This window comes from Paraburkholderia xenovorans (assembly GCF_046030735.1).
GTDB classification, from domain to species: domain Bacteria; phylum Pseudomonadota; class Gammaproteobacteria; order Burkholderiales; family Burkholderiaceae; genus Paraburkholderia; species Paraburkholderia xenovorans_A.
Map to the genome: position 1 here is coordinate 1 of NZ_JAQQBV010000011.1, position 210,044 is coordinate 210,044.

A 210,044-nucleotide genomic window follows, 5' to 3' on the forward strand; every position below is an offset into this window, starting at 1 on the left:
GCCGCCGCAAAGAAAGATAAGCAAAGAAAGCGGCTCACACCGCCAGTGCTAGAAGTTACCCGGAGCACGTCACTGCCAGTGGCCCCGGAGCATCCGGCGTGTCGCACATTCGGCGTGAGTGACAAGGCGCTCATCAGTTCCGGCGGCGCTGCGCGCGCCGGAGCGGTACTTCACCAAACCACTTTCTTTGCCGCGCGTTAGCGCGGGCCATCGCTTCGCTCGGCGCGATGCCCCATGCAAACCTTCGGTTTGCGCGGACCGGTCCGGCGAGCACGCAGTGCGAGACGGGATGTGACATGGCCTTGTCACTCACGCGGAATGCGCGACACGCCGGATGCTCCGGGGCCACCGTGGGTGGCCTGCCGCTGATAACGCATAGCATTGGCGGTGTGAGCGGCTTTCTTTGCTTATCTTTCTTTGCCGCGGCAAAGAAAGTAAGTGCCGCCCCGCACAGGGGCAACCCAGGCAAACCAAAAAGAAATGAAAAAAACCACAAACCGCCGTAGGCAAAACCAAAAAACTACCCCTCAACTGCATACCGCCGACAATGCTCCAGATACCCCGCCGAATGGCTACAAACCAACTGCACGATACTAGTCCACAACCACCCAGGCGCATCGAGCGTCTTCGACCGATTCTTCCTTAATTCAGCCAGCCACGCCTTGCGCTCCCCGGCATCCATCTGCCGCGCATGCGCCTTCCCCACGACAAGAGCCAGAAACCGCGCCGCCCGCATCGCTTCATCCCGCGTGAACTGCTCGATCGTCAGCTTCATGTCCTGCGGCAGCAACTCCCGTATCACCACCGCGCGATCCGCTAACCGCGCCGAGCGCATCCGCTCCCCCAGCAACGGCGACAAATGCCGCGCGCCCTCCACCACCCGCTCCGCGTTATCCCGCGGCATCCGCACACCGGCATAACGCGGCGCCGCAGCCTGCGCAGCTTCCTTGATGTCGATCAGGCACAGATCGTCGCCCTCGACCGCCGCACCGTCGATATCCAGCAGCACCGCATAACGCAACCGCCCCAGCGAACTGCAACCCTTCACCCAATACGCGGCATCGAGCACCTCCACGTCCGCTTCGTCGCCGCCTCGCCATACCGTCGCAAGCCGCGCCAGCGAACTCTTCTCGAACAGGCTCTCGATCTCGCGCCGCTCGCTCTTCGCAAGTGGCCAGAAACGCGGACCCAGCGGAATCGACGGCTCCAGATCCTCAATGCGCTCCTCCGCCAGATGCCGCCACGAACGACGCACCGCCTCCTTCATCACCACCCGCACCGCTTCTGGTTTCTCCGCGTGAATGTCTGCGTCGCCGGCAGCTTCGTCGAAGGCACGTTCGTAACCGTCCGCCAGCGCTTCCATCATCCGCACCGTCGTCACGCCCGGCAAATCGGACCCGCGCGCCGCCGTCGCCAGCGACAAACCCAGCCGGATCAGATCGTGCGCAGGGTTGCCGATCACCGTCTGATCGAGATCGCGGATCTGGATTTCCACGCGCCCCTGTGCGTCCGCCACCGGCCCGAGATTGCCGGTGTGGCAATCGCCGCAGATCCAGATCGCCGGTCCCTCGGGCAACGCGTGGCCCTCCATCCCGTCGAGCCATTCGTAGAACTTGCTGGTGTTGCCGCGAACGTAGGCATGCGCGGAACGCGCCATCCGCGCATTGCGGCGCGAGATCAACAGCGCCTGGCGCGTATCCGGTTTCGGCAGCTTTTGTGTGAGGTTTTTCTTCGTCATCGTCGTGGTCCGCGTTGATTGATGTTCGAATCCGGCATGGCATCTAACCATCACCTCGCGCCCCCTCGGCGCAGGCGAACACGTATCGACAGCAGGAATTGCGCCCGCATTCGTGCACCGCAGAAAGACATTCGGTTTCGCAGCGAAAATGCGCGTGAAAACATAAAGAAGACTTCGCAACTAAAACGCAACGCATCCCATCACGATCGGTAACGCCTGCGTCATTTCCCCGCCACTCCTTTCAGCAACCTGCATCACGCAGGTAAAACTTGCGAGCAGGCACTCGCGCGCATCGGCCAAAAGCCTTTTGCGTGCGGCCTGCGCGTCGCCGGACACGGGTTGTGACCTACAATTGACTCTGCTGCCGGCAAGCTTCGAGCCGGCTCGCGGAACACGCTAGAAGTCTCATCCCGCCTCCTGCTGATCATCCTGGCTCGCCACGCGCGCCGGCAGAGTGGGGACACACTCATCGACGTGATCTCTGTGGAGCGCAGTAATGCCATTCCCGGCACAAGACCATGGCTGTTCCGGCTGGAACGCAGAGATGGCGCAGCGCATCGGCGAATTCGACTGGAGCGCGACCGAACTCGGCCCGATCGAACACTGGCCGCGCAGCCTGATCTCGACCGTCCAGTTGATGCTCGCGTCGCCCGTGCCGCTCGTGCTGCTCTGGGGCAAGCCGGGCTACATGATCTACAACGACGCCTACGCGGTCTTCGCGGGCGGCCGGCATCCGTATCTGCTCGGCCGTCCGGTCGAAGGCGGCTGGCCGGAAGTCGCCGATTTCAATCGCCACGTGATGACGACCTGTCTCGCCGGCGGCACGCTCTCGTATCGCGATAAGGAACTGGTGCTGCTGCGCGACGGCCAACCCGAAGACGTGTGGATGGACCTCTCCTACAGCCCGGTCGCGGACGACAGCGGCGCGCCTGCGGGAGTCCTTTCGATCGTCGTCGAAACGACCGGGCGGGTGCTCACCGATCGCTGGCGGCAACGCGCCGAAGCCGAACTGCACGAGACCAACGAACGACTGCAACTCGCGCTGAACACAGGCGCGGTACTCGGCACGTGGGTGCTCGACGTGCGCACCGGCACCGTGACCGGCGACGAACGTTTCGCGCGCACTTTCTCGTTTCCGCTCGAAGAAGCCGCCAAAGGCGTCGGGCGCAAGTCGGCCACGCAAGTCATTCATCCGGACGACCAGGCATTCAACGACCGTCTGACCGCCGAAGCAATCCGCACGGGCGAACGGTTTCGCGCCGAGTACCGGATTCGACGCCCCGACGGCGAGTATCTGTGGGTGCAGGCGAACGGCCAATGCGAGTTTAACGAGCAGGGCGAACCGACACGTTTTCCCGGCGTGCTGATCGACATTCACGAACGCAAGATCGCAGAACAGTCGCTGCGTCAGTTGACTGAAACGCTCGAGCAACGGGTCGCCGACTCGATCGCCGCACGCGCGCTCGCCGAAGAGCAATTGCGCCAGGCGCAGAAAATGGAGGCGATCGGCAGTCTCACGGGCGGCGTCGCGCATGATTTCAACAACGTGCTGCAAGTGATCAACGGCAACCTGCAAATGCTGGTCGCCGACGCCAACGGCCATCCCGCTACGCTGCGGCGTCTGTCCGCAGCAACCGAAGCGGTCAAGCGCGGCGCGAAACTCGCGGCGCATCTGCTCGCGTTCGCGCGGCGCCAGCCGCTCTCGCCCACCGTGCTGAATCCGCGGCGTCTGCTCGCCGGCATGGGTGAAATGCTGCATCGCGCGCTCGGCGAAACCGTCAAGGTCGAAACGGTATTGAGCGACGATCTCTGGCATGTGCAGGTCGATCGCAATCAACTGGAAAACGCGCTGCTCAATCTTGCGATCAATGCGCGCGACGCGATGCAAAGCGACGGCACGCTCACGGTCCGCGCGGCGAACCGGCTGCTGGATGCCGGGTTTTGCCGCGGCATACCGGAGCTTTCTCCCGGCGAATACGTGGTGTTTTCGGTGACGGATACGGGCACCGGCATGTCGCCCGAAATCCTGCAACGCGCGTTCGAACCGTTCTTCACGACCAAGCCCGACGGTCATGGCACGGGCCTCGGCCTAAGCATGGTGTTCGGCTTCGTCAGGCAAAGCGGCGGCCACACGTTGATCGAAAGCGACGTGGGACGCGGCACCACGGTCTCGCTGTTTTTCCCGCGCTGCCGCGAGCCGGAAACCGTGGAAACAGCCGACGAAACCGCGGCGCCGGTTGGCGGCGGCGGTGAAACGATTCTGATCGTCGAGGACGACGCCGACGTGCGCCTGACCGCCGTCGAAATGCTCGCGCAACTCGGCTATAAGGTGCTGACCGCGTCGAGTGGCGACGCGGCGCTCGATTTCATCGACAGCGACGTGCCGATCGATCTGCTCTTTACCGACGTGGTCATGCCCGGTCAGGTGAAAAGCGTCGAACTGGCGCAGCGTGCCGCCGCGCGATCGCCGGCGACTCCGACGCTCTTCACGTCCGGCTATACGCGCGACGAAATCTTTCATCACGGCAAGCTCGACGCCGGCGTTACGCTGCTGTCGAAACCGTATCGGCGCGACGACCTCGCGCGCAAGGTGCGCAGCGCGATTGAGGCGGGCGCGGCGCGCCGTTCGCAGCAGGTTTCCCAACAGCACTCCGGGCAGGCATCGGCGACACTACCCGGCACACCCGGCCGCGTGCTGCTGGTCGAGGACGACACGGACTCGCGCGAGGCGTTCAGCGACCTGCTCGCGGCACTGGGCCTCGACTGTACCGCCGTCGCGAGCGCCGAAGACGCGCTGCCGCTGGTGTCCACGCAACGCTACGACATCCTGTTCACGGATCTCACGCTGCCCGGCATGTCGGGCGCCGAACTGGCGCGCGCGGCGCTGCGCCAGCAGCCGGATATCCGCGTGTTGCTGGTATCGGGCTATGGCGAGAGCGCGCAGATCGGCGCCGCGATCCCCGGCGCGCGTATGCTCGGCAAGCCGCTCGACATCGCGCAATTGCGGCGCGAACTCGGGCAGTGGATCGATCACGCCGAAGCGGCGTCGTAGGCCGCTTGCCACGCAAACCGCGATCTTGCGGCCCGATCCGCAATCCGGCGCGGTACGCGATCTCGTGGCGACCCTCATGCAATTCAACGACGTCAACCGGCACATCGGCGAGATGACGAGCGGCCTTTCCACCCGTTACGATTTCGGCTGCGCGCACGACGACGTCGGACGACTGATCGGCGACAGGCCGATCAGCCACGGCGATACGGACGTGTCGCTTTACGATCTCATGCAGGACGGCATGGGCGTTCTGCTCGACGCTTCAAGCGGGGGCAGCGCTTCGACGCTCGTTGCAGCCAACGCGCCGAAGAAGATACGTTGCGTCGCCGTCGACAGCGGACCTTCGATGCTGATCCGTCCCGACGCCTGCGTGGCCTGGGCCGGTGAAGAGAACGACATCGACGGTCTGGCGGATGCGCTGCGCCGCTGGTTCGTCCCGACGTAATCGCAGCGAAGCAGGCGCCCGGCTTTTCGTGCGTGCTGGCCGACTGCGCACGGTCTTTCACGCGATTGTCGAGTGCGGCGGCGGCCGAACGGCGTAGCATCATGTTGCGGCTCCAGCGAGCCGGGTATGATGCCCGTCACACACCCCGTTCGCGGCCGATTCACCGTTGCGCCGTGCTCCTTTCAGTCACGAGAACCATCATGCCTGCCCAACACGATGAAGTCCCTGCCGCGAGCGCCACGCCGGGCAAGGCAAAACGCAAGACGATGCCGGTTACCGCGCGCAATCTGCTGATGGTCGCCGTCGGTTTCATCGTCTTCGCCATCGTTGCGGTAGTCGTGCTGTACCAACCGATCGTCTACGGCGACCCGATTGCCAATTTCGGCATCATCCTGATGCTGACCGTGCCGGTGATCGCGGGCGTCGCGTTTCGCGTCGGCCTCGACGCATGGCTGGACAAAAGCTGAGCCGCACGTTTTGCTGACATTGCCGCGTCGATCAGGTCGCGCGCGGCACGACGCGCCACCCACACTCCACCCGGCGAATCGCCGCCTTACGACACGACGGACTGACTCGCCTGGAATGCCTGGCGAATTCCCGTTGTTGCAACGTGTCCGTACCAAACTTCCCTCGGCGGCAAACCGATTCGCGCCCCGGCCAGGCCGCCGTTACGTATGAATACATCGAGACCGTGACGCGGAGAACATCGTCGCGCCTTGCTCGCCGTTAAATCGGAAGAAAGGCCCGCGTTTCAAGCTCGCCACCCCCGATTCGCCAGACCGATGCGGAACGGACCTTGCTGTGATCCGTTGCAGTATCGGCACGCGTCTATTTGTCAGACACGCGGGACCGATGACAGAAAATCTCTGCAATCAGAACCTGCGAAGGGAGCCAAGAAATGACCCAGAAAACCGGCGCTCGGACCTGGAGAAAATACATCCAATGAGCCATCAGGATATCGACAAGGAAATTGCCCATCTCGAACGGGTATTCGGACAGATTTCCGCCAACGACCGCATTCCACTGTCGTATTGGCGCAATCGCCTCAAGATGCTGCCCAGAGCGTCCTTGATGCCGACGCAACGCGCGCGTCTGGAAAGGCTCGCCGCGGCGTTGCATTCGATGGAACAAGCGGCGCAAAAACTCGCTGTCGAGCCCTGAGCGCGAACCAGCGGTTCGTGCGCAAACCGGCTTTCTCAGCCGATCATGATTCGCGCGCCGAGCGCCAGCACGAGCGCCGGCAGCATCACCACCACACCCACCTTCAGAAACTTCATGAAGCTCACGTCTTCGCCTTCGCGGCGAATTGCGTTGAGCCACAGAATCGTGGCGAGCGAGCCGGTGATCGACAGATTCGGCCCGAGGTCGACACCGATCAGCAGCGCGTCGATCACGCGTTCGGGGCTGTGCGCCTGCATCACCGTGGAGCTCGCGATCAAACCGGCCGGCAAGTTGTTCATCAGATTGCTGGCAAGCGCGATGACCGCGCCGGACGAAGCCGCCGCCGCGACTTCGCTGTGTTGCGTTGCGCGTTGCACGAGCGCGGTCAGCGCCGCGATGACCCCGGTGTGATCGAGCATCTCCACGAGCACGAACAGCGCGGCCACGAGCGGCAGCACGCTCCATGAAATTTCGCGGATCATCGGTAGCGGCGACTTGCGCTCCTGGATCAGCACGACGAGCGCCGTCAGCGCGCCGAGTATCGCGGTGGGCAAGCCGAGCTGGATATCGAACGCGGACACCGTCAGCAGTACGATCGCCGTGACCGCGATCCCCGCGAGCGCGACCCGTCCGCTCGACGACAACGGCAGCGGCTCGAGATCCGTCTCACAGGTGCCAGCGAGGGCTTCACGTTGGGTCCAGCGCAACAGCACGTAGGTCGCCACGATCGACAACAGCGAAGGCAGCGTGAAGCGCATCAGCCACGCGCCGAGCGCGGGCGTGTGGTTGCCGTACAGCACCAGATTGGCCGGATTCGAGATCGGCAGCACGAAGCTGGCCGCATTCGCGATGAACGCGCAGACGAACAGCAAAGGCAACGGGTCGGTCCTGGCTTTTTTGGCCGCTGCAAAAACCGCCGGCGTCAGGACGACCGCAGCGGCGTCGTTGGAAAGAAATGCCGTGATGACCACGCCGACCAGGTAGACGAGCAGAAACAGTTTGCGCGGCGAACCCTTCGCGTGATTGACCGCGAACACGGCAACCCAATCGAAGAGTCCTTCACGGCGACCGACTTCGGAGAGCAGCATCATGCCGAATAGAAACAGGTAGACGTCGGTGCCCTTGCCTACCGCCTGCATCGCCAGATCGACCGGCAACAGGCCGAGCGAGACCAGCAGCAGCGCGCCGGCAACGGCCCAGATGGCTTCGGGCCATTTGAACGGTCGCGTGATGACGCCCGCCGTGGCGACGGCGGCGATACCCCAGGAGAGAAAGACGGAATTCACGGAGTTCTATTTTGGAGTTTTGAATGTCGATTGCGGCCGGCTGGAATAAATCGCCGGTTTGGGTGACAGGATAACCTGTGGCGACAGGGTCGCCGACGTGTCCTTGGTGCAAGTCGTGTGCCTGCACTCAACCGCCTGCGATTAGCGACACCGCTACAACAATCTGTTCCCTCCCCCCTAACTAGTCAGTTTTCATTGGCGTACCTACTATCCGCATCTAAGATCAGCGTTCCCCACTATCTGGCACAGCATGAATACAGTCACGCACCAACCGGTCGCCACCGACCGCTACAGCACACCCGCGATCGCGCTGCACTGGCTGATCGCCGCGCTGATCATCTGCGGGTTTTACATCGGCTGGATCATGACGGACATCCCCGGCTTCACGCCCACCAAGCTGAGGTACTTTTCCTGGCACAAATGGATCGGCGTCACCGTGTTCGCGCTCGCCGTGATTCGCGTACTGTGGCGCACCACCCACCGCGCACCGCCGCTCGATAGCGCGACGCCGTTGTGGCAGAAGGCTGCGGCCCACCTCGTGCACGGCCTGCTGTATTTACTGATGCTCGCCATTCCGCTGTCGGGTTACTTCTATAGCTCCGCTTCGGGCATTCAGGTGGTGTACCTCGGCATCGTGCCGCTGCCGACCTTCATCGGCCCGGATCAGGCGCTCAAGGCCACGCTGCGCACGGTCCACGTGCTGCTCAACTACACGCTGCTCGCGCTCGTCGTCATGCATGTGGCGGCGGCGCTGAAACATCAATTCGTCGACCGCGACGGATTGCTCGCCCGGATGATTCCATTTCTCAAGTAATGAAGTAATGGCGATTGGCCACGCTCTGTTGGCAATCTAATTCCCAACGGCGTGCAATCAGTGCCCGCCGGTTCGATAGGATGCGTACCACCATGAAAAACACTCTTTACCATTCGCTACTCGCCGGCGCCGCCGCCCTCTCCCTGTTCGGCGCGAGCGTCGCGCATGCCGATGTCGACACGAGCAAAAGCAGCGTGATCGCCACGACGAAACAGATGAACGTGCCCGTCGACGGCAAGTTCAAGAAGTTTTCCGCCCAACTGAATTTCGATCCGGCCAAGCCGACCGCAGGCAGCGCCAACGTGTCGATCGACACCGGCAGCTACGACCTCGGTGCCGACGACTACAACAAGCAGGCCCAAGGCAAGGAATGGTTCGACAGCGCGACCTTCCCGGCCGCCACCTTTGTGTCGAGCGCGATCGCGCCGGCCGGCGGCAACCAGTACAAGATCACCGGCAAGCTCACCATCAAGGGCAAATCGCAAACGGTCGTGGTGCCGGTCACCATCGCCAGCCAGGGCGCGACCCAGACCTTCGACGGCTCACTGCCGATCAAGCGCTCGCAGTTCGACGTCGGCACGGGTGAATGGAAAGACACGTCGGTGGTCGCCGACGAAGTCGTCATCAAGTTTCACATCGTCGCCTCGAAGAAATAAAGCGAAATATCAAAACGCAGTATTCCTTTTCTGACATCTGGAGAATCAATTGAAAAAGCAACTTCTGCTCGCCGCCGGCGCACTCGCCGCCGCCATGTCGTTCAACGCCATGGCAGCCGACACGTATCAGCTCGACCCGACCCACACGTCGCCGAGCTTCGAGACCGACCACTTCGGCGGCCTGTCGATCTGGCGCGGCAAGTTCAAGAAGAGCAGCGGCACGGTGACGCTGGACCGCGCGGCGAAGACCGGCACGGTCGACGTGACGATCGACCTGAGCTCGGTGGACATCGGCAACGACAAGCTCGACGCTGAACTGGTGGGCGACAAGTTCTTCGACACCGCGAAGTATCCGACCGCGACCTACAAGGGCACGCAAATCCGTTTCAACGGCGACACGCCGGTGGAAGTGATCGGCACGCTGACGCTGCACGGCGTGACCAAGCCGGTCAACCTGAAGCTCGAATCGTTCAAGTGCGTAATGCACCCGATGCTCAAGCGCGAAGTGTGCGGCACGGAAGCAACCGCCACCTTCAATCGTGACGACTTCGGCGTCGATTACGGCAAGGCGTACGGCTTCAAGATGCTGACCACGCTGCACATCCAGGCCGAAGGCATCAAGCAGTAAGCGGTAACAGCACCAGGCGGTCAACACAGGCAAGCCGCCACGGGCTTGCCTGATAAAACCGCCGGCGGAGCAAGGTAAGATTACGGTTTGGGCATCGGCATCATGACCGGCTGCCCATGCCGTCACCTGTTCTCCGCCCGCCATGAGTTCTGCAAGCCGTCACATCGCGCATCTGGACATGGACGCGTTCTACGCGTCCGTCGAACTGTTGCGCTATCCGGATCTGCGCGGCAAGGCAGTGGTGATCGGCGGCGGGCGCAATGCCGCGCCGCAGATCCTCGCGGACGGCACGCGCCAATACGCCCGCCTGCGCGATTACGCGGGCCGCGGCGTCGTCACCACGTCCACGTACGAGGCCCGCGCGCTCGGCGTGTTCTCCGCGATGGGCATGATGAAAGCGGCCGCACTCGCGCCCGAAGCGATCCTGTTGCCCACCGATTTCGAATCCTATCGCCACTACTCGCGCCTGTTCAAAGCCGAGGTCGCGAAGTTCACCGACCGGATCGAAGACCGCGGCATCGACGAAATCTATCTCGATCTGACGCACGTGCCGGGCGATCCGCGCGAAACCGCGGCACGCATCAAGCAGGCCGTCAACGACGCAACCGGCCTCACCTGCTCGATCTGCGTTGCGCCGAACAAACTGCTCGCGAAGATCGGCTCCGAACTCGACAAACCCAACGGCCTCACGATCCTCACGCCGGCCGATATCCCGCTGCGCGTCTGGCCGCTGCCGGTGCGCAAGGTCAACGGCATCGGCCCGAAGGCGGCGGACAAACTGACCGCGCTCGGACTCGCGACCGTCGGCGATCTGGCGGCGGCCGACGCCGGGCTTCTGCAGGATCATTTCGGGCGCAGCTACTCGGCGTGGCTGATGGAAGTCGCGCAAGGCTACGACGAGCGGCCGGTCGTGGTCGAATCGGAACCCAAGTCGATGAGCCGCGAAACGACCTTCGAGCGCGATCTGCATCCGCGTAACGACCGGCCGGCGCTGTCCAGCTCGTTTACCGCGTTGTGCGTGCGAGTCGCCGAAGATCTGGTGCGCAAAGGCTATGTGGGCCGCACGGTCGGCATCAAACTGCGCTACGACGATTTTCGCACCGTCACACGCGACCTGACGCTCGACGAACCGACGGCCGACGCCGTCGAGATCCGGCGCGCGGCCACCGAGTGTCTGAAGCGGGTGGAATTGAAGCGCAAGCTGCGGCTGCTCGGCGTACGCGTGAGCGCATTGACGCCGGCCAACGCGCAGCCGGTCACGCGCCGCTTGCCGGTTCAGGCCGACTTGCCTTTTGCCAGCGAGGAATAGCCTGCAGTTTGCACGGGCGCGGCCACGCTCGGGCGCGCGTCCGGCAGTGTGCTATCGGCGCGCGTGACCGCAATCGAAAACGCAAACGTGTTGATGCCGTTCGCGCTTTCCACCGACACGGTGCCGCGATGCATCTCCGCGATCGCCTTCACGATCGCGAGCCCGAGCCCGTGGTTTTCGCGGCTGTTCGTGCGCGAGACTTCGGCGCGATAGAAGCGGTCGAACAGATGTTCGAGCACGGCCGGCTCGATCGGCTCGCCCGGATTGGCGACCGCCACACGCACCTGATCGGCTTCGCGCGTAATGATCACGCTGATCGCGGCGCCCGGCGCGCAATGCTGGATCGCGTTCATCAGCAGGTTCGTGCACGCGCGGCCGAACAGCGAGCGGTTCACGCGCGCCATTTCGTCGCCGTGCAGGCGTGCGCTCACCCGCGCATCTTCGAGCGGAATCTCGAGAAACTCCAGCGTATGCGCGACTTCCGCGGCCAGCGACACTTCCACCAGCCCAGTCGCGCGTTCGCCCTGATCGGCACGCGCGAGGAACAGCATGTCGTTGATGATCGTGCGCATGCGCTCGAACTCTTCCAGATTCGACTGCAACGTATGGCGCAAATCCTCGACCGAGCGGTTACGCGTGAGCGCGACTTCGGTCTGGCCGATCAGGATCGTCACCGGCGTGCGCAATTCATGCGCGACGTCCGCGTTAAACGACTCCAGACGGCCGTACGCGCCGTCCAGCCGTTCGAGCGCGCCGTTGAACGAATTGGCCAGATCGTTCAGTTCGTGCGGCAACGCGGCGGTGTTCAGGCGCTGCGAGCGGTTGTTCGGACTGACTTCGGAGGCGTCGCGCGTGAGCCGCGCCAACGGCGCGAGGCCGATGCGCGCGACCGAATAACTGAGCAGCAGCACCGCCAGCGTGCCGAGCGTCGTCAGCGCGGCGAGTGCCGAACCGAACACGCGCATCGTGCGGACGTTCGGCATATAGCTCGATGCGACCTGCAATTGAATGGGCGGACGCGCGCCGTATGCGGGCATCGTCACCGTGGCGGTGAGCATGTCCTGGCCGCCGCCGGCCGGCGAAACGCGCGTGTAACCGCCGCGCCAACTCTTCACCACGGTCCCTTCGACCGGCGTGCCGTAATGAAAATACGGATCGACGCTCGACACCGAATACACGGTGCTGCCGTCACGCGGCGTCATGTCGGTGAGCTTTTCACGGGCCATGCGCCACTTTTCCGGCGTGAGCGCGTGATAGACGATGATGTGCGCGATCTGCACACGATCTTCGAGCGACTCGCGCAGATGGTGTTCGAGCTGCGTGCGCAACACCAGAAACAGCCCGGTGCCGACCAGCGTGAACACGAACAGCGCCACGACGGCGAACATCAACGCAAGGCGGCGGGCGATCGAGCGGCTCATGATGGCTCGGCCTCCTCACGCACTTCGAGCACGTAGCCCATCCCGCGCACGGTGTGCAGCAGCTTCGATGAAAACGGGCCGTCGAGCTTCGCGCGCAAGCGCTTGATCGCGGTCTCGACCACGTTCGTGTGGCTGTCGAAATTGACGTCCCACACGAGTTCGGTAATCGCCGTTTTCGACAGGATGTCGCCCTGGCGGCGCGCCAGCACGCTCAGCAACTGGAATTCTTTCGCGGTCAGATCGAGCCGCGTGCCGTCGCGAGTCGCACGCCGGCCGATCAGATCGACGAACAGATCGCCGACCGAAATCAGCGTGGACTCCTGCGAGCGCGTGCGGCGCGCAAGCGCATGCAGACGTTCGACGAGTTCGAGAAAGGAAAACGGTTTGGTGAGGTAGTCGTCGGCGCCTTCGCGCAGACCGCGCACGCGGTCGTTCACGTGATCGCGCGCGGTGAGCATGATGACCGGCGTGGATTTGCGCATGCGCAGCGCCTTGAGCACGCTGAAACCGTCGCGTTTGGGCAGCATCACGTCGAGCACGATCACGTCGTAATCGAATTCGGTGGCCAGATGCGTGCCTTCCTCGCCATCGAGCGCGACGTCGACCACCCAGCCCTGCTCGGTCAAACCGGAGCGCAGGTAGTCCACCACCTTGTGCTCGTCTTCAACGATCAGCAATTTCATGCGCGTCCCCTTGAGCCTGCATTATACGAAACGCCTCGTTTTGTGCTTTCCTGTGCGGCCATGCGATTGTCGTGTGGCAGCGCGCGCGTCATTTCGCGGGCGCCATCGCCTCCTGTTCTTCATGCGGGTCCGGATTCGCAGCTTGCGTGGTTGCCGTAGCATTCGTGGCCTTCGCGCCACCTCGCGCGGCGACAGGCACGTCCTTGCCGGCATCCGTGCCCGCCTCCCAGCCGCCGCCGAGCGCCTTCACGAGCGCAACCGATAGCGTCAGTTGCTGGCCGTGAATCTGCACGTCCTGACGTTCGCTGGTCAGCAGCGACTGCTGCGCGGTGATCACATCCAGATACGCGACGAGGCCGCCCGAATAGCGGTCGTTGGCGAGCGACAGCAGATGCTGCGCATCGGTCACCGCCTCGTGCGACTGCTTCGCCGCGCCGTCGAGCACCGACAGCCCGGTGATGCCGTCCTGCACCTGCTGGAATGCGCTCAGCACGGTTTGCCGGTAGTTCGCCTCGGTCGCCTTATAGCCTTCGCTCGCGTACTTCACGTTGGCCGCACGCCGGCCGCCGTCGAACAGCACCTGACCGACCGCCGCGCCGAGCGTCCACATCAGCGTCGGCGCGCTCAGCAAGCTGGCGAACTGCGTGCTCTCCCAGCCGATCCCCGGCGTGAGCGTCAGGCTCGGGAAAAACGCCGCCTTGGCGACGCCGATCTGCGCGTTCGCCGCGGCCATCGCGCGTTCCGCCGATGCGATATCCGGACGCCGCTGCAATACGTCGCTCGGCAGGCCGAGCGGAATCGCCGGCGGTTGCGCGTCCACCACTTTCGGCGCGATCGCGAATTGCGGCGCGGGCACGCCGACCAGCGCGGCGATCGCATGTTCGAATTGCGCGCGCTGATTCAGCAGCAGTTGCGCCTGCACGCGGGTCGAATCGAGCAGCGACTTCTGCTGCAATACGTCGAGCCCGGACACCGAGCCGAGATCGTGTTCGGACGTGACGTAATCGAGCGCCTTCTGTTGCAGCTTCACCGACTGATTCAGCACGTCGATTTCGGCGTCGAGCTCGCGCAACGAGAAATAGTCGCTGGCGAGATCGGTGGTGAGGACGAGCCGCGCGTTGGCGAGATCGTCCGCCGATTGCTGCGCGGACGCGACCGCGCCCTCGACCTCGCGCCGTATCCGGCCGAATAGATCGGTGTCGTAGTTGATCGTCGGGCCGAGCTGCAGATTGTTCTGCACCGTCGACGTAGTCGGCGTGTTGTAGTTCGTGACCGGCCGATCCTTCGAGATCCGGAAGCGCGAACCGGATGCGGCAAGATCGACTTCGGGAATCTGCTGCGCACGGGTATTCGCGAGCGTCGCCTTCGCCTGTTCGTAATGAGCGCTCGCGGCGGCCAGCGTCTGGTTCTGCGCGAGCGCCTGGGTCTCCAGCGTGGCGAGCGTCGAGTCGCCGAACGCGCTCCACCAGTCCGGCGCCAACGGCGCATGCGACGGCGCGGCGACCCGCCAGTACGAATCCGTTTGCCAGTCCGGCGGCACGGCCGCTTCCGGCCGCTGGTAATTCGGCCCGACCGTGCATGCGCCCAGCCACGCGACGCCCGCCAGCGCCGCCACCGCCCGGCATGTAGCGGCGTGCTTCACGACGCCCCCTTGCCGTTTTTCTGCGGCTGCGTGATCTGCACGTGATCGCCGTCCGCGATCGAGTCGCTCGGGTTGATGATGATCTTGTCGCTCGCCTCGATCCCGCTTTCGATTTCGAGCGACTGCCCGAGATCCTGCGCGATCACGATCTTGCGCAACTGCACGTCGCCCTTCGCATCGACCACCGCGAGCCGCGGACCTTCGGCGCGGAACAGCAGCGCATTGCCGGGCACCATCAATTGCGCATGAGCGACCGCGGGCACGGCGACCTGCACGTACGCGCCGGGGCGCAGCTTGCTGTCCGGATTGGGCAGCGTCACTTCGATCTGCAGCGAACGGGTCGGCACGTCGATCGCGCCGGAAATGTGCGTGATCGTGCCGTGGAATGGCTGCCCCGGCAACTCCGCCTGCGTCACCACCACTTGCTGGCCGATCGACACGTTCTGCGCATACGCCTGCGGCAATTGCACATAAACGCGCAGCGGGTCCGACTGCGCGAGAGCAAACAGCGCGCGGCTCGTGCCGCTGCCCGCGTCGATCAGATCGCCGACATCCACATTGCGCTGCGTGATCACGCCGGCGAACGGCGCGACGATGCGCTTGAACGATTCGAGCTGCCGCAGACGCTGCACGTTCGCATCGGCGGCAGCGAGGTTCGCGACGCCCTGCGTGTAGGTGCTTTGCCGTTCGTCGAGTTCCTGTTGCGAGACCGCATCGCGTTGACGCAACTGCTGCCAGCGATCCAGCGAGCTCTTCGCGAGCGCGAGGCTCGAACTGGTTTGCTGACGTTGCGCGAGCGCCTGCGCAAGTTCCTGATCGACTTCCGGCGTGTCCAGCTCGGCGAGCAATTGCCCCTGCTTCACGCGCGCACCGATATCGACGTACCAGTGCAGCAGATAGCCGGTGGAGCGCGCGTAGATCGGCGATTCGACGTTGCCGCGCAAGGTGCCCGGCAACAGCGTGTTGCCGCCGCCTTCGGTTTGCGTCGGGTTCACCACGTTCACGTACTGCGTGGCGTTCTGCTTGGTAGTCTCGGCGACCGAGCGGCTTTGCACGACATCTGCGATCACTGTGCGCAGCGCGCCCAGTGCGAGCAGAGCCAGCACGATCCAGATCGCGATCTTCGCGCGCTTCCATTCGCGGTTGCGTGGCGGCAGCGCGTGTCCGCCTTCGGTTTCGCGCGCAGGAATCGCTAGCGATGCATGAGTTTTTTCGGTCATCTCAGTCAGCCATCTCAGTCGGCCGGGTTGCCCCGGACGTGTCACTTAATTGGGTCGCTGCCGTCATTCAATTTATGCGGGCTTGCCGGCCGGCTCGGGGCCGCTTGGGCCGTGATTGCTGCCATCGCCAGGCGAGCCGCCACCATCGTTGCCACCGCTTTCGCCACTATCGTGATCCTTGTCATGATGTCGCGCGAGGCGGCTATGAATCCCCGCGAATACGATCGGCACGAAGAACAGCGTGGACACGGTCGCGAACAGCAATCCGCCGATCACCGCGCGCCCGAGCGGCGCATTCTGCTCGGCGCCTTCGCCGAGACCGAGCGCCATCGGAATCATCCCGATGATCATCGCGAACGCGGTCATCAGCACCGGCCGGATCCGGCTCGCGCCGGCTTCGAGCGCGGCGGTCAGCGGCGGCGCACCGGCGGAGAGCCGCTGGCGCGCAAACGACACCATCAGAATACTGTTGGCCGTGGCCACGCCCATCGTCATGATCGCGCCCGTCAGAGCCGGCACGCTCAGATGCGTGCCGGTCAGGAACAGCATCCACACGATGCCGGCCAGCGCCGCGGGCAATGCGCTGACGATGATCAGCGGATCGATCCACGACTGGAAATTCACCACGATCAGCAGATACACCAGCACGATCGCCATCGCCACACCGAGCCCGAGACCGAAGAACGAACTGCGCATGGTCTGCACCTGGCCGCGCACCGTGATCTGGCTGCCGCGCGGCAGCGAAGCGCGCACGTTGTCGACCAGTTTGTCCACCTGGTTCGCGACGCCGCCCAGATCACGCTTCTCGACACTCACATACAGATCGATCACCGGCCGGATGTTGTAGTGCGTGACTTCGGCGAACTGATTCTGCGGCGATACGCGCACCAGGTTGCCGAGCAGTTGCGTCGGTCCATTGACGGTGGCCGAGACCGGCGTGCGCAACAATTCGTCAACCGAAGAAATCTGATACTGCGGCGTTTGCACCGCGACGTTGTACTCGACGCCGTTCTTGTTGTTGAACCAGAAGCCGGGCGCGGTCTGCGAGCTGCCCGACAAGGAAATGAGCACGTTCTGCGCCACGTTGCTGGCGCTCAGATTCAGTTGCTGCAAACGCGTGCGATCCATCTGAAGATTGATCGCCGGCTCATCGAGTTTCTGCTGGATGTGCGTATCGACCGTGCCCGGAATCATCCGCACCTGCTTCATCAGCTTGCGCGCTACGTCGAAATTGCCTTGCTGGTCGGCACCGGAAATCTGCACGTCGACCGCCGCGGGCAGACCGAAGTTGAGAATCTGCGTGACGATATCGGCCGGCTGAAAGAAAAACTCGACGCCCGGAAAGCGCTGCGGCAGGATCGCGCGCAAACGGTCCATGTAAAGCTGGCTCGGCTTGTGATCTTCTTTCAACGCGACCTGAATCTCGCCGTCGAGCGTGCCGATCGTGCCCGCGTTGCTGTACGACAGATTGATACCGCTATACGGCAAGCCGAGGTTGTCGAGAATCGTGCCCAGTTCGTCGGCGGGCACGACTTCGCGAATCACCTTTTCGACTTCGTCGGCGAGACGCGCGGTTTCCTCGATACGCGTGCCGGTCGGCGCACGCATATGCAAGCGGATGTCGCCCGCGTCGACGCTCGGGAAAAAGTCTTCGCCCAGCACGAAAGCGAGGCCCATCGACACGATGCAGAAGCCGAGGAACAGGCTGCCGAACATCCCGCGACGCACCAGCAGGCTGCTCAGAATCATGATGTACGCGCCGCGCATGCGCTCGAAACCGCTGTCGAAACGCAGATAGAGGCGTCTGAACAGATTCGGTTTGGCGTTCGCCTTGGGCTTGTGCGCATGCCCCATCAGCAGCATCGCGAGCGTCGGCACGAGCGTGCGCGACAGCACGTACGACGCGAGCATCGCGAACACCACCGCTTCCGCGAGCGGCACGAACAGATAGCGCGCAACCCCCGTCAGGAAGAACATCGGCACGAACACGATACAGATGCAGAGTGTCGACACGAGCGCGGGTACCGCGATTTCGCCCGCCCCGTCGAGAATCGCGTCGTGCAGATTCGTGCCTAAATGTAGATGCCGTTCGATATTCTCGATCGTCACCGTCGCATCGTCGACCAGAATCCCGACCGCGAGCGCAAGCCCGCCGAGCGTCATGATGTTGATGGTCTGCCCGAGCGCATGCAGCGCGATCAGCGAAGACAGAATCGACAGCGGAATCGAGATCGCAATGATGCAGGTGCTGCGCCAGTTGCCGAGGAACAGCAGAATCATCGCGGCGGTCAGCGCCGCGGCGACCAGCGCCTCGCGCACCACGCCCTGCACCGCCGCCTTCACGAACACGGACTGATCGAACAGCGCAGTGATGTTCAGATCGGGCGGCAGCGCCGCACGCGCGCCCGGCAACAGGCCTTGCAACGTATTGACGATCGACAACGTCGACGCGCTGCCGTTTTTCAGCACCGACATCAGCACGCCGCGGTGTCCGTCCTGACGCACGATATTCGTCTGCGGAGAAAAGCCGTCGCGTACGTGGGCCACTTCACGCAGATACGTGGTCGCGCCGTTGAGCGTGCGCACCGGAATATCGTTGAGCCCGTCCACCGTGGCAGGCGAGCCGTTCATGTTGATCGTGTATTCCTTCGGCCCGATCTTGGCCGTGCCGGTCGGCAGAATCAGGTTTTGCGCATTGAACGCGTTGACCACGTCCGACGGCGTCAGGCCTTTGGCGAGCAACGCGCGCGTGTCGAGGTCGACCGAGATCAGCCGCGACTTGCCGCCGTAGGGATACGGCACGGCGGCGCCCGGAATCGTCACCAGCTGCGGCCGCAGGAAGTTCAGCGCGGTGTCGTTCAGCGCCTGCTCGGACAGCTTCGGACTCGACAGCCCCAGCTGGATCACCGGAATGCTCGAGGCCGAATAGCTGATCACGAGCGGCGGCGTGGCGCCCGGCGGCATCTGCTTGAGTTGCGCCTGTTCGACGGCCACCGTCTGCGCGATCGCGGTCTGGATGTTCGCGTTCGGTTGCAGGAACACCTTCAGAATCGTGATACCCGCCAGCGACTGCGACTCGATGTGCTCGATGTCGTTGACCGTCGTGGTCAAACTGCGTTCGTTGACCGACGTGATACGGTTGGCCATGTCTTCGGCAGACAGGCCCGTATACGTCCAGATGATACTGACCACCGGAATGTTGATTTCCGGCAGCACGTCGACCGGCGTGGTCAACAGCACAAATGGCGTTGCCAGCAAGATCAGAATCGCCATCACGATGAACGTGTATGGCCGCTTCAACGCTACGTTGACGATCCACATGAAACGCGCCCGAAAGAATGCAGGTAAAGGATGGGTGAATCGGTGAACTGGTGCCTATGCTAGATCGATAGCACCAACACCTGCATGGCGCAAGAATGGCGAAATTGTCAGGAAGGCTAATGTAAGAATGAAACGCTTGAGGCGCTGCGCGGCTGAGCAAGCCGCGGACCTGAAAAACAGGTGTCTGGCGGAGGCTGATTGAAGACTTCGAAGTAATTCTAATAAGAATATGAGGCGCCGGATTCCTGGCGCCTCACGGTCAGTTCATCACTTCTTCTTTACTTGGTCCTTACTTGGCGAACAGCGACGCCATGTTCGCGAACGCCTTGAATTCCAGCGCGTTACCCGACGGGTCGAGAAAGAACATCGTCGCCTGTTCGCCCACTTCGCCCTTGAAGCGCACGTGCGGCTCGATGATGAAATCGATGCCCGCGTTTTTCAGCTTGTCCGCTGCGGCCTGCCATTGCTCCATCGGCAGCACCGCGCCGAAGTGGCGCACCGGCACCGCATCGCCGTCGACCTTGCTGGTTTGCCGATGCCCCGCTTCCTCAGGCGCGAGATGCGCGACGATCTGATGGCCGTAAAAATTGAAGTCGACCCATTCCGGCGAACTGCGTCCTTCTGGACAGCCCAGTAACTCGCCGTAAAACTCGCGCGCGGCGGCAAGGCTATGGACAGGGAACGCCAGATGGAACGGCGGCACAACGGTTTCGGCAGCGCTCATGGTCGGAGAACTCGCTAAAAGGGGAAATTATCGAGGGATGCGAAAGCACCCTCATGCATAGGCTCACGCTCGAGGCCAATTTTAACCATGACTAAAAATGGTGAAAAACGATATATTTTTGATCTCACCAACACCAGAATCGATCAATCGACCATGCTCGGCGAACTCAGAACCTTCATTGCCGTCAGCCAGTACGGAACGTTTTCCGCCGCGGGCGCGCGCATCGGGTTGACCCAATCGGCCGTCAGCGCGCAGATGCAACGGCTCGAAGAGGAGCTCGGCTTCCCTCTGTTCGACCGCACCGGCCGCTCCGCCACGCTCAACGACGCGGGCCGCGAAACGCTCGCGCTGGCCGAAGAAATGATGACGCTCTACGCGCGGCTTTCGGAGCGCGGCGCGGGCGCGGCCGAAAGCGGGATGCTGCGGGTCGGCGCGATTGCGTCCGCCCAGGTGTCGTTTCTCGCGGACGCGCTGGCGCGCTTTCGCGGCGACCGTCCGGGCTGGCGAATTCGCGTCGTGCCGGGTGTGTCGCTGGGTTTGCTCGGTCAGGTGGATGCGGGCGAGCTGGACCTTGCCGTCATCATCAAGCCGCCGTTTGCGCTGCCGTCCGAACTCGAGTGGCGCACGCTCGTCATCGAGCCGTTCGTGCTGCTCGTGCCCAAGGTGCTGGCACGCGGCGGCCGCTCATGGCGCGAGTTGCTGAAGAGCGAGCCGTTCATCCGCTACGATCGCGCGTCGTTCGGCGGACGGCTCGTCGACCGCTTCTTGCGGCGCGCCCGGTTGAATGTGCAGGACGTGATCGAGCTCGACGAGTTGCAGGCCATCGCGCAACTGGTCGCGCGCGGGGTCGGCGTCGCGTTGATTCCGAACACCGCGGGGCTCGGCAAATGGCCGGCCAATGTCATCGCCCTCGAACTCGGCGATGCGACGTTTCATCGCGAGATCGGCCTCGTGCAGCGACCGCGGCACAGCCGTCAGGCGCTCGCGGAGGCGCTCGCGGACTGCATCGGCGAGGCCGCGCAAGCCTGATGCACGGTGTGTGCAAGCGAATTGTGCCGCTGCGCCGGCAAGCAACTGTATCTGTGAAGTTCACCCGCTCGCGCGCAGAATCGTTGCTCGCGCATTGATGCGCGCTTCTTCATTCTTCATTCGTGTTCGTACCCGACAGCGTCGCGTACCCGCCCAGCCTTCGAAGGTTATCTGCCATGATCGCCAGCCCCTTGCTTACCGCCGATGTCCTGATCGCCTACAGCGCCTACTTTGTCGGCTCGGCAAGCCCCGGGCCCAGCAATCTCGCGATCATGTCGCTCGCGATGAGCGCCGGCAGAAAATCCGCGCTGACTTTCGCGCTCGGCGTGGTGTCGGGCTCGTTCTTCTGGGCGTTGCTGGCTTCGCTGGGTTTGTCCGCGGTGCTGGCCACCTACTCGGAATGCCTGGTGGCGATCAAGATCGCCGGCGGACTCTATCTGTTGTGGCTCGGTTTCAAATCCGCGCGCTCCGCATTCGGCGCGGATAAACCGCTTGCGCAGAACGGCGGCCAACGCGAACCGCTCGGGCGTTTGTACGTGCGCGGGCTGCTGCTGCATCTCACCAACCCGAAGGCGATTCTGGTGTGGCTGTCGATCGTTTCGTTGTCCATGTCGCCCGCCGGCGGCGCGTCGCACATGACGCAGGTGGTGCTCGGCTGCATGGGCATCGGCGTCTGCGTGTTCACCAGCTATGCGGTGCTGTTCTCGACCGGCTCCGCGCGCCGCATTTATCTCGCGATCCGGCGCTGGCTGGACGGTTCGCTCGCGATCATGTTCGGCATCGCGGGGATCAAACTGCTGACGTCGAAAACCTGAACGCGCGTCGGCAGCCACCCCGCTCTGCGATACTGTCGTCCTGACAACCCGAGCGGACCGGCAAACAATGACTCGCGGCAGCAACCCGAATCCGGCAGCACAGCTCTCGCTACTGCAAAAACGTCTCTATCTGACGGGCGCGTTCTTCGCGCTCGCCGGACTGATCGCGGCCGGCGTCATCTATGCAATGGCGCCGGCGCCTGACGCCGCCGTGTCCCAGTACAGCATCGTCGACCCGCGCTATCAGATCGAATTGCAGCAGATCGGCGGCAACGCGGCGGTGCTGATCGCGCAGTTTCATCAATGGTTCGACAGCCTCTGGCACGGCACGAAGCTCGCGTGGACGGTGGCCGTGCTCGGCATCGCGCTGGCGGGTGTGTGCTTTTTCGTCGGCCATTTCTTCGCGTGGTCCGACGACGAATCGCAAAACTGAAGCGCACGCTCCATGTACGGTTGAACGTGCGGTGAAGCGAGTGGCCTACGGCATGCCCTTCACATGCTTGTCCGGCTGCTCCACACCGGCCGAGCGCAGCGCTTCATGCAAGGTATTGAAAATGCAACTTGCGCCGACGATCGGCGTAATGCCGTGCCGGTCCATGTCCGAACGCAGATAGCGGTTCACGCGCGCGAAAATCACCCCGATGCCGCTGCTCTTCAGGTTCTCGCACAACTCGCCCACCGAGCGCGCCGCCGAATAGTCGAGATCGGTGATCGCGCTCGCGTCGATCACGAACCAGCGCACTGCGTTCGGCGCATGGGCAATCAGTCGACGCGTATCGTCGACGAAAAAGTGGTCGTTCGCGTAGAACAGATCCGCGCCGAAGCGGTAGACGATCAAACCCGGCGAGGTCTGAATGCCGGGCACGGCCGGTACCGGCACCCAGATGCCGTCCTCGCCGGGCGCGAGGAGCATCGTGTGCGGACGATAACTGTGGCGCACGTGCCGCAGCAGCGACAAGGCTACCGCCACCAGAATGCCGTGCTCGACGCCGATCAGCACAACCGCCGCCGCGGTGAAAACCGCCAGCGCGAATTCACCCGGACTTTCGCGGCGAATCGCGAACAGCGTCTTCAGATTGATCAGGCCGATGGCAATCGTGAACACGATGCCGGCGAGAATACAGTGCGGCAGGTATTGCAGAAAGCGGCTGAAGAACAGCAGCACGACCACGACAACCAGCGCGAAGACGATCTGGGCGAGTTGACTGCGCGCGCCGGCGAGATCGGCCATCGCGGTTTGCGTCGGGCTGCCGTTCACGACGAACGCGCCCGAAAACGCCGCAGCCGCATTGGCGGCGGCGATACCGAGCAGGTCGGCATTGGTATCGACGGCTTCGTGATGGCGCTCGGCGAACACGCGGCTCGCCGCGGCGCTTTGCGCGACGATCATCACGAAACACGAGGCCGCGACCGGCAGCAAGTCGAGCAGTTGCGGCCAGCTCACCGAAGGCATCGCGAGCGGCGGCAAGCCGCCTGCAACCGGCCCGAGCACCGCGATGCCGTGCGCCGCGAAATCGTAATAGTCGCTCGCGGCGATACCGGCCACCACCGCGATCAACGGCACCGGCACGCGCGGCAGAAAACGTTTGAACGTCAGAATCGCAACGACGACCAGCAGCGAAATGGCAAGCGTGGGCGGATCGATATGCGCCCACTCGCGGATCAGAAGCAGGATCTGATCGGTGCTGCGCGCCGCGTGGCCGGGCACGCCGGTCATATCGCCGAGCATCGCGATGCCCACTTGCACGCCGACACCGGCGAGAAACCCGACCAGTACCGTGCGCGACAGGAAGTCGGCGAGAAAGCCGAGTTTGAAAATCCGCGCGATCAGCAGCAACCCGGCGGTGAGCAGCGCGACCATCGCCGCGAGCGACGCATATTCGATGCTCGAAGCCGGCGCCATCGTCGACAGGCGGCTTGCGAAAATCGTTGCGGTGGCGGAATCGGCGGCGACCACCAGATGACGCGACGCGCCGAAGAAGGCAAACGCAATCAGCGGCAGGAACACCGTGTAGAGACCGGTCACGGCGGGCATCCCGGCGATGCGCGCATAGCCGAGCACCTGCGGAATATCCATCGATGCCAACTGCGCGCCGGCCAGCGCATCGCGCGCGGCCGTGGCGCGGCTCAAAGGAAGAATGCCTTTCAGCAGGCTTAAGCCACTTAAACGGGTGGTGATGTTTGCCAGAAAATCTCGCATGCGCGATGCCGCCTCGAACTTGGGTTATCGCGCATCGTGCCGTGAATCGGCACGCAAAGGCAAGGTCTACCGGAAGCGCTCACGCCGGAAACATTCGGGCAAGCGCGGCCGAATCAATTGGCGGCAGAATTTAACGCCTGAACTGGCCGGTCCGCGGATCGACGTGCCGCGCAAAACTGAACAGCGCGGCGATACAGATCGGACAGGCAATCATGAAGATAGTCAACATCTCGCACCCCGAGCGGTAACAACTTGTTACGCAGAGTTTAAGTGAATAGATATCGAATTGAAGAAGGTAAAACGCAAAACACTATTGCGGCGGAACGGGCAGACGGCGGCCTTCGCGAGCATTGTGGGGACGCGTGCTGATGGAGCGCCGCGAAGCGGCCGCGGCCGATCGCGAAGATCGTCCGATGCGTAATGTGCAGGAAGTCGATTTTCTGCTGGGCGTTCACGATCAGACACGCGTGGGCGCGCTGCGCTTCCAGAACGCCGGCGGCATCTTCCTGGATAACAGCGCCGACGCCGCACCGCCGGTCACGGACCTCGGCACGCTGGCCTACGTCAGCTCGCGCATCGAAGAAGCCGGTGTCGAAAAGTTGCCGGAGTACGACACATGGCTCGCAATGCTGATCGCACCCGGCGCATCGCTAGGCGGCGCACGCCCCAAAGCCAACTTCACGAGTCTCGGCAACGAACTCTGGATCGCCAAGTTTCCCGCCAAAGACGGCCGCTATGACATCGGCGCATGGGAATACCTCACACACCGTCTCGCGAAACAGGCGGGAATCGGCGTGCCGCAATCCGAGCTGATGGAGGTCGGCACGCGCTATCGCACGTTCTGTGTGGAGCGGTTCGATCGACATGGAGGCAGCAGGCGAATGTACGCGTCGGCAATGACACTGCTCGAACGCCAGGACGGCGAGGCCGATGCGAGCTACCTGGATATCGCCGAGCATCTCGCGAACCACGGTGCCCAAAGCCATATCGACAAAGACCTCGCCCAGCTCTTCAGAAGAGTCGTATTCAACGTGCTGGTCGGCAACCGGGACGACCACCTGCGCAATCACGGCTTCATTCGCGAGCCGTCGGGCTGGCGGCTCTCCCCCGCTTTCGACATGAACCCGAATCCCGGCAAACGGGAACACGCGTTGACGCTGGACGGCGTGAGCGCATTGCCCGACCTCGATACCGTCATCGACACTGCGGAGTTCTATCGAATCGACGCCACACAGGCGCGCGCAATCGTGGCTGAAGTCAGGGACGCGGTCAGCTCGTGGCGTAAAGAAGCGGCAAACCTGGATCTGTCGCGGCCCGAAATTCAGCGGATGGAGGGTGTTTTTCAGGTCTGATGCAAAACGCGCGCGCGGGCAGCTTACTCCGCACCCCGTATAATTCCGCATGACCCGAATCCCGCACCCCATTCAGCACACATTCTCCCAACAAGCGCCCGCTCACAGCCGCGGCGCTCGCCTGCATCGCACGGCGGTCGCATGAAGACGCCCAAACGCCTGCTGCCGCTGGTCGAAGAAGGCCTGATCGACGAAGTCATCTCGCAGTTGATGAGCGGCAAGGAAGCCACCGTCTACGTGGTACGCAGCGGCGATTCGACGCGCTGCGCGAAAGTCTACAAAGATGCCAAACAGCGCAGTTTCCGCCAGGCCGCGTCCTATCGCGAAGGCCGCAAGGTCAAGAACAGCCGCCAGCAACGCGCGATGGAAAAAGGCAGCCGCTACGGCCGCGAAGTGCAGGAGCAGGCGTGGCAGAACGCAGAAGTCGACGCGCTGTTCCAGCTCGCAAACGCGGGCGTGCGCGTGCCGCAACCGTTCATCTGCACCGACGGCGTGCTGCTGATGGAACTGGTGACCGACGCCGAAGGCAACGTCGCGCCGCGTCTGAACGACGTAGACATGAGCGAAGCGCGCGCGCTCGAACTGCACGCGCAACTGCTCAACGAAGTCGTGCGGATGTTGTGCGCCGGCATGATTCACGGCGACCTGTCCGAATACAACATTCTGCTCGCCGCCGACGGCCCGGTGATCATCGATCTGCCGCAAGCCGTGGACGCGGCCGGCAATCTCGAAGCGCCCGCGATGCTGGAGCGCGACGTGAACAATCTGGCGGCCTACTTCGGCCGCTTCGCGCCGGCTTTGCTCGACGCGAGCTACGGCAAGGAAATCTGGGCGTTGTACGAAGCGGGCGCATTGCACGTCGACGCAAAACTGACCGGCCGCGTCGAACTGGACACCACGCCGATCGATCTCGAAGCCGTGCTGCAGGAACTCGAAGACACGCGCCTCGACGAAGAAGCGCGGCTGCGTCACGAAGCGTCGTTACGCAGCGAGTCCTGACTTGGCACGAAGCGCCAAACGTCAGGAAGCGCCGGCGCGCGCCCGTTTCCTGGCGGTAGCGGTAGCGGTAGCAGTAGCCGTGGCGGTAGCCGCCGGCGTCCCCGCAACCGGCCCCACCGACTCGCGCATCGTCACCGTCACGGGAAACTCGCGGAAAATTTCCCACGAGGTCCGATAGCACTGATTGACCAGCCAGCGCACCGCATTGCGCGTGAGTTCCTCAGTCGGAATATGCACCGACGTGAGCCCCGGCGCGGCATAGGCGGCCGAGTAATCGTCGTCGTAACCGATTACCGAGACCTCGTCCGGCACCGCGATGCCCGCCCGATGAAAGCGCGCGAGCACGCTCACCGCCATCGTGTCGTTCGCGCAGAACACGCCCGTAAAGCGCCGCTTCGTATTCAGCAACGTGTCCGCGGCCGCGTAGCCGCCTTCCGGCGAGAAGTCCGATTCGATCAGCGTGACGTCGTCGCGTGCAATGCCCGCGCGCGCGAGTTCCGCAAAAAAACCTTCGAGACGAATCTGATTGTCCGATGCGGTGAACGGCCCGGAAATCACCGCGAGCTCGCGATGCCCGTGTTCGAGCAGCGTGCGCGCCGCCAGTTCGCCGCCGCGCCGGTGATCGGCGCAGAACGACGCCTCCGGCAACTGGTCGAACGCGCGATTCAGGAACACCATCCGCGGATGCATGTTGTGCAGCATGATCAGATCGTCGTCGTGCAGATCGTGGCTGATCACTACCATGCCGTCGCAATCGCGACCGATCAGAAACCGCACCGCCTCGATCGCCTGCTCGCGTGGCGACGCTTCTCCGCAGCCGGTGGCGACCACCACGTGGCGGTCCACCGCGCGTAGTTCGGTGTCGGTCTGTTTGAGTATCGTGCCGTAGTACGAGCCGAAGAAAGTCGGCACGAAGATGCCGACCATGCCGAGCGATTGCGTGGCCATCGCGCGGCCGATCGACGACGGACGAAAGTTCAGCGCCTCGATCGCGGCCTTCACGCGCGCGGCGGCGTCGGCGGAAATCGGCCCTTTCCCGGAAATGGCGCGCGATGCGGTCGACAGGCCGACACCGGCCAGCGCCGCGACATCCTTCAGTGTTGCCACGCGGTTCTCCGTCAAGCGATGTGAATTCAACGACGCCGCGAGCCGCGGCTACAAACGCGCGCCGCTCGCTTCGTCGAACAGCGATATATGCGCGCCGTCGAACGAAAAACCCGCTGCATCCCCTGCCGCCACCGGCGCCTTGGTCTGATCGATCGACGCGATCTGTTCGCCATGATAGTCGAGCCAGACCACACGATGGTTGCCCATCGGCTCGACCAGCGCAACCTTCGCGCTTTCTCCGACGCGTTCTCCGATCCTCTCGCCCATCTGCACGTGCACGTCTTCGGCCCGCACGCCGAGCACGCATGGCAACTGCTGCGCCGGCGTGCTTTTGAATGCGTAACCCGACACGTCGAACCGCGCGTTCGCCGTACAAAAGTATAGCGAGCCGTCGTGTGTTTGCAGCGTGCCCTTGAGCAGATTCATCGCCGGCGAGCCGAGAAAAGTGGCGACGAACAGATTGTTCGGCCGCGCGTAGACCTCGGCCGGCGTGCCGAATTGCTGGATCACGCCGCCGCGCATCACCGCCATGCGGGTGGCGAGCGTCATCGCCTCGACCTGGTCGTGGGTCACGTAGATCATCGTCGCGCCGAGGCGCTGGTGCAGTTGCTTCAGTTCGCGACGCAGTTCGGTACGCAGCTTCGCGTCGAGATTCGACAGCGGTTCGTCGAACAGGAACACGTCGGCCTCGCGCACGATCGCGCGGCCGATCGCCACGCGCTGCCGCTGACCGCCCGAAAGCTGCGCCGGCTTGCGCTTGAGCAAGGGCCCGAGTTGCAGCATCTCGGACGCGCGCGCCACGCGCCGCTCGATTTCCGCCTTCGGCGTGCCGTTGATCCGCAGCGCGAACGACAGATTGCGCTCAACGCTCATGGTCGGATACAACGCGTACGACTGGAACACCAGCGCGATGCGGCGATCCTTCGGGTCGGCCCACGTCATGTCTTCACCGGCAATCTCGATCGTGCCGTCGGTCACGTCGATCAGACCCGCGATGCTGTGCAGCAACGTCGACTTGCCGCAACCCGAAGGGCCGAGCAGCACGACGAATTCGCCGGCCCGCACGTCGAGATCGAGATGTTCGATCACCGTGTTCGAGCCGAGCTGGATTGTCAGGTCGCGCACCGACACGTTGGCCGGCTGCGTCAGGTCGGTCACGGCTGCGCGCTGCGATGCTTCGGCGAGATCCGCCACGTTAGCGAGGTTTGTCATGCCTATCCCTTGACGGCGCCGGACGCGATGCCGCGCACGAACCAGCGGCCCGAAATGAAGTAGATCGCGAGCGGCACCAGCGAAGTCAGAATGGTCGCGGCCATATTGACGTTGTAGAGCCGCTCGCCGGTCGTCGTATTGATGATGTTGTTCAGTTGCACGGTCATCGGCAGATTCTTCGTGCCGGCGAACACGAGGCCGAGAATGAAGTCGTTCCAGATGCCCGTGACCTGCATGATGACCGCCACCACGATGATCGGCGTGGACATCGGCAGCATCAGTTGCACGAAGATGCGCCAGAAGCCGCCGCCGTCGATGCGCGCCGCCTTGAAGAGCTCCTGCGGAATCGACGCGTAGTAGTTGCGAAACAGCAGCGTCATCACCGGCATGCCGAAGATCGTATGGATCACGACGATGCCCGGCAACGAGCTGAACAGATGCACGCTCGCGAGCACCCGCACCAGCGGATAAACCATCACCTGCACAGGGATGAACGCGCCCATCAGCAGCACGCCGAACAGCACGCCCGCGCCGCGCGGCCGCCAGAACGACAACGCATAACCATTCACTGCGCCGATCAGGATCGACAGCACGGTACTCGGCACGACGATGCGCACCGAGTTCCAGAAGCCGACCTGAATCCCGTTGCAATCGAGCCCCGTACATGCGGATTGCCAGGCCGCGCGCCACGCGTCGAGCGTGAAATGCGCGGGCAACGCGAGCAGATTGCCGAGCCGGATTTCGCTCATCGGCTTAACCGACGTGACCAGCATCACATACAACGGCAGCAGGAAAAACAGCGCCGCGGTCAGCAGGAACGCGTAGACGCCGATGCGCGCCGGGGCGAACGCGCGGCGCCCGCGTTGCGCGCGGCCCGGCATGCCGCTCTTCAGCGGAGAACTGAGCGTGTTCATCAAACGTCCTTGCGCAACGCGGCGCGACTACGGGCATAGAAGAACGGCGCGAGAATCGCGAGCACCGTCGCGAGCAGCACGATCGAGGCCGCCGAAGCGAGGCCGATATTCGCGCGGCCGAACAGATAGTCCATGATGAATTTCGCCGGCACTTCGCTCGCGGTGCCAGGGCCGCCCTGCGTCATCGCGACCACCGCGTCGTAGAGTTTCACGACCATCACGAACAGCAAAACGAACGCAGTGGACATCGACGGCCCGAGCATCGGCACGACAATGCTCGCGTAGACACGCCAGCGCGGAATGCCGTCGATGCGCGCGGCTTTCCACAACTCGTCGTCGATGCCGCGCAGGCCCGCGAGCAGCAGCGCCATCACGAGACCCGATGCCTGCCACACGGTCGCGATCACGATCGTATAGATCACCCAGTCCTGATCGACGATCCAGTCGAAGCGCGCATGCACGAAGCCGAGCTTGTGCAACACCGCCTGTGCGCCGAGTTGGGGATTCAGTATCCACTGCCACACGAGCCCCGTGGCTACGAACGACATCGCGTACGGATAGAGAAAAATCGTGCGCAACGCGCCTTCGCCGACCACGCGCTGATCGATGAAAATCGCCAGCAGCAAACCGATCACCATGCACGCGACGATGAAGCACGCGCCGTAAATCACGATGTTCTGCAGCGACAACAACCAGCGATCGTTATTGAAGAGCCGCACATACTGCGAGATGCCCGCGAAATCGCCGGATGGAAAAGTACGCGAATTGCTGAGCGACACGCGCGCGGTCCAGACCATCGTGCCGAGATACGCGAACACGACGGTCAGCACCATCGGCAGCAACGCCAGCCACGCCGCGACCGGCAAACGCTTCTTCAGCGGCTTTTTCAGCGGCGCGGCGCGGGTGGTTTGCAGCTTGAGCGCGTGCATTGCGGCGCCTAGCTCTTCAACGCGCTGGCGAACGCTTTCTGCGCGTCGTCGACCGACTGGTTCTTGTTCCAGAAGTTCGTGATCACGTCGATCAGCGCGCCCTGCGTATCAGGCGAGAGCAGCATTTCCGGATTCGGCAACTGCCGCGACTTGTCTTTCATGATCGCAATGCCCTCCTTCGCGCAGATGTCCAGACTGCTGGCGTCCACATCGGGACGAATCGGAATCGAGCCTTTTTTCGCACTGAACGCGACCTGTGCGGCCGGCGAGGTCATCACCGTGGCGAGCAGATTTTGTGCTTTTATCGTAGTCGCATTGTCGGTCTTCGGAAAGACGAACACGTCGCCCGCGACCAGATACGGCGAATGCGGACCGAAACCGGGGAAGCAGCCGAAGTCTTTACCCGCAGTCTGTCTGGCCGCCGAGAACTCGCCCTTCGCCCAGTCGCCCATGATCTGCACGCCGGCCTTGCCGGAGATCACCAGCGCGGTCGCGTCGTTCCAGTTGCGGCCCGGCGAACCCGGATCGACGAAATCGTGCAGACGCTTGAACGATGTCAGCACCTTCTTGAACGCATCCGACTTCACCGCGTTCACATCGTGATCGCGATACACCTTCAGGTAGAGATCGGGACCGCCGACGTCGGCGAACACCGCGTCGAACGTGATCTTTTCCTGCCACGGCTGGCCGCCGAGCGCGAGTGGGATCACGCCTGCCGCCTTCAGCTTGACGAGATCGGCGATGAATTCGTCGTAGCTCTTCGGCTCACCGGCAATGCCGGCTTTCTGGAACGCCGGCTTCGAGTAGAAGAACCAGGCCGGCATATGAATATCCACCGGCGCGGCGTAGTAGTGTCCCTTCACCTTGATGCTATCGACGATCGACTGCGGAAACACGCCGCTCCAGTTCTCTTTCGCGGCGACGTCGTCGACATTGTTGAGCAGGCCCTGATCGATCAGGTCGTGGAATTGCTTGGACGTGTTGAACTGCGCGGCCGTGGGTGGATCGCCGCCGACGATCCGGTTGATCGCGGTGGCGCGCGCCTGATCGGCGCCGGCCACTGCATTGTCGATCCATTGTCCGCCGGCCTTGTTATACGCATCGGCAAACTGGCGGATCGCGGCCGATTCGCCGCCCGAGGTCCACCAGTGAATCACGTTGGCCTTCAGCGGGTCCGCCTGTGCGGCGGTGCCATACAAAGCCAGTGCTGCCACCACACTCGCTACGATTTTTTTTCTGCTGTTCATGCCGTCTCCATGCAAGATATTGCGGTCAGACATACAAACCAGCTACCGTACCGCGCTTTCAGCTTTTTTCCTTTCGCTCCTTCAGGAATTTCGACACCAGCTCCGCGCTGCGTTTAATCGTGCGTTTCTGCGTGCCGTAATCGACGTGCACGATACCGAAGCGCCGCTCGTAACCGAACGCCCACTCGAAGTTATCCATCAGCGACCAGAGGAAATAGCCGCGAATATCGACACCCGCCTTGATCGCCTGATCGACCGCGGCGAGATGGCGCTTGAGGAACGAGATACGCTGCGTATCGTCGACGCCGCCGTCCACCACCTTGTCGTCCGAGGCCATGCCGTTTTCGGTGATGTAGATCGGCGGCAGATTCCGGTACGTGCCTTTAAACCCGACCAGCAGATCGCGCAGGCCGTCGGGATGAACCTCCCAACCCATCTGCGTGCGCTCCACGCCTTCGAGCGGCACTTCCCGGAAACCGTGCGCACCGTCGCTTTCGACATTGGTGCGGAAGTAATAATTGATGCCGAGGAAATCGATCGGCGCGGCAATCGTCTGCAAATCGCCGTCGAGCACGAGCGGTTCGGTGCCCGGCCACAAATCGAACAGCTCGTTCGGATAGGCGCCCTTCAGCAACGGATCGAGAATCCAGGCGTTGTGCTGCACTTCGAACAGATGCGCGGCGCGCTGGTCGGCGGCGCTATCGCTATTCGGCGTGCCGCGGCCGATATTCGCGACGATGCCCTTCTGCGAAGCGGGATCGTTCGCGCGCAACACCGGAATCGCGAGACCGTGCGCGAGCAGCAGGTGATGCATCGCCTGCGTCGCGAAGCGTCCGTTCGCGAGACCCGGCGCATGATGGCCGTTGCCGTAGCCGAGATACGCGGAACACCACGGCTCGTTCAACGTGGCCCATGCGTCGACGCTGCCGGTCAATTCGCGGCTGACCAGATCCGCGTAATCGGCGAAACGATAGGCGGTATCGCGATTCAGCCAGCCGCCGCGATCTTCCAGATGCTGCGGCAAATCCCAGTGATACAGCGTGACGTAGGTCTGAATGCCCATTTCTTTCAAACGCCCGAGCAGGCGTTTGTAGAAGTCGAGGCCTTTGCGATTGGGCTGGCCCGCCGCGTCCATCACACGCGGCCACGCAATCGACAGCCGGTAGGCTTCGAGGCCGAGCCCCGCCAGCAAGTCGACGTCCGCTTCCCAGCGGTGATAGTGATCGCAGGCCACCGTGCCGGTGTCGCCGGCGAGCACCTTGCCGGGCGTTGCCGAGAACGTGTCCCAGATCGACGGCAGGCGGCCGTCTTCATCGACTGCGCCTTCGATCTGATACGACGCCGTTGCGGCGCCGAGCAGGAAGTTCTTGCGCCAGAGCGACGAATCAGAGGAAGGGGTGAAAGGATCGACGTGGGGGGCGTCGGCGGAATGGGAGGGTGTAGCTACAGCGGATGCGTCGTTTGCCACGGGTTTCTCCTGTCGACAAGAGTTAGCGCTTTAGCGCTTACTCTTGTCCCATGCAAGTTATTGCGGTCGACAAGAGTTAGCGCTTTAGCGCTTACTCTTGTCCCATGCAAGTTATTGCGGTCGACAAGAGTTGGCGCTTTAGCGCCGACCCTTGTTCCATGCACATTAGTTGCGGCGCTAAGTTCGTTGAACCGGATACCGAAAGCGCGTGGTGGAAGCGCTTCCACAAGACCAGCGAACAATAGCAGCGGCCCATTCGCCGCAGCAATCAGGGTTTGTCTGGAGCGTGGTTGGCACGCGCTGTGACGCCATGCGATATGCATGACACAGCGCATGAAACGCCGTGCTGCACGCCAAAGCGCAGGGTTATTTTTTGGCCTGCAAACCAAACGCACCGCGATCATACGCATCGCAATACGTTTTCCAGTCGGCCACGACCCGCGCTTCCGACTGCACGGCCAGATCGATCAACGGCAGTTGCCAGTCGCGCCGCTGACCGAACGCGATCAACTCATCCGCAATCGACGATTTCTGCCGCCCACCACTACGCAAATGCGCCCAGGCACTCAATTGCGCCATGCTGTTGACCACTTCCTCGAGACGCGGCAATTTGCCGTCCCAGTCGGCCAACGCGACGCGGTCTTCGGACGGTTGCAGACTGCGCAGCACATAGGAGCGCTGATTGAAATCGACCGCACGCAAAAACGCCTGCGAGACAGCCTGATTGCGACGTTGAATCTCGACCACGCGCTGCGCTTCGGTGTGCCATTTCGGCTGCGACGTCTTCACATGCGGCACAACCGAAGAAGGCAGCGCCTCTTTCAGATCGATCAGAAAATTGCCGTCCGGCGAGCCCTTCCCTTCGACGAGGATCACATAGCGGTCCACGCCCAGGCTGCCGGTGCCCGCAATGCGTCGCGCGACGTCGAGCACGCGGTAAAAACCCGGGTCCGTTTCGCTTGCGGCAATCGTCTGCATGAACGACGTGACCGCCGCACGCGCTTCGTCGCTGACCGGCAGTGCTTTCTTGCCATCCACTTTCAGCACGCGCGTCTTGCCCTTGAGCGTCGTGCGCCGGTCCAGATGCGCGGCGCGCGAGCGGCTCGTCAGCGCGTCGAACAGTTCGCGCACCATGCCGACCGACGTCTCCGGTTCGATCCAGCGCGCCTTGCCGAACGTCAGCGCCGCGCCGTAGGCCTCGACCGCCGTCTGGCAAAGCGCCAGCGCCTGCGCGCGGCTCAGCTTGAGATCGGCCGCGCCCACCATCACGCTCGTCAGCAGGCGCACCAGCTCGTAAAGGTTAGGCGCGAGACAAGCTTCGTCGAAGTCGTTGTTGTCGAAATAGACCAGACGATTGTCGGCCTTGTAGCTGCCGAAATTTTCCAGATGCATGTCACCGCAGATCCATACCGGCGGCGCGTCGTCGAGCACCTTGCTGCGCGGCAAACCCGCATAAAACAGATGACACGTGCCGCGCAGAAACACGAACGGCGAACTGCGCATCAGCTTGTACTTCATCGCTAGACGTTCGGGGTCGCGACCCGCGTTGAAACTGGCGATGGTCTGCGCGATATCGGACATGCATGACCTCTTCGAAATGGACTTCAGGATGACATTCGATCCGCTCAGGATCCCGTCATCAGATAGTAACGCCCGTCGGCGCTCACGTTGCTGCCGAAGCCGCATTCGGTGGGCGAGCCACGCGTGAGCACGTCGAGCGTTTCCGGTGCGGCAAGCCTGAATTCGATCAGGCATTTGTCGTCGCGTTTGTCGTAAGGCGCGAGGCGGGTGATCTTCGCGGTCGCGTCGAGCGGCGCCTCGCCGCTGCCGGTGACCGGCACGCGCGCGATGCCGTCGTAGAAACGCACGTAAGCCAGCAGGTTGCCCGTGTTCGCGCCCAACTGGCCGCCGGGATCGACGCTCGGATACAGGAAATCGCCGTCGAGCCGGTACACGCCGCGCCGCCCTTTTACCGGCTTGAGCGACACGGTGTTCCACGAGCCGAAGAACATGTAGCGGCCGAACCGTGCGCCTTTATCCGGCAAGCCGGCGACCACATTCTTGCCCGCGATCGCTTCGAGACGTTCGCGCGCAGCGGTCACCGCGCGGCCGAGCAATGCGTCGTTGGGGAAACGCTGACCCTGGTCGATCGCGGTTCGATAGTAGGCACGCGCATCGGGCAGCGCGCCCAGCTTCAGTTGCACGTCGCCCTGATGCACCAGCGCCATCGTCACGCGAGCTCGCGCGGAACGGGTTGCCTTCGGCGAGTTCTCTTCCGCGGCCTGCATCGCGGTGGCGTCGGCGAGCGCGGCTTCCATCGCGACCAGCGTTTGCGCGTCCTTGATGCGCCCGGTTTCGAGCGCCGCGACGCCCAACGCCGCGCACGACGCGTTGGTCCGGCACGGCGCGTCGCGGTTTGCGAGCAGGTTACGGCGATAGAGTTCGGCGCGAGAGTCGGCGGGTTTGGCTTCGGCAGCAGTTGCCGCCCCGGACGTGGCGGCAAGCACGGCAAGCGTACACACAGCAGCGGCGGCGACGGTTCTCAGGTTCATAGGCAAGAGAAAACGGTAGCTGTAGTTCGCGCTTCGACATCACGTTTCCCGATCGTGTTTCAAAGCACGCGCTTCGCGTCGTTGGGCCGCCTGATCGCCGGACCGCTGACTCGCCGCTCATTCGGCGTGGATCGGCACGGACGCTGGCTGTGATGCTGACAGAAAATTGGCGATTAGGCGAACCCATGCGGGCCGCATCAAGCTGCATCAAGCTGTGTCCTGAGCGCCGAACTTCTTGCGATACGCGGCCGGGCTCGTCAATGCAATGCGCCGGAAGTGCCGTCGCAACGATTCTTCCGAACCGAAGCCGGCCAGTTCCGCGATGCGCGCCATCGGCAACGGCGCGGGCGCCTCGAGCAGGTCGCGTACCATCGCCACGCGCTCGCGTATCAGCCACTCATAGGGCGCCATGCCGGTCGCGTCGTGAAACTGCCGTTGCAGCGTGCGCGGACTCATCGCCGCCTGCGCGGCGAGCGAGCGCAACGTATGCGGCAACGCCGGGTGGCTGCGCACCCAGTCCATCAGCTTCGCGAGACGGCCGTCTTCGTGCTACGGCATCGGCCGCGGCACGAACTGCGCCTGGCCGCCCTCGCGATGCGGCGGCACGACGAGCCGCTGCGCGACCCGGTTCGCCACCGCGCTGCCATGATCGCGTCGCACCAGATGCAGCAGCATGTCGAGCCCCGCCGCCGATCCCGCCGACGTGATGATCGATCCTTCGTCGACATACAACGCATCCGCTTGCACGCGCAAGCTCGGGTAGCGCTGCTGCAATTTCTCCGCATAGCGCCAATGGGTGGTGACGGACTTGCCGTCGAGCACGCCTGCCGCGGCCAGCACGAACACGCCGGAGCAGATCGAACAGAGGCGCGCGCCGCGCTTGTGCGCCGCGCGAATCTTTTTCAGCAGCGGCTCGGGCGGCACTTCGTCCGCGTCGCGCCAACCGGGAACGACGATCGTGTCCGCGCGATCGAGCAGCTTGAGCGTATAGGGCGCGGCAACCGTAATGCCGCCCGCCGCACGGATCGGCCCCGCTTCGCTCGCGCAGACGGCGAAGCGATACCAGTCCACGCCGAGTTCCGGCCGTTCGAGCGCGAACAGTTCGGTTACGCAGCCGAATTCGAAAGTGCAAAGCCGGTCGTAGACCAGCGCGACGACAAGATGAGGGTTCATGGCGCGATGTTACCGGATGTCGACGATTGCGCCAGTTAACCAGCGGTCGGTGGACAGCGGCTGAATCGGTCGTAAAAGGTAGAAACGGCCAGGCCAGAAACAGGCGCCGTGGCAGCCGTCGCGCCCCCCATGTAACCATGAGCCACTGTCGTGCGCCATACCGGTACCATGTCAGATTGCTCGGGACCTCAATAGGAACGAGGCGCTGCGTGTCACGAGAGGCACGAGAGACGCCGGATCAACGCGTTGGAAAATTCGGCCGTTGACGCGCGTCCGCCGATGTCGGCCGTGCGCACGTTATCGTCGATAAGAGTGCGACGAATGCCTTCGACGAGGCGGTTGGCCAGGTCGGTCCGGCCCACGTGTTCAAGCATCAGACCGGCCGCCAGCAACTGCGAAACCGGATTCGCAATGCCCCTGCCTGCAATGTCGGGCGCCGAGCCATGGACAGCCTCGAAGAGCGCGGCCTCCTTGCCGATGTTCGATCCCGGCGCCAGCCCCAGGCCGCCCACCAGACCCGCAAGCTGGTCCGAGAGAATGTCGCCGAACAGATTAGTACAGAGCAGCATGTCGAATTGCCATGGATTGAGCACGAGTTGCATCGCGCATGCATCGACGATGCGATCGTCGAGCGCGACGCGACCTTCGTATTCCTTCGCCACTTCGCGCGCGGCCTGAAGAAATATCCCCGTCAGCGCCTTGAGAATATTTGCCTTGTGGACCACGGTGATTTTCTTGCGGCCATGCGTGACTGCGTATTCGAACGCGAATCGCGCAATGCGCAGACAGCCTTCGCGCGTATTCACGCCTTGCGACACGGCGACGGCGTGCGGGTCGTCGCCGACGCGGATGTAGTGCTCATGTGCGACGTAGAAGCCCTCGACGTTCTCGCGCACAAGGACGATGTCGATGTTCTCGTAACGCCCGGGGATGAGGGTTTTGGCGGGACGGACATTGGCGAACATGTCGAAGGCTTCGCGCAGCCGGACGTTGACGGAACGAAAGCCGCCCGCGCTCGGTGTGGTCAACGGCCCCTTCAGGCCGAGCCGGGTTCTCCTCAGGCTATCGAGGGTTGCTTGCGGCAGCGGGTCTCCCGTGGCGTCCAGCGCCGCGACACCCGCCTGTTGAACGTCCCATTGGAACGGGGAGCCGAGCGCTTCGAGGGCGTCGACGGTTACCTGCGTGATTTCCGGGCCGATTCCGTCGCCCGGAATGAGCGTCGCGGGAATGCGCCCGTTTGAACGAGTCGTCATTTCAAATTCCTGAAGTAGTCAATCGATGCTGCTGGTCAATGTCTGTGCTGGTCAATGTCTGTTCATGCCTCGCCGACTTTCGCGCGGACGCGCATGTCGCTGTCGAGGAATGTCGCTGCCAGTTCGAAGGATTTCTGATCGATGACCAGTGGTTTGGCCGATGCGCCAGTGAAGACAAGCTCCCCGCGTTTCAGCGTCAGGTTGCGCTCACGGGCATGTTCGACAAGATATTGCAGCGAAAGCCATGGGTCGGTGGCAGCGTCGCCCTGCAATCCACGCGCGCGCTCCACCCCATCGACGTGCACCGCAACGGTGGACGCGACCTTCTCCACTTCATCGAGCGCTATCCGCGGACCGACCACGCACGCCTCGAAGCCCACGTTGTCGGCGGCAAAGCCAGGCTGTCCGACCGACCGCCGGTCGACGTAGCGCGAGAGCACGAATTCGAAGCCCACGTGCGCAGCCTCGACAAACGTTCTGAGCGGCATGTCGCTGTCTGACCAAACATCGCAGCCAAGAACAAAAACGATCTCAAACTCGGCAGTAACCGGGCCCGCGTCGGACAGCACGACTTCGTCGCGATGCAGGTAGCACCTGGACGAAAGGAGCCGGCCGACCAAGGGGCGACTGGCGCCGGCTGCCTGCATCGCGGCGGGACTTCCGACGCCAAGCTTCCAGCCGCAGACGGCATCTCCTGTAGCGTCGATGAACCGGTCCTGAACGAGATACCCCTGTTCCAGGCTGCTGGGCGCGACCGCTAGAGGCAACGCGTCGATCTGTCGACGCGCGTTCCATGTCTCTGTGAGCAACGCCGCTGCCGGATGCGGATCGAATGGGGCCGTCATTGCAGTTGCGCGCCGGCCGTCTCGCCGACCGCCGCCTTCGACCGAAACGAAACGTTGTTCAACTCCTCGTAGACCTTCACCATCGCGCCCTTGTCGAGCTTGCCGAGCCCCTTCAGCAAAGCGGTCTGATAGGTGGCTGTTGCGGCGGCAAGCACGGGCATCGGGATGCACTGCCGGCCACTCACTTCAGCCGCGCTGACCAGATCCTTGTACGCGTGTTGCATCGGGTAGCCCGAGGAGAAATTCCCGCCGAGGATGCGCGGGATGAAAAACTCCGACGCGTAGCTGCGCCCCGTACCTGAGTTGATCACGCTTCCAATCCTGTCGGGGTCCAGGCCCAGCTTTACGGCCATGGGAAGCACCTCCGCCAGTGCAGCGGCATTGATATCAAACAGAAGCTGGTTGATCAGCTTGGTGAGCTGGCCCGCGCCGATTTCACCCATATAAAGGATGTGGTTCGCCATCGTCGCCAGGTAGGGCTCGACCTTTTCGAAGATCGCATATGCGCCACCGCACATCGCGGTCAGGGTTGCGTCGATCGCACGGGCCTCCATGCCCGAAACCGGCGCGTCGATGAAGTAAACGCCCTTCTCAGCGAGCGCGGCTGCGATTTCGACGGTGGCCGAATAGTCGATGGTGCTCGTGTCGACAACGATCTTTCCCGCACTCAGGTGCCTCGCGATACCGTCGTCGCCGAGCAGCACTGCCCGCACTACGTCCGCATTGGGCAGCGAAAGGAAAACGATGTCCGCGTTGGCGGTGTCGGCCACGCGTGTCGTGGTGCGTGCGCCTTGCCGCTCGAATTCCGGATAGCTCGACGTGTCGGCAGCCGAAACTAGCAGATCAGGGGCACGCTTGAGCATGTTCAAAGCCATAGGCTTTCCCATCTGCCCGAGACCAATAAAGGCAATATTCATGGTTCCGATGGTCATAGGTTTCGCCGAACCCGCTGGAGAAGATCTGTTTCGAAATACGGGCACGTGAAGCGAAGTTTATTGACATGAGCGTCACAACGGAAATACCGTTCGTGTATCCCCAGCATCGTTTTCAAATATGGACATCCGCGTACTTCGCTACTGCGAGACCATCGCCCGTCTCGGCAACATCACCCGCGCGGCAACTGAACTTCACATTGCGCAGCCCGCGTTGAGTGTCGCCGTGAAAAAGCTCGAGGAAGAGGTGGGCGTCACGCTCTTCACCCGTGGACGCAATCGCCCCGTGACCCTGACACCGGAGGGTGAATTGTTGATGCGCCGTGCGAAGCGCATCTTTCAGGAACTGGATTCAGCACGACAGGAAATCGCAGACAGTCAGGCGTTGCGCACCGGTGAAGTCCGGGTGGGTATGCCGCCGATGTACGGACTGCAGTATTTCCCGCCCCTCATGCGTGCGTTTCATGCCCAATACCCCGGCATCCGTGTTGTCGCCATGCAGGGGAGCGCTGGCGAGGTCCGCTCGATGTTGGAAAACGGCGAAATCGATCTTGCTATCCTGGAGGGACGGCGCGTCGAAAAAGATTGGGCCCATGTTGAGCTCGGCAACGAAGAAGTCGTGCTGTGTCTTGGCCGTCATCATCCGCTTGCGGCGAAATTGTCCGTCGACGATAGCGATCTGGGTGACATTCCGATGATCTTGCTAGACGAGACTTTCCTGCAAAGAAATGTAATTGATAAACGCTGTCAGCAGGCCGGCGTCAGCTACCGGGTCGTGATGCAAAGCAACTATGTTCCGTTAGTCATTCAGGCTGCGCTGGACGGTATCGGTGCTGCGACGCTATTGCGATCGATGATTGGCGAGCAGAGCGGCCTCGCCGCGCTTTCTTTCAGTCCACCTGAGCAATTTCACTTCGACCTTTGCTGGCTTGGCGAGCAATACCTGTCTCGCGCCGCCCAGGCATTGGTGGATCTTGCCGAGCGAAGGCAAAACTCGCAGGGCGCGGCTTGATAGCATCGGGAAATCGATGGATGCCGACCACCTTTCCCGTCACCGGAGCGCCCTGCGATTTCGCCCCGCTTCAATCGCGTGCTGGCGAATCGCGACGAGACAACGCGTCATCGGCGCTAGCCAGACTGAAACCCTCGTCAAGCCAGCCTGTGACACCGCCGATCATCACCTTGACAGGGCGGCCTAGCTGGGCAAGCCTGATCGCGGCGCGCGTTGCTCCGTTGCAGTGAGGGCCCGCGCAGTAAGTAACGAAGAGCGTATCGAGCGGATAGGCGGCGAGTTTGGACGCCACGATCTTGCCGTGCACAAGATTCACCGCGCCCGGTACATGCCCACGCGAGAAATGCGCGGGACTGCGCACGTCGAGCAGCACGAAATCGACCGAACTCGGGTCGTCGCTCGCGAATGCCGCGTGAACGTCGGCGCAATCGGTTTCGAACGTCAACGACGCGCTGAAATGAGCGAGCGCCGCAGCGCTGTCGGCGGAAGGTACGGATGACACAGCAGACATATAAGGCTCCTTGTACGTGGATCGTTGCAAGGCATTGTCCCGTTCTCACGCACCGTCAGCCAGTGGCGCAATTGACAGATTCCGGTAACATCACGCCACCACGCAGAACCCCCCCAAAAACCCCAAAAAGCACCCTGTTCGCGCCTTCGACGTCACGCTATTCAAGCCACCTCAGGCGATATCTTCGCAGCGGCAATCCGCGGCACGCTCGTCGATTCACGCACCACCAGTTGCGTATCGAGCCGCGCCGACATGACCCGCCGCCCCGCGGTCAGCGCACCGATCAGCGAGCGCGCCGCATGACGTCCCATCTCCGCGGCCGGGACCGCGATCGTCGTCAATGCGGGAGAAAAAATGGTCGTGTAATCGTCGTCGTCAAAACCGACCACGGAGATATCCTCCGGCACGCGCAGGCCGAGACGCCGGCATTCCGCAATGGCGCTCAGCGCGAACACGTCCGCGTTGCACACCACAGCGGTCACATCGGGGAATTCGTAGTAGATCTGCCGCATCGCATCGGCGCCCTGCATCATCGCCGCGCCGTAGCTCTTTTCGATAATGTGGATGCCATCGTTCAAACCATACGCCCGCATGGTGTCCTCGAAGCCGCGCATGCGGGCCTGCTGACGGTCGTTGCCTTGCAGCGGACCGGCAACCATCGCCATATTCCTGTGACCGAGCCGGATCAGAAATTCCACGGCCTGCTTCGTCGCCGCGTAATTGTCGAAGCCGATGGACGGCACGATCGGATCTTCGTTATACGAATACGTGGTCACACAGGGAATCTGCGTTTCTTCCAGGTAGCTTCTGAGTCGCGGATCTTCGATCTTGCCGACCAGCAAGAGCGCCTCGGCGCCGCGCTCGACGATTTTCTTGACCGCATCGAGCATGTTCCGGTTGTCGAACCCGTTCGTCACCACGAACACGCTATACCCCGCGGCCGTGAGTTGCTCCTCGAACGCATGCGTCATGCGCGCAAACATCGAGTAATCGAGCGACGGAATCACTGCGCCGATGATGAACGACTTCTGCAGGCGCAGTGCCTTGGCCGCCGGATTCGGGCTGTAGCCCAGTTGCATCGCCGCGTTGAATACCTTTTCCCGGGCCTCCGCGCCGACGCGATCGGGAATGTTGAACGCACGGGAGACGGTTGCGACCGAGACGCCCGCAGCCTTCGCAACGTCGAATACGTTCGCTTTTGCTTTCTGACTTTTCATGGCTCAGCAAGATGGGAACGGCGGACAGGGTCCGCTATTCCTGTTTTGACGCACCAAGTGTATCACCGCGAGCCCGGTTGGAAAACGATTACACGCATGCCCACCGTACCGCCGCGGGGTAATCGACTCGTGAATCATGTCGAAGCGCCGCTGTTCTGCTATCGGGCGGTATAGCCGCCATCCACCGTGAACATCGCGCCCGTGGCGAACGACGACTCGTCTGATGCGAGGAACAGCGCCATCGTCGCAATCTCATGCGGCTGTCCCATCCGGTTGACCGGCGCACGCGCCTTCAGTCCGCTGACGAAGCCGTCCGGATCGGGCACGGTGCGCAACATCTCTTCGTAATAGCTCGACCAGATCACGCCGGGCGCGATGCTGTTGATGCGGATGTTCTGCTCCGCGTGATCCAGCGCCATCGAACGCGTCAATGCAGCCACGCCCCCCTTCGCCGCGACGTACGCCGCGCGGTCCGGAATGCCGCACACGGCAGCCGTGGACGAAATATTGACGATGGCCCCTTTGCCACGCCGCGCAATCTCGGGAATTGCATACTTCGAACAGAGAAAAACGCTTTTCAGGTTGACCTCCATGATGCGGTCCCAGTCGTCTTCCTCCGTGTTCACGACGGTCCCGCGAATCCCCAGCCCCGCGTTGTTGACCAGGATATCGAGACCGCCGAACGCACTGATCGTCGCGCCCACCGCGTCGCGAATCTGCTGCGACACAATCACGTCGACGCCCACCGCGAGCGCGCGCTCGCCCAATGCGGCAGCCACGCGCCGCGCCTGGTCGAGATTGCGGTCCGCTAGCACGACCTGCGCGCCTTCTTTCACAAAAAGTTCGGCGGTTGCTGCGCCAATGCCTGAAGCCGCGCCCGTCACCAGGGCTACTTTTCCTTCGAGTCGCATATCGTTTCTCATCGCTGGATTAAATGTTCAAGACGGCGGAAAACCGCTTCTTCGATGCTCATTGCAGCGAGCCACGAGGTGCGCGGGTTGTCCGGTAAAGGATTGTTTTCGAGGCGGATGAACAGATGCCCAAAGGCACCCTGGGCCTCGACTTCATGAATGTTCCTGTCGATGCCGGGATCGGCCGTCAGGACGACCGTCGTGTCGTCGAAGCCGAGGCCGGCGAGCGCGACCGCAGCCGTGACATTGGCGTTCTTCGGGTAAAGTCGCGCCGATTCGCCGGCGCTGCCCTCGAAAATGACGGTCGGCCGATCGATCGCCCGCAGATCGAATTGCGACTCGGCAGGCGATCCGAGCCACGCGTGCGGCGGCTTTCTGCCGGTGTAGCGCACGAAATCGAGGCCACCCGTGCGCGCCGCATGCAATGCGTCGATACCGCCGATTGCGCCGGATACCAGCGTGACCCGCGCGCCGCGGACCTTCGCCGCGGCAGCGATCTCCTCGCGCAACGACGAGGAAGCGAGCGCGCCCACCGACACGACGATTGCGTCGACCCCACGCTCGAGCAGCGGCACCACCGCTTCGTGCACGGCGGCATGACCGGCGCACTCCACTGCCAGAGTCGGCCGCCACGCCACGAGCGCGTCGACATCATGAAAGACCTCGACGCCGTAAGTCTGCTTCAGCAGATCGGACTCGCCGGCGGCGTCCGGCACGAGGCAGCACCAGTCGAAGTTCGCGGTGCCCAGTGTCTGCAACGCGGTGGCGACGCGCTTTCCCATCGCCCCCATACCGACGATCACAATACGTTCGCGAACCTCTGCGGACTCAACAGGCACGGCGGCTAACTCGCGGACCGTCATGCCGGCCTCCGGTTCAGAAAAGCCGCCACGTGGTCCGCAAACACATCCGGATAAACCTGCGGGAAAAAATGCCCCCCCACTGCGCCGACGAGCATCGCATTGCGGATGCGGCGCGCGAGATCTTCGGAATGGTGAAACGGGACGATGAAATCGTCTCGCGCGCCGACGATCAGTGCCTCGATATCGAGTCCGGCCAACTCCTCTGAGCGCTCATAACCAAGCAGCATTTCGATCCGGCGCAACACCGTCTGCACATCGAACTCGTCCTCGCCATCGAATCGCAGGCGGTCCGCCGCGAGATGCTGCTCGTACCAGCGGGCGTCGTAACCGAAGAGCCGCGCGAACGCCGAATGAGCGCGTGTGCCGAGCTTGTCGAGCATCAGGTGACGCAGGTCGAACAGATCCCTGAAGCGGCGATCCGGCTTCGCCCACCCGCCGCTGAGTACGATCTTCGCGCAACGCGAGCGATGGTCGATTGCGAGCGTTTGCGCGACGAGGCTGCCTGTCGAGTGGCCGATCATATGAGCCACACGCACGTCCTCCACGTCGAGCACCTCGAGCGCCGCCTGCGCAATCCGTGCAATGCGCTGATCCGCGGCCTTCGTACTGCCGCCGACACCGGGATGATCGAACGCGATCACCCTGAAGCGGTCTGCGAGAAGTTCCGCCACAGGCCGCCAGAACGATGCGTGTCCACCGAGGCCTGCAATGCACACAATCGCATCGCCGCTCCCGAGCGCCTCGTAATAGACACCTGAGCTTGTATGCCTGCCCATCGCTCAGCTCCCATCCCGTGGCGTGGAAAAGACCGTGCGAGCTTCGATTTCCGCGACGTTCTCCGGTCGCGCAAACGGTTCGGGAGCCGCTTCGCCCGGCTTGCGTCGACGGCCGATTTGCTGGAAGAAAGTCTCGAGACCCGACGGCAGGAAGAACCAGGCCCAGTGCAGATCGACATCGCCGTCGTTGATGAAGGTGTGGGTACGCAGCTTGCCGAGAAACAGCGTCATGCCCGGCTCGAGCCGGTACTCGGCGCCATCCAGAACGGCCTTGCCGTGACCCGCGATGAAATGCAGCACTTCCTCATTGTCGGTATGCGAATGCAGCCTGACGACGCCGCCGGGCGGCACCGTCTGGGTTCCCACCGAGAACGGCCGATCCATCGGAACGAGATGCGGCGCCACATGAACAGACGCATAGCCATTGGCTGGCTGCGGCTGCCAGTAACTCTCTTCGTCGCGTGGATGCACGAGCAGAAACTTGCCGCCCTCGCCTGCCGCGCGTTGCGCCGGCTGCATCAATCCACCTGTTTCATCACCATTGCTGCTCATGCTCACGCTCCGTACGGAATGACATGTGACCTATAAACACGAAATCGATTACCACTCAATGAATCGCACTATGTCGCTCTATTCGCTTGAGTTACCTTGTATTTTGGTAATCGATTTCACCTTGCGGCTGAGTGTGCGCCTTACGACTCCACGCCGGCCTACTCTCTCCAGATGTCGTTTAACCGATAGCCGGTGGGGAACGGGTCGGACCGATCGAGGACGTACTGATGAAACCCGGTGATCCACGCACTCCCCGTGATCGCGGGACGAATGCCAGGTCGGCCGCCCACCGTCAGCGTCTCGACAATCTCACCGGTGAACTCCGTGCCGATAATCGACCGGTTCAAGAACTTCTCGCCCGGCTCGATCAGACCGCGTGCGTGCAGCACGGCAAGCCGTGCACTGGTGCCGGTGCCGCAAGGCGAGCGATCCAGCCTGCCCGGCGACACGATCACACCGTTTTTCGACGCCAGTCCCGCCGGGGTACGTTCGAGCGGCCCCGCAAACAGCGTCTGATTGATCGTGTGAATCTCCGGCATTTCCGGATGGACTGCCGGAATCTGTTCGGCTGCGGCGGCCTTGATCGCTTCACCGATTTTCACCATGTCTGCCGCTTCGGACGGCTCAACTGAAAATCCCACGGAAGCCGCATCGACCAGTACATAGATCATGCCGCCGTACGCAACGTCCACGGTCAACGTTCCGAGGCCGGGCACTTCGACGGGAAGATCCAGGCCGAACACGAAACACGGCACATTGGCGAACCGGACATTCAGGCACTTGCCGTCGCGACACGCTGCCTGCACCTCCACGAGGCCGCCCGGCGCCTCGAGAACCAGACGCGTATAAGGTTCCTGCATCGGCAACATGCCGGTTTCGAGCAACGCCGTCACGGTGCAGATCGTGTTGCTGCCGGACATCGGCACGTAGTATTCCGACTCCATGATGACGAAGCCCGCGTCCGCCCGGGGATCGCAGGGCGGCAACACCAGATTGATACATTGCGTGACGCTGCCGCGCGGCTCCTGCAACAGGAACTTGCGCAGATCGTCTGCCTCGCGCTCGAGATATTGCATCTTCTCGAACATCGTTCTGCCTGGCACGTCGAGCACGCCGCCGGTAATCACATCGTTGCGTTCGCCGGCTGTGTGAACCCCGACAACCGTAATCATTCGCTTCATTTCCATGGCCTGAGTTCCTGCCTGAGTTGCTGCCTGAGTTACTGCCTGGTCCTTGATCGGAAGCGGCGTCGCCGCCCCTGTCCATGTCCCTACGCGGCTAGAAGCGCTTCAGCACTTTTCGCTCGATCCTGCCGACGCAGCGCGTCAGCGGAAACGCGACGACGAAGTAGATGAGCGCCGTTGTCGTGAGAACTTCAACCGGACGCGCGCTCGTATTGGCAATGTTCTGGCCGACGAACATCAGGTCCGCCATGCCGAGCGCGGACACCAGCGCACTCTCCTTGAACAGGCTGACGATGTTCGACAGCAGCGGCGGCATCGCACGCACGAAGGTCAGCGGCAAGATGACATGGACGATGCGCGTCATCCGGCCAAGACCGAGCGCCACGCACGCGTCGAGCTCTTCCTTGCGGATCAGCGCGAGGGAGCCGCGGAACGTTTCGCACGTAATCGCGCCCATGTACAAGGACAGCGCCGTCAGCGATGCGACGACGATGCCGACGTCGACGTGAAGCAGAAGCGGCAGGCAAAAGAAAAACCAGAACAGTTGCACGAGCAACGGTGTGCCGCGGAACAGCTCCACATAGCCAGCCGCCAATGCGCGCACGGGCGCGCTGCCGTAAGTGCGCAACAGGCTCGCAATAAACCCGAGCACGATGCCCGCAAGCGACGCGCCGACGGTCAGCTTCAACGTGAGCGCGAGCCCAGCAAGCAGAGGGTCGATGTATCCCAGAAGAAACAGAAAATTGAATTTCATACCGTCACACCGAATAGCGCAGCGCACGCCGGCGTTCGACGCCCCGAAGAATCTGGGCAACGGCCACCGACACGGCCAGGTACAGCAACCCTACTGTCGTAAAGACCTCGAGCGGCCGGTAGGTGTCGGACGCCAGTTCCTTGCCGCGATACATCAGTTCCTGAATTGCCACGACGGAAAGCAGCGAGGTCTGCTGCAATGCTGAAATACCGTTCGTCACGAGTACCGGATAGGCGCTTCGGAACGCATGCGGAAGGACGATGTAGATGGCGCGCTGAAACGGCGACAGGCCGAGCGCGATACCCGCATCATGTTGTTCCCGCGGCACCGACTGAATGCCGGCACGGTAGGCTTCTGCGTTGAAGGCCGTGAGATTGAGCGAGATGACGAGAATGCCCATCGTCACCGGTGTCAGAAATACGTTGAAGATGATCGGCACGCAGTAAAAGAACCACACCACCTGGACCAGCGCGGGCGTGCAACGAAAAAATTCGACGAATGCCGAAACCAGCATACGGATCAGCCGCGAGCGGGCCTGCGACAGCAGGCCAACCCCGAACCCCGCAACCACGCCGATTGCGTTCGCACACAGCGCGATCAGGAAAGTGATCGCGAGACCCTGACGCAGTGCGTCGAGCCCCGACGAGATCGACGAAAAATCGAAGGAGTAAGTCACGCTGGCACTCCTAGTCAATGTGCAGGACGTTGTTCAGAAATTCCCGGGTCCGCTCATGCTGCGGGTTCCTGAACAACTGTTCGGGCGTACCGGACTCGACGACGACGCCGTCCGCACAGAAGAGAATCCGTGAAGCGACTTTCTTCGCGAACCACATGTCGTGCGTGACCATGATCATCGGCATCGCGTTTGCGGCCAGTTCCTGAATCACCAGTTCGACTTCCGCGACCAGCTCCGGATCGAGTGCCGACGTGACTTCGTCGAACAGCATGAGCTTCGGGTCGAGCATCAACGCGCGCGCGATCGCCACGCGCTGCTTCTGGCCGCCCGAGAGCTGGGCCGGATAGGCACGTGCCTTCGCAGCGAGACCGAGCCGCTCCAGAAGGTGAAGCGCACGCTGTTCAGCCGAGTTGCGCGGCTCCCCTTGCGTCTTGCACGGGGCCAACGTGAGATTGCGCAGCACATCCAGATGCGGGAAAAGCGTGTAGTGCTGAAAGACCATGCCGATCCGCTTGCGGATCGCCAGATCCATGCGGGTTTGCCGGGATTTGGGATCGAACGACAGATAGCGCTGACCGTCGAATTCGACGCTGCCGCCGTCGATCGTCTCAAGGCCCATCAGCACGCGCAGCAACGTGCTTTTGCCGCCGCCGCTCGGGCCGATTACGACGAGCCGGTCGTCGGGTTGCATGTCGAAATCCAGCCCTTTCAGCACCTGTAGCGTGGGACTGTATTGTTTGCACAGCCCCCGCATCCGGACCAGCGGTTGCACGCCGCTGTACGCAGGTGCATCTGCCGGGTTCAAGCCGTCGCGCGACGGTGCTGCATCCCTCTCGTCCATGGTTTGCCGGCCCACCTTCATCACTTGTTCCATTTGCTTTCCTCGCAACGGCTGCGCGCGTCGTCAGCTTATTGCTTGACCGACTGCGCAGCCTGCTTGACCGCGGCGTCCACGCTTGTCTTGACGAAACCCGTCCTGGTCTGCTGCTCGATAAACTGGTTGAGCAGAGTCAGGTCGGCAGCAGTGAAACTTTTGTTCAGACCAAACGCGACGTCCTGCAGATTGAACGAAGGGGTCGCGCGGAAAATCTCGGCCCAGTCGGGATGCGCCGCCTGGAAGATCAGATTCGCATCGGATTGATCGGCCAGCAGATCGGCGCGATGGGAAATCACCGCAAGACGCGTGCTGTCGGCATCCGGCAGACGAAGGATTTGCGCCTGTTTGATGGCCGGCGTGATGGCCTTGTCGTCGGTGGTTCCCTGCACTACCGCGATCACGATGCCCGGCTTGTCGATGTCGGCCACCGATTTGATCGGCGTCGGCAACTTCGAATCGGTGCGGCTGTACACGAAGTCCGTATCGTTGCGAACCACCGCGGTCGAGAAGTTGATCACCTGCTCCCGAACCGGCGTACGGTTGATGGCCATCGCCAGGTCCCACTTGTTCGTTTGCAGCCCCGCGACCATGTTGTCCCACGTCGTATCGACGAAGCGGACCTTCACCTTCAGTACGCTCTCGCCAAACTTGCGGCACAAATCGCTAAAGGCGCCGGAGTAATCGCCGGTTTTCGGATCGCGCACGACGAACGGCGGCGCCAGCGCCGCGCCGCAGCGGAGTTCGCCGGCTTTGCGGATCGACGCGAACGTGGTTTCTTCCGCACTGGCGGGCGCCATCGCGCTGCCGATTCCACTTGCGATACACACGCTCAACACAATCGACTTCAGGGTCGAGCGCAGCGTTTTCCGATCGAAAATCGATTGCGCCTCAGCAGGATGCAGGGTCTTCATGATAGTCGTAGGTTCCAAAGAATGAACACAGGGGCACGGGTTCGAAGGCGCTGTATCCGGAACGCGCCGCGCCCTCCCGGCGCGACGCTCCCAACGTTTTCAGCCTATTCGTCTGACGTGGTAATCGATTACACAAAATACTGAAAAACACACGATGATCTGCGTGCTCCGCGCTGTTGATCTAGCGCTTGCTGTTCTCGGCGCATCCGGAGTGCGTAAAAGCATGCTAGGTGAAAAAAAAATGTGTGTAAAGGATTACACGCATCCGGAAATACGAGCATTCGTCGGCGGTATCGCGAACCGGCTGGACGCCGACCTTCGAACGCACGCAAACCCGCCGTGGCCGGCGCCCGTGCCGCGCCTTGCATCCCAACTACTGTCATATTGAAAATCAATTAAACAAACGCCGGCAACGGTCGATAACAAGTTAAGCCGCTTCCCTCCTGCGGTTGGACTTTTCATGCAGAGCTCATACAACTATTTGCTGGTCACGATTTCGTTTGTCGTTGCGACACTCGCCTCTTACACCGCGCTCGACCTGACCGGCCGCATCTTCATGCTGGCTTCGGCGCGGCTGCGCCACGCGTGGCGTCTGGGGGGCGCCGCGGCGCTCGGCGTCGGCATCTGGTCGATGCACTTCATCGCGATGCTGGCCTTCTCACTGCCGATTCCGCTCGGCTACGACTTCGCGACGACCGCCTATTCGCTCGGCCTCGCGATCGGCGCGTCGTATCTGGCGCTGTTCATGACCACGCAAACGCGCCTGACGGCCGCGCGGCTCGGCGCGGGCGGCGTGCTGATGGGCGGCGCGATCGCCGGCATGCATTACAGCGGGATGGCCGCGATGCGCATGGAGCCGGGCATCGACTATCAGCCTGCGTGGCTCACGCTGTCGATCGTGATCGCGATCGTCGCGTCGACCGCCGCGCTGTGGCTCGCACGCGTGCTCAGCGACGACGACGAACGCCACGTGCTGAAGAAGCGCTTCGGCGCGGCGCTGATCATGGCCGTCGCGATCAGCGGCATGCATTACTGCGGAATGGCCGCGGCCGGCTTTGCGCCCGGCGCGATATGCGGCGCGGCCAAGGGCATCAACGCCGCGTGGCTCGCCACCTCGGTGATCCTGTTCACGTTCGCGATTCTGATCGTCACGCTGATGCTGTCGCGCTTCGATGCACGCACAACCTTTCTGGCCGGTGCGGTGTCACGTCTGAACGGACAGGTTTTGCGTCTCGCCACGCTCGATACGCTGACCGGCCTGCCCAATCGCAGCACGCTGACCGAGCGCATCGAGCGCGCGATCGGCAGCGCGCGGCGCCAACGCACGCTGTCCGCGATCCTGTTCATGGATCTCGACGGCTTCAAGACCATCAACGATTCGCTCGGCCACTCGGTCGGCGATGAAGTGCTCAGCGCGTTCGCGCAGCGCCTCTTGCAGTGCGTGCGCGCGAGCGACACCGTCGCGCGGCTGGGCGGCGACGAATTCGTGGTGCTCGCCGAGAACCTGCCGTCGCGCGAGGCGGCCGGCATGCTGGCCGAGAGCGTGCTGGAACGGATGCGCCAGGGCATGTGGACCGATTCGCAGCCGTTGCAAGTGATGCCGAGCATCGGCATCGCGCTGTTTCCGCACGACGGCGACACCGTCGAGACGCTGCTCAAGCACGCGGACGCCGCGATGTACGAAGCCAAACGCGCGGGCCGCGGCACCTATCGCTTCTTCGAGCGCAGCATGAACGAAGCCGCGACGCGCACGCTGCGGATTCAGAGCGCACTGCACGATGCGCTCGCCGCCGGCCATTTCTCGCTGCACTTCCAGCCGAAGTTTCACGGCAACGGCGACTCGCTGGCCGGCGCCGAAGCGCTGATCCGCCTGCACCATCCGGAACTCGGCGCGCTCGCGCCGCTCGAGTTCATTCCGATCGCCGAGCGTTCCGGGCAGATCGTGCAGATCGGCAACTGGGTGCTGCGCGAGACTTGCCGGCAGATTCGCCGCTGGATCGCCGAAGGATTGCCCGCGATGAAAGTCGCGATCAACCTGTCGCCGCGCCAACTGGCACAGCCCAATCTCGTCGCGACGATGCTGGCGATCGTGGAGGACGAGGGCGTGAGCTGCGAGCAGATCATGTTCGAGATCACCGAAACGGTGGCGATGCAGGACGCGCCGCGCACCATCGAAATGATCCGCGAGTTTCAGGCGAGCGGCTTCGAAATCGCGATCGACGATTTCGGCACCGGCTATTCCAGCCTCGCGTATTTGCAGCGTTTTCGGGTCAAGCAACTGAAGATCGACCGCTTCTTCACGAACGGTCTCGACGAACACGGCACGGAGGGCAGCGCGATCGTGTCGGCTATCATCGCGCTGGCGCATTCGCTGGAAATGGACGTAGTGGCCGAAGGCGTCGAAACCGAATCGCAGCTCGACATGCTCAAATCGATGATGTGCGACGAGATGCAAGGCTTTCTGCTAGGCAAACCGCTCAGCGCAGACGACTTCGGCGAGCTGCTGCGCGGAAGAATGGTCGCCGCCTGAGCATCCGGATCCGTTTGATAGGCGTGTTCGGATTCACGCACAGTGGTCGATTCGCACCGGAGTTCCTCGCCGGACTTCGCTTAAAGAACAAGCAGCACAGGTTGGTCAGGTGTCGGAGATTTCATGAAAATGGATGTAGCGACGTTCACGTCGATGTGTTTGGTCACGTTCCTGTGCGGTGCCCTTCTTACGACAGCGCTCTCGCGCATGTTCACGCAGGTCGCGGCGTTCCGTTACTGGACGGTGTCGTTCTTTCTGCTCTGCGCGGCGGCGGCCTGCTTCGCTTTGCACATGACCTGGAACACCGACCTGTTGCTGATCGCCACCGCCACGCTGGCGCTGCAAAGCCGCATCCTGATCTGGTCGGGCACGCGCGAACTGTTCGGCGCCAAAGCGCCGTGGCGTACCGGGCTCGCGGTCACCGCGCTGTTCGGCGTGTTGTACGGCAGCGCGCTGCTGCTCAAGATGCCGCTCGTGTTGCGGGCGTCGCTGCTGGCGCTGTTTTTTCTGCCGTGCCGCGCGGCGACGCTGTATGAGGTATTCCGCCGGCGTCGTCCGCGCGTCGGGCCGGCACAGCTGATGGTCGCGGTGGGCAGCGCCATCGCGAGTCTGAACGGGATCGTGCCGCTCACGCTGGTGCTGCTCGATCGCGGCAACCTGTCGCTGCTGCTCGGCAATCCGCAGCATACGTCGGCGCTGTATGCAGTCGTGTTCGCCGGCGACCTGCTGCTCGCCAGCGGGCTGATCGTACTGGCTTTCCAGTTGCTGATCACCGAGCGCGACATGCTCGCGACGCTCGATCGCGGCGCGCTGGAACGCCTCGCCGAATCGCGTGAACTGCGCGCGCAACGCGAACTGCTGTCCGCCCCGGGCGCGCCGTTCGGTCAGGACCAACGCACTTCTCATCGATCGCTGTCCGGCATGATCTGATGACGGCGGCGCGCAGGCGGGGACAGCGCAGCGGGGAACCGCACGGCAGCATCCGCTCGACCGGACGATGCCGAGTTGGCCGCCTGCGCGCCATCCCTCCTTCCCTCCCTTCAGATCGACGCCGACGCGAGGCCCCGCTCGTCATAGCGCTCGCCCTCTGCCCACACGTCGAGCCGCTTGACCAGCTCGGCGCCGGCACGCGTCATCGGCATGCGCAGTTCGTCGCGAATCGCGCCTTGCAAGGCCAGCAACGCCTTCACGGGCGCCGGATTCGGCTCGGCGAACAGCGCGTCGATCAGCGGCGCGAGGCGATGAAAAAGACGCCGGCCTTCGTCGAGCCGCCCCGCCGCGAGCGCGCGATACAGCGCGACGAAATGCTCCGTGCGCACGTGAGCCGAAGCCGCGATCGCGCCGCTGCCGCCCATGCACAAGGTGTTGAACATGTCGATGTCGTTACCGGCGAGCACCTGCAAACGGCCGTCGCGGATCAATGCGAGCGTAGTGTCGAGCGAACCGGCGCAATCCTTTACCGCCTGAATCCGCGGATGCGCGGCGAGCGTCAGCAGCGTGTCGAGCTCGAGCCGCACGCCGGTTCGTGAAGGAATGTCGTACAGCACGACGGGCTTCTCGCTGGCATCGGCCAGCGTGGTGAAATGACCGACGATCCCCGCTTGCGACGGCCGCACGTAATACGGCGCGGCCATCAGCAAGCCGGCGATCGGCAAGCGGTTCAGTTCCAGCACGCGCTCGCGCATGCTCGCGGTGTGATTGCCGGACACGCCGACCAGCACCGGGAGTGCAGCACGTGTTGCGGGGGTGCCTGCGCGCGCTGCCGCGTCACTCAGGCGCGCCGCGCCGTCGCCTGGTTGCGCCGCCGCATCGAGAATGGTGGCGAGCACGGCGTCTCGCTCGGCACCCTCGAGCGCGGAGGGCTCGCCCGTGGTGCCGAGCGCGACCAGCCCGGCCACGCCGGCGTCGGCATAACGGCGCACCAGCGCGCGCAACGCGTCGTGATCGACCTCGCCATCGGCGAACGGTGTGATCAGCGGAATCCAGATACCTGAAAAAATAGACATGTCTTTACCTCGAACGCGACCGTATCGATTCCGTCGAGCGGTGCGGGGAGGAAAGACAGTGAATGCCGAAGGCGGGCGTTGACCGGCTGTTCCGTCGCACATCTGACGGAACAGCGTGCTCCGGTCAGATGAGCGGCTGTTTTTTGGCTTTGGCGAAAACACTGGGACGGCTCGCGCGCGTCGGCACGGCTCGCGCGAGAGCGAGGCGTGCGATGGTCGACGGACGGAGTCGGAGCGTTTGGCCGGAATGCATGAAGCGCAGTGTAACCGCCTGCGGCGTCTGGCGGCAAAACCTCGGGCAAAAACCATCGCAAAATTGCTTGACTTCTGCGACGGGGAAACTAATATACGCACCGCGTACATAATCCGTGCCGATCCACGCCCAATCCACTCCCGACAGGTGCCCGCATGAGCGTCCCGCAACAAGCCTTCCTACGCGATGCGATGCGTCGCATGAACATGACCCGCGACACGTTCGCGAGCCGGATCGGCGTCTCACGCCGGGCACTGGACACGTGGCTGTTGCCGGACGATTCGCAGGAATCGCGGGCGATGCCCGAGATCGTCGAGCGCTTCGTGTCGGAAATCGTCGTGCATGGCGAGCCGGGCGAAAACTATACGCAAAGCGTAGACTCGCAGTCGCTAGCGAGCCAGATGCTGTTCGAGGGCAAGCCGCAGTTGCTGTCGGTCGATCAGTTCTCGCGCGACTCGGTCGAGGCGCTGTTTCGCGTCGCCGACATCATGCAGCCGATCGCGCGGCGCCGGAAAATCTCCCGCGTGCTGGAAGGCGCGGTGCTCGGCAATCTGTTCTTCGAGGCCAGCACGCGCACCCGTGTGAGCTTCGGTGCGGCGTTCTGCCGGCTCGGCGGGTCGGTATGCGACACCACGGGTTTCACGTTTTCGTCGATGGCGAAGGGCGAGTCGATCTACGACACCAGCCGCGTGATGAGCGGCTACGTGGATGCGCTGGTGATCCGCCATCCGGAGCAAGGCTCGGTGGCCGAATTCGCGCGCGCGACCAATGTGCCGGTGATCAACGGCGGCGACGGGCCGGGCGAGCATCCGAGCCAGGCGCTGCTCGATCTGTACACGATCCAGCGCGAGTTCTCGCGGCTCGGCAAGATCGTCGACGGCGCGCACATCGCGCTGGTCGGCGACCTGAAATACGGCCGCACGGTGCATTCGCTGGTCAAACTGCTGGCGCTGTATCGCGGCATCAAGTTCACGCTGATCTCGCCGCCGATGCTCGAAATGCCGAGCTACATCATCGAGCAGATTTCGCGTAACGATCATGTGATCGTGCAGACGCACGATTTGCCCGCGGGCTTGCGCGGCGCCGACGTGGTGTACGCAACCCGCATCCAGAAAGAGCGCTTCACCGACGAATCGTTCGAAGGCTATACGCCGGACTTCCAGATCAATCAGGCGTTGATGGACAGCGTGTGCGGCGCCGACACGCTGATCATGCACCCGCTGCCACGCGACAGCCGGCCCGGTGCGAACGACCTGAGCGTGGACCTGAATCACGACTCGCGGCTCGCGATTTTCCGTCAGACCGACAACGGCATTCCGGTGCGGATGGCTATTTTCGCGGTGCTGCTCGGCGTGGAGAAACTGGTCCAGCATTCGATGCGCGACGCAGCATGGCGCCCGCCCGCGTATCTCGGCCCGGACGACGCGGTGTTTCACGGGATCGATTGATTCATCCGCTCTGCCAACCGGATCGGGGCCCAGCGGCTATCAGCCGATGGCGGCCCGCTTCCTGAAAATGTCGATCAGCGCGAGCACTTTCGCCGGCGGATAGCGGGTCGGCGGAAACACCGCGTGAATGCCCGCGGGCACCGTGGTCCATTCGGGCAACACACGCACCAGGCGGCCGGCCTTCACGTCGGCCGCAATCGAGAAGTCCGTCAGCAGGCCGAAGCCCCCGCCTGACAGCGTGGCGGCGCGCGCGGCGTCGGCCGTATTGATCGTCAGGGCGCTCGCGCAGCGCACACTCTTCTTCGCGCCGCTGCCGCGCTGCAATTCGAGCGTCAGCGGATGCGGCAACACCGACATGGCGATGTACGGCCATTTTGCCAACGCCGCCGGTGAGCGAGGCGTTCCCCACTTTTCGACGAACTCCGGGCTCGCCACGACCCATTTGACGAAGCCCCCGACCCTCACCGCCCGGTAATTCGAATCGGCGAGCCGGCCGAGGCGAATCGCGACATCGATGCCTTCCGCGATCAGATCCACATAACTGTCGTTGCAGATCAGTTCGACATCGAGCTCCGGATAAGCACGCCGCAGATCGACGAGCGCCGGCGCGACCGCGAGGCTGCCGTAGTCGTTGGGCGCGCTGACACGCAACGTGCCGCGCACCGGCGCGCTGGCGCCCGATACCGCCGACAAGGCCGCTTCCGTGGCCTGCAGTATCTGGCAGCTTGCGTCATAAAACGTGCGACCGCTTTCCGTGACCTTGAGCTGTCGCGTGGTTCGCACCAGCAGGCTCGCGCCGACCTCGCGTTCGAGCCGCTGGATATGCGCACTGACCATCGCCTTGGCGAGACCCAGTCGCGCCGCCGCCGCGGTCAGCGAGCCCGCTTCCACCACCGCCACGAAAACCGCCAGCCGGTTCAGATTGACATCCCGGACGTCCGCCATCGCTGATTGTCCACTTTCGATTGACTATGTTTCGAAGCTTAGCAGTCTTCTCGCAACAGACGACGGCCGCTACGCTACGTGCATTGCCGTTCGAAACCGCCGCCTTTTTCCGAGGACTCACGTCATGCCCGCCGCCCGACCCGCCCAGCCAATTCGCCTTCACACCACGCTGCTTTCCGGACACGGGCATCGCGTGAAGCTGTTTCTGACGTTGCTCGACCTGCCGTTCGAGGTGATCGAACTGAACATGGCCGCCGGCGACAACCGTCGCCCGGACTATCTCCGGTTGAATCCGTTCGGTCAGGTGCCGACGATCGAAGACGGCGACACCGTGCTATTCGATTCGAACGCGATTCTCGTTTATCTCGCGAAGCGCTACGGCGATCCGTCGTGGCTGCCTGAAGACGAGATCGGCGCTGCAACGGTCCAGCGCTGGCTCTCGCTCGCAGCGGGACCGATCGCGTATGGGCCGTGCTCCGCGCGGCTCGTGACGGTGTTCAGCGCGCCGCTGCACCTCGAAACGGCGCAGAAGATCGCAATCAGGCTGTTCGACGTGATGGACCGCGAACTGGCGAACAAATCGTTCGCCGCCGGCGAGCACGCGACGATCGCCGACATCGCGGCACACACGTACATCGCGCATGCACCGGAAGGCGGGGTGTCGCTCGATCCGTATCCGAACATTCGTGCGTGGCTGCGTCGCGTCGAAGCATTGCCGCGTTTCATCGCGATGCCGTCGACCCGGGCAGGCCTGCTCGCCGAGTAAGGACACGCACGGCCCCCTAGTCCGCGCGCTCGCCATGATCGGAGGTTGCCATGTCTGAAGCCTTTGCCGTCACACCCATCGATCAGGCCACCGACGCCGCCCCCTTTCACCGCGCCGAACTCGCTGTACAACAGCGCGCCGGCGTGACGGAGGAAGCGGACAAAGCCGGCCGGCGCGGTATCCGGCGGTATATGCCGGAGCAGCATCGTCAGTTCTTTGCCGAGCAGCCCTTCATGGTGTTCGGCGGAGTCGATGCAAACGGGCAACCGTGGGCCACCTTGCGGGTCGGCAGGCCGGGTTTCGTGTCGTCGCCGGATGCGCACACGCTGCGGATCGAAGGCGGCGCATTGGCCGGCGATCCGCTCGCAGGAAGCTGGCACGAAGGCGCGTTGATCGGCGGTCTTGGACTGCAACCGCACACGCGCCGCCGCAACCGGATCAACGGCGTGGTGTCGTCGGTCGATGGCAACACGATCTCGCTCGACGTGTTGCAGAGCTTCGGCAATTGCGCGAAGTACATTCAAGGCCGCACGCCTGAGTTCGTCACGAGCGGTTCCGCCGGCAGCCAGCTCGCGGTGATCTACGCCACTGAACTGGACGAAGCGGATCGCGCGCTCCTTTCACGGGCTGACACGTTCTTCATTGCCAGCGCCAACCTGGCAAGCGATGCGGGCCTCGCGCGCGGCGCGGACGTTTCGCATCGCGGCGGGATGCCCGGCTTCGTTCGCGTCGACGATGCGAACACGCTGACCACGCCCGATTTCAGCGGCAATCGTTTCTTCAACACGCTCGGCAATCTGGCGCACGATCCGCGCGCCGGTCTGCTGTTCGTCGACTTCGAGACGGGCGATCTGCTGTACGTCGCAGCAACGGCCGAGATCATCTGGGACGGTCCCGAACTGGCCGGGTTCCCGCTCGCCGAACGGCTGGTGCGGTTTCGCATTGTCGAAGTACGCCGCAGTCGCGCGATACTGCCGTTTCGCTGGTCGGCTGTCGATTACGCGCCGCAATTCACTGCACTGAAACCGCTGAAGGAACACACGGCGTCGCCGTGGAAGCGGCTGCGGGTGGCGGCCGTCCACGATGAGACACCGTCGATACGCTCGTTTCATTTCGAGTCGGTCGACGGCTCGCCTTTGCCTGCGTTCGAGCCAGGCCAATTCCTGCCGATCCGTGTCCCCGTTGCAGGCGCGGACACACCGCTCGTGCGAACCTACACGCTGTCCGACACGAGCAACACGCGGCAGTACCGCATCAGCGTCAAGCGCCAGGGCGTCGCGTCGAACTGGCTGCACGATCATCTTGCCGTCAGCATGAGCATCGAGACGATGACGCCACGCGGCGCGTTTATCTACGACCGCGCAAGTCCCCGTGCTTCGGTGTTCATCTCGGCGGGCATCGGCATCACGCCGATGTTGACGATGCTGCATCACGCAATCGATGCACGCACCGCGCACTCGCCGACGAAACCATTGCACTTCTTTCACGGGGCCCGCAACGAAAGCGAGCGGCCATTCAGCGCGCACCTGAAAGAACTCGCGGGGCGTCATCGCGATGTGTCGATCCATCTGTTCGATAGTGAGCGCAGCGAGGCATGGGACGCGGCGGCAGTACCGGCTACGTGGCCCGGACGGATCAACGTCGCGGGACTCAAAGGCCTGCTCCCGTTCGACGATTACGATTTCTATCTCTGCGGTCCGGAAGCGTTCATGCGCGACCTGTACAAAGGTTTGCGCGCGTTGAACGTCGCTGACGATCGCATCCGCTTCGAGGCATTCGGTCCGGCGAGCATCCAACGCACGCCTGCCGCGATGCCCAACGTCGCACTGAAGGAACCTGACGATGCCTCGGGAAAAACCACGACGCCTGTGACCGGCGGCGTGGCCGTAACCTTCGCACGTTCGCAACGCACCGTGCAGTGGCTGCCGAAGGACGGCACGCTGCTGGACTTCGCCGAGGCCTGCGGTATCGACGCGCCGTCGAGTTGCCGTTCGGGGATGTGCGGAACCTGTTCGACGCGTGTATCGAGCGGCACGATTGCTTACGATGGCCCCGTCGAAGCCGACATCCAACCGGGACATGCATTGATCTGCGTGGGCCGGCCCCTCGTCGACGAAGCCGGGTCGCCGTCCGGTTTGACACTCGATCTTTGAGCGCCAGCTCAATAGTCGTTACCGGCCTTTATCGCTATTACCGTCATCGCCGGATCGCGGTACGCCGGCACGACTCGTCATCCCGCACAAAACTGTCTTTCTGATTGCACCCAGAAAGAAGCCGCCTCCCCGTATTTACTTTCGCAACCGTTGAGCGCAACGTCCATAGTCGGCGCGCGTCGCAGCGAATGGTTGCGCGCGCCACGATTCGCCGCGCCTCACGGCGACTCGTCCTTGCTTGACTCAGCGGTCAACCCGCAGCCAGCTTCCAAAGTGATCGCCGTCGTAACGGCACCGAAATTGCTGATAAAGATTCGATAAAGATTCATTAGACCGCAGCACTTCGCATGTCCCACATCGAAGCGCCGCACGTAGCCAGCCTGCATTGACCTTTCAATGGAGCCAGCAAAACGTCATGTCCTCGAACAACGATCGTCAGAATCCGGAGTCGGGCGAGCCGCCCGTCGCCACGCCGCACCCATCCTCGCGCCGCCGTTTTCTGCAGTCGGCGGCAGCAGTGGCCACCGTCGGCGCCGCGCCGCATCTGCGGGCGCAGACGCAGACACAAACGCAAACACCCACCGCGCCGCCCGCCGAAGTTCATGCGCCCGTGCCGCCGCGGCCGGTCACGCTGACCGTCAATGGCCGCGCTTATACGTTGCAACTCGAGCCGCGCGTGACCTTGCTCGACGCGTTGCGCGAATACGCCGGTTTGATGGGCACCAAGAAAGGCTGCGACCGGGGCCAGTGCGGCGCGTGCACGGTGCTGGTCGAAGGCCGCCGGATCAACTCATGCCTGACGCTCGCGGTGATGCACGACGGCGAGAACATCACGACAGTCGAAGGCCTTGCCGTGAACGGCGCGCTCAGTCCGATCCAGCGCGCGTTCATCGAACATGACGCATTCCAGTGCGGCTACTGTACGCCCGGGCAGTTGTGCTCCGCGACTGCCCTGCTGAACGAGTTTCGCAACGGCACCGCAAGTACCGTCACCGCCGATGTCCGCCACCGCCCCCCGCAGCTTTCCGACGATGAAATCCGCGAACGCATGAGCGGCAACCTCTGCCGCTGCGGCGCGTACGCGAATATCGTCGCGGCGGTGCGTGCGGTGCATGACGGCGGCCAGCGTAGCAGCGGCAACACGAGCGTCGGCAGCGACGCGGCCGCTGCCGCTGTCGTTGTCGCTGTCGTTGTCGATAACCCGCGCAACGCGTAAAGAAAGGAGCGACCTCATGGATGCGATCTCCTACGAACGCGCGAACGACATCGCCGGCGCCGTGCGCGCGGCGCAGCAACCGGGTGCGGTATTCATCGGCGGCGGCACCAACCTGCTCGACCTGATGAAAGGCGGCGTGGCGCGACCGCTGCGTCTCATCGACATCACCCATATCGGCGGACTCGATACCGTCACCACGCTGCCCGACGGCGGCATCCGCGTCGGTGCGCTGGTGCGCAACAGCGACGCGGCCAACCATGCATTGGTGCGCGAACAATATCCGTTGCTGTCACAAGCGTTGCTGGCCGGCGCGTCGTCGCAATTGCGCAATATGGCGACCGTCGGCGGCAATCTGCTGCAACGTACCCGCTGCGGTTACTTCTACGACACCGCGTTTGCGCAGTGCAATAAACGCGCGCCAGGCAGCGGCTGCGCCGCGCTCGGCGGCCTCAATCGCACGCATGCGATTCTCGGCGCGAGTCCGCAGTGCATCGCGGTGAATCCGTCGGATATGAGTGTGGCGCTGGCCGCGCTCGACGCCGTGGTGCGCGTGAACGGGCCGGCCGGCGAGCGCACTATCGCGTTCGCGGATTTCCATCGGCTGCCCGGCGATCGGCCCGACGTCGATACCACGTTGCAGGCGGGCGAACTGATCACCGCGGTCGATCTGCCGCCGCCGCTCTTCAGCGCCAACTCGCACTATCTGAAAGTGCGTGACCGCGCCAGTTACGCATTCGCGCTGGTCTCGGTCGGCGCCGCTTTGCAGATGGACGGCGAGCGCGTGACGACCGCGCGCATCGCGCTAGGCGGCGTCGCGCACAGGCCGTGGCGCGCACAGGCCGTGGCGCGCGAGCGCGGCCGAGCAGATGCTCAACGGTCAGCCGCTCACGCAGGCCACGCTCGCTCAAGCCGCAGCGGCCGCGTTACGCGAGGCACGGCCGCAACGCGACAATCGCTTCAAGGTGCAGCTCGCGCAACGCGCGATCGTGCGTGCAGTGAACCAGGCCGCGGGCCGTGCCGGAGGTGTCGCATGAATCTGATCGGTCAACCGCTCGACCGCACCGACGGTCTGCTGAAAGTCACCGGCGAAGCCCGCTACGCGGCCGAATTTCCCGAAGCGCGGCTCGCGCATGCGGTGCTCGTCACGAGTACGATTGCGCGCGGCACGATTGCGTCGATCGATGCGAGCCGCTCGCAGGCTGTGCCCGGCGTGCTGCTGGTCATGACGTATCAGAACGCGCCGCGTTTGCCGAACGGCGGCAAGCCCGCGCTCGCGCCGCCGGCCGGCCGCCGGCTGTCGCTGTTGCAGGACAACCAGATTCACTACAACAACGAGCCGGTCGCGGTGGTGGTCGCCGATACGCTCGAACATGCGACCGATGCCGCGCGTCAGTTGCGTATCGCCTATCAAAGCGCGCCGGCCACGCTCGATTTCACTCAGGCCAAACCCGGCGGCCATGCGCCGGACAAACCGCAAGGCCGGCAGACCGACACGCAGCGCGGCGATTTCGACGACGGGATGCGCAGCGGCGCGGTACACATCGACGCCACCTACACGACGCCCATCGAACATCACAACCCGATGGAGCCGCACGCGACGATGGCGCGCTGGGACGGCCCGCAGCTCACGCTGTACGACTCGACGCAAGGCGTCAGCAGTGCCGCGCAGGCGGTCGCCAGAACGCTCGGCATTTCACCGGCCGACGTGCGCGTGATCTCGCCGTTCGTCGGCGGCGGGTTTGGCTGCAAGGGCTCGTCGTGGTCGCATGTGTCGTTGTGCGCGATGGCCGCGAAGCAGGCCGGACGACCCGTGCGCCTCGCGCTGGAACGGCCGCAGATGTTCGGCCCGGTCGGCGCGCGTCCGCATACGGAGCAACACTTCATGCTGGCCGCGCGGCACGACGGCACGCTGACCGCAATGCGCCACGACAGCATCTCGCATACGTCGACGATCGAAGACTGGACCGAGACCTGTTGCATGGTCACGCGCATGTCGTACGCGGTGCCCAATCAGGTGACCACGCACCGGATCGTGCCGATGAATCTCGGCACGCCGACCTTCATGCGCGCGCCGGGCGAAACCACCGGCTCGTTCGCGCTCGAATCGGCGATGGACGAACTGGCGGTCGCGCTGCACATGGACCCGCTCGCGCTGCGTCTGAAGAATTACGCCGATGCCGATCCGCAGGAGAACAAACCGTGGTCGGGTAAATCGCTGCGCGAGTGCTATCAGATCGGTGCGCAGAAATTCGGCTGGTCGCGGCGCAACGCGACGCCGCGCTCGATGCGTTCGGGCAATACGTTGATCGGCATGGGCATGGCGACCGCCACCTATCCGGCCAATCGCAGCGAAGCGGCGGCGATCGCGCGGATTTTGCCGGACGGCACCGCGATGGTCGCGTCGGGCACTCAGGACATCGGCACCGGCACCTATACGGTGATGACCCAGGTCGCCGCCGACGCACTCGGTTTCGCGCCGGAAAACATCCACTTCGCGCTCGGCGATTCGTCGCTGCCGCGCGCGCCGGTGTCGGGCGGTTCGCAATCGGCGGCGAGCGTGTCGCCGGCGGTGCGCGATGCGGCGAATCAGGTTCGCAGCCAGTTGATCGCGCTCGCGCTCGCCGACCAGGCGTCGCCCGTGTACGGGATCGCACTCGACGACATCACCGTCGACAACGGCTGGGTCACGAGCCGCTCGCAGCCGTCGAAGCGCGATCCCGCCGCGGCGATCATCGCGCGCTCCGGCGGCAAGCCGATCGAAGCGACGTCGACGGTCAAACCCGGCGACGAGAAACAGAAGTACTCGTTTCACTCGTTCGGCGCGGTGTTCGTCGAAGTTCACGTGGACACCGATCTCGGCACGATTCGCGTGCCGCGCGTGGTGGCCGTGTACGACGTGGGACGCGTGCTGAACAGCAAGACCGCGTTGAGCCAGATGATGGGCGGCCTCGTATGGGGCGTGGGCGCGGCGTTGCTGGAGGAGAGCACGCTCGATACGCGTTACGGGCGCTTCACCAATGCGAATCTCGCCGAATATCACGTGCCCGTGAATGCCGACATCGGCGCGCTCGACATCACGTTTCTCGACCGGCCCGACCCGTATATCAATTCGCTCGGTGTGCGCGGAATCGGCGAAATCGGCATTACCGGCGTGTCGGCGGCGATCGCGAACGCGGTGTATCACGCGACCGGCGTGCGCGTGCGCGATCTGCCGGTGACGCTCGATAAGGTGATGCAGGTATGACGGAGGCGGGGCTGTGGGGCTTATAGGAGATGTCGGACTTGGGCATGCAGGTGCATTCCTGCTTGCCTGAGGCTGGGTTGCATCGCACAATCGGTTTCACTCTTATCTCCGGTGTCCCCCATGGCCTACGCTTCGCTCGCCACCGGCGTGCTGCTCGCCGCCGGCCTCGGGTCGCGCTTCGATCCCGACGGCCTGCACAACAAGCTGCTGGCGCGCATGCCCGACGGCACGCCGGTCGCTCATGAGGCGGCGCATCGGCTGCTGCGGATCGTCACGCGGGTGCTGGCCGTGGTCAGGCCCGGTTCGGACGCGCTCGCGCGACTGCTCAACGACGCCGGTTGCGACGTCGTGTTCACCGCCGACGCCGAGCGCGGAATGGGCGCAAGCCTCGCCGCCGGCATCGAGGCGAGCGACGATGCCGAAGGCTGGATCGTCGCGCTCGCCGACATGCCACGCATCGATATCGCGTCGATCGAAGCGGTCGCGCGTGCGCTCGACGGCGGCGCTTCGCTGGTCGCGCCGTTTTATCGGGGGCAGCGCGGCCATCCGGTCGGGTTCGGCATCGCGCACCGTGACGCGTTGCTCACACTCGACGGCGACGCGGGTGCACGTTCGCTGCTGATGTCGCAGAACGTGACACGGCTGGATGTCGACGATCCGGGGATTCTGCGCGATGTGGATACGCCGGATGATTTGCTGAAGATTTAGCCTGGTTTTTTGAGGTTGATGGCGCTATCGCCGCGCCGGAAACGACGCGCTTGATCCGCTTGATTCTTCGACATGTTTTGACGGATACTGTATATCCATACAGTATTTGTCCGCAGGGATGTCCGCCTTGGGCCACACGTCCGCGGCGCGTCAGCATGCAACAGATTCCGATCGAACCGTCCTTCCCCGCCTGGCGGCGCGCTGCGCGAACGCTGCTGTGGCAGCGTATCGAGCCGTCGCGGATCGCGTGGATCGAGACCGAAGGCGCAGCCGCTCAACCCGGCGACGGCTCCGCCCCACCCGCCGCGATTCCCCGCGAACTCCTGTGGCGCCTGAAAACGGCTGCCTGTTGCCGCGCGCCGGATCGCTGGGCATTGCTCTATCGCGTCTTATGGCGCTGGACGCATGGCGAACGCCACGTCGTCGATCTGCACGATCCCGACGGCGCGCTGCTCGATCAGCGCATCCAGACGGTCGAACGCGAAACCGACGCACTTGTGAAGCTCACGCTATTCAGGCGCCGCGATCCGTCGATGGGGGCGCCGGAGTTCGTCGGCTGGTATGAGCCGCAGCACGACCTGCTGGAGCGCGCCGCCGCCCGCTTCGTCGAACGCGTGGGCGATTCCCGCATGGGCGATTCCACATGGATGCTCGCAACGCCGCAGGGCGCGGCATTCTGGAACGGCATGCTGCTGCGCATCGGCCGGCCGGCGTCGGAGGAACTCACTCACGCGTCGCACGCATTGCCGGCCAGCGCGATGACCGGCGAGGCCATCACCAGCGAGCCTGCCGAAGCGCTCTGGCTGGCGTACTACGCAAATGCTTTCAATAGGGAGCCCGCGCCGGTGCCGGTGCGCTACTGGCGCATGCCGCCCGCGGGGCCGCCATTGCCCGCGCCGCTCGCGCGCGAGCGCAGCCGTCGCGGCGCGCAGAGTGGAGTCGTCACGATCCCGGTCGCACCGCCGGTCGAATATTCAGCGATGACCCCGCCGTTGCGCGAGCCCACGGGTGGGCTCGCCACCTGCCGGCGCTGCGCGTTGTGGCGCAATGCGAAGCAGGCGGTCGCGGGCATCGGGCCACCGCAAGCCGCGATCATGGTGGTCGGCGAACAGCCTGGCGAGCATGACAACCAGCATGGCACGCCCTTCACCGGACCGGCGGGTCAACTGCTCGACGAGGTGCTCGCGCGCGCCGGGCTGGAGCGCGAGGCGCTCTATCTCACCTATGCCGTCAAGCATTACAAGTGGGAAACGATCGGCCATCAGCGTGTCCACCGGACACCGGTGCGGCGCGAAGTCGAGGCTTGCGGATACTGGCTGGAACAGGAGCTGGCGCAGGTGGCGCCGCGGGTGGTCGTCACGCTCGGCGCGACCGCGCTGAAAGCGCTGACCGGCGCACACGTCAATCTGTCCGAATATCTCGGGCAAACCATCGCTCACGGCGGCCGTCTGATCGTGCCGAGCTGGCATCCGGCGTATGCGCTCAGAACCGCCGATGCACGGCTGCGCGACGACATCGTGGCGACGATCGTCGCGGCGTTCAGGCAGGCGGTGCGGTTGATGTCGGCATCCGCGGCGGCATCGGCGGCGTCAGCGGATTCATGAGCGCGTGCCTGGACGGCTCAATTGCTTTCGCGCAGCTAAGCGATGCCGAGCCCCACCGTCCAGCAGCCTCAACGCCATGGCGAAGGTGTGCCGATTCGGGAGCGGTTGAACCCGCATTAGTGAGCCTTTGCGGGAGGTCCGCGGTCAATGATCCCGTCAGGCACGCCGTTTGCGCCCTGCACACCCGCAGCGCAAATCGCGCCGATTCCGCCTAAGCTGAGGTGACGCCACCACTCGTGCACCGGACGCCGCCCGCGCGCCTCGACAACCACACCGACCCATGAGCGAAACCAGCCCTCGTCTTTTCATCGTCTCGCCCCATTTCGACGACGCTGTCTTCAGTTGCGGCGCGTTGCTCGCCGCGCATCCCGATGCGGCGGTCTGCACCGTGTTCGCCGCGCCGCCCGAGCAGACGATGCATACCGAGTGGGATCAGAAAGCCGGCTTCGACGACGCGCACCAGGCCATCCACGCACGCACGCTCGAAGACAACCGCGCGCTCGACGTGCTCGACGCGATCCCGCTGCGCATGCCGTTTCGCGACGGGCAGTACTTCGATTCGCCGTCGATCAGCAAGCTGGCCGCGGCGCTCGAAGAAACGATTTACCGGACCACCGCGAACACGCTGCTGATGCCGCTCGGGCTGCACCACGACGATCACGTAAGGGTGTTCGAAGCCTGCTGCGAAATCCTGCCGCGGCTTTCGCATCTGGAGTGGTTCGGCTACGAGGAAGCGATTCACCGGCGCACGCCGGGCGTCGTGCAGGCGCGGCTCGCCGACCTCGCGCAACGCGGCATCGTCGCGACGCCGGCACATCCGAGCGCGCACAACACGATCGACGTCCAGCGTCAGGTGCTGCTCAAACGCGAAGCGGTGAACGAGTACGAGAGCCAGTTGCGTGCTTTTGGCGCAGGGAATTACGACGACATCTTCGCCACCGAGCGTTACTGGCAGCTCAGCGTGGGACGTCGCGGGAGGAAGTAACAGCAGAAGTCGCCGCGCGTTGACCGCGCGTTGACGGACCGATCAGCAACGCGCGACGCGCTTTTCTTCAGACACACAACACGACGAGGTGACGCAATGAGCTACGACATGCATACCAGCCCGATTCCCGACCCGAACGCCGATCCGAACCGCGACCCGGAAGCCGACCCGCTGGTGCCGCCCTCGCCGGGCCATCACACCGAGGAGCCGCAGCGCCCCGATGGACCGCCGGACAAAGATCCGGTGTGAAAGCGGACAGTTCGGCAAGCGGGCCCGCAACCGTGAATCGGGCCGCCGCTCCATCTGCCCGCTATGCGCCGGTCAGCGCATCAATTCGCTGAAGCCTTGCAGCAAGCGGTCGATGTCGGCGGCGTGGATATTGCCCATCGTCGAGATGCGGAACAGTTCTGCCGACAAGCCGCCCTGTCCGGCATAGATGACAAAACCGCGCGCCTTCAGCGCATCGTGCAATTGCGGATACGACACGCCGTGCGGCAGACGATACGCGCGCAACACCACCGACGATTGCTCCGCCGGCAACACGCTGCCGATCCCGCGTTCCGCGAGACCCGCGCGCGCCTGCTCGGCGAGTGCCGCATAACGCGCGTGACGCGCTTGCCAGCCGCCTTCGTCGGCGATTTCGCGCAACGCTTCGACCAGCGCGTAATACGCATGCACCGACGGCGTGAACGGCGTATTGCGCTGATCCTGCAAACGCGCGAGACGGCCGAGGTCCAGGTAGTACGTGCGGCTCGCCGCCTGCACGAGCGCGGCGCGCCGCACCAGCACGAACGCTGCGCCCGGCACGCCATGCAGACATTTGTTCGCGGTCGCGGCGACGGCGTCGAGACTCGTGTCGGCGAAATCGATCGCTTCCGCGCCGAAGCTGCTCACGCCGTCCACCAGCAAGCGCAAACCACGCTCGCGGCACAGCGCGCCGAGCGTCTGCAGATCGTTGAGACGGCCCGTCGTGGTCTCGTGATGAATCACGGCGACGTGCGTGAAGGCCTTGTCCGCGTCGAGCCGTTCGGCGAGCTTCGCGAGATCCGGCGCCTGCATCCAGTCGTGTTTCAGCGACTCGTGCGCGATCCCGTACTGCGTGGCAATCTGCGAAATCCGCTCGCCGTACACGCCGTTTTCGATCACCAGCAACTTGCCGTTCTGCGGCACCAACGCCGCGATCATGCTTTCGACCGCCGCCGTGCCGGAGCCGGTCATCAGCACCGCTTGCCACTCGCCGGCGTCGAGGCCGTACAGATCGACCAGACGCGTGCGCGCTTCTTCCTGCAAATCGAAAAACTCGCTTTCGCGATGGCACAGATCCGTTTGCAACAGGCTGTGGCGGACGCGCTCGGTGAGCGTCACCGGGCCGGGGTTGAGCAGCAGCATGAGCGCTCCTTCAAGCGGCGCCGATGTGGCGCATCAAACGCGTCTTCACATCGGGCGGGGTAATGGTGGGACGCGGCAAGCCGTCCGGCGTGCCACGGCGGATCGTCAGACGCGCGAAACGCGGACCGTCCTGCGCGGACGCGGACGTCGATGCCGGCGCCGCGTCGAACAGCGCGTCGATCACGTTCAGGTCGTCGCTCTCTACCGCCGATGCGTAACCGCACGCGGCCGCGACACCCGCAAACGACACCTGCGACGACACCGTCGCCTGACCGCCTGTGGAATCGTGTGCGCCGTTGTCGAGCAGCACATGCGTGAGATTCGACCGACCGTACGCGCCGAGCGTCGCGAATGCGCCCATGCGCATCAGCGCGGCGCCGTCGCCGTCGAGCGCGACGACGTGCAGGTCCGGACGCGCCAACGCGAGACCGAGCGCGAACGGCGTCACGCAACCCATCGAGCCGACCATGTACAACTGGTTCGGACGGTCGTCGATCGCGTACAGCTCGCGGCCGCAGAAACCGGTCGACGCGAGCACCACCGTCGATTCGAGCGGCGTGTGCGCGATCACTTTTTGCAGCGCGTCGTGACGCGACGGCAGTTCGCCCGGCGCCACGTTGTTGAATTGCACGCGAGGCGCGTTCGGCACGCGGCGCGCGCCGTTGTCGGCTGCTTTCAGTTCGTACGGCGCGACGCTGCCCTTTTGCATCACGAGCGCATACGGGCGGCCGGTTTCATCCATGTGGGCGATCGCACGATCCAGCGCCGGGCCGATCGCGTCGGCTTCGGTCGGGAACGTTTCCCACGGAATGTCCATCGTGTCGAGCATCGCGGGCGTCACCGGACCCATCAGCGCGTGCTGCGGTTCGTCGGCGACGCCGGGTTGGCCGCGCCACGTGACGATCAGCAATTGCGGCAGACGGAAGGTCCATGTGAGCGACGTCAACGGGCTCACTGCGTTGCCGAGGCCGGAGTTCTGCATCATCGCGATGCCGCGGCGGCCGTTTTGCGCGCCGAGCGTGACGCCCGCGATCAACGCGACCGCGTCGCCTTCATTGGCCGCCGACACATAGTGCAGCGACTCGTCCTGCAACACGTAGTTGATGAACGGCGTCAGATATGAACACGGTACCCCTGCATACCAGTCGAAGCCGCGCTCGCGCGCCGCCTCGACAAACTGTGCTGCCTCGATCATCAAACGGCTCCGTTCGCTGCGCCCGTGGACGTGCCGACCGCTGCCGCGAACGGCGCCTGGCCGTGCGCGAAGTCGCCCGCGCGACGGAAGTCTTCGAGGTCGTTCACACCGCGCCAGTGGCCGTGTACGTATTGCACTTCGATCGCTTCACCGGCTTCGATCAGCGCGTTCAGCAGCGCCGGCATGTCGAGCGAATCGAAATCCGGACGCGCCTGCAGCTTGCCGAGCACCGCTTGCAGACGCTCGCGACCCGCTTCGCGCACGTTCAGCAGACCGACCCAGCGACCGTGCGGCGTTTGCGAAGCGATGGCGGACGTGGCGTCCTGCCCGCTCGACACATGACGCAACGTGACCTTGTTGCCGAACAGACCGCGGTCGTCGGCGGCCGAGCACCACGCAAAGTCGCGCACGCTGGCATTTTCCGCGTCGGTCAGCGACGAATCGACGACCACGCTGAACGCCGCTTCGCTCTCGACCAGGTCGCGCAGGATGTAGCTGCGGAACAGCAGATCGCCGTACGACACGACGGTGTCGCCCGCGACCTTATCGATTGCGCAGGCGAGCGAAGCGAGTTCGCCGGTTTGCGCGTGACGTTCGTTGACGACGAGCTTGATACCCGCGGTATCGATGGCATCCGCGCGATAACCGCCGACCACCGTGATGTCGTTGACGCCCTGCTTCTTGAACGCGTCGACGAGCCAGCGCAACAGCGGCTTGCCCGCGATCGGCAGCATGACTTTCGGACGGTCTTCCGTGACGGCTTCCAGACCCGCGCCGCGGCTCGCCGCGAGCACGACAGCCGCGCTTGCCGAGCGGCCGCTCGTCAGATAGCGGTCTTCGGCTTCCGAGTATTCGTCGGCGTCTTGCAGACGGAAAATTTCGTTGACCGCTGCGATGCTGTCTTCGACGTTCACGAGCGTTTCGCTCGAGTGAATTTCCTTCGCGACCGCCTGCATGGCCGACGTGGCTGCACGGATCAGATGGTTCGCCCAGATCACCGTGCTGATGCCGGCTTCGCGGAACACTTCAGTGGGCGTGCTGTAGTACTTGGTCGGCACGATGACGAGCGGGCCGCGGCCTGCCCATTCGCGGGCGAACTCGAGGATTTCGTCCGGGCGCGAGAGCTTCGAATGGATCAGGATCGCGTCCGCGCCGGCTTGCCGATAGGCTTCCGCGCGACGCAGTGCTTCGTCCATCCCCCAACCGGCGATCAGCGCTTCGACGCGCGCGACGATCGAGAAATTTTCATCGGACTGCGAGTCTTTACCGGCCTTGATCTTGCCGCAGAATTCGTCGATATCGGCGAGCGGTTGCGCTTCGCCGTTGATGAAGCTGTTTGTTTTGGGGAATTGCTTGTCTTCGATACAGACGCCGGCGATGCCGCGTTGTTCGAGCTTGCGCACGAGGCGGCGCACGTTGTTGAAGTTGCCGTAGCCGGTGTCGCCGTCGAGCAGGATCGGCAGATCGCTGGCGTCGGCCATGAATTCGAGGTTATCGACAACCTGGGTCCAGCTCGCTTCGTTGTTGTCGCGCACGCCGAATTGCGCGGAGATCGCGAGACCCGAACCCCAGATTGCCTTGAAGCCGGCTTCGCGGACGATGCGCGCGGACAGGCCGTTATGCGCCTCCATCATGAATTCGAGCTCGTTGCTGACGAGCATCTGGCGCAGGCGCGCGCTACGGGAGGCGGAAACGAATGCGGGTTCGCGGGCGTTCATGGTTTTGTTTGACTCCTGGTAATCCTGGCGACGGGCTGTTGATGCATTCTTTTTGCCCGGCTGACGGCTTGGAAAATGGCGACTATAGCCGAATTTATTTTTATTTGTCGTTTTGATGACTGAGGGTTTTTTGCTGCGTTTTGGTTATGTGCTGTTGCGTGGAAAAATGTGCTTTTTTTGTGTGGGGGATGCGATTGATTGGTTTGGGGTTTTTTGGCGTTTTGTGGGGGATTTTGGGGATGGGAGTGGTGGGTGGGGTTTGCGGTATGGGTTTTATGGGGCTTTTGGGTGCTGGCTCCTTACTACCAATTTGACCTCTCTCCGTCCTCATCGCAGATAGATATTTCCGTCTGCTGACGAATCCAACCAAATAGAAAAAACAAACCTTCGTATGCACTATCGATGCCGCTGTTCCGCCGTCCGGAATCGTGGCGCCGGATCTATAGAGTTCAGAGAAAATACTTTTTAGTTTTTTGCTTTCAATCGAATCGATAATTTTCTGCAGTTTCGCAACAGAAATTGAATACCCTTATTTTCGAGAAGACTTGAGCGTTTCGACCGAAGCGCAGCTTAATCCCAGCGTATCAACCCATTAAATCGGATTGGGCGCATATTGATATTTATTTAATTATGATTTTAAAACTCATCAAGAAATCCTTTTCCAGTCGGATATTTATCAAAAAAAACAATATCCGTTTTATTCTTAATTTCAAGTCCAAAAATTTTCACACCAGCTTCTTTCAACCTTAACCCATAGCCATATATTTCACTCTCCATGTCATCCAATAGTGAAAGCGCCATTCCATCAACCAATGCAACGTATTCATCAACAAGCGCCGCAAGCTCATCAGTAAATACATAGTCAACTATTTTCCCTCTAAAATAATGTGCAACTTTGGCATCAGGACTGTAATCTATTACCGCATATATCTCCCCGTCCTTTCCTATAATGCAATCAATCATCCCTATCCTCCACAGCTCTTGAACACATTAGATAGCTTGCCTTTGTTGGCATTAAATCTTTCAACACCACCGGGGTGTACCAAGCGGGTGTGGTTTGCACCTATTCTGCCCTTGGTAGGATTGTGAATAACATCGAAACCAGCGCCCCTCAAATCCTCCGAAGCGTCGTGACCTCTCGATGTTGCCGCAGCGACCTATCCAGCAGCACTCGACCGCTACACCTGCTTTGACCAAGCAGATTGCCAACTGCAATCGTAGCTGTAGCAAGTATGGCTGGACGAACGGAAGGGGCCGCATGAGCGCCCCTTCGTCTGTCCGGTTATGACCCAAGCTTCATTTTCATTGCGGTCCTGATTTCTTCGTCCATATGCAAATACTCATCCGGAGATTCCATCAAATCCACGCCGTGAAGATACATCACGCCCGACCATATACGTTCCTTATCAGAAGGAGGCAAATAGATTAGATTCTGTGCCTCTTCTTGCTGCATAACCGAATAAGCCCACCTATCGCCCTCTTCGCGCGACATTCGGCCAGCCAGTATTTCTTCGAACACGTGACGAACGGATTGGACATCGATTTCCATTTACCATTTCCCTGTGTACTGGCCGTTGCTGTCAAACTTGTAGTGCGTTTTGACTCCGTTACTCAATTCCGGCCTTAGCGGTTCGGGCCCACCGCGATCAGCTGGTCGCTGATGGGAATGATGCGATAGCGGCGCGTCACTGTCGTGCTGCTACGCGATACTCCCGACGCGCCATCTATTGCACGGTTTATGTAACCGCAGCAGCCCTTCATGCCCTGGAAACATATCGACCTGCGGCTCGGCGTGTCAACGTCTCGGTTGATTACATTCGGCAAAGCCTCACGCTCACCCTCGAATACGATGCTGCCGCCAAAGCGCGCGAACGCGTACAACGGACCATTGAACTCAAGGCCAAGAGTGACCAGTTGGGCAACGCATGGCTCGTGCAGGCAGTTGAACGCAGGCAACGCAAAAACAGTTCACGAAAAGAATCGATTGGCTGACGACATCATTATCGCCGAGTAGACGAATAAAGCGCCACTGACGCGACCCTCGTTTGGCATTCAAATGAGCTAAGCGCGTCCGTTTAAAAGCAATATAATCGAAGGCAACTGATTTTTATAACTACACTTCAAATTAACAAACTCCACGGAAACCGTCAATGTCTTCGCGACATCATCAGGCAAAGAGGAAAATCCAAAAACTTCCAAAAGCAAACATTCAGAATCGGAAATATTAAAACCCGTCACCCCACTTTCCGGATATCGAAGACCAAATAGACAATCAATCAGCGCATCCGCATTATTTCCAAAATACTTTGTAAATTTAAATAAATCCGCCATTCGCTCATAAAAATCCGAGATGCTCCTAACTCCCGACAGATCAGCTGTCACCTTGACCAGTTTCATTCCCCCCCCAAGATCGATCTCGATGAACAAATCGTAGTGATCGTGAGTGTAATATGCCTTCCCTGTCTTGGCATCATACACAATCCGTCTAGCACCATTACCGCCGACACCGGGAGTTTTCACCGTCCATTCCGTATATGGCCCACTGCCCTTCAAACCACAGTTCGCCCTCGCGCGGTCAGATCTACATCAATGCCTTTATATCTCTACTTCCTGTAACGAATATGAATCTGGAGTCGATCGTAAAAATCCTCTCCACGCCCACAACGCGTTGCAGAGACCACCAACCTCAATTTCCTCACAATAATCCTCATCAATTAACGAATAGATAACAGCTTTACCACCTTCTACCTTTACGCCCCAAGCCTCCCTGTCCCAACTCAACAAACCTGAACCTCCATTGACAACCAAATTTAATCTACTTATACCTTCATCAATCCAAGGAATTGTTTGAAGATAATTCCGCCCACCATCATCCATTAGAAGGCAAGACAGCGCACTGACGCCGTCATTATTAGTCAAATCCGATTCACAGAATGGCGTCAAACCGTTCGGCGAATTTATCCAAGAAAAAAATAATTTCATTTACCCCTTCAGTCCTAATATATTGGATACACCGTTATTCTGGGTATCAGCCATCCTCTGACCGCTACACCGCTAGGCGTTATACCATTCCACCTATTCCCTGTGACTGTTCGGTTTTCGTAGGCTGCGTCAACTTCAACCTTAATCCGATCAGTTGACCACGAATCAGGAAACATCGTTGAGACACCGCCGTTGTTGGTCTTTGGCAGGAACCTTCCAGGATTAGCTGAGTCAGCCACTTCGATTCGAGCTTCATAAACACCCTGCGCGTTCGGACGAGATCTGCTTCCAGGAATGACACGAACATCACCGGTAGCAGTCGAATGCCCTCCAACCACATTTCCATTTGGTTTCACTTCCGCACTGAAAATATGTCCATTGAAATCGATAGGTACTGCTACATTGCGGACATCCGTTGATGCCTGAAGATTCAGATATTCATCTGACGTACAGTTTGCCAACCCCTCCGGATCCCACCATTGCATCGGATCATGCACATACGCATGCGTCCTCAACCCACCCGCCAACCCAATCGGATCCCCACTCAAATACTGCCCCGTCTGCGGATCATAGTACCGCTGACAGTTATAGTGCAGCCCGCTTTCCTCATCGGCCCACTGCCCTGCAAACCGCAGTTCACACTCCAGCGTCTCGTCACCCGCCGTCAGGCACGTCGCAAGATACGGGTCATGCACCACGTGCCGCAGCATCTCCCGCATTCGCACGCTCGTGGTATCGCGTGCGGTCTCACCCCACAGCGAACTCCGTGCCCGCCATACCGCACGGCCCTCGCTGTTGTACATCGTATGCGGCGCGCCGTTCGGATCGCACGCAAGCGGGTACCACTCGCTCTCAGGCAGCGACGGTTCCCGTTCATAGCACAGCCGTTCCTGCGCCAGCACCGCATGACTACCCGGACCATAGTGCCAGCGCCGGATCTCGTTGCGCGCCCGCGTATCGCCCACCTCGCGCTCATACGAGCACCACTCCTCGACCAGCCGACTCCCCTGCCACAGGTAATCGATCCGACGCGGACGATGACGGCACGCCCCTTCACACTGCTTGCTGATGCGCCGGCCAAACGCGTCATAACGATAACGCCACCGCTCACCTTCAGGCGTAAGCACTTCGCGTAGCCGGTCGAACTCATCCCACGCAAAACGCCATAGCCGCGCCCGGAAACCGTTGCGTTGCACACAGCGCACGATCATGCGTCCGCGCCCGTCATACTGATAGCGGTTCGGACCGACCGCGATCAGCTGGTCGCGATGGAAATGATGCGATAGCGCGGCGTCACTGTCGTGCTGCTACGCGATACTCCCGACGCGCCATCTATTGCACGGGGTTTATGTAACCGCAGTAGCCCTTCATGCCTTGGGAACATATCGACCTGTGGCTCACGACGGCAGGATTCTTCAAAGCCGGCCAGCGCGTCTATGTCTCGGTTGACTACATCCGGCAAAGCCTCACGGTGACCCCCGAATACGATGAGGCCGCCAAGGCGCGCGAGCACGCGAAACGGACCATCGAACTCAAGGCCCAGAGTGACCAGCTGGGCAGCGCATGGCGCACACAGAAAGCCCAGCGAGCACAACGCAGAAACCGCTCCGCCCCGCTCACCTCGAGTTGCTGATCCAGCAGCAACCAATAACGAAGGGCTACGCAAGTGGCCCTTCGAGATGCCATTCGGGACTTACGGGCTCCAGGTGTACCGTCTATTTATAAGAATCCGGAATATTCTGAAACTGACGATCCCAGTCCCAATCTGCTGGCTTTTCTTTATTTTCAAACCACTTCTTACCATTCAAAATCCATTGATTACGTTTCCTTCTCGCACTTGCCGGCGTGCAGTCTTCGTAGCCAAATTCAGTGCCGCAACACGGACATATTTCCCATGTCGGCGTACTCCCATCCTCACCCCAAGGAGGCGAGGACAATCCATAACCACACACTCGACAATAGCAATCACTGTGCATTGTAGTAATCCAAATTACTCGGGAAGCCATGCTGCGCGGGATCGGGCCTGAACATCGTCTTTGGCGTGCCATTTGACGTCGTGACCGCAAATGTGTTGCTTCCCGGATCATAAAAAACAACCTCTCCGTTTGGTCTTATTTTCGTGAGCGTTCCTGATGGTGGTCCGCTAACAAAACTCTTCGTTCCTTCAACATATTGTTTGGCATTTTGAAATTCCGGAAACTCCGCTCCGTGTTTTTTCCAATGCCCATAAGCATTTTCCGCTGACGACTTCGACGATGTCGAAGTCCAGCAACTCAGCCCCCACGGATCAATCCACCCAAGCGGATTCGGCGCATACCGATAGACATTAAGCCCCCCTTCCAACCCAATCGGATCCCCACTCAAATACTGCCCCGTCTGCGGATCATAGTACCGCTGACAGTTATAGTGCAGCCCGCTTTCCTCATCGGCCCACTGCCCTGCAAACCGCAGTTCACACTCCAGCGTCTCGTCACCCGCCGTCAGGCACGTCGCAAGATACGGGTCATGCACCACGTGCCGCAGCATCTCCCGCATTCGCACGCTCGTGGTATCGCGTGCGGTCTCACCCCACAGCGAACTCCGTGCCCGCCATACCGCACGGCCCTCGCTGTTGTACATCGTATGCGGCGCGCCGTTCGGATCGCACGCAAGCGGGTACCACTCGCTCTCAGGCAGCGACGGTTCCCGTTCATAGCACAGCCGTTCCTGCGCCAGCACCGCATGACTACCCGGACCATAGTGCCAGCGCCGGATCTCGTTGCGCGCCCGCGTATCGCCCACCTCGCGCTCATACGAGCACCACTCCTCGACCAGCCGACTCCCCTGCCACAGGTAATCGATCCGACGCGGACGATGACGGCACGCCCCTTCACACTGCTTGCTGATGCGCCGGCCAAACGCGTCATAACGATAACGCCACCGCTCACCTTCAGGCGTAAGCACTTCGCGTAGCCGGTCGAACTCATCCCACGCAAAACGCCATAGCCGCGCCCGGAAACCGTTGCGTTGCACACAGCGCACGATCATGCGTCCGCGCCCGTCATACTGATAGCGGTTCGGACCGACCGCGATCAGCTGGTCGCGATGGAAATGATGCGATAGCGCGGCGTCACTGTCGTGCTGCTACGCGATACTCCCGACGCGCCATCTATTGCACGGGGTTTATGTAACCGCAGTAGCCCTTCATGCCTTGGGAACATATCGACCTGTGGCTCACGACGGCAGGATTCTTCAAAGCCGGCCAGCGCGTCTATGTCTCGGTTGACTACATCCGGCAAAGCCTCACGGTGACCCCCGAATACGATGAGGCCGCCAAGGCGCGCGAGCACGCGAAACGGACCATCGAACTCAAGGCCCAGAGTGACCAGCTGGGCAGCGCATGGCGCACACAGAAAGCCCAGCGAGCACAACGCAGAAACCGCTCCGCCCCGCTCACCTCGAGTTGCTGATCCAGCAGCAACCAATAACGAAGGGCTACGCAAGTGGCCCTTCGAGATGCCATTCGGGACTTACGGGCTCCAGGTGTACCGTCTATTTATAAGAATCCGGAATATTCTGAAACTGACGATCCCAGTCCCAATCTGCTGGCTTTTCTTTATTTTCAAACCACTTCTTACCATTCAAAATCCATTGATTACGTTTCCTTCTCGCACTTGCCGGCGTGCAGTCTTCGTAGCCAAATTCAGTGCCGCAACACGGACATATTTCCCATGTCGGCGTACTCCCATCCTCACCCCAAGGAGGCGAGGACAATCCATAACCACACACTCGACAATAGCAATCACTGTGCATTGTAGTAATCCAAATTACTCGGGAAGCCATGCTGCGCGGGATCGGGCCTGAACATCGTCTTTGGCGTGCCATTTGACGTCGTGACCGCAAATGTGTTGCTTCCCGGATCATAAAAAACAACCTCTCCGTTTGGTCTTATTTTCGTGAGCGTTCCTGATGGTGGTCCGCTAACAAAACTCTTCGTTCCTTCAACATATTGTTTGGCATTTTGAAATTCCGGAAACTCCGCTCCGTGTTTTTTCCAATGCCCATAAGCATTTTCCGCTGACGACTTCGACGATGTCGAAGTCCAGCAACTCAGCCCCCACGGATCAATCCACCCAAGCGGATTCGGCGCATACCGATAGACATTAAGCCCCCCTTCCAACCCAATCGGATCCCCACTCAAATACTGCCCCGTCTGCGGATCATAGTACCGCTGACAGTTATAGTGCAGCCCGCTTTCCTCATCGGCCCACTGCCCTGCAAACCGCAGTTCACACTCCAGCGTCTCGTCACCCGCCGTCAGGCACGCCGCAAGATACGGGTCATGCACCACATGCCGCAACATCTCCCGCATTCGCACGCTCGTGGTATCGCGTGCGGTCTCACCCCACAGCGAACTCCGTGCCCGCCATACCGCGCGGCCCTCGCTGTTGTACATCGTATGCGGCGCGCCGTTCGGATCGCACGCAAGCGGGTACCACTCGCTCTCAGGCAGCGACGGTTCCCGCTCATAGCACAGCCGTTCCTGCGCCAGCACCGCATGACTACCCGGACGATAGTGCCAGCGCCGGATCTCGTTGTGCGCCCGCGTATCGCCCGCCTCGCGCTCATACGAGCACCATTCCTCGACCAGCCGGCTACCCTGCCACAGGTAATCGATCCGACGCGGACGATGACGGCACACCCCTTCACACTGCTTGCTGATGCGCCGGCCAAACGCGTCATAACGATAACGCCACCGCTCACCTTCAGGCGTAAGCACCTCGCGTAACCGGTCGAACTCATCCCACGCAAAACGCCATAGTCGAGCCCGGAAACCGTTGCGTTGCACACAGCGCACGATCATCCGTCCGCGCCCGTCATACTGATAGCGGTTCGGACCGACCGCGATCAGCTGGTCGCGATGGAAATGATGCGATAGCGGCGCGTCACTGTCGTGCTGCTGTCCCGCAATGTGGCCAAGACTGTCGTATTCATAGCGCTCGGTCCGGCCAGGTATCCGTCCTCCATCACGTCCCACGTGATGCTGTACCTCGACAATCTGACCACGAGAGTCATAGCGCCATTCACTGGCCGACTGCGGCACGCCCGATCGCATCTCCCGAAAACCGACACATTGCCCCGCCGCATCCCATCCGTACTGCCGCGACACCTGCTGTCCCACGGATTCCGGCAACTCGCCCTGCATCCATGGCTGCGCACAGATCGTCTGCGACTCCAAACGACGCATCGGATCGTAGCCCTGATGCTGCACAAAGCCGTCCGGCCGCAACATCGCCAACTCAGGCTGCCGTGCCACACGTTCGGCATCCGGCCGGTAACGCCGCGAAGTCTCCTGACCACCCAGGCCATAAGCAAAATCGAACCGATGGCCATTGCTTTCCAGCGTCTCCAATTGCCCAGCCGCATCGTACTGCCACCGGCTTTGACCACTCTGCGTCTCCATCGATACGGGCCGGCCGACCGCGTCATATCCATACCGCAAGCGCCGACCGTGCTGACTTTCGCTCACCAGCCGATGCGCGTCGTCGTACTCCAGTTGCACATCATTGTCCGGCTGCCACTGGTCGCCGGCGTCCTTCTCCCAAACCCGTGCCCCGATCAGCCGTCCAGGCCCATCCCACACGAACGTGTGACGCTGCCGCTCGCCGGTAATCGACACCGGTTGGTCGAACTCATCGTAGTCGTAGCGTAGCGTCGCGCCATCGGGCTGGTGTTTCGTCACCACCTGACCCAGCGCGTTGCGCTCGTAGCGGGTGCATCGTCCGCTCCAGTCGGTTTGCGCGATCAGTTGACCCGCGGCGTCGCGCTCCAATGCCCAATGCTGACCGGCGGCGTTGGTGATGCCAGTCAAACGCGCGGCGCCGTCGTGGTGGTAGCGGGTCACCGCGCGGGCCGCGTCCGTTACGCTTGCCAGCAGGTCGAACGCTCCCCACGCGTAGTGCGTGCTATGACCGAGCGGATCGATTACTTCGGATACCCTACCTTCTCGATCGTAATGCCGTTGGTTCACACTGCCGTCGGCGTACTCGACATGGCTGAGCGCCTCGCAAGGGTTGTCCGGACCCGACGCGTAGGTGTAGCGAGTGCTATGGCCCGCTGTATCGGTATGACTAATCAAACGGCCGAAGCGATCATGACTAAAATGCGTCTTTCGTCCCAGTGGATCGGCCCATACCGTCGGGCAACCGGATGCGTCATATTCCCAACGCTGGACGCTCCCGTCCATGCCGATGCGATGTGTCGCATGACCCTCCGCGCTATAGCGCCAGCGAGTCTCCCCGGCTGGCGTCCGGAACGCGACCACATTGCCTTCGGCGTTGTAGTGCCACCGCAACGTGCCATTGCTATCCTGCTGCTCCAGTAGCTGACCGGCGTCGCTCCACCGGTAGCGACATTTCCGACCGTGCCAGTCGGCGAACTGCAGCAGCCGGCCTCGGGCGTCGTGATCGTAGCGGCTGGTTCGTCCACGCGGATCGACGCGACTGCTGACCCAGCCATACTGGTCATAGGCCACCTGCGTGATGCGCCCCAACGGATCGCGCGAGCGGATCAGACGGTCTTCCGCGTCGAACCAGCGTTCATGCCGGTGCCCAAGCGCATCGATATAGGTCGCGCGCCGCTCGTTATCGTGGTATTCGAAACGGTCGTCGTACAGCGCGGTATTGGTACGCGTCGCAATCACCCGGCCTCGCTCGTCGTACTCGAGCTCGACCGACGTCGATCCGCTGTCGCGCCAATGATTCAGCCAGCCGTCGTTCGTGTAACCGAAGTGGAACTCGCCGTGGAAGCGGCTATGTAAGTCGATCAATCGAGGATGCCGACGATCGAAACGATAGCTGACAAGTGGGTCCTTGCCACCCGCGTGCTCCGACACGCTTTGCAGCAGACCGTTCGCATCGCAATTCACCCACACGGTAAAGCCGGCGCTATGTTTTACCTGGCACAGACGGCCGAGCGCGTTGTAGACGAAGTCGATCGCGTTACCGTTGCGGTCTTCGATGCGGCTCAGGCGCGCGGTGTCGGCTTGCGCACCCGCCGGCTCGAAAATCAGAGACTGTTGACTCCGTTCATCGAAAATCACCGCTCGCCGACGATTCCCCCGTAGCACGTAGTGAGGCGCCCACAAATTGAACGCATGGAACTGTTCATGCGGGATCGGATAAACTAGTTGCTGACCGTCGGCATCAAAAAAAGTCACCGTCGGCGGGCCTTTGCCATCGCCGGGTTGCCGGTACGCCAGACGCTGCGACCAGTTGCAGATCCAGCGATCACCCAATAGGCCGTCCACCAGTTGTCGCCCGGCATAGACGCGGCTCAACGTCAGCGGCAATACATGCGGCCAGGTGAAGTCGGTTCGGTAGTCTGCATAATCGCCGGTCGCCATGTCGACCGGTTCGCCCAACAACTCTCGCAACTTGCCATCGAGCAGTCCGCCTTCCTTCGTGGCGGAGCGCATCATGACGACATCGACTGTCGTCATGAACAGTTGCTCGAGAACGGAAACGTTGGCGTCGATCTTGCCGTAAGTGCCCGTGGTCAGATCGGCGCTGATAGTCGCGCAACCCTCCTGAATGACGGCCGAGCACGTGATCTTGTGACCGATGCGAGCAAGCGGCAAGCCGTTGACCGAAATCGTGTTGCTCCCTTGCGCGATCTGCGGCGCCGGCATGCCTGGGTCCTTGCTGCATATCACGGGATCGGTGACCCGTGCTACTGGCTTGCCTTCGAAAGAGACGTTGTGCGAGCCGTCCGCAATCTGCCCCGTTACCGTTCCCGTGTTGCCGACACCGGTAGCGACGGCTGCCCCCACGAATCCGCCAATTGCGCCTGCCACGAAGCCAACGACGGCGGGACCGGCTGCGGCAAGGACCGCTGCCGCAGCGCCTCCGGTTGCCACGATCGCGGCAATCGCGATACCGACAAGCAGAGCCGCCGCAAGCCCCGCTAATGCACCGGCGAACGCATTCTCATGAACGATTTTGTGACCGACACGCGCCGGGGCCTTGCCGGGTTTGGCGACGGTCGGCAGCCCCATTTTGTTGAGCACCTGAGTGACAGGCCGATCTGCTCCGACTGCGTTGGCAAGTGCCGCACCCAGCATCGCGCCGCCGAGCGGCGCAATGACACGCCCCGCAAAACACGCGAGCGTGCCTTCCGACCATGCTGCCGTTCCAGCCGCTGCGACCTGCGCGGCATTGATCGCGGTGCCCGCTTCGGAAATGTTGTTGACGGTTTCCGCGTTGCTGTCTCGCGCGGCCAATGCAGCCAGCTTCTGCTGCGGCCCCGTCGTCGCACTACCTTGCCCACCACCCATAGCGTCAAGCCCGCCGGTGAAAAATTTTTGAAAATGGAGTTGACGCAGGCGACGTACTACGCCGGAGTGTTTTCTCTACGATGAAATCTGAAGCCGCTCAGCGCCGCGACAATGTCCCGACGAACCTGCGGTGGCAACTGGCCTGGACTCGTGTAGGTCAAAGTGAGAACGGTGGGCGCATCGAGAATGATCAACGCGAGGTGGTGGACCGGCAGACCGTCCCGCCTCCACGTAAACGCCAGGCTATGGCCCGGACGTTCGTCGACGCGACACGGCGCGTCGTACTGCATTTGCAGATCGGTCAATTCGCGCCTGAACCTCGACTTCTGTACGTCGACGTAATCCGCGAATTCGCTGCCGTAGGGCAAATCGTCCCGCGTCAGGACCAGATTCGAGCCCGTTACTTCGGGAATAGCCGGCAGCAGTGCGTGAACAGTACGGTCATGCCAGTTTCCTGGCAGATCCAGGTAACCTTCGTTCATCAGATAACGCATGTGTTTTCTTCTACTCGACGAAATTGGAATGCACGCGCGCCTTGGGTTTCGCTCAAACGCGCGCGCATGTCTGAGCACTTCGATTCCCTCACCCCTGACCCGGATTGATGTTCACGTGGGTGGGGCCGGAGATCACGATATTGCCGTCCGCTTTCATGTGAATCGTGCTGCTGCCGACTTCGAAAATGATCTCCGTCGTCGCCTTGAGGCGAATTCTTCCCTGCTGGGATTCAAGCTGAATATCGCCGATGCTGCCCGCGCCGCCCTTTGACGGCCCGGTGGTAGTCAGCGTGGTGTCGCCGCCGATTGTCTGTTTTTGCATTCCGCCGATCGTCACGGTCTCGTTCTGTCCAATCCGTTTAGTGCGATCGTTACCTACGTTGTGGGCCTCATCATGTTTGACGGTGCTGTTCATGTCTTTCTCGGCCTGCAACATGAACTCTTCGGCGCCCTGTTTATCGTCGAATCGAATCCCGCTGTAATTCGCTTTGCCGCCCTTCATCGAACGACTGATGATTCCGCTTTGTGTCGCATTGCCAGGCAGATCCCAAGGCGGCATCGAATACGCATTAAAAACGCGCCCCGTCACAAGCGGCCGGTCTGGATCGCCATTCACGAAATCGACGATCACTTCCTGCCCCACGCGCGGGATGTTCACGCCGCCGAAGCTGCTGCCCGCCCATGGATACGACACGCGCACCCAGCACGACGAGTTCTGATCCGTCACGCCCGACCGGTCCCAATGGAAGCTCAGCTTCACGCGGCCATACTGGTCGGTCCATATTTCCTGCCCGGGCGGCCCCGTCACGATCGCCGTCTGCGGCCCGCTTGTGCGCGGCTTCGGATATCGCGCGCGCGATGGACGAAACACCGTTGTTGCCGGTTGCACCACGAACGCGCTATGGATCGAGTACTTGCCGGAGCCGTTCGCGTCACCGATCTCCGTCGCCGAGAACGACGCGCTCATCACCAGATACTCCTGGTTCGCCGCCTGATACGGATAGCCATTGAGCTGAAAGGTCGTGCCGCACACCACGTCGCGCAGATTGCCGCTACCCGACGCACGCTCGCCATGCGCACGCACTTCTTCCATACGCAACCGGGCGAATTGTTCGCCATGCCGCGGGTCGGTGTAATCGCCCGGCCATTCATAGCGCTCGAAATCGTTGTGTGCTGTCTCCTGCGGCAGTTCGCTCTGCGCGACCAGACGTGAACGAGGTTTCTTGAAGTCGTAGTCGCCCGTCGTCCAGCGACCCGCCTGGAGCGCGCCGCCGGTATCGAACGCGTGGATATGTTCCTGATCGATCTTGTGGCCCGGCGGGTAGTACCACAAGGTCTGGTAAGCGACGCTCTCGACGGGCTTGTGTGCGCCAAGTTGATCCACCAGCACCATCCGGTGGAACGTATCCGAGTGTTCAAAGAACCAGTAGATGCCGTATTCGGCCATCAATCGCTGAATAAAGTAGAAGTCCGTTTCGCCATACTGGACCTGATAGTCCAGCACCGGATAAGAGCTGCTCAGACGCAAATCGTACGAGTACATGTATTGACCCAATACGCTCTCGATGATCTCCACGACTGTCTTACGCTGGAATATCCGGAAATCCGACCTCTGATCGGCCAGCCAGATCCACGGCTTGAGCACCAGTTGATAATGACTCTGCCGGTCCGACTGATTGACGTAGCGGGCCTCCGTCACCACGCCGCTGATCTCGCGCGTGCCCGCTCCGATGTTGGCCGTACCCGCGCCCCCTTCGATGCCTGCCACAAACGTCCCCATCCCTTCCAACTGGATCGTGACGGTCAACTCCTTGCCGACCATCGATTTCAGATCGAGATTGGCCGCATCCGCCGCGGGACTATCGCGCGGTGTGCGGCACGCCAACGTGTAGGTGTAGATTTCCGACAGGGTTTCCTCGCCTGATATACCGGTCAATTCGAGAGATGGTTCGCCAATCGACGACACCGGCAGTGCCGGGCCGCTCATCGTTATGGTGCGATTTTTTACAAACGTCAGCATGACTAAACTAACTCCGTAATTTCTGAACTGATATCTCAGGGATCTTCAACGAGAATTTCCCGGTGCGAGTGGCGATCGGGATAGCGACTCGCAGATTGCGTGTTTCGTCGTGATAGCTCCAGCTAACCGCAACGAAAAGACTTCACCTTTCCCGTGATTCGCGCAGTTGCCTCCGTGACGCAGACCGTTTGCGCCGCTTGACGCTCCGAACCATTTCCCCAGTCGCGTTGCGCTCCTATCTGGCAAGCACGATCACGCTGCGTTATCCATTTTGAAACCCGCTTTTCCAGACGAGCCTTGCACGAAAACGAGTCCGTCTTACTCGATATCGCACGCTGCAAATCCTGCTCGGCGACAAGCCGATCGCGCCACGCGCAGAAGTTCATACTGGTTTGACTGGCGTCGCAATTCGCGAGTAGCGCGGCCACCTCGCTGGCGTTCAATCCGCTGCGGCTGACTATTTCGTCAACTACATTTGTGGTCGCCGCATGAAGCGATGCGCAAACAAATCCGGCGAGGAGGAAAGCCATTGATCTCATCGCCTGCTCAACTCCGGCTGGAAAGGCGCCGCTTCTTCGCGGCGCCGGTTGACGAGACCCGCCGAACGAACCGGATGCAGGCGCCGTCCCTGCGCGTCTCGCGGATAGACGTTTACATTACGGGTCATATGGACGACAACCTGCGCATCTTGCCCGGCGTTGGCAGCAGCAAGGACTGGATACGCACCGGTTGGCCCAGCGTTGAACGTGTAGCTCACAAGCGCATCGAATTGTTCCTGCGTCAGTTCGCGCGCGCTCACCTGGCGGCGAACGGCGGCTTCGGCGCTGCGCGCGCTCACGGCGAGTTGCGCATTGACGTCTGCGGCGTTGACGGGGCGGCGCATTTCCTCGTCCCCACATGGGCCGCTATGTACGAGCGCGCCCACGCCGAACGTGCAGTTGTTCCCCACGTCGTTGTAGTAGTGAAGTACTGTTCCTTCGCGAACTCTCAATGCACTCAGACCCGCCGCGCTCATGTGTTTCGTTTCATTGGCCATTTCAGATTGCTCCCCGCTTCGCCGTTGCACAACGGCGAAGCGCCGTCAAATCGAACGCTCTGAACGTCACCCTCTCGCAGTGCGATTCGATGCCAGTGCTCGTGTGTCGATTGTCCGATCGTGAGGTTCATTGCCCAATCGCTTGACGATTTGCACACCGTGACTACTCCTCGCTATCCCATTGCTGTAACAACTCCGCGGGAATGGCTCTCAGTACATCCACATAACCCTTGCCAACAAACCGTTCCGCACGCTTCAGCAATATCGGAATCGGACTGCTCGGCTCATGCTGCTCGAACCAGTGACGCGCATCCCGGATGCGCTCCAGTGCGCGCTCCCGCCCCACCGATATCGCGCTTGTGCACCGACATGCTGGCCCGGCACCGATGGACTGCGTCTGCGTCGCCATGCCGTTAAGTTCCGCTTTCGCAGCTTCCTTCGCCGCTGCCGGCGCAACCAGGTCGACGGACAACGGTTCATCAACTGCGGGGTCAACCGGCGTTGCAATGTCGCGCGGTCCATCGCCTGCGATGCGTTGCAACAGGCGAGTCAACGCGGAAAAATCCGGTTGATAAACACCGAGATGTTCGTCGCACCAGGCTTCGATTGAACGCAGACTCGCAAGCGCACTGGAGAAGCCACCCAGCATGTCCGGCTGCTGGATTCGCAGATCTTCGAGTTGCCTCGTGACCGACTCGGGCGCGAGCGCATCGTTTGCGCGCGGCTGCGCAAATGCACGCTCGACATCGCGCACCTGAAGGCGCGCAACTGTCGAACGCGTCAGTGCGATCTCACGCACGTCAGACAGAAGTCCATCCGAGTCGGTTAGCGCCTGCAACGCGTTCATGCGGATTTCGAACGCCGCGTCCCGATCGTCATCGACGCCCGGCTGCGGATGGATCGTCGCGGGAAATGCGGCGAGCCACGCGGCCAGCAATCCCAGCCCTTCCGCCAGTCCGATGGACGCAGCAAGTCTTGCGCGACAACGCGTGAACAGCACGGCGACGCGCATGTCCTTGCTGCGCATCATCAAGCGCCGGCAATCGCGGTCTATCTCGCTCCAGTTCACCGGATCCGGTCTACCCACGAAGTCACCATACTGCGCATCCAGCTTCGCGATGGTCTGCGCGGACAGCACGACGAATTCCGGGTCGTATTCGAGATCGCTCCCGCATGGGGACGCCGCGTCGATCGGCGACATCCAGTCGTGATGCGCCGGCCCCGCTGCGTTGACTACCGACGCCTTCGCTGTTGCGTGTCTTTTGCTGCTACTCATTCTGCTCCTGCGCTCGCGGTGTGTTTGAACCCTTGCCGGTTGCGCCGACGCATCGCTTCATGAAGCTGCCGGCATAGCGTTCAGGCTCGAAGCGCATGCCGGCGATGGGCTCACCAGAAGGCGAGCGGCCAAGCCACCCCGACCAGCCCAGTTGTTGCGGGCCGCCCATCACCGCGGGCGGTGCGCTTTGCGCGCGAATGCGCAACTCCAGTTCCCATTCGAATTCGCGACCGATGAAACTGCGCACCCAATCGACCAGCCGAGGCAGATCGTCGCCGCGAGGCGTGAAGCGCAGGTATTGGTCGATATCGACCGGGCCGATGACGATCCGCAAACGATGCTGCCGATCCGGCACCTGCTCGCCGAGCATCGTGCCGTTGCCCATCGTCGCCGCGGCGCCAGGTTTGCCGATATAGCTGCGATCTTCCGGCGTGACGTCGATCCAGTGAAACACGAATTCCTCGATCGCCACCGGCACGCCGAAATAGCGCTCAAGCGTCATACGCAAGCCATCGGGGTCACGCGCTTCACGCACCAGGTTGGCTGACGCGGCCAACTGTGCATGAGCGGGTAATGCACGCTGTGCAATCTCGCGCGTGTCCTGCCCGTTCAGGCTCGCGATATAAAAGGAAAAGCGTTCGCTATCAGAACCGGCCCGGTCGAGCCCAACGGTTGCTTGCGCGCCGGCCCACGCGCGATACAACAGCGTCAGATAGCGATGGTGAAAGATGTCAAGGAAATGGATCAGCGTGGAATCGTGCCGGCTCTCTTCACGCTCCCGTGCGATTTCCGTCATGTGGATCGGCAACGGTCCGTTCGGCCCAAGCATGCCAAGCGCAAACAGACGGATATGCAGATGTCCGTCCAGTTCGCCTACGCTCGCGACCTCACGCGGCGCAAATGCGAGGCTCGGTTTCTGACTCAACCGAAAAGGCTCGGCACGCGGACGCCGTGCGGTTCCAATCGCGTCGATACGCGTGTCGGCGCCGATGCGGCGCATCAGAGGGAAGAATCCATAAAGCCACGGCTGCGCCTGCAGTCGCTCGACTGTATCCGCCGATAACGCCGCATCTCGCAGCATCGATTTGAATGGTGCTCGCTCCATCAGGCCACTCCGCGGGTACCCATGCGCACCGGCCAGCGCATCACGCGGCCACGCTGCATCGAATGAAGTTCGGTTTGCGTGAACGAGTTGATGGACACATGGCGCGCGAGGTAGTGCTCGAGAATCAGCCCGAACAGGTACGGACTCACTCCCGAAAAGCCGGTCTCATCGACCGTCAACTGACACTCGATGCCACGACCGAACACCAGCGGTCCGCCACCGGGAAGTTTCCTCGCGACCGGTCGGGTCTTCACGCCGACAAGGCTTTCCACGTGACGCTGAAGTCCCGTGTCGTCGCTGGTGAGGAACAGGCGCAACATGTCGCGCACGCCCTGGCCGCCGGGACGGTGATCCATATCTTCAAGCGGCAGATAATTGAAATTCAATTGCCGGATCAGCCGCCAGGCCGTTTCGCGCTCAGCGAAAGGCGCGCGGGGCGTGCTCGGCGCGCGGATCAGGCCGACGCTCACCACGGGCACCGAGTCGCTGGCGCTCAGATCGCTCACGCCGTCGCGCGGCAACAGATTCGGCAAATCGCGATTGGTCAGCCATGCATCGACCGACAGGTAGCGCATGCCTTCGTGATACGGTGCCTCATGCTGGTCGACCAGCGACACGAACACTTCTGTCCCGATGTACGGCGTGCGCGTGCCATAGCGCCGCGCCGAATCCGACGGCAACCGGCGTTCGCGGCGAAGCGAGAAATAACGCCCGTGATTGCTTTCATCATTGTTCAGCGTTTGATATAGCGGCCGGAACTCGAGCTTCGTCGATTGCGTGCCGACTTGACCCGCCAGCGAATCGACCGCATAAACCTCGTAATCGAGCGGCGCAAGGCGCCTCGGAACCAGATGGAATTCCGTACTGGCATGATTCAACTCAATACGCTCTACCTTGCGCGGAAACAGATTGATCACGGGCGTGCAGAACAGTGCGAACCGCGACGCGTCGACAAGTGCCATCAGTTGGTCTGGTGAGCGATCGAGCAGCACGACGATTTCGGCTTCGCGGCCTTTTGCCTTACTCAACCCTTCGCGCAACCCCGTCAGCGTAAAAAAGTAAAAGCGGCTGGGACACGCGAAGTATTCGTGCAGGAGGTTGTGACCGTGGAACTTCGACCAGATGAGCGGCAGCAATCCCTGCTCCGTGTCGAGCCCCTCATGGACGACCGCGCGTTGAGTCACGGCACAAAACGGGCGATCCGTATCGCCGAAGCCGCCGGGCTCGCCGGTAATCGACGCCACGCCCGCCGCGTGAAGCAATTCGAACAGATGAGAAGCGACCTGCTCGTCGCCGGCTAGGTAGACCGGCAGTCGGTCCAGTCCACGTAGTTCCGCGATGTTCGCCTCACCCGTTGTGCGCAAACGCAATCGCAATGCGCCGCGTACCTGCGTTTGAGGCGGTACGTAGCGATCGAGCATCGGAATATCGGGCGGAATACCCGTTAGTTGTGCGTGAGCGATCTCCAGCGGATACAGTGCGACGTCCTGGCCACTACGGAACTCGCAGGCCGTGTTTTCCCCAGACGGTATCCGGCTTTTCAGCGCGGTGCCGCGCGGGACCCGGAAGCCCTCGATGAGATTGCCTTCGCTCGGGCTCGGAAAAAAGCGCGCAACCGCCATCGAAGGCGTCGGCGCCACGTAATTCGGATAGATCACCTCGAGCAGGCGCCCCGTGAAACGAGGGAACTCCGCGTCGAGCTTGAGTTGCATGCGTGCGGCCATGAAGCTGAACGACTCGATCAACCGTTCGACATAAGGATCGGTCATCTCGCCGGCTTGCATGCCGAGCCGCCGCGCGATCTTTGGATGCATCTGCGCGAACTCGCCTGCCAGTTCACGCAAGTACATGAGCTCCTGATTGTAGTAATCGAGCAGTCGCGGGTCCATACACCTTCCTGTGGTCAACGAGTGCTCGCGTGCAGGCGGCTCGTTTCGAGATCGAGCGAGCTTTGCACCATGAACTCGAGCGGATACGGATCCATACGGATCATTCCCCGGATCTCGAACGCGAGATGGTTGTAGCAAGCCTCGCTGTCGATCGCCGTGAGCGGCACGATCTGCACCGACTCCGGAATCAGACGCGGCTCGAAGTCGCCGATTGCGCGCCGGACAACCGTTTCGATGTCCGCCCATTTGCGCGACGCCACGAATGCGCCGGCGAGCGGCGGCACGCCGAAATTGACCGTCGACGCCGCTGCATACGGATAACGGCTGCGATCGATCAGATTTTCGATGCTTGTTGCGTTGAGCAAAAACGCGAGGTCTCGCAGGATGATGTCGCGCATCTGCGAACGCGTGACCGCGTACTCATTGGACGCCTCCGTCCGCCGCTGCGGGGCGTTGTCGCGCAGCCGGTCGAGCAACGTGGGCAGCAAGTGCGGCTCCGTTCGGCGCGGAGCGCTTGCGGTTCGGTTCAGTTCGTGATGTTTCCGGTTCATCGCTTCGCTCCCGTTGACGCATTCCGATACCTGCTGTTGCTGCCAGCCATGGCTGGTCCAAACGCTCGGTTGACCATGTCCGCGCCGGCTGCTCCGATCTGCTTTACGGTCGAGAGATAGCTTCGCCCGTTCGCGCAAGCGGTCTGTTTCGACTGGTTGGTCATTCGTTCAATTCGAGCAGAATGTGATGGGAGTGACTGTCTAGCGCGCCTAAAGGGCTATCGATCGCGAGCGTGTGATGATCCCGGCGCGCGACGAATGGGGGCACCGCCCCCCTATGCCGGCCAGCCGACACACGATAAGCAGGTGGAGCAAACAGCTTGAGAATTTCCGGCGCGGCATCGTGCTCGACCAGATCTGCCGCTCTTTCCTGGCGCAGTGGCCCAAATGCTTCCTCCAGCAACTCGATATCGGAAAGCAGAGCGTGGATCGATGCCGAGCCATCGCTACCACTGCGGTGCCCGGCAGATTCGCAACTGCCGGTTTCACGCGCCACTCTCGATGGAGAACCGACCCATTCGGCCTCTGGCAGGAAATGGGGCGATTCAAGCGCCTGGTAATACTGATCACTCAGCGCGGCAAGAAGGTCGTCGTGCTCGATACGCGCGGATGCATCGGCCTCTTTGTCGACCGACGCGCAATGCGCCGCCTTCACGGAGGAATCCAACAGCTCGAAGATGGCATTGCATGCGTGAAATTTCATAGCCTGGCGTCATGCCGGTTTGCACCGATATCGCGTCCGTTATGCGGAGGAACAGGATTAACGCACAAACCAACAATTAATGTCCATCCTGAAATTAGCATCGAAGTACAGAAATTTGAGTGTTTATTCGAGATGAAATTAAAAATCTGTAAAATCCGACAGACTTAATCAACTCACACGTAGGAATAACTCTACAAGGACAGATATTTTTCGCACGAATCCCAGGAAAACGCCGACAGAGATCCGCATCTCTAAAAAACACAAATTATCGTTTACATTCAATTATTTAATAAACTTTTTTATAAATCAAAAACAAAATTCCTCATTCAAATTTTGCCATTTATCAACAAAACCAAAAAAAACCATCAAAAATAAAAATCGCCCCACCCGCATTGACTAGTTCAAATCTCATCTCCGATAATCCACCCAACACCATCAAACGACGAACGCATCCATAAGGGGAGCAACACATAATGGAAATGCGAGGTCCACAGGTACAAAGCCATTTCTGATGCGTTTTCGCGATAAATCGTCGCAACTCCGATCAGTCATCCTAATAAACTCACGCGATCAATCCATGACGATTTCCCGCCACGCGTTGTTCGGCAAGCTCGGAACCACGCTTTTTCGTAGCATCGAATCCGCCACTGCGTTCTGCAAGCTGCGCGGCAATCCGTACGTGGAACTCGCCCATTGGCTTCACCAACTGCTGCAGTTGCCCGACAGCGACCTGCATCGCATCGCCCGGCATACGGGCATCGAACGGGCAACGCTAGACCGCGATCTCGCGCGAGCGCTTGCCGCACTGCCGTCCGGCGCCAGTTCGATCAGCGACTTCTCGCATCACATTGAACTCGCCATCGAGCGTGCATGGGTCCTTGCCACGCTCGAGTTCGGCGACCGGCACATACGCGGCGCATGGATCGTTGCAGCGCTCGTCGGCACACCAGAGCTGCGGCGCGTGCTGCTTTCGGCCTCCCCGGCATTCGCACGGATTCCGGTCGATACACCGCGCGACCAGTTGATCGCATGGATCGAGGGCTCACCGGAATCTGCCGACGCACCATACGACAACACGGACTTCTTATCCTCGGTGCCAGGAGAAGCGTCACAGGCATTGCCCGCGAGTTCGAGAGGATCGCCGATCGACCAGTACTGCACCGACCTGAGCGCGCAAGCCCGCGCCGGCGAAATCGACGTCGTGACAGGACGCGAGCAGGAAATCCGCACGATCATCGATATCCTGCTGCGCCGCCGTCAAAACAATCCGCTGCTCACGGGCGAGGCAGGAGTCGGTAAAACGGCTGTCGTTGAAGGGCTCGCGCTCGCCATTGCACACGGCAACGTGCCGCCGGCGCTGGCGGACGTACGGCTCATGACACTCGATGTCGGCGCGCTGCTGGCCGGCGCGAGCATGAAGGGGGAATTCGAGTCGCGGCTAAAAAGTGTGCTCGAGGCAGTGGTGAAGTCCACCGCACCCATCGTCCTGTTCGTCGACGAAATCCACACGCTTGTCGGCGCCGGCGGCCAGGCCGGCACCGGCGACGCCGCCAACCTTCTGAAGCCCGCTCTCGCACGGGGCGCGATCCGCATGATTGGCGCAACAACATGGTCGGAATACAAGCGACACATCGAGAAAGACCCGGCCCTCACGCGACGCTTCCAACTATTGCAGATCGCCGAGCCGCAGGAAGCCGCGGCCATCGACATGGTGCGGGGACTCGCCAACGCGTTTGCGAAACACCACGGCGTGCTCGTGCGCGACGAGGCGATCCGCGCTGCCGTTACGTTGTCCCATCGTTACATTCCTTCCCGGCAATTGCCTGACAAGGCGATCAGTCTGCTCGACACCGCGTGCGCACGTGTGGCGCTCTCGCAGCACGCGCCGCCGCGCGAACTTCAGGCTGTGGTTCAACGGCTTCGGGCAGCGTGCGTCGAGCGCGACCTGCTCGAACAGGAAGCACGTATCGGGCTCACTGCGGAAAACGTGCTGAATGCAGCGCATGCGCGAATCAACGCGCTGTCGGCCGAGCAAAACGCAATCCACGGGCACTGGCAAGCCCAACTTGCCGCAGCGCAAATATTGGCCAATGCCCGTAACGCGATCATTTCGAAAGGCGATTCCGAAGCCGGCGACTTTGTGCCCCGGCCCCGCCTATCGACACTCGGCGAACTGGAACAGACACTGCGTGATCTTCAGGGTGAGACACCACTCGTCTTTCCTGAAGTGGACGAGGCAATCGTCGCAGAAATCGTCTCGGACTGGACGGGTATTCCAGTCGGCCGCATGGTGACGGATGAAATCGCTGCAGTACGTGAATTGCCTGAAACACTCGCCGCCCGTGTGATTGGACAAACCCATGCATTACGCCAGATCGGCGAGCGTGTACAGACAGCTCGTGCGGGTCTCGCCGATCCGCACAAACCACTCGGCGTATTTCTGCTGGCCGGTCCATCCGGCGTCGGCAAGACAGAGACGGCGCTCGCGCTCGCCGAGGCCCTGTATAGCGGCGAGCAGAACCTGATTACGATCAACATGAGCGAGTATCAGGAGGCGCACACCGTCTCCGGCCTCAAAGGTGCGCCGCCCGGCTATGTCGGCTACGGCGAAGGCGGCGTGCTGACAGAAGCCGTCCGGCGGCGGCCCTATTCGGTCGTGCTGCTCGACGAGATCGAAAAAGCGCACCGCGATGTCCATGAGATGTTCTTCCAGGTATTCGACAAGGGCTACATGGAAGACGGCGATGGCCGCTATATAGACTTCCGCAATACAACGATCCTGTTGACCAGCAACACAGGGGCCGAACGGATAGCGGATCTTTGCGCGGAAGCAGCACTCGCACCCGATCAGGATGATCTGTGCGAAGCGTTAACTCCCGAGTTGCAGAAGGTTTTTCCCGCCGCGTTTCTCGGGCGTGTAAGCGTCGTGCCCTATCGTCCGTTACCCCACGCGGCGCTCGCAAGCATCGTGCGCCTGCATCTAAACCGAGTCGTGCGGCGCATGGCTGACAGGCATGCAATCGCCCTGCACTACAGCGAACAGGTTATCGATTACATCGTCGGTCGCTGCCTCGTGCAGGAAACCGGCGCCCGGGTTCTGATCGGGTTCATCGAACAGCACATTCTGCCGAGGCTGTCCGCGGTTTGGCTCGATGCGTTCTCGTCCAGGCGCCTGCCAACGAGCATTCATATCGACATCCGCAATCACAACACGGCCCCCACTACCGCATTCGTCTTCACGTCAGTGGGCAGCGCGGCGATAGCCGGAAGCGCTTCCCCTGTTTCTGTCGGTGAGACCCAGTAAACCTGCCGCCCATTTCCTACGTCCACGGAGTCACGCATGTCCGTTTCAAATAGTTCGCAGAAATTCATCGCGCGCAACCGTGCGCCGCGCGTCCAGATCGAGTACGACGTCGAGGTCTACGGCTCCGAAAAAAAGGTGGAACTGCCGTTCGTGATGGGCGTGCTCGCCGACCTTTCCGGCAAGCCCGTCGAGCCGCTGCCAGCCGTCGCCGATCGCCGCTTTCTGGACATCGACGTCGACAACTTCGACGAGCGCATGAAAGCGCTCAAACCGCGCGTTGCATTCGCGGTGTCGAACACGCTCACGGACGAAGGTCAACTGATGGTCGACATGACGTTCGAGAGCATCGAGGACTTCTCCCCCGCCGCCGTGGCCAGCAAGGTCGAGCCGTTGCGCCGGTTGCTCGACGCGCGTACGCAGCTTGCCAACCTGCAGACCTACATGGACGGCAAGTCCGGCGCTGAAGCGCTCGTCAACAAGCTGCTGGCCGATCCGGCATTGCTGAAGGCGCTCGCGAGCGCACCGAAGCCGAAAGTCGCCGACGAGGCAGAACAGGTCAGCACGGACCGGACGCCGGACTAACCGCCGCCCATCATGCGCGCCCCCCGGGCCACGACAAATCAGGAACGTTAAGAACAACAGCGACAGAGGCACACCATGACAACCCAGCAGGCCAAAACACTCACAACTGCCGCTCACGCAGAGACCGACTTCTCGCAGTTGCTCGCGCAGGAATTCCGCCCCAAGACCGAAGCGGCCCGTGATGCTGTCGAATATGCGGTTCAAACGCTCGCCGAGCAGGCGCTGCAACAGTCGGCCACGATCAGCGACGATGCGTACAAAAGTATCGAAGCGATCATCGCGCAGATCGATCACAAGCTTTCCGAGCAGATCAACCTGATCCTGCATCAAAGCGATTTCCAGAAGCTGGAATCGGCGTGGCGCGGTCTGCATCATCTGGTCTCGAACACCGAAACGGACGAGCGGTTGAAAATCCGTTTCATGGACGTCTCGAAAGAAGAACTGCGTCGCTCGATGAAACGCTACAAAGGTCTCGCGTGGGACCAAAGTCCGCTTTTCAAGCAGATCTACGAAGAAGAGTATGGACAGCTCGGTGGCGAACCGTACGGCTGTCTCGTCGCCGACTATTACTTCGATCACACACCGCCCGACGTGGACTTGCTCGGCTCAATCGCGAAGATTTCTGCGGCCGCGCACACGCCGTTCATCTCGGGCGCATCGCCGTCGGTATTGCAGATGGAATCGTGGCAGGAGCTCGCCAATCCGCGCGACCTGACGAAAATCTTTGCGCAGAATCTCGAGTATGCGCCGTGGAATTCTCTGCGTCATGCTGAAGACGCGCGTTATATCGGGCTCGCCATGCCGCGCTTTCTGTCGCGTCTGCCGTATGGCGCACGAACGAATCCGGTCGACGAGTTCGATTTCGAAGAAAACACCAACGGCCCCGACCACCGCAATTACGCGTGGGCCAATGCGGCCTATGCGATGGGTGTGAACATCAACCGGTCGTTCAAGCTGTACGGCTGGTGCTCGCTGATTCGTGGCGTGGAATCGGGCGGCACGGTCGAAAGTCTGCCGTGCCACACGTTCCCGACTGACGACGGTGGCATCGACATGAAATGCCCGACGGAGATCGCAATCTCAGACCGTCGCGAAGCGGAACTGTCCAAGAACGGCTTTATTCCGCTGGTGCACCGCAAGAACACCGACCACGCGACCTTCATCGGCGCCCAGTCGATGCAAAAGGCAGCCGAATATCACGACCCGGACGCGACCGCCAACGCGAACCTGTCCGCGCGTCTGCCGTATCTGTTCGCCTGCTCGCGGTTCGCGCACTACCTGAAGTGCATCGTGCGCGACAAGATCGGCACGTTCCGCGAGCGTGAGGACATGCAGCGCTGGCTCAACGAGTGGATCATGAATTACGTCGACGCCGACCCGGCGAACTCGTCGCAGGAAACCAAGGCGCGCCGCCCGCTGGCTGCGGCTGAAGTGGTCGTCGAGGATGTCGAGGGCAACCCCGGCTACTACCAGGCCAAGTTCTTCCTGCGCCCGCACTTCCAGCTCGAAGGGCTGACCGTGTCCCTGCGTCTCGTTGCGCGGCTGCCGTCGGTTAAGGAAGCGGCCTGAACGGATGTCACTGCTGGACAACTCGCTCGGATCTTTCGTCAAATGCGCCGACTGATCCTCCTTTATCAGGGAGATGCAATGCCTTGGACGTACAACCAAAGAACGGGAGCGCTCACCGCCCCCGATGGTCAGGTGACTGCAACTGACGGTTACTCAGGAGCGGGGCAAGGCCGCAACAATCCCGCGATGGAACGCGAACGGAACGTGGGTCCGATTCCTCGCGGCAATTATCGGATCGGAAGCGCACGGCATTCGGTTCGTACGGGAGCCGTTTCGATGGACCTCGCCCCGAATGTAACGACCAACACGTTCGGCCGGAGCGCGTTCCTGATTCACGGCGACAACCTCACGCATACCGCGTCGCACGGCTGCATCATCCTGCGGCGCGATGTACGTGAACAGATCAATGGAAGCACCGACCGGGAACTGATTGTCCAATGAAGCAATACGTCTGCTACGCATTTGCTCTCCTCGTTCTGTCAACGACCGCCGTCGCACAACCGCTGACGCCTTCGCGTATCGAGCGGGACGTTCGGACTCACGGCGCGCACGCCACGGTGCAATCACTGAATCGTACGGGGCGGCTCGACGCTGTGCTGAGCAAGATTGCCTCGGGAAGCGTGGCCTGGGTACGCCTCTCGCCCGATCTGGCAAAAGGCACCGACGCGGGAGATTCGACAGGCCTGAGTATCGCCCTTGCGCAAGCGCTTCCAAAGAATCCCAAGGCCGTGCTGGCTGTGCTCGATGACGGCCCCGTGACGGGGGCGGCTGTCGTATGCAGCGTTCCGCTCATCGAACCCTCACCGGACGAGGTCAAGGATTATCTGAATCGGGCGATTGACGCGGTCAGGCACACACCCGATTCGGGAAGTCTTCCGCAACGCGCACCTTGCCTGCAGGCCTTGAAACGCATTGCAGAGCATACATCGGCGCATCCGTCGTAAGAAAGTGCAACAGCGATAAATGTGAAAGGAGCGTTTCAGATGTCTTCGCTACGGTTTTCGTACTACGTCATATCGACAGCACGCTCGACACAAGCGACCTCGACAAGATCACGTCGCGGTCCAGGTTTTCCTGCCCACAGGGCATGGACTCGCTCTGCAAGGCGCTGACAGATGCCGCGTCGAAAGCTGCACAGGCAACGCAATGAAGCCACATCCCGGACAAAGCCGAACGCGGCGTCAAGAGCGCGGATCAATGGCCGGCCGCGTCGCGTTCGGCGCAAAGGTATTCGTCCAGTCAATCGACTGCAAATAGCCGTTCTTCGAGGGCCCAGGCAATTTTCACAGTCTTCCGGGAGCACCCCGACATGCCATTCCCCCGGCTATGCCAGTCAGTACGAAAAAACAGGTAGTTCATTCAAACAAAGGAGTTTTTAAATGGCACAGGATATCTTCATCAAGATCAACGGAATCGACGGCGAATCGCAAGACTCGGCGCACAAGAATGAAATCGAAGTGGCGAGCTGGGGCTGGCAGGTTCTGCAACAGTCGAACATGCACATGGGATCAGGCGGCGGCGCCGGCAAGGCGAGTGTCGAAGATCTCGCCTTCGAGCATCTGGTCGACCGTGCCAGCCCGAACCTGATGAAGTATTGCCTGACGGGCAAGCACATCGATCAGGCCGTGCTGACCGTGCGCAAGGCAGGCGGCAATCCGCTCGAATACTTCCGGATCACGATGAGCGACGTGATCGTCACCCAGGTTCATCCGTCCGGAAGCAATACCGATAATGGCATCCGTGAACATGTGCGCCTGTCGTTCGCGAAGGTCAAGCAGGAATATGTCGTGCAGAACGCGCAGGGTGGCAGCGGGGGCGCCGTTACCGCAGGCTACGACATCAAGCTCAACAAGGAAGCGTAGACCCCGTTGTCTTGTGAGGTCTCGTGCACGCGCCGGACCTCGCTCATTCGTCACTCTCCCCTGCTCATTGCCGATGCGCCTGTCCACCCACGTCGTTATGTTTGTCTGCATGCTCGGACTCGGCGCGTGCGCGAGCAACGATCCCAAAGCCGCGCATGAACCCATGAGGCTCGACTTGTCGGTCAAAGCCTCGTCGAGCGTCAATCCCGACAACCAGGAGCGCGCTGCGCCAATCGTCGTGCGCATTTACGAGCTGAAGAACGCCGATGCCTTCATTGCTGCCGATTTCTTCTCGCTGCAGGAGAAGGACAAAACACTGCTCGCGGACGACCTCGTCCTGCGCGAACAGTTTCAGCTTCGTCCGGGAGAAAACCGGGTCGTCCAGCGTAACGCCGATCCGGCTACGACCGCTCTAGGTGTGATCGCCGCGTACCGCGATCTGCCGAATTCCGTATGGCGAGCAACCTGGACGCTGCCGCCGTCACCGTCGGCCGCATGGTACCGGCGCACGCCAAAACTGAAGCTGACCATCGATCTCGATACCAACGCAATCCGGATCACCGACGCACAACGCCCCAACAAGTAATGGACCCCACGCATGAGCTGGTATAACAAGGTCACCTGGAGTGAAGGTCTCTTTCTGCGCCCTCAGCTTTTCCAGCAGCAGGAGCGCTACCTCGAACATTTCGCGCACAAGCGCGCGGCACCGCTCTCGGCGTTTTTCTTCGGATTCTCCCAGTACGCCATCGACAACGAGGCGCTCGCGCTCGGCAAGGTCATCGTGAAGTCCGCCAGCGGCATATTCGCCGACGGCACCCCATTCGACGCGCCCGCCAGCACGCCGCCGCCCGCGCCGCTGACCGTGCGCCCGGAACATCTCGACCAGGTGATCCATCTCGCCGTGCCGATTCGCGTGCCGAACGCGGAAGAAACCACGTTCGACGAATCGTCGCATTCCCTTGCACGCCATAGCGTGTTCGATACGGACCTGCGCGACACGAACTCGATCGGACAAGGTCCGCAGACGGTTCAATTGTCCAATCTGCGTCTGCGGCTGGTCCCGCAAAAAGAGCTGACCGATGCATGGATCGGACTGCCATTGACGCGAGTCCAGACGCTGCACCCGGATGGCAGCATCAAACTCGACGAAACGCTCGTCCCGCCAGTATCCGGCTACGGCGCGAGCGAGCTGCTGAGCAGTTGGCTCGCGAAGGTCCACGACCTGACACGATTGCGCGCGGATGCGCTCGCCAAACGGCTGACAGGCGGCGACGGCCAGGCCGGCACGGTCGCCGAGGTCTCGGACTATCTGCTGCTGCAAACGCTCAACCGCTACGAGCCGCTTCTGCAACATCTGCGTCGGGTTCCGGCCACATCGCCCGCCGATCTTTACGCGCTGCTGCTAAGCATGGCCGGAGAGCTCTCCACCTACGTGCGTCCGCAAACGCGTCGGCCGCTGGAAACCCATCCGCCTTATCAGCACATCGAGCCGCACCTGTGCCTCAAACCCGTGGTCGACGATACGCACTGGCTGCTCAATGCAGTGCTCGTGCGCAGCGCCCAGAACATCCCGTTTGCCGACGCGGGCTACGGGATGCGCAACGCGGTGGTCGATCCGGCCGAGATGCACGGTTTCAGTTCGCTGGTCCTCGCGGTGTCGGCGCAGATGCCACCCGACACGCTGGTTCAGCAGTTCGCGACGCAGGCCAAGCTCGGGCCGTCCGAACGCCTGCCCGATCTGGTGCGCTCGCATCTGCCGGGCATCGCGCTTCAGGCGCTGCCGGTGCCGCCACGTCAGATTCCGTTCAACGCCGGCTATGTGTACTACGAGCTCTCGCGTACAGGTTCGTTGTGGGAGGCCGTCGCGCAGCACGGCGGCATCGCGCTGCACGTGGCAGGCGATTTCCCCGGCCTCAGGCTGGAACTGTGGGGTGTGCGCGGATAAGCCGCGAGCGCGACCGCGGAAAAACAGGAGCGCTCACAGACAAGCGCCCGTTCATCGATACATCAGGGGAACCCAGTGAATCCAGACCGAGGACTGCCCTCGTTCGGCACGGCCTTCGCGCCCGACGACCGTTCCGGGCCGGCGGCCATGCACAACACAGCCGGCGAATCCGCGTCTGGCGCGAAATCCGACACGCCGGCCACGCTGCTCGCGAACATTCCGGCGGGCGAGCCGCAGCCCGCGCGTCTTCGAGACGTCGAGCAGGCACGCAATCCGTTGCTGGAGTCCGCACGCCCGTTACTGCGCGCGCTTGCCGACATGCCGAACGATCTGGAGCTGAGGGCCATCGAGCAGCTTCATCTGTTGCTCAAACAGGAGGTGCGCCTGTTCCAGCGGCTGTGCGAACAGGCCAATATTCGCCGCGATCACATGATCGGTGCGCGTTATTGTCTGGCTACCGCCCTCGACGAATCCGCGGGCAAGACAGCGTGGGGCCAGCGCGAAACCGGTGTCGAATGGATTCGCAAAGGCCTCGCCACCGAATTCCATGAAGACCGCCAGGGCGGCGACAAGGTCTATCTGCTGATCGGCCGGCTGATGAACGAGCCTCACGAACACCTCGATCTTCTCGAAGTCATCTACCGGATTCTGAGCCTCGGCTTCATGGGCCGCTACCGCCACGAAGCCGATGGCGCCCGCAAGCACGACGCCGTGCGCCAGCGGCTCTACAACGAGATCCAGACTCACCGGGGCGTCGTGCCGATCGCGTTGTCGCCGCACGCGCAATCCGCCGCACACGGGCGACGCATGTCTTTCTACGACTTGCCGGTCTGGATCACGTTTGCCGTGCTCGGGTTCGTGCTGCTCGGGCTGTTCGGCTGGTTCAAATACCATTTACTCGAGCACAGCGCGGCCCTCGAAAAACAGATCGCCGATATCGGCCATATGACGCCGCCTCCTGCGCCACAGTTGCCGCATCTCAAGGAACTGCTGAAGAACGAGATTGCTGCCGGCACCGTCAGCGTCGATGAAGACGCGCGCCACAGTTCAGTGACGTTCCGCGGCGACGCGATGTTCCCGCCGGGCAGTGTCAACGTCGACGCATCGATGGCGCCGCTGATCGCCAAGATCGCACATGAAATTGCCAAGGTGCCCGGCAAGGTCACGATCGCCGGCTACACCGACAACATTCCGATCAAAAGCCGCCAGTTCGCATCGAACGACGCGCTCTCCGAAGAACGCGCGACCCAGGTCATGCAGATGTTGCAGGCAGCGGGCGTGGCCGCGGCGCGGCTCGAAGCGCTCGGCAAAGGCGACGCGAACCCTATCGGCGACAACACGACCGCGCGAGGCCGTGCGCTGAACCGCCGCGTCTCCATCACGGTCACACGCTGAGCAATCTTATGTCCATCGGGATTCAACGATGAAGAAGTTGTCGTTTCTGGTATCGCGCTGGTTCCTTGTGTTCGTCGCGCTCGTGGTCGTCGGACTGGTGATCTGGTTTTTGGGGCCCTTTTTCGCGTTCGGCGGCCTCAAGCCTCTCGCGAGCATCGGCATGCGGGTCCTCGTGATCGCGCTTTTGCTGGTCGGCGTGCTGCTTTGGCTCAAGGGCCGCTCGACCAGCGTCGTGTTTGCCGCGCTGCTGTGTCTGCTCGTCTGGTACGCAGGGCCGTTGTTGAGTTTCGGGCGCGTCGAGCCACTGGCCTCCGTCCCGGCACGTGTCGTCGCCATTACCGTCGTGCTGTTGATCTTCGCGGCTTTCGGGCTGTACTGGCTCTGGCAGAAAATGCGCAGCGACGACGCATTCCTCGAAAAGGCGCTGCGCTTCGGCGAGAAAAAGAGCGCGTCGCCGGCCGCCGGCCGGCTGAGGGAAGTCGAAGCGCGTATCGACGCGACGCTTGCACGCCTGAAGTCCTTGCGGACCGGTGCACGGGGCCTCGCGCGTCTCTTTCAGGGCACGCGCTATCTGTACGAACTGCCGTGGTTCATTGCGATAGGCTCGACATCGTCCGGTAAAACGAGTGTATTGCTGAACGCCGGACTCACGTTCGCGGCCGGCGCGGCGACGCCGCGCACGGGCGCTGCATCGGTCGGCACGAAGAATGTCGATTGGTGGTTATCGAACGACGCGGTGTTGATCGACACCGCGGGCTATTACACGCGGCATGGTGCGTCGACGCAGCCTTTGACGCAGCCTTTCCTCACACCGGTGGACAAACGCACCGACGGTGACGACACCGACAACACCACCGCAAAAAACACCGACCGCGACACAGCCTCCCCTCCCGACGAAGCCGACCTCCGCCGGCTCATCGACGAAGACGAATGGCACGGTTTCCTGAACCTGTTGCGCCGCCATCGCCCGCGCGCGCCGATCAACGGCGCAGTACTCGCGATCAGCGTCGACGTCCTGAGCTCACCCGATCCGGCAATACGCGCCGCCGAAGCCGGCGCGTTGCGCGAACGGCTGGCCGATCTGCGCACCCGGCTCGGCATCCGCTTTCCTGTCTATCTGCTGATTACGCAAATGGACCGGCTGCCAGGATTCGCCGACTACTTCGCATCGTTGACCGAGGAACATCGCGCGCAGTTGTGGGGATTCACGCTACCGGTCAACGCAGACCCAGCGGCTCAGCACGATCTCGCCACCGTCTGCCACGATGAACTCACGCAACTTGCAACACGCGTGGCAAGCGGCATAAACACACGTCTCGAAGACGAATACGACCTCGGTCGTCGCCGGCGCCTTGCAGCGCTGCCGGAAGCATTCGCCGCGCTATCCACGCCACTCGAAGAACTGCTTGCGCAACTGTTCGTCGATTCACGCTACGACGACACCCAGCATCACGCGACGCTGCGTGGCCTCTACTTCACGAGCGCACGGCAAGGCGGCGAGCCGGTCGTCGCGGAACCGCTCACCGTCGTGCAGCGTCTGATGACCGGCCGCGGTCATCCACTCGCAACGAGCCTGGCGCAACCCACCGCAAACCATAGCTACTTTCTGCGCGATCTCTTCGCCAGAGTCATCGTGCCGGAAGCGCATCTGGTGCGTCCCAATCTGCGCTGGGAGTATCGTTTCCGCCTGCTGCGCCTCGTCGGTCACACGCTCGGTGTCGTACTGTTCGTCTGGCTCGCGATGGGCATACGCGTGAGCTTCGGCAACAACAGCGGCTATCTCGATGCGATCGCGCACAAGACGCAAGCGCTTGCCGCAAAGGTCGCGCAGCTTTACCGCGAGCCGAAAGCGGATGCGGTTCCCGATACGCTCGGCGACGCGCACTCGCTGCCGAGCTTCACCGGACTCGATCTTTCCGCGCCGGATAGCCGCTTTCGCTACGGCCTCTACAGCGCGCCCGGTGTCGTCGACGCGAGTCGCGAAACGTATCGCGCGCTCGAAGACACGCTGCTGCTGCCGTCGATCGTTCATCGCATGGAGGACGTCATTGCACAATCGGCGGCAAACAGGGACGCCAAAGCGACTTACGACGCGCTGCGCGTCTACCTGATGCTCTACGACAACGCGAAATTCAACGCGACGGACATCAAGGCGTGGGTGCTCGAAGACTGGGCGAAGAACGACAGCGCATCGATCTTCGGCGGACGGGCATCGATGATCGGACATATCGAGCTGCTTTTCTCAGGCGAGCGTATCGTTCGCTCACCGCTGATCCGCAACGACGCGCTGATCCAGCAGGCGCGCGCATTTCTCGACGGCAGCAATGCCACCCAACGCCTCTACGATCGCGCGAAAGCGGACATGCAGAAGGAAGCGCCCGACGAGTTCACGCTGCTCCGTGCAATTGGCCCGCAAGCCGGCACGGTCTTCACGCGCGCAAGCGGCGCGCCGCTGTCGCGCGGCGTGCCCGGCCTCTTCACGTTCGACGGCTACCGCAATCTGTTCGACAAGCGTTTGCCCGAGTTCGTGCAGCAGGCCCGCGACGACGACGCGTGGGTGATGGGACGTTCGTATCTCGGCGAGGCTCAAAAAAAAACGGCTGAAATCGTCGGCACCATAACGGGCACCGACGATCCGCTAACGGCCGCCATTCGCCGCCTCTATCTGACCGAATATGCACAGCAGTGGGACGTTTTTCTTGGCGATGTCCGCACGGTCGCCGGGACGAGTCTCGCGTTCGACCTGCAGGTGCTGCGCCAGATTGCGGCGCCCGATTCGCCGCTGACACGGCTCGCTCGCGCCGCCGTGCGTGAAACGACGCTTACGCAATCGATCGCGGCGGCCAACGGCTCCCTGCTGCAGAAAACAGGCGACCAGCTCAGCCAGAAAGCGGATCAGGCATTGGGGATTCGCGCGGAAGAGCGCATCGAACGCGAACTGGTCGACAGCCATTTCGCCGCATTGCGCGAGATGGTGACGGGCAGCGCCGATACGTCCGCGAGCAATCCGCCGCCGAATGCCCAGGCCGGCAAGACGGGCCTCGACGGCGTGACGAGCCTGCTCGACGATTACTACACCGCGCTGACCGTCGCGGACAACGCAATCGCGAACAACAGCATGCCGCCGCTGAGCGACGCCGCGGCGAAACTGAAGATGGCGGCTAACACGATGCCCGCGCCGTTTCGCGAGGTGTTGCTCGGCCTGTCGGTGCAGGGTTCGCATGAAGTCAACCAGGGGATCGGCCAACTGCTTTCGCGGCAGATGCAGGCCGTGGTCAGCGATACGTGCCGCGTGACGATTGAAGGCAATTACCCTTTCGCGCCGGACAGTGCGCGCGACGTGGGTGTCGACGATCTCACACGGGTCTTCGCGCAGGGCGGCGTGATCGACGATTTCTTCGTGAAGAACCTCGCACCGTTCGTCGATACATCGGCCAAACCGTGGCGTTACCGCACGCTGCCGGGCGCCACCGAGCCGGTTCAGGGCCCCGAGCTCGAACCGTTCCAGCACGCGCGGCAGATTCGCGACATGTTTTTCGGCGATCAGGGCAAGCAGCTTCTGTGGAAGACCGAGATTCGCGTGCCCGAACTCGATCCGACCGTGACGACACTCGCGATCGACATCGACGGTCAAAGCATGCTGTATCAGCACGGCCCCGTGGCCCCGCTCGCGGTGAACTGGCCTGGCCCGCGCGGCGGCGTGCATGCGGAAATCACAGCCAGTCCGCGCATTCGCCCCGAAACGTCGACCCTTGCGACGGATGGACCTTGGGCGCTGATGCGTCTACTGCGCAAGGGACGGGTTGTGCCGACGGCCACGCCGGGGCGCACCCGCGTCGAGTTCGAATTCGACGGGCGCAAGGCGGTGCTCGATCTCGCCAGTGCGGGAAGCGTCGCCAATCCGCTGACGAGCGACGTGCTCACTACGTTCCGTTGTCCCAGTTCGATGCCGATGCTGAGTCTGCCGGACAGCGGTCCGCCACCGGGTTTGCCGACGGCAGCAATGGCGGCGGCAGTGACGTCGGCGTCGAGGTCGACAAACACTCTCGCGCCCTGAGCGGCCATCAAACCCGCATTGCTCATACCAATCCCACAAGGGTTTCCCCTGTCTGCATGCGTAGTGCGTCAAGCCGTAAACACAGTAATCACCAAGCCACTCGCTGAAAAGCGGAACCCCTCGCGAAGGCAAAAAGATTGCTATGACTCTGAACAGGAAACTTGCGTCGATGATCGCGGTCCTCTGGACCGGCCTGATCCTGATCGGCGGCTTCGGCGCATGGCAAAACCGCGCGTCGATGATCTCGGACCGCCGCGATCAACTCACCGCGCTGATCGACCAGGCTAATCACATCGTCAACCGTTACTACACGCTCGCGCAGCAACACACGCTCACCGAAGACGAAGCCAAAAAGCAGGCGCTCGACACACTTGCGGCGATGCGTTATGGCAAGGATGGCTACATCTCCGTCAACGACTCGCAACCGGTGATGCTGATGCATCCGTTCAAGAAGGACATGGTCGGCAAGAACTTCGCGCAATTCACCGACCCCGCGGGCCATCACCTGTTCACCGATATCGTCGCCGCGGGCAATCGCGACGGCGGCGGCTTCGTCGACTATCTGTGGGCGAAGCCGGGCAGCGACAAACCCGTCGCCAAGACCAGCTTCGCGATGCGCTTCGCGCCATGGGACTGGTACATCGTCACCGGCATGTATATGGACGACGTGCAGGCCGCGTTCTACGCGAACCTGCTGCGCTGGCTCGTGATCACCGTGACGCTCGGCTCGATCGCGACGCTGGTGATGCTGCTCGTGTTGCGCAGCATCCGCCGTTCGCTCGGCGGCGATCTGGAAGTGGCCGTGGAAGCCGCGCAGTCGATGGCGCGCGGCAATCTCGCCACGCGTCTGCCGGTGCAGCGCGACGACACCCGTAGCCTGTTGCACGCGCTGCACACGATGCAAGCCGGCCTCGTCGACACGGTTTCGCGCGTGCGTCTGGGTACCGACAACATCAACATCGGTGCAACCGAAATCGCCGCCGGCAATACGGATCTGTCGCAACGCACCGAGGAACAGGCGGCGGCGCTCGTGCAGACCGCGTCGAGCATGGATCAGATGACGGTCAATGTGAAGCAGAACGCGGACAGCGCGTTGCAGGCGGCGCAACTCGCCGGTCAGGCCGCGGACGTCGCCACGCGCGGCAGCCGCGTCGTCGACGACGTGGTTCGCACGATGGGCGAAATCACTACCAGCTCGCGGCAGATCGGCGACATCATCGGCGTGATCGACGGCATCGCGTTCCAGACCAACATCCTCGCGCTCAACGCGGCCGTCGAAGCGGCCCGCGCGGGCGAACAGGGACGCGGCTTCGCGGTGGTCGCGGCAGAAGTGCGCAGCCTCGCGCAACGCTCGGCCACCGCGGCGAAGGAAATCAAGGCGTTGATCGAAACCTCGACGCATACGGTCGAAGCCGGCGCGTCGCTGGTCGCCAACGCCGGTTCGACGATGGGCGAGATCGTGCAGTCGGTGCGCCGCGTGAACGAAATCCTCGAAGAGATCAGCAGCGCGTCGCGCGAGCAGAGCGCGGGTATCGAACAGGTGAATCGCGCGGTCGGCGAAATGGATCAGGTCACGCAGCAGAACGCGGCGCTGGTCGAACAGGCCGCCGCCGCCGCGCACTCGCTGAAGGACCAGGTGAGCGTGCTGCGCGACGCGATTGCGAGTTTCGCGTTGCCGGCCTGACCCGCCCGCCGGTTCAGAAGACAAAAAAGAAGGCGCTCGACAGGCGGAGAGCGCCCCTTCAACACGCCGCGTCGGACTCGACGCATCCATTCAACGAATCAGCCGCGCGGATTTTCAAAGTCCGCGCGGCTTTTTTGTGCGCGTCGTCGGCTGGAGCTTCCGCCCGTATTCCCTCGATACGGTCGCCGCGCCCCGCGGCGGCACGGTCTGCAGCGTGTTGTTCAGTCACGACTCGCTTGCATGAAACTCGCTTACACATTACGTTTTAATTACAATCGGAGCGGCAGCACGTGCGCCGGCACCTCAACGTATTCACCGCCGCCGATTCCGGCGGTGCGAGCTCAACCCGCTGTTCTCTATCGGCACCCATGACTCAGAAGAAGAAATCGCAGTCGCACGATCCGTACGCGCCCGTGGCAAAAAACCATTTGCTGGCCGCGCGCCTGCCGATGTGGCGCTCGAAGTTCGTCGTGCTGCTGGTGTTCGGCGCGTTTGCGTCGCTCGCGGGCCGCGCATTCTGGGTGCAGGTGGTCAACCAGGACTTCTACGTCAATCAGGGGCAAAAGCGCTACCAGCGCACCCTCGAACTCGACGCGACGCGCGGGCGGATCGTCGATCGGAACGGCTCGATGCTCGCGGTCAGCCTCGCCACCTACGAAATCTGGGCCAACCCGAAGCTGCTCGACGAAGCCGCATTCCCGCCGCTCTCGAAGCTGCTCGATCTGCCGCTCGCGGAGTTGCGCCGGCGTCTGAGCGGCGACAAGATCTTCGTGCTGCTCAAACGCCAGGTGGATGCGGACACCGCCGAACACCTGAGCAAGCTCGGCCTCGCCGGCATCACGCAGATCGCGGACTCGAAGCGCTTCTACCCTGAAGGCGAATCGGCGGCCCACGTGGTCGGCTTCACGGATATCGAGGACAACGGCCAGGAAGGCGTCGAACTGGCCGCCAACGAACGCCTGCTCGGCGTGCCGGGCCAGCGCGAAGTGATCCGCGACCGGCTGGGCCGCGTCGTCTCCGAAACCCGGCCGCTGGTGCCCGCGCAGAACGGCGACACGATCCACCTGACGATCGACCGGCGCATCCAGCAGCTCGCGTACGCGCAGCTGAAAGACGCGATCGCGAAGCATCATGCGGAAGCCGGCAGCGTGGTCGTGCTCGACGCGCGCAATGGCGAGATTCTGGCGCTCGCCAACTATCCGAGCTTCGATCCGAACGACCGGGCCCGTCTGACCGGCCGGCAACTGCGCAATCGCGCGGTGGTCGACACGTTCGAACCGGGCTCGACGATCAAGCCGGTGGTGGTCGCGCTGTCGATCGATCAGGGCAAGGTGCGGCCGCAAAGCACGATCGACACCGCGCCGGGCTGGTACAAGATCGGCCCGGCCGTGATTCACGACACGTCGAATCACGGCGTGATGACGGTGGCCGAAGCGGTGCAGAAGTCGAGCAATATTGCGCTCGCCAAACTCGCGCTGAATCTGCCGGCCGAAACCATCTGGAACAAGTACCAGGAATACGGGCTCGGCTTGCGGCCGGAACTGACCTTTCCGGGCGTCGCGTCCGGCAAGGTGCGTCCCTATAAACGCTGGCGCCCGATCGAACAGGCGACCATGGCTTATGGCTACGGGCTGTCCACGTCGCTGTTGCAGATCGCACAGGTCTATACCGCGTATGCGGGCGACGGCACGATGCATCCAGTGAGTCTGTTGAGCGACGGCGGGGGTGCTCAAGGCACGCAAGGGGCGCAGGGAACGCCGGGGACTCAAAATATTTCGGACCCGCAAGCCGCGCAAAACGGCCACGTGGTAACGACTCCCACCACCGCGCGGGCGATCCGCACGATGCTGGAAATGGCGACCGGCCCTGGCGGCACGGGCCGCGCCGCGGCCGTAGAAGGCTACCGGATCGGCGGCAAAACCGGCACCGCGCGCAAACAGGTCGGTACGACCTACGCGAAAAACCGCTATCGCGCATTATTCGTCGGAATGGCGCCGATGAGCGACCCGCGGCTGATCGTCGCGGTGATGATCGACGATCCCGCCGGTAAAGCGTTCTATGGCGGCACGGTGGCCGGCCCCGTGTTCAGCGCGGTGACGGGCGGCTCGCTGCAATTGCTGGGCGTGCCGCCGGATGCGTGACGCGGGCCACCCGGTGGTAGCCAGCGCCGGCCGCGGCGGCTAACGCTGCCCGCTCTCGCCGGCGCTTTGCACCAGCGCCTCGATGCGATTGCGGCCGTTGCGCTTGGCCTGATACATCGCACGATCGGCCTCTTCCATGATCGCGACGCCGAACGCGGCCGCCTCGGCGCTCGAACCGCTCACCGTGCGCGCCGCCACGCCGATCGACACGGTCAGCGCAATGCGTTCGCCGTGATCGTCCTGTAACGCCAGTCGTTCCACAGCCAGCCGCACGCGCTCGGCGACCGTCAACGCGTCGGCGCGATCGCCTTGCACCAGCGCGGCGAATTCCTCGCCACCGTAGCGCGCCACCGTGTCGCCCAGACGCACCTGTTGCCGTACGCAAGCAGCCACGACGGCCAAAGCGCGATCGCCGGTCTGGTGGCCGTAGGTGTCGTTGATACGCTTGAAACGGTCGATATCGATAAACAGACACGCGACCGGCACACCGTAGCGCACCGCGCGCATCACTTCCTCTCGCAGCCGTTCGTCGAAGTAGCGGCGGTTGGCGAGACCGGTCAGCGCATCGGTCATGCCGAGTTGCTTGAGCCGCTCGCGATGCGCGACATTGTCCAGACTCGCGGTGACGATGCTCGCGAAGCGCTCCAGGATGTCCGTGCCCATGCCTTCGGCGAAACGCGCGGGGTCGTCGCTGCCAAGACACAGATAACCGCTGACCTTGTTGCCGAGCGCAAGCGGCAGCAGGATCGCGCTGGCCGGCGCGTCGGCTTGGCCGAAGAACGCGCGGCATAACGGCTGGTCCAGTTCGCGCGCACGGCCGAGCCACGGCCGGCCGTTTTCGCACAGACCTTGCGCGGCAAGACCGCCCTCGCGCGAAGTCTTCAAGCCGCTTTGATCCAGTGCGTCCAGCGCGGCGGGTTCAAGCAAATCGAGCAACATCGGCGCACGATCGTCGAGCCATAACGTCACGCTCGCCAGCGAGAATTCCTGCGGCAGATGGCTGAACAGCGTGTCGAGAAACGACGCGAAATCCTGTGCGCCGATTAACCGCAACTCGACGTTCTGGAAGCGGCGCAGCGTGCGCTCGTTGTGCTGCACCGTATCGACGAGCGAACGCAGGCGGTCGGAGAGCGGCGTTTGGGCGAGATTCGTCACGTTATGAAGTGCGGCCCGAAGGCAGAACGGGGCTGCGGCCCCAACCGCTTTAATAACGGCCGATTCGCCGAGGTCTTGAGGGCGCGGATCGGGTGTGCGCGAGATGCACACGATTGGCCGCGCCGGTCAGCACGCTCGACGCAGCGTGAGCGTCTTTACGCAAAAGTTATGTCGTGCGCCGCAGTCGCACATGGCACTCGCGCGTTTTGATCGCTTTTGACCACTTAAGCAATCTTAAGTCTCGCTTAATTCTTCCCTGTAAATATGGCGCACAACATCCCCTGTTGGAAGCCGCCAGAACATCGGCGGCGCTTTTTCTCCGGGATGTCGCCGACGCGCCCAAAGCTGCACTGCCTGCCTGCGAAGAAGGAGTCGAACAATGGTTGAAGACACGGTATTCGAGCAACTGCGCGCCATGCCCGGCAACGAATGGGTGCGCCAGATCCACTCATGCAAGGTCTCCGATCCGTTGCAACCGCCGTGGGGGCGTTCGTACCGGCTCGTCGAATGGACGATGAACGACACGCCCGAATCGAGACGGCGCGTGGTGCCGGCGGAAAGCACCCCACTCGAAATCGCTCAGGCGATGATGTCGCACATTCCGGGACGCCGCTTCCAGCACGGCGACGACTGAAACTTTTACGCCTTCAGCAGATACTCGTGGTCTTTTAACTCAGGCAGCGACGCAAAACGCCAGCGCATCGTCCAGCCGATCGTCGCCCCAGAACATTTCATCGCCGACAAAAAAAGTCGGCGCACCGAAAATACCCCTGGCCGCAGCTGTTTCCGTCTGTTCACGCAAGCGCAGTTTGTTCGCGTCGCTTTGCGCTTCGGCGATCAGTTGTCGAGCGGGCAACCCGAGTTGATCGAGCGCTTCGCTCACCACGTCGATCGAACCGACGTCGCGATCGTGGACGAAATTCAGTTGCATGATGTGGCGGCAATACGCACCGATCCACGCTTGCCCGGAGCCGATGAGCGCCACACGCATCGCGAGCAACGCGGCCCGCGGAAAAGTACCCGGACGCGTCCACGCGAGGCCGTATTTGCGACATTGCCGCTCCATGTCCTTCCATACATACGCGCCCTTCTGCTTCTGCAATACGAAGGGCGAGTTGTCGTAGCCGAGCGCGCGGAAAATCGGTCCCAGCAAAAAGGGACGCCAATGAATCGGTACGCCCAGCTTCGCGGCCTGAGCCTCGATACGCATCACGCTGAGGTAGCTGTAGTTGCTGCCGAAGTCGAACCAGAACTCGATGGGCTGCACGCGGGCGTCGCGGGGCAATAACGTGGCGGTCATGTCTTACTCTCCGATTCATGTGCAGCCGGATAGCAGCGGGCTTTGCAATAGTTGACAGTCGCGTGGAACCGTTGCCCCTATGATGACTCATCCGCCCGCCACGCCAGAGCCAAGATATGAACTATCCCTACGACGTGCTGACCGCCGCCTGTCTTTTCATCATCGTGATCTCCACTTCAATCATGCTCGCACTGAGCTGAACGTATCAGCGCGTTTGCGTCGCGACGCGCAGCCCGAGCGAGATGAACAGCACGCCGATAATCTTGTTCTGCCAGCGCGCAAGCCACGTCAGACGTTTGACGAATCTGCCCAGCGGACGAATCGTCAGAACGATAAGTGTTGTATACAGCGCGCTCATGCCGACAAAAATCAGCCCGAGCGTGGAGAACTGCAGGAACGTCGAGCCGTGTTCCGGGTGGACGAACTGCGGCAGGAACGCGAGGAAAAACAGCGCGGTCTTCGGGTTCAACACTTCGGCGGGAATGGCCTGAAAAAAGGCTTTCGAAGCGGACACCGGCGGGAGCGCCGGTCGCTGCGCACTCACCTGCTTCTCGCGCAAAGCGCGCACGCCCAGATAGACCAGATACGCGGCGCCGACGAACTTCACTGCATTGAAAGCGAGCGCCGACGTCATCAGCAGCGCCGACAAACCGACCGATGCGCCCAACGTATGAATGAAATCGCCGACCGCAACGCCAAGTCCGGTGAGGATGCCTGCCTTGCGGCCACCATGCACGGTACGGGTCAACACAAGCAATACAGCCGGACCGGGAATCAGAAAGAGCCCGAGTACAACGGCAACAAAGGTGCCTAGCGTCGAAAGATCAAGCATGTCGTCTCCTGAATGACGCGCCGTGTGCGGCTGACAGGAACAGCGCCCGCGCGTTAAGCGAACGATTGTAGACGAATGTGTGGATAGACAAATAAGGCCGCCGCGACGGCAAGTTTCGAAGAAACGCGAACGCGGGGCAATGGCAGCGGGAGGGAGAAGCGCGACGGATCGCCAGATGAGGAGTCCGGTTTCGCCCCAGCCGGGAGCTAGATCCGTCACGTCGGCAATTATGCAGGCAGGTAGGCGCGCGATCATTGCCTCGTTTTGCAATGCACCCTTACCGAATCCGAGAAAATCGGAGCGGGCCGCGCGCTGCTGAATCGGCCGCCCGGCGTTCCGGCCGCTTCGATCCGTCGCCCTTGCGTACGCAATGCACGTACGCGTCCAACGAGGTCGCATCAAATCGTCATTGTTGCTGCGGCTGGCGCTTGCGATCTACGCGTCGGACACCTCAAAAAGCTTGAACTGCACAGCGGGATCCTGGATCACCCGTGCACTGAGTTCGCGCTCCCATATGAGGTAGTCGGCCCACGCCCGATCCCGGCGGGGGCCCGCCACCCGCATGACCGATCCCCAATCGTCATCGAATGGGCTCAACAGTTGTGACGGCTGCCAACTCTGCTCGGTCGGCAGACCCTGCGCTTGCCATGCCTGGGTGCCGTTCAATATCCACGAAAAGCGGTTGTCAGGCCAACGTTCACGTGCGTCGCGGGCCGCAAGACTAGCCGCGATCCCGTCAGGCGACGTGAAGACGATCGGGTAACCTGTAGCTAATAACGGCGATAGCCGATCCAACGCCGACGGAAGAACGAAATAGGCACCGGGTAAATGATTGTGCTCGTAATCGAGACTAGGGCCCACATCGACGACCTGTGCGTGTCGCGACGTCAAAAGCTCAACCACACTCTCAGGCGTTAAACCGTCGCCCACATTGCTGGCGTCAGCAATCTTGCCGTGCTCGTACGTTTGATCGACCGGGAATTCGCCGTCGAGAATGAAGACTTCAGCCTGATTCAGTTGAGCCAGCCAGAAGGCGGTCACCGCCGCGCGCAGGCGGTGAGAATCGTCGATAAGCACAATGCGTGCGTTGCGCGTTCCAATGAGGTTCTCGAAGTGCATGAGCAACTGGCCACCCGCCATGCTTCGCACGCCAGGCACCTGGGCTGTGTCACTTCCAGATGCAGGTCTGAGATCAAACGTATATAAAGTGCGATCGGTTTCAGCACGGAAACGCGTGACATCACCGGGTTGAACAACGGACAGGTTGTAGCGGGCGATCAACGCAGCGGCCCGACTATGTAGCGTCGCTTCGGATGCGATGGGCAGCGTCTCGGTCACCTGCGCGTTTTGCACCACTGGCGCGCGCTCCAGTGCCCACTGCATGACGCCGTCTTCGAGGAAGGCCACGTCCTTGCGTCCGAGTACCCGCAACGTCGTGGTGCCGATAATGCCGCGGGTTCGACTAAAGCAATTGATCGCCCATAAGCGGTCCGGTGTGCTTGCGGACCACTCGCGAAGAGACAGCTCCGTGCCGGGGTAATTATCGGCTCCGGGCAGCGAAAGGAATTCGAATTCCGCACGCGGCCTTGCGTCGATCAAGTGGGTTCGCTGGGCGTTTGCCTGCCTTGCTCGCACATCGGCACCGCGAATAGAGGGCGTCGCGTAGTGTTGACGAACCAGGTCACCAAAGGCTTTGACAAGGCTGCCGTAGCCGTCGATCCTGGGGAGTCCGGCCGCGTCCCAGGCAGCCATCCCGCCCGCGAGCACACGCACGTCCTTATAACCGAGACGCTTCAGTAGCGCCTCTGCACGGTGTGCCGGGCCGTCGGCATCGCGATCGTCGATCAGAACAATCGGCGTCGTCGCTCTGGGAACCCGTTCGCCGACTTCCAGCTCGAGCGTGGACAACGGCGCCAGCCGGGCGAGATTCAAATGTCCGCCCACAAATTGACGGGCCTCACGCACATCGAGCAACGCTAGTTCGTGCGTACCTGTCAGCAATTGCTGAAGCGTATGAGGAGAGATTCCGGAAGTGGTCATTGCAGTCTGGTACTGGATTGGAAAAGCAGCCACGTTCCGAACGGAGTCCAATATAGGAAAACTCAAGCCCCAAACGCCGCTCCAGACCGCCACGCTACCAGTTTCGAATACGACATAAAACAAAGCTTTTAGCATTTGCTATAGGGCAATCGAGATAACAACCGTGCGGCGGCCGCGATATATTCAGCGCTCAACGTTAATCAATCGTCTTGTTCCCGAATCACCCAAGTCGACTTACCTGAATGACAGCCTCCCGACTTAAGACCTCACATCCGGTTAACCCGGCTCGGTGGTGGCAACGATACGAAGTACCTACTTTCGTGCTGGCGTTACTCCTCTATTCAGCCTGGGCTCTGCTGGTGCGTTGGCATGCGGATATTCCGGCCTGGTTGTTATTCCTGCTGGGCGGTTACGTCGCGCAATTGCATTTCTCGTTGCAGCACGAGGCCATTCACGCCATGCGTCACATTCCCAGGACATTGCGCTGGGCATTGGTATGGCCGCCATTGAACCTATGGCTTCCCTATCCGATGTATCACAGGAGTCATAGCACGCATCACGTGAATTTCCATCTGACTCATCCTGAGAAAGATACCGAAAGCGCCTACCATTCGCCTTCTACCTGGAACAGGTACGGCGCACTCTGGCGCGCAATCTATCTGGCGAATCAAACGCTCGCGGTTCGCCTGCTATTCGGCCCATTTCTGCGCTTATACAAGCTCGTGCGCAACGAAGCCCGCAAGCTGGCAGCAGGCAATTACTCAGATCTACGAATCTGGCTGACGCATCTGATCAGCATCGTGCCGATTCTCTATTACGTGATAGTGGTGTGTCACATGGGGCTGGGTGAATATCTGCTGTTCTTTGTCTACCCGGGCATGATGCTGGGTCAACTTCGTACGTTCACCGAGCACCGGTGGGGAAACGCCCCTCACGAGCGCGTCGCTATTGTCGAATCGAACGCGGTGTTCGGGTTGCTCTACCTCTACAACAATATTCACTACGTCCATCACGTGTCACCGACGATGCCGTGGTACGAGATCCGCAGACATTTTCGTCGCAACCGCGCAGCGTCTCTCGAAGGTACGAGATCCGCAGACATTTTCGTCGCAACCGCGCAGCGTCTCTCGAAGGCAACGGGAATTTCTACTATCGCGGATATGGCCAGATCGCGCGACGCTACCTGTTCAAGCCAGTGTTTCATCCCGAGCACCCACGTTGGTGATTCGAAGCCACACACACCCCTCTCCACGGAACACGCTCTCATGAAGTCAATTCGATCCATCCTTCTGATCGCCCTGCTGCAAGTGGTCGCAGCAAGCCCTGTATTCGCCGCGAACGAGCTTGCGCAGATCAAAGCCGCCGGCGTGTTCAAAGTCGGCACCGAAGGGACCTATGCACCCTTCACGTACCACGACGACTCCGGCAAGCTAACCGGCTTCGATGTGGAAATCGCAACGGCGATCACTCAGCGTCTCGGCGTGAAGCCTGAGTTCGTCGAAGGCAAATGGGATGGCCTGATCGCGGGTCTCGACGTGAACCGCTACGACGCCGTCATCAACGAGGTCGCGGTGACCGATGCGCGCAAGGTCAAATACGATTTCTCCGACCCGTACATCGCCTCGCATGCAGCGCTGATCGTGCGTTCGGATAACACGACGATCAGGAGCTTCGATGATCTCAAAGGCCGCAAGACCGCCGATGCATTGACCAGCAATTACGGGAAAATCGCAAAAGATCACGGTGCCGATCTGGTCGCGATGCAGGACTTCAACGACTCGATCGGACTCCTGCTCTCGGGCCGGGTCGAGGCGACCGTGAATGACTCGCTGACGTTCCTCGACTTCAAGAAGCACAAGCCGGATGCGAAAGTGAAAATCGTTGCGATCGACAATTCGGGCGACAGTGGAGAGTCCGCGGTACTCCTTCGCAAGGGCAATCCTGAACTGCAGGCCGCGATCAACAAGGCCCTTGCCGATATCAAGGCGGACGGCACGTACGAGAAAATATCTCACAAGTATTTTGGCAAGGACGTGTCCAGGTAAGCGCAAGCGGGAACTGTTCACTTGCCGAAGAAACGCCGGAACGATGCCGGCGGCAATCCGATAGGCGTGGATGCGGGGCGGCACACGGGCTAAAATGTCTGGAAACCGCTGCAACGAAGCCTGTGGTGGCGTCGGCCGTGACAACGGCATTGATGGAAATACATCATGTCAACCGAGTGGAAGCGCCGCGCCATGCTGTTTATCCAGCGTTTCTGGCAGCCGACCAGCGCGTGTATGACTTGCATGCCGGGGAGCTGGGGCAATGTCATGAGCCTCGCCCACTGGACGATTGCATTCCATACCGGTCTGCTTACCGGACTGCTGGCCGTACTTTTGACCTTCACCCCTGCGGCGAAGCTCTATACGAATCGATACGGCAATGCGCTTGTCGTCGGCTTTCTGACTGCGGTAGGCGACGCCTATTCGCACGTCAGTCATTACCGCACCCCCTATATCGAGCACATCGTGACGGGCGCTATTTCAGGTCTCCTGGCGCTGGTTGCCTCGTATCTTTTTGAAAACCGCGCGCGTCGCCTTCGAGCAGCATGGGCTCGGGTTTTCGGATAATCTCCGCGGCGAACCTCTCAAGGCCCACAAGTGGATGAGCGTCGCGACCGCAATGCCGCGGATGATAAAGGCGCTCGTCGGTCAGCCTGCATATTCGATAATCGACAGGCCCGCGTTGTTGTCCGTGACGTAAGCAAGACCTTGCGCATCCACAAACACATCTGCGCTCTGAATGACCTGCGGACGCACCCTACGGTCGATCATCCGGACGGGCGCAGCGGGCACGAACGCTCCGGTTTGTCGTGGCTGATAGGGATCGGAAATATCGAACACGCGTAATCCGGCGTTCTGCCAGGTCGCGAATATCAGCGTGGAGGAAACAAACGAACCGGGACGGTTCTCATGCAGGTTATGAGGACCGAAGTGTGCGCCCTTGCGGGGGAAGTCGGTTTCGGATGGCGTCGGGAATGTCGCAATTGAAACAGGATTCGCGGGTTCCCTGACGTCGAACACCCACGTATGCTTGCGCCCGTCCGCCTCCTCGTCGGCCACGGCCTCGTCAGCCACGATCAGAAGATTCCTGTCGGGCAGCGGTAGCGCCGAATGCGTGCCGCCGCCATAAGGTGGCGACCAGTTGCGATGCACGATCAAGCGCGGTGCCGAACGGTCTGAAACGTCAAGCAGGGTCAACCCGCCGTCACGCCAGCAGGCGTAAGCCGTGTCGCCGGACACGACGGCATGGTGAAGACCGAAACGGCGATCCTTGCCCCAACCCGGCGTCTCGCCGGCAGCCAGGTTCATGCCCGGCAGCCAGTATCGCCCTGCTTCGACCGGCCGCGTCGGGTCGGCCAGATCGACGATCAAAAGGATGTAATCGGTGAACCCGTCAAGCAACGCCGAGACGTAAGCCCATCGGCCGCCCACGTACCAGATCCGGTGAATTCCCCCTCCGTCGACGGGAAAAAACCCGATCTGACGTGGCTGCGCCGGCTTCGACAGATCATAGATAGCCATGCCCGCCGACCATGAGCGCGGCGAACCACCGCTTTGACCGGCAGTCCCTAACGTTTCGCCGACCGAGCCTGAGTAGTAAGCCCGTTCGTCGACGAAGCTCGCATCGGCAAATAAATCCAGCGCATGGACGACCAGCAGAAGATTGTCGTGCGTTTGCAGGTGAATAGTCCAGGTCCTGGGCGGGGCCGCCACAAAACCGGCTGGCGCAGGACGCGAGGGATCGCGCACGTCGACAATCGAAAATCCGCCCGACCAGGGGTGAGCCACGTACGCAAAGCCGCGATGCACCATGATCTGGAGGCCATCGCTGCGTCCGCCCTGATCCGTGTGCCCGATCAGGCGCATCCGGTAGGAGAAGTCAGGCGTGGGTAGTGCGGACATGTCAGCTCTTTAACCGGAAGGGGAGCGGGCGACGGCTGCCCAGTCAGGGCCCGCGCCACGTTTTATTTCACTGTTGTGCCGCGGGAATCCAGGAGGCCGACGCAGCGTCGCTGGCGCGAAAGCTGGGAACCTTCTGAGCCAACTGGTCAATGCTGGCGATGTGGTTGTCGATCAACTGCGCACGAGTGACGAGAGCCGGCTTGACCAGCACCATTTGACCAGGACTCTGGCCGGCAATCAGCAGACTCACCGCGCGCACCGCCACTTCCCCGACTACCGCGGCATTCGTCGCGGCCGTCGCCACCCACGGACTGTTCGGTTCGACAATTGCCTGGATATCCGAAGTAGAAATATCGACGCCGTACACTTTCACCTTCGATTGCAAACCGAGTTCGTTGATTGCCAGCGTAGCGCCGCGGGCGAATTCGTCCCAAGGCGCAAAGACGGCAGTGATATCGGGATGTGCGCGCAAGGCGGCCTTGGTTTGATCGGCCACGGACGAAGGCACGGAGTCGTTCACTACGCCCCAAACCGCCTTTTCCGCGATGCCATGCTGTTTGCCGAACGCCTGCCATTCCGCGTAGCGGTGGTCCAGCGGCGCGAAACCGGCAACGTAAATCGCCCCTCCCTTGAAGCGGTCGCCCTGCTCCTTCACGGCCTGTTCGAGCACGAGGCGAGCCATCTCACGATCGTTCTGTTCAATTTGCGGAATCTTTGGATTATCGAGTTTAACGTCGTACGCGACGACCTTGATTCCCGCATCCAGCGCTCTTTGCGCCACGTCTTTGAGCGCCTCAGGCTTGCCGTTGTTGATGACGATACCGTCTACCTTCAGCGTGATCGCCTGTTCAATCAGTTGCCGCTGCACGTTGGGATCCTGGCGAGCCTCCGAAATCCGCAGATCGACCTTGAGTGCACGCGCCTGGCGTTTGCTGCCCGCTTCGAACGCCTGTAGCCAGTCGCCACCGTCTACGAAGTTCACTACCGCAATCCTGACGCCGCCCTTATCGAACGGTGCGGGCGCTCCACTAAGACCGTCGGCCTTTGCCAAAGCGGAAAAAGCGAGCAGGCCGAACGTCGTCAGGGTCGCAAGCCGGAGATGAAATTTGTTCAGCATGTTGAACCGTTCAGGTTAGCGGGAATGCAGTGATGGGTCGCAATTTATACAAAGCGGGCTATGGTCTGACAACGAAGAAGTTGTGCTTTCCATATGAGCCGCACGCTGAGCCGCACGCAACGCACGCCGCTGTCGAACTCAGATCGGTCAACAACCCTCGCTTCGCGTCGGTGAACACATGTTCGCATCGCCCGCATCGCCCACGGTCTGCGCGGCCCAACATCGGGGACGTTGATTTGATCACGAGCACACCATGCCATTGCCGATCAGCCGGGCGATCTACCGCAACATCCCTGCCGTGCTCCGTCCGGGTCACAATCCGGCGACGACGTCCGCGACCACGACGGCAACCACGAACGCGCCGGCTTCGGGGCCGCGGTATGGCATTCCTCCACCACTTGGGATGATGCCGAGACGGCACAAGCGGGATTCCGGGCCGACGGACGCGCCCTCCATGCCGCCTCGACAACCGTTGGCGGCACTGCTGGGTACAGTGCCGATCACATCGAGCAACGTGGGGCCGATGCCGCAACATGCGTTACCGCAATACGCGCAGACGCAGCTTCGTCCGCCGTTACCGCCCCGCCCACCGTTACCGCCCCGCCCGCAGTTGCCACCCCGCCCGCCGTTGCCGCCCATGCTCAGGCCCGGCGGCGGTTATGGCATGGCGACGGCGACACAGCCGCCGCCCTGGGGATCTCACAAGCCGAACCCCACCCCTGCGGCGCCACCCCCGATGTCCGCGCACGCCAGGCCGCAGGCGCAACCTCAACCGTTGGAACGGCCGTCTCACTACTTGCGGCCCGGCTATCCGTCGACGTCGCCTCACGGCATGCCGGCGTCGCCCCCGACTCATCGTCCAACGGGACCGACCGGAATGGCGCAAGCGCCGGCGCCGATGAAGCGGCCCGGTATTCACGGCGCCGCACCGACTGCCGCCCCGGCCAGGACGGCGGGTACCGCGCCTGCCGCAGCGAAGTCAAAATGGGACGGCAGGCCTGTCCTCGTCGACGCCCAGTCGTGGTTCACGTTGTCTCACAAGTTCCAGATGAACATGCAAAGGTTCCGGGGCACCGATCGCGGCGCAAGCGCGGAGAAGGTGCTCAGCGAGCACATGACGGGCGATCAGAAGCACGTCTACATGCTGGATGGCGGCAAGCCAGTGGGAGTCATGACGTCCCACCTGCTGACGGATGGCAGTGTCCACGTCAACGGCGTCGTGACGCATCCCGGCTCGAAAGGCGTGGGCGGGGCACTCATCGAGGGGGCGGTCAACACGTCGGTGAAGAACGGCGGATCGGGAATGGTCCACCTGCAGTACCTCGATCAGGCATCGCGCGCAGCCTACAGCAAGCTCGGCTTCCGGTTCGAGGGCGGCTCGGGGGTCAACATGATCCTGGTCCCTGCCGCGCGCCCGGACCTGTGGGAGAGGACCGACGAGGGGTACAGGCTGAAGAAGCCGGCGCCGAAGATGACTTGATGCGGCCGTCCGGTGCGGAGCGAGGTCAGCCCGCGCCGGCCGGTCGACGGAGCCGTCAGCCCAGCAGGGGCGGCAACTCCTCTTTCAGGAAGTCGACCAACGCGCGTACCGCAGGCATCATGCCTCTGCGCGTCGGGAACAGCACCACCAGACGCCCCTCCCTGGGACGCCATTCCGGCAGTACCCGACACAATGTTCCCTGTTCGATCTCACGCGCGCAGGCATAGAGCGGGAGGCTCGCAATACCCATTCCGGCGAGCGCTGCTTCCTTCAGAGTCGCGATATTGTCGCTTTGCACGCGGGGTTGCGTGACGGGTGTCGCGACCTCGCCGCCTGGTCCGATCAGCCGCAGTGTGGTCACCGGCTCATCGATCGATGCGTAGATCAGCAGATCGTCACGGGAAAGCGCACCGGGCCCGTCGATTCCCCCCGTCTGCGCCAGATAGACGGGACTGGCCACGAGGCCCCAGCGCGCCGTACACAGCGGCGCCTGAACCAGGCTGGAAGACTCCGATTCCTGGCCCATACCACGCACCACCACATCAACATGTTCCTCGACGAGATCGACCCGCCGGTGACTCGCCTGAATCGCGAGGCGCACCTTCGGATAACGCGACATGAAACGCGGCAGCAAGCGGGCCAGCACGATGTCCGTGATCGCGACGGGCAGGCTCGCGCGTACGAGGCCAGCCGGCTCTGAGGTGCGGCGGCGGACTGCTTCTTCGCCGGCCTGTGCTTCGGCAAGCATCGCGCGGCCATGCTCGTAGAGCGCCTGACCGGCATCCGTCAGACTCAGCCGGCGCGAGGTCCGCTGCAACAGCCGAACGCCGAGGTTGGCTTCCAGCCCGGTGATTCTGCGTGAGAGATGGGATTTGCTGACGCCGAGTACCTCACCCGCTGCGGTAAAGCCACGATGCTCGATGACCAGAACCAGAAAATACAGATCGTTCAGGTCGACGGACAGCGGGTTCATGCGAACTCCAGATAAAGGTAAGTTGAACGACGATCGTTTCCCACAGGAAACGATAGGTTGTTATCAAGTGTATTTATTTATGATCGTTGCGTAAATATGATTCATGTCAACCGGGACAGTCGCGCACCGGGCCACAAGGCAACGGCGGTCATCTGCTGATGCCTTCTCCCATACCAACGTTCACGAAAATCATGAAACTCCATACCCTGTCGAAAACCTTGGTTCTTGCTGTAGCCGTCGCCACCTCGTCCGCCGTCGCGATCAAGACAGCCGATGCCGCGCCTGCAACGAATGCCGTCGCTCCGTCGGGCGCACCGTACTCGTTGCTGTCGCGCGACAACACCGTGCTGCTGCTGGTGGACCATCAGGTCGGCTTGTTCACCGGTGTACGCGATATCGACACTGGCGAACTGAAGCACAACGTCGTCGCCCTCGCCAAAGCGGCCAAGGCGCTCGGCGTTCCGGTCATCATCACGGCCACCATGCCCGACGGCATGTGGGGGCCAACGATCCCCGAACTGACTGCCGCGCTCCCGGGCGTCCCCGTGCTCGCGCGGACCTCGATCAACGCGTGGGACGACCCGAACGTTCGCGCCGCCATCGAAAAGACCGGCCGCAAGCAGGTTCTGATTGCCGGCGTTTCGCTGGAAGTCTGTGCCACGTTCCCGGCGCTGACGCTCAAGGCCGCGGGCTACGATCCGCGCGTGGTACTCGATGCGTCGGGCACCTTCAGCGATGCCAAGCGTACGGTCGGATTGCAGCGCCTCGCCGGTGCGGGGATTCCGGTGACCGACTACGCGTCGGCTGGAGTCGAACTGCTCCACAGCAACACCGATCCCAAGGCGCAAGAGGTATATGGCGATCTCGACATGCCGTTCGCGAATCTGGTGTGGCAGTTGAGGAACGCTTCGGGCAAGTAACGCATAAACGCGCTCCGGCAGCGGCGTCTTCCAGCGCTGCCGAAGCCAGACGGAGTCTTATCATGACCAGATTCGTACGCGTGTCGCCCGTTATTGCGGGTCGCGACATGAACATCGGCGACACCTTTCAGGCGAAACATTTCGGAGAGGAGATGTTCGGCGGATTGATCGACCCGGTTGTCATGCTCGATCATTTTCGTATGACGGGGCCGACTTTCGCGCCGCATCCGCATGCCGGCATCTCGGCCGTGACCTATGTGTTCGAAGACGCGACGGGTGCGCACGTCAACTACGATTCGCTCGGCAACCACGGCCCCATCGGTCCCGGTGCACTGCACTGGTTTGCCGCCGGGCGCGGTGCCGTGCATACCGAACAGCCAGAGGGCGACGGGCACCACGTTCACGCGCTGCAGATCTTTGTGAACCTGCCCGCCCGGCGGAAATTCGATCCGCCGTATGCCGTGCATGTGGAACCGCAGGACATCCCCGAGTTCAACGCGCCCGGTGTTCGCGTGCGGGTGGTCGCGGGCGGCAGCAATGGCGTGAGCGCTGCACACACGGCGCAACTGCCCGAGCCGTTCACTTTGCTGGACGGCTTCCTCGCAGCGTCGGCAGCGTTCAGCCACGACTTGGGGCCCGGCTGGAACGGAATGATTTATCTGGTTTCGGGCGCGTTACGGGTGGAAGTAGCGGGCGTAGTTCGCCAGTTGACGGCGGGCGCGGCTGTCGGCATCGCGGTTGACAAGGATGCCACTGCGAGCGGCGTAGCCGTCCGGGTCGTCGCGGACGAAGTCAGTCACTTCGTGATGCTATCCGGACCGGCGTTGTATGAGCCGATTGCGAAACATGGACCGTTCGTGATGAATACCCGCGAGCAACTCGAAGATCGTATCCAGGCTTTCCAGAAAGGCGAATTTGGGCAACTTGTGATGCCGCAAGCCGCCATGTCGTGATTGATCTATGCATGCCGCCTCGCGGGCTGCGATACTAATCGTCGAAATCGGACGCCAAGTGTCGATTCGACCGCCCTTCGTTCGTCGTGGTCTTGTAGCACCATTCAAATCAGGAGAACGACGATGCGATTTATCATCACGGCCCAAGCAAGCGTAGACAACGAGGAGCCGCATGCCGGCGGCGGCCTGGACGAGGCCCTGCTCACAGCGTACATGCGGTTCAACGAAGAGATGCACGAGGCCGGTGTCCTCGTGGCTTCCGAAGGCTTGAACCCAGCAGCGCCCGGTGCGCGAATTGCGGTTAGCAAGGGGAAACGCTACCTCGTTGATGGTCCGTTTGCCGAGTCCAAGGAACTGGTTGGTGGCTTTTACATCATCGAAGTTGGATCGCTTGAGGAGGCGATTTCCTGGGCATTGCGCGCGCCGTCCGGTCTCGGCACGGACGATGTACTGGAGGTGCGCCAACTCACCGGAGCGGGCGATCTCCCGCCCGATGTCCTCGACATCATCCGCGCAGCGGCACCGACCTGGAGCGAGTCGGTCTGGCAAGCGCGGAAGTGAAGGCGGCATACGGAACCGCCGGGTTGCCATCCAGCCGGGCGCTCGAGCCGCCGTCCGCGGGTAGCCAGATTCGTGTTCGCGTGTAACGACGGTTTCGCAGGATGCACGCCGGCCGGATCGTGGGGCATGCAGAATAGTGGCGACGCACGGTGTTGTTGTGCGCCTCGTCGGAAATGAGTATTGGCATCCAACTCGGGCGTGCGCTATTTCGACACGCGGCCTTTACGTCATGCGGAGCCGATCACCACTTCAATCAGGTTAGCGACCCCCGATGCGATTCCGGCTTCGATCGCCTGAGCGATATCTCCGGCTCGTTCGATTCGTCGGGCCGGGACGCCCATCGAAGTGGCCAGGGCGAGGTAGTCGATGGGTGGGTTGTCGATCTCCATCGCAACAAAACGGTGGGTCTTCGCGGCCGTATAGTGTGCCTGGGAACGCATGAAGTTCTTGAGGACGTTGTACTCGCGGTTATTCATGACGATGAATGTCACGGGCAGCTTTTCGTAGGCAGCAGTCCACAGTGCTTGTGGCGAATACAGTGCGGCACCGTCGCCCACAAGACATACGACAGGTTCCCGCCCCAGCCCCAGAGAACACCCGACTGCGGCCGGCATGCCCCAGCCCAGACCGCCTCCCCGCAGGAACGAATACTGTCGCGCCGACGAACTGTTGAGGAAGCTGCGAACCGCCGACGAAGTCACAATCGCCTCGTCAACGATCGGTGTTTTATCGCCGATGGCGCGCATCGCCTGCTGAGCGGCAACCAGGGGCGTCACAACCGGCGCATCGAACTGCGACGCGGCGAGCGCGTTGAGTTTGGCCCGGCGTTTCGCCTGCTCGGCCGCGGCGTTCCCTCTTGCTTCGTCGTAGGCCGCCGCGTTCTTCACCACGCGTTGTTTGAGCAAGGGTAGCAATTGCTGGAGGGACGCCTTGATGTCGCCAACCACAGAGAGCCGGGTGAAGTAGGTCCGACCAAGATCTCTCACGTCGGCTGACATCTGGAAGACGTCGCAACCGTCTGGCACGGCCGAGCCGTGTGAATAGAGAATCGTGATCAACGACTTCCCACCCAGTGCGAAAATGGCGTCGAATTTCGACAGCTTTTCAGCGATATCCGTCGCCTTCGTTGGCAGGTTGCCGGCCCATAGCGGACTGGAAGTCGCAAAGGGAATGCGGGCCGGCCACGATGATCCGAACACCGGGGCGGCCAGGGTTTCCGCGAGCTCAAGTGCCTCGTCCGCTGCATCGCTCGAATGAATTTCGTCCCCGGCGATGATGGCGAGCCGATTCGGCCGGATTCCTGCCAGATGGTCGGCCAGAGCCTCAAGCGAGCCCGCTACCGAACGCCGGTCGATGGTTGACGGCACATCGACGGAAACCGTGCTCATCTCTTCCATCACGTCCATCGGCAACGACAGGAAAACCGGTCCCGAAGGCGCTGCGTTTGCGTCCTGAAAAGCGCGCCTCACGAGGACGGGCAACTGATCGGCGCTACTTACTTCGTGAGCCCATTTCACTGCCGGTCGTGCGATGCTCACCAGGTCGCCTAGTAACAGCGGGTCCGTGAGGCTGTGCCGCCTATCCTGCTGACCTGCGGTAACCACCAGCGGCGTGCATGAAACACTTGCGTTCAACAGATTGCCCATACCGTGCCCGAGACCGCCCGCAGTGTGCAGGTTGATGAAGCCCGGCCTGCCGGCGGCTTGCGCATAACCGTCGGCCATCGCGACAACGCTTGCCTCCTGGAGAGCCCACACATATTTGAGGTGAGGAGCATCGAGCAAGGCATCCATCAGCGGTAGCTCGGTCGTGCCCGGATTGCCGAAAACATACTCGCACCCGACACTGCTCAACGTTTCAAGGAGGACGCTGGCACCGCGGCGCTCTGCGACTGTTTCGAGTGATTCGATTGGACTGGAAGACATAAGTCACCTTTGTGGGGATAACGCTTTCATGAACCCGATAGGGTCGCCGTACCTTCTACTGCACGGTTCTCGTGGGTCGACCTTTTTGAGGTCGACCGCGCTTCCCTATCCGCCTCGTGGGCAATAGAGCGGGTTCGAACGGTGCGACGCTGCGAACTCGAAACTCAACAAGAAAGCGTGTAGAAATATTAGCCCGGAGCCCTATGAAACGGCTTCCTGAAATTGATGAAATAAGGGTTGAAAGCGGATGATTGTTCTCGCCATCCCTCAATTTTGCGAATTCTGTCCACACGTCATGCATGACTCAAGTCTGTCACTCATCTATCACTCATCTATCACTTACCAGGCAGGACCTCGCCATCTTGCGAGCTATCTGATTAAAGTCGCGGTACAGGGTACGGCGGGACTGCCGCGGTAACGCTCAACCCTGGCCCCGGAACCTTACTGTCCCAATAGATTGTTTGCTCTTTACCCGACTCGCACCGGTATGCTTCGACACGCACTACCGTGAATTAACTTTCTTCATTGTTGCCGCCTCATGTCGGCACCCTGTAGGCAAATTATCTCGTTTCAGGTGTATTTCCATCGACACAAGAGCAGTGGAAAAATTACACCAACGTCATGAATATTAAAGATTTATCCTGCAAATCAACATGAGTCATACCCTTTCCACGTCGTGCCAGAAAGAACTTGAAATCCGCAAGAGCCGTTTCATCGCGCATGCCATACCGGTCGCCGACCGCGACGCCGCGATGGACGAGTTGCGCCGCCTGCGCGCCGAACATCCGGGCGCCACGCACGTCTGCTGGGCGTTGCTGGCGGGCGGCCAGTCGGGCATGTCCGACGACGGCGAGCCGTCCGGCACCGCGGGCCGGCCGATTCTCGAAGTACTGCGCCACCACGATCTGGACGGCGTACTGGCCGCCGTCGTGCGCTATTACGGCGGTGTAAAGCTCGGCGCCGGCGGCCTGGTACGCGCGTACACCGACGCGATCGCCTCCGCGTTGCTGGATGCGCCGCGAGTGGAACGCATCGCGCAGGTCTCGCTAACCGTTGAAGTGTCGTACGGCGACGAAGCCAAAGTGCGCCGCTGGGTCGAAGCCGAAGCGTATTCGCTGCTTGAATGCGTGCACGGCATGCTCGTGAAAATGACGGTACGCCTGCCCGTGAATGCCGTCGACGACGCCAAGCGCACGCTCGTGGACCTGACTCAAGGGAAAGCCGGTTTCTTCTGATTTTTCATTCGATAAGGGTTCGGGTTCGGTGCGCTGTTACCATGCGGGTCTGTAACGGAATGACGCATTCAACTTTAAAGGCACCTGCTCTGATCTCGACTGCCGTTTTTTCCAGCACAGCGCCCAAGTCGGCGCCATTCGGCCCGGCTGTGCGGCACGCCTCCGCTTCCCGCGCGGCCATGAGAGGCGCCGTTCTCAAGGGTTGCGGCGCCGTCGCCCTGCCGTTGATGCTCTCCGCGTGCTCATGGTCATGGTTCGGCCTGCACAGCCAGGCCCGCGCGACCACGCATGCCACCGGCTGGCTGAGCGTCGCGCCCGCGCGCGATTTCGACTACATACCCGCGCACAGCGGCCGCATGTCGCCGAACCGGATTGAAAACACCGCGATGACCGGTATCGTGCTGAAAACCGATATCAACGAGGCCGTGCGCAACGGCGTGGTGAACAGCTTGAGAGTCGCGGGTTTTCATCTCGGCGAAGGCCAAAAAATCCTGAGCGGCAGCATCGAGAACTTCACGGTAGAGGACGAACGCTCACCCGCTTACTGGACGTTGAAAATGCGTTATATCGTGACCGATGCGGCAACCCGCAAGGTCGTGTTTTCGACCACCAAAACAGTCCGGCAAAAGTCGCCGAAATTCACCAGCAGCACGATCGCGATCGAAGACACGGTCAAGCTCAGCGTCGATGCATTGATTGGCGATCCAGGCTTTATCAAATCGGTGAATTGAACGCCGACGCTGAAGCGGCGCTGTAAAGCTTCGCCTTAATATTCAGGTTACCGAACGATTTGCACAGTTTGACGCGCCGCACGATGTATAAGCAATACCCAATAGCCAGGCGCAGAAACTTTAACTATCAGCAATCGTCCCACGCCCCTATGCTCGACCCATGACTCTGCCGCCGCAACCTCACGCGATGCGGCATCGGGCAAGCGACTTCTTATAGTCAGAGGGGCGGCATCATGAAAATCTGTATTTTCGGAGCAGGAGCAATCGGCGGTCTGATGGGCGTGCAAATGGCGCGCGCGGGCGCGGACGTCAGTTTCGTCGCGCGAGGTCCGCATCTCGCGGCCATGCGCGAACACGGCGCCCGTTTGATCATGGACGGCGAAACGATCAGCACGCCGGTTCGCTGCACGTCCGACCCACGCGAGCTCGGCGTGCAGGACTTCGTGATCGTCACGCTGAAGGCGCACTCGCTGCCGGGTGTGGTCGAGGCGATGCAGCCGTTACTCGGCAAGCACACTGCGATCGTCACGGGCGTCAACGGCATTCCGTATTGGTACTTCTATCAGCACGGCGGCAAATTCGCCGGTACACGCCTCACCAGCATCGATCCGGACGGCAGTCAGTGGAGCCGGCTCGGGCCGGAACGCGCGATCGGCTGCGTGCTGTATCCCGCCGCGGAACTCATCGAGCCGGGCGTCATCAAGCACGTGTACGGCAAGAAATTCCCGATCGGCGAACCGAGTGGCGAACGCACGCCACGCATCCAGCAGTTGCACGAAATCATGCAGGCCGCCGGTTTCGATGCGCCGATTCGCGACAATATCCGCGACGAAATCTGGCTCAAGCTGTGGGGCAATCTCTGCTTCAATCCGATCAGCGCGCTGACACATGCGACGCTCGACATCCTCACGAGCGATCCGGGCACCCGTGCCGTGTCGCGCACGATGATGCTGGAAGCCAAACGCATCGCCGATCAATTCGGCGTGCACTTTCGCGTCGACGTGGAAAAACGGATCGACGGTGCGGGGGCGGTTGGCGCACATAAGACTTCGACGCTGGTCGATCTGGAGAATCGTCGTCCGATGGAAATCGATCCGCTGCTGACCGTCGTACAGGAAATGGGTCGCCTCGTCGCCGAACCTACGCCGACTATCGACGTCGTGCTCGCGTTGATCAAGCTGCGCGAGAAGATGGCACTGCAAAGCGATTGATAAAAGTCACGGGTCAAAAAAGATCGAACGCCTAAGCGTTCGATCTTCTTCATCGCGCTATTGATCGAGCGCGAGCCACACCGATTTCGGTTCGGTGAAGTTTTCGATCGCCACGTCGCCATGCTCGCGGCCGAAGCCCGAGTCGCCGGAGCCGCCCCACGGCAAACGCACATCCGTATAGCCATACGTGTTGATCCACACCGTGCCCGCTTTCAGATCGCGCGCCACACGATGCACGCGGCCGATATCCGCGCTCCACACGCCGGCCGCGAGGCTATACAACGTGCCGTTGGCGATGCGCAAAGCGTCGGCTTCGTCGTTGAAACGAATCACGCTCGCGACCGGCCCGAAGATCTCCTCCTGCGAAATCCGCATTTCGTGCTCGACGTTGGCGAACACCGTCGGCTCGACAAAAAAGCCGCGCTGGCCCACGCGTGCGCCGCCGGTCACGAGCGACGCACCTTCCGCGCGCCCCGCTTCGACATAGCCGAGCACCGTCTTCATTTGCGCGGCGGAAATCAGCGGGCCCATCGACGTGTCGCGTGCCGCCGGATCGCCGACCTTGATGGACTTCGCGCGCGCAGCAAGGCGCTCCACCACTTCGTCATATACATCGCGATGCGCGAGAATCCGCGAGCCTGCGGAACACACCTGGCCGGTGTTGAAGAAGATCCCGGACGCGGCCGCGCGCACCGCGTTGTCGAGATTCGCGTCCGCGAAAATCAGATTCGCCGACTTGCCGCCCAACTCGAGCGTCACGCGTTTGAAGTTGCCGGCCGCGCCTTGCAGAATGCCGCGTCCCACCGAAGGAGAACCGGTAAACGTGACTTTGTCGACACCGGGATGCGCAACCAATGCATCGCCTACTACACGTCCCTTTCCGGTCACGATATTCAGCACGCCCGGCGGCACCCCTGCTTCGAGCGCGAGTTCGCCGATCCGCAACGCGCTGAGCGGCGTGATCTCCGCGGGCTTGACGATCAGCGTGCAACCGCACGCGAGCGCCGGCGCGATTTTCCACATGCCGATCATCAACGGGAAATTCCACGGCACGATCGCCGCCACCACGCCGACCGGTTCACGCAGCGTGTAGGTCAACGCATCGGGGCGTGTGGGCACCACCTGGCCGTTGATCTTGTCGCACCAGCCTGCGTAATATTCGAGCGTATCGATCGCAGCCGGAATGTCCTGGCGCAACACGGCGGAAATCGGTTTGCCCGCGTCGAGACTTTCAAGCGCGGCAAGCTCTTCCAGATTCGCGCGCATCAAAGCGGCGAAGCGCATCAGAACGCGGCCCCGTTCGGCGGCTCGCAACGCGTTCCATACTTTCAGTGCGGCGCGCGCCGCTTGCACCGCAGTGTCCACGTCGACGGCGCTGCCTTGCGCGACCAGCGCGATCGGCTCTTCGGTGGCCGGGTCGATGTCGACGGAATATTCGCCGGTGCCCGGCGGCAAGCGCTTGCCGTCGATCAGTAAATCATGGCGCCTGAGGTCGGTGTCAGTGTCCATCATGAAGCTCCTTGCCTGGGATATTGCGTGATCTGACCGACGGCGATCGGCCGGAGCCGGAGCGAGGGCTGTCGCTGAGGTTCGCGGCAGAAGTTCGCCGCCGAAGTTCGCCGCTAAGGTTCGTGAAGCAGCGCGCCGCCCGGCGCAACAGCCGGCCACACGACGCCGCGCGCACCGGCAGGCGTCGTCACGTCCGCATTCGCATGCGTGACGGCGAGCGAAGCGAATTGAGCCCACGCCGCCGCAGCGTTGGGCCTCAGAGAGCGATTGCGACGGCGCACGAGCATCGTCGTGAGATTCACTTCGGCAACGATCGGCCGGCTCACCAGAGGCGCGTGGAGTGCGGGCCAATGCCCATCGACCGGCAACACGCCGACGCCGAGCCCCAGCTCGACCATGCGCAATACCGCTGCGACGTGTCCAAATTCCTGCACGGGCCGCCGTCTCAGCCCATGCGTGGCGAACGCGATATCGAGTGCGCCACGCGCGCCAGTATCGGCGTTCAGCGTGACCAGCGCCCATTCCTGCAACGCGTCCCAGCCGACATTCGCCTGCCGCGCCAAAGGATGCGTTGGCGGTATCACTACCTGCAAAGGCGTCGTAAAGACCGGTTGCGCGTGCAGCAGATCGCCGGCGAGCGGCTCCGCCAGCGACACCACGCCGAAGTCCACTTCGCCTTGCTCGACACTCGCGAGCACACTGCTTTGCGACTGATCCCTGACGGAAACGCTCAACCCGGGAAATACCGAGGCACAACGCGCGAGGCCTTCCGCAACCCATCCCGACGACAGCACCGGATTGCTCGCCAGCACGACGACGCCGGTATGTCCCTCGTACGCAGCCCGTTCTTCACGCAACGTCAATTCGATTTCGTCGAGTAGACGGCCGATCCTTCGCTCAAGGCTCGCGCCCGCGTTGGTCAGTTCCACCTGACGTGTGGTGCGGTCGAACAGTTTCAGTTCGACCGCGTCTTCGAGTTCACGCACACAACGGCTCACCGCCGATTGCGTCAGATCGAACTCGCGCGCCGCACGCGTAAAACTCCGCTCTCGCGCGACGGCGACGAACACCTTGAGCTGTTGCAACGAAACATTCATAAGGTCGTCGCCGGATACGTGCAGCTAATGTTATTCACCTGACTGCTCCGGCCAATGACTCATCCGCGAAGATTTGCTGCCGGCGACCGCGAGTACGCCTTGCGGCTCGTTGCTCGATTCGATCAGGCGTGAACGCATCGGCGCGAGAACGAACTTCGCCGCAATGCCCGCCGCGATCGTCACGACCGCCGACACGATGAACACGAGACTCCAGCCGCCCGTCGCGGATAACACCGAAGCGATCGGCACCAGCAGCGAGGCCGTGCCCTTCGCGGTGTACAGCGTGCCCGCGTTGGCCGCCGCGTATTTGCTGCCGAACGTATCCGCGCAAATCGCCGGGAAAATCGAGAAGATTTCGCCCCAGAACAGGAAAATCAGCGCGGCGAACGTCATGAACGCATACGGGTTGGTGCCGTATTGCATCAGACCGAGCAAGGCCAGCCCTTCGCCGATGAAGATCACGAACATCGTGTTCTCGCGGCCGAGCTTGTCGGAAATGAAGCCGCATAGCGGACGCGTAAAGCCGTTGCAGATGTTGTCGATCGACAGCGTGGCCGTGAGTAGCGGCAACGTCATGCCGAAGATCGTCATCGGGATGCGCGCGAGCCCCCAGTCTTTCGCGATCGGCCCGATCTGCGCAGTGGCCATCAACCCGCCGGCGGCGACCGCGACGAACGACACATAGATCACCCAGAACACCGGTGTCCGGATCATCTGGCCCGGCGTGAAATCGACCTTGGTTACCGCGAATTTCCGCTTCGGCACAGCCTGTGTACGTAGATTCGGCTTCCTTAACATTAACGCCAATACGAAAATACATGCGCCTTGCAGGATGCCGAAGAACAGGAACGTGTGCTCGTAGCCCGAACGCGTGATCATGTTCGCAATCGGAATGACCGTCACGGCGGCGCCCGCGCCGAAGCCCGCAGCAGTCAGACCGGCGGCAAGACCGCGGCGATCCGGAAACCATTTCAATGCATTGCCGACACACGTGCCATACACGCCGCCCGCGCCGATCCCGGCGATGACCGCGGAAACATACAGCATCGGCAACGTGGTGATGTAGGAGTTCATGACCCACGCGATACCCGCGCATATCGCACCCACCGCCACCACCGGCCGCGGCCCGAACTTGTCGACGAGCCAGCCTTCCACCGGCACCAGCCAGGTTTCGGTCAGGATGAAGATGGCGAACGCGAGTTGAATCGACGCCTCGCCCCAGTGATGCCGCGCGTTCATCGGCGTGACGAACAACGTCCACGCATATTGCAGATTGGCGACCAACGCCATGCACAGCATGCCGATGACGAGCTGCCACCAACGGTTCGCCCAGAATACGCGGGCCGTGGTCTGCTGAGTGATATCGTCCATTGAGCCTTGTCTCCGCTATTTATTAGTGCAGCCGGCCATTCATGCCGCGCTGTATGTATCCCACCTAATGGATATCGCCAGAAATTCCTTGCAATTCGGAAATATTCAATGCGTTAATCTTTAATTCGCGTTCTTTTAAATCCGGTCTATTTCGCTTATTTCGAGTGGTGCTTTATTCCGATCAATTACACGCGCCAGCGCTTCCCTGCTCGGCCACTCTCCCCCGTCGGGCCTGAAAAACAAGCGTTAACCCGAGTCTCGCGCCGCAAATCCGGCTTTCTTATACGAGTCATGCTAGGGTCAATGCTGAATTACCAATAATTAAAGTTTGTTATTATGTCGATTCACATTTGCTTATACATCGACCATGACGATGCGCAATGCGACTCTGCGGCAATTGAAGGTCTTCGAAACGGTGGCGCGGCATCTCAGCTTTTCGCGCGCCGCGGAGGAATTGCATCTCACGCAACCCGCTGTCTCCACTCAGGTTCGCCAACTCGAGGAACATGCGGGGCTGCCGTTGTTCGAGCAGCTCGGCAAAAAGATCTATCTGACGCCGGCCGGCACCGAAATGCTTCACTACAGCCGCGCGATCATTCAGCAATTCCACGAAGCCGACGAGGCAATGGGTCAGCTCAAAGGCGTGTCCGGCGGCAAGCTGAACGTCGCGGTGATCAGCGCCGGCGACTACTTCTTCCCTCGTCTGCTGGCCGAATTCACACGGCGCTATTCGGGCGTCGTGCTCAACCTCGCCGTGCACAATCGCGAAGAACTGCTGCATCAACTCGCCACCAACCAGACCGATCTCGCGGTCATGGTGCGTCCGCCGCACGAGACCGATGCGACGAATGAACCGTTTGCGCCGCATCCGTATGTGATCGTGGCAGCGCCTACGCATCCGCTCGCGCACCAGCGCAACATCAGAATGAGTCAACTCGCGAGCGAGGCTTTCATCGTGCGCGAGCGCGGCTCGGACACATGGAACTCGATGGAAGAAGGCTTCGCCGGACGCCTCGCGAATCTGAAGATCGCGATGGAGATCAAAAGCACCGAGACGATCAAACAGGCGGTGATTGCCGGCATGGGCATTGCGTTTCTCTCCGCGCATACCATCAGCCTCGAATTGCAACTCGGTCATCTGGTCGTGCTGGACGTCGAGAGCTTTCCGGTGATGCTCAACTGGTACGTCGTGCATCGCAAGAACAAACGTCTGCCGCCGGTCGCGGTCGCGTTCAAACGCTTTCTGATGGAAGAAGGCGCGAATCTGATCGAGAAGATCACCCGCGTGAAGGAATTGAGCGTCTATAAGCAGTAGGCTATCGCGGCCCAATAAACAGGTATTCATCGCTGACGACGCACGCTGTAATAACCGCAGCGATGACGAGCGCCCGCGCGTCTGCGCTCACTTTCATGCGTGCTGTCGTGCGAATCTCTCGCGTGCCGATGTGCCGCCATGCGTCTTACGCTTGTCGGCATTTCACGCAGCGCCCATGCCGGCTCCTCGTCGGCACGCCATTCAATACGTTCCCGCACGAGGAAACCATGACAGCGCCCTGCAAATGCGAATGTCGGCGAATGCGCAGCATGACCGGCGAGTGCGCCGTCGAGCATCAGATGCGCGCCTAACGCACCAGCCAGCGCGCCGGTTGCGAGTAACGCTTCCAGCCCGACAGTTGGCGCCGGTCCGGTCACGAACATGTAGCCAAGCCATCCGCACAACGCCAGCGCGGTCAGATTGACAAGACGATGCCCCGGACGCGCCGCCGCGCTCGCGTTCAACACGTCGAACAGTCCGCGCATTTTGCAGACGGAGATAGCCGACGCGGAAAAGATCAACGCGCCGGCAAAAACCGCCGCATACAGTTCGATACGCTCGACATCGGCGAAAGCGGATAAGGAAGACGCAGACAGATAACAAACAAAGCCGCCGGCCATCACAGCAAATCCGGCAGCGCTGCCGAACATGCCGATGCTCACCCACACGGTACTGTCAGACGCTTGCGACATGCGTGCTCCTTCGTGTTCCGTGTTGCGTGTTCCATGTTGCGATCGGGGGATCGCGAACCGACCGCGCCCGACCGCGCCCGACCGTCGCCGAACCCGCTTCAAACTTCGTTCGCGACTACCGCCGGCCCCGCCGATGCCCCAGCATCGCGCGCGACATTCAAGGTATTGCTGAGCGTGCCGATCCCGTCGATGGCGATCGTCACCGTCGCGCCGTCCCTGATCGAGCCGACACCCACCGACGTGCCGCACGCGATCACATCGCCCGGTTCGAGCGTGAGATCCTGCGATATCAGACTGACCTGTTCGGCGGGAGAAAACACCATGTCGGCGAGCGGATAGTTTTGCCGCTCCACGCCGTCGAGCATCGTGACGAGCCGCGCGTCGCGCCACGCGAATCCGGAAACGATCGCCGGGCCGATGCAACAGAACGTGTCGAAGCCCTTCGCGCGACACCACTGCGGAAAATGCGGGTTCTCGTTAAGCAGATCGGCCGCGGTCACGTCGTTCACGAGCGTGTAGCCGAAGATCGCGTCGGCGGCCTCTTCGACACTCGCATCGCGGCAGCGCCGCCCGATCACGATACCGAGTTCGCCCTCGTAGACGATCTTGCCGGCGTAACCTGGCGGACGGCGGATCGCCGCGCCGGAGCCGATCACCGAACCCGCGGGCTTCAGCAAAAACAGCGGATGCGACGGCACCGGTTTATCCAGCTTCGCCGCCAGCGCATGAAAGTTGTTCCATAGCGCGACGATCTTGCCCGGCGCGCAAGGCGCAAGCGGGGTCAGCGCGCGCGTCGACAGCACGGCGCCCGTGGGCACCGGCTGGTCGAGACCTGCGTACTCATGCAGATAAGCGCCTTCCACCCGGCCGAACACGATGCCGCCATCGCTCGACATGAACCGCATCCATGTATCCATACGTCGCTCCTTGATCGTGTTGCTTCGGCGTACTGCGCCGGTGTAATGCCATGCACAGCGCGACTGTCGTTTCAGTTTCGCGCCGTCTAGATCGCGCCGGCGGTGCGCAACGCGCTGATCTGCTCGGGCGAGTAGCCGAGTTCGGCCATCACCTCGTCGGTGTGCTCGCCCAGCAATGGCGAGCGCCTGACTTCGGTCGGGCTGTCGGACAGTTTGATAGGATTGCCAACCGTCAGATATTTCCCGCGCGTCGGATGATCCACTTCGACGATCGTGCCGGTTTTGCGCAGCGACGGCTCTTCGGCGATTTCTTTCATCGACAGAATCGGGCCGCATGGAATGTCGTACTTGTTCAGAATCTCCATGGCTTCGAACTTGGTCTTCGTCATGGTCCAGTGTTCGATCTCGGCGAAGATGTCTTTCAGATGCGGCAGACGCGCCGCCGGCGTCGCGTAGTTCGGATCCGTCGCCCACTCTTCCTTACCGATCACGTTGCAGATCTTCGCCCACACCGGCGCCTGCGTGATGAAGTAGATGTACGCGTTCGGGTCCGTTTCCCAACCCTTGCACTTCAGGATCCAGCCCGGCTGGCCACCGCCCGATGCATTGCCGGCGCGCGGCACCGCTTCACCGAAGGTGCCGTTCGGATATTGCGGGTACTCCTTCATCGTGCCGGTACGTTCGAGCCGTTGCTGATCGCGCAGTTTCACGCGACACAAGTTCAGCACGCCGTCCTGCATTGCGGCGAGCACGCGCTGACCGCGTCCGGTGACGGTGCGCTGATAGAGCGCCGTGACGATGCCGAGCGCCAGATGCAAACCCGTACCGCTATCGCCGATCTGCGCGCCCGACACAACCGGCGGGCCGTCGTCGAAACCCGTCGTCGACGCCGCGCCGCCCGCGCATTGCGCGACATTCTCGTAGACCTTGCAGTCCTCGTACGGTCCGGGACCGAAGCCCTTCACGGAAGCGACGATCATCCGCGGATTCAATTCCTGAATCCGCTCCCACGTGAAGCCCATCCGGTCCAGCGCGCCCGGCGCGAAGTTCTCCACCAGCACGTCGCATTTCTGGATCAGCGCTTCGAGCACCAGCTTGCCTTCCGGATTCTTCGTGTCGATCGTGACGGAGCGTTTGTTGTGATTGAGCATCGTGAAGTACAGGCTGTCCACGTCGGGGATGTCGCGCAGTTGTTCACGCGTGATGTCGCCCGCGCCGGCCCGCTCCACCTTGATCACGTCCGCACCGAACCACGCGAGCAACTGCGTGCAGGTCGGCCCCGACTGCACATGCGTGAAGTCGAGAATGCGCACACCGTCGAGTGCTTTGCTCATTTCCTGTCTCCTGAAGGTCCGCTTGTTTTGCGCGTGAACGCTAACGGCTCGATCGCCTGGCTGCCTTGCTGTGTTACATACAGTATGTGGTATATCAGTTTCGAGCAAGTACGAATTTAATCGCTCTGCGGATGGGATTTTTGAGTTGGGAAGCTTGCCAGGCTTGGGATTGCGGAGGATTGCCGCGCACTGCGCGGCACCCGATCCGAGGGAAAACACCGATCAGGAACCGGCGTGCAGCTCCGAAGGGAAGCGGTTAGCAGAGCGACGCTCCGCATGAACCGAGCGCCCATACAAAAAAGCCCGCGGTGCCGACAGCACCACGAGCCTTTTCTATTCCAGCAACGTCCCGTGTGAGATCAATCCAGAAAATCGCAATTCGCTTCGACGAACGCCGCGAGATCGAGCGAATGCTGACGCGTGAGTCGCTCGGCCAGTTCGGTATCGCGCTGCTCCAGCGCTTCGATAATGCGCAAGTGATCGACGATCGAACGCGACGCGCGGTCGCTCTGCGAGATGGTCATGCGGCGAATCGCACGCACGTGGATGAAGATGTTCTTGATCGTGTCGAGGATGATCTGCGATTTCGACAACTCGACGATCGCCTGGTGAAACGCGATGTTCGCGTCCGAGTATTCGGCGATGTGCTCGGCCGGCGTAGCGTCGCGGAAACTGTCGAACATGTGGCGCAGACGGGCGATTTCCGCGTCCGTAGCGTGCAGCGTGGCAAGGCGCGCGGCCATGCTTTCCAATGCCGCCCACATCTGGATCATCTCGACGATTTCACGCTTGCTCTTGCGCACGATATAGATGCCGCGCCGCGGCACCATGCGCAGAAAACCTTCCTGTTCGAGCAGCGTCATCGCCTCGCGCACCGGCGTGCGGCTCACGCCCAGCGACTCGCTCAGCACGCGTTCGTCAAGACGGATTTCTTCACGAGTCTGGTAGATATCCGCGTCGGCAATCGCCTGACGCAACATCGCATACGCCTGATCGCGCAAGCTGGCGCTCGCGCCGATTGGCTGAAGTGACAACGTCAACGGTGTAGCCACTGCTTCAGTTTGAAGTTCTGACGACATTCATCGCCTCTTGTTGAACATGCGCACGATACGGCGCCGCCGTTGCTGCTCCAGCCTGCTGCTCGCCCAAGCCGACGAATCGGCCGTGTTGCGCCGCAAGCTGCGCGACCGGCTGCGGAATCCAGCGAGTCAACAGCACAGTGGCAGAAGCGCCTAACCCGATGACAGCAATAGCGAACAGCGCGAGAGGAACAAATTCCATTTGTAACTCCGAATGATTGAGTGAAGGAATGACTCAATCATATGCTGCATCGCCGCATTAATCAATATTCAGTATGTGATATATCAACTACCGTTGCTTTCAGGATAGCACCGCCAAGGTAGCACGGGACAGCGGCACACGGGTCGCCCGACGTCCCCAGCAACGTTGGCGCTCGGTGTTAACGCGCAAAACGCGCGCTATTCGCGCATCCGCGTTCGATGATCGCGCAGTTCGCCGCGAATGCGGATTGTGAGAAACGCTACGCATCATTAACCCTCGAGGAATTCTGCAACCCGACCGGCCCGCGGAGCCCACGCCCCGCTGAGCGGGCAATCGGTCAAGCAGCCCGGAAGTTTCAAGGAGACACGTTCATGAGCACTACCCTCCCGGCCGCCGACATGGCCGACAACCGCAGCGCGCGCAATCGGGCCCGCAAAGCGGCGCTCGGCAGCTTCATCGGCGCCGTGGTCGACTGGTACGACTTTCTGCTGTACGGCATCGTCGCGGCGCTGGTCTTCAATGCCGAGTTCTTCCCGAAAGTCAGTCCGGCGATGGGCACGCTCGCCGCCTTCGCGACCTTCGGCGTCGGGTTTCTGTTCCGGCCGCTCGGCGGCTTTGTGTTCGGCCATTACGGCGACCGGCTCGGCCGCAAGCGCATGCTGGTCCTGACCGTAATGATGATGGGCCTCTCCACTGCGGCGATCGGCCTGCTGCCGGCCTTTGCCAGCATCGGCTGGTGGGCGCCTGTGCTGCTCGTCACGTTGCGCGCGATCCAGGGCTTCGCGGTGGGCGGCGAATGGGGCGGCGCGGCGTTGATGGCGGTCGAAAGCGCACCGGAAAAGAAGAAGGCCTTCTACAGCAGCGGCGTGCAGGTCGGTTACGGCGTGGGACTCGTGCTGTCGACCGGGCTGGTTGCGATCATCAGCCGTTCGATGGACAACGCGTCGTTCCTGAGCTGGGGTTGGCGTCTGCCGTTCCTGTTCAGCGTGGTGCTGGTGCTGATTGCGCTGTGGATCCGCTCGAGCATGGAGGAATCGAAGGAGTTCGTCGAGAAAGTCGGCCAGCACGGCGAGCGCAGCGTGCGGCTGCCGATCGTCGAAGCTTTACTGAAGCATCCCAAGGCGTTCCTGCTGATCATTGCGCTGCGCCTCGCCGAACTGTTCACGATGTACATCGTGACGGCCTTCGCGTTGAATTACTCGACCGCCAATCTGCACATGCCGCGCGAGTTCTTTCTGTCGATCGGCTTGCTGGTCGGCGCGGTGAGTTGCGTGACGATCCCCTGCTTTGCGGTGCTGGCCGATCGCTATGGACGGCGGCGCGTGTATATCGTCGGCGCGCTGGTCGGCATGTTCAGCGCAGTGCCGTTTTTTCTCGCACTCGAAGCGCGCTCGACCGTGTGGATCGTGTTCTTCGCGGTGATGCTCGCGAACGTCGCGCACGACATGGTGGTGAGCGTGCAGCAACCGATGTTCACCGAACTGTTCGGCACGGAGTACCGCTATAGCGGCGCGGGGGTCGGTTATCAAGTGGCGAGCGTGGTGGGCGGCGGCTTCACGCCGTTTATCGCGGTGGCGCTGGTGAGCTTTGCCGGTGGTTCGTGGCATCCGGTGGCGGCGTATCTGGCGATCGGATGCCTGATTTCGGTGCTGGTGGCGGCGAAGATGAGGACGGGGCGTACGGCGGGCTGATTACTGCCGATGACCTTTCTGCGGGCCGGCGGGGCGATTGTGCCAGTGCCGGCTATCAGGGCGGCCCGAAATAAACATACTTGCCGTTTTCAGATGGATGATTATCTTCAATTTTGTACCCGGATGCCAGCAGACTACGGGCATTCCAGTCTCGCAAGACAGCTTTTAAGTTTTCGCTCGTATAACCATAAAACGCTTCTGCCAAAAAGTCGTACGCTGACTCGCCACGCTGCTTGTAGATATCAAAACCAAGCTCAACCTTCAGGGGAAGTCTGATAACAGTTCCCTCCGAAATTAAAGCCTGTGCATGCGCAGAAAATCTGGAGGGCAAGTGCGAAGACGCCCCTACATCCGGCGGGTTTATTATTTCTGACAGGGTCGGCAAGTCGACATTTACGTTAACAAGCTCCTCCAGATTTCCGGGTCCAAGTACTGATCGCGAAATAGAATATAGCGTCTCCCGTTTTCCTACGCGATATAGACTCTGGAATTCCAGTTCGGCGCCTGGATGAACGCTAACCTGCTTGTTTATCTGGCTCACAACAATTTTCCCTCTATTGACGCCCAGATTCATGCTGGCAGTTGCCACCTTTATCTTCTGATTAGCACTTCCATATATTAAATCTAAAACAAAATCAATATCCAGACTGTCCTTCATCAAATAATAAAATTTTTCATTTCGATGTTCCAGATCGATACCTTCACGAAAGTAAATACCCGACTTACTGGTTCGAAAAGGCTGCGACGTGGTAGTGGTTGACTTTCGTGTGACACTTTGATCCACGACCTCGTCGCTAATTTGCGGCGAATATTCCGAAGTACCCCAGCTAAGATTGTCATAACCAGGAATCGAGAGATTGTCCGCCGCCGTCGCATCGATATCCCGATATTCGCCCGATCCTTTCAAAATTATACCCTGGACAGTTTCCTCAACCGTCCCGGTCTCGGTATCCAATGTTATCAGTGTAATCAGGTGAGATATATTGCAGATTCCAGAATTGACCGCATTTGAATCATCAACACTTCCTTCAACGACAGCACCGTTTACCACTGCATCTATTTTTTTATTCCGACAATTCAGTTCCGCCGATTCATCGAGCTCGCGACACGCACAAATATGAATTCTCTTATATTCTATTCCAATTTTATCTGCTTGACGAAGCACTTGCTCGATCGCCATTGGATTTTTTGATCCGTGACTTAAAGACAGTATATCCGCATGGCGCTCACCGCTAACGGATCATGAATATGATCCCCATCGCGCGTTGCAGCGCGATACTCATACTAGCTATTACCAGCCAGCCGCAAATTTTATTAATGTCAATTCCTCGCATTACCTTCGTGAACAAGCCCACTGAAATAAAACAATCTGCCTTACCGATTCAAACTGGCCAATCGTCCTTATTTTCAGCTTGTCCAGAACATCAACCCCGGACGCTGCCGTTGCGACTGCTCGTCCCCGTGGAATGTCCTTGCGCACACCGCACTGCAACAATCCGACGGCTTACAGCAATATTTCTCCAGACCAATGTCTTATGCATTGCTATCTCATATTGCAAACGACGAAGCCTCGCCCTATCGTTCGTGCAGCGAGCGTCTGCGTCGATTTGGCGCATGTCATATGAAACCGGCACGCATATATCGGCCACATGCACGCTTGCAGGTTTTCGCCGCGCCCCTCAAGCATTCTTACGAAAAGCCGATAACAAAGAACCCGTCTCTGGAGACCGACCATGAGTAGCATCACTGAGCCGAACGGAAATTCCGGCTCTGCCCCATTCTTTTCCAAGCAGGCGACCGTCGCAAAACCGGGGTTTTCGCGCTGGATGGTGCCGCCCGCGGCCCTCGCCGTCCACCTGTGTATCGGCCAGGCCTACGCGTTCTCCGTGTTCAACGGGCCGCTGACCAAAGTCATCGGCATCACACAATCGGGCGCGGACGACTGGACGCTGACCTCGCTCGGCTGGATTTTCTCGCTGGCGATTGTGTTCCTCGGCTTGTCGGCCGCGTTCGCCGGCAAGTGGCTCGAACATGTCGGTCCGCGCCGCACGATGTTTACGGCTGCATGCTGCTTCGGCGGCGGCTTTCTGGTGTCCGCGCTCGGCGTGTATCTGCATCAGATCGCGCTGCTCTATCTCGGCTATGGCGTGATCGGCGGGATCGGCCTCGGCCTCGGTTACGTGTCGCCGGTGTCCACGCTGATTCGCTGGTTCCCGGACCGCCGCGGCATGGCGACCGGCATGGCGATCATGGGCTTCGGCGGCGGCGCAATGATCGCCGCGCCGCTCTCCGTCGCGCTGATGAACTACTTCCGCAGCGCCACGAGCATTGGCGTGGCGGAAACGTTCGTTGTGCTGGGCATTGCGTATTTCATCTCGATGTCGATCGGCGCACTCGCGATCCGCGTGCCGCCCGCCGACTGGAAGCCGGCTGGCTGGACGCCGCCCGCGACCAATCAGAAGAAGATGATTTCGCGTAACCACGTGCACATCGATCAGGCATTGAAGACGCCGCAGTTCTATCTGATCTGGCTGGTGCTGTTCCTGAACGTGACGGCCGGCATCGGCATTCTGGGCCAGGCTTCGGTGATGATCCAGGAGAGCTTCAAGGACACCGTAAGCGCGGCCGCAGCGGCAGGCTTCGTCGGTCTGCTCTCGCTGTTCAACATGGGCGGCCGTTTCGTGTGGGCATCGGCTTCGGACTGGGTCGGCCGCAAGAACACGTACTTCATTTTCTTCGCGCTCGGCGCGGTGCTGTACTACCTCGTGCCCGGCTTCGCGGCATCCGGCCAGATCGCGCTCTTCGTGCTGTCGTATTGCGTGATCCTGTCGATGTACGGCGGCGGCTTCGCGACCGTGCCCGCTTATCTCGCGGACATGTTCGGCACGGCGTTCGTCGGCGGCATTCATGGCCGTTTGCTGACCGCGTGGGCTGCAGCCGGTGTCGCGGGTCCGGTGCTGGTGAACTACATCCGCGCTTATCAGGTAGCGCACGGCGTGGCCAAGGCGGACGCCTACACGATGACGATTCACATCATGGTCGTGCTGCTGGTGATCGGCTTTATCTGCAATCTGCTGGTCAAGCGCGTGAACGAAAAGCATCACATGACCGACGCACAACTGGCCAAAGGCGCCTAAGGAGATTCTCATGTCGACCGTTCAGGCCGCGCATCCGACCAACAAGGTCAAACTCGCCGTCTTCTGGCTGTATGTGACGGTGCCGCTGGTGTGGGGCGTCGTGAATACGCTCTCGCAGGCAATGAAGCTGTTCAAGTAAGCGCTTGTCGTTGCCATAAACCGCACCGCGACCCACCGTGCGGTTTATGGCGCGATCGCGATCAGCTCAGGTCCCCGCGGCCTGCAAGCTCATCGGAAAAGTAATCTCGAAGACGCTCCCTTCGTCTTCGTGCGAGTCGAAGCGAATCTCGCCGCGCAGCACCCGGCACAACTCCTTGACGATCGCAAGACCGAGCCCTGCGCCGGGAATATCGTCGTCGGTAGCGCGCTCGAACTCCTTGAACACGCGCTCCCGGTCCGATGAAGAAATGCCCACACCGGTATCCGACACCCGCAACAGCCAGTGATCGTCGTCCACTGCGGCCATGGTCAGTTCGACGCGGCCCGCCTTCGTGTATTTGGACGCGTTCGTCAGCAGATTCAGCGCGACCTGCTTCAGCTTGAGCCGGCTGGACAGCACACGGTCCAATGCGCGGTCGAAATCGGCATCGAAGCGCAGCCCTTTGGCCTCGATCGCCGGTCCGCACGACGCGACCAGTTCCTCGAACAGTTCGCGCAAACTGAAGGTCTCGACCGCGAGAGGACTGCTGTCGCCGAGCACGACCGAATATTCGACCAGTTCGTCGACGAGCGTTTTCATATCCGCCGCCTGGCGGTTCGCGAGGGCGAGCGCGGCTTCGATTCTGGCCGGTCCGCGGCTCATCAGTTGCAGCGCCATCGAAAACACGTTGAGGAAGTTGCGCAGATCGTGCACCACGCTGCGCGTGATCTGCATGCGCGACTCGTACAGATCGCCGACCAGCGTCTGCTTCAGCGTCAACTCGTGATTCGCGCGCTCGAGGCGGCCGGTGTAATCGTCGATCGTGCGGTCGCGCTCCATCACGACTTCGCGGATGGACGTTAGCGTGACGAAGCTGACGGCTTCGTCGATGAAATACCGCGCCCGCTCCTCGTGACGCCGCGTGAAGTACGGCCGGCTTTCGCTGAACTCGACAACCGCGCCGGTCAGCATCTGGCGGAACAGGTCCAGTTCGCGCACCAGTTCGTCGATCCGGTAACCCTGTTTCCAGCGCAGTTTGCCGTGCAGGCGAGCGTCGCGCCTGATCGCGGGTTCGGCGCAATCGAGGTCCTGGTTTTCAAGAACGCTGCAGATCTCGTCGAGGATGTTCGGGATGTGGTCGGCGAGTTGCTCGTAGGTGAGACGGTCGGACTCGGTCAATTCGGCGTCGTGGAAAACCGCCTTCATCCAGCGCTCGGTCAGATCGACCTGCTGCTGACGCAGGTGTGCGGCGAAAGCGGCCAACGGAAGCACGTGCGAGTCCTCCATGTAAGAGACCTGGTGGCCGCGTGGCGGCGCAAACCGGTATGCACCGCTGTCGAATCAGGCTGCCGAATCAGGCTGCCGAATCAGGCTGCGAATCGCGCGAGGCACGCAGGTAGCGTGAGCGGCCGGCACGCGGCCGCGGGCCTCCAGTATGCGCGATTTGTGCGCTGGAAATTAACCAGGGTTAGGTCGCGTTCCTGTCACCGACGCGCCGGCGCCGGCATCCCGACCGGATGCCGGTGCGCCGTCTCACGGCCGCGAATTACGTCAGATCTTTTCGAACAGCACGTCTTGCGCGCCTTCCCACAACACCTTGGTGCCGAGTTCGCGCAGCTTCTCACGGCCTTCGACGATGGTCAGGAAGTGATTGCCCGCAAGCTGCCCCATCTTGCTCGCGAAGCAGCACGAGCCGTACGCGAGAATGATTTCGGTCTCGCTGTAGCCGCCCGGATAGAAAAGAATGTCGCCGACCGACGGATGGCTGGTGTGATTCTCGAAGCCGACCGCCACGCCGTCGTTTTCGAGCTTGAAGTCGCCGAGCGGCACCCAGCAGCCCTCGCCGCTCCAGCGCACGTGGATGATCTTCTGGCGGTACGGCAGCAGCTTCAGGAACGCGGCCACGGTGTGCGGCGCGTCGGGATGGGTTTCGGCGGTAAAGACGTGGCCGCAGGAGGTGATTCGAAGTCGGGTCATCGCTGGATTCCGATAGGACGGGTTGAATGGAATGGTCGGTCGGACGCCGGCTGGGACCAGGCCGTCGGCGCGTCATTCTGTCTTCCGGTGCAAGGCTTCGACAGATACAGTTGCCGAGTGTCCGGTCAGGCCAGTTGGTCCGCAGACGCTTAACACGCGTAGGGAATGGTCGCCACGAACTTAAACCCGATCGCCGCATTGGCGTCGACGCCTACCAGATAGTGGACCTCGATTTGACATCGCCATCGACGGTGACAGAAAATCGACGCCCGGGCCCGGGCATGCCAGATCCGCACGGATGGGCGCCACGAAACTTCGTAGTTTGCAAGCCGCGCAATGCGCAGCACACTTCGAAAGGTGACGTGATTTCCGCAGCGTCGAACCGTCGGACCGGGTCCTCGAAGACTCCTTGATTAACCATAACAGCGGCCACCATCCAGCCGCGCAATCCGTACTTCAGCCGCGCAGTCGGTAAGCAAGCGGCGTCACGCCATAGCCACGCCTGAACTGCACGGAGAAATGACTGGCATTCTCGAAACCAACCGCAATCGCGACTTGCAACACCGTCTGATCGGTGGCGCGCAGTAGTCGTCCGGCTTCCTCGAGCCGCAGGCGCGTGACGAACTGATGAGGTGTTTCACCCGTCTCGCGGTGAAACACACGCGTGCGTCAATGCATCGACATAGAGCCGCGAGTCGGCCAGCGCCACGAGATCGGCGCGGGCGGCACGAACCAGAGGTCGCCCACGCGCAGGTCCACGGTTTCCCAGCGTCCGCTCAGGTTGCGCTCCAGGTGCCCGGCGCCGCTGCCGAGGGTCATCAGCGTGATGTCCTGCAAGCCGGGCGCTTCCAGCAGTTCCTGCTGCGCCGGTTCGAGATACGCGCGCAGCACCCCGTTCCGCCATGGGCGAGCCACGCTTGACACGAGTTTTTTGGCCCGCCAGGTAACGCTCATACGCGAGCGTCGTAGTCAGCTTTGGAATTCTTGCCATCGCGTCGTCCAGGAGGTAACCCATGCCAACGAAAAAACTCTGCCTCACCCGCAAGCCGGTCACCGGTCATCGCAAGATCTCAAAAATGATAGCAAGGAACCGGCTACCGTAATTTCTGGAAATGGCTAATCATTCAGCTTGTCGTCTTTCACGCGTTTCGAACGCCGGAGCTACCGTTTCATGGAACACGAATGCGATACGCTGCCGCATTGGCTGACCGGCTCGCCGCAAGGCGAAGCCGGCCACGCGTCGGCAGCTTACAACTCAGCGGCGACCGCACAACCGGCCTACCCGGCCGACGCGCGGCACGCGGCGAAATCGGCCCACGCGGCCGATGCATCCAGGACTTCGACCCGCACCGCAACAGGCGTCACGCCAACGGGTTTTCTCACGCTCTTCACCGAGGAGGAGATCGGCTCGCCCTCGCCTGCCTTGCGCCGCACCGCGCCGGTAATCAGTCCGCCGGTACTCAGTTCGTTAATGAGGTTCGGCAGCGCGCAGGACCGCATGGAGTTCGTGCGGCGGCGCATCAAACAACTCGGCTTCGACTCGTTCAGCTATTCGGCGACGCGTACCACCGCGCATCACAAGACGATGTTCGTGCTGACCAGTTACGAGTCGCAGGCGTGGCTCACGCGCTATTTCCGCGAGCGTTATTTCGAGCTCGATCCGCGCGTCTCGCTGGCGTCGCCGACCGGTCTGCCGTTTCTGTGGAACACCGCCGACATGCGCGCCGATCTGCCGCGCGCGCAAATGCGCAGCGAGCGTCTGGGTGGTCTGATCGACATGCTGGACACAACCGGCCGCAAGAGCGGGATCCTCACGCAGATGCCGTTGCCCGAACCGGAACTGACGGCGAGCCTGTGCTTCAACTCGGAGATCGGCAACCCGCGCTGGATGACGGAATCGATCGTCGCGGAAACGCTGATGTTCGCGCACACGATCCACGAGTTCATCTGGACGCACGCGCGCAGCATGATCGGCATCGCGCCGGCGCAGCAGCAACGCGTGAGCTTGAGTGAGTTGCAGCATGCAGTGTTGAAGGCGGTCGTGCAGGGTCAGCGCGACAAGGAAATTGCCTATTTCCTCGGACTGTCGCCGCATAACGTCGACTACCATTTGCGCCGCTTGCGGCAACTGTTCAACGTGCGCAATCGCGTGCAGTTGATCAATGTCGCTCAGGGTTATGTGACCTGAAAGTGCGAATGTTGAAGTGCGCATGGCCGTGACGGCGCACGCCGTCACGGCCATTTGTTTATCTGTACACCACGAGCCTCAGCTCTTCAACCGATACCCGGTCTTGAAGATCCACGCGACGATCACCAGAAACACCGCGAGAAACAACGCCGTCATCCCGAGGCTCACGCCGACGTCGACATCGGCGAGACCGTAAAAGCTCCAGCGGAATCCGCTCACCAGATAGACGATCGGATTGAACAGCGTGACGACCTTCCAGAACGGCGGCAGCATATTGACCGCATAGAAGCTGCCGCCGAGGAACGTGAGCGGCGTGATGATCAGCAACGGCACGAGTTGCAGCTTCTCGAAGCTATCGGCCCAGATCCCGATGATGAACCCGAGCAGACTGAACGTGAGCGCCGTGAGCACAAGGAACAGGATCATCCAGAACGGGTGCTGCACTTGCAGCGGCACGAACAGGCCCGCGGTGGCGAGAATGATCAGTCCGAGCAGAATCGATTTGGTCGCCGCCGCGCCCACATAGCTCACGACGATTTCCAGATACGACACCGGCGCCGACAGCAACTCGTAGATCGTGCCGGTGAAGCGCGGAAAGTAAATCCCGAACGACGCATTCGAAATACTCTGCGACAACAGCGACAGCATGATGAGCCCAGGCACGATGAACGCGCCGTAGCTGATGCCGTCCACTTCCTTGATCCGCGAGCCGATCGCCGCACCGAACACGACGAAGTAAAGCGAAGTGGAAATCACCGGCGCGATGATGCTCTGCATCAACGTACGCCAGGTGCGCGCCATCTCGAACTTGTAGATCGCGCGAATTGCGTAGATGTTCATTGGTTACCTCGGAGCAGACTGACGAAGATGTCTTCGAGCGAACTTTGCGTCGTATGCAGGTCCTTGAAGCGGATGCCGGCGTCGTCCAGCGCCTTCAGCAGCGCAATGATGTCCGTGCGGCCGCCGTCGCCTTCATACGTGTAGATCAGCTCATTGCCGCCCTTCGCGACAGCCAGCCCATAGCCGGCGAGCGCGTCCGGCACCTGCGCGAGCGGACTCTCCAGTTGCAGCGTCAACTGCTTTTTGCCGAGCTTGCGCATCAACTCGGTCTTCTCTTCGACCAGCATGATTTCGCCCGCATTGATCACGCCGATGCGGTCGGCCATTTCCTCGGCTTCGTCGATGTAGTGCGTGGTGAGAATGATCGTCACGCCGCTCGCGGCGAGCCCGCGCACCAGCTTCCACATGTCGCGCCGCAATTCGACGTCGACACCGGCGGTGGGTTCGTCGAGGAACAGCACGCGCGGTTCGTGCGACAGCGCCTTGGCGATCAGCACGCGCCGCTTCATGCCGCCCGACAGCGTGATGATCTTGCTATTGCGCTTTTCCCACAGCGACAGATCGCGCAACACCTTTTCGACGTACGCGGGATTTTTCGGCTTGCCGAACAGGCCGCGGCTGAACGAGACGGTCGCCCAGACGGTTTCGAACGAGTCGGTGGTGAGTTCCTGCGGCACGAGGCCGATCAGCGAACGCGCGCCGCGATAGTCGGTCGCGATGTCGCGGCCGTCCACCGTCACGCTGCCGACGCTGGCATTGACGATCCCGCAGATGATGCTGATCAGCGTGGTTTTGCCCGCGCCGTTCGGCCCGAGCAATGCAAAGATTTCCCCCCGATTGATCGACAGATTGATGTTTTTTAACGCATGAAAACCCGTGGCATAGGTTTTCGACAGATTCGTAACCGAGACGATTGGCTGCATGGATTCGACGATGGCAGACACCGTATGTTTGATTGGAAAGAACGGCACGAGAGCGCCGCCGCCCCCGCAATGTAATGGAAAGTGGCCGAGTGTGCAGCATGCGTTGCAGTCGGGAACGCGCCATGCTCGATTTCCGCATACCGCGGCGGAGTCCGGAGATCGAATGGAATCCGTGCAAAGCGCTGCATGGCGACGCTGTTTTTTGCGAAGCCGAGGCACACCGCTTGCGGCATTCGTCGTGTGAGCGACATGCGCTTGCGTGACATCAACCGACTCTTTGGAGACGAATCATGAAACACATGACCAAGACTATTTTTGCATCGGCCCTCGTGATGGCGCTGTCGGGCGGAGTCTACGCGCAGGCGGGTGGCGGTGCGGGCGGCGGAGGTGGTGCGGGTGGCGCAGGCGGCGGCGGTACGGGTGTCGGCGCGGGTGGCGGCACCACGGGCGGCGCCGGTGGCACGGCCGCGCCGGGCGTCGGCGCGGGTTCGATGAAGAACCCGAACGGCTCGGGCTACGGCTCGCCGGGCGTGACGGGCACCGGCGGCGGCATGGGCACGGGCACCGGCGCATCGCCGGCATCACCGAACAGCCCGTCGATGAATCGCTCGAATAACGGCATGAGCGGCGGCACTGGCGGCACGACCGGCGGTGCGAACATGGGCACCGGCGGCAACATCAATGGCACGAACAACGGCGGTCAATAAACCGCCTGGAAATGCAGGCAACCGAACGCCTGACCTGGCGAAAGACGGCGGCGCTCGAAAGACGCGCCGCCACATCACGGCATCACGGTTCAGTACAAACGAAATTGCTCGCGAGATTCAGATTGCCCTTGCCGCCATAGCGCGGAAAAAGCGGATAGCGGCACAAAGGCCGCGAGCGTCCATTGGTCGCCGCGGCAATATCGGTCGCGGTCAGCGTTTCGGGCGACACACCGCGCGTGACCCAGTTGTCGAGCGCGCCCAGCAAATCCACCGACGGAATGAACACGCCGCTGCCGTGCTGGAACCCCGGCACCATGTAGAGCCGCATGAACGCATCGACCTGCTCGCTGCCGTAGCGATCGATCAGCGCCTGGTAGTAGCCGATCGTCTGGTTCGGGCTGATGACTTCGTCGGCGAGACCTTGCAGCGTGATCAGCTTGCCACCCCGTGCGATATAGCGCGTGAGATCGGGGTTCATCGCACCGATGGTCTGCGACAGCGCAACCAGTTGCGCACGGTATTTGCCCGGATGCTGCACGTCGAATTTGAGCGAATCGAACTCCGCGTCGTGCGCGACGAAGTAACGCAGATAGCCGTCGCCTTGCGCGAACAGGTAGCCGTTGGCGAAAAACGTCGGCGCCGGCAGGCGTTCGGCCTGGTGCGCGAGCCCGAGCATTCCGGTCAGATGCGTGCCCTGAAAAATGTTGTAGCCGCTATAACCCGTCACATTCCACGCGAGCTTGTACGGCAACGACAAACCGTCGCGCATCACGAGCAACGTGGCGAGTTGCGTGTCGGTCAAGCATTCGTCGTGCGCCGGCGTGTGGCCCGCGCACCGCAGCGAGGCGATGATTTCCGCTTCATGCCCGCGGCAGGCGGCCACGTCGCTGACGATGCCGTCCGCCGCGCCGTCCAGACGATCGCATACGCCGAGAATCCGTTGATACACGTGCTCGAGCAATAGCGGCGGAATATAGCCGCCCGGGGTCGCGTATTCGGCTTGCCCGAGTTTCACGCCGAGCAGACGCACGCCGGAGAAATTCAACGCGGGCGAATTGGCGATCACGCCGTCGTAGTCGTCGGGGAAACGCTGCATGACCGTGTAACCCTCGCGCCCGCCGGTCGAGCCGCCGGCGAAGTACATCCGCTGCGGCGGGCGGCCGTAGGCTCGCGCAATCAGCGCGAGCGCGGCGTCGTGGGTTTTCTTCAGATGCGCGTAGCCGAAATTCGTCACCGCTTCGTCGACGAGACCGAACACCGCGAGCGACGAATCGCCCACATGTCCGGAGTCGTCGCCGAAGGTCGCATAGCCTTGCGCGAGCGGCGCGCGATCGGGCGAGAACGGCATCACGCCGGTGCCGCTCACCACGACGCCGTTGTACCCGCCGCCGCCGATCTGCAACGCGCGGCCGTTCCAGCGGCGCGGCAGATTCAGGTCGAAGCGGATATCGGGCGTCGAGGTCTTGAGCGCCTTGATGCGGCCGGTGATGCGGCAATATTCGCCGCCTTGCTGATTGCCCGGCGCCGTGGCCTTGATCATCGCCGCGCTTTCAATCTGCACGCCGGCGCTCGGCATCGCGATCAGCTCCGGCGGCAGCACGGCGCCCGCCAACTCCGTGCAACGCATCGCGAGCGGCGCGTCTTTCGGAGCGGCCTGCGCATCCGAAGCACCCATCGACAACACGACGCCGATCACCTGCATGGCAGCGCCAGCGCAAACTAAACCACGAAGCAGCCTGCGCCGGCGCGCCGTCATCCGTAGCCCGCGCCGTTCGCGGGGGCGCCCGATTGCTGGGTCTTCCAGTCGTTCCAGCCACGCGCGATCATCAGCACCGCGCCGATTGCGACCAGATCGCCGCCGAGTCCGACCAGCACGCCGGACAAGCCATGAAACGTGTGCGGGGTAGCCGTGTCGACGACCAGCGACACCACCGTGCCCGCGACGAAACACACGAGCCCGGTTCGCCCCACCGTCACGACGGCAGGCAGTCGCGCGGCGAGCCGCGCGATGCTGCCCATGCGCACGAACTGCGCGGCGACCCACGCAATGACGAGGAAATTGATCACACGATCCACGGAGAGATTCTGTTTAAGCACGCCGGGCAAAGGTTGCGTCAGCACGAAAAGTTTGACGAAGGCAAACGCCAGCACCGCGACCACCGCCACTCGCGTGAGCCACCGCGCGGTGCGGCTCGCGTGAAAGCGCTCGCCGACAGGTTGCACGCGACACAGAATGCCGAATACGAACATCAGTTGCCATGCAAACGGATTAAAAGCCCAGTCGGCCACGTCGTCAATGCTGAATAACACGGCGAGCGGCCGCGCCAATGCCCAGATCGCGACGCTCAGGCCGAGCGCCATCCATGAAGAACGGCGCGCGAGCGGCACCGCGAACGGCACGCACAACGCGAAGATCACGTACATCGGCAGCACGCTCGACAGATACGGTTGACGCCGCAACAACGCGATATCGAAGGCCTGCCGCAACGGTTGAACCGCGAACGGCGGCCAGCCGGTCAGATCGACCATCGGCCGGTTCAGATTCAGCAGCGCGAGGAGCGCGCCGGACGCGAGCGTCAGCACCGCGGTGAACAGATACGCGCGATAGATTTCCCAGCAGCGTTTGACGAAACGCATTTTCGCAGCATGCTCGCCACGATTCGCGAGCACCGCCGTATACGCGGCGGCCGATGCGTAACCGCCGAGAAACACGAACACTTCGGCCGAATCGCACAGCGCGTACGCGTGCAACATCAGATGCGACAACGTGCTGCCCGGAATGTGATCGAGCACGATCACGATAAGCACGATACCGCGGAAGAAATCGACTTCGATAGAACGTCCGCGACGGCTTTCCATTCGGATTCTCGCAAGATGGCGCGCTGCTGACAGGCGCCGTGAAGGCGGTCCTCGACCGCTGTTCCCCGTAGGAACACCCGGAGATTAAATCGTTCCTGGCCGCTGCGTGCGCCTGGATCGCGCACGCTGACAGGCGCCCTCTAAGCACGCGAACCTCGGCAGCGATCTGAAATTCGCCTGTCGGCGAGCGGTAATACTGAGTCGCGACGCCCCCATTGCACGGCAAGTTTTGCGGCATTTAATACGCATTTTTCGACGAGCATCGGTAAGCGCTGCGGAAAAAAATCGTCGATTGCATTGCACGATTTTTTTCGCTTTTTTTCATCGTAGGATCAGCTCATGCCGCCTTCGCTTTGGACACGACCCATGAACAACAGGATTGCCGGCTTCGACGGACTGCGCGCGATCGCGGTCCTGATGGTGTTTTTTCAGCACCGGCTATTCGGCGACATTGGCGAGATCGGCCACCTCGGCGTGTGGATCTTTTTCGCGCTGAGCGGCTTTCTGATCATCGGCATTCTGTCGGCGCAACGCACGCGCATCGAACGCGACGGCAGCCGCTTCGGCGCAGAACTCAAACGCTTTCTGTTTCGCCGCACGCTGCGCATCTTTCCGATTTACTACCTGATGCTCGTCGTGATCGGCATGCTGATGGCAATTGGCCTCGCGAGTCCCGAACTCGCGAGCGGCATGCCGTATCACTTCGCGTATCTGTCGAACATCTGGATCGGCTCGGTGCTGCATTATTGGCCGGGGCGTTACTCGCATCTGTGGAGTCTCGCGATCGAGGAGCAGTTCTATCTGGTGTTCGCGCCGCTCTTGCTGTTGCTTGCGGCGCGGCGGCATCGCGCGGTGTGCGTGGCGATCGTCGCGATCGGACTCGCCGCGCTCTTCGCGATGCGCGCGGCGCACTGGCAAGAAATCACGATCTACACGCATCCGCTGACCAACTTCTGGCTGCTGGCATTGGGCGGTATCGGCGGACTGTTGATCGCCGATCGGGCGAGCCGTGTGCGCGAGTGGCTCGGTCATGGTTCGACGCTTCTGATACTGAGCGCGTGTCTCGTCGGCTTCTGCGCGACGGAACCGGGCTGGAGCGGATTAGGCAATCCACTCGCGTTCACGGTCGTGAACGCTTTATACGGCCTCTGCATTGCGGCACTCGTGTGCTCGATTGCATGCTGCCGCAGCGCACTCGTGATCGCGTTGCTGGAGACGAGTTGGCTCGCGAGCCTCGGACGCATCAGCTATGGGTTTTATCTGTACCACAACCTGATTCCCGATCTGACGAGGAATCGCCATGCAGCCGCTTTATTCGGCGGCACGGTGCCGATGTGGGCGCACGCGCTCGGAATCGTCGCATCGTTTGCGATCTCGTTGACGCTCGCGATGCTGTCCTGGCGGCTGATCGAAGCGCCGATCCTGCGTTTGAAAACGCCACGCGGCACGCCGAGCGATGCCGCGAACCGGAACACACCATCGTCGCCGGTCAGGCCGTCCGCTCGCCGGGCGCGCACGACGTCGGATGTGGCGTGACGTCTACTTACATGCTCATTACACGCCACCCAAACGCGCTCACGGTATGATTCGGCCTCACCTGGCCGGCTGCCTTCAGACCTTGCGACCCACGCGAGTACTGAACTGAACTGGCCGAACGATAAAAATAAGCCACTACCCGCGCAAAATCCGGCGCGGCGGGCTCGCGGACCTCGACCATGTTGCACTTCAATTTCGCCGACGGCATGCTCGGCTCCAGCCTGCAGGCGCTCGACCTTTTCGCATTGCTCGGCATCGTCGCCGCGCTGTTGCTCGGCGGGATGGTCAAAGGCGTGGTCAGTATCGGCGTGCCGCTCGTCGCGATGCCGATTCTGAGCCACTTCCTGCCGATCAAGCAGGCTGTATTGTTGCTGTCGATGCCGATCATTCTCGGCAACATTCCGCAAGCGCTCGAAGGCGGTCAGTTGCTGCCGACCGTCAGGCGCATTGCCGCGCCGCTGATCGGCACGGTGATCGGCAACATCGTCGGCGTGAGCCTGCTGATCTCGCTCGCGCCACACCGTGCGCAAGCCGCCGCCGGCGCATTGCTGATGGTTGCGGCGCTGCTGTTGCTGGCTTCGCCACGGCTGACGCTGTCGCCCGCGTGGGCCAAACCGGCGGGGTTCGTGCTCGGTTTCGGCGCGGCGGTGATGGAGAGCATCGCGTCGGTGCCCGGCCCATTGCTGGCGATGTATCTGATCGCCACCGGCGCGACCGGCAAGGCGTTCACGAAGCAGATCGCGATCATTCTCGTCGTGTCCATCATCACGCTGGTCGCGGCGTTCAGCGGCGGCGCACACGCCAGTTGGAGCGATCTCGCCATTTCGGCGTGCGCCAGTGTGCCGGTAATTGCAGGGATGCTGCTGGTGAGGCCGCTGCGCGACCGCTTGCCGCCCGCAACGTTCCGGGTGGTGGTGCTGGTGTTCGTCGTGGCGGCTGCCGGGCAGATGATCTGGAAGTCCGGCGTGTTGTAGCCTTCGCTCGCGGTGGTATGGCGCTTGCTGCTCTCTTCGGTACATGAATGACCGAGTCACCGAATCACCAATCCAGGGAGCCGGAATGACGACCACCACCAAGCCCGCTGCAGAGCCCGCCAGAAAGCCCGACGAAGACCCGGGCAGCCCGCCTACCGAAGTCTCGAAGCCGATCGGCGATGCAATTCCGACGCCTGTCGAACCGGGTCTCGATCAACCGCTGCCTGAAAAAAGCGAAACGCCCGAACCGGACAGCAAAGCCGCGCCGCTTTAATCGGCGGCGGCGCGTTGCGGTTGCAGTCGCGCTTGAGGTCAGATCACGCAGCAGCCGGCTCGTGAACGATCGTCAGCGCGCTCTTGTGCTCCTTGATCAAACGGTAGACGGTTTCCCCCGGCACCGTTTCGTGTTCGAGCAGTTCGTCGGCGATTGCGCGCAGCACCGGCTCATACGCTTGCAGCAAGTCAAAGCACTGCTCGTTCAGTTCCTTGAGCAGCACGTTCGCGTGTTCGATCGCGCCTTTCATCTGCAAACCCGCGTATTGCGACGGCAACGCCGCAAGACTGAACAGATCGCCATCGCTGTTGAAGCCGAACTTCGACACCATATCGAGGCTGATCCGCGACGCCTCCTGCAAATCCGACGCCGCACCGCTCGATGCTTCGGAGAACGTGAGAATTTCCGCGTTGCGTCCACCGAGCAACACTTGAATCTCGTTGCGAATCTCGGTTTCGCGATACAGGTGCTTGTCTTGCGCCTTGGTGATCAGCGCGACACCCAGCGCGCCGCCGCGCGGCAGTATCGTCACTTCTTCCAGCACACCCGTGCCGAGTATCGCGGCGACCAGACCATGCCCCGCTTCATGCACTGCGATGCGCGTGCGTTCGTCTTCGCTCAGCGCGCGCTCCGCGCCGCTCACGTCGCCGATGCGGGCGATCTTGATCGCCTCCATGAAATGCTTCGCGGCGATTTCCGTGTCGCCCGCTTTACGCGCGACGAGCCCCGCCTGATTCACCACCATCGCAACCGTTGCCGGCGAAAGACCGGTGGTCAGACGCGCGAGCTGGTCGTAATCGATATCGGCGGCTTTCGCTTTCAGCTTCTCCGCGTAGAAGCGGAAAATCTTCGCGCGGTCTTCACGGTCCGGCAAACGGACTTGCACCGTGCGATCGAAGCGGCCAGGGCGGCGCAACGCTTCGTCGAGATTATCCGGGTGATTGGTCGCCGCGACGATGATCACGCCTTCGTTCGAAGCGAAACCGTCCATCTCCGCCAGCAGTTGATTGATGATGCGATTGCTTTCCGCTTCCACCGGGCCGCCGCCGGTATCGGTGCGTTTGGCGAGCCCGTCGGCTTCGTCGATGAAGATCACCGTAGGCGCGTTCTTGCGCGCAAGTTCGAACAGATGTTTGACCTTCTGGATGCCGACGCCATAGTACTTCGCGCTGAAGTAGCTGCCAGTGATCGAGATGAAGCTCGCGCCGCATTCGCCGGCAAGCGCCTGCGCAAGACGCGTTTTGCCGACGCCCGGACCGCCGACCATCAGAATGCCGCACGGCGCGCGCACGCCCATCGACGTGAACTGCTGCGGGTCCGACAGATAGCCGCGGATGTCGGCGAGCGCCGCCTTGGCTTCGCCGGCGCCGATCACGTCGTCGAAACACAGGGCCGGCGATTTATCGAGGAGCTTCGCGCCGCCGCGCATTTCGCGGCGCATGAACCACACCATGCCGCCGATCAGGAACAGCGGCAACAACACGCTGATCGCGTCGCGCACCTCGTCGAACACCTGAACCCAGCGCGACGCGCCGGTGCGAATGTCCGCATCCGGCAGCCACACGAGTTGATAAGACGCCGCGGGGTTGGACTGCGGCTCGCCGAGCAGCAGCGCATGGGAAAACGTCGCGTTGTGGTCGGTGACGAAATACTTCGAACCGTCGCGCTTCGACACCAGAATCGCATTCGTACTGACGCCGATCGCGGCGACGTCGGCATCGCGAATATCGCGCAGCATCGCCGATGCGTCTTTCTCGTCGTGCGTCCATGCCGACGCGTCGTGACGCATCTGGCTCGCGACGCCGGTGAGCGCGGAGCTCGCCCGCGCGTCGCGCTGCTGGTAATGCCAGAAGCTCAATACGAGCACTGCGGCGATCAGCACCGCACCCACCGTCATGGCGAGACTGCGTGCGCGTCGATTTCCAAGCGAGTTCTTTCCCGGCTTCATAAAGTCACTTCCAAAAACGGGCCACACGGGGCCGCGATACTGCGTGAATCAGGTGGGGTGGTAATCGGGAGGGAGCGAGTCGTGCATGAACCTGCTTGCTGCACTGCTCCGGCGCACAGTTTATCAGCGTCAAATTCGCTGTGTATTTTGGACACCTATTATTAACCGCGCCCCATTTAAAACGGTCAAAATTGCCGTCAAATCGACTTATTTGAGTGGGTTAATAGAGACGTTAAACAACCGTGCGCGTCGCTTAAAATCAGGCCCCAAAATAAAATCGGGGCGCATGCCTCACGGCAATGCGCCCCACAATGTTATTTCGGCGGCGCGCGGACCTCTTCGTGTCGCTGCGCAGACTCACCGTTCTCTCAGGTTGTTTTTCTTTTTGCAGGCCTCTTCTTGTCGACACTGTTCCCGTATCGATCCTCTCCCGCGCTACTTCCCCCGTTGCTGCTCATACTCCACTTCATGGTGCAAGGCTGCCGATCGACTCGTCATGCCCTGTCTTCCAATCATCCGACAATAGCGCAAGTTTTTTGTCAGGCTTGACCATCCGTCTCAATTTCCGGCAATGTCCTGCGAGATAACCGTCCCGATCACCCCCCCTTCGCCGTGATCGCGTTGCCGCCCGTCCTGATCGATCCATGAACAAGTGCGCCCTACCGGAACACCTGGCCATTGCTGCCGCAGTCGCGGCGCCGGCCGAACCGCGCTCCACCATTGCGGCGAACCGTTTTAGCACGCACGGACTCGCCATCGCCGACCAATTGCTGGCCTGGCGCGATCGCGTGGGCCATGTGGTCGACGTACCGCCGTCGAAACAGCAGATCGCCGGCGGATTCCGCGGGGCGATCGACCGCTATTCGGCCGGCGGACTGATCTTCACCGACTGCCGCACCGACGCGATACCGCTCGAACGCTCGGTTGCGCGCGTGTCGACCGACTCTCGGCGCGATTACGTATTCCAGCTTTTCGTTGAAGGCGAAATCGGCCACGTGAGCGGCATGCGCAAAAAACGCAGCGCGCCAGGCTCGGTTCGAGGCATCGTCGCGTTCGATCTGAACCAGCCGTTTCGCGCGTACCGGCCTGAATGCCGGCTTCTGAGCCTGTTCGTGCCGGCGGCGATCGTCGACGACGCATTCAGCGACGGCGCGTCGATCCACGGGCGCATCCTGCCGCAAGGGGCGCCGCTCACGGGACTCGTGCAGGATCATCTGGAAGCGGTGGCGCGCGACATCCCGACACTCGACGTGGCCGCCGCGACCCAAGCCTTGAACACCGGCGCGCATTTGCTCGTCGCCGCGTTCCACCGCGATGCGCGCCTGAACGGCGCGAGCCGTGCCGCGTTGCAAGCCGCGCTGATGGGCCAGGTGCGGCGTTATGTGGAAGCGAACCTGCATCAGGCCGAGTTGACGCCCACCAGCGTCGTTCAGGCGCTGCAATTGAAGCGCGCGACGATTTATCGCTGGTTCGAGCACGAGGGTGGGCTCGGCGCCTATATCCGCAATCGGCGGCTACGGGAAGCCGCGGACGAACTGGTCCGTTTCCCCGCGATGCAGGTCACGGATATCGCTTACGGTCTCGGCTTCAAAAGCGCGTCGGATTTCACTCGCGCGTTTCGCCGCGCGTTCGACATGAGCCCGCAGGATATGCGCGCGCGAGCGCTGGATCTCAGGCAGCGCAACGCGGCGTAGCGCCGTCCGGCTCGCGTGCCGGCTCGGGAAACGCCTTGAGCGCGGCAAGCGAAAGCGTCATCGCGGCCATCAGATACCACGCGGGCATCATCGGGTCGCCGGTGCGCGCGATCAGCCACGTGACGATGAACGGCGAAAACCCGCCGAACAGCACCACGCCGAAACTGTAGATCACCGCCTGCCCTGCCGCGCGCCGATGCGGCGCAAACGCTTCCATCATCAGCACCGAACTCGCGCCGGCATTGTTGACCGCGAGCGCCACGTACCCCGTGATGATCGCAAGCGCCGCGAGATCGCCGACGCCGTGCGTCAGCGCGCGAAACGCCGGCCACGCCGCCGCAATCGAAGCCACGAGACACACGTACTGCAAAGTCTTGCGGCTCGCGAGCCGGTCGGCCGCGCGCGCGACCAGCGGCGTCACCACCAGGATCACGAGACCCGACACGCACGCGGTCAGCAAGCTGATCGCCGCCGGGCGGTGCAATGTTCTAACCAGGTAAGCGGGCATATAGAACACGGTGAGATAAATGCCCACCGAAGGCGCCGCCATCATCAGAATGCCCAGCACGACCGCGCGCGGATGTTCCGCGAACAGCAGCCGCGGACTGACCCGCGCACGCTGTGGCGGCACGCTCGCGGGCATGCGCCGCCGCAAGTACCAGCCGAGCGGGGCGATCAGGCCGCCGAACACGAACGGCACGCGCCAGCCCCAGTCGTGCAGTGCGGCCGGCGACAACAGCGCCGCGGTGGCCGCCGCCAGCGCGGCCGCGAAAGCCGCCGCGCCCTGGCTCGCGCCACGCCAGCTCACCATGAAGCAGCGCTGCCGGTAGTCGACCGCTTCCATCAACGACGCCGACGCCGGCCCAATCTCGCCGCCCGCCGCGAGCCCCTGCATCAGCCGCGCGAGCACCATCAGCACGGGCGCCGTGGGCCCGATCGACGCGTAGCCTGGCAGACACGCGATCATCCACGTGCCGAGCGTCATCAGCGCGATCGACACGGTGAGGCCGGCTCGGCGGCCGCGGCTATCGGCGATGTGGCCGATCATCACGGCGCCGAGCGGGCGCATCACGAAGCCCGCGCCGAAGGTCGCGAGCGAAAGCAACAGCGACGACGCCGGATCGTTCGAGGGAAAAAACAGATTGCCGATCGCGACCGCCGCAAAGCTGTAGACGGTGAAATCGTACGCAACGAAGCCGTTGCCGATCACGATCGCCACGACGATGCGCCGGAGTTCGGCCGGAGAGAGATCTGTCGTTCTGGCAGGGAGGGTTTGCATGGGGACGGTCGACTGATTCGTCGAGAGAGTCAGGCTGGCGGCATAAAGATGCAGATCATAGCCACTTTATTGGCTGCGGGCGCATGACTTTGCGTCACCTCTTTGCGTCGTCTCTTTGCGTTGCGCTTTATGTCGCTATGCGGCGATGCCCCGTTCGCCCCATCCGATCCGCCCGCCGCCAACGCACACGCTGCTAAACTTGCGCCACTTTCAATCGCCTACCCCAACGCGCGGCGCGTTTTACGCCAAGCGTATTTGCCACTCATGCTTCGATTCGAGAATCTCTGCAAGCGCTACAACGAGCGCGTCATTTTTGAAAATCTGCACTTCGCCACCGCCACAGGCTGCGTGGCGCTAGACGACGAATCCGGCAGCGGCAAATCCACGTTGCTCGGCATCCTGGCCGGCGAGATCGAAGCCGACGCGGGCGATGTCTGGATCGGTGGACATTCGCTGCGCAGCGCGCCGCACGATGCAAAATTCGCGCTGATGTTCGTGCCGGAAGATTGCATGACCTACCCGGAGCAGACCGGCCGTGAATTCCTGAAGCGGATTGCAGCGCAAAGAAACACGGCTGTCGACGACAGCACGCTCGAACTCGCGCAACGCTTCGGACTCGAGCCGCATCTCGACAAACGCTTCGAGCAGATGTCGTTCGGCACGCGCAAGAAGATTTTCCTGACGGCCGCCACGCTGGGCCGCATCGACGTGCTCATCGCGGACGAACCGGTCGGCGGACTCGACGCCTCAGCGCGCGCGGTTCTGGTCGACCTGTTCAGGACGTTGAGCGAGACACGTACGGTCTTTTTCTCGAGCTACGACGCGGGCTTTACTCACGCATGTGGCGCGAGAACCGTGCGCTTCGCCGACTTCGGCAAGCGGTAAGCAGTAAACGCCAGGCGCCGGCAGCAGAAACGCCGCCGGGTCCGCTAGACCCGCAAAGCCGCGGAATTCAACTCGATATGCAGAATCACGAGCCACCGCTTCGGGCAGTTTTCCGCGATCTGTAGCGTCTTTTTGTCGTCGGTCTTGATGAAACCTTTGTCGCGTGCAAAACCGAATGCGCGACGCGCATCGGATTGCAGCCATATCGTCAGCAGGCCGCACGTGACGCAGCTAAAAAGCCAGATCGTGTCATGCGGAAGCTTGGCGTCGAGCTGTTGTGCGACGTAGGTGAAGATCGTCGTGAGGACCTGGTTCGTGACGAACGCAATCGCCACGACCTTGCACATGCCTCTGAACAGCATCGCGGGTCTCGAGGCCGTCATGGTGCGAAAAAAACGCATGCCTCGACGGCCACGCTTTGATTGGTTCGTTTGAATGCCATGCGAGCTCCAGCTGATCCGGAATGCCTGTGACGAAATACCCGCCACGAACTATACGGACGCCGCTGTAAACCCGGCAAAACGATTGCCGCCAACGCTATAAAAATCGTGTGAAAACGACTCGCGCAGCGCGCGCGGCGGCGGCGCTCACGCGGCCTTTTCCTGCTCGCTCTGTTCGAGCCACAATTGACTGTCGGGAAACCAGAACGCGTCCGCACGCGGCGGCGACACGAGCTTCACCCGCAACTCCGGATTGAATATCCGCGACCACGCGGACAGATAAGACGGCGTCTTCACGAGCAGGCCGCATCTGGACAACAACAGGCTCGACACCAGCGCTTCACGCCCGATTGCCAGTCCTGGATAGCCGCTGAAATGAACCGGCGTGTTGCCGTTCGCGAGCCACTTCGCCGGCGCGACCTTCACCGGTTTGCTGAACGGCCACTCGGCGAAAAAGTCGAGAAACGCCTGCTCGTCGCTCGATACGAACAGATTCGTCAGATGCGGATTTTCGGCAAGCGTCTGTTCGACATTGCGGCAGAAGTTGCCCCAGGAAACCGGCTCGGCTTCCAGTACTTTGTCGGTGCCGCGGAAATGCGCGCCGAGTGTCGACGCGCCAATGCCGAGCCGCTCGCAATTCGCGTCGACTTCTTCGGCGATATGCGCGGCCAGCCGATAGTGCTTGAAGAACAGTTCGCTCGCATGCCGCAATTGCAACTGGCATTCATAGCGCTGACGAAAACCCAGTTGAACCAGATCGCTGACCGTCGACGTTCTCACCTTGTGAGTCGCATTGATGGCCAACGCCGAACGCACCGGCTCGAAGAACACGGAGAACCAGTCGAGCGTGCCGTGCGGATCGCCGTACAGGCCGCCGCGCGCGCTGATGCACGGCGTCAGGCACTTCTCGTCGCAGTACATCAGAATGAACAGAACCATCTGCATCACCGAGAAGAACCCGGAGTTCTCCCGAATCTCGATCGCGAATATGCCGCGATTCAAACGCTGGGTCGCATGCAACGAAATCCGGCGCGGCGTGGCGATGGAATGCTTGAACCGTTCGCTGCGGCGCAGCCGCTTGGCGCGGTCGACGACCCTTCCTAGCATCCCGCCTCCTGATTCACCAGGTACTGTTCAAAGTGCGTTCAAAGTGCGTTCGAAATACGTTCGCGATACTCCGGACACCGTTCGCTCTTTTCGCGACTCCTCCGTCGACAGCCGAGAATAGCATTCGGCCCGCATTTTTCGAGTAGAAGCGGCCTGCCTACGTGAGCTACCGCACAAACGATCGGTAAGCCTTTCCTCAGTGAGTGGCGAGTTGAGTTGAGATGCTTGACCTTCCCCCAATGGGAAGGTCGAGACTAAAAGTCTGACTATTCTTCACTGGAGGCAGCAAATGGAATTCCATATTCCCGACATGTCCTGCGGCGGCTGCGCGAACGCAATTGCGCGCGCGGTCGGCGCGCTCGACCCCACCGCGAAGGTCGATGCGGACGTTCCCGTTAAAATCGTGACGATCACGTCGGACTTGCCGTCGTCACAGCTCATCGAAGCGATCGAAGCAGCGGGCTTTCATCCGTCGCCGCGAGGCTGAGCGGGCCAGCAGGCAGCGCGAGTCCGGCTTCGCGCTTGCCCGGAACACAACCTTCCACCAACGGAAAGACCTTATGAAAAAACTTCGCGCAGTGCGTGTCTTTTGTCTCTTCAGCAGCTTTGCGATGGTCCTCGCGGCAGCGCCTGTCCACGCGCAGCAGCACGCGTCGATGCCCGGCATGGACATGTCGTCGTCCGCCGATGCGGGCGCCGGCGATGCGACGCAGGCATTCAAGGACGCGGATGAAAAAATGATGAAGGACATGGCCGCGTCGTACACCGGCGACGCCGACAAGGATTTCGTCGCGCACATGATTCCGCATCATCAAGGCGCGGTCGCGATGGCGCAGGTCGAGTTGAAGTACGGCAAGGATCCGGAGTTGAAGCGGCTCGCCCGCAACATCATCAAGGCGCAGCATGACGAAATCGCCTTCATGCAGCGCTGGCAGGCGAAACACGGCGTGAAGTAATCGCGGAGAGCGCGACGCTCCCCGACCTCGGCTCACTGTTCGAATAGACAGGCGAGCCGAGGCAGCCGAAAGATTTTCTTGTGCTTCGAGCAAGATATCGTCGATGGTCGATGGGTGGCCGGCGGGACATACTGCGTCCTCGGCTTACCGCGGGCTCTAAAGGCGAGCGGCAGCCCGCACGAGCCCAGTCCGGAAAATCGACCACCGATAACAATCGAAGGATCCCACCCATGAATCTGAGAGCCATGAGCATGACGGCGATGACGGTTTTCGCCTGCATAATCGCGTCCGCCGCTCACGCGGAAGACGACCAGCAAGGCCGCATCGCGAGCATCGTGAACAGCACCGTCGAACCGCTGATGGCGGCCAACGGGATTCGCGGGATGGCGGTCGGCGTCATCGTCGGAGACCGGCACTATGTATTCGACTATGGCGTGGCCTCGACGCAAACGCGGCAACCGGTAACGCGCGACACGTTGTTCGAACTCGGCTCCGTCAGCAAGACATTGACCGCGACGCTGGTGTCGTATGCGCAGGTGAACGGCGATCTGTCCTTGTCGGATCGCACGGACAAGTTTCTGCCGGAGCTGAAGGGCAGTCCGTTCGGCAAAGTGAGTCTGCTCAATCTCGGCACGCATACGCCTGGCGGCCTGCCCTTGCAGGTGCCCGACAACGTCCACGACAACGATCAGTTGCTGCAGTACTTCAACGCATGGCAGCCGGCGTACGCGCCCGGCACTTACCGCACGTATGCCAATCCCGGCATCGGCGCGCTGGGTCTGATCGCAGCGAAGAGCATGGGCCGCGACTTCGACGCGCTGATGCAACAGCAACTGTTTCCCGCGCTCGGGATGAAGAGCACGTACATTCACGTGCCCGCCGCGAAGTTGCGCGACTACGCGCAAGGCTATACGAAAGACGGCGCGCCGATCAGGGTGGCGCCCGGTGTGTTGTCCTCCGAAGCCTACGGCGTGAAGACGAACGCCGCGGACATGATCCGCTTCGTGGAAGCCAACATGAACCTGGTTCAGACGAACCCGACGCTGCAACGCGCGATTATGGCTACCCACACGGGCTACTTCCAGGCCGGGCCGATGACCCAGGACCTGATCTGGGAGCAATACCCGTATCCGGTCGCGTTGAAGTCGCTGCTCGACGGCAACTCGCCGGCAATGATCGTCAACGCGACGCCGGTGACCGAAATCAAACCGCCGCAAGCGCCGCGCGACGACGTGTGGATCAACAAGACCGGCTCGACCAACGGCTTCGGCTCCTACATCGCGTTCATTCCGCAAAAGCGGCTGGGCATCGTGATCCTCGCGAACAGGAACTTCCCGAACGACGCCCGCGTGAACGCCGCGTACCGGATTCTCACCGCGCTGGAAAACGGCACGCAGTGAAACGACCTCAGCGCGTAATCGTCACCTTCCGGATCCGCGACACCGAGAGGCCATCCTTATCGATTTCGAAAAGGCTGACCGAGATGCCATAGTCGTAAAGGTAGGCCTCGCGGTTCTGATACGTGACGCCGTTATCGTTGACCGATTTGCAGTTCACGTCGACGGCGTCGCCGGTGAAGTCCTTGAAGACCTGCGAAGCAGGATATTTACCGAGCGACTCGCATTGCGCATCGTGCACGCCTTGCGCGACCGGTTGCAGTCGCGGCGACAGATACACGCGGTTCGGCTGCGGAATCACGCCGCCGTCGTCCAGCATGCGATACGTCGAAGGCGCCAGAAGTTTGGGCGCGGCGTAAGCTTCGCCGCCGCTGATCCGTTGCCCGCGAATCGACTTGTAGCCGTATTCCGTCGAAAAATAGCCGAAGCTGGGTTTCTCCGGATGACCCAGGGTGAAGCGGTTGACGAGGCCGGTATCACTCAGGTTCCAATACGTTTCCTCGTACGGCGTGCGCTTCTCCTCGGCGGTCGAATTCTCCCAGTCGCCTTCGATCACGATCTTCGTATAGCCGAGCGGACGCGAGCCGGGCGCAGGCAGGTGTTGCTGCATATCGGCGGGCAACCTGTTGAGGTCGAAGTGCGACGCAACGAACGCATCGGGGGTCCGCAGCACGTGCGTAAACACGGTGCCGGCCCACGGCGAGGACAGCAGGTCCCACGTGACGATGCGCCGCGTCGGGTCCGGCGCGTCCTGCAACGTCCGGAACGTCGTGAGCATCTGTTTGCACGATTGGTCATGCGACTTGCCGGGCGCATCCGTATCCGAAGGCGGGTCCGTATCGAGGTGCTCACGCTTCAGCGCGGCTTCGGTGCGCGCCTCGATATCCGAGCCGGCCTCCAATAGCTGGTCGATGGAATACGACTCCGGCTCGCTGTGCGCGTGTGCCGTGGTCTGGATGAAGACATCGAACGTCTTCATCATGTCGTCGAGCTGCTTCGCGGATAACTGCTTCAGCAGCTTGTCATCGCCTTTGCGCGACGTGAAAAGCGCCTCGCACTCCGATGGCGTCAAGGTCGACGCGAAACCGGTGATCAGGCGAATCACCTTGAGGCGGTCTTCCGGTCCGAGTCTCGCACCGCCGGAATACGTGGGCGTGTCGCCGGACGCTTTCAGGTCGAGGCCGCCGTTCTGATAAAGCATCGCGCGCCAGTCGGGATCGGCCACGCTATGTTCGAACCAGCGTCCGGCGATCTGTCCTTTCTCGCTGTCTGGATCGAGGCCCATCCCCGCGACGGCCTTCGCGATCACCTCGGGCGGCAGCGTCGTCGGCATCGGCGGCCTCGGCACGTCGGCCTGCGCGGCATCGGTGCGATGCTGCACCGAAGGCGCTTCGGCGGCGTGTAGATCGGATAACGCAATCAGACCCAGCAGAGCCGCCGCGCACAAGGAAAGCTTCATTGAATTTTCTCGTCAACAGGTCACCGTCGTTAACGACAGCGCGCCCGCTAACTTGAGAGAAGCGTTCCGCGCTGCTCAACCCGCCTTGACGACGTCGATACGCAACGCTTCTCCGCCGGCCACGATCGCGAGCAGGCGATCGACGTTCGGATGCGCGCCCGGACGGTTGCGCGCGTCGGCCGTGTGTTCGGCGAACACCGCGAGGCCATGCCCGGCTGCGGCCGCGTTCAACGTGCCGAAAGCCTGCTGAAGATAGTGGTACACCGCGACCGAGCCCTGCTTGCCCGGCTTGTTCTCGATGCTGGCCGTCACCGCGCCGTGGCCGTCGAGCAGATCGATACGATCGATGCCGTCGATGCCCGGCAGTTGCGCGAGGTTGTCCTTGAATACGTTGGTCGGTTGAATCACTGCACACGCTCCTTCTGTTCGGAAACCGGATACCGGAAATGGGAAATGCCCTGGCGGGCCGTATCTTATCCGATGGAGAGTCGAGTGCCGGCCCGCAAGGCCGGCTCTTGCCTACCCCGCCCGGCGCAACTGGAATCGCCCGGCGGCGGCTTTCAGCAACATCGTCTGTTCGTCGAGTGACGCGGCCGCGGCAGCGGCCTGCTCGACCAGTGCGGCGTTCTGCTGCGACACCTCGTCCATCTGCGACACCGCGCGATTGACTTCCTCGATGCCGTCGCTCTGCTCGGCGGATGCGGTGGCGATCTCGCCCATGATCGCGGTGACGCGATGCACGGCGGAGCGCACCTCGCCGATCGTCGCGCCGGCCTCGCCGACCAGACGCGAACCGTGCGCCACCCGCGTCGACGACAGATCGATCAGCTCCTTGATTTCCTTCGCGGCAAGCGCGGAGCGTTGCGCAAGCGTGCGCACTTCGCCGGCCACCACCGCGAAACCGCGCCCTTCCTCACCGGCGCGGGCGGCTTCCACCGCGGCGTTGAGCGCGAGAATATTGGTCTGGAACGCAATGCCCTCGATCACGCCGATGATCTCGCCCATCTTCTTCGCACTTTCCTCGATCTGACCCATCGTCTCGACCACCCGGTCGACCACGTCGGCACCCTTTGCCGCGACCTGATTCGTCGATTCGGCCAGCGCCTGGCCCTGGCGTGCATGCTCGGCGTTCTGGGTTACCGCGCTCGTCAGTTGTTCCATGCTGGCCGCGGTTTCTTCCACCGACGCCGCCTGCTGTTCAGTGCGTTGCGACAGATCGGTATTGCCGGCGGAGATCTGATGCGTCGCGGCCGCGATCGAGTCGGTGCCGCGCGCGATCTGCTCGACCATCGAAGCGATGCCGTCCTGCATGGTCGCGACGCTGCCCATCAACTGGCCCATCTCGTCGTTCGAGTCGAGCGTCAATTGCTTCGTCATGTCGCCCTGAGCGATGCGCTCGAAGTGCTGCAAGGTCAGATTGAGTGGACGCGTGATCGCGCGCAACAGATTGAAACCGCTGACGACACACGCCAGCAGCCCCAGCACGATCGCGCCGAGCGTGAAGGCCAGCAGCAGTTGATAGCGGCTCTGCGCGGCCTCATAGCGCGCGGCGCCCTGCCCGGTGCGGAATTTGTCCAGCGTGGCGGATTTCTGCGTGAGCGCGGCGGCGAGCGGCGGCACCGTGACCATCGCGAGCTTGTCGGCGGCGGCGTGGTCGCCCTTTCTCATCGCGGCGACCATGGGGTCGATCGCGTCGCGCAGCAGCGCCGCGCGGGCGTCGGCGACGTCTTTCGACAGCTCGGCCTCGCGATCCGACGACGGCAGCGCCTGATACGCGGCCCAGGCCGAATTCGACACGTCGAGGTAATTCAGCGCCTTGTCGATCAGCGCGGCGGAGCCGTCCGCCTCGGGATGTATCAGAATGCGGTCGAGCGTCGTTCGCACGACCGTCAGGTTCAGATTGGAGCGGCCGAGCGCTGTCGCGGCGGCGACGTCGTTCATGTACGCGTTCTGTACCGCCGCATTCGACGCGCGCATCCCGGCGATGCCGAGCACTCCGGTTACGATCAACAGAACGCCGAGCAGCGCGAGCGTGGCCAGCAGGCGAAGTTTGATGGTCAGCTTGACGCGCATGGGAATTCACTCTCGGTAATCGTTCAGAACGGTTATCGGCAAGCGCGGCCAATAACTTGAAACGATTCCGGATAGCCGGCGGCGAACATCATCGGTTTCGCCGCCGGCAGCACGCGTTGCGTCACGCTAGCGCAACGCCAGTGCCACGCTAGCGCCATGTTGTTGCCACACCAGTGCCACATTAACCCGGCACGCGTACCCATCCTTCCATCAACACGCGCGCGCTACGGCTCATGATCGCCTTGGTGACGCTCCACTCGCCGCCTTCCTCGCGCGCCTCGGCGCCCACCCGCAACGTGCCCGACGGATGACCGAAACGCACCGCTTCACGCGGACCGCCGCCCGCGGCGAGATTCACCAGCGTGCCCGAAATCGCGGCCGCCGTGCCGATCGCGACCGCAGCCGTGCCCATCATCGCGTGATGCAGCTTGCCCATCGACATCGCCCGCACCAGCAGATCGACGTCGCCCGCGCCGATCGCTTTGCCGCTCGACGCGACGTAATTGGCGGGCTTCGCGACGAACGCCACCTTCGGCGTGTGCTGGCGCGTCGCGATTTCGTCGAGGGACTTGATCAAGCCCATGCGCAACGCGCCGTGCGCGCGAATCGTCTCGAACGTCGCGAGCGCCTTTTCGTCGCTATTGATCGCGTCCTGCAACTCGGTGCCGGTGTAGCCGATCGCCTCCGCATTCACGAAAATGGTCGGAATGCCCGCGTTGATCATCGTCGCTTTCAGCGTGCCGACACCGGGTACGTCGAGGTCGTCGACGAGATTGCCGGTCGGGAACATCGCGCCGCCTGCGCCCTCTTCTTCGGCGGCCGGGTTCATGAACTCCAACTGCACCTCCGCCGCGGGGAACGTCACGCCGTCCAGTTCGAAGTCGCCGGTTTCCTGCACCGCGCCGCCGGTGATCGGCACGTGCGCGATGATCGTCTTGCCGATATTGGCCTGCCAGATGCGCACGATCGCCACACCGTCGCGCGGAATCCGGCTCGGGTCGACGAAGCCCGCGCCGATCGAGAACGGACCGACCGCCGCGGAAAGATTGCCGCAGTTGCCGCTCCAGTCGACGAACGGCTTGTCGATCGACACCTGCCCGAACAGATAGTCGACGTCGTGATCGGGCCGGCTGCTCTTCGCGATGATCACCGTCTTGCTGGTGCTCGACGTCGCGCCGCCCATCCCGTCGATCTGCTTGCCGTACGGATCGGGGCTGCCGATCACGCGCAGCAGCAATGCATCGCGTGCGGCACCGGGCACTTGCGCCGCTTCGGGCAAATCCTGCAAACGGAAGAACACGCCCTTGCTGGTGCCGCCGCGCATGTAGGTCGCCGGAATCTTGATCTGAGGTTGATGAGCCATGAATTCGTGTCCTGATGAAGAGGGGCGGCATGGTTCGTCGTGCGAGACGCCATGCCGCCGCAAGGCATGTTTCGAGCTTACGGTTCAAGCCGCCGCGTGGGTCGATTCGAGGAAGTCCTGCGCGAAGCGTTGCAGCACGCCGCCCGCTTCGTAAATCGACACTTCTTCGGCGGTGTCGAGCCGGCACGTGACCGGCACGTCCACGCGCTCGCCGTTCTTGCGGTGAATCACCAGCGTAAGGTCGGCGCGCGGCTTGCGCTCGCCGATCACGTCGAACGTCTCGGTGCCGTCGATGCCGAGCGTCAGACGATTCACGCCAGGCTTGAACTCGAGCGGCAGCACGCCCATCCCGACGAGATTGGTGCGGTGAATCCGTTCGAAGCCTTCCGCGACGATCGCTTCCGCGCCCGCGAGCCGCACGCCCTTCGCCGCCCAGTCGCGCGACGAACCCTGGCCGTAGTCGGCGCCGGCAATCACGATCAGCGGTTGCTTGCGCTCCATGTAGGTTTCGATCGCCTCCCACATACGCGTGACCTTGCCTTCCGGTTCGATGCGCGCGAGCGATCCGGCTTTCACCTTGCCGTCTTCCAGCACCATTTCGTTCTTCAGCGTCGGGTTCGCGAAGGTGGCGCGCTGCGCGGTCAAATGATCGCCGCGATGGGTCGCGTACGAGTTGAAGTCCTCTTCCGGCAGCCCCATTTTTGCGAGGTATTCGCCGGACGCGCTGTCCGCGAGAATCGCATTCGACGGCGACAGGTGATCGGTCGTGATGTTGTCGCCGAGCACGGCGAGCGGCCGCATCCCCTGCAACGTACGCGCGCCGGCAAGCGCGCCTTCCCAATACGGCGGGCGGCGGATATACGTGCTCATCGGACGCCAGTCGTACAGCGGGTCCGCCTGCTCGCCGGTATCGACGGTGACCGCGAACATCGGCTCGTACACCTTGCGGAATTGCTCGGGCTTCACGCTGGACGCGACGATCGCGTCGATCTCCGCATCCGACGGCCAGATGTCCTTCAGCCTGACCGCGTTGCCGTTCGCATCGGTGCCGAGCACGTCTTTCTCGATGTCGAAGCGGATCGTGCCCGCAATCGCATACGCAACCACCAGCGGCGGCGACGCCAGAAACGCCTGCTTCGCGTACGGATGAATCCGGCCGTCGAAGTTGCGGTTGCCGGACAGCACGGCGGTCGCATACAGATCGCGTTCGACGATTTCCTTCTGGATCACCGGATCGAGCGCACCCGACATGCCGTTGCACGACGTGCACGCATACGCGACCACGCCGAAGCCCAATTGCTCCAGCTCAGGCAGCAAGCCGGCTTCTTCCAGATACAGCGTGACCGCTTTCGAGCCCGGCGCGAGCGAGGTCTTCGCCCACGGCTTGCGCGTGAGTCCGAGCCGGTTCGCGTTGCGCGCAAGCAGCCCGGCCGCGATCATGTTGCGCGGGTTGTTGGTGTTCGTGCAGCTCGTGATCGCGGCAATGATCACCGCGCCGTCCGGCATCAGGCCCGGCTCGTTCTCGACCTTGCCGCTGATCCCGCGCGCAGCCAGGTCGGACACCGGCAATCGCCGATGCGGATTGGACGGACCCGCAAGCGTGCGCACCACGCTCGACAGATCGAAGCTCAGCACGCGTTCGTATTCGGCGTGCTTCAGCGTATCGGCCCACAGGCCGGTTTCCTTCGCATAGGTTTCGACAAGCTTGACGAGTTCGTCGTCGCGGCCAGTGAGCTTCAGATACTTGATCGTCTGTTCGTCGATGTAGAACATCGCTGCGGTCGCGCCGAATTCGGGCGCCATGTTCGCAATGGTCGCGCGGTCGCCGAGCGTGAGATTGGCCGTGCCCGCGCCGTAAAACTCGAGGTACGCGCCGACCACTTTTTCCTTGCGCAGGAATTCGGTCAGCGACAGCACGACGTCGGTCGCGGTAATGCCCTCGGCCGGCTTGCCCGTGAGCTCCACGCCGACGATGTCCGGCAGCCGCATATACGACGCACGGCCGAGCATCACGCTTTCCGCTTCGAGGCCGCCTACGCCGATCGCGATCACGCCGAGCGCGTCCACCATCGGCGTGTGCGAATCGGTGCCGACCAGCGTATCGGGAAACGCAACGCCGTCTTTCACCTGCACGACCGGACTCATCCGTTCGAGATTGATCTGATGCAGGATGCCGTTGCCCGGCGGAATCACGTCGACGTTCCTGAACGCGCGTTTGGTCCAGTTGATGAAATCGAAGCGGTCTTCGTTGCGGCGATCTTCGATTGCGCGGTTCTTCGCGAACGCATCCGGATCGAAACCGCCGCATTCCACCGCGAGCGAATGATCTACCACGAGTTGCGTGGGCACGACCGGATTCACCAGCGCCGGGTCGCCGCCTTGCGCGGCGATCGCGTCGCGCAGGCCGGCGAGATCGACCAGCGCCGTCTGGCCGAGGATGTCGTGACACACGACGCGTGCCGGGAACCACGGAAAATCCAGCTCGCGTTTGCGTTCGACGATCTGCGTGAGCGACGCCGTCAACGTGGCCGGATCGCAGCGGCGCACGAGATTTTCCGCGAGCACGCGCGACGTGTACGGCAGCTTGTCGTAGGCGCCGGTTTCGATTGCGTCGACGGCGGCACGCGTGTCGAAGAAATCCAGTTGGGTGCCGGGAAGGCGTTTGCGGTTGGCAGTATTCATGGCTTGGGGGACGCAATAATAATGATTCGGGGACCGTCGCGGCGGCCGCGACCGCCCCGATATGTACGACATGTACTTTCAGATAATCACACTCAGGCGCGCCTGGCCAGCGGCACGAATGGCAGATCGTCGGGTCCGGTGTAATTCGCGCTCGGGCGAATGATCTTGTTATCGATGCGTTGCTCGACGATGTGCGCGCTCCAGCCGGCCGTGCGGGCGATCACGAATAGCGGCGTGAACATCGCGGTCGGCACGCCCATCATGTGATACGACACCGCGCTGAACCAGTCGAGATTCGGGAACATCTTCTTCGCGTCCCACATCACCGATTCCAGACGCTCGGCGATATTGAACAGCTTCAGGTTGCCCGCTTCCTTCGACAGCTTCTTCGCGACTTCCTTGATCACCTTGTTGCGCGGGTCGGAGATCGTGTACACCGGATGGCCGAAACCGATCACCACTTCCTTGTTCTCGACACGCTTTCTGATGTCCGCTTCGGCTTCGTCCGGCGTTTGATAACGCGACTGGATCTCGAACGCGACCTCGTTGGCGCCGCCGTGTTTCGGGCCGCGCAGCGCGCCGATCGCGCCGGTGATCGCCGAGTAGATGTCCGAACCCGTGCCGGCGATTACGCGGCCGGTGAACGTCGATGCGTTGAACTCATGTTCGGCGTACAGATTCAGCGACACATGCATCGCGTCGACCCACGCCTTCGACGGCTCCACGCCGTGCAGCAGATGCAGGAAGTGGCCGCCGATCGAGTCGTCGTCGGTTTCGACCTCGATGCGCTTGCCGTTGTGCGAGTAGTGATACCAGTAAAGCAGCATCGAGCCGAGCGAGGCCATCAGCTTGTCGGCGATATCGCGTGCGCCGGGCAGGTTGTGGTCGTCTTTCTCGGGCAGCACGGTGCCGAGCACGGACACGCCGGTGCGCATCACGTCCATCGGATGCGCTGCGGCCGGAATCCATTCGAGCGCTGCCTTGACGTTCGCGGGCAGGCCGCGCAGCGCCTTGAGCTTCGTCTTGTACGCGGTGAGTTCGGCTTGCGTCGGCAGCTTTTCGTGGACCAGCAGATACGCGATTTCCTCGAACTCGCAGGCGCTCGCGATATCGAGAATGTCGTAACCGCGGTAATGCAGATCGTTGCCGGTCTTGCCGACCGTGCACAGCGCGGTGTTGCCCGCCGTCACGCCGGACAGCGCCACGGACTTCTTCGGTTTGAATGCGCCCGCGGCCGGCGTGCTGTTGTCTGCTTCGCTCATGGGTTTGTCTCCGGATGTAAGTGGGGATTGCTTTGGACGAAGCCCCTGAATGCAAAGAATAGGCCAAGTGCAGGCCAGGTGCGGCGCCGCTGGCTAAGTGCCTGATTTAACAAAAAACCTGTACCGAAGCCCAGGCACGCGTCATTTCACAAGTGAAAATCCCGATTTCATATCCGAAATAAAGGCGCGCATAATGGCCGCCTGTTCCCTATAAGCCCCGAAAGCCGCCCTGCCGTGAACACACCTCTTTTCGAACCGGGCCAGCGCCCGCGTATCTGGGCAGCCAGTGTCAGCCGGTTGCGCGATCTGTTCTTCGACATTGCCGGCGAGTATGTCGAACACGCGGACCTGCGCATCGTCTCGCATGGTTTCGAAGACGCCGTGCGTGAAATCGACGCCGCCGGCGCCGGTCGCCCGGACGTGGTGATCGCGGGAGGCTCGAACGGCGCGTATCTGAAAACGCGGGTCGCCGTGCCGGTCGTGCTGATCAACCCGACCGGCTTCGACGTGATGCACGCGTTGGCCCGCGCGCGGCGCGACGGCGCGTCGGTGGCGCTCGTCACGCACGGCGACACGCCCGACGAAGTGCGGCGCTTCAGCGCCGCCTACGGACTCGGCGTCACGTTCGCGTCCTATCAGTCGGCTCAGGACGCGGAAAGCGTCGTGCTCGATCTGCGCGATCGCGGTATCGACGTGGTGGTCGGCCCCGGCAGCGTCACCGACCTCGCCGCCGCCGCGGGCATGGGCGCGGTGTTCCTCTACTCGCGCGCGTCGATACGCGCGGCCTTCGATACCGCGCTCGAAGTCGCGCAGGCGACACGGCGTGAATCGATCCGCCGTCAACGGCTCGACAATCTGCTGCAACACTTGCGCGACGGCGTCGTCGCGCTCGACGCGCAAGGGCGCGTCGAGGCGATGAACCAGCGTCTCGCGGCCGCGCTCGGCATCGACGCGGCCAAAGCGGCCGGCCGCGTGCTGCTCGAGATCGCACCCGATCTCGCCGACGCTCTGCCCGACGCCGACGGCGACACCCTGAGCACCGTGCGCGGCGTCAGCTATGTCGTGCATCGCGGACCGCTCGCCGGCAGCGGCGCGGCGGCGGGCACCGTGCTGACGTTTCAGGAATCGCGCGCGGTCGAACGGCTCGACCGCACGTTGCGCTCGCGGCAACGCGTGCAGCAGTTCAGCGCGCGTTACCGGCTCGACGATATCGTCGGCGTCTGCGATTCGATCGAACGCGTGCGCGCGCTGGTGCGGCGTTATGCGCGCTCGGACGCCACTGTGCTGATTCTCGGCGAAAGCGGCACCGGCAAGGAAATGGTCGCGCAAAGCATGCATCAGTTGAGCGCACGGCGCGACTTTGCGTTCGTCGCGATCAATTGCGGCGCGTTTCCGGAAGCCTTGCTCGAGAGTGAACTGTTCGGCTATGAGGAAGGCGCGTTCACCGGCGCGCGCAAAGGCGGCAAGGCGGGGCTGATCGAAGTCGCTCATCGCGGCACGTTGTTTCTCGACGAAATCGCCGAGATGCCGCTGTCGTTGCAAAGCCGTTTGCTGCGCGTGTTGCAGGAACGCGAAGTCGTGCGGCTAGGCTCGACGGAGCCGACGCGCGTGGACATTCGTGTGGTCGCGGCCACGCATCGCGCGCTGACCGAGCGCATCGAGGCCGGAAGTTTTCGTGCCGACCTGTACTATCGGTTGAACATCCTGAGTATCGCGCTGCCGCCGCTGCGCGAACGGGCCGAGGATCTGGTGCCGCTCGCGGTCGAACTGCTTTTGCAAGCCGCAGCGCGTGAGCCGGGACTGGCCGCTCGCATTCCGGATGCGGATGCCGCGCGTCGTGCGCTCGCCGGTATTGGCGAGCCTTTGCAACGGTATGCGTGGCCGGGCAATGTGCGTGAATTGCAGAACGTGATCGAACGGCTCGCGGTTGAACTTGCGGATGTGGATAGCGATACCGATTCCGACGCTGGCGAGAAAACCGCACCCTTGACTCGCGACATCCTGCGCACCGTCGCGCCGGAAATCTTCGCGCCACGGGCAAGCGCGACGCAGGCCGCGCTCACGTTGCGCGAACGCAGCCGTCACGTGGAAGCCGATGAAATCCGCGCCGCACTGGCCGCGTACGGCGGCGACCGCGATGCGGCCTGCAAGGCGCTCGGCATCAGCAAGACCACGTTATGGCGGAAACTGAACGCAACGCCGTGAGGCATCTTGCGACGCTTAACGGCACGAATCAACCGGCCATCGTCGAATCGTCCAGAAGTCCAGAACAGTCCAGAACGGAGGAGCAGAAACATGTCGAACAAATATCGGATTGCGGTCATTCCCGGCGACGGCATCGGCGTCGAAGTCATGCCCGAAGCGCTGCGCGTGCTCGATGCGGTCACCCAGCGCTACGGCATCGAACTCGACTACCAGCACATCGAATGGGCGAGCTGCGCGTACTACGCGAAGCACGGCAAGATGATGCCGGACGACTGGAAAGCGCAACTGCAATCGGCCGACGCGATCCTGTTCGGCGCGGTCGGCTGGCCCGACACGGTGCCCGACCATGTCTCGCTGTGGGGATCGCTGCTGAAGTTCCGCCGCGAATTCGATCAATACATCAACCTGCGCCCGGCCCGCCTGTTCGCCGGGGTGCCTTCGCCGCTCGCAGGCCGCAAGGCCGGCGACATCGACTTCTGGATCGTGCGCGAAAACACCGAGGGCGAATATTCGTCGGTGGGCGGCGTAATGTTCGAAGGCACCGAGCGCGAATTCGTGCTGCAGGAATCGGTGTTCACGCGGCACGGCAGCGAACGCGTGCTGCACTTCGCGTTCGATCTCGCACAGCGCCGCGAACGCAAGAAGATCACTGTCGCAACCAAGAGCAACGGCATCGCGATCAGCATGCCGTGGTGGGACAAGGTCGCGGCGAGCGTCGCCGCGCAGTACCCGGACGTGGCGTGGGACAAGCAGCATATCGACATTCTGTGCGCGCGCTTCGTGCTGAATCCGGATCGCTTCGACGTGGTGGTCGCGACCAATCTGTTCGGCGACATCCTGTCCGATCTCGGACCGGCCTGCACCGGCACGATCGGGCTCGCGCCGTCGGGCAACCTGAATCCCGACCGCAAGTTTCCGTCGCTATTCGAACCGGTGCACGGCTCCGCGCCGGATATCGCCGGCAAGAACATCGCCAATCCGATCGCGATGATCTGGTCGGCGGCGATGATGCTCGACTTCCTCGGCAATCACGCCGGCCACGAGCGCGACGCGCACGACGCGATTCTCGCCGCGATCGAAGCGACGCTGATCGAAGGTCCGCATACCGGCGACCTCGGCGGCAATGCGAAGACGAACGAGGTGGGACAGGCGATCGCGAATAAGCTGGGTTGAGGCTGGCTTGAGGCCGGGCCGCGGGGTCCAGCGTGCTCGTGCAGCGCGGCATGGCTGAAGCCGCGCGGCGCTTCCGGCCGCCGCTGCCGCGCTTCGCGACCGCGACCGCGACCGCAACATGCTCGGGTTATCCCGCGTTGCCCGCGCATTCCGGATTACTTACAGTGGCGCGTGTTCGTATAATGAATCACGGTTCTATATGCGAACAAATTTGCGACGGTTAAAAATAGGACCGGAAAAGACCAGAAAGGCTCGTCACGCCGAGCCTTTCCGCATTCCGTGGTCAGCAGTCAGCAACCATCCTGGATGCGTTGCATGGGAGATACACGATGAACCGTAGCCATGCCGTGAACGTCCAGACGTTCATCAACGAACATCCGTTCTCGCCGTTCCAGTGGCTTATCTTTTTCATGTGCTTCGTGATCGTCCTGCTGGACGGTTTCGACACCGCTGCAATCGGCTTCATCGCGCCTTCGCTGATCGGCGAATGGGGCATCACGAAACCGGCGCTCGCGCCCGTGTTGAGCGCCGCGCTGTTCGGCCTCGCGTGCGGCGCGCTCGGCTCAGGTCCGTTGTCGGACCGGCTCGGCCGCCGTTCGATGCTGCTCGGCTCCGTGCTGCTGTTCGGCGTGGCGTGTCTCGGTTCCGCGTTCTCCACCAACATCGAAGAACTGACCGCGCTGCGCTTCGTCACCGGCGTGGGGCTCGGCGCGGCAATGCCGAACGCCGTCACGATGATGGGCGAGTATTGTCCCGACAACCGCCGCGCGACGCTGATCAACCTGATGTTCTGCGGCTTTCCGCTCGGCGCGGCGTTCGGCGGCTTTCTGGCTGCATGGATGATTCCGCACTTCGGCTGGCGCAGCGTGCTCGTGCTCGGCGGCGTCACGCCGTTGCTGCTGACGATCGTGCTCGTGTTGAAGATGCCCGAGTCGGTGCGCTACATGGTCGCCAACAGCGCGCCGGTCGAGCGGATTCGCGCGGCGCTCGCGCGCATTTCGAGCGAAGCCGCGCAGGGCGGCAGCTTCGTGATGACCGAAACCGCGCCGCAAACCGGCGGCAAAGGTCTTGGCGTGGTGCTGTCGCGCGCGTACATCGTCGGTTCGGTGATGCTGTGGATTGCCTACTTCATGGGCCTCGTGATCTTCTACGCGTCGATCAACTGGATGCCGATCCTGCTGAAGGACGCCGGCCTCACGCCGCAACGCGCGACACTGATCTCCGCGCTGTTCCCGCTCGGCGGCGTGGGCGCCGTGCTGTGCGGCGTGCTGATGGACCGCTTCAACGCGAACCGGATCATCGCGGCCTGCTACGCATTGACCGCCGTGAGCGTGTACTTCATCGGCCAGGCAGTGGGCAACGTCGGTGCGCTGGTGTTCATCGTGTTCGTCGCGGGCGTGTTGATGAACACTGCGCAATCGTCGATGCCCGCGCTCGCCGCCGCGTTCTATCCGACTCAAGGCCGCGGCACCGGTGTCGCGTGGATGCTGGGAATCGGGCGTTTCGGCGGGATCGCGGGGTCGTTTCTCGTCGCCGAACTGACGCGTCGCCACTTCACGTTCGCCGGCATCTTCGCGATGGTCGCGGTGGCGGGATTGATCGCGTGCGTGGCGTTGCTGATCAAGCAGGCCGCACGTCCGCATGTGACGATTCCGGCGGCTTCCAAAGCGGAGTCGTTCGGGCATTGAGCGACTCTGGCTCTCACGCGGCGTCGCTTGTGGCCAGTCGAAGCCGCCTTGTGAAGGGCGGCTTTTTTCATGGGCGGCGCGGGCGCAAAAAACGTCGTGCCGCACTTCCCGATAAACTACGCGCTTATTTGGGCCGCCCGGTCGTTGCGGCGCCCAGCCAACTACAGGATTCGGGTAATGAAACGCGTAGTCGTATCGGCGATGCTCGCAGCGTGCCTCGCGCAGCCGGCCGTGGAAGCCGTTGCACAAACGGTCAAGGATCAATGTTTCGCGCTCGGCGATATCGCCGGCCAGGTTGCTTCGTGGCGCGCACATAAGAAGACAAAATCGCAGGCGCTCGCCCAGGCGGCCAAATACTACAAGGACGATGCGGACCGGCAAGCGGTCGACCGCATTATCGAAAAGATCTACAGCCCCGACACGCCGCGCATGACGCCGGATCAGGCAAGCATGCTGATCACCGCGGATTGCGTGAATCAGGGTAAAGCGCCGGCGGCTGCGCAATAAGCCGCCCGGTAAAGCACGGCAAGCGCCCGACTTAAGCGGCGTCGGTCGCTCGTCATGAACCCGACGCCGATGCACTCAACGGCCCTCTCCGTCACTCCGGAATAAATATTTCGGATCACCAGGATTACTCACGATCCTGAGCTTGGTCCTGATCGCGCATCGCCCCTTCCTCAGCAGGCTCATGTCGACCCCGGCATTGCGTGGCTGTTCGGCGCCGTCTACGATATGTTCCTTCAGCCGCCGGCCGGCACCGAAACGCTACGCCTATGAATCTCCGAGCCTTGCAATGCTTCGTCATCCTCGCCGAGGAACTGAATTTCAGCCGCGCCGCCGAACGCCTGCATATCGCGCAACCCGCGCTGAGCCAGCAGATCCGCTCGCTCGAAGAACGGCTCGGCACGCAACTCGTCGACCGCGCGAGGCGGCCGTTGATTCTGACCGAAGCCGGCCAGTACTTTTGCGCGGAAGCCCGGCAGATCCTCGCGTCGCTCGAACAGGCCGCGCTGGGCACGCAGGAGATCGGCGTCGGCCGGCGCGGCTGGCTCAGTCTCGGCTTCACGCGCTCGGCGATGTACAGCATCCTGCCGCCCGCGCTCAAGGCGTTTCATCACGCGTATCCGCAAGTCGAACTCAAGCTCTTCGAGATGCTCACCGAAGAGCAGACCGACGCGCTGCGCGACATGCGCATTCATATCGGCATTGGCCGGCAGCCGCTCGCGATCGAAGGCTGCACGTCGTACCCGCTGCTGCGCGAGCGCGTGGTGGCCGCGCTCGAACCGGGGCATCCGCTCGCGTCGCACAAGAAAGTGCGAATCGCCGATCTTGCCGACACGCCGTTGATTCTGTATCCGAAGCATCAGAACGCGCAGTTCAAGCGGTCCGTGCTGACGCTGTATCGCGATGCGGGCGTGACGCCGGTGGTCGCGCATCAGGCCTATGAAATACAGACGGCGATCGCCCTCGTAGCCGCGGGCCTCGGCGTCACGTTCATCGGCGAATCGGTCGCACGACTCGGGCGCACCGACGTCGTGTACCGGCATCTGACCGGCCCCGGTTCCGCGTATCGCTCCACGCTCGCCGCCACCTTCCACACCGACGACCCGTCGCCGCATCTGAAAGCCTTTCTCGCCTGCCTGCCCGCGCCGCTTTCCGGCGCGACACTATAAGAAAAAACCTATACAAGCATAAGCAAGCGGTCTTGGACTCTCTGCCATCGCGTTCTTATCATGGACCCACACGATAAGAACCGATAGAACGCAGCCGCGGCACCGCCGTCGGCGCAAGGCAGGAGACAGCATGACCTCATTCAACGAAGCCGCGACCATGCGCAAGGTGTACGGGCGATTAATGCCCCTGCTCTTCGCGATGATGTTCTTCAACTACCTCGACCGCATCAACATCGGTTTCGCCGCGCTCGACATGAACAGGCAACTGGGCTTCAGCCCGGCCGTGTTCGGCTTTGCCGGCAGCATCTTTTTTGTCGGCTACATGGTGCTGGAGGTGCCGAGCAATCTGCTGCTGCATCGCGTCGGCGCACGCCGCTGGATCGCGCGCATTCTGCTGACCTGGGGCGCGGTGGCCGCGGCAACCGCGTTCGTGTTCAACGATTCGAGCTTCTACGTGCTGCGCTTTCTGCTCGGCGTGATGGAAGCGGGGTTTCTACCGGGCGTCGCGGTTTATCTGACGAAATGGTTTCCGGTGCGATACCGGGCTCGCGCGGTGGGCGGCTACATCATCGCCGGATCGTTTTCGGCGGTGCTCGGCGGCCCGATCTCGACCGCGCTGATGACGTACGCGAACGGCGTGCTCGGTTTGCAGGGCTGGCAGTGGATGTTCATTCTCGAAGGCGTACCGGCGATGCTGCTCGGCCTCGTCACGCTGCGCATCATGACCGAGCGCCCCGCCGACGCCGACTGGCTCGCCGCCGACGAAAAGCAGTGGCTCGAATCGACGCTCGCGGCCGAACGCGAAGCGTTAGGCGGCACGACCCACTTTCCGCTGCTGAAGGTGGCGAGCGACATCCGCGTATGGAGTCTCGCGTGCCTGTTCGGCTGTGCGCTGGTCGGCATTTACGGGCTGTTTTTATGGTTGCCGCAGATCGTCAAAAGCCTCGGTCACCTCACTAATCTCGAGGTGGGTTTTCTGTCCGCTGCACCGCCGCTGCTGGGCGTGCTCGGCACCTTCGTGATCAGCCGCAGTTCCGACCGCACCGGCGACCGTAAAAAGCATCTCGCGTTCGTCTATGGAATGAGCGCGCTGGCCATCGCCGGCAGCGCGTACGCGCCGAATCCGATCGTCGCTTATGCGCTGCTGTGCCTGACCGGCCTGTTCATTTACGCCGGCAATCCGCTGTTCTGGAGTCTCGCTTCGTCGTTCCGAACCGGTGCGGCAGGCGCGGCGACCATTGCGCTGATCAACACGATCGCGCAGTTCGGCGGCCTGGTCGGCCCGTGGAGCATCGGGCTCGTGCGTAACGCCACCGGCAATTTCAAGCTCGCGTTGCTGACCATCGCAGCGTTTCTGGTGGTCGCAACGATCATCGCGCTCGTGATGCGTGTGACACCCGCCGACGACCAGGCCGAAGCGCTCGCGGGCGACCCCGCCACGCGCACCTGAATCGTTCACTTCTTATCAAGCTCATCTTTACGGACAGTCCCGACATGATCATCGATTGCCACGGTCACTACACCACTTCGCCTCCGCAGCACGAGGCGTGGCGAGCCAGACAGATCGCGGCGCTGAAAGACGGCGCCGCGCCGCCGCCGCGCCCCGCCATCAGCGACGACGAAATCCGCGCCAGCATCGAGACCGGCCAGTTGCGCATCCAGCGCGAACGCGGCACCGATCTGACGATCTTCTCGCCGCGCGCGGCCAGCATGGGCCATCACCTCGCGGGCGCCGAAGCCAACGCGGTGTGGTCGAGCGAATGCAACGATCTGATTCATCGCGTGTGCGGACTCTTTCCACGCAACTTCGTCGGCGTGTGCCAGTTGCCGCAGGCGCCCGGCGTGGCGCCGGAGAATTGCATCGCCGAATTGCGCCGTTGCGTCGAAGAGCTCGGCTTCATCGGCTGCAATCTGAACCCGGACCCGTCCGGCGGCCACTGGCCGGGTCCGCCGATGACGGACCGCTCGTGGTATCCGCTCTACGAAGCGATGGTCGAACTCGATGTGCCGGCGATGATTCACGTGTCGTCGTCGTGCAATCCGAACTTCCACGCGACCGGCGCGCACTACCTGAACGGCGACACCTCGGTGTTCATGCAGTTGCTGCAAGGCGACCTGTTCGCCGATTTCCCCACGCTGCGCTTCGTCATTCCGCACGGCGGCGGCGCGGTTCCGTATCACTGGGGACGTTATCGCGGACTCGCGCAGGACATGAAGCGGCCGCTGCTCGGCGAATATCTGATGAACAACGTGTTCTTCGACACCTGCGTCTATCACCAGCCCGGCGCCGAGTTGCTCGCCAAGGTCATTCCGGTGCGCAACATCCTGTTCGCATCGGAGACGATCGGCGCGGTTCAGGGCATCGATCCCGAAACCGGCCACCACTACGACGACACGCGCCGCTACATCGACGCGATCGAATGGCTGAGCGACGCGGACCGCCGGCAGATTTACGAAGACAACGCCCGCGCGGTGTATGCGCGGCTCTCCGCCCGACTCGAGCAGCCAATTCAGCAACCCGCAGCACAAGGAGCCACGATATGAATCCGATCGGATGGCGCGAATACGACTCCGCGCCTCAAGCCAACCCCACCACGCTCGACGCGTTGCGTGAACTCGCCGTCTCGCTGCTGAGCGACAACATGGCGCGTGCGAGCGGCATGGTCGGCCTGCGGCCGTATCATCAGCCGAAGCCGATGGCCGGCACCGCCGTCACCGTCCACACACGTCCCGGCGACAATCTCGCGATTCATCGCGCGTTCGACTTTTGCCGGCCGGGCGACATACTCGTGATCGACGGCGCGGGCGATCTGACGCAGGCGCTGATGGGCGAAATCATGGCGAGCTTCGCGGAGAGCCTGGGCGTGCGCGGTCTCGTGATCGACGGCGCGATCCGCGATGTCGGCGCGTTGCGGTTGCGCGATTTTCCGGTGTATGCGCGCGGCGTCACGCATCGCGGGCCGTACAAGAACGGCCCCGGCGAGATCAATGTGCCGGTGACGGTCGGCGGAACGGTCGTGCATCCGGGCGACATCATCGTCGGCGACGAGGACGGTCTGCTCGCGATCGCGCCCGCCGACGCGCAAGCGGTGATCGCCGGCGCGCAGCGGCAACTCGCGAAGGAAACAGCCGCGCTGCAATCGATCGCCGCAGGCCGGTTCGACCGCTCGTGGGTCGTTCCGCAACGCGACCGGATGATGAACGCGTGACTTCCCTAACGGCCCGCGCGCGGGCATGATGGCGCGGGTCCATCACGTCCTGATCCGAATCCTGCTGGAGTGGTCGCCCTCATGGCGGAATATCTGAACGTATCGAGCTTCGTCGAACTCGCGCGGCGCGTGGAAGCCGCGCAAGCCACGGATGCCGCGAGCTGTACCTGTACCCGAACCCCGCTCGAAGGCTGGCAATCGCAGCCGCTGTCTCTCGACGAAACGCAGTTCGTCGAGATCGGCACGCTCGCGCCGGAGGACGAACCCGAACCGACGTTCAGCGAATACCTGCCGGACAAGACGACGTACTGGTCGCCCGACGCGCCCATCGCGCCGCGCTACTTTCCGTACAACCGCTGCGGTGTCTGGCAATGCACGTCGTGCAGCCGTCTCTATCTGCGTTATACGGAAGGCGGCGGTTATTTTGTCGATCGCAGAATCCGCGCAGTGCGCTCGGCGCTGATCGAAGACGTACCGCTGTGAGAGGCGCGTGGGTCCCCCACAGCTATCCCGTCAATTCACCTGCAACTGGCCGCCGCGTCCCAGCCCGCCCTTCACGTCCTGCGCCTTGTAGCTGCGCAGCGCGACGACCATCTTGTTGTACGCGTCGATGAACGCGGCGACCGTCGCCTTGCCTTCCGGCGTCTTCGAGAAACCGCCGAGCCCGCCGCCCGCGCTGCCGCCGAGACCGGCCAGCGCCGCGCCGTAATTGGTCGCGGTGGAATTGCCTTCGGCCGCCGAAATCTGCACGGCCGAGCGCACGTCGAACAGCGTCAACGTGACGACCGACGCCTTCGACTGCATGCCGCCCGCGATCTTACCGAGCGCATTGCCGCCGATCAGGCCGCCCAGCACGCCACTCACGCCGCCGATCGCCGAATCGTTGATGACGATCTGCGGCTCCATGTAGTAGTCCGCCGCGACCCGCTGGCCTTTCTGCTGTTTCGAGCCGGCGCGATACTCGCCGGAGTTGCGCTGCAGCGACGTGATGCGCGAGAGCCGCGCGTCGGTCTTCTGATTGCCGACCGACGTGATCACGAAACAGTTGGACTGCTGAACCGCGAGACGCAGCAGCGGCTCGATCGTCGTGACCTGGGTCGCGCTGCCGAACGGGCCGAACCAGTCGGCGTTGCGGCCGTCGTCGACGGCGATCGTGCCGAGCGGCGCCGCGCAGCGCTCGAGCGTCGTATCCGCGCCGGCACTGACCGCGCCGCCCGCCGCGCCCGATACGCCGGCGCTTTGTCCGCCTGTCGAGACCATGCCCCCGCAGGCACTCAGGGTTCCGGTCAGCGCAATCGCGAACAGGCTTCTCGCAGCCGAATGCTTTGAATTGAGCGTCATATCTTGGTGTGCGTCTTTATGTGCGTGATGGTTTTACGGAACGCCCGCCGGACGATGAGACGCGTGTCAGCATCGGCCGCGGGCCATGTCATGCAAAAGCGGTTCGTGTCAATTCCAGTACCACGCGCGCTCGCGCCAATAGCCCTGATACGGATAGCCCGAATTCCAGTAGCCGTAATAGAGCGCGCGCGTCTCGGTCTGCCAGCGGTAGTAGTCCTGATCGGCTTTTTTGTCGGCCCTCGCCTGCGCGAGCAGCTTCGTCGATTCCTGATCGCCGCGGCCGGACGCGAGCAGCAGCCACTTCTCCGCTTCGCGCGGATCGGGGCCCATCTCCTCGAGACCGAACAGATAGAAACTGCCCAACGCTTTCTGCGCCTGCAGGTCGCCGCGCTCGGCGGCCTTGCGCATCCAGACCAGCGCCTGGTAGCTGTCCTGCGGTACGCCGTCGCCGCGAAAATAGCGCAAGCCCAGATCGTAGGCCGCGCGCGGATTGGTCTCCCCGGCCTGTTTGAGCGCAGCGATGCGCCCGTCCGAATCCATTTGTCCTGCTGTGCCCGACGCCTCGCGCGTCACCTGGTTCTTCGGCCTGTCGGCGCATCCGTGTTCGTCGCAGATCCGTACGAGCGGACTGGCAGACGGATTCTGCGCGCAAGCGGCCAGGACCAGAACGGCCCACGGTGCGAGCTGGCGGTACTTCATTCTCGATCCCCGATTCGGTTGCGAATGGGCGCCGACCCTACCAGCCGTTATCAGAGTTGATTGAGCGCTTGTCGACGCGGATTCCTTACCTGGGTCATCAGCCGGTCGATACAGCGGCGAGCGGCGAGCGGCGAGCGTCGATCGCTGAACGGACCGGCGCGCCGCGAAATCAGCTGATGAATCAGGCGAGAAAATGGTAGCAGTTGCGCGTTGCACGCTTTTGCCCCAGCGTCTCCAATACTTGCCTGTGCGTCTCAGCGAAAACTCATTGTTCGAGCTTGCCGAGCACGTCGCGCAACGAGCCCGGTTGACGGCCCGCGTGGCGCGAGCCCGACGAGGTGCGAGCTTCGCGCGCGGCACCGCGCTCGCGCGCCTCGCTCGGTGCGCAGCCGAATGCCTGCCTGAAGCTGCGGCTGAAATGGGATTCGCTTTTGAAGCCGTACTGGAACGCCAGCGTCGACAGGCGTTGCTGACGGCCGCCCGCGCCTTCGAGGATCTGCCGGATCTTCGCGAGGCGGCGCTGCTGGATATACACGGCGACGCCCGTCTCGCGCGCAAACAGCCGGTACAACTGCGCGCGCGAGATGCCGACGTCGCGGCAGATCTGCAACGGCGTCAGGTCCGCCGACGTCAGATTCGCATCGATATAGCGGCGCACGCGCGACATCACGGCCTGATTGATTTCGCCCTCGGCGTCCGCGAGCGTTTGCACCGACGGCGCCAGGGCCGCCGACACCATCGCCAGCGTGGCCTGCTCGACGTGCGGCATGTCGGCCGGCGACAGATACGGCAATTGCCGCCGCAACGCGACCATATGATCGCCGAGCAGGCTGCTCAGCGGACCCCGCAGCACGGCCCCATGCAGATCGGCCGACCTGATGCGCGGATTCAGCTGATCGCGCGCGATGGTCAGAATCACGGTGTCGCCGGCGACGATCTCCGAATCGAGTTCACGCGCCAGATCGAGTACATAGATTGTCGACGCGTCGGCCTGGATCGGTGTGCGCGCCGCGTAGCCGGACAGCGAATGGGTGATGCCGAGGCACAGATAGAAGTGATCGAGGCCGTCCTGGCGAATCATCTTCGCCGAACGCTTGACCCCATACGCGACCGGTTCGCGTTGTCCGGCCCATGTGCCGCAACCCATCAGCAGCGAACCGATATAGCCCGTCGACAGGTCGTAATTGAAGCTGTGGGACAGCGATTCGTCGATATCGACATCGAATATCGCATTGACCTCGTCGCGCCAGACTTCGAATCGTTGTTCGTTCGGGTATGCATCAGTGCAAAATCGATAGAAATAAGGATTCAATCTTGAAACTCCGTCCCGCTGGTTATTTTTTACCGCATTTGTTTTGCAACACCGATAATGCGTATTTCTTACGTCGAAAACGTGGTGAATCAGTCAGCGCGTGACATTTCACCGAGGTCATCACGCCGCACATTTCAGCCGACCGTATTTATCGCATGTTTACTTGTATTAAATAAATCAGAAATTTTCTAAATGGCATTAGTCAGCTTTTTGATGATTGATTTCGAACACGTACCTGGCCGGGCTCGATGCTGAAGATGGACCAAACAGGCCGGCTGGCATGGCTGACCGCAGCGGCAAGCCTGCTCGCGGCCGCGCTGGCCTGGTCGGCCTTGGGCAATGCGCAGGCGTCGGACTCCGTGGCCGCCGCGACACCCGACGCCGTCACGCACGTGCGGATTGTCCGCGCGCACGGCGATGTGGTTCGGGACGGCCGCTGGGCGTTCCTGATCACGGCGCTGGACAGCACCATTGCCGAATACGGCCCCTACGAAATCGACGCCGACTGGACGCGGATGTCGAGCCAACGCGAAATCAACGAAGTCATCGCCGGACGCCTCGTCGACGTGATCGCCAGCGATACCGGCCACCCCGACCTCAACAACGGCGCGATCCCGATTCCGATCCCGATCGACAAGGGCCTGCTCGGCTACCGCGTCGCGCTCATTTTGCAAGGCCAACAGCCGAAATTCGACGGGATCCACGACGTCGCGGGCTTGCGGACGCTGCGCATCGGCCAGGGCGAGGATTGGGGCGACCTGCCGATCTATCGTCTCGCCGGCATTCCGATCGTCACCGCGAGCCGCTACGACCTGCTGTTTCCGATGCTGGCGGCCGGCCGCTTCGACATGTTCCCGCGCGGGGTCGTCGAGATTACGCATGAGCTGAAAGCATTCCGGGCGCGCTATCCGCACATGGCGATCGAATCGCATCTGCTGATCCGCTACCCGTATGCGCAGTTTTTCTACGTGAGCCCGACCCAGCCGCTGCTCGCGAAGCGGATCAGAGCGGGTCTCGAAGCGATGCTGAAGGACGGCAGCTTCGACGCGCTGTTCAACCAGCACTTCGCGCAAAGCATCGCCGATCTGCACCTCGCGCGCCGCGTGCTGATCGATCTGAAGAATCCGCTGCTTCCCAGTTGGGTGCCGCTCGCGCGCAAGGAACTGTGGCTCGACCCGGTCGGCGGCAAAAAGCCAGACTCATCCGAATGAGCCGCAGCGTCAGGATTTCCTGACAAAAAATTCAGCCAGGCGGCCGTCGAGTACCGGGATCACCTGACTGTGTCGCTAAAACACCGTGTTTACACTGAGTCATTGTGTTCGTTCACCGGACTCCCGTCATGCCCGACTATTTATTTCAGCGCGAAAAACCGGCCGAACGGATCGACTCGCTGTGCGACTACCTGTTCAAGCTCTGGTGCGAAGAAAAAAAACAGGTACCGCTCGCCTATCTTTTGCACTGCTGGCCATTGGTCGATCGCAGCCCTCGCGGATTCAGGCGGCTCGCCGAAAGCATGTCGGACCTCGCGCAATTCCAGACGGAATGGTTGAGCACGCATGCAGCGGTGTTGCTGCGTGTGCTGATCGCCCATGCGCACGAGTTGGCCGCACAACCGCTGCCTGTGAGCGCCGCCGCGACTCGCAGCGCCGAGCTGCTGCAACGCGCCTACGAGTAGCGGCCGACCGGCTTGCGGGTCCGGCTGGTCCGGACCGAGGGCTCCATCGCGGTTGGTTGTAGACCGCGCTTTGACGGCGAGTGCAAAATAGAAGAACAAGAATCACTGCGCTCGTGGGGGAATATGGCGGTCATTAGCATCGGTTCATTACTGGGCTCGGCCGGCCGGTTCCGGCACAGCGTGGCTCTCAGGCTTCTCGCCACCGTACTGCTGTTCAGTTGCGTGGTCACCGTGCTGCTGAGCGCCCTGCAGCTTTATCGCGACTACAGCCTCGGCGTCGAATCCATCGAGGCGCGTCTCGCCGACATCGACAGAAGCAATCGCGACTCGCTCGGCGAAAGCTTGTGGCAACTGGACCGCACCGACCTTCAGCTTCATTTGAACGGCATCCTGAGCCTGCCCGACCTGTGCGCCGCCGAGGTTCGCGAAACGGACGCGAGCGCCGAGCCGCTGGTGGTGACGGAGAACACATGTCCGGCGGGCGCCGCCATTTCGCGCGAGTTTCCTATCCTCTACCGGGTCCAGGGCGTCGAGCAGAAAATCGGCACGCTGTATGTGAAAGCGACGCTCACGAATCTGTATCACGCGCTGACGCAAACCGGGTTCGTGATTCTGGTGAGCCAGGCCACCCATACCTTCATCGTCGCACTGTTCACCGTCTACATCGTCTGGCGGCTCGTCACTCGTCATCTCGCCACGATCGCCCGCGTGGTGGGCGAATACGATTTCCGCGCCGCGCCCAAGCCCTTCTTGCTGCCGCGCCGCCAGCCACACTGGCCCGACGAACTCGAACGGATGGTCGCCGCGTTCAACAGCATGGCGGCGCGCTTGCACGACGCCTATCTGCGCGAACGCGATGCCGCGCGGCAGCAGGAAGCACGGCATCTCGCCGAGGCGGCCAACCGCGCGAAGAGCCAGTTCCTCGCGAACATGAGCCATGAATTGCGCACGCCGCTGAACGGCATCCTCGGCTATACGCAGACGCTGCTGCGCGACGGCGGTCAGAGCGAGCGCCAGCGCAATGCGGTGGAAGTGATCCATCGCAGCGGCGAACATCTGCTCGCGCTGATCGAGGACACGCTCGATTTCTCGCGGATCGAAGCCGGCAAGCTGCGCATCGACATGACCGACGTGCCGCTGCCGCGAGTCGTCGAGACGATCCGCGAACTGATCGGCGTAAAGGCCGAACAGAAGCAACTGCAATTCTTCTGCGATATCGCGCCTGAGCTGACCAGCACCGTGCGCGCGGACGAGCGGCGCTTGCGCCAGGTGCTGCTCAACCTGCTGGCCAATGCCGTCAAGTTCACCGATTCCGGCTGGGTGGGGTTGCGCGTGTCGCGCGCGCCGTCGGGCGCCGTGCATTTCTGCGTGCGCGATTCGGGCATCGGCATACCCGTCGACAAACGCCGCGCGGTGTTCGAACCGTTCGAGCAGGCGGGCAGCCCCGAGCGGCGCGCAGCCGGCGCCGGCCTCGGCCTTGCGATCAGCCAGCAGTTCGTGCGGGCGATGGGCGGAGAAATACACGTGGAGAGCGTGGTCACGCAAGGCAGCGCGTTCTGGTTCGAGCTCGCGGCCGGCGCCACGGCTGCGCCGGCGCCCGTGCCAGGCGCCGGCGCGTCGTTCGCGGCGCGCGGCGCGATCGGCTATCGCGGGCCGCGCCGCACCGTGCTGGTCATCGACGACGAACCCGTCAATCGCGCAGTGATGGTCGAGTTTCTGACGCAGCTCGGTTTCGACACCAGCACAGCGGCCGACGGGCGCGAAGGACTCGCGATCGTGCAACGGCAGGCGCCGTCGCTCGTGATCACCGACATCGCGATGCCGCACATGGACGGCCTCGAAACGACCCGCCGCTTGCACCAGCTACCGGGGCATCGCGATCTGCCGGTGATCGCGATCTCGGCAAACCCTGCATGGAGCGACGAGAAGCGCCGCGCGCAAACGGGCGCAAATGCGTTCGTCACCAAGCCTATAGACTTCGAGCAATTGCTGGCCCATCTCGCGGAGTTGCTCGCGCTGGAGTGGATTTATCCGCAAGAGCCCGTGGCGCGCGAAAACACCGGATCGCCGGAGCCACAAGGCACCGTGCGCCCCGCTGTCGACAGCACGTCGAGCGACGCGCTCGCCGACGGCGAACTCGACGAGCTGTATCGTCTCGCGCGTCTAGGCGACATGCGCGCGATCGCCGCATGGGCCGACCACGCGGTACGGCGCGACGAACGCAACCGGCCGCTCGCCGCGCAATTGCGCGCGCTCGCGAAGGGTTACCAGTCGAAAGCGATTCTCCTGCTGGTGCAGGCACATCTCAAGACGAGGTCCGGGTCATGAGCGCATTACCGATCGCGGCCGAGACGGCCACCATCCTCGTCGTGGACGACGCGCCGGTGAACATCGGCGTGGTGGTCGAGAGTCTCGAAGACAACGGTTTTCGCGTGTTCGTCGCACTCGACGGCGAGGAAGCGCTCGAACGCGCGGAGTTTTCGCAGCCCGATCTGATTCTGCTCGACGTGAAAATGCCGGGCATCAACGGTTTCGAAACCTGCCGCCGGCTCAAGCGCGCCGATGCGACCCGCGACATTCCGGTGATTTTCATGACGTCGCTCGCCGACACCGACGACCTCGTCGAAGGCTTTTCCGCCGGCGGCGTCGACTACGTCACCAAGCCGTTCCAGCTCGCCGAAATGCTCGCGCGGATTCGCACGCACTTGCAGTTTCGCGCGATGCACCGGCAATTGCGCCTGCAGAACGACCGGTTGTCGAGCGAGGTCGCCGTGCGGCAGCAGGCGCAGGAAGCGCTTTCGCGCGTGCGCGACGAGCTCGAAGTGCGGGTCGCCGAGCGCACCGACCAGCTCGCGAGTGCGAACGCGAGCCTGCGTGTCGAAATCGACGAACGCAAGCGCACCGAAACGAAACTCGTGTCGAGCGAAGCGCGCTTTCGCGCGATCGTCGAAACGAGCCCGGTGCCGCTGTGCATCACATCGATGGTGGACGGCCGGATCCTCTACATGAACGATCCCTATAGCCGCCTGTTCGGTCTCGCGGACACCGTGGGCCCGATCTACATCCGCCAGTTCTATGTAGACCCGACCCGGCGCGATCGCGTCCTCGAAGCGCTGCACACGGAAAGCACCTTTACGGACTCGGAAATCCAGTTCAGGAACACCGCCGGCGACTACTTCTGGGCCGTCGTGTCGGCCCGCAGCGCGACCTTCGACGATGCACCGGCAATCTATGTGGGCCTGTACGACGTGACCGCCCGCAAGAAGGCCGAAGAGAAATTGCGTTCGAGCGAGGCGAGTCTCGCGAATGCGCAGCGCCTCGCCAAACTCGGCGACTGGGCATGGAGCGCCGCGCACGGCGTGACCCACTGGTCGTATGAGATGTACCGGATTCTCGGCCTCGAACCGTGCGGCACGCAACCGAGCTACCGGATGCTGCGCGCGGCGCTGCACCCGCAGGAACGCGCCGCGGTGCGCGAGGCGGTGCGCGCGGCATTCACGGACCATCAGCCGCACTTTCTCGATTGCCGTCTCACGGATGCGAACGGCACGACGCGCATCGTCCAGTTCCATGTCGAAGCGTCGAACAGCGAACCGGACGAGCCGCGCAAACTGGTCGGCACGATCCAGGACATCACTGAACGCAAGCGCGTCGAGCAGGAACTGCTGGAATCGCGCGAGCGGCTGCGTGAGCTGTCCGCGTATATGGAAGCGGTGCGCGAGGAGGAAAGAAAACGGATCGCGATGGAAGTTCACGACGAGTTGGGGCAACTGCTGACCGCGCTGAAAATGGACGTGTCGTTGTTGCGCATGCGCCTCAACGGCGACGCGGAAGCCACCCGAAAAACCGAGGACATGCGCGAGCTCGTCGAGAAAACCATCTGGATGGTGCGCAACGTCGCAAGCCACCTGCGACCGGCTGCGCTAAACTTCGGCATCGTATCGGCGCTCGAGTGGCTAGTGGACGATTTCGTGCAACGCAATCGCTTGCCGTGCCAGTTGTCGATCCATGGCGGCGAGCCGGTCCTGCCGGATGCGCAGGCCACCGCCGTGTTCCGGATCGCGCAGGCCTCGCTAACCAATGTGACGCGTCACGCGCAGGCGTCGCGAGTCGATGTGTCGCTCACCAGCGGCAACGGCGCGCTGGCGCTTCATATCAGCGACGACGGCCGCGGCTTCGACCTGCCCACGGCACGCCGCAGCTACTCGTACGGATTGCTGGGAATGAGCGAACGCGCGCGCCTGATCGGCGGCACGTTGCAGATCGAGAGCACGCCGGGCGCGGGCACACTGGTGTCGATTCGCGTCCCGCTGGGGAATGGAAAAACAACATGATCAGAATCCTCGTTGCAGACGACCACGCGATCGTGCGCGGCGGCATCAAGCAGATCATCGCGACGACCACCGACATGATCGTCGCCGACGAAGCCGCCGAAGGCGCGGAGGTGCTCGAGAAACTGCGCGCGCGGCTGCCCGATCTGCTGCTGCTCGACATGACGATGCCGGGCATCAGCGGCATCGATCTGATCCGGCGGGTGCGCGGCGAATATGCCAGCCTGCCGGTGCTGGTGCTGAGCATTCACAACGAAGCCCAGGTGGTGTCGCGCGCGCTGCGCGCAGGCGCCACCGGCTACCTGACCAAGGACAGCGATCCGGAGGTGCTGCTCACGGCGATCCGCAAGCTCGCGGAAGGTGGAAGATTCATCGACCCGAAGCTGGTGGACTCGATGATTTTCGGCACGCATTCGGGCGAAACCCCGCCGCACGACATTTTGTCCGATCGCGAATTCCAGGTGCTGCAGGCGCTCGCCGCCGGCAAGAGCATCAACGACATTGCCGAAGCCTTCGCGCTCAGCGCGAAAACCATCAGCACCCACAAGATGCGCATGATGCAGAAGCTCGGGCTCAACAACAATTCGGAGCTCATCCGTTATGCGATCCACCATCGGCTGAGCACCGATTGAAATGGGGTAAGGAAATCCCTACCCCGTTATCAGCCATTCCCGAATTGAGTTTCGGCCTCGCCCGACCGACAAAATTTGTCGATGAACTTATCATTCACTCGTGATGACGCGATAGGTGCAACGCCTTTCGGGTCAACTTCTCTCAGGTTCTGGCCTGTTTTTCTCGGGAAGCCAGAGTCTTTTTGGGCCGACACGTATTCGTGTCGGCCTTTTTTATTTGTGCTGCCGCCCGAACACTCCGGTTTTTCCGAACCCTTCCTCCCGGATTAACAGGTTTATCCGATCCCGCGCGTCACGCAGACTGTGGCTCATCGTCACTGCGGACAACGTCCGCGACAGGAGCCCGATCATGAGAACCTATCCGCGCAACAGCCCGCAAGCCGCCGCACGTATCGTCGCCCTCGCGCTGATCGCCGACGGCCATGTATGCAGTTCCGAGGAGCGCGTGCTGGACAAGCTCGATATCGCCGGCGAACTCGGCCTCGTGCCCACGCAATTCGCGCAGATCGTCCAGACGTTGTGCGAGGACCTGTCGGTCACGCATGCGACCTTCGAGCCGACGGCCGGGCGCATCGACGCCGCCATCCTCGCCACGCTGATCGACGAGGTCGACGATCCGATCCTGCGCCGCAAGATCATTCGGCTGTGCATGGCCGTCACGGTTGCCGACGACTATCTGGCCGACGGTGAAGTCGCGCTGCTCGCCGCCGTGCTGGCCGCGTGGGGACCGACGCTGAAACCGGCCGCGACGCGCCGCGACAGGCTGCTGCTCGGCCTGCGCACTCACGAGCGCACGGCGGCGACCACCTGAGACGCGAGCGCGTGATGCTGCCCGCGCCGCGAGCGGATTGCGTAGATCTCTTCGAGCACGCCTTCGGCGCGGCCGAGCCAGCGCAAGCCGCGTAGCAGCGACAGATCTTCCGCGCCGAGCTCCGCGAGCGGAAACACGCCGAGGCCGCGCGCGGCGAATACCGCCATCAGCGCGCTGTCCTCGAATTCGCCGACGATCCGCGGCCGGATCCCCGTGCTTTCGAACCAACGGTCGAGACGCGCGCGCAGCGCGCCGTGGCCGGTCGGCAGCAGCACGGGCACCTCCGCGAGACAGTGCGGAAAGCCGGCGCGCGTGGCCTTGCGGACGATCTCCGCCGGACCGTACCAGTCGACCGGCGAACCGACGAGGCGCTGGCTCACCACACGCAGATCGGCGTTCGGCGGCGCCGGCTGACAGGCCAGCACCAGATCGAGCCGATGCAGCGCAAGCTCCGACAATAGTTGCGCATGTTCGCCCTCGTGACACAGGAGGCGCAGCGAAGGCGTGCCGAGCACCGGCGCGAGCAGCGCGTGCGCCGCGAGTTTGGAGATCCCGTCGGAAAGGCCGACCGCGAGCCGCGCGGTGCGCTCGCCGGCCGCCTCGCGCATTTCGTCCAGCAACGCCTCGCCGATCTGGAAAATCTGCTCCGCGCGGCCGAATGCGGTTTCACCGGCCTCGGTCATCGTGACGCCGCGGCCGGCCGGCTTCAGCAATTGCCGCCCGATCGACTTTTCCAGCTCGCGCACCTGCGCGCTGATGGTCTGCACCGCCATGTCGAGCCGCTCGGCCGCGCGCGCGAAGCCGCCCTCCTTCACGACGATCCAGAAATAGTACAGATGACGATAGTTGAGCATGTTCCCAAGCTTTTCGGATACTTCGAAAAATACGAAACGTTGCTCAGAATATCACTGATTTATCCGAATCTCCGATACAGCGATGATGACGTTATTCCAACGTCACCGCTTTTCTTTTCGCCTCATACGCCATGGACTATCTGCTCGCTCTCGCCTCCGACCCCGCCGCCTGGGCAGCCCTCCTCACGCTCGTCGTGATGGAGGTGGTGCTCGGCATCGACAACCTGATCTTCATCTCGATCCTCAGCAACAAGCTGCCGCCAGCGCAACGCGCGCGCACGCAGCGCATGGGCATCATGCTCGCGCTCGTCTTGCGGCTCGGCCTGCTCGGCACGGTGGCGTGGATCGCGCAACTGACGCAGCCCGCCGTCACGCTGCTCGGTCATGCGTTCTCGTGGCGCGATCTGATTCTGGTCGGCGGCGGCCTGTTCCTCGTGTGGAAGGCGACCACCGAAATGCACCATCACGTCGCACCGGTGAAACAGGCGCGCGGCGCGGCGAGCCAGACGGTGCAGTTGACCGTCGGCGCGGCGATCGGCCAGATCCTGTTGCTCGATATCGTGTTTTCGGTCGACAGCATCATCACCGCGGTCGGCATGACCGAACACATGCCGATCATGTTCGTCGCGGTGATCGCGGCCGTGATGGCGATGCTGTTCGCTGCACAACCGCTGTCGCGTTTCATCGACCGCAACCCGACGATCGTCACGCTCGCCCTCAGCTTCCTGCTCGTGATCGGCATGACGCTGATCGCGGAAGGTTTCGGCAGCCACATTCCGAAGGCCTACATCTACGCGGCGATGGCGTTCTCGGCGTTCGTCGAGGGTATGAACATGCTGGCGCGGCGCGCAACGTCGAGGCGCACGGAAGCCGCCGGTGAATGATGTCCGGTGCTGTGTCGATGGATGAAATGAAGCAACCCCGCTGGATTTTTACGGATCGAACCGCTCGCGCACTGAAACGTTCGATCGAACTGCACCTCAAGGAGCGATGCGATGAAATGCCCCGTTTGCAAGACCACCGATTTGCTGATGACCGAGCGCCGCTCGGTCGAGATCGACTACTGCCCGGTCTGTCGGGGCGTATGGCTGGATCGGGGCGAACTCGACAAACTGATCGCGCAGGAAGCTGATCACGTGGACACGTCGGCCGCGTCGCGCGGCAGCCGCGACGGCCACCGGCATCGCGACGACGCATACGACCACGACCGCCGCCACGACGAACATCGCTCGGGCTATCAGCGGCCGCGCAAGAAGCGCTCACTGTTCGACGTGTTCGATTTCGATTGAACGTCGCTCGCGCAATCGCTGCAAGCCGGGCGCGGCCAGATACACGATCTCGTATGCGGCGACGCCCTCGATCGCGCGCAAAGGCGCCGAACTCAGCGTGAAGCGCGTGAGTTGCCAGTCGAATACATCGACGCCGGCTAGCGCGAGCACCGTGTCGTCGCGCGCCGCGACCTGTGCGACGCGTTCGGTCTCGGCGGCACGCAATGCGTCGAGATCGGCGCCTTCGTCGATCGGGATATCTTCTCGATAGATCGACAGCGCCGTGCTCGATTGCCCGGTGCGAAGCGCGATCGGCAACCACGTTTGAATCGGCGGACGGCCGAATGAATCGATCACCGATCTGAAGCGCGGTCCGATCACGAACTTCGCTGCTTCGTCCTCGTTCAGCCACAAATAGATCGACGTGTACGCATTGTGATGCGCACCGTGCTGTCCGCGCTCGCGCAACGCGAACGCCTTGAATGCGAGCCCTTCTGCATGGTCCCAAAGCAAACCGCGCGTGCGGCCGCGCTCGCGGATAGTCGACATGTCGTAATCCGACGGCAAACGATGTTCGTATTGTTTGATCAGCATGACGGACGCTCCTGAAAAATTTTTGAACACTCAGGTTGCCAGCGTGCGGGTTCACATTCAACGCGGCGCCGCGTATATCTGTGATGAAGAATGCCGATGCTCGCGTCTGGTCGTCGCGCCTGATCGTCACAACAACCGCAGCAGCGCGCAAACCACCCATGTCGTGCCGAGAACGATCGATACGCCGCAACCCAGGCCGATCAGATGCGCGCGCAACACCTCGCGCGGCTCGAACGGAGTCGACGCGTCATCGCACAAAGGCGGCGCATAAGAAACCTCATCGGACTGACCCTGCGTGAATTCGATCATCGCGCCTCCTTGCAATTGAGCGGCCGGCGCACTGCGTTGCATGCAGTGACTTGCTCCAGACCGCGGATAGCGCTAGCGTGTCACGGCCTGCCCGTTCGTTGAACGGGCCGCCGCGTATTTCAGTGATGACAGAAAGAGATAGATCGCGATGAAAACACTCGACCTCGAAGCAGTACAGGCGTTCGTGCTGGTGGCGGACCTGCGCAGCTTCACGCGCGCGGCCGACGCGCTGAACAGCACGCAATCGGCAATCAGCGTCAAGCTCAAACGGCTCGAAGAACGCCTCGGTCATCAGTTGATCGAGCGCACGCCGCGCAAGGTGCGCCTGTCGCCGAAGGGTGAGGTGTTCCTGGAAGCCGCGCGCAAGCTGCTCGGCGCGCACGACGACGCACTCGGCATGCTGACCGACGAGCGCATCACGCTGAAGGTGGGGATCAGTCATCACATCGTCGGCGGGGAATTGCCGGCGTTGCTGCGCCATATGCATCGCGCCGATCCGGGTCTGCTGGTCGAGATGCGCGTGTCCAGTTCGCGCGAAGTGGAGGCCGACTTCGACCGCGGCGCGCTGGACGCCGCCCTCGTGCTGCGTCACGACGACAGCCGTCGCGACGGCGAAACGCTGGTTGCAGAACCGTTCGGCTGGATGGCCGCGCCCGACTGGACGCATCGCGACGGCGAGCCGCTCAGGCTCGCCACCCAGGCCTATCCGTGCCGCGTGCGGGCAATGGCCGTCGATGTACTGGATGCGGCGCGGGTGCCGTGGGTCGAGGTGTTCGTCGGCGGCGGCATCGCGACGATCGGCGCAGCCGTGCAAGCGGGCCTTGCGGTCGCCGCGCTCGCGCAACGGGTCGCGCCGCCCGGCACCGCCGACGTCGGTCCGCGCCTCGGCCTGCCGCCCTTGCCGTCGCGCGAGATCGTGCTGTATTCGTCGACCTCAGACCGGCGCGTGCGCGCTGCACTGCGCACGCTGGTCGGCGCGTTTAGTTCTGTACGCCCCAGCGCCGCACTGTGACGCGCTCCAGCGTATCGAACACCAGATGTTCGATCAGCAGCCCGATCACGATCACGGCCGCGAGACCCGCGAACACGCGATCGGTGTACAACTCGTTGCGATTCTGGAAGATGTACCAGCCAAGGCCGCCGCTGCCGGAACTCGCGCCGAACACCAGCTCGGCCGCGATCAGCGTGCGCCACGCAAATGCCCAACCCACCCGCAAGCCCGCGAGAATCGAAGGCAACGCGGCCGGCACCAGAATCAGCAGCACGTGGCGCATGCCGGTCAGCCCATAGTTGCGGCCCGTCATCCGCAAAGTCGCCGGCACCGACTGAAAACCGGAATACGTATTGAGCGCGAGCGGCCACAGCACCGAGTGCACCAGCACGAACAACAGGCTGCCGGTGCCGAGACCGAACCACAGCAATGCGAGCGGCAACAACGCGATCGACGGCAACGGGTTGAACATCGCGGTCAGCATGGACAGCAGATCGCGGCCCACGCGCGTCGACACGGCGAGGGACGTCAGCAGGAATGCCAACGCGGCGCCGAGCAGATAGCCGCGCAGCAGTACGGACATCGACACAGCCGTTTTCTGCAGCAACTCGCCGGACCAGATGCCTTGCACGAACGCGCTAAACGTCGCGCCGAACGTGGGCAGCAGCAGGTCGTTGTCGACCGCGCGCGCGGCGATTTCCCACCCCGCGATCAACACCAGCGCGATGAACGTCTTGCGCAGCCAGCCTTGTGCAAAGAGCCGCTTGCCGAGCGGCAGCGGCGCTTCGAGCACGAGTTCGCCGAGCGGTTCGAGCGGGCGCTCGTATTCTTCGCGAACCGGCGGCAGCAACGTGGCGGGAGAACTCATTGCACGGCCTCCTGGGGTTCGGTTTCTTCGGATTGTTCAGGTCGTTCGGATTGTTCGGATTCTTCGGATTCTTCGAATAGCAAGCGGTGAATCCGCGCGACACTGTGCTGAAAATCGCTGCGCCCGAAACTGTCCTGCCCATATTGATGGCTGTTCAGCTCGGCGCGCACGCGGCCCGGATGCGGCGACAGCAACAGAATCCGGTTGCCCACCACCAGCGCTTCTTCGATCGAGTGCGTGACGAACAGCAGCGTGAAATTCACTTCTTCCCACAGACGCAGCAACTCTTCCTGCATCTTGCGGCGCGTGAGTGCGTCGAGCGCGGCGAAAGGCTCATCCATCAGCAGCACGCGCGGCTGCATCGCCAGCGCGCGCGCAATCGCCACGCGCTGCTTCATGCCGCCGGACAGCGTGTGCGGATAAGCGTTAGCAAACGAGGCGAGGCCGACCTTCTCCAGATAATGCAGCGCACGTTCTTTCGCTTCCGCGCGCGAGAGCTTCTTCGCGACGCGCAGCGGAAACGCAACGTTTTGCAGCACTGTCTTCCACGGCGGCAACTGGTCGAACTCCTGGAACACGACGATGCGATCGGCGCCTGGCCCACGCACTACCTGGCCGTCGAGCGAAATGCTGCCTGACGTCGGTTGGATGAAGCCGGCCACCGCCTTGAGCAGAGTCGACTTGCCGCAGCCCGACGGCCCGAGCAGCACGAAGCGATCGCCGCCGTAGACGTCGAAACTCACGTCGTGGGTCGCGCGAACGATACGCTCGCGCGTGCGGTATTCGAGGTTCACGTTCTCGACCGCGAGCAACCGCTCGCTGGTCGCCGCGCTGGTCGCCTCGTTCGTTTGCGCACCGCTGTCGGGAAACAGCCGCGTGGGATTGGCTACCATCGGATTACTCCCTGTAAGCGGCTTTCATCCGCCAGCAGGCTGGATGAACGTCCGCGGGCATCTGGGCTCGTGAAGAAAGTCATGCTCAACTTCCTCCCGCGGTCGCCGGGTCGTCGAAGAAATAGTCCTTCCACGACTTCGGCTCGTTCCTGATCACGCCGACGCGATACATGAACTGCGCGAGCCCGAACGTGTTCTGCGGCACGACCTTGAACTGCACCTGCGGATTCTTGATGACCTTCAACAGCAGATCGCGGTCGATCTTCGACTGATTCGTGCGGATATAGATGTCGGCGGCGGCATCCGGATTTGCCGTGATGAAACGAGCCGCGTCGGCCAGCCCATCGACGAACGCGCGGTAGGTTTTCGGATTGCCGTCGCGGAATTTTTCGGTCGCGTAGAGCACGGTTGCCGAACTCGGTCCGCCCAGCACGTCGTACGAATTCAGCACGATGTGCGCTTTCGGATTGCCCGCCAGTTCCTGTTCCTGAAACGGCGGATTGCCGAAGTGGCCGGTGATTTCGGTACCGCCCGCGATGATCGCCGCGGCCGCGTCGGGATGCGGCAACGCCTGCGTGAATGTGTCGAGACGGTTGTAGTCCTTGTCGCCCCAGCGCTTCGCCGCCGCGTATTGCAGCACGCGCGACTGCACCGACACGTTGACGGCCGGCACCGCGATACGATCCTTCGCGGTGAAATCGGCGATCGTCTTCACGTCGGGGTTATTGCTCACCAGGTAATACGGCAGATTGCCGAGCGATGCGACGCCCTTCACGTTCTGGCGGCCGTGCGTGCGATCCCAGATCGTCAGCAACGGACCGACGCCGGCGCCGGCGATATCCACTGCGCCGGACAGCAACGCGTCGTTGACAGCGGCGCCGCCCGACAGCTTCACCCAGTCGACCTTGATATCGAGCCCCTGCTTGTGCCCTTCCTTCTCGATGAACTGCTGGTCGCGCGCAACGTTCAACAACAGATAAACCACGCCGAACTGCTCGGCAATGCGCAACTGGCCTTCCGCCTGCGCGGGAACGGCGGCGCCGAGCGTGGCTGCGCCTATCGAAACGCTCAGCAGCGTCGCGCTCAGGCGGCGAGCAAAAGACGACCGCGCGGCGGTCGAACGAAACGTGGAGAACATCGAAACTCCGGTCAGCATGTGGGGGTGGGCAAAAGCGGGCGAGGTTGCCGTCAGAACGGCACGTCGCCTTCGATCGTCGTGCGATAGAGTTTGCGGCGCAGGTGATCCGGCGTGCCGGCCGCGAGATGCATCAGCGAGCGGTTGTCCCAGAACACCATGTCGTGCTCGGCCCATTGATGCCGGTACAGATGCTCGGGGCGCACGCTATGCGCGTAGATTTCTTCGAGCAACTGTTTGCTTTCGTCTTCCGGCAGGCCGATAACGCGTGTCGTGAAATGCTCGCTGACGAACAGCGCCTTGCGGCCCGTCTCCGGATGCGTGCGCACGATCGGCTGCACAACCGGCTTCACCTGCGCGATCTGCTCGGCCGACAGGTTCGGCCGCCACGGGCTGCGCTTCTGCAATTCCGCGTATTTCGCGAGGTAAGTGTGTTCGGCCGTGCGCCCTTCCACCGCGCTGCGCAAATGCTCGGGCAACGTATCCCAGGCAAGGTGCATGTTGGCGAACAGTGTGTCGCCGCCTTCCGCGGGCAATTCCTGCGCGTGCAGCAGCGAGCCGAGGCTCGGCTTTTCCTTGTACGACAGATCGGAATGCCAGAAATGGCCGGCGTCGCCGAGACCGATCGGTTTGCCGTCTTCGACGATATTCGAAACGATCAGGATTTCCGGATGGCCGGCCAGTTGGAACTGATGCAACACGTGGATCTGCAGTGGGCCGAAGCGCCGGCTGAATGCGATCTGCTGATCCGGCGTGATGCGCTGATCGCGAAACACCAGCACGTGGTGATCGAGATGCGCGCGATGAATGCGGGTGAAATCGGCGTGGCTCAGCGGCTTGCCGAGATCCAGACCCAGCACTTCCGCGCCGACGGCGCCGTCGAACGCGCGAATTTCGATGGGCTGGTCTTGAACGGCGTGGCCGGCAGCGCGGGTGTCAGCGGGGGAAAAAGCAGTCGTCACAGGAAACTCTCGGTCGAATCTGTTCGGAGGACGCCCTCAAAGGCGCAATCTGACAAATTTACCGGCACGGACGTTCGATCACAACGAAGCAATTCGGATACGGTTATCTGCTGGAGTGATAAACCCGATGCTTTAACGCGCGGCGGGTGGTAGCGCGTGTTCACCGACGTCTTCAGCTTCAAGTTCCATGAGTCTCGTGCAGCCGCACATTGAAGGACATTCACCGAAGCGCGCCTTAAACTTTTCTTCGTGTGTCGAGGAGTGAGGCTCGATACGCGCTTACGTGACGCCTCAAATTTCCCCCACTGCGCCACTCCACAGAGTAGGTTCTTCCCGGCGCGTGACGCCCTTTGAACGGAAGTCACGCTTCACTCAAGTTTTCATGTCCATGAAAAAAATTCGCTACGTTGCTTCGACTTCAATTCTCGCAGCACTCCTCCTCTGCGCCGTCCAACCCGTGACGGCAGCAACAACCCAAGCCACCGAAAGTACTCGCGACAGTCCGGTGTACGGTGCCGAACTTGAAGGATTTGACTATCCGTATCCAGTTTCACACTTTAATTTCCGCTCCCAGCGCAGCAATCTGCAAATGGCGTACATGGATGTCGCGCCGAATCCCGCAACCGCGAATGGACGGACAGCCGTCCTGCTCCACGGCAAGAACTATTGCGCGGCAACCTGGGGCCCGACGATCGACGTACTAAGTAAAGCGGGCTACCGCGTGATTGCAGTGGATCAGATCGGGTTTTGTAAATCCAGCAAGCCCGAGAACTATCAGTTCAGCTTCGAGCAATTGGCCGAGAATACGCACGACCTTCTGGAATCCCTGAATATTCGACAGGCGACAATCATCGGTCACTCCACCGGTGGCATGCTTGCTATTCGCTACGCACTCAGCTATCCCCGCCAGACCCAGCAACTGGTATTAGTCGATCCTATCGGGTTAGAAGACTGGAGGGCAAAAGGTGTGCCCTATATCTCGGTGGACCGGTGGTACGAACACGAGCTGAATACCTCGGCGGATCGCATTCGAAATTACGAAAAGGATACGTATTTCGCCGGTCAATGGCGGGACGATTACGAGCCGTCGGTCCAGATGCTTGCCGGTATGTATCGTGGCCCGAAAAGAGAACTGGTCGCGTGGAACTCCGCGCTGCTTTACGACATGATCATGACGCAACCCGTGTATTACGAGCTTTCACAGATCAAACCGCCAACACTGCTGATGGTCGGCGACAAGGACACGACTGCGGTCGGCAAGGAGTTTGCGCCAGCGAACGTTCGTTCGACATTAGGCAACTATCCGCAACTCGCGCATCATGCCGCCGCAGTCATTCCTACTGTCAAGCTTGTCGAATTCCCAACTGCGGGACATGCGCCGCAAATGCAGGAACCTGATCAGTTCCATTCGGCGTTGCTTCGCGGATTGTCAGAGTTTCACGAGAAAGATCAATCCTGATCGACCGCTTAAATGAGGTGCAGGTAGAGGCGGCTCGCGCCGGCTCTACAGCTTTTCCGCGGGCGAACCCCACGCGACCGATTTACGCACGCTGGTTCGATAGTCCCGCGGGTTCTGCCCGTACAGCTCCCTGAAGCGACGCGAAAAATACGCGTGGTCTGGAAAGCCGCAAAGATGAGCAATTTGTTCGATACGAATGGCGGAGTGCGCCAACAGTTCCAGCGCGTGCTCCATGCGGCGCTCCGTCAGGAGTTCGGTAAAAGTCTTGCCGGTTTCTTTTTTCAGCAGATGGGCTAAATAGTTCGGCGACAAATGGACCGATTTCGCCGCGTCTCCAAGCGCGATTTTCTCGCCGAGATGAGCGCGCACGTATCTCGCCAGTCGTTGCAGCGCATCCCGTTGACTACCGTACTGCCCCTGGCTCGACTGCAATGCGAGAATCTGCGTCGCGTATTTTTTGCAAACTTGACAAATCAACTGAATCAGCAGACCCCGGATCAGCGAAAGCGAGCAAAATCCGCGAGCCATGTTTTCTTTATATAACTGATCCAGCAGCGATTCGATCACTCCGAACTCTGATTCGTCGAAGTAAAAATCCAGATACTCCTGGTAGACGAAAGGTGCGAGCTCCGGATAGCCGACGAGATCCACCTCTTCAAGATCCAGTGGGTCGATCTTCAGATCGGGACGAAGGAACTGCTGCGAAAAATTAATCATCGCAAAGCGGGTTCCTGGGGGATGCGGCACCAGATGAACCCGATACGGCAGCACGAAACTAAAATAGCCCCGCTTGAACGGACGGACAGTCCCTCCCACGGTCTGCTCCACTTCTCCGGCAAGCCCGATCTTGATCTGAAAATTTTCATGCCGATGCGGATGACCGAGCAGCGGCGAGCCCTCCTGAGTGCGAATGTCGAAATCGAGGTAATCGGCACGCTCGGCCATACCATAGGTTTTGACGTGCTTGAGAAGGGCTTTGGTCATACCGGTTATGCTGTGCTGTGCGTTGGTGCGACGATACCTGCATCGCGCAAATACCGGCGTACCCCCGCGTGAATATATTCCACCTTCGGCGCGGCGATCCACGTGTTTGCGGACAAGCTTTCACGGCCGGACGCGACACGCTGAGCCATCGACGCTTCACCTCGATGTACGGCTTTTGCAAGGTTGTACGCGATATCGTCGTCCAACTCTGCGTGCGCGAGCACCACCGACCAGCTTCCTATCGACACAATCGGCACTGTCTGGCCCGAATACGTTCCGACCGGCACCGTCAGTTGCTTGAGAAACGTGTATTTGCCAAGAATCGCCGCGCTTTCGGCTCCGTTCGGCACCACAAAGCGCGCGCCGTCCGCAGTTTTCGAGAGGTCTTCGAACGCCGGCCAGCCGATGCCGCCGCCCCACAATGCAGCGGCGCGTCCGTCTGCGAGCATGCCCAGCGCCTCGTCGTCGCGTTCAAGCAGGATCGCGTCGAAATCCCGCTGCATATCAAGGCCCATGCCGTTCAACACGTAACGTGCGAGCACGACTAATCCGGAACCGACTGCGCCGAATACGACAGGCTTACCCTTGAGATCGCTGATCGAGCGAACGGACGATGCGCCTGGAACGATAAACATACCGGCAGACGAATACATCGGTGAAATGATCCGCAGCGGCGCGGGCGCGCGGCCGATGCCGGCCAGCGCCTCGAAGGTCGGCTCACCGCCGGCGAGGCCGAGCGACAGTTTGCCCGCTTCGATCAGCGGAATGTTTTCGGTGCTGCCTTTGGTGAACTCCGGATTGATCGTTACCGCCGGGTCGAATTCATTCACCGTCGCGGCGAATGCGTCGCCGTAAGGGGTAAAGCCGCCACCAGGCGGCGACGTCCCCAACGACAACCGGGTACTGCTGCTCATCTTCATGCTGGTTCCTTTGAGACCTGCGCAGCCGGCCAGCAATCCGGCCGACATGCCTAGCCATGTCCGTCTATCCACGTCGTCGACTCCGCTCAATCGTTTGGCGCAGCGCTTGCATCGTTTTGTTGCGGCGCGCGAAACTCATCGTCGAAGTCTATTCAGGCATAAGGGATACAACCAGTGTCCAGGTTGTCATTTTCCTGGACAAAACCGCTCTCCCCTTCGACGTGTCGCGGCTTCGGATGGCTCGCGATTCGACGCCGGCCGCCCCAGGACGCCGATTGCTCGTCCACGAACGGGCTCATACAATACGATCCATTCCGTTCATGGCATTGCGGCCCCAGATCCGCGTGAACCGGTTTAACCCTGCCCGGAAACCTCTAGCATGACTCGCGCAAAACCGTTGCGGCACACAGCTACCCAACCCACCGCTTTCGACACCGCTACGATGGACCTGCATGCCTCTCGCAGTTCACGTACCTACGCGATGCCCGAGCGCAGCGATCATCTCGACTTCTACATCCGCGATCAAACCAGCCGTCCCGCGATTACCGACGCGCACAAGCACGAGTATTTCCAGATTCAGATCAACCTCGGCGGCGATACGCAGCAGTATATCGGCGAAGTGGTGCGTCCTTTTCCACGCGGTGCGGTTGCACTGATCCTGCCGCACCGCGTGCACCGCATTCCTCACCCGGAGGAATCACGCTTCATCGTCGTCAATTTTTCGTTCGAGTTTCTACTGGGCCGGCGTCTGCCTGTCGAAGAAGAAGCCGGCGCGATCCGGAACGAGCCGGTATTTGCGCCGTTCCTTCTCCAGGAGCGAATGGATTTCATGTTGAGCGAGCCGCAGATCGCCGAAGTCGAATCGTTGACCGCGCACATGCTCGTACTCGATCGGCAGCGTCAGTTCGGCGACACGATTCTGTTGCGCGCTT

At 62.2% G+C, this 210,044-nt stretch carries 179 protein-coding genes and 7 pseudogenes; 86 read left to right on the top strand and 100 right to left on the bottom strand.

Going from position 1 to position 210,044, the window contains the following annotated elements; translation table 11 throughout:
- Positions 1-520 precede the first annotated feature (520 nt).
- Positions 521-1,738 (bottom strand): DUF2252 domain-containing protein, encoded by a 1,218-nt coding sequence (locus tag PQQ51_RS12605; RefSeq protein ID WP_408497120.1) that lies wholly within the window; start codon positions 1,736-1,738, stop codon positions 521-523.
- A gap of 496 nt (positions 1,739-2,234) precedes the next feature.
- On the opposite strand from PQQ51_RS12605, the gene PQQ51_RS12610 reads away from it, so the two are divergent.
- The 4 genes from PQQ51_RS12610 (at position 2,235) to PQQ51_RS12625 (ending at position 6,396) form a co-directional block, all read left to right on the top strand.
- Complete coding sequence (locus PQQ51_RS12610; protein WP_408497121.1) at positions 2,235-4,790, top strand: response regulator; 2,556 nt, start codon at positions 2,235-2,237, stop codon at positions 4,788-4,790.
- Positions 4,791-4,815: 25 nt separating this feature from the next.
- Entirely contained in the window at positions 4,816-5,235 is a 420-nt protein-coding gene (locus PQQ51_RS12615) for an aromatic-ring hydroxylase C-terminal domain-containing protein (RefSeq protein WP_408497122.1), read from the top strand.
- A 200-nt stretch (positions 5,236-5,435) separates the two neighbouring features.
- The gene (locus PQQ51_RS12620) at positions 5,436-5,702 is read left to right on the top strand and encodes a hypothetical protein (protein ID WP_408497123.1); all 267 of its coding nucleotides are present in this window, start codon (positions 5,436-5,438) and stop codon (positions 5,700-5,702) included.
- Between the two features lie 385 nt (positions 5,703-6,087).
- Complete coding sequence (locus PQQ51_RS12625; protein ID WP_408497124.1) at positions 6,088-6,396, top strand: hypothetical protein; 309 nt, start codon at positions 6,088-6,090, stop codon at positions 6,394-6,396.
- Positions 6,397-6,431: 35 nt separating this feature from the next.
- Here PQQ51_RS12625 and PQQ51_RS12630 read toward each other — a convergent pair whose 3' ends face one another.
- Positions 6,432-7,682, bottom strand: coding sequence for an arsenic transporter (locus PQQ51_RS12630; RefSeq protein WP_408497125.1), 1,251 nt, complete (start codon positions 7,680-7,682; stop codon positions 6,432-6,434).
- Positions 7,683-7,932: 250 nt separating this feature from the next.
- Between PQQ51_RS12630 and PQQ51_RS12635 the strand changes: the two genes are divergently transcribed.
- The 4 genes from PQQ51_RS12635 (at position 7,933) to dinB (ending at position 11,089) form a co-directional block, all read left to right on the top strand.
- Positions 7,933-8,496 carry a cytochrome b gene (locus tag PQQ51_RS12635; protein WP_408497126.1) on the top strand — a complete coding sequence of 188 codons (564 nt, stop codon included), beginning with the start codon at positions 7,933-7,935 and terminating at the stop codon, positions 8,494-8,496.
- Between the two features lie 92 nt (positions 8,497-8,588).
- Positions 8,589-9,152 carry a YceI family protein gene (locus PQQ51_RS12640; protein WP_408497127.1) on the top strand — a complete coding sequence of 188 codons (564 nt, stop codon included), beginning with the start codon at positions 8,589-8,591 and terminating at the stop codon, positions 9,150-9,152.
- 49 nt (positions 9,153-9,201) lie between these two features.
- A complete protein-coding gene (locus PQQ51_RS12645; protein ID WP_408497128.1) occupies positions 9,202-9,780 on the top strand; it encodes a YceI family protein in 579 nt (192 codons plus the stop codon).
- Between the two features lie 142 nt (positions 9,781-9,922).
- Positions 9,923-11,089 carry a DNA polymerase IV gene (dinB, locus tag PQQ51_RS12650; protein WP_408497129.1) on the top strand — a complete coding sequence of 389 codons (1,167 nt, stop codon included), beginning with the start codon at positions 9,923-9,925 and terminating at the stop codon, positions 11,087-11,089.
- Here the strand turns inward: dinB and PQQ51_RS12655 are convergent.
- The 6 genes from PQQ51_RS12655 to PQQ51_RS12680 form a co-directional block, all read right to left on the bottom strand.
- A complete protein-coding gene (locus tag PQQ51_RS12655; protein WP_408497130.1) occupies positions 11,056-12,510 on the bottom strand; it encodes a heavy metal sensor histidine kinase in 1,455 nt (484 codons plus the stop codon). The genes dinB and PQQ51_RS12655 overlap by 34 nt on opposite strands.
- On the bottom strand, positions 12,507-13,193 hold the full coding sequence (locus tag PQQ51_RS12660) for a heavy metal response regulator transcription factor (RefSeq protein ID WP_408497131.1): 687 nt from the start codon (positions 13,191-13,193) through the stop codon (positions 12,507-12,509). Before PQQ51_RS12660 ends, PQQ51_RS12655 begins: the two co-directional genes overlap by 4 nt.
- A gap of 88 nt (positions 13,194-13,281) precedes the next feature.
- Positions 13,282-14,835, bottom strand: coding sequence for an efflux transporter outer membrane subunit (locus PQQ51_RS12665; RefSeq protein ID WP_408497132.1), 1,554 nt, complete (start codon positions 14,833-14,835; stop codon positions 13,282-13,284).
- Positions 14,832-16,055 (bottom strand): efflux RND transporter periplasmic adaptor subunit, encoded by a 1,224-nt coding sequence (locus tag PQQ51_RS12670; RefSeq protein ID WP_408497133.1) that lies wholly within the window; start codon positions 16,053-16,055, stop codon positions 14,832-14,834. The genes PQQ51_RS12665 and PQQ51_RS12670 overlap by 4 nt, the downstream gene beginning before the upstream one ends.
- A gap of 72 nt (positions 16,056-16,127) precedes the next feature.
- Entirely contained in the window at positions 16,128-19,376 is a 3,249-nt protein-coding gene (locus tag PQQ51_RS12675) for an efflux RND transporter permease subunit (protein WP_408497134.1), read from the bottom strand.
- Positions 19,377-19,665: 289 nt separating this feature from the next.
- A complete protein-coding gene (locus PQQ51_RS12680; RefSeq protein ID WP_408497135.1) occupies positions 19,666-20,100 on the bottom strand; it encodes a VOC family protein in 435 nt (144 codons plus the stop codon).
- 153 nt (positions 20,101-20,253) lie between these two features.
- On the opposite strand from PQQ51_RS12680, the gene PQQ51_RS12685 reads away from it, so the two are divergent.
- The 3 genes from PQQ51_RS12685 to PQQ51_RS12695 all read left to right on the top strand — a co-directional run bounded on the left by PQQ51_RS12685 (position 20,254) and on the right by PQQ51_RS12695 (position 22,377).
- Entirely contained in the window at positions 20,254-21,129 is an 876-nt protein-coding gene (locus tag PQQ51_RS12685; protein ID WP_408497136.1) for a LysR family transcriptional regulator, read from the top strand.
- 176 nt (positions 21,130-21,305) lie between these two features.
- Positions 21,306-21,944, top strand: a complete 639-nt coding sequence (locus PQQ51_RS12690) for a LysE family translocator (protein ID WP_408497137.1) — start codon at positions 21,306-21,308, stop codon at positions 21,942-21,944.
- A gap of 67 nt (positions 21,945-22,011) precedes the next feature.
- The gene (locus PQQ51_RS12695; RefSeq protein WP_408497138.1) at positions 22,012-22,377 is read left to right on the top strand and encodes a hypothetical protein; all 366 of its coding nucleotides are present in this window, start codon (positions 22,012-22,014) and stop codon (positions 22,375-22,377) included.
- Positions 22,378-22,422: 45 nt separating this feature from the next.
- On the opposite strand, the gene PQQ51_RS12700 is transcribed toward PQQ51_RS12695, so the two are convergent.
- Positions 22,423-24,144 (bottom strand): SulP family inorganic anion transporter, encoded by a 1,722-nt coding sequence (locus tag PQQ51_RS12700; RefSeq protein ID WP_408497139.1) that lies wholly within the window; start codon positions 24,142-24,144, stop codon positions 22,423-22,425.
- Here PQQ51_RS12700 and PQQ51_RS12705 point away from each other — a divergent pair.
- The 3 genes from PQQ51_RS12705 to PQQ51_RS12715 all read left to right on the top strand — a co-directional run bounded on the left by PQQ51_RS12705 (position 24,122) and on the right by PQQ51_RS12715 (position 26,495).
- Positions 24,122-24,418 (top strand): hypothetical protein, encoded by a 297-nt coding sequence (locus PQQ51_RS12705; protein WP_408497294.1) that lies wholly within the window; start codon positions 24,122-24,124, stop codon positions 24,416-24,418. The genes PQQ51_RS12700 and PQQ51_RS12705 overlap by 23 nt on opposite strands.
- Positions 24,419-24,512: 94 nt before the next feature.
- On the top strand, positions 24,513-25,496 hold the full coding sequence (locus PQQ51_RS12710; RefSeq protein ID WP_408497140.1) for a type II toxin-antitoxin system HipA family toxin: 984 nt from the start codon (positions 24,513-24,515) through the stop codon (positions 25,494-25,496).
- Positions 25,497-25,637: 141 nt separating this feature from the next.
- Entirely contained in the window at positions 25,638-26,495 is an 858-nt protein-coding gene (locus PQQ51_RS12715) for a PA4780 family RIO1-like protein kinase (protein ID WP_408497141.1), read from the top strand.
- A 21-nt stretch (positions 26,496-26,516) separates the two neighbouring features.
- On the opposite strand, the gene PQQ51_RS12720 is transcribed toward PQQ51_RS12715, so the two are convergent.
- The 12 genes and pseudogenes from PQQ51_RS12720 to PQQ51_RS12775 all read right to left on the bottom strand — a co-directional run bounded on the left by PQQ51_RS12720 (position 26,517) and on the right by PQQ51_RS12775 (position 40,127).
- Positions 26,517-27,602 (bottom strand): LacI family DNA-binding transcriptional regulator, encoded by a 1,086-nt coding sequence (locus tag PQQ51_RS12720; RefSeq protein ID WP_408497142.1) that lies wholly within the window; start codon positions 27,600-27,602, stop codon positions 26,517-26,519.
- Between the two features lie 48 nt (positions 27,603-27,650).
- The gene (locus PQQ51_RS12725) at positions 27,651-28,814 is read right to left on the bottom strand and encodes an ABC transporter ATP-binding protein (RefSeq protein ID WP_408497143.1); all 1,164 of its coding nucleotides are present in this window, start codon (positions 28,812-28,814) and stop codon (positions 27,651-27,653) included.
- Positions 28,815-28,816: 2 nt separating this feature from the next.
- Entirely contained in the window at positions 28,817-29,728 is a 912-nt protein-coding gene (locus PQQ51_RS12730) for a carbohydrate ABC transporter permease (protein ID WP_408497144.1), read from the bottom strand.
- Entirely contained in the window at positions 29,728-30,657 is a 930-nt protein-coding gene (locus tag PQQ51_RS12735; protein WP_408497145.1) for a carbohydrate ABC transporter permease, read from the bottom strand. Before PQQ51_RS12735 ends, PQQ51_RS12730 begins: the two co-directional genes overlap by 1 nt.
- 8 nt (positions 30,658-30,665) lie before the next feature.
- Entirely contained in the window at positions 30,666-31,904 is a 1,239-nt protein-coding gene (locus PQQ51_RS12740) for an ABC transporter substrate-binding protein (RefSeq protein WP_408497146.1), read from the bottom strand.
- A gap of 58 nt (positions 31,905-31,962) precedes the next feature.
- Positions 31,963-33,372: a GH1 family beta-glucosidase gene (locus PQQ51_RS12745; RefSeq protein WP_408497147.1), complete on the bottom strand. Its 1,410-nt coding sequence runs from the start codon at positions 33,370-33,372 to the stop codon at positions 31,963-31,965.
- 366 nt (positions 33,373-33,738) lie between these two features.
- A complete protein-coding gene (locus PQQ51_RS12750) occupies positions 33,739-34,953 on the bottom strand; it encodes a DUF2252 domain-containing protein (protein ID WP_408497148.1) in 1,215 nt (404 codons plus the stop codon).
- Between the two features lie 44 nt (positions 34,954-34,997).
- The gene (locus PQQ51_RS12755; protein ID WP_408497149.1) at positions 34,998-35,924 is read right to left on the bottom strand and encodes a tetratricopeptide repeat protein; all 927 of its coding nucleotides are present in this window, start codon (positions 35,922-35,924) and stop codon (positions 34,998-35,000) included.
- 207 nt (positions 35,925-36,131) lie between these two features.
- Positions 36,132-37,097: pseudogene (ftrA, locus tag PQQ51_RS12760) on the bottom strand (transcriptional regulator FtrA).
- Positions 37,098-37,309: 212 nt separating this feature from the next.
- Entirely contained in the window at positions 37,310-38,350 is a 1,041-nt protein-coding gene (locus tag PQQ51_RS12765; RefSeq protein WP_408497150.1) for an isocitrate/isopropylmalate dehydrogenase family protein, read from the bottom strand.
- Between the two features lie 62 nt (positions 38,351-38,412).
- Positions 38,413-39,195 carry a 2-keto-4-pentenoate hydratase gene (locus PQQ51_RS12770; protein ID WP_408497151.1) on the bottom strand — a complete coding sequence of 261 codons (783 nt, stop codon included), beginning with the start codon at positions 39,193-39,195 and terminating at the stop codon, positions 38,413-38,415.
- Positions 39,192-40,127, bottom strand: coding sequence for an NAD(P)-dependent oxidoreductase (locus tag PQQ51_RS12775; protein ID WP_408497152.1), 936 nt, complete (start codon positions 40,125-40,127; stop codon positions 39,192-39,194). The genes PQQ51_RS12770 and PQQ51_RS12775 overlap by 4 nt, the downstream gene beginning before the upstream one ends.
- Before the next feature lie 121 nt (positions 40,128-40,248).
- Between PQQ51_RS12775 and PQQ51_RS12780 the strand changes: the two genes are divergently transcribed.
- On the top strand, positions 40,249-41,139 hold the full coding sequence (locus PQQ51_RS12780) for a LysR family transcriptional regulator (RefSeq protein WP_408497153.1): 891 nt from the start codon (positions 40,249-40,251) through the stop codon (positions 41,137-41,139).
- 70 nt (positions 41,140-41,209) lie between these two features.
- Here the strand turns inward: PQQ51_RS12780 and PQQ51_RS12785 are convergent, their stop codons facing one another.
- The 11 genes from PQQ51_RS12785 to PQQ51_RS12835 form a co-directional block, all read right to left on the bottom strand.
- Positions 41,210-41,650 carry a rhodanese-like domain-containing protein gene (locus PQQ51_RS12785; protein ID WP_408497154.1) on the bottom strand — a complete coding sequence of 147 codons (441 nt, stop codon included), beginning with the start codon at positions 41,648-41,650 and terminating at the stop codon, positions 41,210-41,212.
- 161 nt (positions 41,651-41,811) lie between these two features.
- The gene (locus PQQ51_RS12790; RefSeq protein WP_408497155.1) at positions 41,812-42,867 is read right to left on the bottom strand and encodes a LacI family DNA-binding transcriptional regulator; all 1,056 of its coding nucleotides are present in this window, start codon (positions 42,865-42,867) and stop codon (positions 41,812-41,814) included.
- Positions 42,868-43,025: 158 nt separating this feature from the next.
- Positions 43,026-43,778 (bottom strand): SDR family oxidoreductase, encoded by a 753-nt coding sequence (locus tag PQQ51_RS12795; protein WP_408497156.1) that lies wholly within the window; start codon positions 43,776-43,778, stop codon positions 43,026-43,028.
- Between the two features lie 8 nt (positions 43,779-43,786).
- Positions 43,787-44,641: an aspartate dehydrogenase gene (locus PQQ51_RS12800; protein WP_408497157.1), complete on the bottom strand. Its 855-nt coding sequence runs from the start codon at positions 44,639-44,641 to the stop codon at positions 43,787-43,789.
- On the bottom strand, positions 44,638-45,417 hold the full coding sequence (locus PQQ51_RS12805) for an alpha/beta fold hydrolase (RefSeq protein WP_408497158.1): 780 nt from the start codon (positions 45,415-45,417) through the stop codon (positions 44,638-44,640). Before PQQ51_RS12805 ends, PQQ51_RS12800 begins: the two co-directional genes overlap by 4 nt.
- 3 nt (positions 45,418-45,420) lie before the next feature.
- The gene (locus tag PQQ51_RS12810) at positions 45,421-45,969 is read right to left on the bottom strand and encodes a cupin domain-containing protein (protein WP_408497159.1); all 549 of its coding nucleotides are present in this window, start codon (positions 45,967-45,969) and stop codon (positions 45,421-45,423) included.
- Positions 45,970-46,127: 158 nt separating this feature from the next.
- Entirely contained in the window at positions 46,128-47,156 is a 1,029-nt protein-coding gene (locus tag PQQ51_RS12815) for a proline racemase family protein (protein ID WP_408497160.1), read from the bottom strand.
- 91 nt (positions 47,157-47,247) lie between these two features.
- Positions 47,248-47,907, bottom strand: a complete 660-nt coding sequence (locus tag PQQ51_RS12820) for an amino acid ABC transporter permease (RefSeq protein WP_408497161.1) — start codon at positions 47,905-47,907, stop codon at positions 47,248-47,250.
- A 4-nt stretch (positions 47,908-47,911) separates the two neighbouring features.
- Positions 47,912-48,583: an amino acid ABC transporter permease gene (locus tag PQQ51_RS12825; protein WP_074296130.1), complete on the bottom strand. Its 672-nt coding sequence runs from the start codon at positions 48,581-48,583 to the stop codon at positions 47,912-47,914.
- A 10-nt stretch (positions 48,584-48,593) separates the two neighbouring features.
- Complete coding sequence (locus tag PQQ51_RS12830; RefSeq protein ID WP_408497162.1) at positions 48,594-49,457, bottom strand: amino acid ABC transporter ATP-binding protein; 864 nt, start codon at positions 49,455-49,457, stop codon at positions 48,594-48,596.
- Positions 49,458-49,492: 35 nt separating this feature from the next.
- Complete coding sequence (locus PQQ51_RS12835) at positions 49,493-50,371, bottom strand: substrate-binding periplasmic protein (protein ID WP_408497163.1); 879 nt, start codon at positions 50,369-50,371, stop codon at positions 49,493-49,495.
- A gap of 460 nt (positions 50,372-50,831) precedes the next feature.
- Here PQQ51_RS12835 and PQQ51_RS12840 point away from each other — a divergent pair, with 460 nt between their 5' ends.
- Entirely contained in the window at positions 50,832-52,901 is a 2,070-nt protein-coding gene (locus PQQ51_RS12840; protein ID WP_408497164.1) for a putative bifunctional diguanylate cyclase/phosphodiesterase, read from the top strand.
- Between the two features lie 123 nt (positions 52,902-53,024).
- A complete protein-coding gene (locus PQQ51_RS12845) occupies positions 53,025-53,831 on the top strand; it encodes a hypothetical protein (protein ID WP_408497165.1) in 807 nt (268 codons plus the stop codon).
- A gap of 110 nt (positions 53,832-53,941) precedes the next feature.
- On the opposite strand, the gene dapA is transcribed toward PQQ51_RS12845, so the two are convergent.
- Entirely contained in the window at positions 53,942-54,907 is a 966-nt protein-coding gene (dapA, locus tag PQQ51_RS12850) for a 4-hydroxy-tetrahydrodipicolinate synthase (protein WP_408497166.1), read from the bottom strand.
- A gap of 408 nt (positions 54,908-55,315) precedes the next feature.
- Between dapA and PQQ51_RS12855 the strand changes: the two genes are divergently transcribed.
- Complete coding sequence (locus PQQ51_RS12855) at positions 55,316-56,608, top strand: aspartate carbamoyltransferase (RefSeq protein ID WP_408497167.1); 1,293 nt, start codon at positions 55,316-55,318, stop codon at positions 56,606-56,608.
- 39 nt (positions 56,609-56,647) lie between these two features.
- Here the strand turns inward: PQQ51_RS12855 and PQQ51_RS12860 are convergent, their stop codons facing one another.
- Positions 56,648-57,553 (bottom strand): LysR family transcriptional regulator, encoded by a 906-nt coding sequence (locus PQQ51_RS12860; RefSeq protein WP_408497168.1) that lies wholly within the window; start codon positions 57,551-57,553, stop codon positions 56,648-56,650.
- Positions 57,554-57,677: 124 nt separating this feature from the next.
- Between PQQ51_RS12860 and PQQ51_RS12865 the strand changes: the two genes are divergently transcribed.
- The 9 genes and pseudogenes from PQQ51_RS12865 (at position 57,678) to PQQ51_RS12905 (ending at position 68,478) form a co-directional block, all read left to right on the top strand.
- Entirely contained in the window at positions 57,678-58,319 is a 642-nt protein-coding gene (locus tag PQQ51_RS12865) for a glutathione S-transferase family protein (protein WP_408497169.1), read from the top strand.
- A gap of 50 nt (positions 58,320-58,369) precedes the next feature.
- Complete coding sequence (locus PQQ51_RS12870) at positions 58,370-60,472, top strand: pyridoxamine 5'-phosphate oxidase family protein (RefSeq protein ID WP_408497170.1); 2,103 nt, start codon at positions 58,370-58,372, stop codon at positions 60,470-60,472.
- A 415-nt stretch (positions 60,473-60,887) separates the two neighbouring features.
- Entirely contained in the window at positions 60,888-61,688 is an 801-nt protein-coding gene (locus PQQ51_RS12875; RefSeq protein WP_408497171.1) for a (2Fe-2S)-binding protein, read from the top strand.
- A 16-nt stretch (positions 61,689-61,704) separates the two neighbouring features.
- Positions 61,705-62,722, top strand: a pseudogene (locus tag PQQ51_RS12880) (FAD binding domain-containing protein).
- Positions 62,719-64,932, top strand: coding sequence for a xanthine dehydrogenase family protein molybdopterin-binding subunit (locus PQQ51_RS12885; protein WP_408497172.1), 2,214 nt, complete (start codon positions 62,719-62,721; stop codon positions 64,930-64,932). Before PQQ51_RS12880 ends, PQQ51_RS12885 begins: the two are co-directional and overlap by 4 nt.
- A 120-nt stretch (positions 64,933-65,052) precedes the next feature.
- Positions 65,053-65,640, top strand: coding sequence for a nucleotidyltransferase family protein (locus tag PQQ51_RS12890; protein WP_408497173.1), 588 nt, complete (start codon positions 65,053-65,055; stop codon positions 65,638-65,640).
- Between the two features lie 155 nt (positions 65,641-65,795).
- Complete coding sequence (locus PQQ51_RS12895) at positions 65,796-67,244, top strand: UdgX family uracil-DNA binding protein (protein WP_408497174.1); 1,449 nt, start codon at positions 65,796-65,798, stop codon at positions 67,242-67,244.
- Positions 67,245-67,524: 280 nt separating this feature from the next.
- Positions 67,525-68,229, top strand: coding sequence for a PIG-L family deacetylase (locus PQQ51_RS12900; RefSeq protein ID WP_408497175.1), 705 nt, complete (start codon positions 67,525-67,527; stop codon positions 68,227-68,229).
- 108 nt (positions 68,230-68,337) lie between these two features.
- Positions 68,338-68,478: a hypothetical protein gene (locus tag PQQ51_RS12905; RefSeq protein ID WP_165924003.1), complete on the top strand. Its 141-nt coding sequence runs from the start codon at positions 68,338-68,340 to the stop codon at positions 68,476-68,478.
- Positions 68,479-68,550: 72 nt separating this feature from the next.
- On the opposite strand, the gene PQQ51_RS12910 is transcribed toward PQQ51_RS12905, so the two are convergent.
- The 9 genes and pseudogenes from PQQ51_RS12910 to PQQ51_RS12950 form a co-directional block, all read right to left on the bottom strand.
- Positions 68,551-69,618 carry a 2-aminoethylphosphonate aminotransferase gene (locus PQQ51_RS12910; RefSeq protein ID WP_408497176.1) on the bottom strand — a complete coding sequence of 356 codons (1,068 nt, stop codon included), beginning with the start codon at positions 69,616-69,618 and terminating at the stop codon, positions 68,551-68,553.
- A gap of 10 nt (positions 69,619-69,628) precedes the next feature.
- On the bottom strand, positions 69,629-70,813 hold the full coding sequence (aepY, locus tag PQQ51_RS12915; RefSeq protein ID WP_408497177.1) for a phosphonopyruvate decarboxylase: 1,185 nt from the start codon (positions 70,811-70,813) through the stop codon (positions 69,629-69,631).
- Positions 70,813-72,531, bottom strand: a complete 1,719-nt coding sequence (gene aepX / locus PQQ51_RS12920) for a phosphoenolpyruvate mutase (protein ID WP_408497178.1) — start codon at positions 72,529-72,531, stop codon at positions 70,813-70,815. Before aepX ends, aepY begins: the two co-directional genes overlap by 1 nt.
- Positions 72,532-73,167: 636 nt before the next feature.
- A complete protein-coding gene (locus tag PQQ51_RS12925; RefSeq protein WP_408497179.1) occupies positions 73,168-73,494 on the bottom strand; it encodes a hypothetical protein in 327 nt (108 codons plus the stop codon).
- Positions 73,495-73,813: 319 nt separating this feature from the next.
- A complete protein-coding gene (locus PQQ51_RS12930) occupies positions 73,814-74,080 on the bottom strand; it encodes a YxzC family protein (protein ID WP_408497180.1) in 267 nt (88 codons plus the stop codon).
- A gap of 512 nt (positions 74,081-74,592) precedes the next feature.
- On the bottom strand, positions 74,593-75,084 hold the full coding sequence (locus PQQ51_RS12935) for a barstar family protein (RefSeq protein WP_408497181.1): 492 nt from the start codon (positions 75,082-75,084) through the stop codon (positions 74,593-74,595).
- A gap of 42 nt (positions 75,085-75,126) precedes the next feature.
- Positions 75,127-75,513 carry a hypothetical protein gene (locus tag PQQ51_RS12940; protein WP_408497182.1) on the bottom strand — a complete coding sequence of 129 codons (387 nt, stop codon included), beginning with the start codon at positions 75,511-75,513 and terminating at the stop codon, positions 75,127-75,129.
- 14 nt (positions 75,514-75,527) lie between these two features.
- Complete coding sequence (locus tag PQQ51_RS12945; protein WP_408497287.1) at positions 75,528-75,998, bottom strand: EndoU domain-containing protein; 471 nt, start codon at positions 75,996-75,998, stop codon at positions 75,528-75,530.
- A pseudogene (locus PQQ51_RS12950) lies at positions 75,972-76,820 on the bottom strand (RHS repeat domain-containing protein); the annotation flags it as partial. The gene PQQ51_RS12945 and the pseudogene PQQ51_RS12950, both read right to left, overlap by 27 nt.
- 62 nt (positions 76,821-76,882) lie before the next feature.
- Between PQQ51_RS12950 and PQQ51_RS12955 the strand changes: the two are divergent.
- Complete coding sequence (locus tag PQQ51_RS12955) at positions 76,883-77,146, top strand: hypothetical protein (protein ID WP_408497183.1); 264 nt, start codon at positions 76,883-76,885, stop codon at positions 77,144-77,146.
- 332 nt (positions 77,147-77,478) lie between these two features.
- On the opposite strand, the gene PQQ51_RS12960 is transcribed toward PQQ51_RS12955, so the two are convergent.
- Entirely contained in the window at positions 77,479-78,540 is a 1,062-nt protein-coding gene (locus tag PQQ51_RS12960) for an RHS repeat-associated core domain-containing protein (RefSeq protein ID WP_459252346.1), read from the bottom strand.
- Between the two features lie 158 nt (positions 78,541-78,698).
- Here PQQ51_RS12960 and PQQ51_RS12965 point away from each other — a divergent pair, with 158 nt between their 5' ends.
- Complete coding sequence (locus tag PQQ51_RS12965; RefSeq protein WP_408497183.1) at positions 78,699-78,962, top strand: hypothetical protein; 264 nt, start codon at positions 78,699-78,701, stop codon at positions 78,960-78,962.
- A 332-nt stretch (positions 78,963-79,294) separates the two neighbouring features.
- Here PQQ51_RS12965 and PQQ51_RS12970 read toward each other — a convergent pair whose 3' ends face one another.
- The 10 genes and pseudogenes from PQQ51_RS12970 to PQQ51_RS13015 form a co-directional block, all read right to left on the bottom strand.
- A complete protein-coding gene (locus tag PQQ51_RS12970; protein ID WP_408497184.1) occupies positions 79,295-83,827 on the bottom strand; it encodes an RHS repeat-associated core domain-containing protein in 4,533 nt (1,510 codons plus the stop codon).
- Positions 83,828-83,883: 56 nt separating this feature from the next.
- Complete coding sequence (locus tag PQQ51_RS12975; RefSeq protein ID WP_408497185.1) at positions 83,884-84,321, bottom strand: DUF1795 domain-containing protein; 438 nt, start codon at positions 84,319-84,321, stop codon at positions 83,884-83,886.
- A 253-nt stretch (positions 84,322-84,574) separates the two neighbouring features.
- Positions 84,575-86,341 (bottom strand): annotated as a pseudogene (tssI, locus tag PQQ51_RS12980) (type VI secretion system tip protein TssI/VgrG); the annotation flags it as partial.
- 122 nt (positions 86,342-86,463) lie between these two features.
- Entirely contained in the window at positions 86,464-86,871 is a 408-nt protein-coding gene (locus tag PQQ51_RS12985; RefSeq protein ID WP_408497186.1) for a lysozyme inhibitor LprI family protein, read from the bottom strand.
- A gap of 5 nt (positions 86,872-86,876) precedes the next feature.
- The gene (locus PQQ51_RS12990; protein ID WP_408497187.1) at positions 86,877-87,377 is read right to left on the bottom strand and encodes a lysozyme; all 501 of its coding nucleotides are present in this window, start codon (positions 87,375-87,377) and stop codon (positions 86,877-86,879) included.
- Positions 87,378-87,540: 163 nt separating this feature from the next.
- On the bottom strand, positions 87,541-88,578 hold the full coding sequence (locus PQQ51_RS12995; RefSeq protein ID WP_408497288.1) for a type VI secretion system protein TssA: 1,038 nt from the start codon (positions 88,576-88,578) through the stop codon (positions 87,541-87,543).
- A 67-nt stretch (positions 88,579-88,645) separates the two neighbouring features.
- Positions 88,646-89,758, bottom strand: coding sequence for a type VI secretion system baseplate subunit TssG (gene tssG / locus PQQ51_RS13000; RefSeq protein ID WP_408497188.1), 1,113 nt, complete (start codon positions 89,756-89,758; stop codon positions 88,646-88,648).
- Positions 89,758-91,647, bottom strand: a complete 1,890-nt coding sequence (gene tssF, locus PQQ51_RS13005; RefSeq protein ID WP_408497189.1) for a type VI secretion system baseplate subunit TssF — start codon at positions 91,645-91,647, stop codon at positions 89,758-89,760. Before tssF ends, tssG begins: the two co-directional genes overlap by 1 nt.
- A gap of 14 nt (positions 91,648-91,661) precedes the next feature.
- On the bottom strand, positions 91,662-92,198 hold the full coding sequence (gene tssE, locus PQQ51_RS13010) for a type VI secretion system baseplate subunit TssE (RefSeq protein WP_408497190.1): 537 nt from the start codon (positions 92,196-92,198) through the stop codon (positions 91,662-91,664).
- A 160-nt stretch (positions 92,199-92,358) separates the two neighbouring features.
- Positions 92,359-92,901 carry a TagK domain-containing protein gene (locus PQQ51_RS13015; RefSeq protein ID WP_408497191.1) on the bottom strand — a complete coding sequence of 181 codons (543 nt, stop codon included), beginning with the start codon at positions 92,899-92,901 and terminating at the stop codon, positions 92,359-92,361.
- A gap of 577 nt (positions 92,902-93,478) precedes the next feature.
- On the opposite strand from PQQ51_RS13015, the gene tssH reads away from it, so the two are divergent.
- The 12 genes from tssH to PQQ51_RS13075 all read left to right on the top strand — a co-directional run bounded on the left by tssH (position 93,479) and on the right by PQQ51_RS13075 (position 111,440).
- On the top strand, positions 93,479-96,205 hold the full coding sequence (gene tssH / locus PQQ51_RS13020; RefSeq protein ID WP_408497192.1) for a type VI secretion system ATPase TssH: 2,727 nt from the start codon (positions 93,479-93,481) through the stop codon (positions 96,203-96,205).
- Between the two features lie 36 nt (positions 96,206-96,241).
- Positions 96,242-96,787, top strand: a complete 546-nt coding sequence (gene tssB / locus PQQ51_RS13025) for a type VI secretion system contractile sheath small subunit (protein WP_408497193.1) — start codon at positions 96,242-96,244, stop codon at positions 96,785-96,787.
- A 75-nt stretch (positions 96,788-96,862) separates the two neighbouring features.
- Entirely contained in the window at positions 96,863-98,356 is a 1,494-nt protein-coding gene (gene tssC / locus PQQ51_RS13030) for a type VI secretion system contractile sheath large subunit (protein WP_408497194.1), read from the top strand.
- A gap of 42 nt (positions 98,357-98,398) precedes the next feature.
- Complete coding sequence (locus tag PQQ51_RS13035) at positions 98,399-98,797, top strand: tlde1 domain-containing protein (protein WP_408497195.1); 399 nt, start codon at positions 98,399-98,401, stop codon at positions 98,795-98,797.
- Complete coding sequence (locus PQQ51_RS13040; protein WP_408497196.1) at positions 98,794-99,300, top strand: hypothetical protein; 507 nt, start codon at positions 98,794-98,796, stop codon at positions 99,298-99,300. The genes PQQ51_RS13035 and PQQ51_RS13040 overlap by 4 nt, the downstream gene beginning before the upstream one ends.
- Positions 99,301-99,735: 435 nt before the next feature.
- Positions 99,736-100,218: an Hcp family type VI secretion system effector gene (tssD, locus tag PQQ51_RS13045; protein WP_408497197.1), complete on the top strand. Its 483-nt coding sequence runs from the start codon at positions 99,736-99,738 to the stop codon at positions 100,216-100,218.
- 73 nt (positions 100,219-100,291) lie between these two features.
- Positions 100,292-100,804 carry a type VI secretion system lipoprotein TssJ gene (gene tssJ, locus PQQ51_RS13050; protein ID WP_408497198.1) on the top strand — a complete coding sequence of 171 codons (513 nt, stop codon included), beginning with the start codon at positions 100,292-100,294 and terminating at the stop codon, positions 100,802-100,804.
- Between the two features lie 12 nt (positions 100,805-100,816).
- Positions 100,817-102,163 (top strand): type VI secretion system baseplate subunit TssK, encoded by a 1,347-nt coding sequence (gene tssK / locus PQQ51_RS13055; protein ID WP_408497199.1) that lies wholly within the window; start codon positions 100,817-100,819, stop codon positions 102,161-102,163.
- A 147-nt stretch (positions 102,164-102,310) separates the two neighbouring features.
- On the top strand, positions 102,311-103,558 hold the full coding sequence (gene tssL / locus PQQ51_RS13060; RefSeq protein ID WP_408497289.1) for a type VI secretion system protein TssL, long form: 1,248 nt from the start codon (positions 102,311-102,313) through the stop codon (positions 103,556-103,558).
- Between the two features lie 28 nt (positions 103,559-103,586).
- Positions 103,587-107,615, top strand: coding sequence for a type VI secretion system membrane subunit TssM (gene tssM, locus PQQ51_RS13065; RefSeq protein ID WP_408497200.1), 4,029 nt, complete (start codon positions 103,587-103,589; stop codon positions 107,613-107,615).
- A gap of 142 nt (positions 107,616-107,757) precedes the next feature.
- Complete coding sequence (locus tag PQQ51_RS13070) at positions 107,758-109,299, top strand: methyl-accepting chemotaxis protein (protein WP_408497201.1); 1,542 nt, start codon at positions 107,758-107,760, stop codon at positions 109,297-109,299.
- A 368-nt stretch (positions 109,300-109,667) separates the two neighbouring features.
- A complete protein-coding gene (locus PQQ51_RS13075; protein ID WP_408497202.1) occupies positions 109,668-111,440 on the top strand; it encodes a peptidoglycan D,D-transpeptidase FtsI family protein in 1,773 nt (590 codons plus the stop codon).
- Between the two features lie 39 nt (positions 111,441-111,479).
- Here PQQ51_RS13075 and PQQ51_RS13080 read toward each other — a convergent pair whose 3' ends face one another.
- Positions 111,480-112,595, bottom strand: coding sequence for a GGDEF domain-containing protein (locus PQQ51_RS13080; RefSeq protein ID WP_408497203.1), 1,116 nt, complete (start codon positions 112,593-112,595; stop codon positions 111,480-111,482).
- A gap of 379 nt (positions 112,596-112,974) precedes the next feature.
- Between PQQ51_RS13080 and PQQ51_RS13085 the strand changes: the two genes are divergently transcribed.
- The gene (locus tag PQQ51_RS13085; protein ID WP_408497204.1) at positions 112,975-113,229 is read left to right on the top strand and encodes a DUF2866 domain-containing protein; all 255 of its coding nucleotides are present in this window, start codon (positions 112,975-112,977) and stop codon (positions 113,227-113,229) included.
- A 39-nt stretch (positions 113,230-113,268) separates the two neighbouring features.
- Here PQQ51_RS13085 and PQQ51_RS13090 read toward each other — a convergent pair whose 3' ends face one another.
- The 3 genes from PQQ51_RS13090 to PQQ51_RS13100 all read right to left on the bottom strand — a co-directional run bounded on the left by PQQ51_RS13090 (position 113,269) and on the right by PQQ51_RS13100 (position 116,902).
- Positions 113,269-113,895, bottom strand: coding sequence for a 2-hydroxychromene-2-carboxylate isomerase (locus PQQ51_RS13090; protein WP_408497205.1), 627 nt, complete (start codon positions 113,893-113,895; stop codon positions 113,269-113,271).
- 205 nt (positions 113,896-114,100) lie between these two features.
- A complete protein-coding gene (locus PQQ51_RS13095) occupies positions 114,101-114,727 on the bottom strand; it encodes a LysE family translocator (RefSeq protein WP_408497206.1) in 627 nt (208 codons plus the stop codon).
- A 435-nt stretch (positions 114,728-115,162) separates the two neighbouring features.
- Positions 115,163-116,902: a rhodanese-like domain-containing protein gene (locus PQQ51_RS13100; RefSeq protein ID WP_408497207.1), complete on the bottom strand. Its 1,740-nt coding sequence runs from the start codon at positions 116,900-116,902 to the stop codon at positions 115,163-115,165.
- Between the two features lie 107 nt (positions 116,903-117,009).
- On the opposite strand from PQQ51_RS13100, the pseudogene PQQ51_RS13105 reads away from it, so the two are divergent.
- The 3 genes and pseudogenes from PQQ51_RS13105 to PQQ51_RS13115 all read left to right on the top strand — a co-directional run.
- Positions 117,010-117,786, top strand: a pseudogene (locus tag PQQ51_RS13105) (fatty acid desaturase); the annotation flags it as partial.
- A gap of 246 nt (positions 117,787-118,032) precedes the next feature.
- On the top strand, positions 118,033-118,812 hold the full coding sequence (locus PQQ51_RS13110) for an amino acid ABC transporter substrate-binding protein (RefSeq protein ID WP_408497290.1): 780 nt from the start codon (positions 118,033-118,035) through the stop codon (positions 118,810-118,812).
- A gap of 165 nt (positions 118,813-118,977) precedes the next feature.
- Positions 118,978-119,379 (top strand): hypothetical protein, encoded by a 402-nt coding sequence (locus tag PQQ51_RS13115; protein WP_408497208.1) that lies wholly within the window; start codon positions 118,978-118,980, stop codon positions 119,377-119,379.
- A gap of 81 nt (positions 119,380-119,460) precedes the next feature.
- On the opposite strand, the gene PQQ51_RS13120 is transcribed toward PQQ51_RS13115, so the two are convergent.
- Together PQQ51_RS13120 and PQQ51_RS13125 are read right to left on the bottom strand one after the other, a co-directional pair.
- Positions 119,461-120,714 carry an LVIVD repeat-containing protein gene (locus PQQ51_RS13120; protein ID WP_408497209.1) on the bottom strand — a complete coding sequence of 418 codons (1,254 nt, stop codon included), beginning with the start codon at positions 120,712-120,714 and terminating at the stop codon, positions 119,461-119,463.
- 67 nt (positions 120,715-120,781) lie between these two features.
- Entirely contained in the window at positions 120,782-121,831 is a 1,050-nt protein-coding gene (locus tag PQQ51_RS13125) for a substrate-binding domain-containing protein (protein ID WP_408497210.1), read from the bottom strand.
- A gap of 877 nt (positions 121,832-122,708) precedes the next feature.
- On the opposite strand from PQQ51_RS13125, the gene PQQ51_RS13130 reads away from it, so the two are divergent.
- Positions 122,709-123,311, top strand: a complete 603-nt coding sequence (locus PQQ51_RS13130; protein ID WP_408497211.1) for a GNAT family N-acetyltransferase — start codon at positions 122,709-122,711, stop codon at positions 123,309-123,311.
- A gap of 55 nt (positions 123,312-123,366) precedes the next feature.
- Here PQQ51_RS13130 and PQQ51_RS13135 read toward each other — a convergent pair whose 3' ends face one another.
- Positions 123,367-124,284, bottom strand: a complete 918-nt coding sequence (locus PQQ51_RS13135) for a LysR substrate-binding domain-containing protein (protein ID WP_408497212.1) — start codon at positions 124,282-124,284, stop codon at positions 123,367-123,369.
- 191 nt (positions 124,285-124,475) lie between these two features.
- Here PQQ51_RS13135 and PQQ51_RS13140 point away from each other — a divergent pair, with 191 nt between their 5' ends.
- From PQQ51_RS13140 to PQQ51_RS13150, 3 genes are all read left to right on the top strand, one after another.
- Complete coding sequence (locus PQQ51_RS13140; protein WP_408497213.1) at positions 124,476-125,204, top strand: isochorismatase family protein; 729 nt, start codon at positions 124,476-124,478, stop codon at positions 125,202-125,204.
- A gap of 62 nt (positions 125,205-125,266) precedes the next feature.
- Positions 125,267-126,157: a pirin family protein gene (locus PQQ51_RS13145; RefSeq protein ID WP_408497214.1), complete on the top strand. Its 891-nt coding sequence runs from the start codon at positions 125,267-125,269 to the stop codon at positions 126,155-126,157.
- Positions 126,158-126,280: 123 nt separating this feature from the next.
- The gene (locus tag PQQ51_RS13150; RefSeq protein WP_408497215.1) at positions 126,281-126,718 is read left to right on the top strand and encodes a YciI family protein; all 438 of its coding nucleotides are present in this window, start codon (positions 126,281-126,283) and stop codon (positions 126,716-126,718) included.
- 227 nt (positions 126,719-126,945) lie between these two features.
- Here the strand turns inward: PQQ51_RS13150 and PQQ51_RS13155 are convergent, their stop codons facing one another.
- Positions 126,946-128,643 carry a thiamine pyrophosphate-binding protein gene (locus tag PQQ51_RS13155; RefSeq protein WP_408497216.1) on the bottom strand — a complete coding sequence of 566 codons (1,698 nt, stop codon included), beginning with the start codon at positions 128,641-128,643 and terminating at the stop codon, positions 126,946-126,948.
- 653 nt (positions 128,644-129,296) lie between these two features.
- Between PQQ51_RS13155 and PQQ51_RS13160 the strand changes: the two genes are divergently transcribed.
- From PQQ51_RS13160 to PQQ51_RS13170, 3 genes are all read left to right on the top strand, one after another.
- Entirely contained in the window at positions 129,297-129,878 is a 582-nt protein-coding gene (locus PQQ51_RS13160; protein WP_408497217.1) for an IMPACT family protein, read from the top strand.
- A 179-nt stretch (positions 129,879-130,057) separates the two neighbouring features.
- Entirely contained in the window at positions 130,058-130,609 is a 552-nt protein-coding gene (locus tag PQQ51_RS13165; RefSeq protein WP_408497218.1) for a hypothetical protein, read from the top strand.
- A 233-nt stretch (positions 130,610-130,842) separates the two neighbouring features.
- Complete coding sequence (locus PQQ51_RS13170; protein ID WP_408497219.1) at positions 130,843-131,820, top strand: 2-dehydropantoate 2-reductase; 978 nt, start codon at positions 130,843-130,845, stop codon at positions 131,818-131,820.
- A gap of 57 nt (positions 131,821-131,877) precedes the next feature.
- Here PQQ51_RS13170 and PQQ51_RS13175 read toward each other — a convergent pair whose 3' ends face one another.
- From PQQ51_RS13175 to oxlT, 3 genes are all read right to left on the bottom strand, one after another.
- Entirely contained in the window at positions 131,878-133,329 is a 1,452-nt protein-coding gene (locus PQQ51_RS13175; RefSeq protein WP_408497291.1) for an aldehyde dehydrogenase family protein, read from the bottom strand.
- Positions 133,330-133,442: 113 nt separating this feature from the next.
- Positions 133,443-134,426, bottom strand: a complete 984-nt coding sequence (locus PQQ51_RS13180) for a LysR family transcriptional regulator (RefSeq protein ID WP_408497220.1) — start codon at positions 134,424-134,426, stop codon at positions 133,443-133,445.
- Between the two features lie 30 nt (positions 134,427-134,456).
- Positions 134,457-135,797, bottom strand: coding sequence for an oxalate/formate MFS antiporter (gene oxlT / locus PQQ51_RS13185; RefSeq protein WP_408497221.1), 1,341 nt, complete (start codon positions 135,795-135,797; stop codon positions 134,457-134,459).
- A gap of 367 nt (positions 135,798-136,164) precedes the next feature.
- Between oxlT and PQQ51_RS13190 the strand changes: the two genes are divergently transcribed.
- A complete protein-coding gene (locus PQQ51_RS13190) occupies positions 136,165-137,112 on the top strand; it encodes a LysR family transcriptional regulator (RefSeq protein WP_408497222.1) in 948 nt (315 codons plus the stop codon).
- 26 nt (positions 137,113-137,138) lie between these two features.
- On the opposite strand, the gene PQQ51_RS13195 is transcribed toward PQQ51_RS13190, so the two are convergent.
- The 5 genes from PQQ51_RS13195 to PQQ51_RS13215 all read right to left on the bottom strand — a co-directional run bounded on the left by PQQ51_RS13195 (position 137,139) and on the right by PQQ51_RS13215 (position 141,336).
- Complete coding sequence (locus PQQ51_RS13195) at positions 137,139-137,804, bottom strand: NADP transhydrogenase subunit beta (protein ID WP_408497223.1); 666 nt, start codon at positions 137,802-137,804, stop codon at positions 137,139-137,141.
- A 98-nt stretch (positions 137,805-137,902) separates the two neighbouring features.
- On the bottom strand, positions 137,903-138,721 hold the full coding sequence (locus PQQ51_RS13200; RefSeq protein WP_408497224.1) for a fumarylacetoacetate hydrolase family protein: 819 nt from the start codon (positions 138,719-138,721) through the stop codon (positions 137,903-137,905).
- Positions 138,722-138,807: 86 nt separating this feature from the next.
- Positions 138,808-140,055 carry a formyl-CoA transferase gene (gene frc, locus PQQ51_RS13205; protein WP_408497225.1) on the bottom strand — a complete coding sequence of 416 codons (1,248 nt, stop codon included), beginning with the start codon at positions 140,053-140,055 and terminating at the stop codon, positions 138,808-138,810.
- Positions 140,056-140,414: 359 nt separating this feature from the next.
- Positions 140,415-141,134, bottom strand: coding sequence for a GntR family transcriptional regulator (locus PQQ51_RS13210; RefSeq protein ID WP_408497226.1), 720 nt, complete (start codon positions 141,132-141,134; stop codon positions 140,415-140,417).
- Complete coding sequence (locus PQQ51_RS13215; RefSeq protein WP_408497227.1) at positions 141,112-141,336, bottom strand: hypothetical protein; 225 nt, start codon at positions 141,334-141,336, stop codon at positions 141,112-141,114. Before PQQ51_RS13215 ends, PQQ51_RS13210 begins: the two co-directional genes overlap by 23 nt.
- A 371-nt stretch (positions 141,337-141,707) precedes the next feature.
- Between PQQ51_RS13215 and shiA the strand changes: the two genes are divergently transcribed.
- Positions 141,708-143,027, top strand: a complete 1,320-nt coding sequence (shiA, locus tag PQQ51_RS13220) for a shikimate transporter (RefSeq protein WP_408497228.1) — start codon at positions 141,708-141,710, stop codon at positions 143,025-143,027.
- A 55-nt stretch (positions 143,028-143,082) separates the two neighbouring features.
- Here shiA and PQQ51_RS13225 read toward each other — a convergent pair whose 3' ends face one another.
- A complete protein-coding gene (locus PQQ51_RS13225; RefSeq protein ID WP_408497229.1) occupies positions 143,083-144,207 on the bottom strand; it encodes a hypothetical protein in 1,125 nt (374 codons plus the stop codon).
- A gap of 553 nt (positions 144,208-144,760) precedes the next feature.
- On the opposite strand from PQQ51_RS13225, the gene PQQ51_RS13230 reads away from it, so the two are divergent.
- Positions 144,761-146,164 (top strand): L-lactate MFS transporter, encoded by a 1,404-nt coding sequence (locus PQQ51_RS13230; protein WP_408497230.1) that lies wholly within the window; start codon positions 144,761-144,763, stop codon positions 146,162-146,164.
- A gap of 10 nt (positions 146,165-146,174) precedes the next feature.
- Positions 146,175-146,303 (top strand): MFS transporter small subunit, encoded by a 129-nt coding sequence (locus tag PQQ51_RS13235; protein ID WP_408497231.1) that lies wholly within the window; start codon positions 146,175-146,177, stop codon positions 146,301-146,303.
- A 66-nt stretch (positions 146,304-146,369) separates the two neighbouring features.
- On the opposite strand, the gene PQQ51_RS13240 is transcribed toward PQQ51_RS13235, so the two are convergent.
- From PQQ51_RS13240 to PQQ51_RS13250, 3 genes and pseudogenes are all read right to left on the bottom strand, one after another.
- On the bottom strand, positions 146,370-147,590 hold the full coding sequence (locus PQQ51_RS13240; protein WP_408497232.1) for a sensor histidine kinase: 1,221 nt from the start codon (positions 147,588-147,590) through the stop codon (positions 146,370-146,372).
- Between the two features lie 264 nt (positions 147,591-147,854).
- Complete coding sequence (locus PQQ51_RS13245) at positions 147,855-148,280, bottom strand: DUF3830 family protein (RefSeq protein WP_408497233.1); 426 nt, start codon at positions 148,278-148,280, stop codon at positions 147,855-147,857.
- A 456-nt stretch (positions 148,281-148,736) separates the two neighbouring features.
- Positions 148,737-149,271, bottom strand: a pseudogene (locus PQQ51_RS13250) (helix-turn-helix domain-containing protein).
- 180 nt (positions 149,272-149,451) lie between these two features.
- On the opposite strand from PQQ51_RS13250, the gene PQQ51_RS13255 reads away from it, so the two are divergent.
- Positions 149,452-150,468 carry a helix-turn-helix transcriptional regulator gene (locus PQQ51_RS13255; protein WP_408497234.1) on the top strand — a complete coding sequence of 339 codons (1,017 nt, stop codon included), beginning with the start codon at positions 149,452-149,454 and terminating at the stop codon, positions 150,466-150,468.
- Positions 150,469-150,546: 78 nt separating this feature from the next.
- On the opposite strand, the gene PQQ51_RS13260 is transcribed toward PQQ51_RS13255, so the two are convergent.
- Together PQQ51_RS13260 and PQQ51_RS13265 are read right to left on the bottom strand one after the other, a co-directional pair.
- Positions 150,547-151,308 carry an ABC transporter permease gene (locus PQQ51_RS13260; RefSeq protein ID WP_408497235.1) on the bottom strand — a complete coding sequence of 254 codons (762 nt, stop codon included), beginning with the start codon at positions 151,306-151,308 and terminating at the stop codon, positions 150,547-150,549.
- Complete coding sequence (locus PQQ51_RS13265) at positions 151,305-152,231, bottom strand: ABC transporter ATP-binding protein (protein WP_408497236.1); 927 nt, start codon at positions 152,229-152,231, stop codon at positions 151,305-151,307. The genes PQQ51_RS13260 and PQQ51_RS13265 overlap by 4 nt, the downstream gene beginning before the upstream one ends.
- A 290-nt stretch (positions 152,232-152,521) precedes the next feature.
- Between PQQ51_RS13265 and PQQ51_RS13270 the strand changes: the two genes are divergently transcribed.
- Entirely contained in the window at positions 152,522-152,938 is a 417-nt protein-coding gene (locus PQQ51_RS13270) for a hypothetical protein (protein WP_408497237.1), read from the top strand.
- An 82-nt stretch (positions 152,939-153,020) separates the two neighbouring features.
- Here the strand turns inward: PQQ51_RS13270 and PQQ51_RS13275 are convergent, their stop codons facing one another.
- A complete protein-coding gene (locus PQQ51_RS13275; RefSeq protein WP_408497238.1) occupies positions 153,021-154,640 on the bottom strand; it encodes a tannase/feruloyl esterase family alpha/beta hydrolase in 1,620 nt (539 codons plus the stop codon).
- Between the two features lie 50 nt (positions 154,641-154,690).
- A complete protein-coding gene (locus PQQ51_RS13280; RefSeq protein WP_408497239.1) occupies positions 154,691-155,797 on the bottom strand; it encodes an OpgC domain-containing protein in 1,107 nt (368 codons plus the stop codon).
- A gap of 366 nt (positions 155,798-156,163) precedes the next feature.
- Between PQQ51_RS13280 and PQQ51_RS13285 the strand changes: the two genes are divergently transcribed.
- The 3 genes from PQQ51_RS13285 (at position 156,164) to PQQ51_RS13295 (ending at position 158,581) form a co-directional block, all read left to right on the top strand.
- Positions 156,164-157,333: an acyltransferase family protein gene (locus PQQ51_RS13285; RefSeq protein ID WP_408497240.1), complete on the top strand. Its 1,170-nt coding sequence runs from the start codon at positions 156,164-156,166 to the stop codon at positions 157,331-157,333.
- 179 nt (positions 157,334-157,512) lie between these two features.
- Positions 157,513-158,307: a TSUP family transporter gene (locus tag PQQ51_RS13290; protein ID WP_408497241.1), complete on the top strand. Its 795-nt coding sequence runs from the start codon at positions 157,513-157,515 to the stop codon at positions 158,305-158,307.
- An 85-nt stretch (positions 158,308-158,392) separates the two neighbouring features.
- Positions 158,393-158,581, top strand: a complete 189-nt coding sequence (locus PQQ51_RS13295) for a hypothetical protein (RefSeq protein ID WP_408497242.1) — start codon at positions 158,393-158,395, stop codon at positions 158,579-158,581.
- A gap of 43 nt (positions 158,582-158,624) precedes the next feature.
- On the opposite strand, the gene PQQ51_RS13300 is transcribed toward PQQ51_RS13295, so the two are convergent.
- Positions 158,625-160,529: an AAA family ATPase gene (locus PQQ51_RS13300; protein WP_408497243.1), complete on the bottom strand. Its 1,905-nt coding sequence runs from the start codon at positions 160,527-160,529 to the stop codon at positions 158,625-158,627.
- A gap of 644 nt (positions 160,530-161,173) precedes the next feature.
- Here PQQ51_RS13300 and PQQ51_RS13305 point away from each other — a divergent pair.
- A complete protein-coding gene (locus PQQ51_RS13305) occupies positions 161,174-162,223 on the top strand; it encodes a helix-turn-helix domain-containing protein (protein WP_408497244.1) in 1,050 nt (349 codons plus the stop codon).
- Here PQQ51_RS13305 and PQQ51_RS13310 read toward each other — a convergent pair.
- Positions 162,201-163,502: an MFS transporter gene (locus tag PQQ51_RS13310; RefSeq protein WP_408497245.1), complete on the bottom strand. Its 1,302-nt coding sequence runs from the start codon at positions 163,500-163,502 to the stop codon at positions 162,201-162,203. The two genes, PQQ51_RS13305 and PQQ51_RS13310, sit on opposite strands and share 23 nt — an antisense overlap.
- Positions 163,503-163,766: 264 nt before the next feature.
- Between PQQ51_RS13310 and PQQ51_RS13315 the strand changes: the two genes are divergently transcribed.
- A complete protein-coding gene (locus PQQ51_RS13315; RefSeq protein ID WP_408497246.1) occupies positions 163,767-164,387 on the top strand; it encodes an ABC transporter ATP-binding protein in 621 nt (206 codons plus the stop codon).
- Positions 164,388-164,431: 44 nt separating this feature from the next.
- Here the strand turns inward: PQQ51_RS13315 and PQQ51_RS13320 are convergent, their stop codons facing one another.
- Positions 164,432-164,749 (bottom strand): hypothetical protein, encoded by a 318-nt coding sequence (locus PQQ51_RS13320; protein WP_408497247.1) that lies wholly within the window; start codon positions 164,747-164,749, stop codon positions 164,432-164,434.
- 225 nt (positions 164,750-164,974) lie between these two features.
- Positions 164,975-165,934 carry an O-fucosyltransferase family protein gene (locus PQQ51_RS13325; protein ID WP_408497248.1) on the bottom strand — a complete coding sequence of 320 codons (960 nt, stop codon included), beginning with the start codon at positions 165,932-165,934 and terminating at the stop codon, positions 164,975-164,977.
- Between the two features lie 289 nt (positions 165,935-166,223).
- Here PQQ51_RS13325 and PQQ51_RS13330 point away from each other — a divergent pair, with 289 nt between their 5' ends.
- The 3 genes from PQQ51_RS13330 to ampC all read left to right on the top strand — a co-directional run bounded on the left by PQQ51_RS13330 (position 166,224) and on the right by ampC (position 168,290).
- A complete protein-coding gene (locus PQQ51_RS13330) occupies positions 166,224-166,421 on the top strand; it encodes a heavy-metal-associated domain-containing protein (protein WP_408497249.1) in 198 nt (65 codons plus the stop codon).
- A 73-nt stretch (positions 166,422-166,494) separates the two neighbouring features.
- On the top strand, positions 166,495-166,890 hold the full coding sequence (copM, locus tag PQQ51_RS13335) for a CopM family metallochaperone (protein ID WP_408497250.1): 396 nt from the start codon (positions 166,495-166,497) through the stop codon (positions 166,888-166,890).
- Between the two features lie 230 nt (positions 166,891-167,120).
- Positions 167,121-168,290: a class C beta-lactamase gene (gene ampC / locus PQQ51_RS13340; protein WP_408497251.1), complete on the top strand. Its 1,170-nt coding sequence runs from the start codon at positions 167,121-167,123 to the stop codon at positions 168,288-168,290.
- A gap of 7 nt (positions 168,291-168,297) precedes the next feature.
- Here ampC and PQQ51_RS13345 read toward each other — a convergent pair whose 3' ends face one another.
- The 6 genes from PQQ51_RS13345 to prpC all read right to left on the bottom strand — a co-directional run bounded on the left by PQQ51_RS13345 (position 168,298) and on the right by prpC (position 177,126).
- On the bottom strand, positions 168,298-169,746 hold the full coding sequence (locus PQQ51_RS13345; protein WP_408497252.1) for a hypothetical protein: 1,449 nt from the start codon (positions 169,744-169,746) through the stop codon (positions 168,298-168,300).
- Between the two features lie 75 nt (positions 169,747-169,821).
- Complete coding sequence (locus tag PQQ51_RS13350) at positions 169,822-170,154, bottom strand: DUF2322 family protein (RefSeq protein WP_408497253.1); 333 nt, start codon at positions 170,152-170,154, stop codon at positions 169,822-169,824.
- A gap of 111 nt (positions 170,155-170,265) precedes the next feature.
- Complete coding sequence (locus PQQ51_RS13355; protein ID WP_408497254.1) at positions 170,266-171,819, bottom strand: methyl-accepting chemotaxis protein; 1,554 nt, start codon at positions 171,817-171,819, stop codon at positions 170,266-170,268.
- A 181-nt stretch (positions 171,820-172,000) separates the two neighbouring features.
- Entirely contained in the window at positions 172,001-173,182 is a 1,182-nt protein-coding gene (gene prpF, locus PQQ51_RS13360) for a 2-methylaconitate cis-trans isomerase PrpF (protein ID WP_408497255.1), read from the bottom strand.
- 84 nt (positions 173,183-173,266) lie between these two features.
- Positions 173,267-175,864: a Fe/S-dependent 2-methylisocitrate dehydratase AcnD gene (gene acnD, locus PQQ51_RS13365; RefSeq protein WP_408497256.1), complete on the bottom strand. Its 2,598-nt coding sequence runs from the start codon at positions 175,862-175,864 to the stop codon at positions 173,267-173,269.
- Between the two features lie 92 nt (positions 175,865-175,956).
- Positions 175,957-177,126 carry a bifunctional 2-methylcitrate synthase/citrate synthase gene (gene prpC, locus PQQ51_RS13370; protein WP_408497257.1) on the bottom strand — a complete coding sequence of 390 codons (1,170 nt, stop codon included), beginning with the start codon at positions 177,124-177,126 and terminating at the stop codon, positions 175,957-175,959.
- Between the two features lie 234 nt (positions 177,127-177,360).
- Between prpC and prpR the strand changes: the two genes are divergently transcribed.
- From prpR to PQQ51_RS13415, 9 genes are all read left to right on the top strand, one after another.
- Positions 177,361-179,331 carry a propionate catabolism operon regulatory protein PrpR gene (gene prpR, locus PQQ51_RS13375; protein ID WP_408497258.1) on the top strand — a complete coding sequence of 657 codons (1,971 nt, stop codon included), beginning with the start codon at positions 177,361-177,363 and terminating at the stop codon, positions 179,329-179,331.
- A 90-nt stretch (positions 179,332-179,421) separates the two neighbouring features.
- Positions 179,422-180,504, top strand: coding sequence for a tartrate dehydrogenase (locus PQQ51_RS13380; RefSeq protein ID WP_408497259.1), 1,083 nt, complete (start codon positions 179,422-179,424; stop codon positions 180,502-180,504).
- Between the two features lie 329 nt (positions 180,505-180,833).
- Complete coding sequence (locus tag PQQ51_RS13385; protein ID WP_408497260.1) at positions 180,834-182,192, top strand: MFS transporter; 1,359 nt, start codon at positions 180,834-180,836, stop codon at positions 182,190-182,192.
- Between the two features lie 177 nt (positions 182,193-182,369).
- Positions 182,370-182,699, top strand: a complete 330-nt coding sequence (locus tag PQQ51_RS13390; protein ID WP_408497261.1) for a hypothetical protein — start codon at positions 182,370-182,372, stop codon at positions 182,697-182,699.
- A gap of 266 nt (positions 182,700-182,965) precedes the next feature.
- On the top strand, positions 182,966-183,865 hold the full coding sequence (locus tag PQQ51_RS13395; protein ID WP_408497262.1) for a LysR family transcriptional regulator: 900 nt from the start codon (positions 182,966-182,968) through the stop codon (positions 183,863-183,865).
- Between the two features lie 130 nt (positions 183,866-183,995).
- Positions 183,996-185,315 carry an MFS transporter gene (locus PQQ51_RS13400; RefSeq protein ID WP_408497263.1) on the top strand — a complete coding sequence of 440 codons (1,320 nt, stop codon included), beginning with the start codon at positions 183,996-183,998 and terminating at the stop codon, positions 185,313-185,315.
- A gap of 44 nt (positions 185,316-185,359) precedes the next feature.
- Positions 185,360-186,409 carry an amidohydrolase family protein gene (locus PQQ51_RS13405; RefSeq protein WP_408497264.1) on the top strand — a complete coding sequence of 350 codons (1,050 nt, stop codon included), beginning with the start codon at positions 185,360-185,362 and terminating at the stop codon, positions 186,407-186,409.
- The gene (locus PQQ51_RS13410; RefSeq protein ID WP_408497265.1) at positions 186,406-187,074 is read left to right on the top strand and encodes an RraA family protein; all 669 of its coding nucleotides are present in this window, start codon (positions 186,406-186,408) and stop codon (positions 187,072-187,074) included. The genes PQQ51_RS13405 and PQQ51_RS13410 overlap by 4 nt, the downstream gene beginning before the upstream one ends.
- An 81-nt stretch (positions 187,075-187,155) precedes the next feature.
- On the top strand, positions 187,156-187,557 hold the full coding sequence (locus tag PQQ51_RS13415) for a hypothetical protein (protein WP_408497266.1): 402 nt from the start codon (positions 187,156-187,158) through the stop codon (positions 187,555-187,557).
- 30 nt (positions 187,558-187,587) lie between these two features.
- Here PQQ51_RS13415 and PQQ51_RS13420 read toward each other — a convergent pair whose 3' ends face one another.
- From PQQ51_RS13420 to PQQ51_RS13430, 3 genes are all read right to left on the bottom strand, one after another.
- Positions 187,588-188,334, bottom strand: a complete 747-nt coding sequence (locus tag PQQ51_RS13420; RefSeq protein ID WP_408497292.1) for a hypothetical protein — start codon at positions 188,332-188,334, stop codon at positions 187,588-187,590.
- Positions 188,335-188,523: 189 nt separating this feature from the next.
- Positions 188,524-189,114, bottom strand: a complete 591-nt coding sequence (locus PQQ51_RS13425) for a tetratricopeptide repeat protein (RefSeq protein ID WP_408497267.1) — start codon at positions 189,112-189,114, stop codon at positions 188,524-188,526.
- A gap of 265 nt (positions 189,115-189,379) precedes the next feature.
- Positions 189,380-190,426 (bottom strand): helix-turn-helix domain-containing protein, encoded by a 1,047-nt coding sequence (locus PQQ51_RS13430; protein ID WP_408497268.1) that lies wholly within the window; start codon positions 190,424-190,426, stop codon positions 189,380-189,382.
- A gap of 257 nt (positions 190,427-190,683) precedes the next feature.
- Between PQQ51_RS13430 and PQQ51_RS13435 the strand changes: the two genes are divergently transcribed.
- From PQQ51_RS13435 to PQQ51_RS13460, 6 genes are all read left to right on the top strand, one after another.
- Positions 190,684-191,637, top strand: coding sequence for a transporter substrate-binding domain-containing protein (locus PQQ51_RS13435; RefSeq protein WP_408497269.1), 954 nt, complete (start codon positions 190,684-190,686; stop codon positions 191,635-191,637).
- Between the two features lie 128 nt (positions 191,638-191,765).
- Complete coding sequence (locus PQQ51_RS13440; protein WP_408497270.1) at positions 191,766-192,101, top strand: hypothetical protein; 336 nt, start codon at positions 191,766-191,768, stop codon at positions 192,099-192,101.
- A gap of 180 nt (positions 192,102-192,281) precedes the next feature.
- Entirely contained in the window at positions 192,282-194,429 is a 2,148-nt protein-coding gene (locus tag PQQ51_RS13445) for a response regulator (RefSeq protein WP_408497271.1), read from the top strand.
- Positions 194,426-196,435 carry a response regulator gene (locus PQQ51_RS13450; protein WP_408497272.1) on the top strand — a complete coding sequence of 670 codons (2,010 nt, stop codon included), beginning with the start codon at positions 194,426-194,428 and terminating at the stop codon, positions 196,433-196,435. Before PQQ51_RS13445 ends, PQQ51_RS13450 begins: the two co-directional genes overlap by 4 nt.
- The gene (locus PQQ51_RS13455) at positions 196,432-197,064 is read left to right on the top strand and encodes a response regulator (protein ID WP_408497273.1); all 633 of its coding nucleotides are present in this window, start codon (positions 196,432-196,434) and stop codon (positions 197,062-197,064) included. Before PQQ51_RS13450 ends, PQQ51_RS13455 begins: the two co-directional genes overlap by 4 nt.
- A 349-nt stretch (positions 197,065-197,413) precedes the next feature.
- Complete coding sequence (locus PQQ51_RS13460) at positions 197,414-197,875, top strand: TerB family tellurite resistance protein (RefSeq protein WP_408497274.1); 462 nt, start codon at positions 197,414-197,416, stop codon at positions 197,873-197,875.
- Here the strand turns inward: PQQ51_RS13460 and PQQ51_RS13465 are convergent.
- Positions 197,848-198,729, bottom strand: coding sequence for a LysR family transcriptional regulator (locus PQQ51_RS13465; RefSeq protein WP_408497275.1), 882 nt, complete (start codon positions 198,727-198,729; stop codon positions 197,848-197,850). The two genes, PQQ51_RS13460 and PQQ51_RS13465, sit on opposite strands and share 28 nt — an antisense overlap.
- Before the next feature lie 131 nt (positions 198,730-198,860).
- Between PQQ51_RS13465 and PQQ51_RS13470 the strand changes: the two genes are divergently transcribed.
- The gene (locus tag PQQ51_RS13470) at positions 198,861-199,613 is read left to right on the top strand and encodes a TerC family protein (RefSeq protein ID WP_408497276.1); all 753 of its coding nucleotides are present in this window, start codon (positions 198,861-198,863) and stop codon (positions 199,611-199,613) included.
- Positions 199,614-199,724: 111 nt separating this feature from the next.
- The gene (locus PQQ51_RS13475; protein ID WP_408497277.1) at positions 199,725-200,018 is read left to right on the top strand and encodes a TFIIB-type zinc ribbon-containing protein; all 294 of its coding nucleotides are present in this window, start codon (positions 199,725-199,727) and stop codon (positions 200,016-200,018) included.
- On the opposite strand, the gene PQQ51_RS13480 is transcribed toward PQQ51_RS13475, so the two are convergent.
- Both PQQ51_RS13480 and PQQ51_RS13485 read right to left on the bottom strand, forming a co-directional pair.
- Complete coding sequence (locus PQQ51_RS13480; RefSeq protein ID WP_408497278.1) at positions 199,989-200,591, bottom strand: DUF4865 family protein; 603 nt, start codon at positions 200,589-200,591, stop codon at positions 199,989-199,991. The genes PQQ51_RS13475 and PQQ51_RS13480 overlap by 30 nt on opposite strands.
- 126 nt (positions 200,592-200,717) lie before the next feature.
- Positions 200,718-200,942, bottom strand: coding sequence for a hypothetical protein (locus PQQ51_RS13485; protein ID WP_408497279.1), 225 nt, complete (start codon positions 200,940-200,942; stop codon positions 200,718-200,720).
- A gap of 106 nt (positions 200,943-201,048) precedes the next feature.
- Here PQQ51_RS13485 and PQQ51_RS13490 point away from each other — a divergent pair, with 106 nt between their 5' ends.
- Positions 201,049-201,912, top strand: coding sequence for a LysR family transcriptional regulator (locus tag PQQ51_RS13490; RefSeq protein ID WP_408497280.1), 864 nt, complete (start codon positions 201,049-201,051; stop codon positions 201,910-201,912).
- Here the strand turns inward: PQQ51_RS13490 and PQQ51_RS13495 are convergent.
- The 4 genes from PQQ51_RS13495 to PQQ51_RS13510 all read right to left on the bottom strand — a co-directional run bounded on the left by PQQ51_RS13495 (position 201,881) and on the right by PQQ51_RS13510 (position 205,749).
- On the bottom strand, positions 201,881-202,759 hold the full coding sequence (locus PQQ51_RS13495; protein ID WP_408497281.1) for an ABC transporter permease: 879 nt from the start codon (positions 202,757-202,759) through the stop codon (positions 201,881-201,883). The two genes, PQQ51_RS13490 and PQQ51_RS13495, sit on opposite strands and share 32 nt — an antisense overlap.
- Complete coding sequence (locus tag PQQ51_RS13500; protein WP_408497282.1) at positions 202,756-203,652, bottom strand: ABC transporter ATP-binding protein; 897 nt, start codon at positions 203,650-203,652, stop codon at positions 202,756-202,758. The genes PQQ51_RS13495 and PQQ51_RS13500 overlap by 4 nt, the downstream gene beginning before the upstream one ends.
- Positions 203,653-203,737: 85 nt before the next feature.
- Positions 203,738-204,790: an ABC transporter substrate-binding protein gene (locus PQQ51_RS13505; RefSeq protein WP_408497283.1), complete on the bottom strand. Its 1,053-nt coding sequence runs from the start codon at positions 204,788-204,790 to the stop codon at positions 203,738-203,740.
- A gap of 50 nt (positions 204,791-204,840) precedes the next feature.
- The gene (locus PQQ51_RS13510; RefSeq protein WP_408497284.1) at positions 204,841-205,749 is read right to left on the bottom strand and encodes a TauD/TfdA dioxygenase family protein; all 909 of its coding nucleotides are present in this window, start codon (positions 205,747-205,749) and stop codon (positions 204,841-204,843) included.
- A gap of 382 nt (positions 205,750-206,131) precedes the next feature.
- On the opposite strand from PQQ51_RS13510, the gene PQQ51_RS13515 reads away from it, so the two are divergent.
- Positions 206,132-207,208: an alpha/beta fold hydrolase gene (locus PQQ51_RS13515; protein ID WP_408497285.1), complete on the top strand. Its 1,077-nt coding sequence runs from the start codon at positions 206,132-206,134 to the stop codon at positions 207,206-207,208.
- Positions 207,209-207,253: 45 nt separating this feature from the next.
- Here the strand turns inward: PQQ51_RS13515 and PQQ51_RS13520 are convergent, their stop codons facing one another.
- A complete protein-coding gene (locus tag PQQ51_RS13520) occupies positions 207,254-208,192 on the bottom strand; it encodes an AraC family transcriptional regulator (RefSeq protein ID WP_408497286.1) in 939 nt (312 codons plus the stop codon).
- 5 nt (positions 208,193-208,197) lie between these two features.
- Positions 208,198-209,160 (bottom strand): TAXI family TRAP transporter solute-binding subunit, encoded by a 963-nt coding sequence (locus PQQ51_RS13525; RefSeq protein WP_408497293.1) that lies wholly within the window; start codon positions 209,158-209,160, stop codon positions 208,198-208,200.
- A gap of 331 nt (positions 209,161-209,491) precedes the next feature.
- On the opposite strand from PQQ51_RS13525, the pseudogene PQQ51_RS13530 reads away from it, so the two are divergent.
- Positions 209,492-210,044 (top strand): annotated as a pseudogene (locus PQQ51_RS13530) (helix-turn-helix transcriptional regulator); the annotation flags it as partial.

Coding starts and splice junctions, on each gene's coding strand:
- PQQ51_RS13405 (WP_408497264.1), top strand. CDS start 185,360: ATGATCATCGATTGCCACGGTCACTACACCACTTCGCCTCCGCAGCAC.
- PQQ51_RS13125 (WP_408497210.1), bottom strand. CDS start 121,831: ATGCTGAACAAATTTCATCTCCGGCTTGCGACCCTGACGACGTTCGGC.
- PQQ51_RS12855 (WP_408497167.1), top strand. CDS start 55,316: ATGAGCGTCCCGCAACAAGCCTTCCTACGCGATGCGATGCGTCGCATG.
- PQQ51_RS12865 (WP_408497169.1), top strand. CDS start 57,678: ATGCCCGCCGCCCGACCCGCCCAGCCAATTCGCCTTCACACCACGCTG.
- PQQ51_RS12695 (WP_408497138.1), top strand. CDS start 22,012: ATGACTCGCGGCAGCAACCCGAATCCGGCAGCACAGCTCTCGCTACTG.
- prpC (WP_408497257.1), bottom strand. CDS start 177,126: ATGAGCGAAGCAGACAACAGCACGCCGGCCGCGGGCGCATTCAAACCG.
- PQQ51_RS12910 (WP_408497176.1), bottom strand. CDS start 69,618: ATGCTGCTGCTCAACCCCGGCCCGGTGACGCTCACCGAGCGCGTCCGC.
- PQQ51_RS13320 (WP_408497247.1), bottom strand. CDS start 164,749: ATGCTGTTCAGAGGCATGTGCAAGGTCGTGGCGATTGCGTTCGTCACG.
- tssH (WP_408497192.1), top strand. CDS start 93,479: ATGACGATTTCCCGCCACGCGTTGTTCGGCAAGCTCGGAACCACGCTT.
- dinB (WP_408497129.1), top strand. CDS start 9,923: ATGAGTTCTGCAAGCCGTCACATCGCGCATCTGGACATGGACGCGTTC.
- PQQ51_RS13480 (WP_408497278.1), bottom strand. CDS start 200,591: ATGCTGATCAAACAATACGAACATCGTTTGCCGTCGGATTACGACATG.
- tssD (WP_408497197.1), top strand. CDS start 99,736: ATGGCACAGGATATCTTCATCAAGATCAACGGAATCGACGGCGAATCG.
- PQQ51_RS12755 (WP_408497149.1), bottom strand. CDS start 35,924: ATGAACCTGAGAACCGTCGCCGCCGCTGCTGTGTGTACGCTTGCCGTG.
- PQQ51_RS13315 (WP_408497246.1), top strand. CDS start 163,767: ATGCTTCGATTCGAGAATCTCTGCAAGCGCTACAACGAGCGCGTCATT.
- PQQ51_RS12800 (WP_408497157.1), bottom strand. CDS start 44,641: ATGACGGTCCGCGAGTTAGCCGCCGTGCCTGTTGAGTCCGCAGAGGTT.
- PQQ51_RS13440 (WP_408497270.1), top strand. CDS start 191,766: ATGCCCGACTATTTATTTCAGCGCGAAAAACCGGCCGAACGGATCGAC.
- PQQ51_RS12885 (WP_408497172.1), top strand. CDS start 62,719: ATGAATCTGATCGGTCAACCGCTCGACCGCACCGACGGTCTGCTGAAA.
- PQQ51_RS13265 (WP_408497236.1), bottom strand. CDS start 152,231: ATGCAGCCAATCGTCTCGGTTACGAATCTGTCGAAAACCTATGCCACG.
- aepY (WP_408497177.1), bottom strand. CDS start 70,813: ATGATCGAGGCAGCACAGTTTGTCGAGGCGGCGCGCGAGCGCGGCTTC.
- PQQ51_RS12605 (WP_408497120.1), bottom strand. CDS start 1,738: ATGACGAAGAAAAACCTCACACAAAAGCTGCCGAAACCGGATACGCGC.
- PQQ51_RS13410 (WP_408497265.1), top strand. CDS start 186,406: ATGAATCCGATCGGATGGCGCGAATACGACTCCGCGCCTCAAGCCAAC.
- PQQ51_RS12860 (WP_408497168.1), bottom strand. CDS start 57,553: ATGGCGGACGTCCGGGATGTCAATCTGAACCGGCTGGCGGTTTTCGTG.
- PQQ51_RS13300 (WP_408497243.1), bottom strand. CDS start 160,529: ATGAAGCCGGGAAAGAACTCGCTTGGAAATCGACGCGCACGCAGTCTC.
- PQQ51_RS12820 (WP_408497161.1), bottom strand. CDS start 47,907: ATGAAATTCAATTTTCTGTTTCTTCTGGGATACATCGACCCTCTGCTT.
- PQQ51_RS13110 (WP_408497290.1), top strand. CDS start 118,033: ATGAAGTCAATTCGATCCATCCTTCTGATCGCCCTGCTGCAAGTGGTC.
- PQQ51_RS13280 (WP_408497239.1), bottom strand. CDS start 155,797: ATGGAAAGCCGTCGCGGACGTTCTATCGAAGTCGATTTCTTCCGCGGT.
- PQQ51_RS12735 (WP_408497145.1), bottom strand. CDS start 30,657: ATGCACGCGCTCAAGCTGCAAACCACCCGCGCCGCGCCGCTGAAAAAG.
- PQQ51_RS13195 (WP_408497223.1), bottom strand. CDS start 137,804: ATGTCGCAAGCGTCTGACAGTACCGTGTGGGTGAGCATCGGCATGTTC.
- PQQ51_RS13475 (WP_408497277.1), top strand. CDS start 199,725: ATGAAATGCCCCGTTTGCAAGACCACCGATTTGCTGATGACCGAGCGC.
- PQQ51_RS12765 (WP_408497150.1), bottom strand. CDS start 38,350: ATGACGACTCGTTCAAACGGGCGCATTCCCGCGACGCTCATTCCGGGC.
- PQQ51_RS12875 (WP_408497171.1), top strand. CDS start 60,888: ATGTCCTCGAACAACGATCGTCAGAATCCGGAGTCGGGCGAGCCGCCC.
- PQQ51_RS13505 (WP_408497283.1), bottom strand. CDS start 204,790: ATGTTCTCCACGTTTCGTTCGACCGCCGCGCGGTCGTCTTTTGCTCGC.
- PQQ51_RS12775 (WP_408497152.1), bottom strand. CDS start 40,127: ATGACCATCGGAACCATGAATATTGCCTTTATTGGTCTCGGGCAGATG.
- tssM (WP_408497200.1), top strand. CDS start 103,587: ATGAAGAAGTTGTCGTTTCTGGTATCGCGCTGGTTCCTTGTGTTCGTC.
- PQQ51_RS12970 (WP_408497184.1), bottom strand. CDS start 83,827: ATGGGTGGTGGGCAAGGTAGTGCGACGACGGGGCCGCAGCAGAAGCTG.
- PQQ51_RS13465 (WP_408497275.1), bottom strand. CDS start 198,729: ATGCTCAACTATCGTCATCTGTACTATTTCTGGATCGTCGTGAAGGAG.
- PQQ51_RS13035 (WP_408497195.1), top strand. CDS start 98,399: ATGCGCCGACTGATCCTCCTTTATCAGGGAGATGCAATGCCTTGGACG.
- PQQ51_RS13485 (WP_408497279.1), bottom strand. CDS start 200,942: ATGCAACGCAGTGCGCCGGCCGCTCAATTGCAAGGAGGCGCGATGATC.
- prpF (WP_408497255.1), bottom strand. CDS start 173,182: ATGGCTCATCAACCTCAGATCAAGATTCCGGCGACCTACATGCGCGGC.
- PQQ51_RS12870 (WP_408497170.1), top strand. CDS start 58,370: ATGTCTGAAGCCTTTGCCGTCACACCCATCGATCAGGCCACCGACGCC.
- PQQ51_RS12985 (WP_408497186.1), bottom strand. CDS start 86,871: ATGGCTTTCCTCCTCGCCGGATTTGTTTGCGCATCGCTTCATGCGGCG.
- PQQ51_RS12690 (WP_408497137.1), top strand. CDS start 21,306: ATGATCGCCAGCCCCTTGCTTACCGCCGATGTCCTGATCGCCTACAGC.
- PQQ51_RS13120 (WP_408497209.1), bottom strand. CDS start 120,714: ATGTCCGCACTACCCACGCCTGACTTCTCCTACCGGATGCGCCTGATC.
- PQQ51_RS13415 (WP_408497266.1), top strand. CDS start 187,156: ATGGCGGAATATCTGAACGTATCGAGCTTCGTCGAACTCGCGCGGCGC.
- PQQ51_RS12965 (WP_408497183.1), top strand. CDS start 78,699: ATGCCTTGGGAACATATCGACCTGTGGCTCACGACGGCAGGATTCTTC.
- PQQ51_RS12835 (WP_408497163.1), bottom strand. CDS start 50,371: ATGAAGACCCTGCATCCTGCTGAGGCGCAATCGATTTTCGATCGGAAA.
- PQQ51_RS13230 (WP_408497230.1), top strand. CDS start 144,761: ATGAGTAGCATCACTGAGCCGAACGGAAATTCCGGCTCTGCCCCATTC.
- PQQ51_RS12930 (WP_408497180.1), bottom strand. CDS start 74,080: ATGGAAATCGATGTCCAATCCGTTCGTCACGTGTTCGAAGAAATACTG.
- acnD (WP_408497256.1), bottom strand. CDS start 175,864: ATGAATACTGCCAACCGCAAACGCCTTCCCGGCACCCAACTGGATTTC.
- PQQ51_RS13400 (WP_408497263.1), top strand. CDS start 183,996: ATGACCTCATTCAACGAAGCCGCGACCATGCGCAAGGTGTACGGGCGA.
- PQQ51_RS13490 (WP_408497280.1), top strand. CDS start 201,049: ATGAAAACACTCGACCTCGAAGCAGTACAGGCGTTCGTGCTGGTGGCG.
- PQQ51_RS13150 (WP_408497215.1), top strand. CDS start 126,281: ATGCGATTTATCATCACGGCCCAAGCAAGCGTAGACAACGAGGAGCCG.
- PQQ51_RS12845 (WP_408497165.1), top strand. CDS start 53,025: ATGAAAATGGATGTAGCGACGTTCACGTCGATGTGTTTGGTCACGTTC.
- tssL (WP_408497289.1), top strand. CDS start 102,311: ATGCACAACACAGCCGGCGAATCCGCGTCTGGCGCGAAATCCGACACG.
- PQQ51_RS12975 (WP_408497185.1), bottom strand. CDS start 84,321: ATGCGTTATCTGATGAACGAAGGTTACCTGGATCTGCCAGGAAACTGG.
- PQQ51_RS12620 (WP_408497123.1), top strand. CDS start 5,436: ATGCCTGCCCAACACGATGAAGTCCCTGCCGCGAGCGCCACGCCGGGC.
- PQQ51_RS12670 (WP_408497133.1), bottom strand. CDS start 16,055: ATGACCGAAAAAACTCATGCATCGCTAGCGATTCCTGCGCGCGAAACC.
- PQQ51_RS12795 (WP_408497156.1), bottom strand. CDS start 43,778: ATGCGACTCGAAGGAAAAGTAGCCCTGGTGACGGGCGCGGCTTCAGGC.
- PQQ51_RS12700 (WP_408497139.1), bottom strand. CDS start 24,144: ATGCGAGATTTTCTGGCAAACATCACCACCCGTTTAAGTGGCTTAAGC.
- PQQ51_RS13090 (WP_408497205.1), bottom strand. CDS start 113,895: ATGACCGCCACGTTATTGCCCCGCGACGCCCGCGTGCAGCCCATCGAG.
- PQQ51_RS13330 (WP_408497249.1), top strand. CDS start 166,224: ATGGAATTCCATATTCCCGACATGTCCTGCGGCGGCTGCGCGAACGCA.
- PQQ51_RS12625 (WP_408497124.1), top strand. CDS start 6,088: ATGACAGAAAATCTCTGCAATCAGAACCTGCGAAGGGAGCCAAGAAAT.
- PQQ51_RS12840 (WP_408497164.1), top strand. CDS start 50,832: ATGCAGAGCTCATACAACTATTTGCTGGTCACGATTTCGTTTGTCGTT.
- PQQ51_RS12680 (WP_408497135.1), bottom strand. CDS start 20,100: ATGAGCGCTGCCGAAACCGTTGTGCCGCCGTTCCATCTGGCGTTCCCT.
- PQQ51_RS13435 (WP_408497269.1), top strand. CDS start 190,684: ATGGACCAAACAGGCCGGCTGGCATGGCTGACCGCAGCGGCAAGCCTG.
- PQQ51_RS13460 (WP_408497274.1), top strand. CDS start 197,414: ATGAGAACCTATCCGCGCAACAGCCCGCAAGCCGCCGCACGTATCGTC.
- PQQ51_RS12750 (WP_408497148.1), bottom strand. CDS start 34,953: ATGTCCGATATCGCGCAGACCATCGCCAGTTTCAACGCGGGTCGCGAC.
- PQQ51_RS12635 (WP_408497126.1), top strand. CDS start 7,933: ATGAATACAGTCACGCACCAACCGGTCGCCACCGACCGCTACAGCACA.
- PQQ51_RS12610 (WP_408497121.1), top strand. CDS start 2,235: ATGCCATTCCCGGCACAAGACCATGGCTGTTCCGGCTGGAACGCAGAG.
- PQQ51_RS13295 (WP_408497242.1), top strand. CDS start 158,393: ATGACGACCACCACCAAGCCCGCTGCAGAGCCCGCCAGAAAGCCCGAC.
- PQQ51_RS13305 (WP_408497244.1), top strand. CDS start 161,174: ATGAACAAGTGCGCCCTACCGGAACACCTGGCCATTGCTGCCGCAGTC.
- aepX (WP_408497178.1), bottom strand. CDS start 72,531: ATGAACGCCCGCGAACCCGCATTCGTTTCCGCCTCCCGTAGCGCGCGC.
- PQQ51_RS12900 (WP_408497175.1), top strand. CDS start 67,525: ATGAGCGAAACCAGCCCTCGTCTTTTCATCGTCTCGCCCCATTTCGAC.
- PQQ51_RS13525 (WP_408497293.1), bottom strand. CDS start 209,160: ATGTCGGCCGGATTGCTGGCCGGCTGCGCAGGTCTCAAAGGAACCAGC.
- PQQ51_RS13520 (WP_408497286.1), bottom strand. CDS start 208,192: ATGACCAAAGCCCTTCTCAAGCACGTCAAAACCTATGGTATGGCCGAG.
- PQQ51_RS12990 (WP_408497187.1), bottom strand. CDS start 87,377: ATGGCCAATGAAACGAAACACATGAGCGCGGCGGGTCTGAGTGCATTG.
- PQQ51_RS13155 (WP_408497216.1), bottom strand. CDS start 128,643: ATGTCTTCCAGTCCAATCGAATCACTCGAAACAGTCGCAGAGCGCCGC.
- oxlT (WP_408497221.1), bottom strand. CDS start 135,797: ATGGACGATATCACTCAGCAGACCACGGCCCGCGTATTCTGGGCGAAC.
- PQQ51_RS13495 (WP_408497281.1), bottom strand. CDS start 202,759: ATGAGTTCTCCCGCCACGTTGCTGCCGCCGGTTCGCGAAGAATACGAG.
- PQQ51_RS13275 (WP_408497238.1), bottom strand. CDS start 154,640: ATGCAGGTGATCGGCGTCGTGTTGTCGATGGGTGCTTCGGATGCGCAG.
- PQQ51_RS12830 (WP_408497162.1), bottom strand. CDS start 49,457: ATGGAACAAGTGATGAAGGTGGGCCGGCAAACCATGGACGAGAGGGAT.
- copM (WP_408497250.1), top strand. CDS start 166,495: ATGAAAAAACTTCGCGCAGTGCGTGTCTTTTGTCTCTTCAGCAGCTTT.
- PQQ51_RS12905 (WP_165924003.1), top strand. CDS start 68,338: ATGCATACCAGCCCGATTCCCGACCCGAACGCCGATCCGAACCGCGAC.
- PQQ51_RS13450 (WP_408497272.1), top strand. CDS start 194,426: ATGAGCGCATTACCGATCGCGGCCGAGACGGCCACCATCCTCGTCGTG.
- PQQ51_RS13165 (WP_408497218.1), top strand. CDS start 130,058: ATGAGAGGCGCCGTTCTCAAGGGTTGCGGCGCCGTCGCCCTGCCGTTG.
- PQQ51_RS13130 (WP_408497211.1), top strand. CDS start 122,709: ATGGCGCAAGCGCCGGCGCCGATGAAGCGGCCCGGTATTCACGGCGCC.
- PQQ51_RS13200 (WP_408497224.1), bottom strand. CDS start 138,721: ATGGATACATGGATGCGGTTCATGTCGAGCGATGGCGGCATCGTGTTC.
- PQQ51_RS13310 (WP_408497245.1), bottom strand. CDS start 163,502: ATGCAAACCCTCCCTGCCAGAACGACAGATCTCTCTCCGGCCGAACTC.
- PQQ51_RS13140 (WP_408497213.1), top strand. CDS start 124,476: ATGAAACTCCATACCCTGTCGAAAACCTTGGTTCTTGCTGTAGCCGTC.
- PQQ51_RS13235 (WP_408497231.1), top strand. CDS start 146,175: ATGTCGACCGTTCAGGCCGCGCATCCGACCAACAAGGTCAAACTCGCC.
- PQQ51_RS12940 (WP_408497182.1), bottom strand. CDS start 75,513: ATGAAATTATTTTTTTCTTGGATAAATTCGCCGAACGGTTTGACGCCA.
- PQQ51_RS13160 (WP_408497217.1), top strand. CDS start 129,297: ATGAGTCATACCCTTTCCACGTCGTGCCAGAAAGAACTTGAAATCCGC.
- PQQ51_RS12810 (WP_408497159.1), bottom strand. CDS start 45,969: ATGAGCAGCAATGGTGATGAAACAGGTGGATTGATGCAGCCGGCGCAA.
- PQQ51_RS13255 (WP_408497234.1), top strand. CDS start 149,452: ATGGAACACGAATGCGATACGCTGCCGCATTGGCTGACCGGCTCGCCG.
- PQQ51_RS13245 (WP_408497233.1), bottom strand. CDS start 148,280: ATGACCCGACTTCGAATCACCTCCTGCGGCCACGTCTTTACCGCCGAA.
- PQQ51_RS13075 (WP_408497202.1), top strand. CDS start 109,668: ATGACTCAGAAGAAGAAATCGCAGTCGCACGATCCGTACGCGCCCGTG.
- PQQ51_RS12790 (WP_408497155.1), bottom strand. CDS start 42,867: ATGAAAAGTCAGAAAGCAAAAGCGAACGTATTCGACGTTGCGAAGGCT.
- PQQ51_RS13225 (WP_408497229.1), bottom strand. CDS start 144,207: ATGGCGATCGAGCAAGTGCTTCGTCAAGCAGATAAAATTGGAATAGAA.
- PQQ51_RS13115 (WP_408497208.1), top strand. CDS start 118,978: ATGTCAACCGAGTGGAAGCGCCGCGCCATGCTGTTTATCCAGCGTTTC.
- PQQ51_RS13395 (WP_408497262.1), top strand. CDS start 182,966: ATGAATCTCCGAGCCTTGCAATGCTTCGTCATCCTCGCCGAGGAACTG.
- frc (WP_408497225.1), bottom strand. CDS start 140,055: ATGAGCAAAGCACTCGACGGTGTGCGCATTCTCGACTTCACGCATGTG.
- PQQ51_RS12945 (WP_408497287.1), bottom strand. CDS start 75,998: ATGCAATGGTGGGATCCGGAGGGGTTGGCAAACTGTACGTCAGATGAA.
- PQQ51_RS12805 (WP_408497158.1), bottom strand. CDS start 45,417: ATGGGCAGGCATACAAGCTCAGGTGTCTATTACGAGGCGCTCGGGAGC.
- PQQ51_RS13355 (WP_408497254.1), bottom strand. CDS start 171,819: ATGCGCGTCAAGCTGACCATCAAACTTCGCCTGCTGGCCACGCTCGCG.
- tssK (WP_408497199.1), top strand. CDS start 100,817: ATGAGCTGGTATAACAAGGTCACCTGGAGTGAAGGTCTCTTTCTGCGC.
- PQQ51_RS12715 (WP_408497141.1), top strand. CDS start 25,638: ATGAAGACGCCCAAACGCCTGCTGCCGCTGGTCGAAGAAGGCCTGATC.
- PQQ51_RS13285 (WP_408497240.1), top strand. CDS start 156,164: ATGAACAACAGGATTGCCGGCTTCGACGGACTGCGCGCGATCGCGGTC.
- PQQ51_RS12815 (WP_408497160.1), bottom strand. CDS start 47,156: ATGGAAATGAAGCGAATGATTACGGTTGTCGGGGTTCACACAGCCGGC.
- PQQ51_RS13085 (WP_408497204.1), top strand. CDS start 112,975: ATGGTTGAAGACACGGTATTCGAGCAACTGCGCGCCATGCCCGGCAAC.
- PQQ51_RS13390 (WP_408497261.1), top strand. CDS start 182,370: ATGAAACGCGTAGTCGTATCGGCGATGCTCGCAGCGTGCCTCGCGCAG.
- PQQ51_RS12710 (WP_408497140.1), top strand. CDS start 24,513: ATGGAGCGCCGCGAAGCGGCCGCGGCCGATCGCGAAGATCGTCCGATG.
- PQQ51_RS13215 (WP_408497227.1), bottom strand. CDS start 141,336: ATGGAATTTGTTCCTCTCGCGCTGTTCGCTATTGCTGTCATCGGGTTA.
- PQQ51_RS13260 (WP_408497235.1), bottom strand. CDS start 151,308: ATGAACATCTACGCAATTCGCGCGATCTACAAGTTCGAGATGGCGCGC.
- PQQ51_RS12640 (WP_408497127.1), top strand. CDS start 8,589: ATGAAAAACACTCTTTACCATTCGCTACTCGCCGGCGCCGCCGCCCTC.
- PQQ51_RS12785 (WP_408497154.1), bottom strand. CDS start 41,650: ATGTCTGCTGTGTCATCCGTACCTTCCGCCGACAGCGCTGCGGCGCTC.
- shiA (WP_408497228.1), top strand. CDS start 141,708: ATGAGCACTACCCTCCCGGCCGCCGACATGGCCGACAACCGCAGCGCG.
- PQQ51_RS12770 (WP_408497151.1), bottom strand. CDS start 39,195: ATGACGGCCCCATTCGATCCGCATCCGGCAGCGGCGTTGCTCACAGAG.
- PQQ51_RS13210 (WP_408497226.1), bottom strand. CDS start 141,134: ATGTCGTCAGAACTTCAAACTGAAGCAGTGGCTACACCGTTGACGTTG.
- PQQ51_RS13290 (WP_408497241.1), top strand. CDS start 157,513: ATGTTGCACTTCAATTTCGCCGACGGCATGCTCGGCTCCAGCCTGCAG.
- PQQ51_RS13015 (WP_408497191.1), bottom strand. CDS start 92,901: ATGAAATTTCACGCATGCAATGCCATCTTCGAGCTGTTGGATTCCTCC.
- PQQ51_RS12995 (WP_408497288.1), bottom strand. CDS start 88,578: ATGTCGCCGATCGACGCGGCGTCCCCATGCGGGAGCGATCTCGAATAC.
- PQQ51_RS12730 (WP_408497144.1), bottom strand. CDS start 29,728: ATGAACACGCTCAGTTCTCCGCTGAAGAGCGGCATGCCGGGCCGCGCG.
- PQQ51_RS13180 (WP_408497220.1), bottom strand. CDS start 134,426: ATGAATGTTTCGTTGCAACAGCTCAAGGTGTTCGTCGCCGTCGCGCGA.
- PQQ51_RS13455 (WP_408497273.1), top strand. CDS start 196,432: ATGATCAGAATCCTCGTTGCAGACGACCACGCGATCGTGCGCGGCGGC.
- tssB (WP_408497193.1), top strand. CDS start 96,242: ATGTCCGTTTCAAATAGTTCGCAGAAATTCATCGCGCGCAACCGTGCG.
- PQQ51_RS12955 (WP_408497183.1), top strand. CDS start 76,883: ATGCCTTGGGAACATATCGACCTGTGGCTCACGACGGCAGGATTCTTC.
- PQQ51_RS12890 (WP_408497173.1), top strand. CDS start 65,053: ATGGCCTACGCTTCGCTCGCCACCGGCGTGCTGCTCGCCGCCGGCCTC.
- PQQ51_RS12675 (WP_408497134.1), bottom strand. CDS start 19,376: ATGTGGATCGTCAACGTAGCGTTGAAGCGGCCATACACGTTCATCGTG.
- PQQ51_RS12895 (WP_408497174.1), top strand. CDS start 65,796: ATGCAACAGATTCCGATCGAACCGTCCTTCCCCGCCTGGCGGCGCGCT.
- PQQ51_RS13135 (WP_408497212.1), bottom strand. CDS start 124,284: ATGAACCCGCTGTCCGTCGACCTGAACGATCTGTATTTTCTGGTTCTG.
- PQQ51_RS13380 (WP_408497259.1), top strand. CDS start 179,422: ATGTCGAACAAATATCGGATTGCGGTCATTCCCGGCGACGGCATCGGC.
- PQQ51_RS13190 (WP_408497222.1), top strand. CDS start 136,165: ATGACGATGCGCAATGCGACTCTGCGGCAATTGAAGGTCTTCGAAACG.
- PQQ51_RS13100 (WP_408497207.1), bottom strand. CDS start 116,902: ATGCTAAAAGCTTTGTTTTATGTCGTATTCGAAACTGGTAGCGTGGCG.
- PQQ51_RS12655 (WP_408497130.1), bottom strand. CDS start 12,510: ATGAGCCGCTCGATCGCCCGCCGCCTTGCGTTGATGTTCGCCGTCGTG.
- PQQ51_RS12740 (WP_408497146.1), bottom strand. CDS start 31,904: ATGAACAGCAGAAAAAAAATCGTAGCGAGTGTGGTGGCAGCACTGGCT.
- tssE (WP_408497190.1), bottom strand. CDS start 92,198: ATGAACCGGAAACATCACGAACTGAACCGAACCGCAAGCGCTCCGCGC.
- PQQ51_RS12780 (WP_408497153.1), top strand. CDS start 40,249: ATGGACATCCGCGTACTTCGCTACTGCGAGACCATCGCCCGTCTCGGC.
- PQQ51_RS12925 (WP_408497179.1), bottom strand. CDS start 73,494: ATGATTGATTGCATTATAGGAAAGGACGGGGAGATATATGCGGTAATA.
- tssJ (WP_408497198.1), top strand. CDS start 100,292: ATGCGCCTGTCCACCCACGTCGTTATGTTTGTCTGCATGCTCGGACTC.
- PQQ51_RS13385 (WP_408497260.1), top strand. CDS start 180,834: ATGAACCGTAGCCATGCCGTGAACGTCCAGACGTTCATCAACGAACAT.
- PQQ51_RS12685 (WP_408497136.1), top strand. CDS start 20,254: ATGCTCGGCGAACTCAGAACCTTCATTGCCGTCAGCCAGTACGGAACG.
- PQQ51_RS13270 (WP_408497237.1), top strand. CDS start 152,522: ATGAAACACATGACCAAGACTATTTTTGCATCGGCCCTCGTGATGGCG.
- tssG (WP_408497188.1), bottom strand. CDS start 89,758: ATGGAGCGAGCACCATTCAAATCGATGCTGCGAGATGCGGCGTTATCG.
- PQQ51_RS13345 (WP_408497252.1), bottom strand. CDS start 169,746: ATGAAGCTTTCCTTGTGCGCGGCGGCTCTGCTGGGTCTGATTGCGTTA.
- tssF (WP_408497189.1), bottom strand. CDS start 91,647: ATGGACCCGCGACTGCTCGATTACTACAATCAGGAGCTCATGTACTTG.
- PQQ51_RS13240 (WP_408497232.1), bottom strand. CDS start 147,590: ATGGAGGACTCGCACGTGCTTCCGTTGGCCGCTTTCGCCGCACACCTG.
- PQQ51_RS12725 (WP_408497143.1), bottom strand. CDS start 28,814: ATGACAAACCTCGCTAACGTGGCGGATCTCGCCGAAGCATCGCAGCGC.
- PQQ51_RS13325 (WP_408497248.1), bottom strand. CDS start 165,934: ATGCTAGGAAGGGTCGTCGACCGCGCCAAGCGGCTGCGCCGCAGCGAA.
- PQQ51_RS12960 (WP_459252346.1), bottom strand. CDS start 78,540: ATGATCGTGCGCTGTGTGCAACGCAACGGTTTCCGGGCGCGGCTATGG.
- tssC (WP_408497194.1), top strand. CDS start 96,863: ATGACAACCCAGCAGGCCAAAACACTCACAACTGCCGCTCACGCAGAG.
- PQQ51_RS13470 (WP_408497276.1), top strand. CDS start 198,861: ATGGACTATCTGCTCGCTCTCGCCTCCGACCCCGCCGCCTGGGCAGCC.
- PQQ51_RS13070 (WP_408497201.1), top strand. CDS start 107,758: ATGACTCTGAACAGGAAACTTGCGTCGATGATCGCGGTCCTCTGGACC.
- PQQ51_RS12705 (WP_408497294.1), top strand. CDS start 24,122: ATGTTTGCCAGAAAATCTCGCATGCGCGATGCCGCCTCGAACTTGGGT.
- PQQ51_RS13500 (WP_408497282.1), bottom strand. CDS start 203,652: ATGGTAGCCAATCCCACGCGGCTGTTTCCCGACAGCGGTGCGCAAACG.
- ampC (WP_408497251.1), top strand. CDS start 167,121: ATGAATCTGAGAGCCATGAGCATGACGGCGATGACGGTTTTCGCCTGC.
- PQQ51_RS13145 (WP_408497214.1), top strand. CDS start 125,267: ATGACCAGATTCGTACGCGTGTCGCCCGTTATTGCGGGTCGCGACATG.
- PQQ51_RS13420 (WP_408497292.1), bottom strand. CDS start 188,334: ATGGTCTCGACAGGCGGACAAAGCGCCGGCGTATCGGGCGCGGCGGGC.
- PQQ51_RS13515 (WP_408497285.1), top strand. CDS start 206,132: ATGTCCATGAAAAAAATTCGCTACGTTGCTTCGACTTCAATTCTCGCA.
- PQQ51_RS12660 (WP_408497131.1), bottom strand. CDS start 13,193: ATGAAATTGCTGATCGTTGAAGACGAGCACAAGGTGGTGGACTACCTG.
- dapA (WP_408497166.1), bottom strand. CDS start 54,907: ATGTCTATTTTTTCAGGTATCTGGATTCCGCTGATCACACCGTTCGCC.
- PQQ51_RS13175 (WP_408497291.1), bottom strand. CDS start 133,329: ATGGACACTGACACCGACCTCAGGCGCCATGATTTACTGATCGACGGC.
- PQQ51_RS13040 (WP_408497196.1), top strand. CDS start 98,794: ATGAAGCAATACGTCTGCTACGCATTTGCTCTCCTCGTTCTGTCAACG.
- PQQ51_RS13170 (WP_408497219.1), top strand. CDS start 130,843: ATGAAAATCTGTATTTTCGGAGCAGGAGCAATCGGCGGTCTGATGGGC.
- PQQ51_RS13425 (WP_408497267.1), bottom strand. CDS start 189,114: ATGAAGTACCGCCAGCTCGCACCGTGGGCCGTTCTGGTCCTGGCCGCT.
- PQQ51_RS13095 (WP_408497206.1), bottom strand. CDS start 114,727: ATGCTTGATCTTTCGACGCTAGGCACCTTTGTTGCCGTTGTACTCGGG.